The organism is Tardiphaga sp. 866_E4_N1_4 (genome assembly GCF_052076075.1).
In the GTDB taxonomy this organism is placed as follows: Bacteria; Pseudomonadota; Alphaproteobacteria; order Rhizobiales; family Xanthobacteraceae; genus Tardiphaga; species Tardiphaga robiniae.
This window is the reverse complement of record NZ_CP197242.1, coordinates 5675956-5906641: the sequence shown is the minus strand read 5'-3', so window position 1 is coordinate 5906641 and position 230686 is coordinate 5675956. Positions and strand designations below refer to the sequence as shown.

Annotated in this window: 217 protein-coding genes, 1 tRNA gene and 1 pseudogene (1 of these 219 cut by a window edge); 97 read left to right on the top strand and 122 right to left on the bottom strand. The window is 61.3% G+C overall.

Features of this window, described 5'->3' with window-relative positions; genetic code table 11:
* Positions 1–624, top strand: the final stretch of a protein-coding gene (locus AB8B20_RS28470) for a lipopolysaccharide biosynthesis protein (RefSeq protein ID WP_439073748.1). Its footprint begins 816 nt before the window's first position; only the last 624 of its 1440 coding nucleotides appear in the window; the start codon falls outside the window, past its left edge; the stop codon is at positions 622–624.
* Between the two features lie 13 nt (positions 625–637).
* On the opposite strand, the gene AB8B20_RS28465 is transcribed toward AB8B20_RS28470, so the two are convergent.
* A complete protein-coding gene (locus AB8B20_RS28465; protein WP_439073750.1) occupies positions 638–1834 on the bottom strand; it encodes an endo-1,4-beta-xylanase in 1197 nt (398 codons plus the stop codon).
* A 12-nt stretch (positions 1835–1846) separates the two neighbouring features.
* On the opposite strand from AB8B20_RS28465, the gene AB8B20_RS28460 reads away from it, so the two are divergent.
* The 6 genes from AB8B20_RS28460 to AB8B20_RS28435 all read left to right on the top strand — a co-directional run bounded on the left by AB8B20_RS28460 (position 1847) and on the right by AB8B20_RS28435 (position 7445).
* Positions 1847–2737: a WecB/TagA/CpsF family glycosyltransferase gene (locus AB8B20_RS28460; RefSeq protein WP_439073752.1), complete on the top strand. Its 891-nt coding sequence runs from the start codon at positions 1847–1849 to the stop codon at positions 2735–2737.
* Positions 2734–4014, top strand: a complete 1281-nt coding sequence (locus AB8B20_RS28455; RefSeq protein WP_439073754.1) for a glycosyltransferase — start codon at positions 2734–2736, stop codon at positions 4012–4014. Before AB8B20_RS28460 ends, AB8B20_RS28455 begins: the two co-directional genes overlap by 4 nt.
* A gap of 8 nt (positions 4015–4022) precedes the next feature.
* Positions 4023–5213 carry a glycosyltransferase family 4 protein gene (locus tag AB8B20_RS28450; protein ID WP_439073756.1) on the top strand — a complete coding sequence of 397 codons (1191 nt, stop codon included), beginning with the start codon at positions 4023–4025 and terminating at the stop codon, positions 5211–5213.
* Positions 5210–5617 (top strand): hypothetical protein, encoded by a 408-nt coding sequence (locus AB8B20_RS28445; protein WP_175366899.1) that lies wholly within the window; start codon positions 5210–5212, stop codon positions 5615–5617. Before AB8B20_RS28450 ends, AB8B20_RS28445 begins: the two co-directional genes overlap by 4 nt.
* Before the next feature lie 19 nt (positions 5618–5636).
* Complete coding sequence (locus AB8B20_RS28440) at positions 5637–6032, top strand: hypothetical protein (RefSeq protein ID WP_439073758.1); 396 nt, start codon at positions 5637–5639, stop codon at positions 6030–6032.
* A 237-nt stretch (positions 6033–6269) separates the two neighbouring features.
* Positions 6270–7445 (top strand): acyl-CoA dehydrogenase family protein, encoded by a 1176-nt coding sequence (locus tag AB8B20_RS28435; protein ID WP_439073760.1) that lies wholly within the window; start codon positions 6270–6272, stop codon positions 7443–7445.
* On the opposite strand, the gene AB8B20_RS28430 is transcribed toward AB8B20_RS28435, so the two are convergent.
* The 6 genes from AB8B20_RS28430 to AB8B20_RS28405 all read right to left on the bottom strand — a co-directional run bounded on the left by AB8B20_RS28430 (position 7442) and on the right by AB8B20_RS28405 (position 12489).
* The gene (locus AB8B20_RS28430; RefSeq protein ID WP_439073762.1) at positions 7442–7900 is read right to left on the bottom strand and encodes a carboxymuconolactone decarboxylase family protein; all 459 of its coding nucleotides are present in this window, start codon (positions 7898–7900) and stop codon (positions 7442–7444) included. The two genes, AB8B20_RS28435 and AB8B20_RS28430, sit on opposite strands and share 4 nt — an antisense overlap.
* Before the next feature lie 82 nt (positions 7901–7982).
* Positions 7983–8897: a branched-chain amino acid ABC transporter permease gene (locus AB8B20_RS28425; protein WP_439073764.1), complete on the bottom strand. Its 915-nt coding sequence runs from the start codon at positions 8895–8897 to the stop codon at positions 7983–7985.
* Entirely contained in the window at positions 8894–9754 is an 861-nt protein-coding gene (locus tag AB8B20_RS28420) for a branched-chain amino acid ABC transporter permease (protein ID WP_439073766.1), read from the bottom strand. Before AB8B20_RS28420 ends, AB8B20_RS28425 begins: the two co-directional genes overlap by 4 nt.
* Positions 9754–10449 (bottom strand): ABC transporter ATP-binding protein, encoded by a 696-nt coding sequence (locus AB8B20_RS28415; protein ID WP_439073768.1) that lies wholly within the window; start codon positions 10447–10449, stop codon positions 9754–9756. Before AB8B20_RS28415 ends, AB8B20_RS28420 begins: the two co-directional genes overlap by 1 nt.
* Positions 10450–10481: 32 nt before the next feature.
* The gene (locus AB8B20_RS28410) at positions 10482–11240 is read right to left on the bottom strand and encodes an ABC transporter ATP-binding protein (RefSeq protein ID WP_439073770.1); all 759 of its coding nucleotides are present in this window, start codon (positions 11238–11240) and stop codon (positions 10482–10484) included.
* A 4-nt stretch (positions 11241–11244) separates the two neighbouring features.
* Positions 11245–12489: an ABC transporter substrate-binding protein gene (locus AB8B20_RS28405; RefSeq protein ID WP_439073772.1), complete on the bottom strand. Its 1245-nt coding sequence runs from the start codon at positions 12487–12489 to the stop codon at positions 11245–11247.
* Positions 12490–13028: 539 nt separating this feature from the next.
* Here AB8B20_RS28405 and AB8B20_RS28400 point away from each other — a divergent pair.
* The 3 genes from AB8B20_RS28400 to AB8B20_RS28390 are packed head-to-tail and all read left to right on the top strand — an operon-like array spanning position 13029 to position 15670.
* Complete coding sequence (locus AB8B20_RS28400; protein ID WP_320447256.1) at positions 13029–14036, top strand: ABC transporter substrate-binding protein; 1008 nt, start codon at positions 13029–13031, stop codon at positions 14034–14036.
* Between the two features lies 1 nt (position 14037).
* Positions 14038–14853: an ABC transporter ATP-binding protein gene (locus AB8B20_RS28395; RefSeq protein WP_439073774.1), complete on the top strand. Its 816-nt coding sequence runs from the start codon at positions 14038–14040 to the stop codon at positions 14851–14853.
* A complete protein-coding gene (locus tag AB8B20_RS28390) occupies positions 14846–15670 on the top strand; it encodes an ABC transporter permease (protein WP_439073775.1) in 825 nt (274 codons plus the stop codon). The genes AB8B20_RS28395 and AB8B20_RS28390 overlap by 8 nt, the downstream gene beginning before the upstream one ends.
* A gap of 29 nt (positions 15671–15699) precedes the next feature.
* Here the strand turns inward: AB8B20_RS28390 and AB8B20_RS28385 are convergent, their stop codons facing one another.
* The 6 genes from AB8B20_RS28385 to AB8B20_RS28360 all read right to left on the bottom strand — a co-directional run bounded on the left by AB8B20_RS28385 (position 15700) and on the right by AB8B20_RS28360 (position 20899).
* Entirely contained in the window at positions 15700–16335 is a 636-nt protein-coding gene (locus AB8B20_RS28385; protein ID WP_439073776.1) for a 2-hydroxychromene-2-carboxylate isomerase, read from the bottom strand.
* A gap of 24 nt (positions 16336–16359) precedes the next feature.
* Positions 16360–17076, bottom strand: a complete 717-nt coding sequence (locus tag AB8B20_RS28380) for an ABC transporter ATP-binding protein (RefSeq protein ID WP_439073777.1) — start codon at positions 17074–17076, stop codon at positions 16360–16362.
* Positions 17073–17825 (bottom strand): ABC transporter ATP-binding protein, encoded by a 753-nt coding sequence (locus AB8B20_RS28375; protein WP_439073778.1) that lies wholly within the window; start codon positions 17823–17825, stop codon positions 17073–17075. Before AB8B20_RS28375 ends, AB8B20_RS28380 begins: the two co-directional genes overlap by 4 nt.
* Positions 17822–18754, bottom strand: a complete 933-nt coding sequence (locus tag AB8B20_RS28370; RefSeq protein WP_439062465.1) for a branched-chain amino acid ABC transporter permease — start codon at positions 18752–18754, stop codon at positions 17822–17824. The genes AB8B20_RS28375 and AB8B20_RS28370 overlap by 4 nt, the downstream gene beginning before the upstream one ends.
* A 17-nt stretch (positions 18755–18771) precedes the next feature.
* Positions 18772–19638: a branched-chain amino acid ABC transporter permease gene (locus AB8B20_RS28365; protein ID WP_439057503.1), complete on the bottom strand. Its 867-nt coding sequence runs from the start codon at positions 19636–19638 to the stop codon at positions 18772–18774.
* A gap of 64 nt (positions 19639–19702) precedes the next feature.
* Positions 19703–20899, bottom strand: a complete 1197-nt coding sequence (locus AB8B20_RS28360; protein WP_439073779.1) for an amino acid ABC transporter substrate-binding protein — start codon at positions 20897–20899, stop codon at positions 19703–19705.
* Positions 20900–21328: 429 nt separating this feature from the next.
* Here AB8B20_RS28360 and AB8B20_RS28355 point away from each other — a divergent pair, with 429 nt between their 5' ends.
* The 4 genes from AB8B20_RS28355 (at position 21329) to AB8B20_RS28340 (ending at position 25537) form a co-directional block, all read left to right on the top strand.
* Positions 21329–22261: a sulfonate ABC transporter substrate-binding protein gene (locus AB8B20_RS28355; protein ID WP_244528400.1), complete on the top strand. Its 933-nt coding sequence runs from the start codon at positions 21329–21331 to the stop codon at positions 22259–22261.
* A complete protein-coding gene (gene ssuD, locus AB8B20_RS28350; RefSeq protein WP_439073780.1) occupies positions 22258–23418 on the top strand; it encodes an FMNH2-dependent alkanesulfonate monooxygenase in 1161 nt (386 codons plus the stop codon). The genes AB8B20_RS28355 and ssuD overlap by 4 nt, the downstream gene beginning before the upstream one ends.
* Before the next feature lie 59 nt (positions 23419–23477).
* A complete protein-coding gene (locus tag AB8B20_RS28345) occupies positions 23478–24869 on the top strand; it encodes an LLM class flavin-dependent oxidoreductase (RefSeq protein WP_439073781.1) in 1392 nt (463 codons plus the stop codon).
* Between the two features lie 65 nt (positions 24870–24934).
* Positions 24935–25537 (top strand): RBBP9/YdeN family alpha/beta hydrolase, encoded by a 603-nt coding sequence (locus AB8B20_RS28340; protein WP_439073782.1) that lies wholly within the window; start codon positions 24935–24937, stop codon positions 25535–25537.
* Between the two features lie 28 nt (positions 25538–25565).
* Here the strand turns inward: AB8B20_RS28340 and AB8B20_RS28335 are convergent, their stop codons facing one another.
* Genes AB8B20_RS28335 through AB8B20_RS28320 form a run of 4 tightly spaced genes read right to left on the bottom strand, consistent with a single transcriptional unit; the run spans position 25566 to position 30788 of the window.
* On the bottom strand, positions 25566–27335 hold the full coding sequence (locus AB8B20_RS28335; protein WP_439073783.1) for a dipeptide ABC transporter ATP-binding protein: 1770 nt from the start codon (positions 27333–27335) through the stop codon (positions 25566–25568).
* Positions 27332–28246 carry an ABC transporter permease gene (locus AB8B20_RS28330; protein WP_439073784.1) on the bottom strand — a complete coding sequence of 305 codons (915 nt, stop codon included), beginning with the start codon at positions 28244–28246 and terminating at the stop codon, positions 27332–27334. Before AB8B20_RS28330 ends, AB8B20_RS28335 begins: the two co-directional genes overlap by 4 nt.
* Positions 28243–29160, bottom strand: a complete 918-nt coding sequence (locus AB8B20_RS28325; protein WP_439073785.1) for an ABC transporter permease — start codon at positions 29158–29160, stop codon at positions 28243–28245. Before AB8B20_RS28325 ends, AB8B20_RS28330 begins: the two co-directional genes overlap by 4 nt.
* An 8-nt stretch (positions 29161–29168) precedes the next feature.
* Positions 29169–30788: an ABC transporter substrate-binding protein gene (locus AB8B20_RS28320; RefSeq protein ID WP_439073786.1), complete on the bottom strand. Its 1620-nt coding sequence runs from the start codon at positions 30786–30788 to the stop codon at positions 29169–29171.
* A gap of 296 nt (positions 30789–31084) precedes the next feature.
* Between AB8B20_RS28320 and AB8B20_RS28315 the strand changes: the two genes are divergently transcribed.
* Complete coding sequence (locus AB8B20_RS28315; RefSeq protein WP_439073787.1) at positions 31085–32422, top strand: LLM class flavin-dependent oxidoreductase; 1338 nt, start codon at positions 31085–31087, stop codon at positions 32420–32422.
* Positions 32423–32486: 64 nt separating this feature from the next.
* On the opposite strand, the gene AB8B20_RS28310 is transcribed toward AB8B20_RS28315, so the two are convergent.
* Positions 32487–33329: a CmcJ/NvfI family oxidoreductase gene (locus AB8B20_RS28310; RefSeq protein WP_439073788.1), complete on the bottom strand. Its 843-nt coding sequence runs from the start codon at positions 33327–33329 to the stop codon at positions 32487–32489.
* Positions 33330–33697: 368 nt separating this feature from the next.
* Here AB8B20_RS28310 and AB8B20_RS28305 point away from each other — a divergent pair, with 368 nt between their 5' ends.
* Positions 33698–33901, top strand: a complete 204-nt coding sequence (locus tag AB8B20_RS28305; protein WP_439073789.1) for a hypothetical protein — start codon at positions 33698–33700, stop codon at positions 33899–33901.
* 141 nt (positions 33902–34042) lie between these two features.
* Here the strand turns inward: AB8B20_RS28305 and AB8B20_RS28300 are convergent, their stop codons facing one another.
* Positions 34043–35116: an LLM class flavin-dependent oxidoreductase gene (locus AB8B20_RS28300; protein ID WP_439073790.1), complete on the bottom strand. Its 1074-nt coding sequence runs from the start codon at positions 35114–35116 to the stop codon at positions 34043–34045.
* A gap of 450 nt (positions 35117–35566) precedes the next feature.
* On the opposite strand from AB8B20_RS28300, the gene AB8B20_RS28295 reads away from it, so the two are divergent.
* The 5 genes from AB8B20_RS28295 to AB8B20_RS28275 all read left to right on the top strand — a co-directional run bounded on the left by AB8B20_RS28295 (position 35567) and on the right by AB8B20_RS28275 (position 40249).
* Positions 35567–36355: an ABC transporter permease subunit gene (locus tag AB8B20_RS28295; protein ID WP_439074060.1), complete on the top strand. Its 789-nt coding sequence runs from the start codon at positions 35567–35569 to the stop codon at positions 36353–36355.
* On the top strand, positions 36352–37065 hold the full coding sequence (locus tag AB8B20_RS28290; RefSeq protein WP_439073791.1) for an ABC transporter ATP-binding protein: 714 nt from the start codon (positions 36352–36354) through the stop codon (positions 37063–37065). Before AB8B20_RS28295 ends, AB8B20_RS28290 begins: the two co-directional genes overlap by 4 nt.
* Positions 37066–37089: 24 nt before the next feature.
* Complete coding sequence (locus AB8B20_RS28285) at positions 37090–38100, top strand: NrtA/SsuA/CpmA family ABC transporter substrate-binding protein (RefSeq protein WP_439073792.1); 1011 nt, start codon at positions 37090–37092, stop codon at positions 38098–38100.
* A 50-nt stretch (positions 38101–38150) separates the two neighbouring features.
* The gene (locus tag AB8B20_RS28280; protein WP_439073793.1) at positions 38151–39371 is read left to right on the top strand and encodes an acyl-CoA dehydrogenase family protein; all 1221 of its coding nucleotides are present in this window, start codon (positions 38151–38153) and stop codon (positions 39369–39371) included.
* A gap of 68 nt (positions 39372–39439) precedes the next feature.
* Entirely contained in the window at positions 39440–40249 is an 810-nt protein-coding gene (locus AB8B20_RS28275; RefSeq protein ID WP_439073794.1) for a MetQ/NlpA family ABC transporter substrate-binding protein, read from the top strand.
* A 110-nt stretch (positions 40250–40359) separates the two neighbouring features.
* Here AB8B20_RS28275 and epsC read toward each other — a convergent pair whose 3' ends face one another.
* Positions 40360–41304 carry a serine O-acetyltransferase EpsC gene (gene epsC, locus AB8B20_RS28270; protein WP_439073795.1) on the bottom strand — a complete coding sequence of 315 codons (945 nt, stop codon included), beginning with the start codon at positions 41302–41304 and terminating at the stop codon, positions 40360–40362.
* 154 nt (positions 41305–41458) lie between these two features.
* Entirely contained in the window at positions 41459–41734 is a 276-nt protein-coding gene (locus AB8B20_RS28265; protein WP_439073796.1) for a hypothetical protein, read from the bottom strand.
* 126 nt (positions 41735–41860) lie between these two features.
* Between AB8B20_RS28265 and AB8B20_RS28260 the strand changes: the two genes are divergently transcribed.
* From AB8B20_RS28260 to AB8B20_RS28245, 4 genes are all read left to right on the top strand, one after another.
* Positions 41861–42076, top strand: a complete 216-nt coding sequence (locus AB8B20_RS28260; protein ID WP_439073797.1) for a hypothetical protein — start codon at positions 41861–41863, stop codon at positions 42074–42076.
* A gap of 194 nt (positions 42077–42270) precedes the next feature.
* On the top strand, positions 42271–42423 hold the full coding sequence (locus AB8B20_RS28255) for a hypothetical protein (RefSeq protein WP_086937164.1): 153 nt from the start codon (positions 42271–42273) through the stop codon (positions 42421–42423).
* Between the two features lie 58 nt (positions 42424–42481).
* On the top strand, positions 42482–43552 hold the full coding sequence (locus AB8B20_RS28250) for an LLM class flavin-dependent oxidoreductase (protein ID WP_439073798.1): 1071 nt from the start codon (positions 42482–42484) through the stop codon (positions 43550–43552).
* Between the two features lie 744 nt (positions 43553–44296).
* Positions 44297–45886 carry a CYTH and CHAD domain-containing protein gene (locus tag AB8B20_RS28245; protein WP_439073799.1) on the top strand — a complete coding sequence of 530 codons (1590 nt, stop codon included), beginning with the start codon at positions 44297–44299 and terminating at the stop codon, positions 45884–45886.
* A 108-nt stretch (positions 45887–45994) separates the two neighbouring features.
* On the opposite strand, the gene AB8B20_RS28240 is transcribed toward AB8B20_RS28245, so the two are convergent.
* Entirely contained in the window at positions 45995–46501 is a 507-nt protein-coding gene (locus AB8B20_RS28240) for a cysteine hydrolase family protein (protein ID WP_439073800.1), read from the bottom strand.
* A gap of 90 nt (positions 46502–46591) precedes the next feature.
* Between AB8B20_RS28240 and AB8B20_RS28235 the strand changes: the two genes are divergently transcribed.
* The 18 genes from AB8B20_RS28235 (at position 46592) to AB8B20_RS28150 (ending at position 63914) form a co-directional block, all read left to right on the top strand.
* Positions 46592–47527: a GlxA family transcriptional regulator gene (locus AB8B20_RS28235; RefSeq protein ID WP_439073801.1), complete on the top strand. Its 936-nt coding sequence runs from the start codon at positions 46592–46594 to the stop codon at positions 47525–47527.
* Positions 47528–47886: 359 nt separating this feature from the next.
* Positions 47887–49506, top strand: a complete 1620-nt coding sequence (locus tag AB8B20_RS28230) for an FAD-binding protein (RefSeq protein ID WP_439073802.1) — start codon at positions 47887–47889, stop codon at positions 49504–49506.
* The gene (locus AB8B20_RS28225) at positions 49503–49823 is read left to right on the top strand and encodes a 4Fe-4S binding protein (protein WP_439073803.1); all 321 of its coding nucleotides are present in this window, start codon (positions 49503–49505) and stop codon (positions 49821–49823) included. The genes AB8B20_RS28230 and AB8B20_RS28225 overlap by 4 nt, the downstream gene beginning before the upstream one ends.
* 45 nt (positions 49824–49868) lie before the next feature.
* Positions 49869–50696, top strand: a complete 828-nt coding sequence (locus AB8B20_RS28220; protein ID WP_439073804.1) for an ABC transporter permease — start codon at positions 49869–49871, stop codon at positions 50694–50696.
* A complete protein-coding gene (locus AB8B20_RS28215) occupies positions 50693–51496 on the top strand; it encodes an ABC transporter permease (protein ID WP_439073805.1) in 804 nt (267 codons plus the stop codon). The genes AB8B20_RS28220 and AB8B20_RS28215 overlap by 4 nt, the downstream gene beginning before the upstream one ends.
* Before the next feature lie 10 nt (positions 51497–51506).
* Positions 51507–52256, top strand: coding sequence for an ABC transporter ATP-binding protein (locus AB8B20_RS28210; protein ID WP_439073806.1), 750 nt, complete (start codon positions 51507–51509; stop codon positions 52254–52256).
* Between the two features lie 16 nt (positions 52257–52272).
* Complete coding sequence (locus tag AB8B20_RS28205; RefSeq protein WP_439073807.1) at positions 52273–53337, top strand: ABC transporter substrate-binding protein; 1065 nt, start codon at positions 52273–52275, stop codon at positions 53335–53337.
* Positions 53338–53382: 45 nt separating this feature from the next.
* The gene (locus AB8B20_RS28200; protein ID WP_439073808.1) at positions 53383–53655 is read left to right on the top strand and encodes a hypothetical protein; all 273 of its coding nucleotides are present in this window, start codon (positions 53383–53385) and stop codon (positions 53653–53655) included.
* An 83-nt stretch (positions 53656–53738) separates the two neighbouring features.
* Positions 53739–54755, top strand: a complete 1017-nt coding sequence (locus AB8B20_RS28195) for a pyridoxal phosphate-dependent aminotransferase (protein WP_439073809.1) — start codon at positions 53739–53741, stop codon at positions 54753–54755.
* Between the two features lie 340 nt (positions 54756–55095).
* Positions 55096–56535 carry an amidase gene (locus tag AB8B20_RS28190; RefSeq protein WP_439073810.1) on the top strand — a complete coding sequence of 480 codons (1440 nt, stop codon included), beginning with the start codon at positions 55096–55098 and terminating at the stop codon, positions 56533–56535.
* On the top strand, positions 56532–57959 hold the full coding sequence (gene atzF / locus AB8B20_RS28185; RefSeq protein ID WP_439073811.1) for an allophanate hydrolase: 1428 nt from the start codon (positions 56532–56534) through the stop codon (positions 57957–57959). Before AB8B20_RS28190 ends, atzF begins: the two co-directional genes overlap by 4 nt.
* Entirely contained in the window at positions 57956–58939 is a 984-nt protein-coding gene (locus AB8B20_RS28180) for an ABC transporter substrate-binding protein (RefSeq protein ID WP_439073812.1), read from the top strand. The genes atzF and AB8B20_RS28180 overlap by 4 nt, the downstream gene beginning before the upstream one ends.
* A 24-nt stretch (positions 58940–58963) precedes the next feature.
* Complete coding sequence (locus tag AB8B20_RS28175) at positions 58964–59761, top strand: ABC transporter ATP-binding protein (protein WP_439073813.1); 798 nt, start codon at positions 58964–58966, stop codon at positions 59759–59761.
* Between the two features lie 3 nt (positions 59762–59764).
* Positions 59765–60589, top strand: coding sequence for an ABC transporter permease (locus AB8B20_RS28170; protein WP_439073814.1), 825 nt, complete (start codon positions 59765–59767; stop codon positions 60587–60589).
* An 86-nt stretch (positions 60590–60675) separates the two neighbouring features.
* The gene (locus tag AB8B20_RS28165) at positions 60676–60966 is read left to right on the top strand and encodes a gamma-butyrobetaine hydroxylase-like domain-containing protein (protein ID WP_439073815.1); all 291 of its coding nucleotides are present in this window, start codon (positions 60676–60678) and stop codon (positions 60964–60966) included.
* 10 nt (positions 60967–60976) lie between these two features.
* Positions 60977–62713, top strand: coding sequence for a fumarate reductase/succinate dehydrogenase flavoprotein subunit (locus AB8B20_RS28160; RefSeq protein WP_439073816.1), 1737 nt, complete (start codon positions 60977–60979; stop codon positions 62711–62713).
* A gap of 12 nt (positions 62714–62725) precedes the next feature.
* Positions 62726–62959 carry a 4Fe-4S dicluster domain-containing protein gene (locus tag AB8B20_RS28155; protein WP_184517127.1) on the top strand — a complete coding sequence of 78 codons (234 nt, stop codon included), beginning with the start codon at positions 62726–62728 and terminating at the stop codon, positions 62957–62959.
* 1 nt (position 62960) lies between these two features.
* Entirely contained in the window at positions 62961–63914 is a 954-nt protein-coding gene (locus tag AB8B20_RS28150) for a HEAT repeat domain-containing protein (protein WP_439073817.1), read from the top strand.
* On the opposite strand, the gene AB8B20_RS28145 is transcribed toward AB8B20_RS28150, so the two are convergent.
* Positions 63911–64603 (bottom strand): Crp/Fnr family transcriptional regulator, encoded by a 693-nt coding sequence (locus tag AB8B20_RS28145; RefSeq protein WP_439090639.1) that lies wholly within the window; start codon positions 64601–64603, stop codon positions 63911–63913. The two genes, AB8B20_RS28150 and AB8B20_RS28145, sit on opposite strands and share 4 nt — an antisense overlap.
* 488 nt (positions 64604–65091) lie before the next feature.
* Here AB8B20_RS28145 and AB8B20_RS28140 point away from each other — a divergent pair, with 488 nt between their 5' ends.
* From AB8B20_RS28140 to AB8B20_RS28125, 4 genes are all read left to right on the top strand, one after another.
* Positions 65092–66501, top strand: coding sequence for an ABC transporter substrate-binding protein (locus AB8B20_RS28140; protein ID WP_439073819.1), 1410 nt, complete (start codon positions 65092–65094; stop codon positions 66499–66501).
* Positions 66501–67298, top strand: coding sequence for an ABC transporter permease (locus tag AB8B20_RS28135; protein ID WP_439073820.1), 798 nt, complete (start codon positions 66501–66503; stop codon positions 67296–67298). Before AB8B20_RS28140 ends, AB8B20_RS28135 begins: the two co-directional genes overlap by 1 nt.
* Positions 67295–68140 carry an ABC transporter ATP-binding protein gene (locus AB8B20_RS28130; RefSeq protein ID WP_439073821.1) on the top strand — a complete coding sequence of 282 codons (846 nt, stop codon included), beginning with the start codon at positions 67295–67297 and terminating at the stop codon, positions 68138–68140. The genes AB8B20_RS28135 and AB8B20_RS28130 overlap by 4 nt, the downstream gene beginning before the upstream one ends.
* A gap of 283 nt (positions 68141–68423) precedes the next feature.
* Positions 68424–68576, top strand: a complete 153-nt coding sequence (locus tag AB8B20_RS28125) for a hypothetical protein (RefSeq protein ID WP_439073822.1) — start codon at positions 68424–68426, stop codon at positions 68574–68576.
* Between the two features lie 398 nt (positions 68577–68974).
* Here AB8B20_RS28125 and AB8B20_RS28120 read toward each other — a convergent pair whose 3' ends face one another.
* The 6 genes from AB8B20_RS28120 to AB8B20_RS28095 form a co-directional block, all read right to left on the bottom strand.
* Positions 68975–69487 carry an Lrp/AsnC family transcriptional regulator gene (locus tag AB8B20_RS28120; RefSeq protein ID WP_175365695.1) on the bottom strand — a complete coding sequence of 171 codons (513 nt, stop codon included), beginning with the start codon at positions 69485–69487 and terminating at the stop codon, positions 68975–68977.
* 211 nt (positions 69488–69698) lie between these two features.
* Positions 69699–70367 carry an ABC transporter permease gene (locus AB8B20_RS28115; RefSeq protein ID WP_439073823.1) on the bottom strand — a complete coding sequence of 223 codons (669 nt, stop codon included), beginning with the start codon at positions 70365–70367 and terminating at the stop codon, positions 69699–69701.
* A 203-nt stretch (positions 70368–70570) separates the two neighbouring features.
* Positions 70571–71758, bottom strand: a complete 1188-nt coding sequence (locus AB8B20_RS28110; RefSeq protein WP_439073824.1) for an ABC transporter substrate-binding protein — start codon at positions 71756–71758, stop codon at positions 70571–70573.
* A gap of 15 nt (positions 71759–71773) precedes the next feature.
* Complete coding sequence (locus AB8B20_RS28105) at positions 71774–72478, bottom strand: ABC transporter ATP-binding protein (RefSeq protein WP_439073825.1); 705 nt, start codon at positions 72476–72478, stop codon at positions 71774–71776.
* A gap of 59 nt (positions 72479–72537) precedes the next feature.
* Positions 72538–73626: an acyl-CoA dehydrogenase family protein gene (locus tag AB8B20_RS28100; RefSeq protein ID WP_439073826.1), complete on the bottom strand. Its 1089-nt coding sequence runs from the start codon at positions 73624–73626 to the stop codon at positions 72538–72540.
* A 19-nt stretch (positions 73627–73645) separates the two neighbouring features.
* Complete coding sequence (locus AB8B20_RS28095) at positions 73646–74203, bottom strand: carboxymuconolactone decarboxylase family protein (protein WP_439073827.1); 558 nt, start codon at positions 74201–74203, stop codon at positions 73646–73648.
* Between the two features lie 542 nt (positions 74204–74745).
* Here AB8B20_RS28095 and AB8B20_RS28090 point away from each other — a divergent pair.
* Positions 74746–75078, top strand: coding sequence for a hypothetical protein (locus AB8B20_RS28090; RefSeq protein ID WP_439073828.1), 333 nt, complete (start codon positions 74746–74748; stop codon positions 75076–75078).
* A gap of 73 nt (positions 75079–75151) precedes the next feature.
* Here AB8B20_RS28090 and AB8B20_RS28085 read toward each other — a convergent pair whose 3' ends face one another.
* The 4 genes from AB8B20_RS28085 to AB8B20_RS28070 form a co-directional block, all read right to left on the bottom strand.
* A complete protein-coding gene (locus AB8B20_RS28085; RefSeq protein WP_439074061.1) occupies positions 75152–75724 on the bottom strand; it encodes a helix-turn-helix domain-containing protein in 573 nt (190 codons plus the stop codon).
* 59 nt (positions 75725–75783) lie between these two features.
* Positions 75784–76056, bottom strand: a complete 273-nt coding sequence (locus tag AB8B20_RS28080) for a hypothetical protein (protein ID WP_439090640.1) — start codon at positions 76054–76056, stop codon at positions 75784–75786.
* A 189-nt stretch (positions 76057–76245) separates the two neighbouring features.
* Positions 76246–77508, bottom strand: a complete 1263-nt coding sequence (locus AB8B20_RS28075; RefSeq protein ID WP_439073830.1) for a YeeE/YedE family protein — start codon at positions 77506–77508, stop codon at positions 76246–76248.
* Complete coding sequence (locus tag AB8B20_RS28070; protein WP_439074062.1) at positions 77505–78428, bottom strand: sulfurtransferase; 924 nt, start codon at positions 78426–78428, stop codon at positions 77505–77507. The genes AB8B20_RS28075 and AB8B20_RS28070 overlap by 4 nt, the downstream gene beginning before the upstream one ends.
* A 423-nt stretch (positions 78429–78851) precedes the next feature.
* On the opposite strand from AB8B20_RS28070, the gene AB8B20_RS28065 reads away from it, so the two are divergent.
* Positions 78852–80219 (top strand): LLM class flavin-dependent oxidoreductase, encoded by a 1368-nt coding sequence (locus AB8B20_RS28065; protein WP_439073831.1) that lies wholly within the window; start codon positions 78852–78854, stop codon positions 80217–80219.
* Positions 80220–80293: 74 nt separating this feature from the next.
* Here AB8B20_RS28065 and AB8B20_RS28060 read toward each other — a convergent pair whose 3' ends face one another.
* From AB8B20_RS28060 to AB8B20_RS28030, 7 genes are all read right to left on the bottom strand, one after another.
* Positions 80294–81094 (bottom strand): MetQ/NlpA family ABC transporter substrate-binding protein, encoded by an 801-nt coding sequence (locus tag AB8B20_RS28060; RefSeq protein ID WP_439074063.1) that lies wholly within the window; start codon positions 81092–81094, stop codon positions 80294–80296.
* A gap of 310 nt (positions 81095–81404) precedes the next feature.
* Positions 81405–82385, bottom strand: coding sequence for an ABC transporter ATP-binding protein (locus tag AB8B20_RS28055; RefSeq protein WP_439073832.1), 981 nt, complete (start codon positions 82383–82385; stop codon positions 81405–81407).
* On the bottom strand, positions 82345–83364 hold the full coding sequence (locus AB8B20_RS28050; RefSeq protein ID WP_439073833.1) for an ABC transporter ATP-binding protein: 1020 nt from the start codon (positions 83362–83364) through the stop codon (positions 82345–82347). The genes AB8B20_RS28055 and AB8B20_RS28050 overlap by 41 nt, the downstream gene beginning before the upstream one ends.
* On the bottom strand, positions 83364–84245 hold the full coding sequence (locus AB8B20_RS28045; RefSeq protein WP_439073834.1) for an ABC transporter permease: 882 nt from the start codon (positions 84243–84245) through the stop codon (positions 83364–83366). The genes AB8B20_RS28050 and AB8B20_RS28045 overlap by 1 nt, the downstream gene beginning before the upstream one ends.
* Before the next feature lie 2 nt (positions 84246–84247).
* Positions 84248–85228: an ABC transporter permease gene (locus AB8B20_RS28040; RefSeq protein ID WP_439073835.1), complete on the bottom strand. Its 981-nt coding sequence runs from the start codon at positions 85226–85228 to the stop codon at positions 84248–84250.
* A gap of 10 nt (positions 85229–85238) precedes the next feature.
* Positions 85239–86819 carry an ABC transporter substrate-binding protein gene (locus AB8B20_RS28035; protein WP_439073836.1) on the bottom strand — a complete coding sequence of 527 codons (1581 nt, stop codon included), beginning with the start codon at positions 86817–86819 and terminating at the stop codon, positions 85239–85241.
* A gap of 69 nt (positions 86820–86888) precedes the next feature.
* On the bottom strand, positions 86889–88436 hold the full coding sequence (locus AB8B20_RS28030) for an ABC transporter substrate-binding protein (protein ID WP_439073837.1): 1548 nt from the start codon (positions 88434–88436) through the stop codon (positions 86889–86891).
* A 598-nt stretch (positions 88437–89034) separates the two neighbouring features.
* Here AB8B20_RS28030 and AB8B20_RS28025 point away from each other — a divergent pair.
* The 3 genes from AB8B20_RS28025 to AB8B20_RS28015 all read left to right on the top strand — a co-directional run bounded on the left by AB8B20_RS28025 (position 89035) and on the right by AB8B20_RS28015 (position 90534).
* Positions 89035–89277: a hypothetical protein gene (locus AB8B20_RS28025; protein WP_439073838.1), complete on the top strand. Its 243-nt coding sequence runs from the start codon at positions 89035–89037 to the stop codon at positions 89275–89277.
* Positions 89278–89560: 283 nt separating this feature from the next.
* Positions 89561–89998, top strand: a complete 438-nt coding sequence (locus AB8B20_RS28020) for an alpha/beta fold hydrolase (RefSeq protein WP_439073839.1) — start codon at positions 89561–89563, stop codon at positions 89996–89998.
* 278 nt (positions 89999–90276) lie between these two features.
* A complete protein-coding gene (locus tag AB8B20_RS28015; RefSeq protein ID WP_439073840.1) occupies positions 90277–90534 on the top strand; it encodes an alpha/beta fold hydrolase in 258 nt (85 codons plus the stop codon).
* Between the two features lie 642 nt (positions 90535–91176).
* Here AB8B20_RS28015 and AB8B20_RS28010 read toward each other — a convergent pair.
* The gene (locus AB8B20_RS28010; protein ID WP_441253338.1) at positions 91177–94011 is read right to left on the bottom strand and encodes an ATP-binding protein; all 2835 of its coding nucleotides are present in this window, start codon (positions 94009–94011) and stop codon (positions 91177–91179) included.
* A gap of 183 nt (positions 94012–94194) precedes the next feature.
* Entirely contained in the window at positions 94195–95082 is an 888-nt protein-coding gene (locus tag AB8B20_RS28005) for a LysR family transcriptional regulator (RefSeq protein ID WP_439073842.1), read from the bottom strand.
* 242 nt (positions 95083–95324) lie between these two features.
* Here AB8B20_RS28005 and AB8B20_RS28000 point away from each other — a divergent pair, with 242 nt between their 5' ends.
* From AB8B20_RS28000 to AB8B20_RS27990, 3 genes are all read left to right on the top strand, one after another.
* Positions 95325–96035 (top strand): SDR family NAD(P)-dependent oxidoreductase, encoded by a 711-nt coding sequence (locus AB8B20_RS28000; RefSeq protein WP_439073843.1) that lies wholly within the window; start codon positions 95325–95327, stop codon positions 96033–96035.
* Positions 96036–96057: 22 nt separating this feature from the next.
* Positions 96058–96312, top strand: a complete 255-nt coding sequence (locus AB8B20_RS27995; RefSeq protein ID WP_439074064.1) for a tautomerase family protein — start codon at positions 96058–96060, stop codon at positions 96310–96312.
* Positions 96313–96378: 66 nt separating this feature from the next.
* A complete protein-coding gene (locus tag AB8B20_RS27990; RefSeq protein ID WP_439073844.1) occupies positions 96379–97629 on the top strand; it encodes a YbfB/YjiJ family MFS transporter in 1251 nt (416 codons plus the stop codon).
* A gap of 148 nt (positions 97630–97777) precedes the next feature.
* Here the strand turns inward: AB8B20_RS27990 and AB8B20_RS27985 are convergent, their stop codons facing one another.
* From AB8B20_RS27985 to AB8B20_RS27915, 15 genes are all read right to left on the bottom strand, one after another.
* Positions 97778–98341: a helix-turn-helix domain-containing protein gene (locus AB8B20_RS27985; RefSeq protein WP_439073845.1), complete on the bottom strand. Its 564-nt coding sequence runs from the start codon at positions 98339–98341 to the stop codon at positions 97778–97780.
* A gap of 50 nt (positions 98342–98391) precedes the next feature.
* Positions 98392–99495, bottom strand: a complete 1104-nt coding sequence (locus tag AB8B20_RS27980; protein WP_439073846.1) for a mandelate racemase/muconate lactonizing enzyme family protein — start codon at positions 99493–99495, stop codon at positions 98392–98394.
* A gap of 58 nt (positions 99496–99553) precedes the next feature.
* Complete coding sequence (locus AB8B20_RS27975; protein ID WP_439073847.1) at positions 99554–99991, bottom strand: cupin domain-containing protein; 438 nt, start codon at positions 99989–99991, stop codon at positions 99554–99556.
* Between the two features lie 279 nt (positions 99992–100270).
* The gene (sdhA, locus tag AB8B20_RS27970; protein WP_439073848.1) at positions 100271–102109 is read right to left on the bottom strand and encodes a succinate dehydrogenase flavoprotein subunit; all 1839 of its coding nucleotides are present in this window, start codon (positions 102107–102109) and stop codon (positions 100271–100273) included.
* Positions 102072–102584: a peptide-methionine (S)-S-oxide reductase MsrA gene (gene msrA, locus AB8B20_RS27965; RefSeq protein ID WP_439073849.1), complete on the bottom strand. Its 513-nt coding sequence runs from the start codon at positions 102582–102584 to the stop codon at positions 102072–102074. The genes sdhA and msrA overlap by 38 nt, the downstream gene beginning before the upstream one ends.
* Positions 102581–103222, bottom strand: a complete 642-nt coding sequence (locus AB8B20_RS27960) for an isochorismatase family cysteine hydrolase (protein WP_439073850.1) — start codon at positions 103220–103222, stop codon at positions 102581–102583. The genes msrA and AB8B20_RS27960 overlap by 4 nt, the downstream gene beginning before the upstream one ends.
* Before the next feature lie 37 nt (positions 103223–103259).
* Positions 103260–103787, bottom strand: a complete 528-nt coding sequence (locus AB8B20_RS27955) for a hypothetical protein (protein ID WP_439073851.1) — start codon at positions 103785–103787, stop codon at positions 103260–103262.
* Between the two features lie 51 nt (positions 103788–103838).
* Positions 103839–106016 carry a molybdopterin cofactor-binding domain-containing protein gene (locus tag AB8B20_RS27950; protein WP_439073852.1) on the bottom strand — a complete coding sequence of 726 codons (2178 nt, stop codon included), beginning with the start codon at positions 106014–106016 and terminating at the stop codon, positions 103839–103841.
* Positions 106017–106032: 16 nt separating this feature from the next.
* The gene (locus tag AB8B20_RS27945) at positions 106033–106488 is read right to left on the bottom strand and encodes a (2Fe-2S)-binding protein (RefSeq protein WP_439073853.1); all 456 of its coding nucleotides are present in this window, start codon (positions 106486–106488) and stop codon (positions 106033–106035) included.
* Between the two features lie 89 nt (positions 106489–106577).
* Entirely contained in the window at positions 106578–107426 is an 849-nt protein-coding gene (locus tag AB8B20_RS27940; RefSeq protein WP_439073854.1) for an enoyl-CoA hydratase/isomerase family protein, read from the bottom strand.
* 60 nt (positions 107427–107486) lie between these two features.
* Positions 107487–108800: an epoxide hydrolase family protein gene (locus AB8B20_RS27935; protein ID WP_439074065.1), complete on the bottom strand. Its 1314-nt coding sequence runs from the start codon at positions 108798–108800 to the stop codon at positions 107487–107489.
* Positions 108801–109069: 269 nt separating this feature from the next.
* Complete coding sequence (locus AB8B20_RS27930; protein ID WP_439073855.1) at positions 109070–109534, bottom strand: tautomerase family protein; 465 nt, start codon at positions 109532–109534, stop codon at positions 109070–109072.
* Positions 109535–109583: 49 nt separating this feature from the next.
* Positions 109584–110225, bottom strand: a complete 642-nt coding sequence (locus AB8B20_RS27925) for a VOC family protein (RefSeq protein WP_439074066.1) — start codon at positions 110223–110225, stop codon at positions 109584–109586.
* A 109-nt stretch (positions 110226–110334) separates the two neighbouring features.
* Positions 110335–113220, bottom strand: coding sequence for an ATP-binding protein (locus AB8B20_RS27920; RefSeq protein ID WP_439073856.1), 2886 nt, complete (start codon positions 113218–113220; stop codon positions 110335–110337).
* A gap of 120 nt (positions 113221–113340) precedes the next feature.
* Positions 113341–114024 (bottom strand): sensor histidine kinase, encoded by a 684-nt coding sequence (locus AB8B20_RS27915; RefSeq protein WP_439074067.1) that lies wholly within the window; start codon positions 114022–114024, stop codon positions 113341–113343.
* 325 nt (positions 114025–114349) lie between these two features.
* Between AB8B20_RS27915 and AB8B20_RS27910 the strand changes: the two genes are divergently transcribed.
* The 4 genes from AB8B20_RS27910 (at position 114350) to AB8B20_RS27895 (ending at position 120327) form a co-directional block, all read left to right on the top strand.
* Positions 114350–117187: an ATP-binding protein gene (locus tag AB8B20_RS27910; protein ID WP_439073857.1), complete on the top strand. Its 2838-nt coding sequence runs from the start codon at positions 114350–114352 to the stop codon at positions 117185–117187.
* A 113-nt stretch (positions 117188–117300) separates the two neighbouring features.
* On the top strand, positions 117301–118011 hold the full coding sequence (locus tag AB8B20_RS27905; protein ID WP_439073858.1) for a hypothetical protein: 711 nt from the start codon (positions 117301–117303) through the stop codon (positions 118009–118011).
* 238 nt (positions 118012–118249) lie between these two features.
* Positions 118250–119212, top strand: coding sequence for an alpha/beta fold hydrolase (locus AB8B20_RS27900; protein ID WP_439074068.1), 963 nt, complete (start codon positions 118250–118252; stop codon positions 119210–119212).
* 59 nt (positions 119213–119271) lie between these two features.
* The gene (locus tag AB8B20_RS27895; RefSeq protein ID WP_439073859.1) at positions 119272–120327 is read left to right on the top strand and encodes an alpha/beta fold hydrolase; all 1056 of its coding nucleotides are present in this window, start codon (positions 119272–119274) and stop codon (positions 120325–120327) included.
* A 231-nt stretch (positions 120328–120558) separates the two neighbouring features.
* Here AB8B20_RS27895 and tcuB read toward each other — a convergent pair whose 3' ends face one another.
* The 8 genes from tcuB to AB8B20_RS27855 form a co-directional block, all read right to left on the bottom strand.
* Entirely contained in the window at positions 120559–121770 is a 1212-nt protein-coding gene (tcuB, locus tag AB8B20_RS27890) for a tricarballylate utilization 4Fe-4S protein TcuB (protein ID WP_439073860.1), read from the bottom strand.
* Positions 121754–123202 (bottom strand): FAD-dependent tricarballylate dehydrogenase TcuA, encoded by a 1449-nt coding sequence (tcuA, locus tag AB8B20_RS27885; protein ID WP_439073861.1) that lies wholly within the window; start codon positions 123200–123202, stop codon positions 121754–121756. The genes tcuB and tcuA overlap by 17 nt, the downstream gene beginning before the upstream one ends.
* 44 nt (positions 123203–123246) lie before the next feature.
* Entirely contained in the window at positions 123247–123999 is a 753-nt protein-coding gene (locus AB8B20_RS27880; protein ID WP_439073862.1) for an IclR family transcriptional regulator, read from the bottom strand.
* Between the two features lie 12 nt (positions 124000–124011).
* On the bottom strand, positions 124012–124899 hold the full coding sequence (locus tag AB8B20_RS27875) for an NAD(P)-dependent oxidoreductase (RefSeq protein WP_439073863.1): 888 nt from the start codon (positions 124897–124899) through the stop codon (positions 124012–124014).
* A 79-nt stretch (positions 124900–124978) separates the two neighbouring features.
* Positions 124979–126190: an ABC transporter substrate-binding protein gene (locus AB8B20_RS27870; RefSeq protein ID WP_439073864.1), complete on the bottom strand. Its 1212-nt coding sequence runs from the start codon at positions 126188–126190 to the stop codon at positions 124979–124981.
* 14 nt (positions 126191–126204) lie between these two features.
* Positions 126205–127062 (bottom strand): alpha/beta fold hydrolase, encoded by an 858-nt coding sequence (locus AB8B20_RS27865; RefSeq protein ID WP_439073865.1) that lies wholly within the window; start codon positions 127060–127062, stop codon positions 126205–126207.
* A complete protein-coding gene (locus AB8B20_RS27860; protein WP_439073866.1) occupies positions 127059–127454 on the bottom strand; it encodes a hypothetical protein in 396 nt (131 codons plus the stop codon). Before AB8B20_RS27860 ends, AB8B20_RS27865 begins: the two co-directional genes overlap by 4 nt.
* Positions 127441–128439 (bottom strand): Bug family tripartite tricarboxylate transporter substrate binding protein, encoded by a 999-nt coding sequence (locus tag AB8B20_RS27855; protein WP_439073867.1) that lies wholly within the window; start codon positions 128437–128439, stop codon positions 127441–127443. Before AB8B20_RS27855 ends, AB8B20_RS27860 begins: the two co-directional genes overlap by 14 nt.
* A gap of 270 nt (positions 128440–128709) precedes the next feature.
* Here AB8B20_RS27855 and AB8B20_RS27850 point away from each other — a divergent pair, with 270 nt between their 5' ends.
* The 3 genes from AB8B20_RS27850 to AB8B20_RS27840 all read left to right on the top strand — a co-directional run bounded on the left by AB8B20_RS27850 (position 128710) and on the right by AB8B20_RS27840 (position 131209).
* Positions 128710–130134 carry an NAD-dependent succinate-semialdehyde dehydrogenase gene (locus AB8B20_RS27850; RefSeq protein WP_439073868.1) on the top strand — a complete coding sequence of 475 codons (1425 nt, stop codon included), beginning with the start codon at positions 128710–128712 and terminating at the stop codon, positions 130132–130134.
* A 298-nt stretch (positions 130135–130432) separates the two neighbouring features.
* On the top strand, positions 130433–130690 hold the full coding sequence (locus tag AB8B20_RS27845) for a hypothetical protein (RefSeq protein ID WP_439073869.1): 258 nt from the start codon (positions 130433–130435) through the stop codon (positions 130688–130690).
* A gap of 114 nt (positions 130691–130804) precedes the next feature.
* A complete protein-coding gene (locus AB8B20_RS27840) occupies positions 130805–131209 on the top strand; it encodes a hypothetical protein (RefSeq protein WP_439073870.1) in 405 nt (134 codons plus the stop codon).
* A 404-nt stretch (positions 131210–131613) separates the two neighbouring features.
* On the opposite strand, the gene AB8B20_RS27835 is transcribed toward AB8B20_RS27840, so the two are convergent.
* The 6 genes from AB8B20_RS27835 to AB8B20_RS27810 are packed head-to-tail and all read right to left on the bottom strand — an operon-like array spanning position 131614 to position 137189.
* The gene (locus AB8B20_RS27835) at positions 131614–132630 is read right to left on the bottom strand and encodes an alpha/beta hydrolase fold domain-containing protein (protein ID WP_439073871.1); all 1017 of its coding nucleotides are present in this window, start codon (positions 132628–132630) and stop codon (positions 131614–131616) included.
* A 34-nt stretch (positions 132631–132664) separates the two neighbouring features.
* Positions 132665–133288 carry an NADPH-dependent FMN reductase gene (locus AB8B20_RS27830; RefSeq protein ID WP_439073872.1) on the bottom strand — a complete coding sequence of 208 codons (624 nt, stop codon included), beginning with the start codon at positions 133286–133288 and terminating at the stop codon, positions 132665–132667.
* A gap of 46 nt (positions 133289–133334) precedes the next feature.
* Positions 133335–133778, bottom strand: coding sequence for a cupin domain-containing protein (locus tag AB8B20_RS27825; protein WP_439073873.1), 444 nt, complete (start codon positions 133776–133778; stop codon positions 133335–133337).
* 28 nt (positions 133779–133806) lie between these two features.
* Positions 133807–134991 (bottom strand): LLM class flavin-dependent oxidoreductase, encoded by a 1185-nt coding sequence (locus tag AB8B20_RS27820; RefSeq protein ID WP_439073874.1) that lies wholly within the window; start codon positions 134989–134991, stop codon positions 133807–133809.
* Between the two features lie 54 nt (positions 134992–135045).
* Positions 135046–136335 carry an MFS transporter gene (locus AB8B20_RS27815; RefSeq protein WP_439073875.1) on the bottom strand — a complete coding sequence of 430 codons (1290 nt, stop codon included), beginning with the start codon at positions 136333–136335 and terminating at the stop codon, positions 135046–135048.
* Between the two features lie 2 nt (positions 136336–136337).
* Positions 136338–137189: an alpha/beta fold hydrolase gene (locus AB8B20_RS27810; RefSeq protein ID WP_439073876.1), complete on the bottom strand. Its 852-nt coding sequence runs from the start codon at positions 137187–137189 to the stop codon at positions 136338–136340.
* Positions 137190–137402: 213 nt separating this feature from the next.
* Between AB8B20_RS27810 and AB8B20_RS27805 the strand changes: the two genes are divergently transcribed.
* The gene (locus AB8B20_RS27805) at positions 137403–140096 is read left to right on the top strand and encodes a LuxR C-terminal-related transcriptional regulator (protein ID WP_439073877.1); all 2694 of its coding nucleotides are present in this window, start codon (positions 137403–137405) and stop codon (positions 140094–140096) included.
* A gap of 442 nt (positions 140097–140538) precedes the next feature.
* Here AB8B20_RS27805 and AB8B20_RS27800 read toward each other — a convergent pair whose 3' ends face one another.
* Positions 140539–141162 carry an isochorismatase family protein gene (locus AB8B20_RS27800; RefSeq protein ID WP_439073878.1) on the bottom strand — a complete coding sequence of 208 codons (624 nt, stop codon included), beginning with the start codon at positions 141160–141162 and terminating at the stop codon, positions 140539–140541.
* Positions 141163–141647: 485 nt separating this feature from the next.
* Between AB8B20_RS27800 and AB8B20_RS27795 the strand changes: the two are divergent.
* Positions 141648–141889: pseudogene (locus AB8B20_RS27795) on the top strand (DUF1348 family protein); the annotation flags it as partial.
* Here the strand turns inward: AB8B20_RS27795 and AB8B20_RS27790 are convergent.
* Positions 141794–142015 (bottom strand): hypothetical protein, encoded by a 222-nt coding sequence (locus AB8B20_RS27790; protein WP_439074080.1) that lies wholly within the window; start codon positions 142013–142015, stop codon positions 141794–141796. The pseudogene AB8B20_RS27795 and the gene AB8B20_RS27790 overlap by 96 nt on opposite strands.
* Before the next feature lie 765 nt (positions 142016–142780).
* Entirely contained in the window at positions 142781–143506 is a 726-nt protein-coding gene (locus tag AB8B20_RS27785) for a pirin family protein (RefSeq protein WP_439073879.1), read from the bottom strand.
* A gap of 145 nt (positions 143507–143651) precedes the next feature.
* Between AB8B20_RS27785 and AB8B20_RS27780 the strand changes: the two genes are divergently transcribed.
* Genes AB8B20_RS27780 through AB8B20_RS27770 form a run of 3 tightly spaced genes read left to right on the top strand, consistent with a single transcriptional unit; the run spans position 143652 to position 145214 of the window.
* Positions 143652–144545, top strand: a complete 894-nt coding sequence (locus AB8B20_RS27780) for a LysR family transcriptional regulator (RefSeq protein ID WP_439073880.1) — start codon at positions 143652–143654, stop codon at positions 144543–144545.
* A 40-nt stretch (positions 144546–144585) separates the two neighbouring features.
* On the top strand, positions 144586–145014 hold the full coding sequence (locus AB8B20_RS27775; RefSeq protein ID WP_439073881.1) for a hypothetical protein: 429 nt from the start codon (positions 144586–144588) through the stop codon (positions 145012–145014).
* Entirely contained in the window at positions 145011–145214 is a 204-nt protein-coding gene (locus tag AB8B20_RS27770; protein WP_439073882.1) for a hypothetical protein, read from the top strand. Before AB8B20_RS27775 ends, AB8B20_RS27770 begins: the two co-directional genes overlap by 4 nt.
* A 40-nt stretch (positions 145215–145254) precedes the next feature.
* Here the strand turns inward: AB8B20_RS27770 and AB8B20_RS27765 are convergent, their stop codons facing one another.
* The 3 genes from AB8B20_RS27765 to AB8B20_RS27755 all read right to left on the bottom strand — a co-directional run bounded on the left by AB8B20_RS27765 (position 145255) and on the right by AB8B20_RS27755 (position 147220).
* A complete protein-coding gene (locus AB8B20_RS27765) occupies positions 145255–146586 on the bottom strand; it encodes a molecular chaperone (RefSeq protein WP_439073883.1) in 1332 nt (443 codons plus the stop codon).
* 109 nt (positions 146587–146695) lie between these two features.
* Positions 146696–146770: transfer RNA gene (locus AB8B20_RS27760), tRNA-Glu, on the bottom strand.
* 108 nt (positions 146771–146878) lie between these two features.
* Positions 146879–147220: a hypothetical protein gene (locus AB8B20_RS27755; RefSeq protein WP_439073884.1), complete on the bottom strand. Its 342-nt coding sequence runs from the start codon at positions 147218–147220 to the stop codon at positions 146879–146881.
* A 67-nt stretch (positions 147221–147287) separates the two neighbouring features.
* On the opposite strand from AB8B20_RS27755, the gene AB8B20_RS27750 reads away from it, so the two are divergent.
* Together AB8B20_RS27750 and rpoH are read left to right on the top strand one after the other, a co-directional pair.
* A complete protein-coding gene (locus AB8B20_RS27750; RefSeq protein WP_175366979.1) occupies positions 147288–148298 on the top strand; it encodes an RluA family pseudouridine synthase in 1011 nt (336 codons plus the stop codon).
* Positions 148299–148511: 213 nt separating this feature from the next.
* Positions 148512–149411 (top strand): RNA polymerase sigma factor RpoH, encoded by a 900-nt coding sequence (rpoH, locus tag AB8B20_RS27745; protein WP_089261507.1) that lies wholly within the window; start codon positions 148512–148514, stop codon positions 149409–149411.
* A gap of 65 nt (positions 149412–149476) precedes the next feature.
* Here the strand turns inward: rpoH and AB8B20_RS27740 are convergent, their stop codons facing one another.
* The 7 genes from AB8B20_RS27740 to AB8B20_RS27710 form a co-directional block, all read right to left on the bottom strand.
* Positions 149477–151126 (bottom strand): CHASE domain-containing protein, encoded by a 1650-nt coding sequence (locus tag AB8B20_RS27740; protein WP_439073885.1) that lies wholly within the window; start codon positions 151124–151126, stop codon positions 149477–149479.
* Positions 151127–151384: 258 nt separating this feature from the next.
* Positions 151385–152014, bottom strand: coding sequence for an urease accessory protein UreG (gene ureG, locus AB8B20_RS27735; RefSeq protein ID WP_068733948.1), 630 nt, complete (start codon positions 152012–152014; stop codon positions 151385–151387).
* A 192-nt stretch (positions 152015–152206) separates the two neighbouring features.
* Positions 152207–152953: an urease accessory protein UreF gene (locus tag AB8B20_RS27730; protein ID WP_439074069.1), complete on the bottom strand. Its 747-nt coding sequence runs from the start codon at positions 152951–152953 to the stop codon at positions 152207–152209.
* Positions 152934–153605 (bottom strand): urease accessory protein UreE, encoded by a 672-nt coding sequence (locus AB8B20_RS27725; protein WP_439073886.1) that lies wholly within the window; start codon positions 153603–153605, stop codon positions 152934–152936. The genes AB8B20_RS27730 and AB8B20_RS27725 overlap by 20 nt, the downstream gene beginning before the upstream one ends.
* Before the next feature lie 17 nt (positions 153606–153622).
* Positions 153623–153922, bottom strand: coding sequence for a putative quinol monooxygenase (locus AB8B20_RS27720; protein WP_068733944.1), 300 nt, complete (start codon positions 153920–153922; stop codon positions 153623–153625).
* A gap of 262 nt (positions 153923–154184) precedes the next feature.
* Entirely contained in the window at positions 154185–155897 is a 1713-nt protein-coding gene (gene ureC / locus AB8B20_RS27715; protein ID WP_068733942.1) for an urease subunit alpha, read from the bottom strand.
* A complete protein-coding gene (locus tag AB8B20_RS27710; protein WP_439073887.1) occupies positions 155888–156322 on the bottom strand; it encodes an endonuclease domain-containing protein in 435 nt (144 codons plus the stop codon). The genes ureC and AB8B20_RS27710 overlap by 10 nt, the downstream gene beginning before the upstream one ends.
* Positions 156323–156536: 214 nt before the next feature.
* Between AB8B20_RS27710 and AB8B20_RS27705 the strand changes: the two genes are divergently transcribed.
* Positions 156537–156866, top strand: a complete 330-nt coding sequence (locus tag AB8B20_RS27705; protein ID WP_439073888.1) for a hypothetical protein — start codon at positions 156537–156539, stop codon at positions 156864–156866.
* A gap of 4 nt (positions 156867–156870) precedes the next feature.
* Here AB8B20_RS27705 and AB8B20_RS27700 read toward each other — a convergent pair whose 3' ends face one another.
* From AB8B20_RS27700 to urtA, 8 genes are all read right to left on the bottom strand, one after another.
* A complete protein-coding gene (locus tag AB8B20_RS27700) occupies positions 156871–157176 on the bottom strand; it encodes an urease subunit beta (RefSeq protein WP_116663917.1) in 306 nt (101 codons plus the stop codon).
* A 109-nt stretch (positions 157177–157285) separates the two neighbouring features.
* Complete coding sequence (locus AB8B20_RS27695) at positions 157286–157588, bottom strand: urease subunit gamma (protein ID WP_068733936.1); 303 nt, start codon at positions 157586–157588, stop codon at positions 157286–157288.
* 18 nt (positions 157589–157606) lie between these two features.
* On the bottom strand, positions 157607–158461 hold the full coding sequence (locus AB8B20_RS27690; protein ID WP_439073889.1) for an urease accessory protein UreD: 855 nt from the start codon (positions 158459–158461) through the stop codon (positions 157607–157609).
* A gap of 25 nt (positions 158462–158486) precedes the next feature.
* Positions 158487–159182 carry an urea ABC transporter ATP-binding subunit UrtE gene (urtE, locus tag AB8B20_RS27685; RefSeq protein ID WP_068733931.1) on the bottom strand — a complete coding sequence of 232 codons (696 nt, stop codon included), beginning with the start codon at positions 159180–159182 and terminating at the stop codon, positions 158487–158489.
* Between the two features lie 142 nt (positions 159183–159324).
* Positions 159325–160173, bottom strand: a complete 849-nt coding sequence (gene urtD, locus AB8B20_RS27680; RefSeq protein WP_439073890.1) for an urea ABC transporter ATP-binding protein UrtD — start codon at positions 160171–160173, stop codon at positions 159325–159327.
* A complete protein-coding gene (gene urtC / locus AB8B20_RS27675; protein ID WP_439073891.1) occupies positions 160173–161345 on the bottom strand; it encodes an urea ABC transporter permease subunit UrtC in 1173 nt (390 codons plus the stop codon). Before urtC ends, urtD begins: the two co-directional genes overlap by 1 nt.
* A gap of 257 nt (positions 161346–161602) precedes the next feature.
* Positions 161603–163213: an urea ABC transporter permease subunit UrtB gene (gene urtB, locus AB8B20_RS27670; RefSeq protein WP_439073892.1), complete on the bottom strand. Its 1611-nt coding sequence runs from the start codon at positions 163211–163213 to the stop codon at positions 161603–161605.
* A gap of 151 nt (positions 163214–163364) precedes the next feature.
* Positions 163365–164687: an urea ABC transporter substrate-binding protein gene (urtA, locus tag AB8B20_RS27665; RefSeq protein WP_068733926.1), complete on the bottom strand. Its 1323-nt coding sequence runs from the start codon at positions 164685–164687 to the stop codon at positions 163365–163367.
* A gap of 490 nt (positions 164688–165177) precedes the next feature.
* Here urtA and AB8B20_RS27660 point away from each other — a divergent pair, with 490 nt between their 5' ends.
* The 3 genes from AB8B20_RS27660 to AB8B20_RS27650 all read left to right on the top strand — a co-directional run bounded on the left by AB8B20_RS27660 (position 165178) and on the right by AB8B20_RS27650 (position 167518).
* Complete coding sequence (locus tag AB8B20_RS27660) at positions 165178–166695, top strand: DEAD/DEAH box helicase (RefSeq protein WP_439073893.1); 1518 nt, start codon at positions 165178–165180, stop codon at positions 166693–166695.
* 24 nt (positions 166696–166719) lie between these two features.
* Complete coding sequence (gene infA / locus AB8B20_RS27655) at positions 166720–166998, top strand: translation initiation factor IF-1 (RefSeq protein ID WP_068733922.1); 279 nt, start codon at positions 166720–166722, stop codon at positions 166996–166998.
* A gap of 307 nt (positions 166999–167305) precedes the next feature.
* Positions 167306–167518: a cold-shock protein gene (locus AB8B20_RS27650; protein WP_011474122.1), complete on the top strand. Its 213-nt coding sequence runs from the start codon at positions 167306–167308 to the stop codon at positions 167516–167518.
* 152 nt (positions 167519–167670) lie between these two features.
* Here the strand turns inward: AB8B20_RS27650 and AB8B20_RS27645 are convergent, their stop codons facing one another.
* From AB8B20_RS27645 to AB8B20_RS27630, 4 genes are all read right to left on the bottom strand, one after another.
* Positions 167671–168294: a TadE/TadG family type IV pilus assembly protein gene (locus tag AB8B20_RS27645; RefSeq protein ID WP_439073894.1), complete on the bottom strand. Its 624-nt coding sequence runs from the start codon at positions 168292–168294 to the stop codon at positions 167671–167673.
* A gap of 17 nt (positions 168295–168311) precedes the next feature.
* Complete coding sequence (locus AB8B20_RS27640) at positions 168312–168854, bottom strand: TadE/TadG family type IV pilus assembly protein (RefSeq protein ID WP_439073895.1); 543 nt, start codon at positions 168852–168854, stop codon at positions 168312–168314.
* A 179-nt stretch (positions 168855–169033) separates the two neighbouring features.
* The gene (locus tag AB8B20_RS27635; protein WP_439073896.1) at positions 169034–169540 is read right to left on the bottom strand and encodes a pilus assembly protein N-terminal domain-containing protein; all 507 of its coding nucleotides are present in this window, start codon (positions 169538–169540) and stop codon (positions 169034–169036) included.
* Between the two features lie 1037 nt (positions 169541–170577).
* Positions 170578–171405: a sterol desaturase family protein gene (locus AB8B20_RS27630; protein WP_439073897.1), complete on the bottom strand. Its 828-nt coding sequence runs from the start codon at positions 171403–171405 to the stop codon at positions 170578–170580.
* Between the two features lie 284 nt (positions 171406–171689).
* Between AB8B20_RS27630 and AB8B20_RS27625 the strand changes: the two genes are divergently transcribed.
* The 10 genes from AB8B20_RS27625 to AB8B20_RS27580 all read left to right on the top strand — a co-directional run bounded on the left by AB8B20_RS27625 (position 171690) and on the right by AB8B20_RS27580 (position 180526).
* Entirely contained in the window at positions 171690–171854 is a 165-nt protein-coding gene (locus AB8B20_RS27625; RefSeq protein ID WP_439073898.1) for a Flp family type IVb pilin, read from the top strand.
* Between the two features lie 90 nt (positions 171855–171944).
* Positions 171945–172079 carry a hypothetical protein gene (locus AB8B20_RS27620; RefSeq protein WP_439073899.1) on the top strand — a complete coding sequence of 45 codons (135 nt, stop codon included), beginning with the start codon at positions 171945–171947 and terminating at the stop codon, positions 172077–172079.
* A 75-nt stretch (positions 172080–172154) separates the two neighbouring features.
* A complete protein-coding gene (locus AB8B20_RS27615; protein ID WP_093759225.1) occupies positions 172155–172679 on the top strand; it encodes an A24 family peptidase in 525 nt (174 codons plus the stop codon).
* Positions 172680–172799: 120 nt separating this feature from the next.
* A complete protein-coding gene (gene cpaB, locus AB8B20_RS27610; protein ID WP_439073900.1) occupies positions 172800–173585 on the top strand; it encodes a Flp pilus assembly protein CpaB in 786 nt (261 codons plus the stop codon).
* A gap of 17 nt (positions 173586–173602) precedes the next feature.
* Entirely contained in the window at positions 173603–175057 is a 1455-nt protein-coding gene (locus AB8B20_RS27605) for a type II and III secretion system protein family protein (protein ID WP_439073901.1), read from the top strand.
* Positions 175058–175080: 23 nt separating this feature from the next.
* Complete coding sequence (locus AB8B20_RS27600; protein ID WP_439074070.1) at positions 175081–175815, top strand: CpaD family pilus assembly protein; 735 nt, start codon at positions 175081–175083, stop codon at positions 175813–175815.
* Positions 175812–177080 carry an AAA family ATPase gene (locus AB8B20_RS27595; protein WP_093759228.1) on the top strand — a complete coding sequence of 423 codons (1269 nt, stop codon included), beginning with the start codon at positions 175812–175814 and terminating at the stop codon, positions 177078–177080. Before AB8B20_RS27600 ends, AB8B20_RS27595 begins: the two co-directional genes overlap by 4 nt.
* A 21-nt stretch (positions 177081–177101) precedes the next feature.
* Positions 177102–178556 carry a CpaF family protein gene (locus AB8B20_RS27590; protein ID WP_093759229.1) on the top strand — a complete coding sequence of 485 codons (1455 nt, stop codon included), beginning with the start codon at positions 177102–177104 and terminating at the stop codon, positions 178554–178556.
* 10 nt (positions 178557–178566) lie between these two features.
* Positions 178567–179541: a type II secretion system F family protein gene (locus tag AB8B20_RS27585; RefSeq protein WP_439073902.1), complete on the top strand. Its 975-nt coding sequence runs from the start codon at positions 178567–178569 to the stop codon at positions 179539–179541.
* Positions 179542–179551: 10 nt separating this feature from the next.
* Positions 179552–180526: a type II secretion system F family protein gene (locus tag AB8B20_RS27580; RefSeq protein WP_089261544.1), complete on the top strand. Its 975-nt coding sequence runs from the start codon at positions 179552–179554 to the stop codon at positions 180524–180526.
* A 54-nt stretch (positions 180527–180580) separates the two neighbouring features.
* On the opposite strand, the gene AB8B20_RS27575 is transcribed toward AB8B20_RS27580, so the two are convergent.
* Positions 180581–181384, bottom strand: coding sequence for a tetratricopeptide repeat protein (locus AB8B20_RS27575; protein WP_439073903.1), 804 nt, complete (start codon positions 181382–181384; stop codon positions 180581–180583).
* 173 nt (positions 181385–181557) lie between these two features.
* Between AB8B20_RS27575 and AB8B20_RS27570 the strand changes: the two genes are divergently transcribed.
* Together AB8B20_RS27570 and AB8B20_RS27565 are read left to right on the top strand one after the other, a co-directional pair.
* Positions 181558–182940 (top strand): leucyl aminopeptidase family protein, encoded by a 1383-nt coding sequence (locus AB8B20_RS27570; RefSeq protein ID WP_439073904.1) that lies wholly within the window; start codon positions 181558–181560, stop codon positions 182938–182940.
* On the top strand, positions 182933–183784 hold the full coding sequence (locus AB8B20_RS27565) for a C40 family peptidase (RefSeq protein ID WP_439073905.1): 852 nt from the start codon (positions 182933–182935) through the stop codon (positions 183782–183784). Before AB8B20_RS27570 ends, AB8B20_RS27565 begins: the two co-directional genes overlap by 8 nt.
* Here AB8B20_RS27565 and AB8B20_RS27560 read toward each other — a convergent pair.
* From AB8B20_RS27560 to AB8B20_RS27530, 7 genes are all read right to left on the bottom strand, one after another.
* Entirely contained in the window at positions 183768–184334 is a 567-nt protein-coding gene (locus AB8B20_RS27560) for an NUDIX domain-containing protein (protein WP_338053861.1), read from the bottom strand. The two genes, AB8B20_RS27565 and AB8B20_RS27560, sit on opposite strands and share 17 nt — an antisense overlap.
* Positions 184335–184433: 99 nt before the next feature.
* Positions 184434–186068, bottom strand: a complete 1635-nt coding sequence (locus AB8B20_RS27555) for an ABC transporter ATP-binding protein (RefSeq protein WP_439073906.1) — start codon at positions 186066–186068, stop codon at positions 184434–184436.
* Between the two features lie 9 nt (positions 186069–186077).
* Positions 186078–187256 carry an ABC transporter permease gene (locus tag AB8B20_RS27550; protein ID WP_439073907.1) on the bottom strand — a complete coding sequence of 393 codons (1179 nt, stop codon included), beginning with the start codon at positions 187254–187256 and terminating at the stop codon, positions 186078–186080.
* The gene (locus tag AB8B20_RS27545; protein ID WP_068736211.1) at positions 187256–188362 is read right to left on the bottom strand and encodes a microcin C ABC transporter permease YejB; all 1107 of its coding nucleotides are present in this window, start codon (positions 188360–188362) and stop codon (positions 187256–187258) included. Before AB8B20_RS27545 ends, AB8B20_RS27550 begins: the two co-directional genes overlap by 1 nt.
* Position 188363: 1 nt before the next feature.
* Entirely contained in the window at positions 188364–190220 is a 1857-nt protein-coding gene (locus AB8B20_RS27540) for an extracellular solute-binding protein (RefSeq protein WP_439073908.1), read from the bottom strand.
* 14 nt (positions 190221–190234) lie between these two features.
* Positions 190235–192136, bottom strand: a complete 1902-nt coding sequence (locus AB8B20_RS27535) for an extracellular solute-binding protein (protein WP_439073909.1) — start codon at positions 192134–192136, stop codon at positions 190235–190237.
* Positions 192137–192370: 234 nt separating this feature from the next.
* A complete protein-coding gene (locus AB8B20_RS27530) occupies positions 192371–192919 on the bottom strand; it encodes a c-type cytochrome (RefSeq protein WP_068736206.1) in 549 nt (182 codons plus the stop codon).
* A 208-nt stretch (positions 192920–193127) separates the two neighbouring features.
* Between AB8B20_RS27530 and AB8B20_RS27525 the strand changes: the two genes are divergently transcribed.
* The gene (locus AB8B20_RS27525; RefSeq protein WP_439073910.1) at positions 193128–193868 is read left to right on the top strand and encodes a 3-deoxy-manno-octulosonate cytidylyltransferase; all 741 of its coding nucleotides are present in this window, start codon (positions 193128–193130) and stop codon (positions 193866–193868) included.
* Positions 193869–193913: 45 nt separating this feature from the next.
* Entirely contained in the window at positions 193914–194762 is an 849-nt protein-coding gene (locus AB8B20_RS27520; RefSeq protein ID WP_068736325.1) for a prephenate dehydratase, read from the top strand.
* Positions 194763–194771: 9 nt separating this feature from the next.
* Here AB8B20_RS27520 and AB8B20_RS27515 read toward each other — a convergent pair whose 3' ends face one another.
* The 3 genes from AB8B20_RS27515 to AB8B20_RS27505 all read right to left on the bottom strand — a co-directional run bounded on the left by AB8B20_RS27515 (position 194772) and on the right by AB8B20_RS27505 (position 196763).
* Complete coding sequence (locus AB8B20_RS27515) at positions 194772–195182, bottom strand: YciI family protein (RefSeq protein WP_093759237.1); 411 nt, start codon at positions 195180–195182, stop codon at positions 194772–194774.
* A gap of 78 nt (positions 195183–195260) precedes the next feature.
* The gene (locus AB8B20_RS27510; RefSeq protein ID WP_093759238.1) at positions 195261–195707 is read right to left on the bottom strand and encodes a VOC family protein; all 447 of its coding nucleotides are present in this window, start codon (positions 195705–195707) and stop codon (positions 195261–195263) included.
* 39 nt (positions 195708–195746) lie between these two features.
* Positions 195747–196763, bottom strand: coding sequence for an LLM class flavin-dependent oxidoreductase (locus AB8B20_RS27505; protein ID WP_439073911.1), 1017 nt, complete (start codon positions 196761–196763; stop codon positions 195747–195749).
* A 411-nt stretch (positions 196764–197174) separates the two neighbouring features.
* Here AB8B20_RS27505 and metF point away from each other — a divergent pair, with 411 nt between their 5' ends.
* The 3 genes from metF to AB8B20_RS27490 all read left to right on the top strand — a co-directional run bounded on the left by metF (position 197175) and on the right by AB8B20_RS27490 (position 202795).
* Positions 197175–198074, top strand: a complete 900-nt coding sequence (gene metF, locus AB8B20_RS27500) for a methylenetetrahydrofolate reductase [NAD(P)H] (protein ID WP_439073912.1) — start codon at positions 197175–197177, stop codon at positions 198072–198074.
* Positions 198075–198078: 4 nt separating this feature from the next.
* Positions 198079–201924 (top strand): methionine synthase, encoded by a 3846-nt coding sequence (metH, locus tag AB8B20_RS27495; protein ID WP_439073913.1) that lies wholly within the window; start codon positions 198079–198081, stop codon positions 201922–201924.
* 622 nt (positions 201925–202546) lie between these two features.
* On the top strand, positions 202547–202795 hold the full coding sequence (locus AB8B20_RS27490) for a hypothetical protein (protein WP_089261574.1): 249 nt from the start codon (positions 202547–202549) through the stop codon (positions 202793–202795).
* Positions 202796–202982: 187 nt separating this feature from the next.
* Here AB8B20_RS27490 and glpK read toward each other — a convergent pair whose 3' ends face one another.
* From glpK to AB8B20_RS27450, 8 genes are all read right to left on the bottom strand, one after another.
* A complete protein-coding gene (gene glpK / locus AB8B20_RS27485; RefSeq protein ID WP_439073914.1) occupies positions 202983–204482 on the bottom strand; it encodes a glycerol kinase GlpK in 1500 nt (499 codons plus the stop codon).
* 91 nt (positions 204483–204573) lie between these two features.
* A complete protein-coding gene (locus AB8B20_RS27480) occupies positions 204574–205776 on the bottom strand; it encodes an FAD-dependent oxidoreductase (RefSeq protein ID WP_439073915.1) in 1203 nt (400 codons plus the stop codon).
* A 297-nt stretch (positions 205777–206073) separates the two neighbouring features.
* Positions 206074–206844, bottom strand: coding sequence for an SDR family NAD(P)-dependent oxidoreductase (locus tag AB8B20_RS27475; RefSeq protein WP_439073916.1), 771 nt, complete (start codon positions 206842–206844; stop codon positions 206074–206076).
* A gap of 202 nt (positions 206845–207046) precedes the next feature.
* The gene (pimD, locus tag AB8B20_RS27470) at positions 207047–208189 is read right to left on the bottom strand and encodes a pimeloyl-CoA dehydrogenase small subunit (protein WP_089261584.1); all 1143 of its coding nucleotides are present in this window, start codon (positions 208187–208189) and stop codon (positions 207047–207049) included.
* Positions 208190–208411: 222 nt separating this feature from the next.
* Positions 208412–209599, bottom strand: a complete 1188-nt coding sequence (gene pimC / locus AB8B20_RS27465) for a pimeloyl-CoA dehydrogenase large subunit (protein ID WP_089261586.1) — start codon at positions 209597–209599, stop codon at positions 208412–208414.
* 28 nt (positions 209600–209627) lie between these two features.
* Complete coding sequence (locus AB8B20_RS27460) at positions 209628–210815, bottom strand: acetyl-CoA C-acyltransferase (protein ID WP_439073917.1); 1188 nt, start codon at positions 210813–210815, stop codon at positions 209628–209630.
* Positions 210812–212515 (bottom strand): dicarboxylate--CoA ligase PimA, encoded by a 1704-nt coding sequence (gene pimA, locus AB8B20_RS27455; RefSeq protein WP_439073918.1) that lies wholly within the window; start codon positions 212513–212515, stop codon positions 210812–210814. The genes AB8B20_RS27460 and pimA overlap by 4 nt, the downstream gene beginning before the upstream one ends.
* Before the next feature lie 166 nt (positions 212516–212681).
* Complete coding sequence (locus AB8B20_RS27450) at positions 212682–214766, bottom strand: 3-hydroxyacyl-CoA dehydrogenase NAD-binding domain-containing protein (protein WP_439073919.1); 2085 nt, start codon at positions 214764–214766, stop codon at positions 212682–212684.
* A gap of 161 nt (positions 214767–214927) precedes the next feature.
* Between AB8B20_RS27450 and AB8B20_RS27445 the strand changes: the two genes are divergently transcribed.
* The 7 genes from AB8B20_RS27445 (at position 214928) to AB8B20_RS27415 (ending at position 222003) form a co-directional block, all read left to right on the top strand.
* Entirely contained in the window at positions 214928–215794 is an 867-nt protein-coding gene (locus tag AB8B20_RS27445; RefSeq protein ID WP_120288678.1) for an IclR family transcriptional regulator, read from the top strand.
* A 63-nt stretch (positions 215795–215857) separates the two neighbouring features.
* A complete protein-coding gene (locus tag AB8B20_RS27440; RefSeq protein ID WP_089261596.1) occupies positions 215858–216670 on the top strand; it encodes an ABC transporter ATP-binding protein in 813 nt (270 codons plus the stop codon).
* On the top strand, positions 216667–217380 hold the full coding sequence (locus AB8B20_RS27435; protein WP_439067372.1) for an ABC transporter ATP-binding protein: 714 nt from the start codon (positions 216667–216669) through the stop codon (positions 217378–217380). Before AB8B20_RS27440 ends, AB8B20_RS27435 begins: the two co-directional genes overlap by 4 nt.
* A gap of 10 nt (positions 217381–217390) precedes the next feature.
* The gene (locus tag AB8B20_RS27430) at positions 217391–218269 is read left to right on the top strand and encodes a branched-chain amino acid ABC transporter permease (RefSeq protein WP_089261600.1); all 879 of its coding nucleotides are present in this window, start codon (positions 217391–217393) and stop codon (positions 218267–218269) included.
* Positions 218270–218271: 2 nt separating this feature from the next.
* On the top strand, positions 218272–219300 hold the full coding sequence (locus tag AB8B20_RS27425; RefSeq protein WP_120288677.1) for a branched-chain amino acid ABC transporter permease: 1029 nt from the start codon (positions 218272–218274) through the stop codon (positions 219298–219300).
* Positions 219301–219306: 6 nt separating this feature from the next.
* A complete protein-coding gene (locus tag AB8B20_RS27420; RefSeq protein WP_439073920.1) occupies positions 219307–220536 on the top strand; it encodes an ABC transporter substrate-binding protein in 1230 nt (409 codons plus the stop codon).
* Between the two features lie 261 nt (positions 220537–220797).
* Positions 220798–222003 carry an ABC transporter substrate-binding protein gene (locus AB8B20_RS27415; RefSeq protein ID WP_439074071.1) on the top strand — a complete coding sequence of 402 codons (1206 nt, stop codon included), beginning with the start codon at positions 220798–220800 and terminating at the stop codon, positions 222001–222003.
* 59 nt (positions 222004–222062) lie between these two features.
* Here the strand turns inward: AB8B20_RS27415 and AB8B20_RS27410 are convergent, their stop codons facing one another.
* From AB8B20_RS27410 to AB8B20_RS27380, 7 genes are all read right to left on the bottom strand, one after another.
* Positions 222063–222536: a hypothetical protein gene (locus AB8B20_RS27410; RefSeq protein ID WP_184513955.1), complete on the bottom strand. Its 474-nt coding sequence runs from the start codon at positions 222534–222536 to the stop codon at positions 222063–222065.
* A gap of 135 nt (positions 222537–222671) precedes the next feature.
* Complete coding sequence (locus AB8B20_RS27405; RefSeq protein WP_439073921.1) at positions 222672–222989, bottom strand: hypothetical protein; 318 nt, start codon at positions 222987–222989, stop codon at positions 222672–222674.
* A gap of 619 nt (positions 222990–223608) precedes the next feature.
* Entirely contained in the window at positions 223609–224424 is an 816-nt protein-coding gene (locus tag AB8B20_RS27400) for a M23 family metallopeptidase (RefSeq protein WP_439073922.1), read from the bottom strand.
* Between the two features lie 220 nt (positions 224425–224644).
* Positions 224645–225790 carry a helix-turn-helix transcriptional regulator gene (locus tag AB8B20_RS27395; protein ID WP_439073923.1) on the bottom strand — a complete coding sequence of 382 codons (1146 nt, stop codon included), beginning with the start codon at positions 225788–225790 and terminating at the stop codon, positions 224645–224647.
* Between the two features lie 45 nt (positions 225791–225835).
* On the bottom strand, positions 225836–227182 hold the full coding sequence (locus tag AB8B20_RS27390; protein ID WP_439073924.1) for an HlyD family type I secretion periplasmic adaptor subunit: 1347 nt from the start codon (positions 227180–227182) through the stop codon (positions 225836–225838).
* Positions 227183–227193: 11 nt separating this feature from the next.
* A complete protein-coding gene (locus AB8B20_RS27385) occupies positions 227194–228864 on the bottom strand; it encodes a type I secretion system permease/ATPase (RefSeq protein ID WP_439073925.1) in 1671 nt (556 codons plus the stop codon).
* Positions 228865–228992: 128 nt separating this feature from the next.
* Entirely contained in the window at positions 228993–230402 is a 1410-nt protein-coding gene (locus tag AB8B20_RS27380; RefSeq protein WP_439073926.1) for a calcium-binding protein, read from the bottom strand.
* Between the last annotated feature and the right edge of the window lie 284 nt (positions 230403–230686).

Here is a 230686-nt window from a genome sequence, read left to right as displayed (position 1 = left end):
AGCATGGAGCAAGGCGGCAGCAAGGCTGCGATGCGCCAGCTTGCCGATAACAGTGCACTGCTCATCGGCATTCTGGCGCCGAGCATTGCGGGCATTTTCCTGCTACGAGCCGAGATCGTGCACCTGCTGATCGCCACGCCGTTTCAGCAGGTGACGCTGGCGATTCTCCCTCTCTCGGCCCTAGCCGGTTCGATCCGCAACATCCGCGCCCATTTCGGCGACCAGGTGTTTCTCCTGCACAGCAAGACCCAGCTGATGATCGTGGTCTCCAGCATCGACGCGCTGGTGACGATCGTGGCGAGCTTCATCTGTATCCACTATTGGGGACTCGTTGGCGCAGCCGGCGCGACAGTGCTGTCCGCCATCGCTGCGGCATTGACCAGCTTCATCATCGGCTTTTCGAAATTCGGCCTGACCCTGCCCTGGGCGCATCTCGCCCGCATCGTCCTCGCAACCGGGGCCATGGCGGCACTGCTGACGCAACTGCCGGAAGCGCCAAACCATGTCCTGCTGGCGGCACATGTCGCCGCAGGCGCGGCGATCTACATGTTGGCCCTTGCCATCCTTTACGGGCCGACGTTGCTTCGGATGCTGCGCCGGCAGCCGCAACTCTCGGAGCTCTAATGTCGTGAAATCGTCACGACCGTTTGGCGGTCTCCAGTGCACGGGCCATTGCGTACCACAGCGGCTTTTTCTGCATGTTCTCATCGAACGGCAGCGGCCGTGGCAGTCGTTCTGCGAGAGGATTCTTCTTTCTCGCGGCGTCCGTATAGAATGAATAGTGATCGGACAGCTGCCACGCGATCACGGCCTTGACCGCCGGGACCTGTAGCACCGTCTCGAGGAATTTCCCGCCGGTCTCCGCAATCATCTTGTCGCGCGTGGCAACATCATCAGGGAAGGTGTCGTCGCGGACATCGAATTCGGTGATGTAGATGTCGACCTTACGTTCGGCGAGCGCGTGGACGAATTCGAGAAACCGCTGAGGATCATGGGGATAGCGCGGCTGCAAGTGGCCCTGTAGGCCGACCACATCAAGCCGGACGCCGGCATGCTGCAACTCGTCGACCAGACGCAACAATCCGGCGCGCACCGCGAGACCGACATCATCATCGCGTTCCGCCTGTGCCTCATTGAGCACAAGTTTAGTCTTCTTATCCACAGCACCAGCCCGCGCGAAGGCGCGCCTGATATAATCAGTGCCGAAGGCATCGTACCACGGGCCAAGGCGATAGCCGCCGGGTGCCTTGTGACCGGGCCAGAACGGCTCATTCACGACGTCCCATGACTGCAATTGGCCGGCATAACGTCCGGCGACTTCATCGATATAACTATCAAAGAAGGCCTGCCGCTCGGTGTTGCTAATGGACTTGATCCACTGCGGAACCCATTCGTTCCAGATCAGACAATGACCGCGCATGGGAATGCGATTGCTCGCACAAAATTGTAGCAATCGATCGGCGCTCTCGAATCGCTTCGGACCCGCCATCGGCGCAAGCGTGCCCATTTTCAGAGCGATGTCCGTCGTTATAATTTTCGTCTGTGTTGTGTAAAGCTCACGATATCCGACATCCTTGTCGATCACCGGCCCTGCAGCCGCGCCAAACATCAAACCATTTTTTGCCGCAATTGTACCAAGGCTCTGCGTTTGCGTTGCGCCGACTGCATGTCGTTGCATAGCAAGCGTCGCGCCGGCGATGACTGCGAGCGACTTTCTCCTTGAACATTCGAACATATCCACTCTCCATCGATTCAAAATCGTGACTGCTATCTTTTCGATGTTGCGCGACAGCATCGCCATCGTTGCGTCGCAATAGTTCGTTTTGATGTCCATCACGTCGAGGGGATGATTTTCGACTCACTTTTCTTCGCTGCATCGATGGCAAGCAAGTGTGCACTTCGTTCAAGCGTAACTCGGCCACATCGTCACCAGGGGAACGACATGTTGCAGACGCAGGCGCCACACGCCAAAAATCTAACCGTTGACGGAGTTACCGTGAACGTTTCATCGCTCGATGAAGCCGTTTCATCGATCGTAGAAGCGGCTGAACGCGGCGAGAACTTCAGCGTATGCACGCTTAATCTCGATCATGTTGTTCATCTGCAACAGAAGCCGGACTTTCGCGCCGCCTATCGACGCGCACGCTTCGTCACTGCGGATGGTTTTCCGATCGTTGTTCTCAGCCATCTGCTCGGAACACCGATTTCGCGAACCACCGGCGCCGATCTTGCTGCTCCCTTGTGCGAAGCTGCAGGCAAGAAGGGGCTCCCCATCTTTCTGTTCGGTTCCGACAGGCCAACGCTGGACAAGACAGCAACGGAATTGCGCAAACGATATGAAGGTCTGCAGATCGTTGGTACTTTTGCGCCCGGTCGCAACTTCGACGCCTTTTCAGCGGAGGCCGATACAGCGATTGCACAGATCCGCGCATCCGGTGCAAAGCTCTGCTTCCTCGCGCTGGGCGCCCCGCGACAGGAAGTGTTTGCGTCGCGCTGTATCGATGAGTTGGACGGGACGGGCTGCCTGTGTTTCGGCGCGGCGCTGGACTTCATCGCAGGTACACAGGTTCGCGCACCGATGTTCACCCAACGTGCCGGTCTCGAATGGGCCTGGCGCATGTTGCGGGATCCGCGCCGCCTTGCGCCCCGTTACGCACGCTGCGCTGCCGCCGTGCCACGTTTGATCGCCAGTACGCTTCCACAAATCCTGAACGCTCGCATGAGGAAAGCCGCATGACCTCGACACTCACTCTGGGTCTTCGCGCCCGGAACGCCGCGCCGGCCAAGCAACGCTACCAGATCTGCCTTATCCACCCCTTCGATCCGCGCGGCCAGAAGGTGGGTGGGCTAGAGACCTATATCCGCGACTTCATCACCTTCCATCCCACGGACACGGACATCCTGTTCGTTGGCGTGGATTCGATCGGCGACCTCAAGCTCGGCGAAGTGCGACGGCTGACTTTCCGCGGGCGCGACTTCGACTTTCTCCCGATCCTGCACTATTCCGACCAGCAGGCCCGAGAGGCCGCGCGCACCATCCGCTCGTCACTCACCGGCCAGTTCTTCATGGCGTTACTGCGCTATTTCGGCCCAGTCTCGCGGCTGATCCGCGAACGCGGCTGCACTGTCGATCTGCGCCGCGTCGAATTTTCCTGGCTGCCGACGTTGCTGCGCCGCCCGTTCATCCAGATGCTGCATGGCGAGGGCGCGCCGAAGCTGCAAATGGATTCGCTCCTGAAGAAGTATTCGTTCGTGCACAATATCGGCGAGCGTTTCGCGGTCACGACCAGCGCAAAATTTCTGTGCGTGAACCCGTTCATCACCGAGCGGCTGCAAAAGACCTATCCCGGCCAGAGTGGCAAGATCGACACGCTCTGGACTTGGGTGAATACCGACATCTTCAAACCGCAGCCGTTTCCGGCGATGACCGCGCCGTTCCGAATCATCTTCGCGGGACGCCTTGACGAGTTCAAGGATCCGCCGTTGATGTTCAGCACCATCGCCCGCCTGCGCGAGCGGCTGCATGGCCATCTCGAATTCCATTATATCGGGACCAGCGATCCGCATCGCTTTGCCGAATTCGCCGCGATCGAAGACATCACGATCCGGCACGGCTTCAAGGACGCTGTCGGCATGGCCGCAACACTGGCCAATGCCCATGCAGGCATCCTGACGTCGGAATTCGAGGGCATGCCGCGTTGCGTGCTCGAGACGCTTGCGGTCGGCCGCCCGGTCGTCGCCGTGCACCTGCCGCAACTGGAGTCAGTAATTCATGATGGCGAGAGCGGCTATCTCATTTCCCGCAGCTCATCCCGCGACGAGATGATCGAGAACCTGGCCCAACGTTTCCTCGATACCCGCGATGCGATCGGCACCGGCGAGATCAACCCGGTGCAGGTTGCCAGCGCAATCGATAATTTCACACCAGCGACGCAGTTGGCGCGCGTCTTTACCTATCACCAGGACATCCAGAATGCGCGCAACATGACGATGACGCCCTCCGCGGCACACTGAGGTTATTTGTGAATATCCTGTTGCTATCGAGCGAATATGCTCCCGCACGCGGCGGGATAGGTACCTACGCCCACGAGATCGCATTGGCTGCAACACAGCTCGGCGCGCGGGTGACGCTGGTCGCTCCCGATTACGCACAGGATATGTCAGCCGACGATCGCGCCATGCCCTTCGCAATCCACCGCTTCAGCGGCGGATTGCATTCGGCGCGCGATCTGCCCGCCAAGATCATGCTGGCGCGCAGCCGGATCGGTACGGCCCCGTTCGATGTGGTGCATGCCGCCGACTGGCCCTTCTTCATTCCGGTCGCACTCGCGCGCGGCCGCACGCCGGCCCGAATGCTGATGACTGTGCACGGTACAGAGATTAATGAGACGCAGACGCCACTGAAGCGACTGGCGATCCGCTTCAGTGGCGTGTTCGGGCCGCGCACCGAGGTCGCTGCCAATAGCAACTTCACACGCGAGCTGTTCCGCAAGAGATTCACGATCGACGAACGGCGCATCCATGCCATTCGCCTTGGCGTCTCCGATTTCTGGTCCGGCCGGCGCAGCGACCGCGCTGCCACGCGCGCGATCTATGACATTGCGCCAGACCGGATCGTCATGGTCACCGTGGCGCGGCTCACGCGGCGCAAGGGACATCATCTCACGCTCGCCGCCCTCGCGCAGCTTCCTGACGAATTACGTCAGCGAATCACATGGCTGGTCATCGGTCCGCAGGGGGAAGCGGATTATGTCGATGAGCTTCGCGGCATGATCGCCGCGTCCGATTGCGACATCAGGCTACTCGGCGCACTATCGAATGAAGAAATTCGCGACATCTACGGTGCGGTGGACTTCTTTTGTCTGACCGGTGTGCCGGATTCGTCCGGCCGCGTCGAAGGCTTCGGTCTCGTCTATCTCGAGGCCGGTGCCACAGGCCTGCCGAGCGTCGCGAGCAATATCGGAGGTGTGCCCGATGCGGTGCTCGCCGGCCAGTCTGGCCTTCTGGTCGCCCCCCGCGTCGACATGATCGCCCATGTGATCCGGCAATTGGCCGAGGACGATGAGCTGCGGGCGCGCCTCGGCGCTGGCGCCGCCGCACATGCGCGTGATCTGTCGTGGGAACGCTGTGCCGCAGAAACCTATGGTTTGAAGCGGCCATCGCCATCGGAGGATGCCTTGCAGACCGGATCGGAGCTGAGGGCATCGGCATGAAACAGCTCGCTGCCATCGTCACATTGCTCGTGCTCACCGCAAGCACCGCGCATGCCGACAATTGCAACAAGAGCCGGGAATATCTGCTCGGCGGCCTTGCGGGCGACCTCACCATGCCGCCACAGGCCTATGAAGGCCTGTTCAAGGTCTGCACCGCGACGGCGACGATGCCGAACGTCAAAGATGCCTACATCCTGAAGGATGGGGCCATCGCGGTGATTCCGAAACAGGACACGGTGGCCGCCACCGCGGCGACGCTGTCGCGATTCTGCGACGCCAACCCCAGAGCCACGCTACGCTTCATCTCCGCCAAGGAGCTCGTGCTAACGAAATCGACATCGGGCATTGTGCAGATGTCGTCAGGCTCCGCAACATCGTGTAAGAAGATCAAGGGTCTCACCTGAGCCAGAGGGAAATGCCGCCATGCTGAAGCGCATCTTTCGCTCCTCGTCCGAGACATTCCGGACACGCTCGCCGGAACGTGATCGCATCACCGATGAACGGCTTGTTCTCGCCATTGCGGCGACCATCGACTCCGGCCTGCGCAGTGCAGAATACGAACATGACGGCCTGAAGCGTCGGCTGGAAGACGTCATCTCCATCGCCGCAATTGTCGGCGGTAACGAGATCGAAAACGTCAACAGCCAGTCGGACCCACGGGCGGAACTCCTGCAGAAATCGGACGACGAGATTCGCATCGGCGAAGCACGGCTGCGGACGCTCGAAAACAATATCGAGCATTTCAGATCGCTGAAGCGGGACCTGAAGCGGCGTTTCCCGAGCATCAATCTCGATGCCGCCGAGCCGACGCCGAAATAGCGGTTTTCCACCGATCAAGACCAGCCGATCAGCACGCCCTGCGAGGGTTAGTGACGCCACGACACTCTTCAGGGTGATCGATGCCTCGTAGCCGAGTTCGATACGATCAGGCATACTGGTCGTGTAAATGCTATCCCTCACCTCGTCGCCGGCCACCACCCGCACCGTGATCGGCCCCGCCTGCCTCAATCCTGCCCCAGGACTTCGCCCAAGGGGGCGACCGGAGTATCTGCTTCCATGACTGATCGCGCCGACGCCATTGCCGCCAGGATCGAGACCTTCATTCGCGCCGAAGTCATCCCCTATGAGAAAGATCCGCGGACAGGTGCTCACGGCCCGAGCGACGAACTGGTGCAAGAGCTGCGCGACAAGGCCCGCAAGTCCGGCGTGTTGACCCCGCATATTCTTGCGGATGGGTCGCATCTGACGCAGCGCGAAACGGCAAAGGCCCTGATCAAATCCGGTCTTTCGCCTCTGGGGCCGCTGGCTTGCAACACGATGGCACCCGACGAGGGCAATATGTATCTCCTCGGCAAGGTTGGCACAGCCGAACAGAAGACGCGTTTTCTGGAACCGCTGGTGTCGGGGAAAGCACGTTCGGCATTCTTCATGACCGAGCCGGCAGACGAAGGCGGCGCTGGCTCCGATCCGTCGATGATGCAGACCACCTGCAAACTCGATGGCAATCACTGGGTCATCAACGGGCGGAAGAAGTTCATCACCGGCGCGGAAGGCGCCAAGGTCGGGATCGTCATGGCGAAGTCCGATGACGGCGCCTGCATGTTCCTCGTCGATCTGCCAGATCCTGCGATCCGCACCCTGCGCGTGCTGGATACGATCGACAATTCGATGCCCGGCGGCCATGCAGAGATCGAGATCGAAAACCTGCGTGTCCCGGCAGACCAGATGCTTGGCGCGTCAGGCGACGGTTTCAAATACGCACAGATCCGCCTCAGCCCGGCGCGCCTGTCGCATTGCATGCGTTGGCTGGGTCTTGCGATCCGCGCCAACGAGATCGCGACCGACTATGCCTGTCGTCGCCATGCGTTCGGAAAGGCCCTGATCGATCACGAAGGCGTCGGCTTCATGCTGGCGGAAAACCTGATCGATCTCAAACAGTCGGAACTGATGATCGACTGGTGCGCGGACGTGCTCGACACCGGCTCGCTCGGCACGGCCGAAAGCTCGATGGCCAAGGTGGCCGTGTCGGAAGCGCTGATGCGGATCGCCGACCGTTGCGTGCAGGTGATGGGCGGCACCGGCGTTTCCGGCGAAACCATCGTCGAACAGGCCTTCCGCGAGATCCGCGCGTTCCGCATCTATGACGGCCCGACCGAAGTCCACAAATGGTCGCTCGCCAAGAAGATCAAGCGCGACTGGAAGACCGATCAGCCAGGCATACCGGCCGCCTAGACGTCGACCTCGACCTGGAGCACGTCGTTGAAGCGGTTGAACGCACCGCATAGCGCGATGCGCCAGGTCAGTTCGACGATCTGCGCATCGTTTAAATGCGCGCGCAGGCGCTCGAACATCGCATCGCGGATTCGATGCCAGTTGCTGGTGACTGCGATCGCGTATTCGACCACGAGCCGATCGACTTCGGTGAGTTCGGGATGCTTCTCCCAGTCGAGCAGGTTTGCCGCCCCTTCCGTCGTGATACCTTCAACCGCGAGCTTCGGCGTGTGCTGCGCAACGCAGAAGTCGCATTGATTGACCAGCGAGACAGCGACAATGGCGAGCTCGAGGTATCGCTTGGGCAGCACGCCTTCGTCGGCAAGCTGGGTGAGAAGACGCCACATGTGCTCGAACACCGGCAGCCGGTTGGCCATTGCGGCGGCTTGGCCCTCGAACGGGCCATATGTGGTCATGCGATCCCACAAAGCCCTTAGGTGCTCGGGCAGCTGATCTCTTTTTTGCAGGGCAACGCGGGCCATATCGAAACTCCGGTTATCAGAAACGAGAGGATGTCTTGTCCGCGAGCGCAGAGCGCGGCTCGCGGCCAAAACCATCCGGCTTGAAGATCAGCAATACCACCAGCCCCACGCCAACGAGGAACAGGCGAATGGCGGCGAGTTCGGACGCCCCAAGACCAGGAACGAGGTCTATCAGAAACCGGCTGCCTTCCAGAAGGAAGATCAGTGTGAAGGCGCTGGCAACGACGCCGCGGTTGCTGCCGCGCCCGCCCACCACCACGGCCATGAAGGCATAAGCGGTGACGATCGGGCCGAATTGCGTGGGGTCGATGTAACTGTAATAGAATGCGTGCAAGCTGCCTGCGAGACCGAGGATCGCGCCGCCGATGGCAAACACCCGCACGCGAACGGCGAGCACGGACTTGCCGAGCGCTTCCACGACGCCGGGGTCGTCGCGCGTCGCACGCACAAGGCGCCCGAAGGGGGAGCGGGCCAGCGCCTGCAGGACGGTGTAGACGATCAGCACGGCCAGCAACGCCAGAAGCAAAAAGCCTGTATCGCCCCAACCGCGGGGCCACCATGCCTGGAACGGTCGTTCGATCCCCGAAACACCGAGCATGCCGCGGGTCAACCAGCCTTCGTAGCTGATGACGAGGCGTAGGCATTCAGCAAAACCAAGCGTCACGATAGCGAGATAATCTTCGGACAACCGCACGGAGATGAGCGCGCTGACCGCACTCAACGCTGCCACGCCGAGCATGGCCATCCCCAGAGCGACCAGAGGTGGCAGCCCCTGCACCGTCAGCAAACCGGCGATATAGGCGCCGAGCATGTAGAAGCCGAACAGGCCGAAATTGACCAGACCGCCCATTCCCCATTGCAGATTGAGCGCGAGCCCTGCCAGCGCAGCCATCGCAACAAGCGTCAGAGTGGCGATGAGATAGACCGTCATTTGGTAACCCACCGCGTTCCAAACAGGCCCCAAGGCCGCACGAGCAGAAGCGCGACCATCACAAGGAATGTCACGATCATCCGGTAGTGCACGGGCATCACCAGCGTCGCCAGTTCCTCCGCAATACCGAGTGTCAGCGCGCCGGCGACGGCGGCCATCGGATTGGCAATGCCGCCGAGAATGGCCGCTGTGAACACAGGCAGCAGATAAGTCCAGCCCATCTGCGGCTCGACATTGGCATCCAGCCCGACGAGCACGCCGGACAGCGTTGTCAACATTCCGGCGATCAGCCAGACATAGGCGACGACGCGTGACCGCGAGATGCCGCGCACTGCTGCAAGGTCCGGGTTATCCGCCACGGCGCGCATCATTCTGCCAAGCCGCGTAAAGCGAAAAATGATCCACACCACAGCGAGCGCCGCAATGACCGTAACGAGAATGGTGAGCTGTTCGTGGTTCAGCCGGATATCGCCAAAACGCATCGGTCGCGCCACAGGCACGTTATAGGCCCGCGGCGAATTGCCGGCAAAGAAACGGATCACATTCTCCAGCGCGATGGCGACTCCCATGGAGGCCACCAGCAGCGTCACGCCCCCTCGATTGCGAAGCGGGCGATAGGCAAGCCAGTCGATACCGACAGCGATCACCGCAAAGAGTGCCGCGCCGGCACTAGCCGCAAGCCACAGCGGCATGCCCAGTAGGACATTGCCGATATAGACGAGATAGGCGCCGCAGGAGAGATAGGATCCAACCGCATAATTGGCAAAGCGCAACACGCTGAACGTCAGCGACAGCGCAAGCGCAGGCAATGCCAGCAACAGACCGGCGACAATGCCGTTGACGAGAAGCTGACCCATCACACCCCTCCGAGATAGAGGCGGCGGATATCCGGATCGGCGAGCACTTCGGCAGCGGGCGCGGCGAGGCGTATCCGCCCACCCACCAGAACCACGCCGTGATCCGCAGCGCCGAGGCCGAGGCGCGTGTTCTGCTCGACGATCAGCAGCGTCACTCCCGAGGCAGCCACCCGGCCTATCACCTCGAACAAAATCTCCGCATTGCGCGGTGACAATCCGGCGGAAGGTTCGTCCAGCGCCAAAACAGATGGCTCAGGCATCAGCGCCGCGGCCATCGCCACCATCTGCCGCTGGCCACCGCTGAGATGCCCGGCCGTGCTGCGAAGTTTAACGCGGATCTCCGGAAACAGGTCGAGCACGGCATCGAGGCGCACGCCGAACGATGGCGCCGAACGTGATGCCACGAATTCATAACCGACTTGCAGATTTTCCAGCACGCTCATGTTGCGGAAGATGTTGGCCTCCTGCGGCACGTAAGCGAGGCCCCGCGCGGCACGCGCAGGCGCACCGAGCGTCGTGACGTTCGCTTCACCTAACAGCACTTGGCCTGAGATCGGACGCAACAGGCCAACGGCCGTCTTCATCAGCGTCGATTTTCCGGAGCCGTTGGGGCCGACCACGACAAGTGTTTCACCTGCGCGAACCGAGAAGCTCACGCCATGCAGGATCGGGTGGCCGCCATAGCCAGCCACCACGTCGCACAATTCCAGTCCTGTTGCGGAGGTCGTTATGACTGCGCCCCCAGATAGGCCGACGCCACCTCCGTATTGGCGATGACATCGTCAAACCGGCCTTCGGTCAGCACCTGCCCCTCGGCCAGAACATAGACGTGGTCACACAGCAGACGGACCATGCCCATATTGTGCTCCACCAGACCGAAAGTGGTACCTTCCGTGCGCAGCGCCTGAACGAATTCCACGATCTCGCCAATCCGCGTCGGGTTCACGCCCGCACTCGGCTCATCCATCAATACGATACGCGGATCGAGCATCAGCGCGCGGCAGATTTCCAGCAACTTCTTCTGCCCACCCGATAGTGTACCGGCTGACGCGTCTGCAAGTTTCCAGAGATCGACGCGCTGCAGCAGTGCGCGGGCCTTGTCGATGGCTGCGTCCTCCTCGTCACGTACCGCGCGGCGGGACCAGAGCAGCGACAGGACGTTTTCCCCGCGCATATGAGGCTGCGCGACAAGGACGTTCTCAAGCACCGTGAGGCTCGCTAGTTCGCGCGAAAGCTGAAAGGTCCGCGCCAGCCCACGACGCGCCCGCCATGCCGGGCTATGCTGCGTCACGATCTCGCCGCCGAGCCGCACTTCGCCTGCGACAGGTCGCACCGCGCCGGCGAGCACGCCGAACAGCGTGGACTTGCCGGCCCCGTTGGGACCGATAAGTCCCGTGACGGCGCCCGCAGCGAGCTGTACCGATGCACCATTCAGCGCCTTGAAGCCGCCTTCATAGATCACACTAACATTGACGGCCTCGAGCATTGGTTCAGCGGATCTCGCCAACCAGTTTGCTGTCGCCTGCCTTGATCAGGAAGTGCCCGAAAGTCAGGTCGGTTTGATCGCCATTGGGCGCAAAGCGGAAATCCGACGCTGCCCCCGCATAGCGGAACGGCTTGCCTGTACGGAGCGCCTTCAGCGCTTCGGCCGGATCGCCGATCGAGGGGGCGTCGGCGTTGACCAGCTCAGGAACTTCCACGCCGAAACGGACGCCATCCGCGCTCTTGGCCTTCTCGATGGCCAATGCAGTCAGCACGATCTGGTCGAACACCTGGGCACCGAAGGTCATGATGGTGCCGTCCGGCTTGCCGATTTCCTTCAGATAGCGGCTATAGGCGGCAGATTTGCCAACGGGCACCTGCTGGGTGTGATGCACGCCTTCAGCGACTTCGGCGCCGACGTTCTTGACGAACTGACCGTTGCTGCCCGCGGCATTGCCAAACGCATAGATCTTGCTGTCATAGCCCGAGCGGAAAGCTTCCTTGGCGATGGCACTGAGCTCGTTGATGTAGGCAGCAACGAACACGGCGTCCGGCTTCTTGCCGAAGATGCGCTCCACCTCGACCCGATAGGACGGCTGGCCAGCGTTGAAGCTGACTTCGTCCAGCACCTTGCCGCCGGCGTCCGTGAAGCTCTTGCGGAACGGCTGGATGGTGCTCTGCGTAAAGGGCGTCTGCAGCACGAGAATCGAGGCGGTCTTGATGCCGTCCTTGGCCATCGCCTTGCTGAAGGCCTCGCCCCAGCTCTTGCCATTGGTCTGGAAACGCCAGACCAGATTCTTGTTGTCGCCGTCGGTGATTTCATCGGCTGATCCGTTGACGGTGAGAAGCACGCCCTTCTCAAGCGTGATCGGCTTGACCGCCAGCGCGACGGCACTGCTCCATACGCCTGCGATCGATGCGACCTTGTCCACGTCAATCAGCTTGCGTGCGGCAGCGACACCGGCGGTCGGCTGCGTCTCGTCATCCGCCACGATCAGTTCCAGCGGGCGATCGAGAACCCCACCGGCGTCGTTGATAATTTTCACGGCGGCGCGAGCCGCTTGCTCTTCCTCCTGGCCGTAAGGTCCGCCGATCCCCGTCAACGGGGCCAGCAATCCGATACGAATCGGTGATTGCTGAGCGAGCGACATTGGCGGCGAAGCGAGGCTCGCTGCGAGCGCAACCGATGTAGCCAAAAGAGCGCGGCGGGACAGATACGAGGTAAGCACGATGATCTCCAGGATGTGCGTCACGGGCGAGCCCATGGAACAGATCTCTGCCCATGCCGGCCGTCGAACGCCGCAAGCCGTGAAACAGCCATGACATGCATGTCAATGCTACCCACGAAAGAAGCGCTTTTAGCCTCGTTTGCATCGCTATGGAACCTCGCGCGAACCGGGACACAGCCGGGAAAGAGATTTTTATTCTCGCACTCATAAGACGCATGGCGCTTACGATAACCTGAATGAGTGTATCGATTTCGTGTCTCCAATCCGCCCCGTATCACGGGACGTCAGCACAACTTCCGGCATGGAAGGAGCCGCGGGCAGGCCTCGTCAAACAGACAAGCCGACTCTTCATTCGGTCGCCTATGGAGAGCAAACCGCCTTCTCTCTTCGCAAGGATTTCGAGAAAAACCGTCTCACTTCGATCGTTGCGCCAGTGGGCTTGTTCTGAAGATGGTGCCATCGCATCTGCGCGCTGGACGCATTGCCTGATTTCCTGAAGTGTAGTTGCAACTTCTACAAAGCGCACACTTATGCCGCATCAGCAGGCACCGAAGAGACATATCATGAAGACAGCAAAATTTCTGCACGTCGGCGCGCTCGCATTGGGCTTTGTCGCGGCGAACATGCAAGGCGTTCGGGCTGAGACGGCCCAACTCCGCATCGCGCAGCAATTCGGGATCGCCTATCTCCCGCTCATCGTCGCGAGCGAACGAGGCTTGATCGAGGAAGAAGCCAAGGCGCTTGGCATCACGCCGCCGAAGATCGAATGGCTGCGGCTCTCGGGCGCCGCATCGATGAACGAAGCACTGATTTCCGGCGGGCTGGATTTCGCGACCGCCGGCATAACGCCAATGATCCTGACCTGGGACAAGACGCGAACCACCGCCAAGATCATCGGCGTCGCCGCCTTGGGATCGATGGCCAATATCCTGACCACCAACAATCCGAACGTCAAGACACTGGCCGACTTCACCGAGAAGGACCGCATCGCGCTACCATCAGTTAAGGTCGGCTTCCAGCCTATCGTCCTTCAGATGGCCGCTGACAAGGCATTCGGCAAATACGACAAGCTGGACGAACTCACCGTCAGCATGCCGCATCCGGACGCAACGGCGCAGATCCTGTCGGGTCGCTCCGAGATCACGGCACACTTCACCTCGCCGCCGTTCTCGCAACAGCAACTCGCCAGCGGAAAAGTGCACGAGGTGCTGAACAGTTACGACGTCCTTGGCGGCCCGCATACGTTCAACGTGGTCTATGCCACCACCAAATTCATCAACGACAATCCGAAGACGATCCAGGCCTTCGTGCGCGGCCTCGACCGCGCCAATGACTGGATCAAGGCCAATCCGAAGGAGGCCACCGCGCTCTACATCAAGGCGGAAAACTCGAAGCTTGCTCCGGATTTCGTCGAGAGCATCATCCGCGACAAGAACATCAACTTCACGACAATTCCCGAAGGCGCGCAGAAATTCGCCGACTTCGAGGCCAAGGTCGGCCTGATCAAGCAGGCGCCGGCGTCGTGGCGGGATCTGTTCTGGTCTGGCCTCGGAGAGAAGCCGGGGAGCTGACGTGAACGTCGCGCCGCGATCGGCTGACTTCGTCGGCGACGCCGTAACGGCGCCGCTGCTGGCGCTCGACCATGTCAGCATCAGCTATCCCACCCGCGACGGCATCCTCACGGCCGTCGAGGATGTCAGCTTCACGCTGTCGGCCGGCGAACGGCTGGTGCTGCTCGGCCCGTCGGGCTGCGGCAAGTCCACGCTGCTACGTACGGTGGGCGGTTTCCTGAAGCCAAGCACCGGCGAGATCCGCCTACACGGGCGGCGCATCGATGCGCCTGGCCCTGACCGCATGACGGTGTTTCAGGAATTCGACCAGTTGCTGCCGTGGCGCACGGTGCTGGGCAATGTCCGTTACGCGCTGGAGCGCGGCAAGTCGCTGCCGCGCCCGCAGGCGGAAGAGGTGGCGCGCCACTGGCTCAGCCGCGTCGGGCTGAAGAATTTCGTCGACGCCTATCCGCATACGCTGTCCGGCGGCATGAAGCAGCGCGTCGCCATTGCTCGTGCCTTCGCGCTCGAGCCTGCATTGCTCTTGATGGACGAGCCGTTCGCTGCACTGGATGCGCTGACGCGTCGACAGATGCAGGACGAACTGCTCAAGCTGTGCGACGAGACCGGGAGCACGGCGCTATTCGTCACCCACGGCATCGACGAGGCGATCCGCGTCGGCACCCGCATCCTCGCACTGACGCCGCATCCCGGCCGGCTGGCCGCGGCATTCGACGTGCCGCCCGACACCCGCATCCGCGGCACCGCGCGCTTCGCCGAGCTGGAACGACAGATCCAGCAGAGCGTGTTCGCCGATCCGGAAACCGAACATGTCTGATATTGCTGCGCCGAAACTGGTGCGCGCGCCCGCTTTACAGCGCGCCTTCGCCGGTACACCCTGGCGGCGCGCCGTCATCCTCGCCGGCTTCGCCCTGATCTGGGAGCTTTATGCGCGCTGGCTCGACAACGCGCTGCTGCTGCCGACCATGGGCGCAACTTTGTCGGCGCTGTGGGCAGCTATCGTCTCCGGTGAACTGCCGGACCGCACCCTGACGTCGCTGCGCGTCCTGATCACCGGCTATGCGCTGGGCGTCGCCGTTGCCGCGGCGCTCACCACCCTCGCCGCGCTGTCGCGCTGGGGCAACGAGGCGCTCGGGCTGCTGACATCGATGTTCAATCCACTTCCGGCCATCGCGCTGCTGCCCGTTGCATTGCTGTGGTTCGGCATCGGCACGCCGAGCCTGATCTTCGTCATCGTCCATTCGGTGCTGTGGCCGGTGGCGCTGGCCTGCTATGGCGGCTTCCTCGCCGTGCCGTCGACGCTGCGGATGGCTGGCCGCAATCTCGGCCTGTCCGGCGGCCGGTTCGTGGTGGAGATCCTGGTGCCTGCGGCGTTCCCGCAGATCCTGTCGGGCCTGCGGATCGGCTGGGCATTCGCGTGGCGGACGCTGATTGCGGCAGAACTGGTATTCGGCGTCAGCGCACGCTCCGGCGGTCTCGGCTGGTTCATCTACACCAGCCGCGCACAGCTGGAGACGGCCAGCGTATTCGCAGGACTGCTGACGGTGATCCTGATCGGCCTTGTGGTCGAAGGGGTTATCTTTCGTACATTGACGCGGATCACGGTGCAGCGCTGGGGCCAGGAGCAGGCCTGAGCGACGACGACGGGCCAATGAGCCAGCTCTTAAACAACAGGTGTCGCGATCGGCGGGCGCCCCGATACGATCGCCTGCTCGAGATGATCGAGACGATCCTGGCCCCAGAACGGTTCGTCGCGATAGAAGTAGAACGGCGCGCCGAACAGCTTTCTATCGACAGCCTCGCGCGTCAGGCTCGCCTCGCGTTCCTGCACGGCAAGGTCGTTGGCGCCGGACAGCAGCCGTCGTTCATCGAGACCGCTCTGATCGGCCAGGCGCACCAGCGTCTCGGGGTCAGCAATGTCCAGCTCATCAGCCCACACCGCCTTGAGTCCGGCATGCACGAAAGCCGAGACGTCGGCGCCTTCAGCGATCGCGACCAGCAGCATGCGATGACCAAGCGCCGGGTCGGCTGGATAGAATTTCGGCCAGGTGACGAGCGGAATGTTGCGGATACCCTTCCAGCGCTCCATTTCGACAAGCCGATAGGCTTGGCGTTGGAGCGGCCGCTCAAGAACCGGCTTGCCGCCGCCGGCAGCGAAGACTGTCAGCAAGTCGATGGGCTTGTAGACGACCTCGACGTTATGGCGTTTCACGATGTCCTGAAACACCAGGCTGCCGATATAGGACCACAGCGAGATGAAGCTGAAATAGTAATCGACCCGGGGATGTTGCTCGGCCATGCCGTGTCCTTCTGAAAGCAAAACCTAGATTCCAAGATAAGCGGCGCGAACCGACGGATCACGCAATATCTCTGCTGCCGTGCCGGCCGCAACACTGCGGCCCTGATCGATGACATAGGCATGGTCGGCGAATTCGAGCGCGGTTGCCACATCCTGTTCCACGACCAGCAGGCTCGTCCCCGCCGCATTCACCTTGCGCAGCGCCTCGATCAATTCATCGACTACTTTTGGCGCCAGTCCGAGTGACAATTCGTCGATCAGCAGCAAGCGCGGCGCCGCCATCAACCCGCGGCCGATCGCACACATCTGCTGTTCGCCGCCTGATAGCGTAACGGCATCCTGCCTGCGCCGCTCACGCAGACGGGGAAATAGGTCGAAGACGCGCTCGATGTCGGCGGATATCGCCCCGCGATTGCTGCGGCCATAGGCGCCGAGCATCAGATTATCTAGCACCGACAGGCCGGCGAACAGGCGCCGTCCCTCCGGCACATGTATCAGGCCACGGCGGACGAAATCCAGCGGCGACGCTGCCCTCACCTCCTCACCGTCGAACACGATCGTGCCGCCGGTGGGTTGCAGCAGTCCGGACAAAGCGCGCAGGATCGTGCTCTTGCCGGCGCCGTTCGACCCGATGAGAGCGACGACATCGCCCTGCGGAATAGCGAGATTGACGTTCCAGACCACCTGCACGTCGCCGTAGCCAACCGCGAGATGACGGACCTCGAGCAAGGTCGCGCTCATGGTGTGATCTCCTTCTGCAGCCTGGCAAAGCGCTTACCGAGATAGGCCTCGATCACCCCTTCGTCCTGCATGACCTCGGCCGTCGGGCCATCGGCCACCAACCGGCCCTGATGCAGCACCAGCAGCCGGCTGCAGGACCGTGACACCACCTTCATCAGATGCTCGATCAGCAGAACGGTAATGCCCTTGGCGGCGATATCGGCGATCAGGCGCAAGGCATTGTCGATTTCCGCCGCATTTAGGCCGGCATTGACCTCGTCGAGCAGCAGCAGCTTCGGTTTCGATGCAAGACTCTTCGCCAGTTCCAGCCGCTTGCGGCCGGCAAGCGTCAATGCTGACGCCAGCGTATCGGCCTCACGCGTCAGCCCACAGAAAGCCAGATGCAGGTCGGCATCGCGGCTGGCCTCCTCGCGCGTCGGAACACCCCCGGCAAACAGCGCGGCAGCAGCGACGTTCTCGCGCACAGTCATACGCGGAAACGGCTGCACGATCTGGAAAGTGCGCGCGATGCCCGCGCGGGCCACAAGGTCCGGTCGCAATCCACCTATCTGCCGTCCGGCGAAATCGATTGTCCCCGATGTCGGCTTCAGAACGCCTGTAACGACGTTGACGAAGGTCGTCTTGCCCGCGCCGTTCGGACCGATGAGGCCGATGATCTCGCCTTCCTTCAATGCCACCGATACATCGTCAAGCGCCAGCAAGCCTCCGAAGCGGCGCGAGAGATGGTCCATCGTGAGAAGTATGCTCATCGCGGCTTTCTCCGCATGATCGCGGCAATGGATGACAGCATCCCACGGCCGCGCAGCGCTCCAAGGCCGCTTGGTAGGAACAGGACCAGCGCCACCACCAACAGGCCGAGGAAGCCTGCGTGGAATTCGAGACTGTTGCGCCAGATCAGTTCCTCCAGTCCGAGGAAGACGAAGGCCCCGATCACCGGTCCGGCGATGGTACCGACACCACCGAGCAGGGCCATGATGATCGGCTTGACCGAGAGTGAGACATCATAGACGTCGGATGGATCGATGTAGCTGACCCATGACGCATAGATCGCGCCGGCGATGCCGATGAACAGGCTGGACAAAGTAAAACCGATGACCTTGGCGCGCCGGGTATCGATGCCGATGACCTGCGCGGCGTCCTCGTTCTGGTCGATACAGCGAAGTGCAACACCCAGCCGTGCCCGATCAATCCAGATCGATGCAACAACCGCTGCCACCGCGACGACGCTCATCGCCACGAGAAACAACTGCGCCTGGCTGTTCGAACTACCGCCGAGCAACGGCACGTTCAGGCCCATGCCGCCACCGGTCAGCGACGTCCAGGAATTGGTTACCTCGCGAAGCACGTCAGCAACGACGAGGCTGCCGATCGCGAAATAGTGCCCGCGCAGATGCAGGATCGCGAACCCGAGCGCGGTCGCGAAGACGGCCGTGAACACACCGGCACCGATCCAGGCGGCAACTGCCGGCACACCCGCCGACGATGCAAGGCCGCCCGCATAGGCGCCAAGCCCGAAGAAGGCTGCTGTCGCGAATGACGGATAGCCGGAGAAACCACCGACGATGTTCCAGGCGACGGCCAGCGTCACATACATCGCGACCGTAGTGGCGAGGCGCAGCACATAGTTGTCGCCAAATGCCAACAACCCAATGAACAGCACCAGCCCGGCGGCGACCAAGAATATCCTCCAGCGCATCAGTTGAACCCCTTGCGGCCCAGCAGCCCGGTGGGCCTGACCACCAGCAACACCAGCAAAAGGAGGAAGGAGATCGTCAGCGCATTCTCAGGCCCGATGAACAGCGCGCCAAAACTCTCGATCACGCCCAGCGCAAAGCCGCCCGCAACGACGCCGGGGATGCTGCCAAGACCGCCGAGCACGCAGATCACGAACGCCTTGCCGAGGTACCCGCCGGAGGACACCGGCGAGATCGGAAAGATGGCAGCGAGCAGCGCGCCGGCCGATCCCGCCATGAAGGTTCCGAGCGCGAACGCGATTGCATAGGTACGCTTCACGTCGATGCCCATCAGCGACGCGGCATCACGATCCATGCGCACCGCCACGATGGCGCGGCCGAGCTGGGTGAAACGCAGCAGCAGTCCCAAGGCGACGACGAGCACCAGCCCGACCGCTGTGGCATAGACGCGGTCGATGGGGAGGATGATGTCGCCGAACTCAAAAACACCAAGCGGCGGATTGAGATTGATCTTGCGGTAATCGGCCTTGAACCCGGCCAGCATGGCATTGTCGAGAAACAGGTTGAGTCCGAAGGTCAGCACCAGCGTCATCAGCACCGGTCGTCCCATCACCGGATTGATCGCGATGCGCTGGATGACATAGCCGAGCACGAAAATGATCGCTCCCGCCAGCGGCGCGAACAGGAACGGGCTGATGCCGAACGATTGATGGGCGAAGAAAGCCAGATATCCGCCGAGCACGATCAGCGACCCATGCAGGATGTTGATGATGTTGAGTACGCCCCAGACCAGCGAAAAGCCGGCGGCGATGCAGGCATAGAGCCCACCTAAAGCCAGTCCGTTGACCAGCACCTGTATCCAGAGCATGTCGATGCCTCAATGCAGAGGCCGTGGCAGAACGCACTGCCACGGCCTCGCAAGCGTCAGAAGATCAATTTCCCGGGGTCGCGCGGAAATCGCTGGTGGCGATGTCGGCGGGATAAACCACCTGCACCTTGCCCTGCTGGATCTGATAGACCGGCGGGATGTAGGAGTTGGCGATACCCGTCGGGCCGAATGAGATCGGTGCAAAGAAGGTCTTGAAGCCGCCCTTCGCGAGTTGCTCGCGGACAGCATTGCGATCCTTCGAGCCGGCGCGTTCGACGGCCAGCTGCAGAATGACACCGACCGCCGCGCCTGACGCCTGGGTGAAATCTGGCTCGGCACCATATTTGGTCTTGAATTGCGCAACGAAATTCTGCGTCGAGCCGAACACGTCTTCGCTCTTGTAATTCAGGATCGGATGAAACCAGCTCGCGGTCGTGACATTCTCCGACAGCGGGCCCACAGCATCGATCCACTCCTTGTAGGCCGGGCCATTGATCAGCGTGTAAGCCTGCCCGCCGACCTTCAGTTCTCCGGCCTGCTTGCGGGCCAGAATGAGGTCGTTGATGTAGCCGGTCACCACCACCCAATCGGGCTTGGCGGCACGTAACTGCGTCAACGCAGAAGAATGATCCAGCGTGCCGATCGGATATTTCTCGAAGAACACGACCTCGAAGCCGAGCTTCTTGGCGCTTTTCTCGAATTCATTGGCCAACGACAACGGATAGAGATCGTTGCGCGCCAGAATCGCGACACGCTTCACGTTCGGCAACTTCGCCTTGATCAGATCGGCGATCGGTTCGCTCAGCGTGCTATTGTCGGTATAGAGGCCGAACAGGTTCTTGTACCCCTGATCAAACACCTCGGCCGACGACGCGCTCGATGCCAGCAGAGGTACGCCCGCTTTCTCGGCTACCGCGCTCACGGCCTTCGCTGCGCCAGAGCCGAACGGCGAAAATAGGAAATCGACCTTGTCGTCGGTGATCAGCTTCTCCGCGAGCTGAACCGCCTTGGGCGTCGTCGACTGATAATCGTAATAGACCAGTTCGATCTTCAGCTTCTTCTCACCCGCCTTGATGCCGCCGGCCGCATTGACCTTTTCCTGCCAAAGCTCATAGCCCTGCTTCAGTTTTGCGCCTTCCGGAGCCAACGCACCCGTCAGCGGAAGCGGTGCGCCAATACGCAGGGAATCCTGCGCGCTTGCGATGCCCGCCTGCAACACTATGGCCACGGCGGCAGCCAGCAGCGAATGTCCCAACTTCATGATCATCTCCTTATGAGTTCCGCGGCATGTCTCCGAGCGCAAAAGAGATGTCAATGTGCTGATCTCAATAAAGTATTTCATCCTTCAGCATTCGATCACGCCGCGAGCGATGCTCTGGCCCATGATCAACAACGATGGATTTCTGCTACAGTTGAGCAAATCGCCCGATACATCTTTCGCGCAGTGCATCTATGGTGCTGCTGCAGATCACAGGCTTGCGCGCCAAACGCCGCAGCGCATCTGAGGCACAACGTTCTCCGGATGGCGGCATTGTGCAGAGCGATCAACCCATGATCGTCCCGGTTTTTGGAATTCCCCAGATCGCCTGCTTGGGACTCTAATGCGTCATCAGTGATGGTGCCTTTCACGCCCCAATGCAGGACAACGACAATGCATGCCAGACGAATGATCTTGAAAGCCGCCATCGCCATGGGTCTCGGCGTGGCTGTCGTCTCCGCTCCCGCGCTGATCGGTTCCGGATCGGCACACGCGCAGGAGAAGACCGTCCGGATTGGCTTCCAGAAATACGGCAAGCTGGTTCTGCTGAAGAGCAAAGGCAGCCTTGAGCCACGCCTGAAGGCACTTGGCTGGAACATCAAGTGGACGGAGTTTTCGGCAGGCCCCGCGCTGCTGGAAGCCATCAATGTCGGTGCGCTCGATTTCGGTAACACCGGCGAGGCGCCGCCGATCTTCGCGCAGGCCGCTGGCGCACCGATCCGCTATGTCGCCTACGAGCCGCCAGCGCCCAAGGGCGAAGCGATCCTGGTGCCGAAAGGCAGTCCGATCAAATCGGTCGCCGAGCTGAATGGCAAGAAGGTCGCGCTCAACAAGGGCTCCAACGTTCACTATCTCCTCGTCAAGGCGCTGGAGAAAGCCAATGTCAAATATTCCGACATCACCCCGGTGTTCCTGGCGCCGGCTGACGCGCGCGCGGCGTTCGAGCGCGGAGCCGTGGATGCCTGGGTGATCTGGGATCCGTTCCAGGCGGCCGCTGAAGCCGCAATTGAGGCGACGGTTCTTGCCGACGGCACCGATACCGTGTCGAACTACCAGTTCTATCTGTCATCGCAGAAATTCCTGGAATCCGATCCCAAGGTGGTCGATGCGATTCTCGAAGGCCTGCGGGAAGTCGACGACTGGGCCAAGACAGACATCAAGGCCGTTGCCGAACAGCTGAGCCCCTCGGTCGGCCTGCCGGTTCCTGTCCTGGAGGTCGCGCTCAAGCGGCAGGCCTACGGGATCAAGCCGATTGATCGCAAGGTCATCACCGAGCAGCAGCAACTGGCCGATACGTTTCTGGCGCTCGGACTGATCCCGAAAGCCATTGCCGTAGCCGACGCCGCCGGGACACCCGCACCATGACGGCCGTCGACGACGCTCTCAAGATTCTCTGGTTCCTGCCGACCAGCGGCGATGGCCACTATCTCGGAACCACGGCCGGTGCGCGCGAGGTCGATTTCGACTATCTGCGGCAGATTGCGCGTGCCGCGGACAAGCTCGGCTATTACGGGGCCCTGCTCCCCACCGGGCGCAATTGCGAAGACTCCTGGGTCATCGCATCGGCCATCGCGCCGTGGACGGAACGATTGCGCTATCTCGTCGCCGTGCGACCCGGACTGCAGTCGCCCACAGTGGCGGCACGCATGACTGCCACGCTGGATCGCCTGACCAACGGACGGTTGCTCATCAACATCGTGACGGGCGGCGATGCCGTCGAGAACAAGGGCGATGGCGTGTTCCTCGATCACGACGAACGCTATGAGGTCACCCGTGAGTTTCTGAATGTTTACGCGCGGGAGCTCGCCGGCGAAGCCGTCACTGTCGCGGGCAAGCACATCACGATCGAAGACGGCCGCATCCTCTATCCACCGATCCAGACACCTCATCCGCCGTTCTATTTTGGCGGTTCGTCGGATGCCGGCATCGATGTTGCCGTCGATACCGTCGACAAATACCTGACCTGGGGCGAGCCCCCGGCGCAGGTGGCGGAGAAGATCGCACGCGTGCGCGGGATCGCCGAGCAGCGCGGCCGCAAGATCACGTTCGGCATTCGGCTGCATGTCATCGTCCGCCATACCAATGAAGCGGCATGGAAGGCGGCCGACGAACTGATCGAGCATCTCACCGACGACACGATCGCATCCGCGCAGCAAATTCTCGGGCGAATGGATTCCGTCGGCCAGCAGCGCATGTCGCAATTGCACGGCGGCCGGCGCGACCGCCTCGAGGTCAGCCCGAATCTGTGGGCCGGCGTTGGCCTGGTGCGCGGCGGCGCCGGCACCGCGCTGGTGGGCGATCCCGCCACCGTCGCCGCACGCATCCGCGAATATCAGGACCTCGGCATCGATACGTTCATCCTGTCCGGCTATCCGCATCTCGAAGAGGCGTACCGGTTTGCCGAACTGGTGTTTCCGCTGCTGTCGCTGCAACAATCCAGCAATGTCCGGCAGTTCCGCGCCAATACCGGACCGTTCGGAGAACCGCTCGCCGATCACCGCCGGACGACAGCAAAAGTTTGACGCGCCGCCGGTCTTGATCCCAGCGGTGCAATGACGCCGCGGCATCTGGAGGAGACCACATGACCAAGCAGATTCGCCTCAACGCGTTCGCCATGAACTGCGTGGCGCACCAGTCGCCCGGCCTGTGGACGCATCCCGACGATCGCTCCGGCGACTATAATCGCCTGCCCTACTGGCTCGATCTCGCGCGAACGCTGGAACGCGGACGGTTCGACGGACTGTTCCTTGCAGATGTGCTCGGCGTCTACGACGTGTTCGGCGGCAATCCGGACGCGGCATTGCGCAATGCCGCACAGGTGCCGGTCAACGACCCGCTACTGCTGGTGTCGGCGATGGCCGCCGTCACCGAGAATCTCGGCTTCGGTGTGACCTGTACGCTGTCTTACGAGCCGCCCTATCCATTCGCGCGCCGGATGTCGACCCTCGATCACCTCACCGATGGCCGTATCGGCTGGAACATCGTTACCGGCTATCTCGACAGCGCCGCGAAGGGCATGGGCAAGGCCAGCCAGAACGCCCATGACGACCGCTATAACGTCGCCGAAGAATATATGGAGGTCGTCTACAAGCTGTGGGAAGGCAGCTGGGAAGACGACGCCGTGCAGCGCGACAAGGCGCGCGGCATCTTCACCGAGCCGTCGCGTGTTCACCGCGTCCAGCATTATGGCGAGAACTACACGCTCGACGCCATCCATCTCTCCGAGCCGTCACCACAACGAACGCCGGTGCTGTATCAGGCCGGAACGTCGCTGCGCGGAAAACTGTTCGCCGCGCAACACGCCGAATGCGTGTTCATGTCCGGTCCGTCCGCAAAGGTGATTGCGCCGCGCGTCGCTGCGATCCGCGCGCTTACGGCAGAGACAGGGCGCGACCCGTCGGAAATCCTGATGTTCAGCATGATGACGGTGATCCTCGGCCGCACCGAGGAGGAAGCCGCCGCGAAGCATACGGAGTATCGTCGCTACATCAACCATGAGGGCGCCCTGACGCTGATGTCCGGCTGGACCGGCGTCGATTTCTCGACCTATGACCTCGACCAAAAGGTGGAGCACGTCCACAACGAGGCCGGCCGCACGGCGATGGACAATATCACCCGCGCCGATCCCGATCGCACCTGGACGGTGCGCGAGGTGGCCGAGCATGTCGGCATCGGCGGCATCGGGCCAATCGTGGTCGGAACGCCCGAACAGGTGGCTGACGCCATCGAGGACTGGGTCGCGCAGACCGACGTCGATGGTTTGAACCTCGCCTTCGCGATCTCGCCGGGCAGCTTCGAGGACATCGTCGATCTGCTAGTTCCGGAACTGACCCGGCGCGGCATCTACAAGAGTGCCTATGCGCCCGGCACGCTTCGCGAAAAACTGTTCGGTGCCGGTCGCGCACGGCTGCAGGCGCCGCATCCAGCCTCCTCGTTCCGCGCCGCGCTGCCAGCCGCTATCGCCGCGGAGTAACGGCCGAACGACTCGACGTCGGCCTCCGGCTCGGGCTGGCATCAAAGCAGCAGAGGGATCGACGCATGCGGGGCGCTCTGATCATTCCGGGCCTTCACGGCTCACCGGACGGCCACTGGCAGACCCTGTTGCAGAGCCATACGCCGTTTGCGCGCCGCGTCGAGCAGGACGACTGGGACGCACCTGTGCTCGATCGCTGGGTGGAGCGACTTCTGTCGAGCGCAGATGCCAATCCCGGCGCGATCGCAGTCGCCCACAGTCTTGGCTGTATCCTCATAGCTCATGCAGCGCTGCGGATGCCAGACATCAAAATCGGCGGCGCACTTCTGGTCGCACCGGCCGATGTGGAAACGAACACCGACGCATTCCCGCAACTGCGCAACTTTGCACCGATGCCGACGACATCCCTGCCGTTTCCGAGCATCGTCGTCGCCAGCAGCAACGATCCCTTCATGTCGCTACAGCGGGCGCGCATGCTGGCCGAGAGCTGGGGCTCGGACTTCGTCAACATGGGCGATGCCGGCCATATCAATATCGCGTCGGGCTATGGCGCGTGGCCGGCCGCGCACCGCCTGGTCGATGCGCTGGCAGCGAAAGCCGAGACGGCACGGCACCCGCCACGGCCATTCCGAAACCGCACGACCGGCAAACGGGTGCCGGCGTCGTAGAGTATTTCAAGCCGTCTTGTCGTTCCGTTCAAACCGATCGTGCCGTCGAAGGGCCAGCTATCGCCGCATTGGCAGACGAACGCACGAAGGCACTCTCGATCGCCGGGATCGATGACAACAAGGCCCTGGTGTAATCATCGGCCGGGTTGGAAAACACCTGATCGACCGGTCCGGATTCGACGATCCGCCCGCGGTGAAACACCAGCACACGATCGGCGATATGCTGGACGACGCCCAGATCGTGCGAGATGAAAAGCAGCGCGGTGCCGAGGCGCGCCTGCAGCTCGCTCAGCAGATCCAGCACCTGCGCCTGAATCGAAACATCCAGCGCCGACACCGGCTCGTCGCACACGATGATATCGGGCTCAGCCGCCAGCGCACGCGCAATGGAGACACGCTGCCGCTGGCCGCCCGACAGCGACCGCGGAGTGCGACCGAGATGACCCGCGTTCAGACCGACCTGCTCGAGCACCGCGACGATGCGGTCGCGCTTTGTGCGCGCGTCGCCGGTCAGGTTTTCAGCAATCACATCGGCTACCCGGTAGCGCGGGTCGAAACTACTGAGCGCATCCTGCGGGATATATTGCAGCCTTGCGCGCAGCGCGCGCCGCTCGGCCTCCGCCACCCCGGACCACGGCTGCCCAAGCAGGCGCACCTCGCCCTCATCCGGCGCGAGCAGTCCGAGCACGATCTTGGCGCAGGTCGACTTGCCAGATCCGGATTCGCCGACGATGCCGACAACCTCGCCGGCCTTCACAGCAAAACTGACCCGATCCAGCGCCGGAAGCGGCGGCTCGCGGCCAGACATCCGCCGCGATACGTATCGCTTCGATATGCCGTCCACCTGCAGTACCACGGCGTCATCCGATGGCTTGCGGGCCGGAAGCTGTTCGCGGACGATGATAGACCCGTTGGTGCTGCCGCCTTCGGCGCCGGCGACGTCAAACCGGGCGGAGGCCAGCAGATGTCCTTTTGAATCAGCGGATGGGATCGCAGCAAGAAGCTGGCGCGTATAGGGATGGCGCGGACGGCGCAAGACATCCGCCGTAGCTCCGCTGTCCACGATGCGGCCGTCGCGCATCACGATCACCCGATCGGCAATGCCAGCCACAACTGCGAGATCGTGGCTGATCAGCAGCAGTCCGGCGCCTTCCCGCACGCGCTCGGCCAATACGGCCAGTACCTGCGCCTGGACGGTGACATCCAGCGATGTGGTCGGTTCGTCTGCGATGATGAGATCCGGGTCGGCGGCAATGGCCGACGCAATCAGTGCGCGCTGGCGCAAACCGCCGGAGAGCTGATGCGCATATTGCGCAGCCCGATGTTCGGGATCGGGAATGCCGACCTTGCGCAGCACATCGGTGACACGTGCGGCAACCGTTTGTCGCCCACGTAATGTCCGATGCGCGGAGAGCACCTCGCCGACTTCCTGGCCGATGGTACGCAGCGGGTCCAGCGACACCAGCGCGTCCTGCATGACCAGGCCGGTGACCGTGCCGCGCAGCTTGCGCCAGTCGGCTTCACGAAATTGCAGCGCATTACGGCCTTTGATCTGGAAACGGTCAGCGTCGATCTCGGCCCCGTCGCCGGACAGGTTCAGCAGGCTGCGTGCTGTAATGCTCTTGCCCGATCCGGACTCGCCGACCAGCGCCACGCATTCGCCGCGGCGGATCGTCAGGTCGAAGTTCCGGACGATCGGCGTGCCGCCATTGGCGCCGGAAAAGCCAATCGAGAGTCCCTCAATATCGATCAGCAAGTCGTCGGGTTGCGGGATGACCAGATATGGTTTGTCCGTCATGCCAGCCGTCCTTCGAACCGTTTCTGGATGGCATTGCCGACCAGCGTGAAGGCAATCACCGTCAGCGTGATGGCGAGTCCGGGAAACGCGCCGGGCCACCACGCCACGCGCAGCACGTCGCGGCTCTCCGCCAGCATCACGCCCCATTCCGGCGTCGGCGGCTGCGGGCCGAGGCCGAGAAAGCTGAGGCCCGACACCGCGAGGATGGTATTGCCGATATAGACCGTCGCGATTACCGGCACCGCGACCAAGACATTCGGCAGCACATGGCGGATGAAGATCTGCCAGCGGCCGAGGCCGTAGACGACGGCATGCGTCACATAATCGGCATCGCGCACCAATTGCGTTTGGGCCCGGATCACGCGGCCGAATTTCGGGATGCCGGCAATGCCGACCGCAATGGCGATGTTGAGCATACCCTGCCCGAGAAACGTGACCACCAACATCGCCAGCAACACGCCGGGGAATGACGACAGCACGTCGAACACGCGCGACGTCGCCTCATCGAGAAAGCGGTTACGCTGTCCGGCGAGAATGCCAAGCACGATGCCGAAGGCCAGACTGATCGCCATGCCGCCGAGCCCGATCAGGAGCGAATAGCGCGTGCCGTGGATGGTCCGCGCGAACACGTCGCGGCCGAGCCGGTCGGTGCCGAACAGATGCTCCCAGCTCGGCGGCTTCAGCCCTAGCGCGTAATCGCCGATCAGCGGATCGAACTGGGTGAAGGCGCGTGGGAATGCCGCGGCCAGAAGCAGCACGAACAGAAACGCCAGAGAGATCGCAAGGCCCGGCGACAGCAATCGCGGCGCGATCACGGCCGCCGTCGTCACCGTTTCCACCGCACCGGGCGGATTGACCTGCGGGTCAAGCGCGATGGACAGGTCCGCGAGCGGACGGGTTTGCACGTTCATTGCGCCCTCAGTCTCGGATCGATCAGCAAATACAGGATGTCGAGCAACGTCGACGCGGCGACATGGATGAAAGCGGCCAGCAGCACCACGGCCAGCACCACCGGCACGTCATGGGTCAGCACGGCGCCGAGCGTCACGGTGCCGAGACCAGGACGCCCGAAGACTTTCTCCGTGATCACAGCGCCGCCGAGCAGTCCGCCGATCAGCCAGCCGCCGAGCGTCACCGCCGGCAGCAAGGCATGCCGCAGCACATGGCGTGCGCGGATCACGAGCTCGCCGACGCCGCGCGAACGCACCGTGGTGACGAAGGGCTGATCGAGCGTCTTCTCCATCGCCTCACGCAGCACCTGCGCCAGGAGACCCGCTGTCGGCAGTGCCAGCGTCAGCGACGGCAGCACGATCGATTTCCAGCCACTGGCACCGGACACCGGAAACCAGCGCAGCGTGAAGGAAAACGCCATCAGCAGCAGGATGCCAAGCCAGAACACCGGCGTGGATGCGAATACCAATTCCAGAAAGGATGCGATCTGGCGCGAGATGCGCCCGCGGCCGGCTGTCAGCAGCGCGAGCCCGACTGCGATCACGATGGCCAGAAGCCCGCCGAGCAGCGCAAGCTGCACGGTCGGCATCAGTTGTGATCCCACCACCTCGGTGACGGGCTGACGCAGCACATAGGACGTGCCGAAATCGCCCTGCAGGATGCGCCAAAGAAAATCCAAGTACTGCGCGGGCAGACTGCGGTCGAGCCCCCACTCCGCCGCAATCGCCTCGCGCAGCCCTGGATATTCCAGATCGCCCGCCAGGATATCCTGGATGCGCCCCGGCAAGGCGTGCAGCGCCAAGAATGCCGCCGTCACACTCGCCCAGGCCACCACGAGACTGGTGAGCAATCTGGAAATGATACGAGACCACATGATCTCGTCTACTTCGCCAGCCAGAAGTCATAGGCGCTCGACGGCGAGTCCAGACCCGCCTCGAAGCTCAGCCCGTTGACGTTGTTCTTCGCCGCCAGAAACCAGCTCGGAGCGAACATCGGCACGATGAAGGCCTGGTCGACGCCGAGCTTCTGGATTTCATCGGTGAGAGCACGCTTCTTCGTCACATCAGTCGAACGCAGCGCTTCATCGATCAGACCCGTGATCTGAGGATCCGGATTGGCGATGTTGGAATACAGAAAGCCTTTGGAGCCGAGCATGTCCCATAACTCCCGCGCCGGATCCGATGGATTGTCGGTGTTCGGATAGATCGTCCAGTTGCCGTTGGCGTTGTTCTTGGCATATTCGCCAGCGGTGATGATGCGCAGGTTGAGATCGAAGCCGATATTCTTGCGCAACGCGGCCTGGATGCCCTGGATCAGCACTTCGCGGTTGTCGCGGACGTAAGGCTGCGGATAGCCGACGTCGATCTTCAGGCGCACGCCGTTCTTGGTGCGGAAGCCCTCAGAATCGCGGCCGGTCCAGCCGGCTTCGTCGAGCAGCTTGTTGGCGCCCGCGATATTGTTGCCCCACGCACCGACCAGCGCCTTGTTATAGGCCGGGTTGGCCGGGCCAATGATCGACCATGCACGCGGCACCGTACCGAGATAGACCTGCTTGACCAGCGGCTCGAGATCGAAGCCGTCTCGCAGCGCGCGCCGGACCCGCACGTCATCAGCCGGCGGAATGGTGTAGTTGATGTTGAACGTAAACGACGTGCTGGCGCCGGACGGGCCGGTCAGCAACTTGAACTCGGCCTGATCCGCAAACAGCGCCACGTCGGTCGGCTGCACGCCTTCGATCAGATCGACCTGTCCCGACGTCAGCGCACCCGCGCGCACCGCAGCCTCCGGCAGAAAGCGCAAGGTCACGCGATCAAGATAGGCCGGCCCGCTATGCGCGGCATAACCCGGTCCCCACTTGTAATCCTTGTTGCGGACGAACACCGCCGACTGGCCGCGGCTGTAGCGCTCGAACACGAACGGCCCGCTGCCCGCCAGCAGCGGCCCGCCGCCGCACAGGTCGCCTTTGGCAAGGGCCTTCGGCGAGATGATGCCCAGTTTGACGTTGGACGTGGACTCCAGGAACGTCGAATCCGGCTGCGTCAGGATCAATTTGACGACATAGGGCGACACCACTTCGGCACGATCGAAATATTGCAGCAGCGCGACTGCATTGGTGGCATTTTCCGGCTTCTTGACGAAATCGTAATTCGCCTTCACCGCCGCCGCGTCGAACTTATCGCCGTCGTGGAAGACGACGTCCTCGCGCAGTTTGTACGTATATTCCTTGCCGTCCGGCGAGATCGACCACTCAGTCGCCAACCATGGCGCGAAGGTACCGTCGGTCTTCTTGCCAACCAGCGAGTCGATATAGTTGCGCGCCACGAAAAATGCGGCCTGCTGCGAGGCGCGATGCGGATCGAAGCAGCTCGGCTCGGTCGCAACGCCCCATGTGATGGCGCCACCGGAAACCGGCTTGCCCTCCTGCGCCTGCGCAAGCTGTCCGCCCAGCATGACCGACGCGATGACGATCGCAGTGCGTGGCGAAATACTAATCTTCCTCATTGGGGACCGTCCGTTGGTGTTTTTCACTACCAACCGCAGCAGCAACGTCTCGCATTTTCTGAAGTGATCGATGGCATGGAGTTGCCACTTCATCTGAGCGCTGCAACGCGGTAGCAATTTGTAGCGCGATCTAAATCTGCAATCCGCGCAAAGACAATGCACTTCGCGCGATCTCACCGTCGCGACACCAAGTTTGAAAGATCATTCGCGATGCGATGCGATCAGTGGGCGAATGTCATACGCGCAAGCCCAAATACAACTGGATCGCTCTCCGCCTCGCCCATCAGGAATGCTCCATGAGTGAACGCAAACTGCATCTCAACGTGAACCTGCTCCATTCCGGGGTCTATGCATCGGCATGGCGGCTGCCTGACAGCGATCCCGGCGCATTCTACGACGTGCAGCATTATGTGAATGTCGCGAAGATCGCCGAGCGCGGAAAGTTCGACGCGATCTTTCTCGCCGACACGCCGGCCATCACCGACCGCATCGACCTGCGGCCGTTTCAATCCATGGAGCCGACCATCGTTCTGGCAAGCGTGGCTGCGGCGACCACGCATATCGGCCTGATCGCCACCGCATCCACGACCTATAACGAGCCATATAACATCGCACGGCGCTTCGCGACGCTGGACCATGCAAGCGGCGGACGCGTCGGCTGGAACGCGGTGACCACGGCGGATGCGTCTGCGAGCCGCAATTTCGGCCTGTCGAACGTGCTCGAACACGGCTTGCGCTATGAGCGCGCGAAGGAATTCGCCGAAGTCGTGCACGCGCTATGGGACAGTTGGGAAGACGATGCCTTTGTCGGCGACAAGGCGACTGCGCGTTTCGTCGATACGTCGAAGGTCCACGCCATCGATCATCGCGGCACGCATTACACCGTGGCTGGCGCCCTGACCGTGCCGCGCTCGCCGCAGGGACGGCCGATCACCGTGCAGGCCGGCGGATCCAGCGACGGCCGCGACCTCGCCGCGGCGCAGGCCGATGCGGTGTTCACGCTGTCGCAATCGATCGAGGATGGCGTCGCCTATGCGCGTGATCTGCGGGCGCGGGCCGTTGCCTATGGCCGACCGTCGGATTCCATCGTGATCCTGCCGGGCCTCGCGACCATCATCGGCAGCACCGAGGCCGAGGCGCAGCGACGGCAGGATAAGTTGTGGGACCTGGTGCCGATCCAGTACAGCCTGTCGCGCCTGGCGGGAACACTGCATGTCTCGCCCGATATCCTCGAACTCGACAAGCCACTACCGGACATCCCACTGCCGGCCAATGCCAACCAGACGATGTTCAAGGGCACCGTCGCCATGGCCCGCAAGGATAATCTGACGGTGCGGCAACTGCTCAAGGCGCTGGGCGGCGGGGTCGGCCATCGCATCATCGTCGGAACGCCCGAGGCGATCGCCGACGATATCGAGGCCTGGTTCAGGGCCGGTGCCGCCGATGGCTTCAACCTGATGCCTGACGTCTTGCCGACCGGTCTGGCCGTGTTCGTCGACGAGGTCGTCCCGCTGCTGCAGAAGCGCGGCATCTTCCGCCGCGACTACGAGGGGACCACGCTGCGCGATCACTTCGGACTCGAACGTCCGCCCAGCCGCTACGCGAAGCGCCCCGCAGCGGCCGTCACGGCGTGATAGCACCATAGGTGACTGCTCCCGCCGCGATCGGCGGGAGCAGTCATGGTCGCGCTCACCTGCCCTATGGCGCGTGGAACACCAGCGCGCGCAGCTCGATGCTCTCGCGCGGCGGCGCATCAGCAGGCGCAGTCGGATCCGCAAAGGCCGTATGCGGAGCGAAACGTGCGACGCCGTCTTTGATCGAATCGTAGCACTTCAGCAGCAATATCTCGTCGGGCGTCATATCCGGTACGTAGTACCAGCGATGCTGCGGATTGAATTTTACCGCATAGGTTTCACCGACCCGGTGCTGATAGACCAGATCCGATCCGACCAGTTCGTCAAAGCGAACGGTCCGCGCATCGGCGACCGCCAGCGGCGAATCCTTCAACGGGCCACGGATCGGACGCCACAGATTGATGATCTGCACGCGCCCCTTGAGCAATTCTTCCGCATCCTCCGGGAGTAGATCGCGGACACGTTGCGGACCCGATCTATCGGTGTGATCGACATGCACCCGGGCGACAGGCTGGCGCGGGCCTTCGCCGCGGTCATTGACGCCATCGACGCGCTTGCGCACGGTATGATCGAAGATGAAGACACGGCTCGCGCCGGTGATGTCTTTGAGCAGCTTCTCGGCTTCGGGATAGTAGACGTCCTTGACGTTCTCGTCGTCGTAGAAATCGGACACCGCGCTGTGCTGGTGCGCCACCGCAAAGCCGTGTTCATCGAGCGACCACTGATCGATGCTCGGTCGCGCATCATGGATCGCAACCGCATGCGGCTCCGGCTCCGCAGTGGAGCGCGGCTCGCCGGCCGGAGGATCGAATGTATAGGTGCGAGGGCGGCCATTGATCGGTGCCAGGTAGTTCAGATCCGCGGTGACGAATGCACCGGCCGTGATCTTCTCGTTGAGCAGTCCCATGATGGTTCTCCCGATTGATATGGGCTCATCACACATTTCATGCGCCCCATTTGGTTCAATCTGATCCCGGAGACCCACCGCGCCAATGGGGCGTTTCAAATAAGAACGTCATTTCCCGTCGGCGTGAAAACGGATGATGTGATTTCAGCATCGGTATCGATTGAAGATGTTTGATGTTGTGATCACGATCATCGTGAACAAAGTTCGGCATCGGCGTTCCCACGCAAGCAGGACATCGCTTGCATCCGCAAGCATTTACGCCTCATGACCGACGCTCCGAAAGAAGGATTGGAAGCCGTTCGGCCCAACTTTGGAATTCCCAAGCGCGCTGTGTGGAGCGTTAATGGGCGCCTTCAGGAGTTGAATTGATGCCACATCCACCACGTCTCGCCGTTGCCATCGCAGGCGCTCTCGCGCTCGCGACGGCCGTCGAGACCTATCACGCTGCCCATCAGCCCAAGCCTGACACGTCCCGGAATACTGCAGCCACAGCGACGCCAGCCCAGCAACTCGATCGTGCCCTGCAGGCGCTCCGCCTCGATACAGTCAGAGACAACGCATCGGCCATGTAGACGGAAGAAGGGACCAAGGCATGTATCTCGGAAAGATGATCGCTTTGGTACTGGGACACGCGACGTTCCTCAGCCTGTTCGTGTGGTGGTTTCGCTAAACGGGGCTCTCGCCTTCCGGCGGGACCGCCTCGCGGTGTCAACTCAACCGCGCGAGGCCTTCAGCAAAGCTGCCTTCCCCTTTACCCGTGGAAAGATTTGCTCGGCAAAGCGCTGCATCTCGCTCTCCAATGGCTGGAATTGCAGCATGAACAACTCGATGCCGGCGGCATGGAATTCGCGAATGCGCGCGGCGACCGTATCGTAGCTTCCCACCAGACCCGCAGCGGTTCCGCCATTGGTGCCCACCCGCGGCGACTTCTGCATCGTCTGCATCATCACGACCTTGGGATCGGTATTCACACGCTGGATGGCCTTCATCGGCGCGTCCTGCGCGGCGAGCGCCAGCAGACGCTGATGTGCCTGCTCGGCTTCTGCGTCCGTCTCACGCGCGATCACGAAGGCCGACAGGCCGAAACGCAGCGGTGCGCCGACCCGCGGTCGTGCCGCGACATTGGTGATCAGTGCCGCGACATCGGACAGCGGCTGGCCGTTGATGAACCAGACATCGCCATGGGACGCGACCAGATCACGCGCCGGCTCCGACTCGCCGCCGACATAGATCGCAGGCCGCGCGCGGTACAGATCCTTCGGCCGCAGCGCGTAGTCTCGGACATCGAAATTTTCGCCCTTATGCGTCATCCGTTCCCCGCCCATCAGTTGCGCGACGATCGAGATCCATTCCTTGCCATAGGCATAGCGATCGTCATGCTCGGCAAAGCCGATACCGGCCTTCTCCAGCTCGGGCTTATTCCAGGCATTGACCAGATTGAGCGCAAAGCGACCGCGGCTGATATTCTCGATCTGCAGTGCCATCTTGGCGAGCACGACCGGATGGAACAGATAGGGCTTGATCGCCGCAATGATCTCGATCCGGCTGGTCAGCGCAGCCAGCGCTGCTGCAGAACTCCAGGTCTCGAGTTGATCGAGATCTTCCTGATGCGGATTGATGGTGTGCTGCGCGATCAGGGTCGAATCGTAACCCAGCGCCTCGGCCTGCAGGACCAGCGCCTTGTTGCGCTCCCACGACGCATCATACGGCTCTTCAGGATCCTGATGCGCCGCCCGTGGCCCATGCACCGGTGCCCAGACGCCAAATCGAAGAGGATTCGTGCTCATTGTCTGCCTCATATTCACGTCGCTCTCGCTATAAGACGACCCGCACACAACAATGCAAGCACCGCCATGCACTCACGACATCGGCGGCAAAATAGCGCGGATCGAATGAGAAACTTCTTCTTCGCATGACGCATAGCACCACAAGAAAATTCCACTGCGCTTCGGGCCGATCGAATTTCAAGGCAACACGCAGCTTCATTTTCCAAAAACAAGCACTGCAAAAGATCGTTCAACTCCCAATCGCGTCGCTCGGATATCAAACTGATCTAATATCGCATGGAGAATGGTTTCGCCGAAGAAACTGAAGACGCTGCGCTTTTCGTTGCTCTATCATCGCCGCTGAATTTCAGAACTGCAGCAATGGATGGCAGGGTGAGCAACGTCGACTACGTCATTCAACAGGAGTATCGCGCGCCCGCAACGCCGGCACCCGCGCGCCACGCTTCCGCCATTGCGAAACCCGGCCTAAAGCCAAATCTGATCGTCCTGTCCTGGATCGCGCCAGTCGTCCTCATCGTTGTATGGGAAGCGCTGGCGCAGGCCGGTTGGCTGTCGCCGCAAGTGCTTCCTGCACCTTCGAAGGTGCTACGCACGGCGTGGAAGCTGACTCTATCCGGATCGCTGCTGAACGATCTCGGCGTCAGCCTGCTGCGTGCGGCCGCCGGCTTTGCAATCGGTGGCAGCATCGGCTTCATCCTCGGCACGCTGGTAGGCTTCTCGCGCATCGCCGAAGCATTGATCGATCGCAGCGTGCAGATGATCCGTGCGATCCCGTTCCTCGCCCTCGTCCCGCTCGTCATCGTCTGGTTCGGCGTCGGCGAAGGACAGAAGATCTTTCTGGTCTCGCTCGGCGTCGCCTTCCCGATCTATATCAACACCACGCTCGGCATTCGCCAGATCGATCCGAAGCTGATCGAGCTCGGCCGCGTGCAAGGATTGTCCACGCTGCAATTGATCCGGCGCATCATCCTGCCCGGCGCGCTGCCGTCGATCCTCACCGGTGTCCGCTATTCGCTGGCAACGGCATGGCTGGCGCTTGTGGTGGCCGAGACCGTCGGCGCGCAATCAGGCCTCGGGTTCCTCGCCATGGACGCCCGCGAGTTCCTGCGCACCGACGTGATCGTGCTGACCATCGTGATCTACGCGCTGATCGGCGTTGCCGCCGACTCCATCGCCCGGCTGCTCGAACGCAAATTGCTCGCCTGGCATCCGAACTACGGCAAGGGCACACGATCATGAGCCCGACATCTGTGACATCAAGCGAAAACGCCGTAACCGTGAGCGGCCTGACGCGCGCCTATGGACCGCGGGTGGTGATCGACAGGCTGGATCTTCGCATCGGGCGCGGTGAATTCGTTGCGCTGCTTGGCGAAAGCGGCTGCGGCAAGACGACGTTGCTGCGCGCCCTCGCCGGCCTCGACCCGATCCAGGGCGGACATATCGATGCGCCGGGACGACCTGCCGTGGTGTTTCAGGAACATCGGCTACTGCCTTGGGATACGCTCTGGCAGAATGTCTCGCTCGGCCTTCCCGGCGCGGATGCGCGCAAGCGTGCCGCTGCCGCGCTAGTTGAGGTCGGTCTAGGCGACCGGCTGGACGACTGGCCGCGTAATCTGTCCGGCGGACAGGCGCAGCGCGTCGCCCTCGCCCGTGCGCTGGTGCAGGAGCCCCGGCTGCTGTTGCTCGACGAGCCCTTCGCAGCACTGGACGCGCTGACGCGGATTCGCATGCATGTGCTGGTCAAGGAGCTCGTGGCCCGCCACCGGCCCGGCGTTCTTCTCGTTACACATGACGTCGATGAAGCAATTGCTCTGGCCGACCGAATTCTGGTGATGCGCAACGGCGTGATCGCGTCCCAGCACCGCGCCGACACGCATGGCGGGCCGGCTGCATCCCGCGATCAACTGCTTCGCGAACTCGGCGTCGCCACCAATCTCCAGGTCGCCTGATTCCACCTCACAGGAAGTTTTCTCATGTCAAACCCGTTCTTCACATCGTCACGCCGGGATTTTCTCAGTCTCGCGATGGCGGGTGTCAGCGCCTATGCCGGAATTCATCTCGCCAGCCATGACGACGCCGTCGCGCAAAGCACCGGGCGAAAGACCGACAAGGTCCGTCTCACCTGGGGCTATCATGGTCTCACGCTGATCGCCAAGGAACGCGGCGAGTTCGAGAAGGCACTCGCCCAGCATGACATCAAGGTGGAATGGCTCGGCCCATTCCCGAACCACGCGCCGACCTTACAGGCAGTGACCGGTGACAGTGCTGATTTTGGCTTTGGCGGTAGCACCACGCCCGCGCTGGCCGCCATTATCGCCGGCTCTCCGCTCGTCTTCACCCAATTCGTGCTCTACGAGCCGCGCACGACGGCGATCATCGCCAAGGATGATTCCGGCATCAACAAGGTCGAGGATCTGGTCGGCAAGTCGGTCGCGGTCAACCGCTCCGGGCTTGGCGAGTTCCTGCTCATCGCAGCGCTCGAGAAGCACAAAGTTGACCGCTCCAAGGTGAAATTCGTCTATCTCAACCCGCCGGACGCAGCGCCGGCGCTCGCATCCGGCAAGGTGGATGCCTGGTCGATGTGGTCGCCGGGCGTCGACATCGCGCGGCTGGACTACAAGGCTCACGACGTTTTCCTTGAGGGACGCGACCTGCCGTTCCAGATCGACTTTTCCTCTTACGTGACGTCACGCAAGTTCGCGACGGACAATCCTGCCATCGTGCGGGCGCTCAACGCGGCCTACGAGAAGGAAGCGCAGTGGGTCAACAAGAACACCACCGACGCCGAGCATCTCATCCAGAAAGTCGCCAAATATGACGACCGGATTCGCGACCAGTTCATCGAGCGCAAACGCAACTACACGCTCATCCCCGTGTCGGACAAGAAATTCGTCGGAGAACTGCAAACCGCAGCGAACTGGCTGACCGAGCGAAAGGTCCTGCCCGAGTCCGTCACCGTCTCGGATCATCTGGCCAGTCTTTAAGTTTTTATCGCCGCTCGATCCCCCCACCGGAATCGCCGAGAAAGCATCCCATGAACAAGCCCACACCGCAGCACTCGTTCGACGTGTCGCAGCCGATCCGGATCGGCTCGTCCGATCTGCAACAGTTGTTTGATCACATCGCGCAGGGCGAGGCAGAGCGCGAGCACGACCGTGTCCTGCCTTACGACATTATCGCGCTGATCCGCCGATCGCGGATCGGCGCGCTCCGCATTCCCAAGGCCGACGGCGGCGGCGGCAGCACCGTGCGTGAACTGCTCACTGCAGTCATCAGGCTGGCGGAAGCCGATGCCAATGTCGCGCATATCCTGCGCAATCACTATAGCGTGGTCGAGCGCCTGCTGGCCTCGCCGCCAAGCGCACAGAATCGCAAGTGGCGCGACGACGTCGCGGCTGGCGCCATCATTGGCCTCGCCACCACGGAGCTGGGCAGCTCGCAGGTGGGAGACATCGCTCCCGCCACCACCGTCACGCCGGATGGCGACGGCTACCGCCTTAACGGCACGAAATATTACAGCACCGGCACGCTCTATGCGGACTACGTGCTGGTGCGCGTCGCGGACGGCGATGAAGCACTCGCGACCACGATCATTCCGGTCAAACGCGAGGGTATCGAGCTGGTCGATGACTGGGACGGTTCGGGCCAGCGCCTGACCGGAAGCGGCACCACGCATTTCCGCAACGTCCGGGTCGAAGCGGCAGAACTGATCTTCGATCAGCCTAATATCGGTTATGGGGCCGCCTATCAGAACACGTTCGCGCAACTCTATCTGACGGCCATCAATGCCGGCATCGCTGCAGCCATCCTGCGTGACGCCAGCGACCTGGTCAGGCGGCGCGCGCGCAGTTTCTATTACGCGCCCACCCTTCGCCCGCGCGAGGACCCGATCCTGCAGCAGACTATTGGCCAGATCGCAAGCAATGCGTTCGCGGCAGAAGCGACCGTGCTGGCCGCGGCCGACGCGCTTGACGTATCGAGCAAGGCCCCGGATCGGGAAGACACCAAGCCGGCGCTGGATGCCGCCCTCGCATCGTCCAAGGCCAAGATCGTCGTCGACGAACTGGCCATCCGCAGTGGCAGCCTGCTGTTCGACGCCGGCGGCGCATCCGCGACCAAGAAGTCCGACAACCTCGACCGTCACTGGCGCAATGCGCGGACGCTGTCGTCGCACAACCCGGTGACCTACAAGGCGCAGGCTATCGGCGCGTATGAGGTCAACGGCACGCCGCTGCCGGCCAAGGGCTTCTTCTAGGCCATCCGGAACGCTGCGACATCGCAGCGAGCGCGGTACATTCACTTCATTCCCAACCTGGACACATCATGAAAGCTGCATCTCGATTTCTCATTCTCTCCCTTTCAGCGCTTGCACTGTCGTTACCCACCCTGCAGGCCAATGCCGCCGACAAGCCGCTCAAGGTCGGCGTTTCCGCAGGGCCCTATGGCGACATTCTTCGCGAGGCCGCACGGCTTTCCGAGAAAGAGGGATTGAAGGCGGAGATCATCGAGTTCAACGACTGGAACCAGCCCAATGCAGCGCTGCAGGCAGGCGACATCGACCTCAACAACTTCCAGCACCGCTTCTATCTCGCCAATCAATCGAAGGTGCGCGGCTACAAGCTCTCCGCCCTCGATGAATCGATCCTGGTGCCGGCCGGCGTCTTCTCCAAGAAATACACCAAGGCCTCCGACATTCCCGACGGGGCCAAGATCGCCATCCCCAACGACCCGACCAATGCAGCGCGCGCATTGTTGCTGTTTCAGACCGCCGGACTGCTCAAGTTGAAGACCGATGCCGGCCTCTCGGCGAGCATTCTCGATGTGACTGAAAATCCGAAGAAGCTGCAGATCGTCGAGATCGACGCGGCCCAGTTACCGCGATCTCTCGATGACGTGGCAGCCGCCTTTGTGTCATCCAACTACGCCTATCTCGCTGGCCTGGATCTCAACAAGGCGCTTGCGGCCGAGACCAGCGTCATCGAAGCCAAGCCATATTATACCCTCGTCTTCGCCGCGCGCGACGATCGCAAAGACGATTCGCAAATCAAGAAGTTCATCTCGATCTATCGTTCGCAGCCGGTGAAGGATTTCATCCGCACCAAGTTCAACGGCTCGATCCTCGCCGCCTGGTAATCCCAACGGGATGGCAGCTCGCGTGTCCTCCCTGACGCGATATGGCATGGCCCGACCACGGGCCGCGCCTGTTGGATAGCGACAGCGGCAGCGGGCCGGCTATCCAACCATCATCGCGGGCTGATCTTGCTGCGCACCGATGCCTGCGTCACGAAACTGTTGGGCGGTACGTCTTCGGTCAACCAGACATTGCCGCCGATGGTGGAGCCGCTTCCGACCACGATGCGTCCCAGAATGGTCGCGCCCGCATAGATGATGACATCGTCCTCGATGATCGGATGGCGCGCATTGCCCTTGATGGCCTTGCCCTCGTGATCGGTGGGGAAGTGCCGGGCTCCAAGCGTTACCGCCTGATAGATTCGGACGCGATCGCCGACGATGGCAGTTTCGCCGATCACGACGCCGGTGCCATGGTCGATGAAGATGCTGGCGCCAAGACGCGCGCCCGGGTGAATGTCGATTCCCGTTGCGCTATGCGCCAACTCGGCGATCAACCGCGCCACCATCGTTGCCCCGAGATTGTAAAGCAGGTGCGCGACGCGGTGATGGATGATCGCCACCATACCGGGATAGCCAATCAGGATTTCGGGGAAGCTCGTTGCAGCAGGATCTCCCACGAAGGCGGCCCTGAGATCGCTGACCAGCCTGCCTCGGATCTCCGGCAGCCGGGCGGCGAAGTCGCGCGTCAACGTAACGGCATCCTCGAAATGTCGCTCGGTCGGCGCGCCGTCGGAAACGAAAGTCTGCCCGCGGTAGACTTGCTCGAGCAAGCCATCCAGCGCGGCGCCCAATTTGCCTTCGACAAACGCGTCGATGCTTTCGGTGCCGAAATCGGAGCGGCCGTAATGCCGGGGAAACAATGCCTCGGTGAGGCTCTTGAGCACCTCCGCGAGGGCCTCGCGCGACGGCGCCCGTCTGCTCGGCCCACGCTGCCAGATATTATGGGCAACGTCGCGGGACTCGCGCAGCCCGGCAACGATCGTACCCAGGTCCCAAAGTGGCGCCGGACCGTCCCGACCTGTGTCTTGTTTGACGTCCTCGGCAACCCTCGACATCGCGGCTCCCCTGTTGCGATCTCATGCAGCTGCAACTGTGACTCATGAGCCTGGGACAAGGAATTCCAAAAGTGCAGCATTTTCGATATGTCCATCCTTCCTCCTCACGCGCCGACCTCACATCACGTGCCCTTCGCTTCCGATACGATCGCGATCAGGCACTGAACCAGCGTGCGCGCAGCTCCAAAGCCTGTGCACGCTGTGGCGGAACGATTTCACGGCGGCGGATGGCTGCTGCCGTCGCCAAATAGCGGTTCATTCGCCGCACATGCCTGCGCACAGCATCGTCGTCATTGCGGTGCCGATAAATTTGGATGGCCATTTCATTGACGAACGAACGCCGACGTCGGATATTCCTCATACAGATTATGCACTTCGGAATGCCTGCAATGACCGCATATGAGACAACAGTAGTGAGCCAGTCGCGCAAGCGCGTGACCTGCCGCTGCGTGTCCGCGGCCACCGGCGCGTGTTGTTGATTCCGGCGTAACGACTCACACCGAACAACCCATCACTTACCGATAGGATCGCTGCCTCGGCGGCGAACAGAACGCGCATGTCCAATGCCTATGTCATCGAAGTCTTCAATCGCACTGCCGGAATCGTCGTCGCCGAAGAGCGCGGATTTCGTTTCTTTTCCTCAGAAGCTGCCTTCGACACGCTCGAAGGCGACCATTTCGGATCGGCCCGGGCAGCGGAACGCGCGGCGAAGGCACTCATGGACCAGCGAAGTCACAAGGCTAGCCAATCCCGTATCGCCACGGCTCGCTGAGTTCGAGACTGTCCTCGCCCGACCAGAACGACAATCAGCGTCGAACGAACAAAATTGCCCGGCGCAGACGGCATGGAGAATATTACTCCACGCCGGAACACCCCGGCGTGCTGATCATCATTATTTCTGGCACGCGCTTGCGTAGACCGGATTTATCGCCTTGTTATCTGCAAATGTCGCGTTGGAGAAAGATGATGCGTGAACTATCGGCGGAAGCCCGGTTGCATAACCGTGCGCGCGCGTCGTCGAACCGCACAGCGGTGCGCCTGCACACGGCTGCCGTTTACGGCGCATTTGCGCTGATCGCAGCCATCGTGTTCGGCGCGACATCGGTCCGCCCATTTTGATAACGGAACGGGACGGTGAGTCGCACGCAAAAATGCGATCCCATCGTCAGAGGACATCATGAGCGATCGTTCGGAGTTTCTTTGGTACATCCCGAATGACGTGAAGGCAGGTCACCGCGGCGATGTCGTCGATCCAAACCACAACAGCGTCGAGACGCTTGTCGACCAGGCGCAAGCGCTGGAACGTCATGGGTGGAAAGGCGCGCTGATCGGAACCGGCTGGGGAAGGCCGGACACATTCACTGTCGCGTCAGTGCTGGCGGCCCGAACGACGCGTTTCGAGCCACTTATAGCCATCCGTCCGGGCTATTGGCAGCCGGCGCATTTTGCATCTGCCGCAGCCACACTGGATCAATTGAGCGGTGGCCGGGTTCGCATCAATATCGTCTCCGGCAAGGACAATCTGGCGGCTTACGGGGATGACGAAGCCGACTCGTCGCAGCGATATGCGCGGACCAAGGAATTCATGCGCATCGTCCGGCGGCTGTGGACCGAAGAAAACGTCACCTATTCCGGCGCACATTTTCGCGTCTCTAACTCAACCGCAGCGCCGCGCATCCTCCAGCGCGGCAATCGCCGACATCCGAAGCTGTATTTCGGCGGGGCGTCGGACGCGGCCGAGCATGTCGCCGCAACCGAAGCCGATGTCCAGCTCTTCTGGGGCGAACCGCTTGGCGACGTCAAACAGCGCATCGAACGGCTCAAGACCTTGAGTCAGCGCCTCGATCGGGATCTCCCGCCTTTGGAGTTTGGACTCAGGATCACAACGCTTGTCCGGGAGAGCTCGGCCGAGGCTTGGGCTGCGGCGGAAGCCAAGGTTGCCGACATGGCGAGGAAAGCAGGCGCGGGCTGGAACGACCACGGCCCTGCCATCGCAATCGGCCAACGGCGACTGCTCGACCTGCAGGCCCGCGGCGACGTCCTCGACGACAATCTCTATACGGCACCAGGAAAATTCGGCGCAGCCGGCGCCGGCACCACCTGGCTGGTCGGTTCGGCATCCGAAGTGGCCAGCTCGCTGCAGAAATACCGCGATCTCGGCATCAAGTATTTCATCCTGTCCGACACGCCCTATCTGGCGGAGATCGAGCGGCAAGGCAGAATACTCCTGCCTCTGCTTCAGGATTGATTTGCACGGCACCATCCGTCCTGATCCGGATTGGCACCATCATTCTCTATCCTGTTCGAACCAGCCCATTGCTATCACGATCTGGTGCTCGATAAGCCTGAAGATGCGAATTATATAATTGATTATCATTATATAATTTACGGGAGCGCCTTTAGGCTCAATCGTGCCGAGGTCCGCTTTGCGGCCCATTTCCGCTTCCAGAAGGACGATGTAGCCCGTCCGGAATGCAGCGCCGGCTTCCGCCGGATCGCTTTCGCTCCGAAGAGGTAAACCAGGCGGATATCGCTGCCCCGTTCGCGATACTCTGGCGCGCGAATTTAATTGTGGCGGCCTGCCGTAAGTGATTGAATTTTCAACAACTCGACTCAACTACTGATGGAGATACTTTCGCCAGCGAGGTTACTGCCATGCTTGCCGAGAAGTTTTTTCTGGTGCTCGAGACAATCAGAAGTCACGCCTCCGATGATAAGCCATCCGGTGGTAGATCATCTCCAGTCGTGACCGGTCCCGTACCGCAGATCCCGATCAAACCGCCAGGCGAAAAGCAAATTAAGACCGCCAACTGAGGCAGCTTTTTGCTTTTCACGAATGTGGGCGTTCGCACCATTCGAACAGCCCTGAGTCCCGCTGGTCCCGATCGATCTGGAAATTGCCGTCGTAATTTGCCGCGTCATGCCAACGCCAACTTGGACATGTCTTGTCGTTGTCATAGAATATTCACACGGCCTTCCGATGGAGCTACCGTTGAACGCCCAGCAGCCAATCCTGCCCGATTTAAGCGCGCCAATTGCCGTGCGACCGGGCGAACAGGCGGAAATCGAACTTAAGTTGCTGGCGCCGCGAGGTATCCTCGAAAAAATGCGCGAGATGCCCGTCATCGTGCAGCATGCGCGCAATCGCGGCGTGGTCCGCCGGCTGGAGACAATTTATTACGACACACCGGAGAGAGCGCTGTTTCAACGCGGTATGTCACTGCGCGTGCGACGCAGCGGCAAGCATTTCATTCAGACATTGAAGCTTCTGCCCGACATCGGGCGGCCGTTGGCGCGACGGCAGTGGGAAACATCGGTTGACAGTATGACTCCCGATCTGGCGCGACTTCCTGACGCCGAGATCGGCGATCCGCTGACGACGCTTACGCCCGATGCGCTCGTGCCAGCGTTTGCGACAAGAGTTCGCCGGCATGCACGGCAGCTCGATCTGCCTGACGCGTCAGTTGAAGTTGCCTTCGACGTTGGGACTATCGAGGCCGGTACGCGTCAGGAAGCCCTGTCCGAGATCGAGCTCGAATTGAAGAGCGGCAACGCCGGCGCGCTGTTCGATCTCGGAACGCAGTTGCTCGATGCCGCGCCGCTGCAGGTCGGCACACGGAGCAAGGCGGAACGCGGCTATGCGCTGGCGTTCGACGTCGTGCAATCGGCGGTGAAAGCCGAGCCCGTCAACATCACTGCCGAGCACGCGGTTGACGATGTCATTGCGCTGCTGGGGGGCGCCTGCTGGCATCATCTCCTGCGCAATCATGCGGTGGCAAAGGAAGGATCCGACCCCGAAGGCGTGCACCAGATGCGCATCGCTCTGCGCCGTTTGCGCACGATCTGTGCGCTGTTCCGGCGCGAGATCCCATCGCCCTCGTTCGAGGCAATCAACAGCGAAGCAAGGTGGCTGATGCGACAGCTCGGCCGAACCCGCGATTGGGACGTTTTCGCCACCACGACCATTTCTCGCGTGGCGACGACCACGCCGGAGGTCGACTTCGGCGGCTTGCGCGAGGCAATCGAGCGGCAGCGCAAGTCGAGCTATGGCAGCCTGCAGGCGGTTCTCGACGATCCGCGCTACAGCCGTTTTCTGCTTTCGCTCGGGCACTGGGTCGAGCGCCGCAGCTGGCGCAACGATATCGACAGCGATGCGCTGGCTGTCCTGTCGCAGCCGATGCCGGCGCTCGCCGACAAAATTCTGGCGCGACAGCAGCGGAAGGTGCGCAAGCGTGGTACGCACTTCCGGCAGCTCGACACCGCTGCACGGCACAGTCTCAGGATCCAGCTCAAGAGGCTGCGCTATGCGGCGGAATTCTTCTTGCCACTTTACGCCGGCCATGCGTCCGCCAAGCGCTACGTGGCTCGGCTTGCCAAGCTCCAAAAGAATCTGGGACGCGTGTGCGACATCGCAAGTATCCGCGGATTGCTGCGTTCGGTCAGGCAGGACGATCAGGCCGCGCTTCATCTCGCCATCGGCACCGTGACGGGCTGGCAGGTCCGCGACGAGATTGCGGCCGCGAAAACGCTGCGCAAGAAATGGCGGTGCTTCAAGGCGACGCCGGCATTCTGGAGCCGGTAAAGTACCTTCAGGATTTCTGGAAAGCAGCGCTATTGAACCGTGATCGGCGCCATCACTTTCTGAGCACGAAATGACGCTGCCGGATCGACAGGACTATCTGTCGATAGCTCACGAGCTCCACAGGTCCGTTACGCTGGCGATAAGCCCCTTCGATCCCAGAGCATTTAACGCGATATTGTGAACTATCTCAGTTGGAGCAGCGCAGAGTTCACCGATGACCCGGACCGAGAGGTCGTCAGCCGCGCGCGATAAGGCAGTGAAGACGACACAGTTCTGAGTCATCATTCCGCAGATCAGCAATTCGTCGGCTTTCGTTAAATGAGACGATAGTCCCGTCTCCTGGAAAGCGTCGGCGAACTGTTTGGTGACGATCGGAGCATCAGCTGCGGCAGCAAGAATAGCTGGTCGGATGGCACTACCTGGGCCGTTTACCGCGAACAAACCGGCGTCTGCCTTCGACACGTGTCGAACGAGGACGACGTTGTCCCCTGAAGCTCTTGCCCGCGCGATGACGGACACGATGCGAGCCTCAATTTCATCGGGCTTCCATAGTGGAAGAAGGCCACCGGGGAAATATTCGTTCTGGACGTCGATCACGAGAAGCGTGCGGGTCATAATGGAGCTCCTGAGGTTTCAGCGACCTTTACCCGCGCGCACCTGCGTCTGTCAGTGGCCCGATGGACATTTTTGGTGTAGATCGGGCCAATGCGAATTGCCGTCCTCGCCTACGATCAGATCAGTCCGTTCATGCTGTCCACGCCGCTCGCGGTGTTTGGCGAACCGTTCCTGGCCAGCGGTCATCGGATCGACGTCTGCTCAAACGAGCCTCGTTTAAAGACGACAGGCGGATTGACGATCGAGGCGAGCTATCCGTTGGAGGCGGCCCGCGAGGCCGACGTCGTGATCCTGCCGGGCTGGCGGAACGTCGACGAGCCGCTGTCGTCGGATATCATCGCGGAAGTGCAAATGGCAGGCGAGCGCGGGGCGATCGTCGTCGGTCTTTGCCTTGGAGCCTTTGGTCTCGCCGAAGCCGGCTTACTCCATGAACGCCGCGCGACAACGCACTGGGCTCAAGCGAAGACGTTCGCGCTACGTTATCCTACGGTCGATGTCGATGCCGGCGCACTCTTTATCGACGAAGGGCAAATATTGACCTCGGCAGGCATCGCATCCGGGCTGGACTGCTGTCTGCATCTGCTCGCCCGCATGTCCGGGCTCGGCGAAGCCAACCGCGTTGCCCGTCACCTTGTCCTTGCGCCGCAACGCTCGGGCCAGCAACCGCAGGTGCTTGAGCGCCCGGCGCTCGGATCGTCCTCCGATCGGCGTGTCACCGAAATTCTGGAAGGGCTGCGCGCAGATCCGACCCGGACACCGCCGCTCGACGAACTGGCGGAGCGTGCCGGCATGAGCCGCCGAAGCCTGTCGCGTCATATCCGCTCGCGGATCGGCGGCAGCCTTGGACAATGGCTGAAGCAGGTGCGTCTGTCGCGCGCCCAGGAGATACTGACATCCGGCGTACATGGCATGGAAGATGTCGCCCTTCGCAGCGGATTTCCAGATGCGCACGCATTGCGGTCAGCATTTCGCGCCGAGCTCGGGCTTACGCCGACGCAATGGATGGCGCGGCAGAAAGTCGGCTGATCGCAGACCAATCGATCCGGAGCTGGCGATCGCAAGAGCTCCGTCATTCTAGAACCTCAATGACACGAAGCTAGTTTTCGCCTCTCGATGATGGCGGCAACATCTCGATCGTTTTCGATAACGTTCATTCGCCGAAATGAATTTCTTGTTCTTGCTGAACGAAGACCGCACGCAATCGCAGATCGCGACGTCGATCTCTCAAGGAAGCGATAGTTCTTTCTTCACCCCGCGCCATTGCGGCGTGTTTGTCCTCCGCTTGGAGCAATATCTGAAATTGCCAGAGCGAATGTTGTGGGCAAACATCCACGACAGCTTCTGACGCCTTGCGGGCGCATCTCGATTTGCAGCGGAGACATGAAATGAGCGACAACGCGCCTCGCGTCGACGGACGCATAGCGGACGGCGTCGAGCTCGATGCAGATGTGCTGGTGCTCGGCGGCGGCCCGGCCGGCACCTGGGCGGCAATCAGCGCTGCCGGCGAAGGCGCGCGCGTCGTGCTCGTTGACAAAGGCTTTTGCGGAACCTCCGGCGCCACAGCACCATCCGGCACCGGCGTTTGGTATATCGATTCATCGCCTGACAAGCGCGAGGCCGCGATGGCCAATCGCGAGAAGATGGGCGGCTATCTGCAGGATCGCCGCTGGATGTCCCGCGTCCTCGACCGCACCTACGATCAGAGCAACAGACTGGCGGAATGGGGCTATCCCTACGCGACCGATGACAGCGGCCGGCCACAGCGAAACTCGCTGCAGGGGCCGGAATATATGCGGCTGATGCGCAAGCGCACCAAGTCCGCAGGTGTCACGATCCTGGATCACAGTCCGGCGCTGGAATTGCTGGTCGATGAAGCCGGCGCCGTCGCTGGCGCCGCAGGACTGCAGCGCCAGAGCGGAAAGCCATGGCGCGTGCGTGCCGGCGCCGTCGTCATCGCGACGGGCGGATGCGCCTTCCTCAGCAAGACGCTGGGCTCGAACGTTCTCACCGGCGACGGATATCTGATGGCCGCCGAACTCGGCGCTGAGCTGACCAGCATGGAGTTCTCCAATCCCTATGCGATATCCAGCGCATTCGGATCGGTGACCAAAACGCTGTTCTTCGGCTGGGGCACCTTCACTTATGAGGATGGGACGCCGGTGCCGGGTGCTGCGTCGAAGGGCGGCCGCTCGGCCATCGCGCGCGCATTGCTGAAAGGTCCGGTCTATGCGCAACTCGACAAGGCCGATGCCGACATTCAGGAGGCCATGCGCGTCTCGCAGCCGAACTTCTTCCTGCCTTATGACCGCACGGGACTCGATCCTTTCACCCAGCGCTTTCCGGTCACGCTGCGTCTCGAAGGCACGATCCGCGGCACCGGCGGCCTGCGCATCGTCGATGACAGCTGCGCCACCACCGTTCCCGGCCTCTATGCCGCCGGCGATGCCGCGACGCGCGAGCTCATTTGCGGCGGCTTCACCGGAGGCGGCAGCCACAATGCGGCCTGGGCGATGTCATCGGGCTACTGGTCGGGCCAGGGCGCGGCACGTTACGTCAAGGGCACGCGCCGTATCCGCCGGAATGCAACGGGCGCCGGCACCGTGGGCCTGCAGGAAAGCACGCGCCCGACATTGAACGGCGCGACCCTTGTCACAGCCGTGCAGAACGAGGTCTTCCCGTACGAGATCAACTATTTCCGCGAAGCTGGTCGCCTGACTGCATCGCTCGCGCGCCTCGACACACTCTGGCACGACGCCACCACGGCGGGCGCCGTATCCGGCATTGACGCGGTCCGTGCGCGCGAAAGCGCCGCGATGCTGGCGACCGCACGCTGGATGTATCGCAGCGCGCTGGCGCGCAAGGAAACCCGTGGCATGCATCGGCGAGACGACTTTCCCGAGCAGGATCCGTCGCAGCGCCACTACATCACCACCGGCGGCCTCGACGAGGTCTGGACCTCCGTTCGTCCGCACGCCGAAGCATCTCTTGCGGAGGCCGCAGAATGATCGAGGTTATCGATTCCGAAACTTGCACTTCCTGCAATATCTGCGTCCGTGTCTGCCCGACAAATGTGTTCGACAAGACCGAAGGCGTGCCCGTCATCGCCCGGCAGGACGATTGCCAGACCTGCTTCATGTGCGAACTGTATTGCCCTGAGGACTCGCTCTACGTCTCACCCTTCGCGGATGTATCAGTCAGCCTCGAAGCCGCGGAGCTCAAGCAGTCCGACGCACTCGGCAGCTATCGACGCGCTGTCGGCTGGACGAAGGAAACACGGGACCAACGCGGCATCGATCGCAGCTATCGGCTATTTGGCCACTGACAATACCCGATGGTGTCGGACGCATTCCGCGTCCCGGAGCTTCGCATGAACGTCAGATCCGTGGCCGTCGACCGTGTCGTCGATCGCTTTCCCGCCGTTCGCCGCATCTGGACGGCGCGCGCGGTCGGCCATCGGCTGCTGCCACTCGCGATTCCACTGATCGTCCTCATCGCATGGCAATGCGCGGCATCGCTGCGGCTTCTGCCGGTGCAGATCCTGCCGCCGCCGCTACTGGCGGCGACCACCGCCATCGACCTGATCCGCGGCGGCGAGATCGTCGACGGGCTTCGCGTCAGCCTGTGGCGGATCGGAATCGGCTTCGCCATCGGCGCCGGCAGCGGCCTCGTCTTCGGCGCGCTGCTCGGCCTGTCGCGCACCGTCGAGGCCTATTGCGGACTGACCTTCAGACTGCTCGCGCAGATTCCGTCGCTCGGCTGGCTGCCGATCCTGCTGCTGATCTTTGGTCTCGATGAGACGCTCAAATTCGTCCTCATCGCCAAGGCCAGTTTCGTCCCGACCGTCATTGCCACGTCCGAAAGCGTCAAGCAGGTCCCTGCCCCATTTCGCGAGGTTGCGCGCGTGTTGCAGCTGCCAGCACGATCCTATCTGCGCCGCCTCGTCCTGCCAGCAACCATTCCCGGCATTTTCGGCGGCCTGCGCACCGCGTTGAGCCATGCATGGATCGCGCTCATCGTCGTCGAGATGCTCGCCGCCACCGAGGGCGTCGGATACACGATGGTGTGGGGACGCACCCTGTTCCAGATCGACATCGTCATCGTCGGCATGGCGGTGATCGGTCTGATCGGCCTCGCCATGGATACCGGCCTTGCGCGCATCGAGCAGCGACTGCAGCACTGGGAGCCGCGTTCATGACCGGCGCGACACCTTCCGAAGCTCTGCGAGCGACGCGCGGCAGCGCAGTGCCGTGGTCGCGCGGTCTGGTATTGCCACTCGCCCTCGCGCTCGTCTGGGTCTGGTCGGTACATGTCGGCTGGCTGTCAGGTCCGCTCGCCATTCAGCCCGAGCGGATTCTGCTCGCTCCGTTCGACGATGCGGCCGGCCGCGAGATCTGGCGAGCCATCGCTGCCAGCGTGTTGCGTTACGCCGGCGGTGCCGGCATCGGCATCCTGCTCGGCCTCGCGCTTGGCGCTGCGATGGGCCTCTCCTCCACTGTCGAGCGCGCCAGTGGCGGCTCTTTCCATGCGCTGCGCCAGATCACGCTGTTCGCCTGGATCCCGCTGCTCACCGCCTGGTTCGGCAACGGCGAGGCCAGCAAGATCGTCTATATCGCGCTGTCCGCCTTCTTCCCGGTCGCGCTGAACACCGCCACCGGCCTACGCAACGTGCCTATATCCTATCGCGAAGTGTCGCGCGTGCTCGGCCTATCGCGTCGGCAGGAGATCCGCCGTGTGCTGCTTCCCGCCGCCCTTCCGGCCATCACCATCGGCATCGAGATCGCGCTGATCAGCGCCTGGATCGGCACCGTCGGCGCGGAATACGCGATCGGCAACGGGCGCGGCATCGGCACCTTCGTTTCCGAAGGGCGTGAACAGTTTCGCATGGACATTGTCATCATCGGCGTCATCGCGCTCGCGGCCACCGGCTATCTGGCGACACGTGTGTGTCGTCGGTTGTCGTCGCTGGCCTTGATGCGCGCTTCAGGCCTGACGTGATGGAAACCGCATGACAGAATTCACCGAACTTGCGATCCGGCATGTCACCAAGACCTATGTGGTCGACGATATGCCCCTACCCGTGTTGCAGGATGTGTCGCTGTCCGTGCTGCCCGGCGAATTCGTCAGCATCGTCGGCGCCTCCGGCTGCGGCAAGTCCACGTTGCTGCGTCTCATCGTCGGGCTCGACGACGTCTATCGCGGCGAGATCCTGCTCGGCGGCACGCAGGTGAGCGGCCCCGGCGCCGATCGCGGAATCGTGTTTCAGGATCATCGGCTGTTTCCGTGGTTGACGCTGACCGAGAATGTCGCGCTCGCCCTCGATGCCTTTCCGCTGCCGACGGAAGAGAAGGCTCAACGCGTCCGCGATGCCATTGCGCTGGTCGGCCTGTCCGGCTTCGAGCGGGCACGCCCTGCGCAGTTATCTGGAGGAATGGCGCAGCGTGCGGCGATTGCGCGCGCGCTGGTTCGGCGGCCTGCAATCTTGTTGCTGGACGAACCGCTCGGCGCTCTCGACTCGCTGAACCGCACGCGGTTTCAGGACGCGCTGCTGGACATCTGGGAGGCGCAGCGGACCACCGTGATCATGGTGACCCACGACGTGGAGGAAGCCGTCTATCTCTCCACCCGCATCGTGGTGATGGAGCCACGCCCCGGCCGCATCCGCAGCGTCATCCCGGTCGAACTGGCGGCGCGCGACCGCGCCGCGCCCGATTTCGTCGCGCTCAAGCAGCGCGTTCTCGCCGATCTCCGACACTGAAACCAAGAGCACCATCATGGATAAGATCACGCGACGCAGTTTCACCACCGGCGCCGCCGCGCTGCTGGCAGCCGGCACAGTGGCCCGCGCCGCCACCGATACGCCGGACACCATCCGCTTCGGCGCATTCGGCGCGGGCTTCGGGCAGCCTTACGGCGTTGCGACCTTCGGTGTCGCCCAGGCCAAAGACTTCATCGCCAACGAATTCAAGGACACGCCGGTCAAGCTGGAATGGACCTATCTCGCGGGCACCGGACCGGCAGTCAATGAAGGCATCGCCAACGGACGGATCGATTTCGCTCAGTACGGCGCATTGCCGAACGTCATCGGCCGCGCCAATGGATTGTCGACTCGGGTGCTGCTGAATTATGGCCCTACCACGATCTTCGGCGCCGCGCGCAAGGGACTGCCGATCCATTCGATCAAGGATCTCAAGGGGCGCAAGGTCACCTTTCAGAAGGGGACCATCCTGCATTGGGCATTCCTGCGCGCGCTGCAGGCAAACGGTCTATCGGCCAAGGACCTGACCATCGTCGATCTCAAGACTGCCGATCAACTCGCTGCGCTGGCCGCAGGCAGCGTCGATGCCAGCATCGGTTCGAGCTCGGTGCTGTCGCTGCGCGAGAAGGGCATCGTCGATATCTTCTATACGTCGAAGGACATCGGCCCGAAGGCCACCGGCTTCGGCGGAATTCTTGTTACTGATCAGTTCCGCGAGAAATATCCCGACGCCACGCGCCGGGTCGTCACCGGCCTTCTCAAGGCGGTCGCGTGGATCGGCGACGAAGCCAATCGCGACGAGGCGTTGCGCATCTGGTCGAAATCCGGCACGCCCTACGAGGCCCTGCAGGAGGAGTTCCGCGGCCAGTCGCTCAAGGAGGCGTTCAATCCGCTCGTTGACGAATTCCTGCTGGCCCAATTCCAGGATGTCGTCGATTTCTCCAAGTCCGAAAAGCTGATCCGCAGCGATATCGACGTGAAAGAATGGGTGCTTGCGGCGCCAATTCACGAGGCACTTGCCAGTCTCAAGCTCGAGAAATTCTGGACGCCGCGACATGCCGATGGATCGCCGAAAGCATAAGGCAACGATTCCGGTTGTTCGGATCGTACTGGGTGGGAGATTGTGATGATCGATTTTCCGCTCAAGCGACGCTATGAGCGCGATCCCGTCGATCTCGACGAAGCGGACACACGGGCGGCATTCGCCGCCTGCGACGCCATTCCATTGGCGATGCGGGCGCGCGCGCAGACCTTGCGCTCGCTGGACCGCTGTGTCCGGCTGCGTCGAACGCTGCGGACGCAGCGCCCCGATCGTTCGCAACTGCGCTCCGCCCTCAAGGCCGAGCAACGCGTGCTGGCCCTGATCCGTCAATGGGCGGACGGCCAACGCGTGCAGTGAAGTGAAAGGCCTCCTCACAATAGTCGACGGGCGCATCGTCCATGACGTACGTTGACGCCACAAAGCGCGTATAGTCCGCCGCCATGACCGACGCACCCCGCTCCATCATCCGCCTGTCGCATAACGAGAGCCCGTTCGGCTCTTCGCCGCGCGCACTCCGTGCCATCGAAGAGAACCTTGCCCCTCTCGACCGCTATGTCGGCGGCGAGATGGACCAGCTCACTGCCGCCATCGCCGCACATGAACGTATCGCGCCGGAGCAGATCGTGCTCGGCGAAATCCTTGACGTCCTCGGACTGTATCTCTCCGCGCAAGGCGATCCCGGCGGCGAGTTCATCTATTCCGAGCCGGGTTATACGGCGCTGGTCGATGCCGTCGCGCCGGCCGGCGGCAAGGCCATCGCCGTGCCGCTGGATGATCGGCTCAACAACGACCTTCCGGCCATTGCCAGCGCAGTAAATGCGCGAACCCGTGCCGTCTATCTCGTCAACCCGCACAATCCGAGCGGCACTGTGAGTCCGGCCGAGGAATTCATCGCATTCGTCCGCGATCTATCGAACCGCGCGCTGGTGATCGTCGACGAAGCCTATCTCGACTACACGCCAGATCCGGAACGGCGCACCGTGGCTGGCCTCGTGCGTGACGGCCATCAGGTCGTCGTATTCAGGACCTTCGCCAAGATCCACGGCCTCGCCGGTCTCGCCATCGGCTATGTGCTGGCGCCTGCCGAGCTTGCCCGATCGCTCAGGCAGATCGGCATTGGCGCGTTTCATGGCCTCAACCGCCTCGGCCTCGTCGCCGCTCAGGCAAGTCTGGCCGATCGCGAACATATCACCGCAGTGCGCACCGCGGTTGCCGCCGAGCGCGAGAGTTGGCACGCTTTGTTTCGCGCGAACGGCGTTTCCTTCTCCGAAGCGCAGGGCAACTTCGTATTCTTCGATGCCGGCCGGCGACACGGTGATGTGACTGCAGCCCTTGCGGCACGGGTCATCGCGATCAAGCAATCTTATCCCGCGCTGCCGACCTGGCTGCGGATATCGATCGGCCTGCCCGATGACAATGTACTGGCGCGCCAAGTCGTCGCCGACAGCTTACGCTGATCACCCACAATGGCACCGAACGCCGGCAGGCGTATTACGGCCACCAGCGCGCATCAAAGCGTGCGGAGGAAGGCGACGACCGCCACGCTGCATCCGGATAAAGCGGATGCACCGCTTCCGCGGCATTCCGCGCCCACACCTCCCCGACGCCGATCTGGCGAGCAGGCGGCGATCTGCTCTCTGAGAGAATGCTTTCGCAATATCTTTGTTCTCGAAAACTGCGCACGACAGGCGCCGCAGTTCGAATATCGCTTCGCAGCTCTATTCGGCAATTAATTGCTGCAAGGCGGATGTCGCGACGCCTACCCATTGTCTTGTCAAGCACACAAGGGGATGAGGCATGGCAATCCAAAGCGCTTCTGGTCAAGCGAATGTATCGGATGCAACGAGCGGCGCCGACGTCGCATTTCTTTCCGCCGTCGAACTTGTTGAGCTTTACCGTCAGCGAAAACTGTCACCTGTCGAAGTCACACGCGCAATTCTCGATCGCATTCAACGGCTGGAGCCGAAAATCAATGCATTTGCCTTGCTTGACGCAGACTCTGCACTCGCATCCGCTGAAAGATCTGAACAACGTTGGCACCGCGGTGAACCTGCGGGTCTGATCGACGGCGTTCCAGTTGCGCTGAAAGACCTGATCCTGGCGAAGGGTTGGCCAACGCTGCGCGGCAGCCGCGCGGTCGATCCGAACCAGGAATGGAACGAAGATTCACCGGCGACCGCGCGCCTGCGCGAGCACGGCGCCGTCGTGCTCGGCAAGACCACCACATCCGAATTCGGCTGGAAGGGGCTCGGCGACAGCCCGCTGACCGGCATTACCCGCAATCCCTGGAATATAGCGCACACACCGGGCGGCAGCAGCGGCGGTTCGGGTGCGGCGGCGGCAATCGGCTTCGGCCCGCTGCATGTAGCAACCGATGGCGGTGGCTCGACGCGGCTTCCCGCTGCGCATAGCGGCGCCTTCGGCTTCAAGCAGACATTCGGCCGCGTGCCGGTCTATCCGCCGTCGCAGAACGGTACGTTGTTTCACGTCACCCCACTCACCCGCTCGGTGCGCGATGCCGCGCTGCTGCTCGACGTCATCGCGCGGCCCGACCTGCGTGACTGGAATGCATTGCCTCCGCAGGACGTGGCGTGGCAGAGCGGGCTTGAGGACGGCGTCAAGGGTTTGCGCATCGCTTATAGCCCCGCCCTCGGCTACGCGACGGTCGATCCCGAAGTCGCAGCCATCGTCGAGAAAGCAGTAAAGGTATTCGTCGATCTCGGCGCCATCGTCGAGCAGGTCGACCCCGGCATCGAGGATGCGCTGCCCATCTTCCTGACTTTCTGGCAGGCCGGCGCCGCGAAACTGGTGGACAGCTTCGCGCCGGAACGGCGCAATCTCAGCGAGGCCGGCCTACTGGCCGCAGCCGAACAGGGCCGCGCGATCGACGTCGTGTCCTACGTGAAGGCCATCGATCAGCGTGAGGCGCTGGGTCGGCACTTCAGTCGCTTCCATCAGTCCTGGGATCTGCTGATCACGCCGTCCACGGCATTTCCTGCTTCAGCCATCGATGCATCGCAGGCCGATCTTGCTACGCGGCCCATTCGCTCGCCCTTCACCTATCCGTTCAATCTGACGCAGCAGCCAGCGGCATCAATTCCGGCCGGACTGACCGCGGCGGGCCTGCCGGTCGGCCTGCAACTGATCGGTGCGAAATTTGATGATGCGAAGGTCCTGCGCGCAGCGCGGGCCTTCGAGATCGCGCGGCCCTTCGCAACACCGAAGGATCCCACGTGACCTACCTTGCATCTGAAATCGAACTCGATCTGCCGAAGCTTTCGGCCGCCTATGCGGATGGATCGCTGACACCTTCGCGAGTGGTGGAGTCGATCCTCGACACGATCACAGCGCGCGGCGATGATGGCGTCTGGATCGGGCATGTCGGACGCGACGCGATTTTCGCCCGTGCGCGCGAGCTCGAAGCGCAATCGTCAGCCGAACGCGCGGCCGCATCGCTCTGGGGCGTGCCTTTCAGCGTGAAGGACTGCATCGACGTCGCCGGGCTTCCTACGACATCGGCCTGCCCCGGCTATTCCTATGTCCCTACCCGGCATAGTCCTGCGGTCGCGCGGCTGCTGGCGGCCGGCGCGATCCTGATCGGCAAGACCAATATGGATCAGTTCGCCACCGGGCTCGTGGGTGTCCGCTCGCCCTATGGTGTGGCAAGCAACCCGTTCGATGCCGACTACATTCCAGGCGGATCGAGTTCGGGTGCCGCCGTCTCCGTCGCGGCCGGCCTCGTCAGCCTGGCGCTCGGCACCGACACCGGCGGTTCGGGCCGCGTGCCCGCCGCGCTCACCAACGTGGTCGGTCTCAAGCCGACGCGCGGCCTCATCAGCGGTGTCGGCACGGTGCCGGCCTGTCGCTCCATCGAAACGATCTCGGTGTTCGCGCTCACCGTCGCCGACGCGCAGGCTGGCTTCGACGTTATCCGCGCGCATGATCCCGAAGACCCGTTCGCGCGGCCGCTGACGCTACGCGAAGCGGACGCATGGCCGCCGTTCCGCTTCGGCGTGCCCGCGGCACCCTGGCTGGAGTTCTTCGGCGACACGGCGGCGGCCGCACTATTCGATGCCGCCGTCGCGCGCCTCACGGCGATCGGCGGCGTGCGCGTCGAGATCGACTTCGCGCCGTTTCGCGAAATCAACGACATGTTGTTCCTCGGTCCATGGCTGGCTGATCGCTACGGCGCGCTGAAGCCGTTTCTCGACCGCAACATCGATGCCGTGTTCCCGATCACCCGCGACATCCTGCTGGGCGGTACGCAGATCACGGGCACGCAGGTCTTTGCAGGTCAGCAGCGTCTCGCCGAACTGAAGCAGAATATCGACGCCGGGTGGCGCGACATCGACGTTCTCTTCGTGCCGACGACGCCCACTGCCTACAGGATCGGCGAGATCGCAGCCGATCCCATCGCCCTCAATGCCCGTATCGGCACCTACACCACATTCGTCAATCTGGCCGATCTCGCTGCGGTTGCTGTGCCCTCGGGCTTCCTGCCGAACGGCCTGCCGCAAGGCGTGACGCTGATCGGCCCGGCTTTGTCCGACCGCAGCCTCGCACGGCTGGCCGGCCGGTTTCACCAGCATTCCGGACTGCCGCTCGGTACGCGCGGTCTTGGCATCGCGCCCCCCATTCTCAACAAGGAGCTTGTGACGTGACGAATTCAGAACGGTTTTTCAGCCATGCCAGGCGATTGGCCCGCACCGCGTTGGTGCTGGGCGCGGCATTCGTCGCCTCGGCTGCGACGGCGCGCGCGGAGGATGTGACGATCGGCGCCGGCCTCTCGATGGGCTGGGGCCAGTTCTTCGTCGCCGATCAGGCCAAGACCTGGGACAAGCAGGGCCTCACGCCCAAGACCACGATCTTCGCCAGCGGCCGCCTCGCACTCGACGCGCTGGTCGGCGGCGGCGTGGTGGTGGCGACCGCAGCCGAAACGCCGGTGCTGTTCGCGAATCTCAACGGCCTGCCGGTGCGCATCATCGCCACGCTGAATCGCCAGGAATCCTTCGACCTTGTCGCGGTCAAGGACATCAAGACGATCAAGGATATCAAGGGACACAAGATCGGCTATTCGCAGGGCACCAACGCGCATTACTACCTGTCGAAGCTGCTGAAGGAAGCGAACCTGACTTTCGCGGATATCACGGCGGTCAGCCTCAACCCCGGCGATTTCGTCACCAGCCTGTCGAACGGGGCGGTCGATGCATTCATCTGGACCGAGCCACATATTTCGCTGGCGCTCAGGCAGGGCGGCGACAAGTTCCATGCGATCCGCTCGCCCGGACTCTATGTCGGGTTCTCCACCGTGATCGCGCTGCAATCGACCATCGACAAGAATCCCGACCTGCTCGTGAAGGTGCTGAAGTCGCTGATCGATGCCAACGACCTCATCAAGAAGGATCCGAATGCCGCAGCAGCGCTGATCGCCGAGCGCATCAAGGTCGATCCGGAGATCGTCCGCAACTTCCTGCCGCGCACCCGCTTCAATATCGATCTCGAACGCGCGGATCTCGTCGCCGAACTGCAGACGCAGGCGAAATGGGCGATCGACAACAAGCTGGTGCGGCCGGACGTCAAGGTGCCGGATTTCAACACCGTCGTGGTCGACTCGCTGCTCGACAAGGCGCGTGAGAAATAGAAACGGCGTTACCGGAGTCGTCGCATGAATGTGAGAGTGGACGTTTCCACGGCATCCGCGGTCCAGCGGCCGCTGATCGCCTGTCACGATCTCGGACATGTCTATGACTCCGGGCGCGGCCGCACGGTCGCGCTCGACCAGGTGTCGCTGACCATCCAGCCCGGCGAATTCGTCTGCGTCCTCGGCCCGAGCGGTTGCGGCAAGACCACGCTGCTCAATATCCTCGCCGGGTTCGTGCAACCGTCGCATGGCGAGGTGCTGATCAACGACCATGCGATCGCCGGGCCGAGCCCCGAGCGCGGCGTCGTGTTCCAGGACTACTCGCTGTTTCCATGGTTGACCGCGAAGGCCAATGTGGGTTTCGGCCTGCGCATGGCCGGGCGCGCGGCCTCGGAGCGCGAGGCCGTCGCCAGCGATCTGCTCCGCCAGGTCGGGTTGCCGGAGGCCGGCGACAAATATCCGTTCGAACTGTCCGGCGGCATGAAGCAGAGGGTAGCGATCGCCCGCGCGCTGGCGACCCGGCCGGCGCTGCTGTTGATGGACGAGCCGTTTGCCGCGCTGGATGCCATGACCAGGGCTTCACTGCAGACAAGGCTGATCGACCTGCAGCAGCAGAGCGCGCAGACGATCCTGTTCGTCACGCACAATATCGCCGAAGCGCTGGTGCTCGGCACCCGGCTGATCGTGATGTCACCGAATCCCGGCCGCGTGATCGAGGATATCGCCGTCGATCTCGAACGGCCGCGACGGCGCACCTCGCCGGCATTCAACGAACTCTACGACCATGTGGCCCGCGCCATCGGTCTCGATACGGCAGAATAGACGATGGCATTCAAGCTGAAGCGAAACACCGTCGCAGGCGCGTTCGGCACCGTCGGCTTCTTCGCGATCTGGGAGGCGATCAGCCGCAGCGGCCTCGTCAACAACATCATGCTGCCCGCGCCAACCACCATCGTGCTGTCGGGCTGGGAGCTGCTGGCATCCGGCGAATTGCTACGCCATCTCGGCGCCAGCCTGTGGCGCTCGCTGCTCGGTTTCGTTGTCGGCTCGGTCCTCGCTATTGCAGTCGGCGTCGCGATGGCGCAACTGCCGCTGCTGAACGCAACCATCAATCCTCTCGTGCAGATGTTTCGCGCCATTCCTGCACTGGCCTTCGTGCCGCTTGCGATCTTCTGGTTTGGCATCGGCGAACTGTCCAAGGTTTTCCTGATCGCCTGGGGTGTGTTCTTCCCTGTCTGGGTCAATACCTATCTCGGGGTACGCGACACCAATCCACTGCTCGGTCGCGCCGCGGCGAGCCTCGGGGCGCGCGGCTGGCGCAAATTCGCCTTTGTCGTCATTCCCGGTGCCCTGCCCTTCATCATCGCCGGCCTGCGCGTCAGTCTGTCGGTCGCGCTGGTGCTGCTGGTCGCCTCCGAACTCGCCGGCGCAGCATTCGGCGTCGGCTATCTCATCCAGATGTCGCAGCAGGTGTTTCGCGTCGACTACATGTTCGTCGGCCTGATCGTACTCGGCATCATGGGTGTGGTTGCCGACTTTCTGTTCGAAGGCGCCGTACACCGCCTGCTGCCCTGGTATGGCGCTGAGAAGTCGCTGCGCGGAGTGGCCGGGAACAGGAAAGAGCGCAAACTGGCGGAACCAGCCGCCTGATTTGGGCACACCGCGCGAAAAGCAATTTATTGCAAGCCGTGTCCGCGACCGGCGGTTACAGATCGATGCGAAGCTGGAGATTGCACATGCAACCGACCGAAGTCGCATTGATCGAAGACCACACCGTTCTCGCCGTCACCTGGGACGACGGCGAAACCAGTCGGCTGGATGCGGTGACCCTGCGCCAGGCCAGCCGGGCGGCGAGCGAGATCCGCCGTCAGGCCGAGGGGGTGGCGTTAACGCTGCCGCCGGCGCTTCGCGTGCAGGGCGTCGAGCCGATCGGCAACTATGCGCTGCGGCTATTCTTCTCCGACGGGCACGATCGCGGCATCTATCCGTGGGTGTATCTGCGCGAACTCGCCGGCCAAGCAGCGTAAGGAACAGGCGATGGATGAGATCAAGCAAGGCCTGTCGGAAATCGAATGCGACGTGCTGGTGATCGGCGGCGGCACCGCCGGTCCAATGGCGGCCTACAAGGCCAAGCGCCGCAATCCCAAAGCGCGCGTGGTATTGCTCGAAAAGGCCAATGTGAAGCGGTCGGGCGCCATCGCGATGGGAATGGACGGGCTCAACAATGCCGTCGTGCCGGGCTTTGCAACGCCGGAGCAGTACACCAAGGAAATTACCATCGCCAATGACGGCATCTGCGATCAGGCGCCCGTCTACAAATATGCTTCGCGTTGCTTCGACGTCATCCAGGAATTGGACAGTTTCGGCATCAAGTTTCAGAAGACCGAGAATGGCGATTTCGACGTCAAGAAGGTTCACCATCTCGGCTCCTACGTGCTGCCCATGCCGAACGGCGAGACGGTCAAGAAGGCGCTGTATCGCCAACTGCGCCGCGAGAAGGTGCTGATCTCCAACCGCTACATGGCGACGCGGCTGTTGACGGCGAAGGACGGCCGCATCGCCGGCGTCATCGCCGTCAATACGCGCAGCGCGGAATTCCTGGTGCTGCGCGCCAAGACCGTAATCCTGTGCACCGGCGCCGCCGGCCGTCTCGGCCTGCCGCAGTCCGGCTATCTCTGGGGCACCTACGAGAATGCGACCAATTCGGGCGACGGCTATGCGATGGCCTATCATGCCGGCGCAGGGCTCGCGAATATCGAATGCTACCAGATCAATCCGCTGATCAAGGACTATAACGGCCCGGCCTGCGCCTATGTGGCCGGTCCGTTCGGCGCCTATACGGCGAACAGCGAGGGCAACCGCTTCATCGAATGCGACTACTGGTCCGGCCAGATGATGCAGGAGTTCTACAACGAGCTGCAGTCGGGCAAAGGGCCGGTGTTCCTCAAGCTCAACCACCTGCACAGCGACACCGTCGGCCAGATCGAGGCGGTGCTGCACAAGGTCGAACGGCCCTCGCGCGGCCGGTTCCATGAGAACCGCGGCACCAACTATCGCGAGAAGATGATCGAGATGGATATCTCAGAGATCGGCCTGTGTTCGGGCCATAGCGCCTCGGGCGTGTTCGTCGACGAATTTGCGCGCACCACCGTGACGGGCCTGTATTCGGCGGGCGACATGGCAAGCGTGCCGCACAACTACATGCTCGGCGCCTTCACCAATGGCGCGGTGGCCGGCGAACATGCGGTGGATTTCGCCGCCGAGGTCGACCTCCCCGATTATGACCGTCACGATGTGGTGCGCGAGCAGGAGCGCGTTCTGGCGCCGACGCGGCGTGACGACGGCATTCCGCCGAACCAGCTCGAATACAAGGCGCGACGCCTCGTGAACGATTACCTGCAGCCGCCGAAGGTCACTGCCAAGATGCAGATCGGCCAGGCGCGCCTGGCGGAAGTGCGCGACGATCTCGACAATGCGATGGTGGTGCGCGATTCGCACGAGCTGATGCGCGCGCTGGAAGTGTCGTCGATCCTCGACTGCGCCGACATGGCGGCTTACGCCTCCTTGTTCCGCACCGAAAGTCGCTGGGGCCTCTATCACAACCGCGTCGATTATCCCGAGAAGAACGACGAGGACTGGTTCTGCCACAGCATCCTCAGCAAGCGCGACGGGCGCATGACTGCCGAGAAGCGTGCCGTCGAGCCCTATCTCGTCCCGATCGATGAGAGCGAACGCGACGCCTATGATCGCCAGCGCATACGCCAGCACGCCTGAGACGGAGCATCCATGCCCATTGCCTATGCACCCACCACCGTGCCCGTCGTCGTGGACGACGCCAAATGCATCGCCGACAAGGGCTGCACGGTCTGCGTCGATGTCTGTCCGCTGGACGTGCTGCGGATCAGCGACCTCACCGGCAAGGCCTATATGAAGTATGACGAGTGCTGGTACTGCATGCCATGCGAGACCGATTGCCCGACCGGCGCGGTGACCGTCAACATTCCCTATCTGTTGCGCTGACATGTCTGCATTCGAATCCTTCAGTGACGTCGCCGAGATCGCAGAAAATCTGCAGAGTCCTGATGCCTCGGTACGCCGCCTCACGGTGATCGAGATCGCCGAGACGGCGAGTGACGAGGCCGTGCCGCATCTGGTCGCGGCCATCAGCGACACGGCACCCAAGGTCAGGCTGCAGGCGGCGCGTGCGCTCGGCGAGTTTGATGGGCTTTCGGTCGCGCAGGCGCTGGTGCGCGGCGTGACGGATGCCGACCGTGACGTCGCATCGGCCGCCGCAGAGAGCCTCGCCGAACTGCGCGATACCGCGGCCGATGCAGCCCTGCTGCCGCTGGTGTCGCACCAGTCGGCCTTTGTTCGCGAAGCCATATTTAGAGCACTGAAGGAGCTGCGGAGTGCGATCGCCCTTGGCCCGGCTATCTCGGCGTTGCAGGACGCCGATGCTGCCGTGCGCGTGCAGGCAGTCGGCGTGATCGGCTATCTCAAGAGCAACGAGACCCTGCCATCGCTGATCAGTGCGGCGCGCGACACCGATGCGCAGGTGCGGCTCGCTGCGGTCAACGCGCTGTCCTTTGCCCGCAATGCGGTTGCTGCGCAGGCGGCTTCGGGCGCGCTCGCCGACGACGCCTGGCAGGTGCGCGCCGCTGCGGCCGAAACGCTCGGCCGGATCGGCGAGATTTCGGCTGCCGCGGCCGTGAAAGGCGCGCTCGGTGACACGTTCTGGCAGGTACGCCAGAAGGCGCTGCAATGTCTCGGCAAGCTGAAGGCGCGGGATGCCGTCCCGGCCATTCTCAGCATTCTGGATGATCCCCTGCCCTCGTTGCGCAAGGAAGCTGCCGCGGCCCTGGGCGACATCGGCGATATCAGCGCGCAGGCGCCGCTCGCTGCGCATGCCGCCGATCCCGATCCGGACGTGCGCAAGACCGTCGCCTGGGCGCTCGGCCGACTGCTTGAGCGCTAATCCTTCAGCAGGATCTGTTCGAGCTGGTCGAGGCGGTGGATGCGGATAACGCCGCCATCGATGGAGACGATGCGCTTGGCGTGGAACCGCTTCAGCATCATCGTGACCCACTGCCGGGTCGAGCCCACCATCGCCGCGATCTGATCGTGCGTCACCTTGCGGTTGATGACGACCGCGTCGCCATCAGCCACGCCATAGAGTTCCGAGAGGTTCACGATGTATTGCGCGAGGCGCTCGATCACCGACCGCGTGCCCAGCATCTGCGCCATGGACGAATAGCATTTGCCCTTGGCGACCAGCCCGTCGATCAGCGCCAACGCGAAAGTGGGCATGCGCAGCAACAACGCCTGCAGTGTGGCGCTGGAGAGATGCGTGATATCGCAATCCTCAATGGCGACGCCGGACCACATATGGGTGCCGCCGCCCGAAATCGCCGGACCACCGATGAAGTGGCCAGGCGTCCAATAAGCCAGGGTGATCTCGCGTCCGGTCGGCGCGGTGTAGAACACACGCACCTGGCCGCGTTCGATGATAAAAATTCCCTGATGATGCGCGCCCTGGCTGAAGATCGCCTCGCCTTGCCGCACCGTGAACTGGCGTCCGCTCCCGCGGATCTGCGCGCGCTCCTCCACCGTGAGGCGGTCGAGAAAATGGGCGCCATCGTTCAGGTCGTCGATCGTCTCGCTCATGAACAGCGCCGACAGATCGCTTTGCCGCACAGCCGGCGCGGTTGTGATCGAGCGACCGGATGCAACGCCCGCGGATGACGGTGACGTCCGGCATGCGTGCCCGCCACGCAAGGTCACGGCGGTTGCGGGAAGATACGCCTCACGAGAGTCCGAAAGCGCTTTCAGGCTGGTCATCGCATTTTCACTTGTGCTGAAGGTCTTGAAGCAAGGCTAATGGTGCGGCGCAGAGGAAGTCCACTCTTTTGAGCATCTCCAGATCGACTTGAAACGCCTGATGCGCAGATCGACGAAGCACGAGAGAATTCGTCTGTAATGCATCGAACTCCTGCAAGATATTTTTCGATGACCCTCGCGGGCGCAACGCCGCGTCATGTTCGCTCGCCTGCGACGCCTGCATGCATCGCAACTAATTGCTTCAGCGGCATCGTGCACCGGTTCAACATCCAGCCGGAGCGTATCCGATCACTCGGATAACTAGGGGACATGCCATGAAACGTTTTGGATTGGGGATTGTCGCGGCCTTTGCGATGACGTGGGCAGGAACCGCGAGCGCCGAGACTATTCGCGTCGCACTCGGCACGCAGGATACGACGATCAATTGCGCCACCGGTGGGCTGATCGTGCGCGAGCTCAAGCTGCTCGAGAAGTATCTGCCCCGCGACGGTAAGTACAAGGACGTCACCTACGACATCCAGTGGAAGAACTTCACCAGCGGCGCGCCGCTCACCAACGAGATGGTGGCCGGCAAGCTCGATTTCGGCGCGATGGCGGATTTCCCGGGTTCCCTTAATGGCGTTGCATTCGAGAAGGCCGGCCGCCGCAGCCTCTTCATCACCACACTGTCCGGCAGCACCAAAGGGAGCGGCAATGGCATCGTCGTTCCGACGAGTTCGCCCGCGCAATCGATCGCCGACCTGAAGGGCAAGACCATCTCGGTGCCGTTTGCCTCGACGTCGCACGGCATGTTGCTACGGGCGATCAAGGCGCAGGGCTGGAATCCCGAGACCGACGTCAACATCATCACCCAGGCGCCGGAAGTCGCAGGCCCCGCGCTGCAAACCAACAAGATCGAGGCTCATGCCGATTTCGTGCCGTTCACCGAACTGTTCCCGTGGCGCGGCTTCGCCCGCAAGATCTTCGACGGCTCGCAGGCGGATGCGCCGACCTTCCATGGCGCGCTGGTCGATGGCGAATATGCCGAGAAGTATCCGGAGATCGTGCAGGCCTATCTGAGCGCCAGCCTTGAGGCGGACCGCCTGTTCGCCGCCGAGCCGGAGAAATACAGCGAACTGATCGCCAAGGTAACCGGCATCGAGGCCGAGGTGAACTATCTGTTCCATGGCCCGCTCGGGCTGCAGACGCGCGGCCTGACTTGGAAGCCCGAATATCGCCAGGCGGTGCAGACCTCCATCGATACGCTGAAGCTGCTCAAGCGCGCCGATGGCGATCTCGATATCGACAAGTTCGTCACCGACAAATATATCCGCGCGGCCTTCGTCAAGGCCGGGCGTGACTACGACACGGAGCTGAAGGATTACGCCCAGCTCGCGCTGAAGGCAAAGGACGCCCTGACCGGTGCCGAGATCACCGATGTCAGCCGGGTCGCGCAGATCTGGGTCAAGGACGAACCGTTGGTGCGGCACTATGCATCGCCCGAGAACGCCCTGAAGGCGCTGGCGGCACTGGAAAAGGACGGCAAGAGCGCACGGGTCGTCTACGCGCAGGACCGCGAAAGCGGCATCAAACTGTTTGCGCAGCAGGCCTGGTTCGTGCGCGCGGTCAATGGCGAACTCGGCGCCTTCCTGTCGCACGGCGCCGCCGAAAAATGGGCCGCGGCCAAGGGCGGCCAGGTGGTCGATTTCGCCGGCGCGCGTGAAGCCGTGGTGGTAAGCCGCTGATGGCGACGGGATCAGGTGGCACGCATGCGGGCCGCCTGCTGGTGCGGGTCGGGTCAATCCTGGCCTGCATTGCGTTCTGGCAGGCGGCGTCCACCCTGCGCCTCAATCTCGGGATCGTCACCTTTCGTAACGTGCCGCCGCCGACCGAAGTGCTGCAGTCGCTGATCGTGCTGCTGCAGTCACCCAAGCTGCTGGCGCATCTCGGCAGCAGCCTCGGACGCGTCTTTGCCGGCTACGGGATCGCGGCACTCTTGGGGATTCTGCTTGGCTTTGCCATCGGCCGGTCGCGTGCAGCGAGCGACGTGCTGCTGCCGCCGCTGGAACTGCTGCGCCCCATTCCGGCGGTCGCCTGGATCCCGTTGTCGATCCTGATGTTTCCATCCTCAGAACTGTCGATGATCTTCATCACTTTCATCGGCGCGCTGTTTCCTATTGTGCTGAACACCATTCACGGTGTTGCCAATGTGGATCGCCGCCTGGTCGCTTCGGCGCGCAGCCTCGGTGGCAGCCGCTCCGCTATTCTGTGGGAGATCGTACTCCCGGGCGCGGCGCCAAGCATCGTCACCGGCCTTGCGATCGGCATGGGAACATCGTGGTTCTGCCTGGTGACGGCGGAGATGATCTCCGGCCAGTTCGGCATCGGCTATTACACGTGGGAATCCTACACCTTGCAGAATTACGCTGACATCATCGTCGGCATGCTGGTGATCGGCCTGTTCGGCATGGGCAGCAGCTGGCTGCTGACGACGCTCGGACATGTCCTGATGCCCTGGCGAAGCCCGATGGTGGCGCGATGAAGGCACCTCGAGTTAACGGCCACGGCGTCGACCTTGGGCGAATTGCGATCGAGGACGCATCGATATCGCTTGGTCACGGCGACGATGCCTTCGAGGCGGTCGCCGGTCTCGACATCTCTGTCGCGCCCGGCGAGTTCGTCTGCATCCTGGGGCCGTCAGGCTGCGGCAAGTCCACCCTGCTCGGCGCGCTGGCGGGACACGTAGCAAATACCAGCGGTAGCCTTACCGTGGACGGACAGGCGATTACCGGCCCGAGCCCGGATCGCGGCATCGTGTTCCAGCAGCACACCCTGTTCCCTTGGAAAAAGGTACGTGAGAACGTCTGCTTCGGGCCGAAGATGCGCGGCATCGGCAAGGTTGCGCGGCAGCAGCTCGCGGACGAATTGCTCGCGCTGGTCGGGCTATCCGGCTTCGAGGAGTTCTATCCGTCGCAGTTGTCCGGCGGCATGCAGCAGCGTGTCGAGATCGCGCGCGTACTCATCAACCAGCCGCGCGTACTTTTGATGGACGAGCCGTTTAGCGCGCTCGACGCCCAAACCCGATCGATGATGCATGAGTTGCTGCTCGACATCTGGACCGAACGCCCCACCACGCTGATCTTCGTCACGCATGATATCGAGGAGGCGCTGTTTCTCGCCGACCGCGTGATCGTGATGAGCCGGCGCCCTGGGCCGATCATCGAGGATCTGCGAGTGCCATTCGCGCGTCCGCGGCCGGCTGATATTGTCACCGAGATTGAATTCGCACGTCTGAAGCGGCACCTGCTTCTGCTTCTCCGTCCGGATCAACAGTCTACCGCGCTGTCTGAACATCAGAGCGAACACGCGTTGGCGCCGAACTAGTTGGCAAGCGGCTCTTGTCGCTCAAGGCCGCCCTTGCCGAATTCGCCTATACCCTGCGGAGCGTGAGTTGGTCGCCGTACCAGAACTACGCGATCTGTGTGCCGAAGCTTCGTCTTCAAACCTGCGCGAGGAAGCCGAATAAAAATGCCCGGAACCGGCAGCGCGGAGAATTCTGGACCGCTGACTGCACTACAGACAGAGCGCGTATCGCTATTTTCTCCGCCCGCTTGAACGCGGAAGCAACCTGCCTTGAAATAGACGGATGATCGATTGGAGAAAGACCGTGCGAGATCTATCGGCCGAAGCCCGCTTGCATCTTCGTGCCCGTTCGTCGTCGAACCGCGCCGCGGTAAGGTTTCACGCCGTCGCCGTCTACAGCTCTCTCGCGTTGATCGCCGCCATCGTATTCGGCGCGGTTTCGGTGCGCCCGTTCTAGTTCCGACGTCGCGTCCCCCGGATCTTGCGTGCTTGGCTGGCAGGCAACACTCGGGATCCGACGCTACTGCAGGTGATCCAGAGGAGCAATTGGGATGAGCGACCACCCGCCGATTTTGCGGCAGTCATTCTCGGGCTGGACGGCTTTGTTGCCGGGCCTCATCCCTGCATTTCTGTTCGTGGCAGTTTACGGCATGCGGCGCGCATATGATCTCGTGGGCGCGATAGCGGCCTCATTTTGACGCGCAGCATCGTTATCATCCGTCTTTGGCAGGATGAACACCAGGTCGGTGATAGCACCGTGGCAGCGCCGGCCCTTACCTTGCTGACCACATGAGCGGCCCACAGCGTCTCCTCTGAGCTGCGCGCACCATCAACATTTCGAACGCTCATGACGTGTCAGCGTTGAGCCGGCTCGGGTGCGATGGGCAGCGAAGTCGACGACTTCAATGTCTTGACCACATAATGCGGCCGCGTCGACTTGATCCGCACCAGTGCGTTAAGCTGACGATGGAATTCCTCGAATTCGGATGCATCGCTGACGACGATGCGAAGGCAGTAGTCCACGTCTCCCGCCATGCGATAGCAAGCGACCACTTCCGGCATATCCTTGACGACCGACGAGAATTTTCTGAGCCAAGCCTCCGAATGATCGTCGCTCTGGACGTCGAGAAATATTGTCATATCCAGGCCGACCGAGGATGGATCGACGAGCGCAACCTTGCCGACGATAACTCCATCGCCCTCAAGCCGCTTGATGCGCTTCCAGCACGGCGTCGCAGACAGCCCCACGATATCTCCGATATCGGCAACCGACAGTGACGAATTCTCCTGGATCAAGGTAAGGATCCTGCGATCGATGGCGTCGAGACGGCGACCGATCGGCGGCGTCGTTACATCAACATCAGTCATATGTGCCTCCCGCAAGGATCGGAGCTAAGGGGCGGTGCGTCGGTATGAAAGAGGGACAATCTGTCTAGATGGCCGTCGTATAAGGGCGTTTCGACGACCCGCAAAATGATTCTTGGATTCTGCGACATTTATGAACTCCTCGATGGCTGCCCGGTTTGCTTCCAAAAATGGGGGATCGAACCGTTCGACCCTTCGATCTCGTGTGATGCCGTCATGCCGGCACGCGCATGCGGCCGGGCGCGGCGAGCCGTATCAGCGCGCGCGCTGCCGCGTCGAGAAGAAAGCCGAGCAATCCGATCATGAGCACCATGGCCATCAACTCGGAGTAAGCGAGCCGATCGCGGGTATCGAGGATGAAATAACCCACTCCCGCCGACACCCCGAGCATCTCGCAGGGTACGAGCACGATCCACACGACGCCGATGGCGAGCCGCAATCCGGCCAGGATATGCCCCAGCACGCCCGGAATGATGACATGACGCAGCGTCTCCCAACGCGTCGCCGACAGGCTGCTGGCAAGGCGTAGCCAACTCGGTTCGAGCCGTCGTACGCCTTCCGCGGTGTTCAGCAGGATCGGCCAGACGGCTGCAAATGCGAGCAGAAAATAGATCGGGCGATCGCCGATCCCGAACACCATGACGGCGATCGGCATCCAGGACAGCGGCGATATCATGCGAAGAAACTGAAACGCCGGCGACGTCGCTGCATCGAGACGTTGCGAACGGCCAACGGCAAGGCCGATCGGCACACCGATCAATAGCGCGAGTCCGAGGCCGACCAAAACACGGCGCAAGCTCACGAGCAAATGGATCGACAGGTCGGATTGCGTTAGCAGCGTCAGCAGACTGGCGAAGGCAGTGCCCGGCGTAAAATGGCGCACGAAACTCCCTTTCGGGCTCAGCAGGTCCGTCCCGATCCACCACAGGACAATCAGGACAATCAACCCGCTGGTGCCCAGCAAGAGCGTTGACAGGTGCGCGCTCCAACGTGAGCGCGTGACCGAGACCGACGGACGCCGACGCCCCCCGTCTGAACGACCAACTTCGTGTCGGACCGGCGCGATGTCGGCCTCCAGGCTGCTCGTCACGCGACGACGACTTCCGTTCGCGTAAACGATTCCGGTAGCCCGAATGCGGCCATGCCGCCTGCTGCGGTCACCGCAGCCTTGACGAAGCGGTCATCGACCAGCTCCCGTGCCGCTGTTGCTGGATCGAGCCTGTCGAGGAACGCGCGGTCGCCTTCGATCAGCGTGTCCTTCAACCGGCGCACCAACTCCTCAGTATAGCTCGGATACGGATAGGGCTGGAAATCGATACGCCGCTCGCGCCACGCCGCGTTCCGGATCGCGCCGGATTTGAGATAGGTAGCATTGTCGGCCTCGGGCGGCGACAAGACCTTCTCGAGCACTGCGGTCGTATGCGGCGTGTACTTTTGGGCCCCCTCCTTTGACAACAGCACGGCCGTCTCGGCGCGGTTCTCGCGGGTCCAGAGTTGCGCCTTGACCATGGCGTTGACGACCTTCTGCGACCATTCCGGTCGCTGCTGCAGGTCGCGCTCATGCATGAAGACGACGCAGCAGGCGTGATCCTTCCAGACGTCACCGGTGAACCGCAGGATCTTGCCGACCCCCAGCGTCTCGGCCGTGGCATTGAAGGGCTCGGCGACGATGAAGCCCGCAATCTGATTGGACGCGAGCGCGGGTACCATGTCCGCCGGCGCCATGACGACGAGATTGACCTCGTTGGCTTGTGGCACTCCGGTGCGCTTGCTTACCGGAATCAGACCGTTCTCCCGCAGCAGCGTTTGTAGAACCACATTATGGATCGAATACCAGAATGGAATGGCGACGGCCTTGCCACCGAGTTCCTTGACGCTATTGATCTGCGGCCCGACACTGAGGCCGGATCCGCCGGTATGATTCCAGGCCACGACCTTGGCCGGCGCCTGGCTGCCGAAACGTGCCCACACCGTCATCGGCGACAGCAGGTGAACAACGTTGACCTGACCGGAGATAAATGCCTCCAGCACCTGGGCCCAGCTGCGCAGCATCACCGGCTTCTCGGCCTTGAGGCCTTCGGCTTCGAAATAGCCTTTACCGTGGGCCACCAGCAGCGGCGTAGCATCGGTGATCGGGAGATAGCCGATGCGTACCGGCGCATCCGCCTCCTGCGCCGTCGCCTCATAAGCACGCAGCAACGGAAGCGCGCCCGCGGCAGTAAAGAGTGCCGACAGTTTGATGAGTTCGCGGCGCGAGAACTGATCCATGGACATGCGGTTTACCTCATTTCAGTTGCGGCGCGATGCGCCTTTCAAGGCCTTAAGAATGTCGATCCGGATGGCGCCGAGTTCTGCGACATATTCGTCGCGCGGCTTCGGTAGCTCGATCACCCAGTCGCCGACCTGGCGCGCGGGCGCGCCGCCGAGCAGGATGATCCGGTCGGACAGCAGCAGCGCTTCGTCGATGTCGTGTGTGATGAGGACGGCCGCCGTCTGGTGATCGCGAACGACTTTAAGCAGCAGATGCTGCATCTCCTCCCGCGTGACCTCGTCGAGCGCGCCGAATGGTTCATCGAGCAGGAGGATTTCCGGCGTGCGCGCAAGGCAGCGGGCGAGCGCTGTGCGTTGCGCCATGCCGCCGGACAGTTGATCCGGGTAAAGGCGGCGGGCATGGCCGAGACCGACCTCGTCAATGGCGGCATCCACGCGCGCGCGACGCTCGGGCGCCGACAGCTGCGGCTGATGCTTGAAATCGAGACCGAAAGCGACGTTGCGCTCCAGCGACAGCCACGGCAGCAGGCTCGGATCCTGAAACGCCATCGCGACGCGTGGATGCGCGCCGTTTAACGGTCTCCCGCGCACCTCTACCGTCCCGCCGGTCGGCTGCATCAGACCTGCGAGCACGCGGAGCAGACTGGATTTCCCCACCCCGCTCGGCCCCAGAATACTGACGGTCTCACCAGCATGAAGCGACAGGCTGAAGTCATGCAGCACGTGTTCGCCCGCCGGCGAATAGCGGAGTGCGATATCGGCGGCTTGCAACAAGGCCTGCGTCATGCGGTTTCGACGATCGCTTGACGCCGCTCGTGTTCGCGTAGCACCGTCTTGAGCTGCACCAAGCTCGGCGTGATGATCGGCACAAAGGCTGCCTCGCGCTGGCGACGCTGGAACGACCGGCCGGGCTCCGACAGATAGGCCTCGCCGCCGGACGCGGCGAGCTCGAGCTGCACGGCCCCTGAGACGATGGCAGCGAGTTGCAGCCGAATCCGGAAAAGCGGAGCTGGCGCCGCGATGAAGCGTGCATCGAGCAATCCTGCCGCCAGTTGCCCTTCCGCAACGTCGAGATCGCGCGACAATGCGTCGACCTCGGCTGCAAGCACGTCGCGATTCTTGTTGAGCCTAAGCTCAGTCTCCGCCAGCGAACGCCTCGCAATACCGATCGACATGGCGCATTGCAGACCGAGAAATGCCGGGCGTACCTGCGGCAGCCACACCCCGGCATCGGGATGGATGATATCGTCGTCGTTGACCCGAACGCCGTCGAGATCGACAGCGGCCGTGCTGCTGGCGCGCATTCCCATCAATGCCAGATCCGGCGAGCGCTTCACTCCCGCGCTGTCCGACGACAGACTGGCGACGAACGACGTCGATCCGCCTTCGCCCTGCACTGCTGCCGCGACGTCGAAGCCCGCCGCACGCAGATTGGTCACCCATGGCAGCTTGCCGGTAACGGTGCGCACGCCGTCCTGTGCCGCGGCCTTGATCTGAAGCGCCTCGACGCCCGACAAGAACTTCATCGCGTTCGAGAGCCCGGTTGCGCCAGCGCGGCGCCCCGACAGCAGGTCCGGCAGCAGTCTGTCCCGCAGCCTTTCATTGGGACTCTGCAGCAGATATTCGATGAATGTCCGATGCCCCCAGAACACGAAACCCGCTGCCAGAGAATGGCTGGATATAGCGGCGATCGCTCCGACGGCATCGTTGATGTGTCCGCCCAGGCCGCCTTGCGCGCGCGGCACGCCGATGCGCAGCACATCCGCGTCCGCGAGGCGCGGCAGAATACTCGCGGCACCATCCGCGCGCTCATCGAAATCGTCGGCGTTGGACTCGATCCAGCTTTTCAGTTCGGTTGGAAGTTGCGCCATCGGCACTGGTCCCAGCGGACTATTCGGCCGCGGCCGCCGACGCGTTCGTCCAGGCGTAGGGACGCAACTCGTCGTTAAGCGGTGGTTGTCCGAGATTATTGGCGAAATTGCACAGTGTCGCGAGGCTCACGCCCAGCACGACCTCCAGAGCATTGGCATCGGTGAAGCCGGCGGCGCGAAACGCCGCCGTTTCTGCATCGGACACGGCGCCCCGGTTCGTGATGACGGCGCGGGTGAAATCGGCGACGGCATTCAGCCGATCATCGGGAACCTTTCGGCTGTCGCGCAGCGCTTCGACCACCGCCTCCGAGAGCCCGGCTTTCTTGTAGGCGATAGCCGTATGCCCAGTGACGCAGAATCCGCATCCGTGCGTTACCGCCGCCGTCATCTGCACAACCTCGCGCTCGGCCAGGCTCAAACCGCTCCGCGCATTGATGGCAGATACCGTTTGATAGGTTTCCAGCGCTGTCGGCGCATTGGCGAGCAACCGCACAAGGTTGGGAAGAAAGCCGTTGTTAATCTGCGCGGTTTGCAAGCCAGCCTTCGCAGCATCCGGGGCGTTCTCGCTGGTGAGCAACGGAAGTCGGGACATAGATGCAGCTCCGCTTACATGATGCCGGGCAATGATGCCTCATCCATCATCATCAACTGGCGCCAGTTGTAGCGACTTCGCCTGCGATGCAAAGGCGCTGGCGAAAAAGAGGAAGTCTTGATCGCGTCAGCCAAGTTTCGAAAAGAGACATGCCGTAATCCGGCGATTGACGCAGCATTCCGACTGCTCATCGAAGCGCATCGCATCGCGCTCCGTCGCGCCGGTACAGGTATCAATCCTGCACGCACAGACGCAGCTGCGTCGTCCCGATTAGCAGTTCGAATCAACGGGGCGATCCAATCGTCGTATCGCGCTGAAGGACGCGACTACACGTATACCGACGTCTGCTATCGCAATCGAATATCCAATATCACGGACACATTCGCCATTGGGATAGCCGTCTAGCCGTCTTCTTGGATAAAAGCGCGACGGCGGGACATTCTCCAATTGAACCTTGGATCAGCACGTTTAGTCTTCCAACAGCAGGCAGGACAGATCGTTTCTGCTGAATGAATTGGAGACCGACAATGAACGCAGCAATGCAGATGATGCCGATGCCCATGATGATGGGCGGCATGATGAATCCGATGATGTCGGGTAACATGATGAACCCGATGATGGCGGGCGGCATGATGAACCCGATGATGATGGGTGGCATGCCGATGATGGGCTGCCAGATGAAGTGCACCATGACCGCCAACGGCATGACCTGCGAAATGATACCGATGGATCCCGCCATGAAGGACATGTTCATGAAGTGCTGTGAGAACATGATGAGCATGATGCAGATGGGCATGCCGATGATGATGAACTGCGGCGGCATGATGATGATGTGCATGCCGATGAAGGCCGCGGCCTGATCGCGACTTTTCACTGACAGACATGGCGGGCTGGCTTTGCCAGCTCGCCATTTTCGTTTCTGCGGCCCGGTTGCTACGACGCGATGTCCGCATAGGTCATGACGAGATAGAGCACGGCCTCGCTCGCGACGAGATTTCGGTAGACATGCGGCACGTCCGCCTCGAACAGGACGGCGTCGCCCTCGGCCAAGGTCTGCGGCTTCTCCGATCCCACGGTAAGTTCAACCACGCCCTTAACGACCACCAGATTCTCACGAGTCCCAGGCGCATGCGCCTCCGCCGACTCGCGATGCAGAGCTGCGATCTTGAGCTCGTAGAATTCGACGCCGTGATTTCCCTCAAAAGGAAACAAAGCGCGCGAACTGAACTGCCCCTGGCTCGATGTGAGCAGCTTCGCCTCCGAGCGCCGCAACACCACCGATCCACGCGGCGCCTCGGAATGCAGCAGGTTTGCGAACGGAACGTTCAACGCATTCGCGACTTTCCATAAAAGCCCGATCGTCGGCACGCTCTTGCCGGTCTCGATTTGGCCGAGCATCGCGCGGCTTACGCCTGACTGCTTAGAAAGCCGCTCCAGCGAATCTCCACGACGGGTTCGCAGGCGCCGCACATTGCGACCGACAATCGCCGGAAGATCCGTTGGCATATCGGGCACAGCTAGATGGTGAAGCTGGTCGTCAGCAACAGGGCTCAATCTGCCGTCGCTCACAAAGCGTCCCGATTTGTCAAAGCGGCTGCGTCCATCGGGACTGGCATCCAGACCATCATCGGCCAGAACCAGTAGACCGCTCCCTGATAGAAATTGACTTGCCCCGACGGAGCGCTCGACTCGCGAATTGCAGTCTTGCGCGCCCGATAGGCGCTGAAATCGATCACGTTTGCTGAACTATCTGTCACGCAATTTTCCATATCTTCAACAGCTTGAGCGATATGGTATTGATGTCGGGGCTCGAAACAAGCCGCCGGAGAATAAAACAACAGACGTGTCGGAGGACGCAGCTGCACAGCAAGCTATGCTAGGCGCGACGCGGCGTGGAGCATGCCTCCCTCGAGACGGCCGCATAGCCCGGTAACCTTCAAAGCGCAGGCGATCGGTGTCTATGAGGTCAACAGCACGCCGCTGCCTGTGAAGGACTTCTTCTAGCAGCAACCAAAAGCTGCGGCGCATCAACCGCGCGGCAACAGGCGAAGCCGGCGACCGCTCCAGAGCGTGACCGCCGTGCCGGTGAACAGCGACGCGCCAAATACCCAACCCGACAACGCACCGGCGGTGATGCCGGAGAACAACGTGCCGACGGTGCAGCCGAGGCCGGTCATCGCGCCCCATCCCAGCAATACGCCACCCGTTAGACCGCGCAGGACGTGGTCGATCCGCGGACGTTGCGGCTTGAACTGCCCGGCCACCAGTGCCGCGGCCAGCGATGCGGCGACCAGTCCCAGCACGAACGCGCCATTCGGCGACAGCAGCGCGTCGCGGACGACGGCGATGCAGCCGCGCAGACCATCGAGGCCTTGCAGCCGTGTCGGTGCAAGTTCCAATGCGCCTGCAAGCTGTCGCGCGCGGCTGCCGATCTCGGCCGTGACACCGAGTGGCGCGACGCGCAGATACGACATGGTCGCGAGCACGCCGATGATGGCACCGCCAATCCATGCGGGCCAGCGATCAACGAAGATCGCGGTCGCTTGGTCGCGTGCGCGCGCATGCTCAGCTGGCTTCCGCGAAGCCGATCGCGTCACAGCATAGGCGATCAGGCCGAGCACCAAGCCAGCGACCAGCAGATGCCCGGCATAGCCGAGCGTCCGCGGCAGCCACACCACCGGCGCATCTGCAACGGCGGCAAGATAGATGGTGTTCCAGCTGACAAAGCCCAGCACGAAGCCGATAATTACGCCGATGAGTGCGAATGGCGCTGTGGCCGATCCCTCGCCAAGCCGATAGAGATGCGCGCTGACGCAGGAACCGGAGATGGCCATGCCGGCGCCGAACGCCATGCCTGCAGCTACCAGCGCGATGCTGACAGGCCCGATAAACGCATCCGGCGGCAGCCGCCCAGTGCCGGCATCCGGCAGCCATGCACCGAACACCAGCGTCGTGCCGACCAAGCCAACGGCCAGTGCAACGATAAGACCCAGCACACCCTGCGATGCGCGGTCATCGAACCATTCGCGAAACATGCAGAAGAAGCAGAACCTCGCGCGTTGCAGCACGATACCGAACGCCGCGCCAAACAGAAGCGAGATGGCGAGCGCCGGACTGCCCTGCCCGTGCAGCACATAGGCGGACACGCCGATTGCCAGCACAATAGCAAGAGCGACTGTGACGGAAACCTTGTGGTCCGCAAACGCAGCAGGCGCCGGGTCGATGCCCGTCGCCTGTTCGTCGCGATGTGAAGACCCTGTGAGGGTCTCCACGGATGTGCCGTCGGTCACTTGCCGCTCCAGACCGTGCCCGCGACGTTGACGACGGGGACGCCAACCGAGTTGCCATATTCGGTCCACGAGCCGTCGTAGTTCTTGACGTCATAGCCAAGGATCTTCGAGAGCAGGAACCAGGTGTGGCTCGATCGCTCGCCGATCCGGCAATAGACGATGGTCGGCTTGGATCCGTCGATACCGGCCGCGGCGTACAGCTTCTTCAGCTCTTCGGCCGATTTGAAGGTGCCATCCTCGCTAACCGCACGGCCCCATGGCACGTTGAGCGCGCCGGGGACGTGGCCGGCCCGCACCGTTAGTTCCTGCGAACCGGGCGGCGCAAAGATCTTGCCGGAATACTCATCGGCAGAGCGGATATCGACAATTGTCGCATTCTTACTGTCGGATGCCGCGCGAATATCGGCGAGGCGCGCACGCAGCTTCTGGTTCGGCTCGGAGACCGTCAGCTTGCCCGGCTGTACCGATGCATTGCGCGTATCCAGCGGACGCTTGTCGGCCTCCCACTTCTTGCGGCCGCCATCGAGTAGCTTGACGTTCTTGACGCCATAGACATCAAACACCCAGGCACCCCAGGCTGCGAACCAGTTGTTGTTGTCACCGTAGAGAACGACGGTGGTGTCTTGATCGACGCCCAGCTTGCGCGTCAGTTCCTGGAACTTCTCCTTTGAGGCGATATCACGGGTCACCGTATCGACGAGGTCCGTGTGCCACACCACATTCAGGGCGCCGGGGATATGGCCGCGCTCATAGATGCCCGGCTCGACGCTAACTTCGACGACGCGAACCTTCGGATCGTTCAGATTCTTCTCGAGCCATTCACCGTTGACCAGCGGGCTGCTACCCTGCGCGAATGACGCTGTCGCCAGTGCGACGGCGCCAAGGCCCACGGCCAGCGTCGTTGCGATAATCGATTTCAGTTTCACAATCATTCTCCATCAATGGGCAGAGCACAGGGCTGAATATCAGTTGCCGAACGTCGCCCCCGGCCGACAAATTTCCCGAGTGCATCTCCTCACTGCACCAGCAGCGCGTCAATTGACCGCCTGACGCAGTCAAAAATGACCTTCTCGCAAATGTCGGAATCGCCGAATGGATCGAATGTGCGAGCTCGCTCACCCGGAATGTCCTTCCGGTCGTGGCAACCTGTCGCAGGTGATATGCGCTCGTTACGAGCATTCGCAGCGACAAACCCACCGTCTGAGAAGCACTGCAGGATAGCGCGACCAGTGAGGAGGGAGCAGACCGCGGCCCTCATTCCGACTGTATTTGACGGCTAGTCTTGCGATAGCGCCCCTCAAGCTCTACATCCGCGCGTCGCTTGCCTTCCAACCAGGACTCCCATGACCACCCGCCGACAGCTTCGCTTCAATGCCTTCAACATGACCGCGCCTAGCCATAACTGGGCCGGGCTCTGGTCTCACCCGCGCGATGCATCCATCGATTACAACAATCTGGATTACTGGATCGACTACGCGCAGATCGCCGAACGCGGGTTGTTCGACGGCATCTTTCTGGCTGACGTGTTCGGTGTTTATGACGTGTTCGGTGACAGCCCGGACACAGCCGTGTCGCACGGCGTGCAATTGCCGAATGCGGACCCCACGCTTCTGGTCTCGGCCATGGCGCTGGTCACCAAGCACCTCGGCTTCGGCATCACGTCCAATATGTCGCTGGAGCATCCCTACCAATTCGCGCGGCGATTTTCGACGCTAGACCACCTGACCCGCGGACGGATCGGCTGGAATATCGTCACCGGCTATCTCGACAGTGGCGCGCGCGGCATGGGCTTTGCGGCCGGCCGTGCCCATGACGACCGTTATGATGTCGCCGAAGACTTCCTCACGGCTGCCTACAAATTATGGGAAGGCAGCTGGGAGCAGGACGCCGTGCGTCGCGATCGTGCCACCGGCACGTTCACCGATCCAACGAAGGTTCACGCCATCCGCCACGACGGTCCGCATTACCGCGTCGATGGCATTCACCTCTCCGAGCCCTCCCCGCAACGCACGCCATTGCTGTATCAGGCTGGCGCCTCGAAGCGCGGGCGCGCCTTCGCCGCCAGACATGCCGAGGCGATCTTTCTCAACGGCCAGACCAAGCCGATCCTCGCCAAGGCCGTGCGCGACATCCGGACGGCCACAAAGGACTTTGGCCGCGATCCCTACGACATCCGGCTGTTCGCCGGTCTGACCGTGATCGTTGCGCCGACCCGTGCGGAGGCGAATGATCTTCATGCGGAATACAGCCGCTATGTCGACCAGAAAGGGCAGCTTGCGCTGCTCTCGGGCTGGACCGGTATCGATTTCTCGACCTACAGCCCGGATCAGGCGCTGCAATATGTCGAGAGCAACGCGATCCAGTCGATGGTCGAGAACCTCACGCTGCGCAGCGAAACGCCGCTGCGCGTCGGCGATCTCGCCAGCCTGAGCGCGATCGGTGCGCGGGCTCCTTTCGTCGTCGGATCACCGCAGGATGTTGCGGACGAGCTCGCCGACTGGGCCGAACAGACGGACATCGATGGCTTCAATCTCGTCCGTCTGGTCGCACCGGAATCGCTTGAGGCATTCGTCGATCTGGTGGTGCCGGAATTGCAGTCACGCGGGCTGTACAAGTCTTGCTACGATCAGGGAACCCTGCGTGAGAAACTGTTCCCCGGTCGGAACGCCCTGCTTCATGGCACGCACCCCGGCGCGCAGTTTCGCCGCTGAGGGGCAGCTGTCCTATCGCGCCTGAGCAAATTGTCGCGAAGCCGCCACGCTGGCGTGACGGCTCCAGACCTCCATCACCACGACGGCAGATAAGCGCCCTTGAATCGCGTCAGGATGAACTGCTTCACCGGTTCTGAGTGATAGGCATCGACCAGCTTCGCCACCCATGGCTTGCCTTTGTCCTCTTCCCGCACGGCGATGATATTGACCCATGGGCTTTCTAGCGGCTCCTTGATCAGGCTGTCACGCACGGGATCGAGGCCAGCCTGGACGGCATAGTTGTTGTTGATCGCCGCCACATCGACATCTGCCAGCGACCGCGACAGCTGCGCGGCATCGAGCTCGACAAATTTCAGCTTTTTGGGATTCTCCGCGATATCGACGATCCCTGCAGTGACGCTGGTGGGGTCACGAAGCTTGATCACGCCATTGGCTGCCAGAATCTGTAGCGAACGCGCGCCATTGGTCGGGTCGTTGGGAATCGCAACCGTCGCACCATTTGGGACATCGGCAACGCTCTTGTACTTCTTCGCGTAGAAGCCCATCGGAGAAACCGTGGTGTAGGCAACCTTCGCGAGCTTCCAGCCGGTCTTGGAGATCTGGTTCTTCAGATAAGGCTCGTGCTGAAACGAATTGGCCTCAAGGTCCTTGTTGGCCAGGGCTTGGTTCGGGAACACATAGTCCGTGAATTCGACGACCTTGATGTCGAACCCGCGCTCGGCGGCCACCTTCTTGACTGCGTCGAGCACTTCCGCATGTGGGCCGGCCGTGACACCCACGCGAATGGTCGTTGGCTCTTGTGCATTTGCGACCGGAAGATCTACTGCAATAGCGGCGAACAGGAATGCGGCCACCCCGCCGGTGCGAGCGAGCATGGCCAGCCGCAATACGTGAGCCGATTTCATTGACGAGTCCCTTATGTCAGTGTGCGAGATGACGATGACGGCGGCGGGCAACTTTCGCTGCGCCGCCACGCTAACGATTATGAATTTCTCCCGAGCTGACGGAATTCTTTTGTTAGCCCGGTTTGGATGAGACCTTGCTGCGATCAAGGGGAGATGCAGCATAAATACAGTGGCAGCCAACCGCCCGGCGCCAGGATCGCATCGTCGATCGCGACGGAGTTATCGATGCGCCGCAGATTTCGTTCGCACCAACAGCACCGACGGTGGCGCGCCCGCGCATTCAAGCGAAATGGCACGCCGCTACGTGGCTGTCTGCCACGGTGCGAAGGATTGGGCTTTCCACAGCACAGAACTCTTCTGCGCGCGGACACCTGGTATGGAAGTAACATCCTTCAGGCGGATTATAGGCACTCGGTAGATCGCCCTGCACCATATGCCGCCGCCGACCGAGATCGCCGGTATCAATGCGCGGGATCGAGTCAAACAGCGCTCGCGTGTAGGGATGCGCGGGGCTTGACCACAATTTCTCCCGGGTCGATGTCTCCACGATACGTCCGAGATACATGACCGCGACGCGATCGCTGACATATTCGACCACGGACAGGTCGTGGCTAATGAAGAGATACGCCACGCCGAGTTTGGACTGCAGATCGACCAGCAGGTTCAGGATCTGGGCCTGCACGGACACGTCGAGCGCAGAGACCGGTTCATCCAGGATGATTAGTCGTGGATCAAGCGCCAGCGCGCGGGCAATGCCGATCCGTTGCCGCTGTCCACCCGAGAACTGATGCGGGTAACGGTCGGCGGAATCCGCGGAAAGTCCCACTTTTGAAAGCAGATCGGCGATCCGGTCACGGCGCTGTCGCCGATCGCCGATGCCATGAATCCTCAGCGGTTCACCGATCAGCATTCCGACGGTACAGCGCGGATCGAGCGAGGCCAGCGGATCCTGGAATACGACCTGGATATCGCGTCTATAGGGCCGCATGCCGCTCCGTGTCAGGCGCGTCAGATCGACGCCGCCCAGACGAACACTGCCGCTTTGCGGCTCGACCAGCCGCGCAATCGCCCGGCCGAGCGTGGATTTCCCACAGCCGGATTCCCCAACGAGACCAAGCGTTTCACCGGGCTTGATCGACAACGAGACGCCGTCAACCGCGTGCACGGTTCCGCGCGACGAAGCAAAGCGCACGACGAGATCGTTCACCGTGAGCAGTGGCTCAATATGCGTCGCAACGAGCGGCTGCGTGTTCTGATGCACGGGCTTCCTCAATTCTCAAACAGGCTACGGCGCCATCTGCCCCAACGGGTATCAGCGGCGGCCGCGCGATCCGGCAGGCGTCGACCACAAACGAGCATCGCGCGGCAAAGGCGCATCCATGCGGCATCTCGGCCAGCGAAGGCACCATGCCCGGGATTTCGCTCAGTCGGGTACGAAGGCCGTTGACGTGATGGCGCCCCGGCCGCGCTGCGATCAATCCGCGCGTATAGGGATGCAGCGGCGACTTCAGAAGATCACGGGTAGTGCGCTCCTCGACCTTGCGGCCCGCATACATCACCAGCACGCGATCGGAATATTCCGAGACAACACCGAGATCGTGCGTGATCAACAGAATGGCGGTTCCGGACTCGCGTTTGATCTGATCTAGCAACTCCAGGATCTGCGATTGAATGGTGACGTCGAGCGCCGTGGTCGGCTCGTCGGCCACCAGCAGCGCCGGATTGCAGGCGAGAGCGATGGCGATCATGATCCGCTGTCGCATGCCGCCGGAGAGATGATGCGGATAGTCGTTCACGCGGCGACGTGGATCGGAAATCCGTACCCGATCGAGCAATGAGACTGCGCGATCCCAGGCCTTCTGGTGCGAAATGTCCTCATGTGCCGTGATGGCCTCGATGATCTGCTCGCCGATGGTCAGCACCGGATTGAGCGCCGTCATCGGTTCCTGGAAGATCATCGCGATCCGGTTGCCACGCAGCCGGCGCAATGCCTCGCCTTCAAGGCCAAGAATGTCGCGCCCCTGCAGCTTCACAGAGCGGCCCTCGATGCGGCCGGGCGCCGCCACAAGGCCGAGCAATGCAAGAGCGGTGAGCGACTTTCCGCAGCCGGATTCGCCTACGATGGCCAGCGTCTCTCCCGCAGAGATGTCGAAGCTGAGACCGTCCACGGCGGTCAGCGCGCCGCCCTTGCGGTCGAACCTGACACTCAGCCCATCGACGGACAGTACTGGCTCGCCCATCACCGGCGCTCCTGTTTCGGGTCGACGGCGTCATTGAGGCCATCCCCCAGCAGATTGAGCGCGAGCACCGCAACGACGATCGCCACGCCCGGCAGCGTTGCGATGTACCAATCCGACCGCAGCACTTCGCGCCCGGCGCCGACCATGCCACCCCAACTCACCACGTTCGGATCGCCGAGACCGAGAAACGCCAGACTGGATTCGGTCAGGATGGCCGTCGCGACCATGACCGATGCCGAGACGATGATCGGCGCCAGCGTGTTGGGCAGCAGATGGTGGAAGATAATGCGCATGTCGGACGCACCGAGCGCGATCTCCGCCTGCACCATGTCGCCGTGACGCAGTTTAAGGAATTCGGCGCGCACCAGCCGTGCCAGGCTCGGCCACGCTGTGACGCCGATCGCTCCGACAATGGTCGTGATGGAGGGCTGCAGGATGGCGACGATGGTCACGGCGAACAGAAACGGCGGAATCGTCTGAAAGAACTCCGTCAGCCGCATCAGCGACGCATCGATCTTGCCGCCGTAATATCCTGCGAAGGCGCCGACACCGACCCCAATCACCAGCGACATGGCGGTCGCCACCGCGCCAATCAGAAGCGAGACGCGCGCGCCGTGAAAGATCCCCGACGCCAGATCGCGCCCCAGCATATCGGTCCCGAGCGGAAAGCTGGAATCTTGGCCGGGACGCAGGAATGGCTGACCGACAAAATCCAGGGGATCGCCAGGGAAAATCTGATTGGCGAGCAGTGCCATGGCCACGACGAACCCGAGTAGCAATACGCCTACAACCGCCGACGGCTGTCTTGCGGTCCGGAAGAACGCGTTATCCTGCGCGATGCGCGCCGGCGGGATATGCGCAACGATATCGACGAGGGCCATGGTCAGCTGAGCTCGATGCGCGGGTCGAGCACGGTATACAGGAAGTCGATCGCCGCATTCGCCAACACCACCACGACCGAACTGCACAGCAGTATGCCGAGAAGCAGATTGAGGTCGCGCTGAAACAGCGCTTCAAAAGCGAGCCGCCCCAGCCCGGGCCACGAAAACACGGTTTCAACCAGCACAGCGCCGCCAAGCACGGCGCCGACCTGCACGCCGAGCATGGTGAGAACAGGCAGCAACGCGTTTCGTACAACATGACGATAGGCGATCCGCCCCGGACGAAGGCCTTTGGCGACGGCAGTCCTGACAAAGTCCTGCCGCTGCACGTCGCTCATCGCCGCGCGCATCAACCGCGTATAGACAGCCAGAAAGAACAGCCCCAGCGTGGTTGCAGGAAGTACCAGATGTGCCGCGACATCTTTCAGATAAGCCAGGTCGGTATAGCCACGCTCGATGCTGGTCATGCCGCCGACCGGTAGCCAGTCAAGCCACACCGAGAAGACCACGATCAACATGATCCCGGTCCAGAACACGGGCGTTGCATAGAACAACAGCGCGATGCTGGAGATCACGGTATCGGTCGCCCTGCCCGCGCGGCGCGCGGCGGCGATCCCCATCGCCGAACCGACCAGCAATGCGAACGTGATCGACGTACCCATCAGCAACAGCGTTGCCGGGAGCCGCTGGGTGATCAATTCCAGTACGGGCAAGCCCTGACGGAACGAGAAGCCGAGATTGAGCGACAGCAGGTTGCGCAGATAGAGCGCGAACTGCACCGGCAGCGGTTGATCGAGCCCGAACTGCTTGCGCAGCGCGGCCAGATATTCCGGCGTTGCCGAGCCAGCCTCACCTGCCAGCACTTGCGCCGCATCACCCGGCGCTAGCCGCAGCAGGAAGAAATTGGTGATAGCAATGCCCAGCACCACGATCACGAGTTGCAGGGCTCGCCGCCCGAGAAATCTGGCCGATACAGGGATCATGCGCGGGCGTTCAATTCTGCGCCGGCGCCTGATCGAACCAGGCATTCTTCAGCGAGCCATAGGACTGGTCCGCCTGCAACACGACGTCCTTCAGAGCCGAAGAGTGCAGCGTGAAGAAGCGCAGTTCGAGCAGTGGCAAAGTCGGCAGATCGCGTTGAACGATCTGCTGGAAGCGATTGAAATCTTCAGTACGCTTTTTCGGATTGCCTTCGACCGCAGCGGCCTGGATCAGACCATCGACCTCAGCATTGCGGTAGCCCGACCCGTTCGTCCACGGCGTCTTGCTGCCGAGCCAGCCTGACCAGTATTCGCGAACGACGCCAATTTGCGGATCGGGGAAAGCGCCGTTGTAGGAGCTCGAAATGTCGAAGTCGCGGTCGGCATAGACGCGTTTGATGAAAGCTGCGGTGTCCTGGGCGCGAATGTTGATCTCGATACCCACACGCTTCAGCGCCTGCTTCAGATATTCGCCGGTTCGCTTATAGTCGTCACCGTAAGGCAGGAAATCATGATTGAGCGTAAACCGCACCCCATCAGACCCGCGCCTGAAGCCGGCTTCGTCGAGCAAGGCTTCGGCTTTTTTCAGGTCGAACGGATATTTAGGCACGCTGGCATCGTGAAACGCCGTCAGCGCCGTCGGAACCGGGCTGACAGCAGGCTTGCCGTAACCATACCAGACGACCTTGCCCAGCGCTTCCTTGTCCAGAGCAAATGCGATGGCCTGACGGACGCGAACGTCCTTGAGATACTGGTTCTCGACGTTGAAATCGAGATACAGCACGGGCGACAGCCAGTCATAGCCGCGTGTATCGACCTTTAGCGACGGCAGCTTGGCAAGGCGCTCGACCTCGCGGAACGACACCGGATTGAATGTCGCATATTGCACCTCACCCTTCTCGATCGCCGCTGCGCGCGCCGCCGCGTCGGGAATGATCCTGAAGATGACTTTGTCGAGATAGGGTTTTGCGGGCTCCCAGTAATCCGGATTGCGTTCCAGCAGAATGTATTCGCCCTTCTTCCACTCCTTGAAGACGAATGCCCCCGTGCCGACCGGCTTGTTGTTGAACGCATTGTTCAGGATGTCGGTGCCTTCATACAGATGCTTCGGCAGGATCGGTGCGCCGACGGCGTTGAGCACACTCAGAATTGGCAACGACGGCTTCGACAAATGAAGGATGATCGTATTGTCGTCAGGTGTATCGACCTTAGCGACGTTTTCGAATATGGCCTTGTTGCGCGGATGAATGGTCTTCCAGACGTTCTCCAGGCTCCATTTCACGTCCGCGGACGAGAACGGCTTGCCATCATGCCACTTGACGCCCTTGCGCAAGTTGAAGCTGATGGTGAGGCCATCCTCCGCAACTTTCCAATCCGTCGCGAGCGATGGCTGCGGCTTCAGCGCCGGGTCGTAATAAACCAGGCCATCGAAGATGTTTCCCGCAACGATCTGCGTCGGCGTTGCCGTATTGAATGCGGGCGTCAGGGTGACCGGCTCCGGCTGCACGATGGCCGTCAGTGTTCCGCCGTGCTTCGGACCGTCGGCTGCGCATGCCAGCGTCGCCGGCACGAGCGCCGCGGCAGCCAGCAGCACCGAGAGTCGTGCGTATAATGACTTTTGGAAAGAGATTGCCTGAAAGAATTTCATGATGGTTGCCCCAGCTCAATTCTGCTTCGGAACGTCAAACCAGAAGTCGCGAAAGCTGCCATAAACCTGATCGCCACGAATGGCCGAGGTCTTGAGATTCGCCGCCTGGACAGTGAAGAACTTCAATTCCACGAGCGGCAGCGTCGGCAAGTCGGTCAGAACGATCTTCTGAAGGTCTTTGAACAGGGCGATGCGTTTCTCTGCACTGGCTTCGCCCTGCACCTTCGAGATAATGTCATCGACTTCGGCGTTCTTGTAGCCGGAGCCGTTGGTCCACGGGATGTTCTTACCCACAGATGCCGACCAGTAAGCGCGGGTCACGCCGATCTGCGGATCGGAAAACGCTGCAAACCATGCGATCGAAAGATCGAAGTCGCGGTCGCCATAGATCCGCTTGGTAAATGCCGCGGTATCCTGCGTCCTGATCGTGACGTCGACGCCGACACGCTTCAACGCTTGCTTGACGTATTCCGCGGTCCGCTTGAAGTCGTCGCCATAGGGGATGTAGTCGATGAACAGCGAGAAGCGCGTGCCATCCGCGTTGCGCTTGAAACCGGCCTCATCCAATAGCGCATCCGCCGATTTGACGTCGAACGCATCCTTGTCGGCGCTCGCATCGTGGAACGCCGCGAGCGTTGAGGGAACGGGGCTGGTTGCGGGCTTGGCAAAGCCGTACCAGACCACGTTGGAAATCGCCTTGCGATCGGTCGCGCGTGCCAGCGCGTGGCGAATGCGTGCTTCCTTCAGCGGTCCACGTTCGACATTGAAATCGAGAAACAGGAACGGCGACAACCATTCATACCCGCTGGTTTCAATCTTGAGGCCGGGCAGCTTGCCGAGCCGTTCGGCGTCCTTGAGCGGCACCGGACTGAGCGAACCATACTGGATTTCGCCCTTCTCGAAGCCGGCCGACCGGGCCGCTGCATCCGGAACGACCTTGTAGATCACCTTGTCGAGATACGGCTTTCCCTTGGCCCAGTAATTCGGATTCCGTTCCAGCACGATGTACTCACCGCGCTTCCATTCCTTGAACACGAACGGCCCCGTTCCGACCGGCTTGTTGTTGTTCGGATTGTTGAGGATATCGGTGCCGTCATACAGGTGCTTGGGCAACACCTGCGCGCCGTTGCTGTTCAGCGAACTGAGGATCGCGGGGGAAGGTTCGCTCAGCCTCAAGACGACGGTGTTGTCGTCGGGGGTATCGACCTGCTTCACCTTGGCGAAGGTCGCCTGATTGCGCGGGTGGATCGTCTTCCACACATTTTCCAAGGTCCACTTCACATCCGCGGACGTGAACGACTTGCCATCATGCCAGAGCACGCCCTTGCGCAGGCGAAGGGTGAGCGACAATCCATCCGCCGCAGTCTCCCAGCTCTCCGCCAGCGCCGGCTGCGGATTGAGATTGGTATCGTAGTCGACAAGTCCATCAAAAATATTGCCGCTGACCGTTCCGGTCGGCGCGGCCGTGTTGATGGCGGCTGTGAGTATGACCGGCTCGGGTTGAATGATCGCCGTTAGCGTTCCGCCGGGCTGCGGCGTTTGAGCAAAGCTCACTGCTGGCATCGCCGCACCAACTGCGAAAAGCAGACTGAGTACTACGCGACGTGATCTATCGGCGATCAAGCGAGGGAGAGCCATCCAACGACGATCATTCTGTGGCGTAGCGGCAACCATTCTTCCCCCTGCTTGATATCGATCTGCAACGTATTGCCTAACGAACGGCGTTTTCTTTGACATCGCGATATATCGACGCCACCGCGATCAATCGTCAATTTCGAATTGCACACGATACCAAGGACAATCACGCCGCCAACACGGCCGATTGCAGAAGCTTTCTACTTCGCAAGCAAGCTCACCTTTTGGCAGATCAACAGGCGCCGCGATCCACGGCCGCCGACGATGTACCAGCCGTCGCCGGAATCTTCGGCTCGCACTTTGGGGGAATACCGTTGCCCTGCATTTGAGATTTCTCAGCGCAGTTTTTCTTCATCGAACTTGTATCGAGGAGAATGGTTGAACTCTCGATCGTCGATCTTTGGACTTCAAAAATCTTGTTCTCTGACGGAGAGTCGATGCTGATGGTTACGCGAAGGAGCGACTGAAGGCGCGGAGAAAAAACGACAGCCTGAAAATATTGGGAGCAACTGCTTGAGCATCGACGATGACAACATTCGAAGCCGGCGGCGGCGCGGCCCCGACTTCGGCCATCACGTTCAGTATGCGACAAATAGGCTATCGCGAATGGACGGCTGTGGAGAAACACAAGCTAAAGGGATTGGCCGAGCGAGGCTTGTCCGTTCAGAAGATTGCCAGATCGCTCAAACGATCCGTTTGTATTATCCAAGCGATGGCATCGAAATTGGGTATTCGCTTCGCGGATGAATTGGAACTGCGATCAAGTTAGGCATATGCTCTCCAGGATTCATCCATATGATTGCCATTTCTCCGACAGCTTCAAAGAGGCCACGCGCATCAATATTGGCCACGATGAAATTGCACCCGCGATGTGATTGGAGCGTCAGTCTGGCAACGCAGGTTGCGCAAACCACCATCCCGGCGTGCAATTCGAGGAAAGCGCGCAGCGCATGCGATCTCGCAGCGAGTTGCCAAAGACCCGGTTACATGAATCAACATTGCCCGCAGCGCTGTTACTGACGTTCCGAAGCGAAACGACCGAGAACAGAACAATGGCTGTCTATCTGGATCATGCTGGCCGCCCCCTTCCGCAGAAACTGGCGAAATCGGACGGTATTCGTTTTCATTATATCCGCGGCGGCAAGGGACCTACCGTCGTTTTGATCGCCGGCTTTCCGCAAAGTGTCTACGCGTGGCGACGCGTTATTCCTCTGCTCACCGATGCCTATGACGTGATCGCGCTCGACCTCCCGGGCCAGGGCGATAGCGACAAGCCGCTGGATGGCTACGACACAGCGACAGCAGCCAAACGAATCAACGGCTTCCTCAAGACCATAGGTAATTGGACGCCATTATTTCGTCGGACACGATATCGGATCCTGGATCGGATATCCTTATGCGCACGAATTTGCGAGCGAACTGAACGGCGTCGTTTATCTCGACGCCAACATTCCCGGCGTCACGTTGAAGCCTTCCATCGATGTCGCTGATCCGGACTGGAAGAGCTGGCACTTCCTCTTCAACATGGTCGACGACCTGCCCGAGGCGCTCTTGTGGGACCGCGAGCGTATTCTCATCGAATGGTTCTTCAACAAGAAAACCGCAAACGCGATCGCGACCTTCTCGAAGGATGACATCGACGAATATGTTCGCGTCTATGGATGGATTACATCCCGGTGTTCGACAGTGACGATTCCGACGATGGATCGGTCAAGCTCTCTCCGGGCAAGATACAGCGCACGGGCGTTCGTTGGGTGGCCTGCGCGGAATGCTGGGCTATTATCGCGCCGTCATCCGCGACATGGATTACAATCGCGGCTTGTTTCAAAAGAAAATAGCTGTGCCTGTGCTGGCGTTGGGAGGCGATGCCGGTAGTGCGCCGGGAATTTTCGAAGCTATGCGACCCTTGGCTGAAAATATTCGAGGCGGCGTCATCCGGGATAGTGGTCACTATATCCCCGAGGAACAGCCCGCAGCTCTTGTCGCCGAGCTGAGGGCATTTTTAGAAATCACATCCGCTTCATGAGGGTAAGGCTCCAGCCAAACTGCGCGTCAGTCGAGCAGGTCCGGCTCCGCCGCGGCGATCCAGTCCAACAATGGCTGGAAACTGAAATATTCGCCCTTGTTAGGTGCCGACCTGTGTTGATGTCAGCTTGGCGACGTCTGCCAGCAGCTGGAATCGCGCGGCATTGTCCTTGATCAAACCCATCAACGCACGCATCAAAATGACCACTTTCTGCTACCACCTGAAAGCAGAGAAAGCCAATGATTGCGCTATGTTCTTGAGTTTTCGACGCTTCTTAAAGCGATGGCGCTCCGTAAGGGATATCGCGGAACGCGAAAAAGCCAATTTCCCCAATAAAATCAATAGGCGAACCTGCCATATGGCGAGCATGTAGGACGTCATGTAGGACGTCGCAAAACCGTTTTGTTCACGGTCTGTCTGATCACCGCGACGCCCTCCCCGCCATTCGCACCTGCTTCAGCAGCTGCGACCCTGCTGCCGCCTAGAAGGCTGGTTGCGCGCACTTCGTAGATCCCGGCGACCAAATCTCGGGAGGCGCTTGTATGACGCCTTCCGACGCCGTGATACATTCAGAGAGGACATGGTCGACAAGCTGCAGCTGCAATTTCAGATGGAGCGGCACGTGATCCAGACCGATCCATCCTAGGCAATTAACATTGCCGCTGCGGTCCGCACGTCAGCTGTTTCAAAGCCCTCGGTGTATAGAGCGAACACCTTTTTCAATAACTGCTTCCCGCTGTCACGCCATTCTTGAGAAAGCGAAGCAAGATCCATTGCAGCACGTAACTGCCAAGAGCGCGCATTCTGAGTATCAGCCAAATCAAACGCCTCGCGAAGGCTATGTTCAGCCTCGTCAAGGCGCGGCGCAGGCAGCATGCAGAGAAGTCTCCCCCTTGCCCGCAGCAGCTCCGGCATCTGAAAAAATTCACCGCTGACGTCAACACGAACGATCGTTTCATCGATCAACCCCAAGCCTCTTGCGACTTGTCCAAGCGCCGCAAGCCCAAGCGCCAGCTCGATGTTGAACTCTGTTGTCAGCAGTTCATGGCGAGACGCATGGATCGGACCGAGCGCGACCTGCAGTGCCTTTACCCCCTCTTCAATTTCACCTCGGTGAATCATCAGCTGTGCCTGGCGACAGCGTCCAATCGCCATCAAGGGCGCCATGCCGTTGGTCTCGGCCAATGAAAAAGAACGATCGATGTGTTGCTGAGCAGACGTGAGGTCTCCAGCCCAGAGAAAGATCGTTCCTGCTCCGGCCAAAACCAAAGCCAATGCTGCCGAATGCCCGCTTGCCTCGGACGCCCTGACGGCTTCGCGTGTCCAGTGAATTGCCTGCGTCGGATATCCGAGTAGCCAAAGAGTCCTTCCCAGGGCCAAGCTCGATCGATAGTGAGGGTCGTAACCCAAGAAAATCGAGCCAGTCGGCGAAACTGTCGTGATCTGCACGAGCGCCTCAAGTTCCGCTCGCGATCCATCGAGGTCGCCAACGAACTGAAGACATCTGCCGAGTGCAGCGTGGGCGACAGCTTTGATTGCGAGGTCGTCGGTCTGCTCCGCGATGGCCCGGCAGCGCTGAGCGTAGCCGAGAGAGACTTTGAAGTTGCCGCTACGGCCGTGAAACATATGTTGCATGTTCAGCAATCCCGCCTGATAGGCGAGATCACCATTAACCTCTGCGATCGCCAGGCTCCTGCTCAGAGCTGCATCGACAACGTCACTTTCTCCGTACATTTGCGACGACGACAAGCCCAGGCCCGCCTGAAGCCGCATCTCCTCGTCGGATCCGACGAGCGCGGCGTCGAGCGCGAGAATGGCCACTTGCGACCAGCGATGGCATTCCGGGAGCAAAGACATCGCCAGGAACACCTCAGCCGCCGCGGCTGCGAGCCTGACGCCAGACTCTTTGTTTCCGCGAAACCCGAAACACCATTCCAGGGCGGCCCGGACATTGTTCATCCCGGAAAAGTGTGGCGCGCGATCGGCTCCAGTCAATAATGCCGACCACGCGTTACCGGACCTGACCAGCCAGTCGCGGCAATAGATGGCGTGCCGCAAGGCCAGTTGGTCCGAGTCGGCTTCGGTGGTCCCGGTAGACCGCGCGAAAGCCCGTGTCGTGTCCAGCAACCGGTACGACATCGCGGCGCCGTTTCGGCGTGTCGCGACCATCGACTTTGCGACAAGGCTGTCTACAGCATCGAGGACGCTTGCTTCCGCGATATCACCGATACTGACCGCGATAACCGCATCGAGCGTGAAGTCGCCGACAAACACAGCCATTCGCCGCATCACCGCGCGCTCGATCTCGGTAAGCAGCCCGTAACTCCATTCCATTGTGGCATGCAACGTTTTCTGGCGCGCCGGTGCGTTTCTCGGTCCGAGCCAGGACAGGGTGAGACGCTCGCCAAGCAGAGCTGCCGTCTGATGCACACCATAGAATTTGACGCGTCGTGCCGCTAGCTCGATGGCCAGCGCGAGCCCGTCAAGCTTGCGACATATGCCAACGACCGCAACGGCCTCGTCGTCGCTAAAATCCAGTTGCGCTCCGCTCGCTCGCGCGCGCTCGATGAACAGCTGAATTGCCGGAAAGGTCAGCGCGACATCAGCGGTCAGCACACCGTTCCCGGGTGGGCAAGGCAGTGGATCCAGCCGGTAGACCGTTTCTCCCTCGGTCTGCAGCGCCTCGCGGCTGGTTGCGAGAATGTGGATATTCGGCGCAGCAAAAAAGATGGCCGATGCTAGCCTGGCTACGGCGGCCGCAAGGTGCTCGCAGGTATCGAGGATCAGCAAGAGCGACTTGTCTTTCAGATGCGCGACGATGCCGGGCGTTGCATCCTCGGACTGAACGGAAAGCCCAAGCAGCGATGCCAGGATCGTCCCAACGAGAGCCGGGTCATTCACCATGCTGAGATCGACGAAGAGAACCGCTCCAGCAAATGATGACGCCAGTCGATGGCCTGCCGCGACCGCCAGTGTCGTCTTGCCGATACCGCCGGCACCGACGACGGTCACGAAGCGCGCGGTAAGAACTCGCGCCGGCAATTTTTCGATATCGTCCTCTCGGTCCACCATCGCGTAGCGGGCAGGCAGATTGGCATGCTGAAAAGTGCCGCGTCCCGCTCCCATGGCATCGGCCCCAACTTGGGGTCCAGGCTCCTGGGATCGATGGACTTGCGCCACGAACGTGTAACCGCGCCCGGAGGAGGTTGCGATGTAGCGCGCTCCCTCCTTTCCATCGCCGAGCGCCTTCCGCAAATTTGCGATATGGAACCGCAGGCTTCCCTCCTCAACAGAGATGCCGGGCCACACCCCGGTCAACAGATCGCTTTTGCTGACCAGTTCGTTAGGACGCGAAATTAGCACCAGCAAAATGTCGTATGCACGTCCGCTGAGCTCGACGCGCTCGTCATGCCTGGTTAGCAATCTCTCGGCAGGAGACAGACGGAAAGGGCCGAAAGAGAGGATCTCGTTGCTCAATGCTATCGGCATGCTTCAGGCATCACGACCCGTTTGCACGTCCAGGAGCGGCAACATCGCAAGCAATCTCTGTGCACTAGGTGAAATCCAACCGCGCCATTCGACGATCAATTTATAAAGGGGATCGATTTCAGGCGTCAAATCAATCGGACATTCTATTCTGCGGTATAAAGAGCGGACCACCTACGCCTCGAACAGTGCGTGATCAGCGGCAACAGCCTTCAATAGGTGTTGGACCACCAACCCGATGACCGGGCTCTTCCGGTCCTCTCGTCGTGTGAGCAGCCAGACCTCTCGCGCCGGGGGGACGCTTTCGAGCGCGCAGGGACGAAGCTTCGGATCTCTCCGGCCGATATAATGCGGCAGCAAGGCAATTCCGGCACCCGCCTTGGCTGCCGTTGCCTGTGCGAACTGATCGCTGGCGCGAAACGACACCCGCGTTCTCGGGAATTGGCGCCCCATCCAAAGTGCCTCCGGCACATAGGCATTCATCTCGTTGAAACCGATTAGCACCGGCGCCGCTCCGGCCTCGACATCTCGGCACAGCTTCGGTGTCCCGTAGAAACCGTAGCCAATCTTCATCAGCAGACGTGCCAGAATATCGCCGTCCTGCGGACGTCCAACGCGGACGGCAATATCCGTCTCGTGGCGCTCCAGGCTGACAGAGCGAAAATGGGTGGCGACATCGATGTCGAGACCGGGATATCGCATGGACAATTCGGCGAGCCGACCGATCAAGTAACCCTGCGCCAATCCCGGCGGCGCGTTCACGCGCACCACGCCGCGCAGCATATTGTCCGTGCCGCCGCGCCCCAGCGTCTGCACCGCCGCTTCCATATCACCAGCGACCGAGAGTGCCCGGGAGCCGGCCAACGTCAGCGCGTATCCCTCCGGCCGGCGGTCCACCAGCTTCTCACCCATGGCAGCTTCGAGCGCATGCAGGCGACGGGCGATTGTCGCGTGATTGACCGAGAGCGCGCGCGCAGCCGCCGACAAACTGCCATAGCGCCCGAGAGCGAGGAAGATCCGAATATCCTGCCAATCCGGCTCTGTGCGTTTTCTATCAGCCATTGCGCAAGATTAGCGAATTTTGCGCAGATGGGAATGGGCCTAAATGTCCGTGACATGAAGACCCGATCGGAGTGCTCGCCAACGCCAGACGTCCCCAGTGGACCTCGCTCCGGAGGCACACTCCGACACCACTCATAGCGACTGACAATATCTAACAAGATCTCGCTCGAACAGCTTGCTGCAGCGGACTACTGACGTGAGCAGCCGCCACAGACCACAACCCACATCTTTGGAGAACCACAATGAGCAAAATTGAAAAAGTAGCGATCGTCACGGGAGCGTCGCAGGGAATCGGCGCTGGCATCGTGAAGGCCTATCGTGATCTCGGATATGCCGTGATCGCGAATTCCCGCAACATCAAGCAGGGCAACGACGGTCATGTGATCGCTGTGGCCGGACAAATTGGAGAGCGTGAGGTCGCGGCACGCATCGTCGACACCGCCATCGAACGATTCGGACGGATCGACACGCTCATCAACAATGCCGGCATCTTTATCAGCAAGCCGTTCACCGACTACACGGCTGACGACTTTCGCGACGTGCTGGACGTCAATCTCGCCGGTTTCTTCCACGTTACGCAACTTGCCGTTCCGCACATGTTGAAGCAGCAGCGCGGGCATATCGTGCAGATAACGACCGCGCTCGTCGATCAACCCAGCTCTTCGGTGCCCGCGGGGCTCGCGTCGCTCACCAAGGGCGGACTGGATGCCGTCACGCGCGGGCTAGCCATCGAATACGCCAAGCAAGGCATTCGCGTGAATGCCGTGGCGCCCGGCATCATCAAGACACCGATGCATACGCCGGAAACCCACGAATTTCTCGGTAACCTCCATCCGATGGGACATATGGGAGAGATTGCGGACATCGTCGATGCCGTCCTCTACCTGGAACGCGCGGGTTTTATCACCGGAGAAACACTGCATGTCGATGGCGGCCAGCACGCCGGACATTGAACAACCAAGGGAGATGACGATCATGCCTTACGTCAACATCAAGGTGACGCGCGAAGGTACGTCACCAGGCGCAGCCGAAACGACCCCGGCACAGAAAGCAGCGCTCATCAAAGGGGTCAGCGATCTGTTGTTCGAGATTCTGGGGAAACCGCATGAGTCGACATTCGTCGTGATCGATGAAGTCGAGTTGGAGGACTGGGGGTGGGGTGGCCTCCCAGTCCGCGACTACCGAAAGAAGCTGGCGGCCCGACATATCGATGAGAGCAACACGAACTGACGTATCCCCGAGTAGACAAGTGCACGCCACGCATGTGCGCTCATATGCGTCATGAGAGATGACACCATGTCCTCCCCGAGCCTAAGCCACAGCCACCAAGGCAAGAGTCATCACGACAGCAGCGGCAAGCCAGTTTGGCCTGCTGCGGCGGCCGGCTTGTGCGCCACGCTTGTCGGGCTTGGATTGGCTCGCTTCGCCTACACGCCGCTCATTCCCGCGCTAATCGCCGACAAATGGTTCAGCCCTGCAGATGTCGTCTATCTCGGGGCCGCCAGTCTTGCCGGATATCTCGGTGGCGCCTTGGCCGCGAGGGAACTCAGTGCGCGGGCCGGTGCCATACGCATGCTTCGCGGGATGATGCTACTCGCGAGCATTTGCTGCTTTGCCAGCGCGACGCCTGTATCGCTGACGTGGTTCTTCCTCTGGCGGTTCCTGTCAGGTTTCGCTGGTGGCGTTATCATGGTCCTTGCCGCATCGACGATCCTGCCACACACCGCGCCGAAGAAGAGGGGCATTGTCGGCGGGGTCATCTTCGCGGGGGTCGGCCTGGGAATAGCGGCATCAGGAACATTGGTCCCCCTATTGCTGCGGCTCGGCCTGGCGCAGAGTTGGATAGGTCTCGGACTTCTCTCGGCCCTACTGACATTGATCAGTTGGAGAGCGTGGCCCTCTCAGGTATCATCTACGGAACAGGCACCAGAGATCCATTCATCAACGGAGCGTCCGCTTGTCGCGGTCCGTTTGCTGAGTATCGCATACGGGCTCAACGCCCTGGCGCTTGTGCCTCACATGATTTTCCTCGTCGATTTCGTCGCGCGGGGGCTTGGTCAGGGGATCGCAACCGGATCGCAGTACTGGGTCCTGTACGGCCTCGGCGCCATTGTCGGACCGCTACTGACGGGGCACCTTGCAGACCGCTCGGGCTTCGGCCCCGCGCTGCGCGTCGCCTTCCTCGTCCAGGCCATCGCAATTCTTCTACCCGCGTTGAGCACCGTGCCGGCTGTTCTGATTGTCTCGAGCATCATTGTCGGCGGTTTCACGCCCGGAATCGTACCGCTCGTGCTCGGTCGCATCCACGAACTGCTGCCACACAGCAGCGCCAGCCAGCGCGCCGCCTGGGCACAGGCAACCACGAGCTTTGCGCTGTTCCAGGCAGTCGGCGCCTACGGCCTTTCCTATTTGTTTCAACATACAGCGGGCGATTACACGACGCTGTTTGTCATCGGCGCTACTGCTGTAACGGTATCTCTGGTCCTGGATCTCATCACCGCTGTCACAACCGGGCACAAACGTGGATCGCGCAACGCTGGATCATGAATTCTGCCAGCAGCGCGAATGGCATTCATGCTACGCCGGTTGTCGGCTTGAGGCATGGCCGGCGACCATCAACTGCTTCCCGGTTTTGTCGTCGCCCACTTTAGATGCGCGGCTGATGGATGACCCATCATATCGCCTTTTGAGACGATCATTGACGGGAGACGAAACCGTCCACGCGACTACGGCGCCAAACGTTGGGGCTTACACCGGTCACCCGCCGGAACTGACGGCACAGATGCGGCTGATCAGAAAATCCACAAGCGAAGGCGATTTCACAAAGTGACGCGCACGTCAACGTCATGAGCTCCATCGCACGCTGAAGACGGCGTGCGACCACATAGGCATGAGGGGATACGCCAAAGGTCAACTTGAACGCTTTTGAGAAGTATCCGCAGCTCAGGTTCACAATGCAGGCGAGTTCAACGACGCGGATCGCCCCTTCCAGATTTGTTTCGATATGACGTTTGACCCGCTCCACCTGCCAATGGGCCAAACCACCGCGATTCGAGCCGTCATTCTGCAGCCCTACGGGCACTTCAAGGAGCGAAACAGCTTGCTTGATATAACCAAGCGCCGCACCAGCATCGGTGTCGATCGCCTGCGTTGCGCTTCGCAGGAGCTGCGACACCATTTCAGGGCTCGCCACAACACAGGGATGGCCGCCGGAAAGTTCAATCGGCTCTTCGAACTTTAAGTCTAAAAGCATGTTCATCATCCTTTCCGAAGGGCGGCCACCTGGATCAACCCATCCAGTGAGGGCTCTCATAACGCCAGCCGGTATGTGCGAATGACGTCAGGATCGGGATCAATGCCAAGGCCAGGTCCTTGCGGTACTGCAATTCGACCATGCAACGGCTGTAGCGCAGCGCCGTAAATCGTTGTGTCGAGGTCGAACCAGCGCCATTCAATCAGGGCATCGGCTGATCCCAGAGCTGCAGTCACATGAATGGCGGCGAGCAGACCCGGCCCGTCATAAAAAGAGTGCGGCATGACCGTCGTGTTGTGGACCTCCGCCAAAGGAAAGATTTTCTTCAACGCGGTGATGCCGCCCATCTTTGCGGGGCTCGGCTGCACAAAATCAATCGCCTGTGCTCTCAGTAGCCGCTCAAAATCCATCAACGTATAAACGTTTTCTCCAGCCGCGATCGGGATTCCCGTCGCGCTTCTCAACAGGGCAAGACCATCAAAATTTTCCGGCGGCCAGAGTGGTTCCTCCAGCCATTTCAAATCGAGCGCTTTCAGAACGTCCGCGGAGGCCTTTGCCTCTTCCAGCGTCCAAGGACAATTGACATCGAGCGTTAACGCTGTGTGCGGACCGGCTTCCTCGCGCGCGGCACGCATCGCAGACGCTTCGATCTCGTGAAGCTTGAGCGTATCAAAGCCTTCACCGCTGGCCCGCTGCACTGCGTCTCGAACGAGTGAAACATCGGAGTACCGGGGGAGACTGGCATAGCAAGCCAGATCTGCTGTACCACCCCCAAGGAGCCCGCAGACCGGCATATTCGCAGCTTTCCCGGCGATGTCCCACAGCGCGATATCAATCGCAGAGATGCCGAAGGCGAGAGCGCCGCCACGCCCGAAGACATGAAGCTTCTTCTGAATCCGGGACATCAGCGCTTCAATCTGAGCAGCATTTTGCCCGATACACAGCGGCCCAATCAATTGATCGACTGCAAGCTTGGCGGAGGCAACCGCGCGGAACCCGAATGCCTCCCCCCAGCCGGTTACCCCCTGATCGGTTGTCACCCTGACAAGCAAGGAGTCGACCGCAGGGAGATTGCTGTCGCCCCAAGCTGAGGCGTCTGACTTGCTGCCTGCGCGAAATGGAATCCGGAGCGGCACCGTCTCAATGCCAATGATGATCATCGCATCATCTTTCGCAGTTGGTTGAAAGAACCTGTCAGCTCAACAACACCTGAGACTGTCAGTGGCGCGGGTCGTCATGCGCATTGCGATATTCGAGGCCGAGCGGGCCAATCGCGTTCACCTGCGTGACGTACTCTCCCGACCGCGCCCAGTGAAAATGCCATGTCTCGCCCGGCAACACGATGACGCTTCCCGGCGGGTAGGCTACAACCTTGTTGCCGTCAAACCTCTCGCCAAGCCCGATATAAAAGACACCCGACATTACCGTATAGATGCGGTCCTCCGGATGCTTGTGCGGCATAAGCTTCGTCCCGGCAGGGACCTTGACGCGAACGAGATAGGGGCCAGCATCTGCCGGATTACCGACCACCACGGCGAGTTGCGCCCCCGCAGGAAAGGCGGAGAATGCCTCCCACACGATCTCCTCAGCCAGGATTGCGCGAAATTTGTCTTCATCGGGCTGATGTTGGCGAGGCATTGCGACGTGCGTAGTCATTTGCATCTCCATGCTGATGGCTGGCAGAGCCAATCGATCGCCAGCCGTGGCGTCTGAATTGACGATGCCTGAAACTCGGGAAGATTGCCCGTTATCGAGTGTTAGGGAGCGTTAGCTCTTGCAAGAGCGATCGACACTCGATGAAGCGCGCATCAATGGCCTGCAACTCTGCCGAGTTTGCCGAGCTGTTCCCGGTCGAGTCCCACATCCAGCGAAAGCCCAAGTCTCGCGAATCATAGCCAAGCATTGGCCTCACTGGCGCGGCAGTACGAATGCCGCTCAGTAAACCCGCTCTTTCGGAGGAATCGTTGCCACATCATTGGATAACGGACGGAGATGCACGGGGCGGTAGTCGAGGCGCACGCCTTCTTCGACATCGAGCCAGGACAGGGTGTGTTTGAGCCACGCCTCGTCGTCACGCTTTGGAAAGTCCTCGCGCGCATGGGCGCCGCGACTCTCAGTTCGACCGATGGCGGAGCGCAGACTGACGTCGGCTTGCGCAAGCATATTGTCCAGCTCGAGCGCCTCGGCCAGATCGGTGTTGAACATCATGGATTTGTCCGCGACGCCGAGATCATCGCGCATCACTGCGGCGATCTTTTCCAGCTCTTCACGCCCGTCATGCAACAGAGGGGCCGTTCGAAAGACGGCGCAATAGCGCTGCATCGTCCTTTGCATCGCGAGCCTGACGTCCCCAGCCTTCGTGTTGCCATTGGCCCATCTGATGCGATCCAGACGGGCGATGGCGCGCTCGGTCGCATGACTTGATAACGGAGCGTGTCCCTCGCCCGGACGGACCATGTCCGCAGCCCTGAGCGCCGCAGCGCGTCCAAATACAATGATGTCTAGCAGCGAGTTCGAGCCCAGCCGATTGGCGCCATGAACCGAAACACATGCGGCTTCTCCTATCGCCATAAGACCAGGAACGACCATATCCGGATTGCCGTCGCGTTTGGTAATGACTTCGCCATGAATATTGGTAGGAACACCGCCCATATTGTAGTGCACGGTCGGCAGGACCGGGATCGGTTCGCGCGTCACATCGACGCCAGCGAAGATCTTCGCGGTCTCACTAATACCTGGCAGGCGCTCGTGCAGAAGGTCAGCGCCGAGATGCTCCAGATGAAGTTCGATATATTCCTTGTTCGGCCCGCAGCCCCGCCCCTCGTTAATCTCGATCGTCATCGCACGACATACCACGTCTCGGCCGGCCAGATCCTTGGCGCTGGGCGCATAGCGCTCCATGAAGCGCTCCCCCTCAGAATTTGTGAAATATCCACCCTCGCCACGTGCGCCTTCGGTGATCAGGCAACCGGACCCATAGATCCCGCTCGGATGAAATTGCGTGAACTCCATATCCTGAAGTGGAAGCCCGGCGCGTAGCACCATGGCATTGCCATCACCGGTGCATGTATGCGCCGCGGTGCATGAGAAGTAGACACGGCCATAGCCCCCGGTCGCCAGCACGGTCCGGTGCGCTCGAAAGCGGTGCAACGTTCCGTCTTCCATATTCCAGGCCAGCAGGCCTCGGCACGCACCATCATCATCCATCAGCAGATCGAGAACGAAATACTCGACGAAAAACTCCGTGCCGTGCCGCAGGCACTGCTGATACAGCGTGTGCAGGATAGCATGTCCTGTACGGTCAGCGGCCGCACAAGTCCGCTGCGCCATCTGCTTGCCGAAGTCGATAGTCTGACCGCCAAACGGACGCTGATAGATCTTGCCCTCCTCTGTCCGAGAAAATGGAACGCCGAAATGTTCCAGTTCGAGCACCGCGGGGGCGGCTTCCCGGCACATATATTCGATGGCGTCCTGATCGCCGAGCCAATCGGATCCTTTGACCGTGTCGTACATATGGAAGCGCCAGTTGTCACCGTCCCCCATATTGCCGAGCGACGCGGCCATGCCGCCCTGTGCGGCGACCGTATGGCTCCGCGTTGGAAACACCTTGGTGAGGCACGCGGTTCGCAGCCCGGAGGCCGCCATGCCGAGCGCCGCGCGCATGCCGGCGCCACCAGCGCCGACGATCAGGACATCGTAGCTGTGATCGATGATCTCGTACGCCTTGGACATGAGGCTACCTTGCGCTCGGCAATGTCCAGTCGGGCCGCACATAGTGGCAGGTATAGCCTTCTGGATAATGTTCGAGATAATCCTGATGCTCGGATTCGGCTTCCCAGAAGTCACCCGCCGGCGAGACCTTCGTCACGACCCTACCGGGCCACAGGCGAGACGCATCGGCATCTGCGATGGTCTCTTCCGCCACGCTCCTCTGCTCATCGCTCGTGTAGAAAATCTCCGAACGATAGCTTGTCCCAACGTCGTTTCCCTGGCGATCCAGCGTTGTTGGATCGTGAATCTGAAAGAAGAACGCCAATAGCGTCCGATAGCTGATCCGTGCGGGATCGAAAGTGATCTCGATCGCTTCGGCATGCCCGTCATGATGCCGATAGGTCGCATTCCTCACCGTCCCGCCGGTATAACCGACGCGTGTTGATAGCACGCCGGGCTGCTTGCGAATGAGATCCTGCATGCCCCAGAAACATCCGCCAGCCAGTACGGCGCGCTCGCTTATGCCCGCGCCAATCATGCCGCGACCTCGATTGCTGCGATGGTGGGGAGCAGTTCGCCGGTGGTGACAATCGCATGTGCGTAAGTGGGCCCGTTCAGCTCATGCGCCGCATGCATCATGTCTCGGCTGAAGGCCGCCGTCGCATCGCGCACCAGCGTAACATGATAGCCAAGCTCCATCGCGTAGCGCCCCGTTGATTCGATGCACGTATTGGCGAGCAGGCCGATCACGATGACGTGGCTGATGCCGTGCTGCTTCAGCTGCTGGTCGAGATCGGTATTGGCGAAGCCGCTTTGCCCCCAGTGTTCCTTGATCACCACGTCACCCGGCTGCGGCGCAAAATCCGGATGCCATTCGCCACCCCACTCGCCGCGTGCGAATGTGTGACGCTTCATCATGCCGAGCTGTGTTGGATTCGGGTGGTGCCAACATTCATAGTCGCCATGCTCCCACCGGCGATGCGGAACGATGAACACCTGGATGCCAGCACCCCGGACCGCGCTGTTAATCGCTCTGAGATTGTCCAGCAGTTTATTTTCAAGCGCGACCTCCTTGACCCGCGGCCAGATCTTGCCGCCTTCCGACAGAAAGTCGTTATAGGGATCGACGAACAGGAGGGCAGTTTTTTCCTTCTTGTAGACGGTCGGTGCGTTCATGACGTTTCTCCCGATTCAGATGTGAAATGCTCCGCGATCAGCTGTTTGCGCGGGCGGCCCGCTCGATGCTCGCAGCAAAGAATGGCGTTTCGCTCTGGTTATGTGCGATCGACGCTGGCTGGCGCTGTGCCCGAAACTGATCGAAGGGAATGCCCTGCTTGGCGAGGAACGTCATGAATTCGTCGGTACCGAATGACTGCACGCGGTTAGTGAATTCGCATTGTCCGTCGCCCATCGCCTTGACGCTCAATTCCCAGGTCACGTGGATGGTGGTCCGACCGCTGGGCGTGAAGACATCGGACGTTGAATCGAGAATCAGATGGTCCTTCTTGCCGAGCGTCTCGACATAGTGCTGCACCATCAGGCTGCCACCGATCGTTTCGACATTGATCGACATCCGCTTGCCATCCGGCGCCGTCGTGAATCCCGCGGCAATGTGAGCCGGCGAACAGCCCTGATAGTCGCGTTCCGAGAGGTTGAAGCACCATTCTGGAATATTGATCGCCTCGATCGGCGCGTTGATGATTGCGGTGAAGCTGGAATCGACGATCTGATTGGTATTCATCTTATGGATCTCCGTGATTTTGGATTTTCATTGTCTCAGAATAATGTACGCTCACGTCCGTTGCTTCAGAGCACCGGCGTCGATCGGCATCTTGCGCAGCCGCTTCCCGGTCGCAGCGAAGACGGCATTGGCAATTGCAGGAACGATGCCCGATGTGCCGGCCTCGCCCATGCCACCGGGCGTCTCGGAACTGAGGACGACGTGAACCTCGATGGCTGGCGCCTCATTCAGGCGCAGCAATTGATACGAATCGAAATTGCTCTGCTCGATGCGACCATTCTTGAGCGTGACCTCACCATAGAGAGCCGCCGTTACGCCGAAGATGACGCCGCTCTGGATCTGGGCCTGTACGGTGTCGGGATTGACGACGATGCCGCAATCCATCGCGCAAACAACCCGATGGACGCGAACCGTTCCGTCTGCAACAACCTCGACCTCAGCGACCTGTGCCAGATAGCTGCCGAAAGCGGATTGCACCGATATGCCCCGGCCACGGCTTTTAGGCAGCGGTCGCCCCCAGCCAGCCTTGTCGGCAGCGAGATCGAGCACCGCCTTCGCACGCGGATGATGCTCCAGAAGCATACGGCGATAGACAACCGCATCCTGCCCGGCCGTGAAGGCCAGCTCATCAATGAAACTCTCGGTAACGAACACATTGTGCGACGGACCCACGCTGCGCCAGAACGCCGTCTGGATCCCGGGAGGTTCGACACGCACATATTCGACATGAAAGTTCGGCAGGTCGTAGATTAGATCAATTGCGCCTTCCGTTGTGTCCGGATCTAGGCCGTCCTTGAAGGCCGGCGGCAGCCAGCGTGCGATCACCGACGATCCCGCAAAGCGGTTCTTCCATGCGACCGGTCTGCCACTGGCATCGAGCCCCGCGGCGATGCGATCGACCCAATAGGGCCGATACATGTCGTGCTGGATGTCCTCCTCGCGGGTCCACACAACCTTGACCGGTCCATCCACATGTCGGGCGATCTCGACGGCCCGCACGGCCCCGTCGGCTTCCAGGCGCCGTCCGAAGCCACCGCCGATGAGGTGATTGTGAACCGTGACCTTGTCGACCGGCAGACCAGCAGCTTTGGCTGCCATGGCCTGCACGCGGGCAATTGCCTGCGTTCCGACCCAGATCTCGCAGGCATCCTTGCGCAAATGCACCGTGCAGTTCATCGGCTCCATGGTGGCATGCGCCAGAAACGGCATCTGATAGGTCGCTTCGACCCTGGTCGTGGCGCGTGCCATGGCGTCATCGACGTTGCCGATGGTCTGGGCGACTGCACCGGGCTTCCGCGTCGCTTGATCGAGCTCCTGCGCTATGTCTTCTGTCGTCAAGTGCTTGTTCGGACCGTCGTCCCAGGTGATCTGCAGCGCCTCCAGTCCCTTCTTCGCAGCGCCCATGTGATCCGCCACCACCGCGACGGCATCGTTGAGCCGAACGATCTGGCGTACGCCCTTGACGGCCTTTGCCGCGCGATCGTCGACGCTTATAAGTCGGCCACCGAATGCCGGGCATTGCGCAAGCGTTGCGATCAGCACCCCCGGCGGACGCGCATCGATTCCGTAGGTCACCGAGCCGTTGACCTTGCCCGACGCATCCAGCCGCTTGGCCGGCGTGCCGATCAGCGTGAATTCGTCCGGCTTCTTCAGCACAATGTTGGACGGCAGCGGCATCTGCGCTGCGGATTCAGCAAGCTCACCGAATTTCAAGCGTCGACCGCTCTGGGCGTGAAGTACCTCGCCGGCCTGCACACGGCATGAGCTTACATCGACACCCCAGCGCTTTGCTGCGGCGGCGGTCAGCATCATCCGTGCTGTCGCACCGGCCTCGCGTAGCGGCTTCCAGGCGCCGCGGATGGCGTTCGAGTTGCCAGTCGCCTGCACGCCGAGCAATGGATTGGCATAGAGCTTTTCGTTCGGCGGTGCATGTTCAAGGCGAATCTGGTCGAGATCGACGCCCAACTCCTCCGCGATCAGCATCGGGATCGACGTATATGTCCCCTGCCCCATTTCGACATAGGGCATGGTGAGCACGACCTCGCCGCTGCGATCGATGCGTACGAAAGCATTCGGCGCAAAGCTGCCGGTCGCCGCCGCTTCGGCGTCGCCGCCGGGCAAATTGAAGCTCAGCACCAGGCTGCCGCCAAGCGCGGCGCTGCCAATCAGGAAGCGACGTCGGGATGGACGACTGGCTGTTGCTGCAGATGACACGCGATCGCTGATCATGACACGCTTCCTTTGGCTATCGCTGCGCGGCGAGCTTGATGGCTTCGCGAATGCGGGTGTAGGTGCCGCAGCGACAGATGTTTCCGCTCATGGCGTCATCGATGTCGGCATCGCTTGGATGGGGATTGGCCGCCAGCAGTGCGCTCGCGGACATGATCTGGCCGGATTGGCAGTAGCCGCACTGGGCAACTTCATGCTCAAGCCAGGCCTTCTGCACACTCGCGCCGGCGCCGGTTTTGCCGATCGCCTCGATGGTCGTGATCTTGGCGTCACCGATACTGTCGATCGTCGTGATGCACGAGCGAATGGCCGATCCATCCATATGGACGGTGCAGGCACCGCACAGCGCCATGCCACAGCCGAACTTCGTCCCGGTCATGCCGAGGACATCGCGAAGCACCCACAGCAGCGGCGTATCCGCGTCGACGTCCACACTATGCGATATCCCATTGATGCTGATTGAAAAGCTCATATCGCTCCTCCTTGCGCCTTAACGGTCGTCGTTTGGGTGATGAGAAGGGAGCGAGGCCAACGGCGCCGCCCTCCTGATCGAATCGATCGTCAGCGTCCGAGCTGACCGACGTGAAAGCCGAGCCGGCTCTCCACATCGCCCTCACGATGGAATCCGCGTTCCATCAGCGCTTTGATCCTCCGCTGACTTTCTGGACGACCAATCGCGGCGATGAATGCATCCCACTCGGGCGCGATTTCTGCGTCGGGGGGCAGGCTTGCCACATCGACGAGACGCTTGGTCTCAGCGATAGCCTGCTTGTCAAAGGACGCAATCCGCATCGCGAGAGCCTCAACGAAATCGTCCAGTTCAGCATCCGGCAAAGACCGATTGACGTAGCCGTAGCGCTCGGCGAGATCGCCGCGAATATCGTCGGCACTCAGCAGGATCTCAAGTGCACGACCTCGTCCGACGAGACGCGGAAGTCGCGCCATCGGTCCGCCGCCGGGTACCAGTCCAGCCCCGACCTCCCATTGCGAGAGGATCGCCTTTTCGCGGCTGGCGAAACGCATGTCGCTAGCCAGTGCCAGCTCACTTCCTACCCCAGTTGCGCGTCCCCTGATCGAACAGATGGAGACAACCGGTGCGCGACTGAGGCGCACCAGCATATCGGGGAGCGCCTGAAGTCCTGTTGGTCCTGGGGGGATCCGTGCAGATTCCTCCAAGGGCGCGAGAAAATCGTAGTGGGTCAGGAAGAAGCCCTCGATGGCACTGTCGAACACTACGACTTTGACAGCCGGATCCGTTTCGATCGCGGTCACGATCTCGTTGAGCGGGCCGACCGTTGATGGGCCGAAGATGTTGAGCGGTGAAATATCGAAGGTGACGCGCCAATATGACGGCAGCCGCTTTTCGAGATGGATCTGCTCGGAGGAAAAGTTGCGCTCGGGACGGTTCATGTTGATAGTTCCTGCTATGTCCGAATGGACGCCGCGCATATCACTACGCGCCCTGTCGGCTCAGATTGATTGGCGAAGCGATTTAAAGGACGCGCGCATTTCCGCACAAAACAGCTCTGGCTGCTCCCAAGCGGCAAAGTGCCCGCCTTTGTCGAGGCGGTTGTAATGAATCAGTTTGGGATAGGCCCGCTCGGTCCAGCTGTGCGGCGCTGCATAGATCTCATCAGGGAATACGCTGACAGCGACCGGGATGGAGACATGCTTCGGCTCGAAGAAAACCAGCTTGTTCTCCCAATAGAGGCGGGCCGAAGAGACCCCCGTATTGGTCAGCCAGTAGAGTGAGATATTATCGAGAATATCGTCACGGCTGAGGCCTTCATGCCGGCCGTCGAAGACGCGTGCGATCAGTTCATAGCTGCGCGTGTCATGATCGAGAATCCATGACGCCAAGCCCGCAGGTGAATCGACGATGCCGTATAGTGTCTGAGGCCGGTTTGACATCTCGATGGCATAGCCAAGGCCATGCTTATAGAAGCTGTCCAGCTGATCATATGCCTGGTTCTCGACCGAGGAGAGATTGGATGGCCGCGTGCCACCCGGCTGCAGAGCGGTCGCAACGTCCGCCGGGACGGTCGCGGGCATATTGGTATGAATGCCAAGCAGCTCCGGCGGCGCGAGCAGCGCCATCTGCTCCGTAATCGCATTGCCCCAATCCCCTCCCTGCGCAACAAAACGCGTATATCCGAGGCGTTTCATCAACACCACCCAGGCGCGTGCTATCCGCACCGGATCCCACCCGGCCGTCTTGGGTTTGCCGGAAAAACCATAACCGGGGATCGAAGGGATAACGATATCGAAGGCATCCGATGTGCTCGCACCGTGAGCCGCCGGATTCGTCAATGGACCAATGATCTTAAGCTGCTCGATAATCGATCCCGGCCATCCATGCGTCACGATCATCGGCAGTGCGTTTGCTTGCTTTGACCGAACATGGATGAAGTGGATATCAACGTCATCGATCTGTGTGATGAACTGCGGCAACGCATTGAGCTGCGTCTCGATGTTCCGCCAGTTGTAATCGGTACGCCAGTATTGAATGAGCTTCTGCATCGTCTCCAGCTGCACGCCCTGCGACTGATCCGATACGATCTCCTTGTCAGGCCAGCGCGTCGCCGCAAGGCGACGGCGCAGGTCGACGAGATCTTGGTCGGGAATATGGACGTGAAACGGGCGGATGGAATCGCTCATCGCTGCCTGGATCGCGCTGGATGGCAAAAGCGACGCCACACCGGCTGTCGCGACGCCGAGGAAAGCCGTGTTGAGAAGTTGCCGCCTGTCCAGCGTACCGTGATCATGATTTGGGTAAGTATCCATGGTCATTCTCCCTGTCCAATCGATGGGCCGCAGCCCGCTTTTGCATGAGATGAACATGGCGGATGTCGCAGCGACATGCTCGTTATGGATTGTTAGGACGCGTTAGCTGATGCGAGTAGCCGAGAGAGATCGATGTCGCTCGCTGGATTTAACGACGCGACAATCATGTCGCGCCGAGTATTAATTTGCTGGGCGATTACTCGAGAATCGCAAAAAGGCCTCCCGCTCGGGAGGCCTTGATAAGATTGGTGCGGACCGATCGCGGAGCATCAGCGTGAAGGCCGGAACATGCCCCGTTCTGCGACCCGATTGCCGGCAGAGAGGCGATCGAGCGACACCGCCGTCTCCAACTCGCCGGTCAAGAACTGCGCACGACCGTGGCCGAAGGACCAATCCTCGTCGCCATTCGTCACCATCGAAACGACGACGTCGAATGGCTCGATGTCGCATTCCTTTCTCAAGCTGTCGCACAGCAGCTGGTAGAAGGCTTGTTTCGATTCCCGCGATCGCGGTCGCGTGGTCACGTGAACTAGCATCCTGCGCGCCGTCCGTTTAATCCCGAGCCCGGTATCTTCCATACGGAAATTTCCAGCCGGATGCTCGTGGATGATCTGATAACGGTCACTTTCTGGGATTCTGAAGGCGGCAACCAATGCGCTATGGGTCGCATTGAGGATCGCCTTCAGCTCGTCCGCGCTGCGGCCCTCAATGACGTCGATTCGAACAAGTGGCATTACGATACTCCGATCGTTCATTCATCTGTTCAGGAGGACGGCGGCGTAGTTAAGGAGACACAGATCGTCCGTGCTGCTCGCCTGTAAGGAAATCTGCGTACCACTCCGGCCAATTATCGTCGTGCACGCCCAATCTTTTCTCGTGTTCGCCATGCGCATCTGCCGCCCGCCGGAGAGCTGCGGCAAGATCCCCTGTCGACGAGAATGTCGTGTCGGCCGCATCGATGCGGCCGGGCAATCGCGAGGTGATCTCCTGGAGGAGCCAGCCATTGCCGTCCGGATCGTTGAAGGACGCAAAGGACCGGTAGCTGCGGCGGTCCGGATCCAGACCATCGAGACGCAACCGACCAAATAGAAATGGCTCGTCCTCTCCGTTATAGACATCGACTCCGGCGTGGAACGGTTCGCTGACCTCGGCTCCGCTCTTTAGGAGCTCCTGACGCGCCGCCTCCACGCTCGTCACGATCAGGTAGAGCCCCTGAGCCGTTCCAGGCGCGGCCGACGTCACATTGGTGCCGAAGATGATGGAACATGCCGATCCCGGCGGGGTGAACTGGATCACCCGATAGTCAGCGCCTGAGGCAAAATCGGCATCGAGCCGCCACCCCAGCCCTGCATAGAAAGCTTTTGCGCGATCGACATCCGAGACGGGAATGACAATCACTTCAAGTTTCAGATCGATAGCAGTCATGTTGGTCTCCTCGTCCAAAGCGAGATCCCGAGCAGTTACTGCGGGCGATCTGCCGTTAAGACGTTACGCGAAGACGAAAAAGCTGCCAGTTATGCGCTGTTAGGCCTCGTTAGCTGTTGCGAGCGCTCATACCGATCAAGGACTGGTCGAACTGATCGAGAGCACTCCTTACCGCTCTAAGATCAGCCGTTTCAAGGCCTTCACTGAAGCACGAGTAGGATGCGTGCAGATCAGACGCTCGCTGCGCCCGCAACGAAGCATCTGCCAGGCGGAAACGACTGAAATCCGCTCGCAGTTTCCATGACAAAGCCGACTGCCGTTCTGCCAACTCGCAGGCGGCAAGAAGATCCACATCTGGTTCGGCACCAATATGCCAGCGGAGCTCGCCGCGCACACGGAGGAGTTCCGGCATTTCCCAGCTCTCGCCCTGAGAAGCGACGTGATGGATACGGATCTGAAGCGAGGCGAGCGCGTCGTCGAAGCGTCCCTGAGCTGCCAATCCGTCGACCAATGCAAGTGAGGCGGCTCCGCTGTAGAGCTCTAGCCGCTCCGCCAACATACGCGGGATCGACCGGCGCAGTAGATCGACGCCTTCATCCACGTTGCCGCGCGCGACATAGAGCTCGCCCTTGAGCGCTTGCGCAGCCGTCTGGAACGGTCCAAGTCCATGTTTCCTCGAGTATCCCGCCAACCGGTTCGCCGCCTCCTCGAGCGCGTCGGTATCACCGACAAACCGATAGACGCGTGCGGCAAAGCAAAGTCCTGCGCAGTACATCGCAAGGTCGGGATTGGCCCGAGCATCCATCAGGCCATTGGCGACGGCCACGGCGCGATCGGAACGTCCGATCAACCAAAGATTGGTGCACGACATGACATTGGTGCCGCGGGGATATGCAAAATGATCGATCGGCAGAAACGGAATCTCCGCGTCAATCGCCTCCCCTTTTTCGAGCCGCTCACGTGCAGCCCGCTGATCGCCAAGTAAATGATAGGCAATACCCAGATATGTATGCGCGCGCCCCGCCGACGCCGGATCGCCAAGTTTGGTTGCGACGATATCCGCAAGCTGCGAGACCTCTAACAGTCGCTCCCGCTCTCCGGTCCGCCGATAGAGCGCATGTAGCCGGCTAAGAAGCCGAAATTGGTTCTGAAGATCGTCCAGCCCCTGGGCCATTTCGAGCCCGCGGAGCAGCGCGACTTCACATTCCTGGCTGTTGCGGTCGGAAAACATCGAGGCATGTCCAAACGCCCAGAGCAGATCGATTTCAGCGGCTTTATAATCTCCGCCGGATACAGCGATGTTGAGAGCGCGACCAGACCAGCTGCGGCACTCCTCCAGCAGATTCATTTCGACGAACAACCGCGCCGCCACGGCTGCGAGCGGCATTCGCAAGCTGGGCTCTCCTGCGTCCGAGAACGCCCAGCCGAGGCTTGCGCGCGTGTCGGCCAGCAGTTCAGACCGGTGAAGCCATCCACCGGGACGCTCCCCTTCCGGCTCATAACTGCGAGGCGTCAAGGCGTTGAGGACATATCGCGCATGGCTCATATTTGCCGCGTGCGCCGCTCCCGAACTAGCCAGCTTCTCAGAAGCATATGCCCTCGTCGTCTCCAGCAGCCGAAAGCGCGCCTGCCCGGCGCTCACTCGACTCGTTACGAGCGACTTAGCAACCAACTGTTCGAGAATCCCCAGGACTGCGTCCCGCTCTGCAAGCCCATCCGCCAGAGCGCGCACCCCATCGAGCGTAAACAGGCCAGGGAAAACGCTCAGATACTGAAGCAAGCTGCGTTCGACCAATGAAACGAGATCGTAACTCCAATCCATCGCAGCGCTGAGCGATTGATGTCGACGCGGCGCCGTTCGCCGTCCGGGCCACGCAAGACGGAGACGACTCTCGATGAGCTCATCAAGTTCGACGAGGCTATGGGTCGATAGTCGGCTTGCCACCAGCTCAATCGCGAGCGGCACGCCGTCCAAACGGCCACAAAGCCGCGCCACGATTTCGGCATCGCGGGTAAGCTGTGACGCATCACAGCCGGCCGCAGTCGCGCATTCGATGAACAGCCGCGCCGATGAATAGCTGGCGACATCCGTTTTTACCGAAAATTCGGTTGGTGGGACGTCGAGCGGCGGAAGTTCAACGACAAACTCTCTTGCAACTTCCAGTGTTTCTCTGCTGGTGGCCAAAATCGCCGACTTGGGCGCATAGCCGTAGATCTGCTCGGCTAAGTGCGCGGCTACGTCAATGACGTGCTCACAATTGTCCAAGATTAACAGCAATTCCTTTTCGCGCAGAGTTTCCAGCAGCCGCGGCGTCGGATCCCCTACAGGAACGACGACACCCAGAACAGAAGCGACGGTACCAGCGACAAGACGTTCGTCCCGAAGCACACCAAGATCGACAAAACGAACACCATCCGCAAACCGGTGTCCCACGTCATGTGCCAAAGCGATCGCGACCGTGGTCTTGCCCACCCCACCGGGTCCACGAAGCGTGATGAAGCGGTGCTCGGCCAAGTTGGCGGCGAGCGCCGCGACCTCCCTGTCGCGCCCGATAACTCTGCTCGGCTTGGGCGGAAAGTCATGCCCGCTGCGGCCAGAGATCGGCTTGGTCACACTTGGCTTGCCGGTCGTCGGTTTCCCCTGAGACACCGGAGCGACAAAGCAATATCCGCGGCCGGGCACGTTGAGCACGAAGTTCTCGCCGCCCCTCTCCTCGCCCAAAGCTCGCCGGAGCTGCGTGATGTGGAAGCGCAGGCTGCTCTCTTCGACCGTGAGGCCGGGCCAGGCTCTTGCCATCAGATCGGCCTTGCTAACGACATCCCCAGCACGGTCGACCAGCAAGCTAAGTATATCGAAGGCCCGGCTTCCAAGCTGTACAGGCCGGCGGTCGCACTCGAGAAGACGCTCGGTCCGGTAGAGGCAGAAGCGTCCAAACGATGCCACGTCGTCGGCCGGCTCTGCGGGCGGATGAGTACTCAACTCTTGATCGCTCACCACAGATCACCTCCCCATACCCGGTGAACCAGCCTGCATCAAAGCTTGCAGCATATCTTCTTACACGATCGCGCGGCTAAGCTCGCCCATTTTGCGGCCTCTCATCGGGCGTCCGTCACACTATTTCGCGGACATTTCACGAGATGCAGGCACCGCCAATGTCACGCGCGTTCCATGGCCAACTGTCTCGCCGTACACTTCCGCATTGATACTGCGCGCGAGTCCTTCGAGCACACGGCCGCCGGTACCCTGGACCGGATCGCATGCTCCGATCCCATTATCCGCCACCGTGCAGTACCAGCGCTCGTCACGATAGGCAGTCTCGATGCGGATCAGCCCACTCTGTCGATCTGGGAATGCGTGTTTGGCGGCATTCGTCACCAGTTCGGTCAGTATCAGCGCGATCCGATGACACTGTGACGACTGAAATTTCGCGCACTCGATCGCGACTTCGCAACGAATGCCCGCCGGCTCCAGCACGGCCTCTGACAGCGCACTACACAGCCGTTCGAAGAACTCTGCAGGCGCGACGATGTTCGGATCAATCGGATCCGACAGCAATTGATACAATTTTCCGAAAGCGACGACGCGCCGCTCGAACCGATCGACCGCAACCGGCAGATCTTTCAGTTCGATCCGCATGAAATCGCGCCGAACCGACGCGCCAAGCAGTGTCAGCGTGTTCTTCATGCGGTGATGGCTCTCACGAAGCACAAGCTCCCAATCGCCCGCTCGCGCTCCGGCGCTGGAAATATAGTCAGGTTGGAAAATGACGTCGTTGGGTCGAGAACCGATATCGCGCATCATCTAGCCTTCCCCATTTGGCGAGGTGTTAAAACCCCTACGCCATACTGCAGCAAGGTTTAGGCGGGCGCTCGTTAGACTTTGCAAGATTCTGTTATGATGAAGGACGACAGCGAGATCCCCTGATTGACACCCATCTAGCCTCCACCCGCCTGCGTCCAAGAAGCTAAGTCGTTATTGCCAAAGCAAATTTGAAGTTTGGGCATTTTTCGGGCAGTTCCGGCGAGTGCCGCACTGTGTCGCTCTTCGCCCCTGTTTACTCGCGAAATCATTCTGATAGACCAAAGGCACCTTTCTGGACGTTAAATGTCCTGGGGCTATAACCGTGCCAGCCAAGAACAATAATAGTCCGGCCATTATATTCGGGCCGTTTCGCCTACTACCCAACTCCAGATTGCTGGAGAGGGACGGCTCTCCTGTCCATATTGGCGGACGCGCACTCGATATACTCGTCGCGCTCGCCGAGCATCCGGGCGAAGTCCTCGACAAGAGGGATCTGCTGAAGCGTGTCTGGGCCGACGTCAATGTGGACGAAGGCAGCCTGCGCTTTCATATTACCGCATTGCGTAAAGCTCTCGGCGACGGCACCGAGGGCGCCCGTTACATCGTCAATATCCCCGGACGCGGCTATTGTCTCGCCGCGTCTCTAGCAGTGCCTCCTCCGCTCGAGACATCACGTCCAGCATCGCCATCCTCCCCCCGATCACTTCCCACAGCGCTGTCCAGAATGATCGGACGTGACGAGACCGTCGAGCGGATCGCGTTGGAGCTGTCGCAACACCGCTTCGTTACCATCGTGGGACCTGGAGGAATCGGCAAGACGTCGGTGGCGATCGCCGTCGCACACCGCCACCTGGACGCCTTCGAGGGACGGGTCACGTTCATCGATTTTGGCGCGCTCAAGGACATCAATCTTATCCCAACCGCGATCGCGTCTGCGCTCGATCTGACGGTGACGTCGGACGACCCGATGCCGGGCTTGCTGTCATATCTGCGCGACAGGCGCGTGCTGCTTATCTTCGACAGCTGCGAGCATATTATCGATGCGCTCGCCCCCGTCCTAGAACGCATTGTCCGGGACACGGTCGAGCTTCACGTGCTCGCGACCAGCCGCGAGTCGTTTCGCAGCGAAGGGGAACGCGTTTACCGTCTCTTCCCTTTGGATTGTCCACCGTCGGGCGAGGCGGTCAGCGTCGCTGACATTGTCAGCTATCCTGCTACACAGCTTTTCGTCGAGCGTATTTCCGAAAGCCTCAGCGAATTTCAGTTAAGCGAAGAAGACGCGCCTCTGATCGCTGAAATATGCAGGCGACTGGACGGAATCGCGCTGGCGATCGAACTGGCCGCGGGCCGCGTCAATGCCTATGGCATTGCAGGGACAGCTTCGCTGCTCGACAGCCGCTTCTCCCTTTTGTGGCGAGGCCGCCGCACGGCAATTCCGCGCCACCAAACGCTCAGCGCTGCCCTAGGGTGGAGCTACGATCTCCTCACCCCTACCGAGAGCATGACATTGCGTCGATTGTCCGTCTTCGTCGGACCGTTCACGCTCGAAGCCGCATTGGCAGTTGCCTCCTATAACGGCATCTCCGAGCCCGAAGCTGTCGAGGCGATCTCCAATTTGCTCTCGAAGTCTCTCGTCACGACGTCCCCTACCGAGCGTCGCCTTCGCTACCGCCTCCTCGACACCACCCGCGCGTTTTGTGCCGACAAGCTCACACAAAGCGGCGAAGCAGATCTCGTCGCCCGCGCACACGCCGAATATTTTCGCAGCTTTCTCCAGGATATTGCCCTGAAATCTGCAGGACCACACAGCGCCGGCGGCTTTCTTGCTTACGCTGATCACCTGTCCAATGTCCGTGCAGCTTTGGCTTGGAGCTTCTCCGATCACGGTGATTCCGCGATCGGCATAGACCTTGCCGCTGCAGCAGGGCAGCTCTTCCTCGAACTCTCGCTCCTCACTGAATGCTATCGTTGGACGCGCCAGGCTATATCCGCTCTCGGACAGTCGTCCGCTGATCCGCGCCAGGAGATGCAACTCCAAACAGCTCTCGGCGTTTCGGTCATGTTCACGCAGGGCAATACGCAATCCGTGCATATCGCATTCCGGCGCAGCCTGCTTCTCGCAGAAGAGCTCGGCGACCTCCATTGGCAATTATGGCTCCTGCGCGGGCTCCATATTTATCTCACGCGGATTGGCGACTTCCACGGCGCGCTCGAGACGGGCGAGCAGGGTGAGCTTATTGCTCGAAAGCTGAATGACCCCACAAGCACGCTGAATGTGGAATGGATGCTAGGCGTCGCGCACCATCTGATCGGCAACCAGGGCAAAGCTGTCGCATTTTGCGAAAGTGCTTTGATGCAACCGTCCGGTACGCAGCGCTTGAATATTGGGCATCTCGGTTACGACGACCGCATCGTCGCATTGGTCGCGCTTGCGCGCGGACTATGGTTGACGGGCCGCCCTGATCGCGCCATCGACGCGGCCGTCTATACCGTGCGTGAAGCCGAGAAAATCGAACAGCCTCTAACGCTGGGTATTGCTCTGATCTGGACCATCTACGTCTTTCTCTGGGTCGGCGACTGGGCCACTGCTGAAAGCATGATCGATAGATTGATCGGGCATGCAGCCAGACATTCATTGGGCCCCTATCACGCTGTCGGAATCGGGCAAAAGGGAGAGCTTTTGCTGCGACGGGGCGATATCTCAGGCGGGGTCGACCATCTTCGCCGCAGTCAGGCCACGCTCTATTCCACCCGGCATCGCATCATGACGACGGTCTTCGCCACCGCGCTCGCTGAAGGGCTCGCGCTTCAGGATAAGCAGGAGGAGGCGTTGGACATGATCGACGGGGCGATTTCCCAAGTGGGCGATCACGGCGAGTCCTTCGATATGCCCGAGATGCTCCGCGTCAAGGCCAGCATTCTGGCACGTTCGGGTGACCTTGCGGCAGCTGAAAGTCATCTGCAAAAATGCCTCGCGCTTGCACGCAAGCAGAATGCGCTAGGGTGGGAGCTTCGTGGAGCAGTTAGCCTTGGTCATCTCTGGCGCGACACAGGGCGCACCGAGGATGTGCGCCCTGTGATCGAACCTCTCCTGGTCAGGTATCAAGACGGCCTCGACACGCGCGACCTCGCCTCCGCCCGCGCGTTCCTGAGATCCTAAAGCCGGCTCCAGCCAACGCAACAGGCACACCTCGCAAGTCCTAACAACTTCTAACACGCCAAGCCGACAATGCCTCGCCATGGTGAATTCATCTACGGTGAGCACAAAGACGCATGGCACTTCTGGACGATGTGATCGACGCTAGTGGCGGGTTAGCCCGCTGGAACGACCTGAGCCGATTTACCCTGCATCTGACGCTCCGCGGCTCTCTGCTATCTCAAGCAGACCTTTCCGGTCACTTCAAGGACGTGATCGCCGAAGGATCGACCCGTACTCCATCGGTACGATTCACGGGCATCACCGACGGACAGCGCTGCGGCTCGTTTCGACCAGAGATAGTTACCATCGAAAGCTTAGACGGCGAGGTCCTGGGCGCCTGGCACAATCCGAGCCTGTACGATTCTCGGCGGAGGTCGAGCTCCGCCCATGACGATGAAATCCATCTTGTCTTTCTCTGCGGGCTGGCCATTTGGACAAGCCTCGTCACGCCCTTCCTTCTTGCCAACCCGGACTTCACAGTCAATGAGTTGACGCCCTGGCAGGAGAATGACGATCAGTGGCGGCGCTTGCGCGTTCGAATCCCACAGAACCCCGTCTCGGACGCATCCGAGCTTATTCTCTACTTCGACAACAATGCCCGTCAGCGCCGGATGGATCACGATCTCCTGGGATCGCTGGTTGCCGACTATTCCTGGGCTCATCAGACATTCGACGGCATCGTTGTTCCGACACTTCGGCGCTCGCAGTTGATCGGAGCGCATGGCATTGCCACAAATCAACCCGCTCTTCTGAATGTCGAGATATTCGACGCGGCGTTCGAGTAACTCGGTCACGAGCCGCCACACAAGACACGCGTCATTTCGCTCGCAAAGTCTAACAACGCATAACGTGCCAACGCCTGACCGTCGGCGCAGAATGGCTGCGGCAAAGGAGATCGCTTTTCTCCGTAACCTGAAATGGGTTCGGCATACCGCAATAACGCCCTCCGAAGATTAATCGCTCAGCGCGTACACCGGCGGCGACAACTAACGGATGTGCGCGAGGATATTAGGAATTTCGCTCATGAATACATCGACAAAATTGCTGCTTTCGGCTGCCATCGCGTGCATTCCTCTCGATTCTTCTGCTCAATACCTACCGTCGAGCCGCAGATCCATCTCCTATCACACGACGGACGTCGCAGGCCTGAGCATCTTCTATCGAGAAGCAGGACCGAGGGATGCGCCGACCGTCTTGCTGCTTCATGGCTTCCCGTCGTCTTCACGCATGTGGGAGCCGTTGCTGCCTCTTCTGGCCGACAAGTATCATTTGATCGCGCCGGATTATCCCGGCTTCGGCAATAGCAGCGCTCCGTCCCCTTCGGAATTCGACTATACGTTCGACAATATCGCGAAGATCATGGATCAGTTGACCGAAAAGCTCGGCATTGAGCGCTACGCTCTGTTCATGCAGGACTACGGCGGCCCGGTCGGCTTCCGTATGGCCACCAGCCATCCAGATCGCGTTCGTGCAGTCCTCATTCAGAACGCAGTTTCTCATCAGAAAGGTCTGAGCCCGTTGTGGGAGGCGCGCAGGAAATACTGGGCTGATCCGGTCCGTGAGCTCGACAATCTCAAGGCTAATTTCACCTCACTCGAAGCAACGCGGCTACGGCATGTCGGATCCAGCCCGCATGCCGATCGCTATGATCCCGATGCCTGGATCAGCGAGTTCTCATTCCTGTCACGACCAGGCCAGGCCGACATCCAGGCCGCGCTGTTTTTCGACTACCAGACCAACATAGCCTCCTACGCACGATGGCAGCAGTGGCTTCGAGAACGACAACCTCCGACACTGGTCGTATGGGGCAAGTATGACCCGTCATTCACCGTCGCCGGAGCGGCGGCCTATGGTGATGACGTGTCAGAGGCTGAAATCCATATCATCGATGCCGGGCACTTTGCACTCGATGAAGCGACGGACGATGTAGCCCTGCTCGTTCGTCGCTTCCTGGAACGTCTCGACGAAACTGAGAGGCAGCCATGACGTCGTCTTTCCAGATCAGCTCCTCCCTTCAACCTACATACATGGCCAGGAGATCACACATGACGTTCGAGATCGACAAGCTCCGCCGCAGCCTGTGCGGCACAGCCGCTTTCACGCTCGCTGCCTCGCCATTTCTCATGCTGGATGCCGCCAGTGCGCAGCCCTCCAGACAGATTCCTAACACAGCACCTTCTCCGGAAGTTGGAGGCAATATAGCATTCCAGTCGCTCAAGCAGATCAATGCTGGGCTTCTCGTCGTGGGATATGCCGAGGCAGGCCCGGCTGACGGTCCCGCCGTTATCCTGCTGCATGGCTGGCCCTATGACATCTACAGCTTCGTGGATGTTACACCCCAATTGGCGGCCGCGGGCTATCGAGTAATCGTTCCCTATCTGCGCGGCTATGGCACCACTACCTTTATTTCTGGCTCAACATTTCGCAATGGCCAACCTTCGGCGATCGCTGCGGACATCATCGCACTGATGAGCGCGCTCGGCATCGAAAGAGCGACGCTTGCGGGCTTCGATTGGGGCGCACGCACCGCCAACATCATCGCCGCACTATGGCCGGAACGCTGCAAAGCTATGGTTTCGGTGAGCGGCTATCTGATCGGAAGCCAGACCGCTGGCAAAACGCCGCTTCCACCGAAGGCCGAACTACAATGGTGGTATCAGTTCTACTTTGCCACAGAGCGTGGTCGCGAAGGATACGAAAAATATCGGCGGGAATTTTCAAGACTAATTTGGCAGCTCGCGTCACCAAATTGGAACTTCACCGATGAGAGCTTCAATCGGAGCGCGGCGGCGTTTGATAATCCCGATCATGTCGCGATCGTGGTTCACAACTATCGATGGCGACTGGGCCTCGCAGACGGCGAGCCCAAGTACAACGAACTGGAGACGCGGCTGGCCGCAAGTCCGCCCATAACAGTGCCAACCATTACGATGGAAGGCGACGCAAATGGCGCTCCCCACCCACCGCCGGAAGCTTACGCCAAGAAGTTCGTAGGTCGCTACTCTCACCGCACGATCAAGGGCGGCATCGGACACAATCTTCCTCAGGAAGCACCAGGAACGTTCTGCGACGCGATCCTCGCTGTCGATCGGGAGGCGTGAAGCCGAGATATTCGGTGATCGCGGCCATCCTGCTGGTGCTTCTGATCATATTTATCCAGTGCGGGCCATCGATCATTCTGCAACACTATACCGCACGGGGCGAAGGCTCCGGTCTGCGTAGTAGCGTCGCGACAATCGCACATCGAAACCACCGTGGTTAAGTGCGCCTCAGGTCTTGGCGTCCGCTTTGCGCCCACGGGCTGACATTCAGAGCGCGTTCAGGGATGCTGCCTACTCCCCCCCCAGCCCCAGTCGGTTCGGCATCCGCTTCTCGATATTGAACTTGAGCAATGCCGCGGAGCGGAAAATGCCGTGGGCGAATTTGCCGTAAGGCAGCGTCAGGAACAGCGCCATCACGGTGCCGAGATGGATCGCGAGCCACAGCGCCATGAAGTGGGTATCGCGCAGCAGCAGCAGCGCGAAGCCGGTGGCGCTGACCAGCAGCAGCAGCGTGATGAAGCCGCGGTCCATGGCGTTCTGTTTGACGTCGGCGCGCAGCGCATCGCGCTTCAGGTTCAGCCAGAGCAGACCGACGGGCCCGACGATCAGGCCGATGCCGCCGAGTGACCCGAGAATCACCGGCGCGCTGGTGAAGGCATAGGGTGCGTGCAGATTCCATAGATAATGATAGAGCGTCGCCACGCAGGTCGCCGCGAAGCACAGCAGGAAGCCATAGAGCGTGAAATGGTGGAAGCGCCGCCGCCACGGCGTGAAGGCATCATCGTCCTCGTTGCAGCCCTCGCCATGGCCGCCGCCGAGATACTTCAGCCGCGCGACGTCGTGGACGGCTTCGGCCACCGCAGGAACGCGCGCCTGCGCGGCCGCCTTGATGTCGGCGGGATTGCCGTCCTTCGTCGGTGAGACCTCGCGCCAGAATTTGACCACGCCGATGGCGAGCGCCAGCATTGCGAACAGGAACACGGTGCCGAACAAGAGCGCCAGGAAGTTGTGTGGGAAGATCGCATAGAACTGGCCCGCCAGCGGCTCATGGATAAGCCGGCCGTTCATCGCAACCGCAAGGATCATGAACAGCGCCAGACCACCCGACAGCGCGAAGGCCACCGTCAGCCCGGCGCGCTCATAGAGCCGGCCGAACGCGCGCGGCCACGCATAGTCCTGATAGGTGCGCACCCGCACCTTCGCCATCGCCTGCGGAACATTGACTGCAAACTCATGCGGCGGCGCATATTGGCACGCATAAAGGCACGAGCCGCAGTTGTGACAGAGATTCGCAAGATAATGCGTATCGGCCGCGTTGAATTCGAGCCGGCGCGTCATCGCCGGGAAGACGGCACAGAACCCTTCGCAATAACGGCACGCGTTGCAGATCTGCATGACGCGCGCGATCTCGGCTTCGCCAGCGCTCAACGCATCGGCGAAGCTGACGCCGCCGTCGCAGGCGCCGCCGGCGACGGGCGCCTCCAGATCAGTAACCGGCGGCATAGCTAAGCTCCTCGTGGAATGTAGGATGGCGATGGCCGGTCACCGCTGCCGCATTGACGCCGGCGATGCGACCGAACGCCGTGCCAATGCTCATACCGACGCCCGCGGTGTAGCCCTTGCCGAGCACGTTGCCGGCGACCATCTCGCCGGCGGCGAACAGGTTGCTGCTGGCGACGCCGTTAAAGCGGCAGGCCGCCGTCGCATCGGTCTTCATGCCGAGATAAGTGAAAGTGATGCCGGGTTTGAGCGGATAGGCGTAGAACGGCGGCGTTTCGATCACCCGCGCCCAGTGGGTCTTTGCGGGCGTGAGCCCGTCGGTGCGGCAATCGTCGAGTGCGGTGTGATCGAACGTGCCGGGACGGCAGGCCGCATTATAGGCTGACAGCGTCTCGACGAAGGTCGCGGGATCGACGCCGATCTTCGTGGCCAGTTCGTCCAGCGTATTGGCCTTGGTGCCATCGAACACCGGCGGCATGAAGCGACCGATGGCCGTCTGGTCGATGATCGACCATGCGGTCTGGCCCGGCTGTTGCGCGACAAGACGGCCCCAGATCGCATAGCGCTTCGGCCAGAAATCCTCGCCCTCGTCATAGAAGCGCTTGGCTTCGCGATTGACGACGACACCGAGCGAGACGCAATCGATGCGCGTGCAGATGCCGCCGTCATAGAGCGGCGCGCGGGCATCGATGGCGACGCAATGCGCCTGGGTGGGATCGCCGATGGTATCGGCGCCGGCATCGATCATGAATTTCAGCAACACGCCCTGATTGAAGCGGGTGCCGCGGATCAGGAAGTTCTCCGCCGTCCATTCGCCGCGCTCGTTCTGGCCCCAGGCCTCGCGTTGCCATTCCAGATTGGACTCGAAGCCGCCGCAACCGAGCACGCAGCTCTTGGCAGTGATGCGCTCGCCCGACTCGGTGACAGCGGCGACGAATTCGCCGTCCCTGAGTTCGAGACTCTTCACCGGCGTATCGTAGCGGATCGCGACGCCGAGCGCCCCGGCTGACCGGTAATAGGCATTCACCAGCGCCTTGCCGCCCCCCATGAAGAAGGCATTGGTGCGCGCCACATGCAGCGCGCCCGACAGAGGCGGCTGGAAATGCACGCCGTGCTTGCGCATCCACGGCCGGCAGCGCGACGAATGGCGGATCACCATGCGCGCCAGCGATTCGTCGGTCAGTCCACCCGTGACCTTGAGGAGATCCTGCCAATATTCTTCCTCGGGATAGGCCTCGACCAACACATCCTGCGGTTCGTCATGCATGCAGCGCAGGTTGCGCACATGCATGGAATTGCCGCCACGCCACGCCTGTGGCGCGGATTCCAGCATCAGCACCGATGCGCCCGCTTCACGCGCCATCAGCGCCGAGCAGAGAGCCGCATTGCCGCCACCGATGACGAGCACGTCGGGTGGGGATGAAGATGTTGCCATGGATCAGGCCATTCCTGCGCAGCTTCGCGCCCCGTGTAAAATTGTCAGCGTTGATAGGCCGGCCATTCGCCACCCAGATTCATTGTGAGCTTTTTGGCAATGGGGCCCAGTACGCGTTTCATCTCGGCGATCTCTGCTGCGCCGAAGCGCTCGCGCGGCCCCGACAGCGAGATCACGCCGACGAGCATGCCGCGCGGGCCGAACACAGGTGCAGCCACCGCCGCGCAGCTCGGATCGCGTTCGCCGAGCGAGACATCAAAACCAGTGGCGCGAATGGCGTCATAGCGTTTTCCGGTGCTGCCGGCGTAAGCGAGAATGATGTGTCCGGCCGCGCCGCGCAGTAGTGCATAGCTGTGACCGGCCTCGACGCGGTCGAGCGTCGCGTGACGCGAGTTCACCCGAAACAGGCAGACGCGGTTGTCGGCATCCTGCCGCACATGGAACGACGCGCTCTCGGTGCCGCGATCGACCAGCTCCTGCAACGCCGGCACCACATGATGGCCGAGCGCATTCTTGCGGGTGAAAGCGACGCCAAGGCGAAATGCGGTCGGCCCGAGGTCGTAGCTACCATCCGGCAGCCGCGTGACATAACCGGTCGGGATCAGCGAGCTCAAAAGGCGCAGGATGGTGCTCTTGTAGAAGCCGGTACGAGCAGCGAGTTCGGCCAGCATCATCGGTTGGTCAGCGGTTTCGAGCGCCGCCACAATGGACAAAGCCCGCTCGACGGCTGCGACGCCCTCGCCGGCTTCTCGCACCGGGACGTCCGTCGTTGCAGGTTTGGTCGCAGGCTTCTTCATGGGAGCTTCCGATCAGGCCGTACGCGACGCCTTGATGACGCGCGCCAAAACCGGCCAGTAGAGGGCGCCATCACCGGCGTCAATCGCCTCGCCCAGGATCTTGTCGGCAAGTTCCGCGCCTTGCAGCTTGATGTTCACCGACTTGGCAAGATCGAGCGCGTAGGAGATGTCCTTGCGAGCATATTCAGTCGAGAAGGCCCGCTCCGGGAAGGTGTCGGGCAGCATCGCCTTCATGCCGTGATTGCGCAGCGCAAAGCTGTCAGCCGAGCCCTTGGCGAGCGTCTCAAACACCAGCTTGGGATCGAGCCCGGCCCGTTTGGCCGTTTCCAGCGCCTCGCCGAGCGCGACGACGGTTTCCATCAGCACCATATTGTTGAGGATCTTGACCACCTGGCCGGCGCCGATATCGCCGCAATGGGTGATGTCGGTGGCGAAAGTGGCGATCAGCGGCTGCAGCTTGGCGAAGATCGGCGCGCTGGCGCCGACCATGACGCTCAGCGTGCCCTCTTCCGCGGCCTGTCGCGTCCGCGCGATCGGCGCATCGGCATAGGCCGCGCCCTTGGCGGCGAAGCGCTCGGCGAGTTCGCGGCTGGCTTCGACGGGCGAGGTGCCGAGATCGACGACGGTGTGGCGCGCATCGGCAAACGCAAGCAGCCCGTCATCGCCCTCACACACCGCCTGCACATGCTTGCCGCTCGGCAGCGCCATGAAGATGACATCGCACTGCCCAGCAAGTTCGGCCAGCGAGGTGGCGCGCTTGACGCCGGCTTCGGCCAGACGCGCAAGCGGCGCATCGGCGCGGTCGAAGCCGAACACCGGCACGCCCGACTTACGGGCCAGATTGCGACACATCGGCTCGCCCATCACGCCAAGACCGATAAAACCAATGGCACTCACCATGCCGCACTCCTTCGTCTTCATTCCAAGAGAGATCGAGAAGCGGGCGCAGCCAGGCCGCACCCGCGATGTCGTGGTTCGCTTAGCCCTTGACCAGCGGGCAGTTGCCTTCGCTCATCGGCCGGAACGCCTGTTCGCCGGGCGAAGTCGTGACGACCTTGTAGTAGTCGTATTTGTACTTCGATTCTTCCGGCTTCTTCACCTGCACCAGATACATGTTGTGCAACACGCGGCCATCGGGACGCACAGTGACGTCCTTGTTGTACATGTCGTTGACCTTCATCTCGTGCATCTTCCTGGCAACCACGGCCGGGTCCTTGGTGCCCGCGGCCTTCACGGCGGCGAGATAGTGATGCACGCCGCTATACACACCGGCCTGCACCATGCTGGGGACCTTGTTGTTGGTCATCGCGAAATAGCGCTTGGTCCAGGCGCGGGTCTCATCGTTCAGGTCCCAGTAAAACGAGGTCGTGACCTGCAGGCCCTGCGTCGCCTTGAGGCCGAGCGCATTGACGTCGGTGATGAAGACGAGAAGACCGGCGAGCTGCTGTCCGCTCTCGACGATGCCGAATTCACCGGCCTGCTTGATGGCGGTCTGCACATCGGCGCCCGAGGTGGCGAGGCCGACGACCTTGGCCTTCGAGCCCTGCGCCTGCAGCAGGAAAGAGGCCATGTCGGTGGTGCCGAGCGGATGTGCGGAGGAACCGATCACCTTGCCGCCAGCGCCCTCGATGAACTTCGTCGCATCACGCTGCAAGGCATGGCCGAAAGCATAGTCGGCCGAGATGAAGTACCAGGTGCTGCCACCGGCCTTGGTGATGGCCTCAGAGGTCAGCTTCGACAGCGCATAGGTGTCGTAGTTGAAATGGAAGCTCACCGGCGAGCAGGCCTTGCCGGTGAAGTCCGACGATCCCGGGCCGCTGATGGTGAAGATCTTGCCCTTCTGCTTTGCCACTTCGAGGATGGCGAAGCCGGCCGACGATGCGGCGCCGTCGGCGATCATGTCGACGTTCTCGGTATCGAACCAGCGGCGGGCGGTGGCCGCAGCGACGTCCGGCTTGTTCTGGTGATCGGCGGTGACCACCTCGATCTTCTGGCCGTTGATCTCACCGCCGAAATCTTCAGCTGCAAGCTTGGCCGCGGCCACCGAGCCGACGCCGCCATTGTCAGCGAACACGCCTGACTGGTCGTTCAACACGCCGATCTTGACGGTCTCGGCAGCGCTGGCGACCTGCGCCGACAGCAAGAGTGCGGCGGATAGATAAAGACTTTTCGTGAATGCCCTGGTTGTCATGTGATGCCCTCTCCTCAGATTTTCTGTTGTTGTTTGATTTTCTCAAGCACCGGCGCGATGTAACGCCGGAATTGCGCGGGATTCTCGCTCATCGGGAAATGGCCCAGCTGCTCCATCACGGTGACTTCCGCGCCCGCGATGCCGGAGGCCGTTCGCACGGTGTCTTCGGGCATGCAGGAGAAGTCGTACTCGCCGGTGAGCAGATAGAGCGGACAGATCTTGGTATCGATCGCCTTGGTGCGACCGCGCAGGTCGCCGTCGACGCGATAGAAGTACAGATCGCCCTTGAACACGCCGGGGCCGCCCTGCTTGTAGGCCCACAGGGTTTCCATCCGCGCCTCCGCAGGAGACTGCGGCGCAACGAGACCGGATACCAGCGCGGCACAGACTTCGCCGCCATGGATATCCGGCCGATTAAGCCAGGTGGTGTCGTACCACGGCGCCTGGAAGTCCGCGGCTTCGAGGCCGATCAAGGCGCGGAATTCGCTGGCGTGATCGATGGCGAGATTGAGCACGATGCGGCCGCCGATCGAACAGCCCATCACGACGGGCTTGTCGAGATCGAGCGCCGCACTGAATGCGCGGATCGTCTGCGTATAGCGTTTTGTCGTGAGCTGGTATTCGCTGCCGTCCCAATTGGCCGGCGGATTCGACTTGCCATGCCAGGGCATGTCGAAGGCGATGATGCGGAAGTGTTTGGTGAACTGTTCATCCGCAAGGAGATAGCGCCATTGCCGGTTGTCCGAGCCGGCAGTGTGCAGGCAGACCAGCGGAACGCCTTGGCCGGCTTCCTCGAAATAGATCCGGTGCGAGGTGCCGTCGATGTCGACATGTACGTAACGCCCGATCATCGGTTCGATATATGCGGTCATGCCGCACCTCCGGCGTTGCGCGGCAAAGCCAGCAGATCCTTGAAGTACTGAAGATTGGTCATGAAGGGCTTGATGTCACCTTCGAGCTTTGCTTCGCCGCGCTTGGTCAGAGACAGAAGATCGTGCCACCCCGCCTTCGGCATCGGCTGCCAGAATGCGGTCCAGGCGTCAGGCGTCGCGCGATAGCCGAAAGTCCACGACCGCATCAGCACCGGCGCCGACACCATGTCGATGATGCGGCCGGCGCGGATGGCGACGTGAAACGCCTGCTCGGTCGAGCCAAGCAGACAATCAACATCGAGAAAGCGGCCGCGCTGGATCAGCGCAGTGTCACTCTCCAGCAGTGCCGGAAGCTGCGAGAACAGCTCGCCGACGGGATCAGATTTTTTCAAGACCGGACTCCTTGATGATGCGGCCCCACAGCTCGGTCTGCTTGGCGACGTGCTCGGCAAGGCCTTCCGGCGTGCTGACATCCGGCTCAAGACCGATATCGGCGAAGAACTTCTTCGCCTCATCCGTCGCCATGACCTGCAGGAAAGCCTTGTTGAGCTTCTGCACGATGTCGGCAGGCACATTCTTCGGCGCAAACAACCCGCTCCAGGCAGCGAAGTCGTAGCCGGGCAGACCGACCTCTGCCATCGGCGCCACCTCCGGCAGCGAGGCAACCTTCTGCGGTGTCGTCACGCCAAGGGCACGCAGACTGCCGTTGTTGATGAATTCGCGTGTCACCGCGACGTCGGTGATGATGAATTCGATGCGGCCTCCGAGCAGATCGGTGATCGCCTGCGGCGTGCCGGGATAGGAAATCCGCACGGCGTCGATGCTTCCCATCGACCGCACGAGCTGCGCCGCGGCCATGCTGCCGGTATTGCCGCTGCCATAGCTCAGCTTGCCTGGATTGGCCTTGGCGTAAGCGATGAACTCCTTGAGGTCCTTCGCCGGAAAATCCTTGGCGACCACCATCACCAGTGGATTGCGCGTCAACCGCGCGATAGGCGTGAAGTCAGCGACGGGATCGAACGGCATCTTGTTGTAGAGATGCACGTTGGCCGAATGGGTTGAATTGGTCGCGAGATACAGCGTATAGCCGTCGCCCGGCGCGCGCGCGACTTCGGCCGCGCCGATATTGGCGTTGGCGCCCGGCTTGTTGTCGACGAGGATCTTCTGGCTCAGCAAGGCGCCGACTTTTTCGGCGAGGAAGCGCGCTTCCACATCGGTGGCGCTGCCGGCCGGGAACGGCACCAGCAGCCGGATCATCTTACTCGGATAGGCATCCTGCGCCTGCGCCGGTGCGAATGCAGTAACCGTCACCGCCAGCATGCCTGCCATCGCGACGCGCCGCGTGAGCGACCACGCCGCAGCCCACTGCTCTCTCATGTTTCAACTCCCAATCGATGTTCTTGATGATTTTGTTGTTTCAGCGCGCCCAACACGCGACGACCGGCACATGCATGGCGCGCGTCGCGGCATCTGCCGCTGCGCTTTCCGCCATCTCGCATCGTCCAATCGTACGCATCTTCGATCTCATTCAATTTCAGCTTGTTCTGCCTGACAGAACACTTGTTCTATTATATCAACATATGATTGGATGCCGCGCAAGTGAGGCGGAGTCAACCGCTTCCGACGACCGAGAAAGTGCACTTCGACATGACCTATCCCAACATCGATCTTTACGTGGACGGACACTGGCGCCGGGCCTCCGGCACGCCGATCATCAATCCCGCTGACGAGAGCGTGCTCGGGACGGTGCCGCATGCGACCAGAGCCGATCTCGATGACGCGCTCGATGCGGCGGTGCGCGGCTTCAATGTCTGGCGCAAGACGGCACCGAACGCGCGCGCGCAAATCATTCTGAAGGCTGCGGCGTTGATCCGCTCGCGCGTCGACGAGATGGCGACGGCGATGGTGCTGGAGCAAGGCAAGCCGCTCGATCAGGCGAAGCTCGAAATCCTGCGCGGCTGCGAGATCATCGAATGGGATGCGACCGAAAGCATGCGCATGTATGGCCGCGTGATCCCGGCCGGTCCCAGTCTGCAACACACCGTGTATCGCCAGCCGATCGGCCCCGTTGCAGCATTCTCGCCGTGGAATTTCCCAATGAGCTCACCTGCGCGCAAGGTCGCCGGCGCGCTGGCGTCCGGCTGCTCGATCATCCTGAAGGCGTCGGAAGAAACACCAGCCGGCGCGCTGCAGCTGGTGCGCGCGTTCCATGATGCAGGCCTGCCGCCAGGCGTGCTCAATCTGGTGTTCGGCGATCCCGACGAGATTTCAGGCTATCTGGTGCCGCATCAGGCGATCCGGCTGATCACGTTCACCGGTTCGGTGCCGGTCGGCAAACATCTCGCCGCCATGGCCGGCCAGCACATGAAGCCTGCGATCATGGAGCTCGGCGGACATGGCCCGGTGATCGTGTGCGACGACGCAGATCCGGTCGCGACGGCAGCCGCATCAGTCGCCACCAAATCGCGCAATGCGGGCCAGGTCTGCGTCGCGCCAACGCGGTTCTTCGTGCAGGAGAAGAACTACGAAATCTTCGCAAAGAGTTTTGCCGAAGGCGCCGCCAAGCTGAAGATCGGTAATGGCATGGATCCATCCACGCAGCTTGGGCCGCTTGCCAATAGCCGCCGCATCGAGGCAATCGAGCGGCTGGTGTCGGACGCCAAGGATCGCGGTGCGCGCGTGCTCGCGGGTGGCCAGCGCATCAACAATCGCGGTTACTTCTACCCGCTCACCGTGCTCACCGACGTGCCCGACGATGCTTTGGCGATGAACGAGGAGCCGTTCGGCCCCCTCGCCCTGATCAATCCAGTGCGCGATCTCGACGAAGCCATCGCCAAGGCCAATGCGTTGCCGTTCGGCCTCGCCGCCTACGCTTTCACGAAGTCTGCCGACAATGTGCAGCGGATCTCGAACGACGTGGAAACCGGCAATCTCACCATCAACCACTTCGTCGCATCGACGGCAGAGACGCCGTTCGGCGGCGTCAAGGATAGTGGCTATGGCCGCGAAGGCGGCACCGAAGGCCTCGCCTGCTACACGGTGACGAAGAACGTGTCACATAAATTTATGTGAGTTGTTTTTAGAGGTCGGAACGCATTCTGGTTCTTCAAGCGGCGTTTGAAGAACCAGCATCGCGCCTGCTCTCGGGCGTTTGGCCAATGCGTGCAGACGCGTGCAACGCACGCGTTCGCGTGTACCGCTTTCAGAATGATCTACTGGCGAGATTCCAGGGGCTGCGACCCCGTGTAAGGCGAAAAACCTGGTTTACGGTCCCTAGACCGGGGGTCGCTGCGGACCAATAGGTCGACCACGCGGACATGGTCGCCGATCTTGTAGCCATTCGAACGAAGCGGCATCAGCCAAGCCTTTCGTGCTGGTTCTGTCCCGGTCGATTCCTCGCGACCTCGACATGCTCCTGTCGGCCGGGCTAACCGACGTAAAAAAATACGACGCTTTTCATAGTCAAAGGATGAACGATGTCACGGGCTGTGTCATCTTCGCTACGATGAACCTCGAGCAAGCTATCGCCGTCAACGTCCCCAACGTTCTGGATACCCAGGCGCTCGTCATGTCGTGCGGCATCGGCAACCGCCGGCCCGGCTGGGATTTCGCGCCGCGCTGCTCTTAAGCGCAAGCGCCGCATCGTGACGGCCGGGGCGCGCTGCGCTCTCGGCCTGTCGTCGAGGGCGTCGACGATGCCATCGCGCTCGTCGAGTTGAAGCCGAACTGCGGCAAGGCCGCAATGAAGCGCGGGCCGTATGACTTGCACCGCGAACCGCGTTCGCCGCTCAACTGGCGCGCCGCGTCACCGCTCTCGATCGGCGCGGCGCGCGCTGAATACTTCGCATGGCAAGACGCGCTCGTGCGGCTCGTCGCTATGCTGCGCGGCGCGCTCGTCGAATATGAGCCGGTTGCGCCGACGGCGGTCGCGTTCCCGTGGATCGACGGGCAACCGACTTCGCGCGTGCTATCTGACGGTTTTCCTGGTGGTCTGTTGACGGTGTCGCTCGGCCTCGGCCCGACTCGCCCGGCGACGCGGCGGTCGTATGAAACCGATCTTGAGGTTGAAGCTCGGCGCGCAAATGAATTATCAGCGCGCTCGAATTGCAAAAGCCGCTGCGGCGCAGGCGTAACATCAAATCAGTGAGAGGGTACGTTTACGGTGAACGGGTCATGCGGCTAGAGATCGATCCGTCGGATACGCTGGGGCGGGGCAAGGGGCTTGATAGATCGGTGCGCGATGATTGCGCGCGGCCTTGCCGCTCGCGCCGCTTTGCCTGCGCCCTTCCTAGCCTCGCCGATCGCCGCTCCCCGCATGAGATAAAGGGTCCTTCCCAAGGGTGGGGCGCGCGCGCAGCCGCCGCAGCCCGGACTTTCCCCAGTTTGGCAGTTTGAAAGTCACGGTTGACCGAGTTGACGCCATTGCCACCCGGTTGACGTCGAGTGATCACTCAAATCGGTGATGTCCGCTTGCGCCACAAGCTGACGAACAGAATCAGATGCGTCTGCTCATTTTTGGAGCACATAATCCAGAAGGGTCGTGAACTGCTGTTAGGAACTCAAATGCTCCGTCAAGAACCTGGCCTGAATATCGAGTGCTTCTGTCGTTTCCAGCAACTCTGGATACTTGGTCCAATGGACATGCGGCATCGCATCGAACACAACCAGTCTTGCATCAACGTCGGCGCACAATAGCGCCCGGTGGAAATTGCAGGTTCCGCTGAGGAAGAAATCGCGGGTCCCCGACATGCATAGTGTCGGCGGAAACCCGTCGAGGTTGGCATGGATCGGCGACAGTACCGGGTCACTCAGATGTGCGTCAGCGAGATAGCCCCTGGCCTGTTCCAGCACTGCCGTTACACGCGGCGCCAGTCCGATCACGCCGAACAAGGCTTCCGTATCGCCAGTCCTGGTGAAATCCGCAGTGCCTGAGAAGAAGCCAATTGCGGCGGGCAGCGGCAACGCGAGCTGACGCGCACGGACGACGGCCTGCGCCGCCAAAACGGCGCCTGCAGATGATCCGTAGATTGCGATATCCTTTGCGGCTCGGGTCTCGAGTAGCGCACGATAGACCGCAACCGTGTCCGCGACGGCGGCAGGATAGGAATGTTCTGGGGCCAGACGGTAGTCGACAGCGAGCACCGGCAGTCCGGTGCGCGCTGCGATCGGGACAGCCTCGGCGATCGAGCGGGCACCAAGCTTGAATGCGCCGCCATGCAGATTGACCAGCAACTGCCCGTGTGTCCCTGGTGCAGGGTCCCGCGGCGTTACCAGTCGTCCCGGCACGCCGCCGACCGTCACGGACTCGACCGAGACCGCATACATCTCGAGCAACTGCACCTCGAGGATCGCCTGCGCCTCATCATAGAATTTGCGCTCGATCTCGATCGGTGCGGTCAAACCATTGGTCGGATCGGGCAAGCTGTTGCGCAGCCTTATCATATTGGCGGCGGCTGCGCTGATGCTGGTGGGGAGTGGGACGTGCAAATCGACGATATGCGTCGTGCCATCGGGCAGGAAAGTAACGCTGGGTCCTCTGGAAGAACGTGGCGCGGCCAGCTCTGTCATCGTGATCCTCCCGGCGTCCTTTGCTATCTTGTCACTAAAGATACTGCATTCCTGGCGCGTCCACGCCATCGACGCGCCGCGCATTCATCGCCCGCGCGAAGCTGACGACCTGTCGCGCCATAACCGCAAGATTGCGCTCGACATCGAGGTCGAGGCAAGTGTCGCCATCGAATATCTTGCCGGCTGTGTTGATCGTCACGCCAAGCGGCGTGTTCCAGCCGCGCAATGCGTGAACAACCGAGCGCAGGGCTGATAGCGTTGCACCAGCCGCCTGCCAGCCACCGGCGCAGGCGATGCTCCCCACTGCGCGCCCGTCGAAATAGACGCGCGCGTCGCGGTTCATGTCCTCGGTATAGTCGAGCGCGTTCTTGATAAGGCCCGAGATGCCGCCGTGATAGGCAGGCGCGGCGAGAATGATCCCGTCGGCATCGCGTAGGGCGGCGACGAACGACATAGCGTACTTGTCGCGCACCGGGTCGGCGGGATTGTACAGCGGAAATGAAAGCGACGGGCCATCGAACATCTGCACTCGCACACCGGCCTGCGCTGCGATCCCGAGAGCGTAGCGCGCCGCCAGTTCGGACGAAGAATTGGGGCGATGCGTGCCGCCGATCCCGACGATCAGGGGCGTGCGTGGCTTATTAAAGAGAGCGTTCATCATGTCTTTCCGCCAGGGCGTTTTCGCGAGTCCGGTGCGCCAGATGTCAAGCGCCGGGAGGCGGGAGGAATTCGACTTCGTGCAAGGCCGCCAGCCGCACGACCTCGGCCGGATCCGGTACGTTGTGGATCGCCTTGAACAGGTCGAACAGTTTTCGCGTCGGGGACACCCAGAACAGGCACTTCACCGTCTGCCCGGACTTGTTGAAGATGCCGTGCGGAATCCCCATCGGCAGCCGGGCGAGATCGCCGGGCTTCGCCTGCGCATCCGTACCGTCGAGCCAGAAGTCGAGCGTGCCTTCCAGCATATAGATGAACTCATCCTGAGTCGGATGGATATGCGGCGGCACGAACGTGTCCGGCGGAAACGTGGCATGCCAGGACAGCGAGTTTTCCGAGAGCTGCTTCGGCACATAGGTCTGACCGAGAATATTCCAGGTGATGTCCTGGACACTCGACGTGGCGCTGGTGACGCCGGGGGTCATCATCATGGTTGCGATTCCTTCAATTTGAATGGCGCTATTCGGCGGCGACGGACAGTTCGGCGTCGGCCAGCCGGCGCCGTTCCTTGAGCATCGGAATGACCTCGTTGGCGAGCCCGGTGATCGTGCGCACGACCTTCCAATGCGGCATATTTCCGCGATGGATCTGGAAGATGATGCGGCTGGTCTGCGCCTCCTCTGCCCACTTCTCGATCGTGTCCGCTACTGTCTTGGCGGTGCCTGCAACGACACGGAACTGCTGACGGATCTGAGCCCAGTCGAATGCGCCGCCATGACTGGACGGCAGCATGCGGCCGTTGCGCTTCTGGAATTCCTCCAGCGACAGATAGCCTGGTGCATCGATGAAGCGGCCCGCACGGGTCAGCGTGGTAAAGAAATAGCGTACATGCGGCTCCATCTCGGCCAGCGCGCTCTCATCATCATCACCGATGTAGCACATGCAGACGATCGGCACCTGCGATGGACGAATCGTATGGCCGTAATGCGCGGCCCGCTCCTTCAGCGTCTTCTGCGCCGCGAGTTGCGAGGTGATCGGGCTGAAAGTCGACGAATAGCCAAAGCCCATTTCGGCGGCGAGCTCGATGGTGCCGGGACTTCCCGATCCAACCAAATAGACCGGCGGGTGCGGCTGCTGATACGGCCTCGGCCACATATTAAGGTAGCGATAATTGTAGAATCGCCCGAAGTGACTGATCGGCCCTTCCTGTGTCCACATCTTCATGATCACTTCCAGCGCCTCGCGCTGGCGCTCGCGGGCAGTGACCGGATTGACGTTGCTGGACCAGTATTCCATCGGCGTGCCCAGCGGGAACGCGAATTCCATGCGACCGCCCGACATCACGTCGAGCATGGCATAGGATTCCGCCAACCGATGCGGATGGTCGAGGCCCGCCGGCGTGCCCATCACGCAGATCTTGCCTTTGGTCTGTGGGATCAACGCGCCTGCCAGAATACTGGGCACCGGCATTAGGCTGTAGGGCGTATTGTGATGCTCGTTGATGCAGACGCCGTCGAAACCGAGCTTGTCGGCAAGCACCAGCTCGGACAGGTAGCGTTCGTAATATTCGTGGCCCTTCTTCGGATCGAAATATTTATTCGGGAAATCGACCCAGAGCGACTCATAGTCGTCGATATTCTCCGGCAGATCGTAATACGGCATGAAATGCCAGGCCATGAATTCGGTATCAGGAAGGATCGGCATGATTGGCGCCTCGTTGATTGCAAGGATGACAGTTGTTGCTGAGTGACGTGCGGATCAGGCCTGCGCGGGCGCAGCCTCGCCCGGTGTCACCGCGGTGCTGGTTTTTGCGAAGGAGGCCGTCGTCGCTTCCGGATTGATGAGCAGCCAGGCGATCAGTGCGACACCGAGCTGCAGCGCGCCGAGGATCATGAAGCCGGTCGCATAGCCCTGGGCCTGGGTGGCGCCGCGTTCCACCAGAATGCCCATGAAATAGGGTGCGAAGGATCCAGCGGCGGTGTTCGCCACCGTGGCGAACACCGCGAGCATGCCGCCGCGCTGCGCCACCGGCGTCACTTCGGCGATGATCGCCGGGCTCAGCGTCCAGACCAGCGTTGGCAGGCCGAATCCGATAGACAGCAGCAGCAGTTGCAGTGCCCCCGGCTGCAGCTGCGTCATTGCGATGGTGGAGAAGCCGCCGAGGCCAAGCGCACCTGTCAGCATCCATCCGCGCGAAAGCCGGCTCGACACGCCCTTCTGGATCAGTCTCTGCGACACGAAACTACCGATCAACACTAGTACGATGCTGGTCAGCCAAGGCAGCGTAGTGAGCCAGCCGGCCTGGGTCGTCGAATAGCCGAGGCCTTTCAGCAGATATGGCGGCAGCCAAGCCAGGAAGATGGTGATGCCGCAGGCGACCGAGAAGCCGGCGATGGTGTTGCCGAGGAATGTGCGATCGAGCAGCAGCTTCGGATATGGCACCCGCTTGACTTCGGCCACGCGAGGCGTCGCCGTCTGCACCTTGCCTTCGCTGCCGGTGATCATCCAGACCACCACCCATAGCAGGGTCAGTGCCGCGAGCACGGCGAAGCCGGTCCGCCAGCCATAGCCGGCGATGAGATAGGCGACCACCGGGCTTGCGAAGATGATGCCGAAGGCCGCGCCTTCGGAGACAATGCTGGTCGGCATCGCGCGGTCCTTGTCCTCGAACCACTTGAAGCAGGCATGCAAAGCCACCGCGAAGGCCGGACCTTCGCCGATGCCGAGCAATGCACGGGCCATCACCACTTCCGTATGTGTGGTGGCCCATAGCATCGGCAGTTGCGAGAGAGCCCAGATCACGGCGAGCACCGTCAGCACCCATTTGGCGGGATAGCGGTTCAGCGCAAAACCACCGGCAATGCCGGCCACGGGATAGAGCCAATACATGGCGCCGGCGGCGAGACCGAACTCGCTCGGCGACATATTGAGATCGCGCATGATCGGCACGGCGGCAAAGCCGAGGACGGCGCGATCGGCGAAAGCCAACACCATGAACAGCGTCAGCATGAACACTATATACCAGGGCTTCCACGGGCTCGGCTGCATGGTTACGACGCCTTCTTGGTGATGCGCGCGGCAGGTTTTGCAGCGGCGGGGCTCTCGTTCAGGAAGTTCGAAACGATCCCGGCGGCAGCAACAGGCTGCTCGTCGAGCGGCAGGTGACCGACGCCCGCCATGGTTTCGAGCTGCGCATTCGGAAGCAGCTTGAGCCAGGTCTCGGCCTGCGCGAACGGCTTGATGCGATCACCCTCGCCCCACAGCAGCAGCGTGGGCGCGGAGATGCGATGCAGCCACTGGTCGAGCTTGGGATTGCCGGGCCGTTCCCACACGAGCCGCGCCGACGAGATGGTCTCGCGATAGCGCAGCGTCATAAAGTCGAGGTCGTGACCTTCCGGCATGAACGGTGCCAGCACCGCGGGATCGGCGACCAGATAGACTGACACATCCTTCGGAGGCACGGTGAACAGGTCGGTGGACGGTACATCCTTGATCACCAGTCCGCCTGGCGAGACCAGAACCAGCCGCGCGATACGCGCCGGCTGTACGATTGCGATCTCCGATGCGATCCAGCCGCCGAGCGAGGAACCGACCAGGTTGATCTGATCGAGGCCGAGTGCGTCGAACAGATCGAGATAATGCAGCACATGGTCGTTGATCGACTCGATGCGAGCGTCATCGGCGGATTCGCCGAAACCGGGGTGGTAGGGAAGAATAACGCGATGGGTCTTCACCCAATGCCGCGCAAAGCCGAAGCCGGCGAAGGTGCCCGAGCCATGCAGATAGACCAGCGGCTCGCCGGATCCCGCGCTGTAGACCACGGTGTTGATGCCGTTGATCTCGATCTCCTGCCGCTCGAAGCCGTCGAGCGCCGCTTTCGTTCGATTAAGTACCGATGCCATAAATCCCCTCGATCCGCCTGAATGTGAAGTCTGACAGGAGGCTAGGGGCCGGGGTCGCGGAGCGTCACCTATCGAAAGATAGCGAATGACATTTCTGCGACGGTAAAGCGCTTGCGGCTTGCGCTCCGGCTGTCATCATACCCGTTGAAGAGCGCCGGGATGCGCCGGTTGGCACCATCCTTGCAAAGCGCCAGATCTCTGCGGGTGGAAATGATGACCGACTATATCGTTGAAGATATTTGGGAAATCCCACCGCTGCCGGTCGCCTTCATAAATGGTGGCGACACAACGACCGACGCGCATGCGGAACTTGCATCGGGCATTGTTCGCCACCATCTGTCTCTTGGGCTGAAACGGACATCCCTCCCGCCTCTCACGCTGGTTAATGCGCCTGCAGGCTACGGCAAATCCAGCCTGCTGCGGCAATGGATGCGCGAATTGGCGAAGGCCGGCTACCAACCGCTCTACATCATGCTCGACGATGACCGCGCAACGGTGATCCGCAGCGGCAGACGGCTGCATGCGGCGATCCAGCTCGACGATCATCAGGCGCTGATGCCTTTCATCCGCAACTGGCTCGGCACGCGGACGCGCGGCATCGTGCTGGTCGATGGCGGCCATGTCTTGCCGGATGCCATCGCGCAGAGCCTGTGCACGTTCTTCCTGCAGCTCGAGCTGCATCAGCATGCGCTGTTACTGACGACGCGCCATCCGCTCCGCGTCGCCCTGGCGCGCGCGCGCGCGCTGAAACGCGTGCGCGATATCGGCGTCGGGGATTTGCGACTAACGGCAGACGAATTGACGGAGATCGCCGCCGTTGAGTTCGGGCTGGAGCTAGATCAGCGCGCGTCGACCGAGATTGCGGACGCGACCGGCGGATGGCCGGCAGCGGTCGGCATTTATCTGCAGCGCGCCAGCGCGATCGGTGTGCCCGCACTACTACGCGAGATGCGGCGCGGCTCCCGCCTGATGGATGACTTTTTCGCCGAAGAAATCCTGCAACCACTGCCGGCACCGCTGTGCGATTTCTTGATCGGCGCCTCCGGACTTGGCACATTAACCGCGGGCGCCTGCGACGCCGCGCTCGCCATCGAGACCAGCGCGGAATTACTCGACGACGCGGTGAGCGCGGGCCTGTTCATCCATCCCGTCGATGGCTGCGGACAGGACTACCGGCTTCATCCGCTGTTTGCCACCTATCTTCGATCCCTGCTGATGCGATCTGGCCGCGTGGAGCATGATGCGATCGCGTTGCGCGGCGCCGACTGGTTCGAGCGCGACAACCGAATGCCGGAAGCCTTTGATTGCGCCCTGCGTGCCGAGGCATGGGACAAAGCCGCCGCGCTGCTGGACGTGTTCGGCATGCGCGCCTGCCTTACCGGACAAGGCGAACTGGTCACCGCAATGGCGCTCAAGCTGCCTCAGGATGTGTTGCGGCAGCACCCGCGCGCAGCGGTATTCGCAGCGCGCGGCGCGTCCACCGGCTGGCGCTTCGGTCTTGTCGAGGATTTCTTGCGGCTCGCCGACGAGACCACCTTGCGCGACGATGCGGCCGAACTCGAAGGCCTTGTGCTCCACAGCCGTATGCTGACGGCGCAATATGAGGACGATCAGATCGCCGCCGGGCGCAAATGCGCCGATTTACTGAAGCGCATCGACAGTTTCGACCACTATACCCGCGGCACGATCTTCGGCTCGCTGCTGTATGCGCGGCGCGAGCAGTTCGATTTCACCGACGCAGCTGAACTTGAAGCCGCGGGCGTGCGCGAATTCAATCTCGGCGAACGCCTGCTCGGCATGGTGTGGCACCTCTCAGTGCTTGGACCTACTCATGCTATGCGCGGCGACCTTGCGACAGCGGCTCGGCGGCTCGAGGAAGCCGCAAGCATCGCCGGCAATCTCGTCGAAGCCGAATGGATCGCGTCGGTGCCTGCTTTGCTACTCGCCGAAGTCTGCTACGAGCGCAACGACCTCACGCAGGCTAAAGCGCTGATCGACCGGCATCATCTGGCGCCGCGGGTCGGCTTCATCGACCAGTATGTGGCGGGCTATGTCACCGGCGCAAAACTGCTGGCGTACGCGGGCGACATGGCGGCCGCCCATCGCCGCCTAGACGAGGGCATGGTGCTGGCCGAGAGCCGGTCGCTGGCGCGCCTGCGTCAGGCCATGATCGGAGAACGAGTGAAGTTGCTGCTAGATGACGGCGAGCAGCAACGCGCTTTCGAGATCGGGCGCCAGGAAGGACTGCTCGGCGCGGCTGACGGTATGCAGCCGCGGGCAGACTGCACGACGCGAGACGAAATGCGCGCCGTCTCGTGGTTCAGGCTCGCGACCGCGCGCGGCGATCTGACACCCGCCATCGAGCTCGGCCGGATTTGGAAGCGTTTCGCGGTCAGGGCCGGCGCCTTTCGGTCGGCGATCCGGTGGGAGTTGCAGCTTGCCCGCGCTTATGTTGCGCAGGGCCAGACGACCCGCGCGCAACGCGAATTGCGCAGCGCGCTGGCCCGCGCCGTCACCGGCGGCTTCGTGCGCAGCTTTCTCGACGAAGGTGCGCCAGTCACGCGCCTGCTGCAGGAACAGCTCGGCGCCTCACATATCCGCACCTCCGCAACGGATTTGCTCGTCGCCCGATTGCTGCAGGCCGCCGCTGCCGATTGCAACGTTTCTTCGACGGCAACTAGACCACAGGCCCATGCCGCGGGCATGCCCAGCCCCGAGCGGCTCACCCGCATCCAGGCAGAAATCCTGCAGATGGCCAGCGCCGGCCTACAGAACCGCGAGATCGCGGTGCGCGTCGGAATGACCGAAGGCTCGGTCAAATGGTACATGCAGCAGATCTTCAACAAGATCGGCATCCGTAAACGAGCTGGGTCCCTTGAGCGAGCACGATCGCTCGGGCTGATTTAGCATGCCAGACCGACGAAGTCCGCTTTGCGCCAAAAACCGCAGCGGCAAAACGCATCTCTGCTGCGGCGACGGCAGCTAAGGCTCGAGCGAGCTCTCTTTACCTGCGGGCTCTCTCCATAATCAAACTTATGCGAATCGGAGCGGATCGAGGTCCTAGCGGCTTTCCTGCCAGGTTGGGCCTCGCGCATCCTGCACCTGAACAAGGCAGCTAGGCCAGCAATCAGAACACTCCTGGCCCAGAGCGCAAGGACCGCGCTTGCTTCGGCGATCCAGCGGGAGCCGGTGCCAGTTGAATTCCCAGCGTGGCCGCAAGGCCGATGTTTGTTTGGGTTGAAAAGGTCCGCGATCGACAGTTCGTCGTTACGTGTGCCGCAACAATGTGCCGGACAAATGGATGCCGGCCTAGAACGGCCGGCATCCATTTCGGATCAAAACTCAAGGCCTACTTCTGGCCCTTGGCGGCCAAGAAGCCGGCCATATTGTTGGCCGAGAACGGCAGATGGTCGCCCATCAGCTTCGCATGCGCTTCGCCCGTGGGAGAAGCCCAGCTCCCTAGCAGTTCGGCGCCAACGGCGACCCAAGTGATTGGGGTCACCCCGACCTGGACCATGCGCGCAATGGCCGCGTCTTCGACCCGCTTATCCCAGGTGCCCGACGCGTCCAGCACTGCGTAGACGTCGTACCCAGCTTGGCGCGCCGACAAAGCGGCGAATGCGACACATACTTCAGTGGAAATTCCAGCGATCAGAAGCTTCTTGCGACCGGTCTTCTTCACCGCTGCCACAAATTCCTCGTTGTCGAAGGCGTTGATCTGCCCAGGGCGGTGCACGACAGTGGCATTCGGAAGTCCTTGTGCGACCACCGGCATGATCGGGCCATTCGGGCCATCGGCGGCACTGGTGGTGATCACCGTGGGCAGCTTGTAGATCTGCGCAATCGTGACAAGCGCCTTCACATTATTGATGAATTCTGGCGGGCTCTGGGTCTGCACTCCGTTGGCAAGTCCAGTCTGATGGTCGACAAAGAGCACTGCTGCGTTGTCGGCGGTGAGACGATCGTATGACATGGTCTGTTCCTTTCGATGACGGGTGGTGTTGAAATCTGATGCCGTTTCGTTCGACCGGCCGAACATGTCGTTTCCGTCGGCGCACCACTAGCCATCGATTTCGTGACTCACCGTCCCTCATCGCGGAACGTCAGCCTCCGTCGCGTCCTCTTGAACACGCCCGGTCTTGCACTGAGAGGAATAGTCCTTTCCGCATTACGCGGATTAAAAATGGTCCCGATGCGGCCAGGTTCTCCGGCAGGGGCGAACTCATGATCCACGCCTCAACAAACTATGAAACGCCTCTTGTTCCCGCCGTTGCTGGCGACGGTCGGCCTTGCAATGCCTATTCAGGCTTTTTCGGCACCGCGCTCCGAGATTTCTATGTCGGCCCCGCGCGCAGGTCCCCACTATCGCTATGCGACGGTCAGCATCGCCCCCGATGGCCTCATTGTCCTGCGCAGCCGCCTACATTTATCGTCAATTGATTCCCGAGGAGAAGCGAGATGACCCGTCCACCACTTCCACCATTCCACCGACAGAGTGCCATCGAAAGGTTCGCTTGGCTGAGGACGGCTGAAATAGCCGTGATCCTGCTAAAGTTGCCCTCGCCTACACATCGGATACCCGCTGGCGAAATCGGGCAGAATTTCTAAACGGCCGTGACCAGATAGAGGCCTTTCTTACCCGCAGATTTAATCGCGAGCTTAATTACCGGCTGATCAAGGAGATCTGGGCTTTCGCAGGCGGCGCTGACACGGGTGCTCATGATCGGATTGGTCCGGCCTTGCTTGATGGCCCCCTGCAGATCGTGCTTGCTATCCACGAAGAGGCACCGCTCGCCGCACACGTCCTGCATCCAGAAGGGCGGCACGCGTCCGCCAAAGTCAGGTGCTTTGCCGATCTGGCCGTTTCCCGTCTGCGCGCGAATCGTCTGCTCAACTAATCGCGGCAGCCTCGGCGACGAGTCTTCATCGATCCCACCAAATCGGGCGACGGCGGCGATTAGCGCGGCGACACTTGTTCAGGAATACGCAATCAGCCCGCCTCAGTCGGCCCGACAGTAGCCTTTGGATGAACCGTGATCGGCACGACCTGGCCCAAAAAATTCGCGAGATCTAGGAAGCGATGCTCGTAGAATCATTTTCGAAATCGTCATCCCTCCGGCAAGCGCACATACTCGTCATGATAGACTGCAAGGTTTTCGTAATAATCCGCCTCGTCCTTGCGCTTCTCTCGCTCAGCGAACCGACGAGTCGCCGTGTTGTCGCCCGTTAAGGGCACGACACCCGAATGCGTAAGCTGAAAAAACAGCATCTTCGGCCGGAATAATCGTCCAACATTCTAACGATGGCGTCCGCACCTTGAGCTTTCAATGAGAACGGCGCGCCGATCTCCAAGTCCTATCGACGGCCCAAAGTTGTCGAAAGCATCCAAGTCGCGCTGGTTGACGGCATCTGCGAAACGGGCGGCGAGATTTCGGACGGCTAGTTCGTCTTCCAAGAGACGCACGCGCTTCAATAGGCTGGAAAGATCAGTCGTTCATTGTGGACCTCTAGATAACGTGCTCGCAGGATTGCGCGCACACGTCCAATGGCACACGTCGCACGTGTCATCTTCGGCGATGGCGCTAAGCCATCTAGATGTTTCCGCTGAACATGCCGCCTTTGAACACCGGCGCCGACGGGTCGGTGGTAAAAAGAACCAGGTCCGACGGGGTCGTCGCGTTGACTATCCTATCGCCTCCCTCGAGGTAAACGCTTTCGCCCGCCCGCAAGCTCAAGCTGTCTATGCTGACCTCTCCATCGTAGACATACAGCAGGCGGACGGCGCCAGCGGCTTGAATCTCTGGAAGAGGCAAGCTTGCCCCTTTGGACAGGCGGACATCCTGCACCCACGCTTGCGCTCGGACCTCCAGCGGAGCGCCCTCAGGAGCTGCCAGAAGGCGCCAAGCATTGATGCTGTAGGCGTCATCAAAGTCGTGAAACTGGACCTTCGGCTCGAGATCGCGCACGCGGGGACGCAGGGCCTCGGTGATATCGGGTCCGAGCATCTCCTCTTCGTGCTGGAACGTGTGACCCGCATTCATCATCATCAGTCGGGTGGCGGTGACGTCCTCTTCGTTGCCGACGCTGTCGCGGTGGAGCGTTACGCCTTTTCGGCTATAAGTCAGAATTTCATCGTCGCGGTGGGGATGCATGCGGATGATGTGCCCTGGATGGACTCTCGCTCGATCGATGCGGCCGATGGCACCGATGCCGCTGTCGCCGGCGTTCACCGCCAGCCCCGGGTAAAGGATTTCGACTGCGAAGCCACGTTTCCAATCACCCCGTTTGTCGCCTGCGTTGAGTTTGATCGTCTTCATGACGAAATCCTTTCTTACGTTCTTCGGTATTACCCACCCATCCGGGTACGTAAGTCTCACCCTGTTTAAAGAATGTATCGTTCCTGCTTTTGCGTAATAGCGGCACCCCGTGATACGCTGTGTCGCTTTTTGGGGAACGAGACTTATGGAAATGGAAGACCTGAAGACCTTCGTGGAGGTTGCGGACTCTGGTGGTGTCTCCTCTGCGGCGCGTCGTCTGGGCGTTGCGAAGTCCATCGTTAGCCGGCGGCTACTCCGTCTGGAATCCGAATTGGGAGTCCAACTTCTCGCACGAACCACTCGCGGCGCCGCCCTCACCGAGGCGGGAGTAGCGTTTCGCGAGCGCGCCGCCCGCGTGTGCACGGAGATGGATCTTGCCAGAGAGGAGATCTCGCCGGAGGGCGAGTTGCGTGGGCTTCTGCGGGTGGCGGCTCCGGCGTCGTTCGGGCCGACGCACTTCGCGGCAGCGCTCGCCGAGCTCGCCCGTCGCCATTCGCGACTTCAAATCCATACGCGCTACAACGACCGTTACGTCGATTTGGCTGGAGAAGGGTTCGATTGCGGGATACGCGTCGGCTATCTGCCTGACTCAAATCTCGTTGCGCGTCGCATCGGCGAATTTTCGGTAGGTCTCTATGCCAGTCCAGACTACGTGAGCGAGCACGGCGTTCCAGAAGAGCCGGCTGACGTCCTCGGTCATCAGGCCATCATGATAGGAACAGAAAGCTGGAAGTTCAGCCTCGGGAACAAGACGTTCCCGATCCATCCACAAGGTCGTTTCAAGACGGATAGCGCGATCGCGATCGCAGAGGCAACAGCGGCCGGCATTGGCATCGCCGCCCTACCGAATACGATTGCGGAACGCTGGGTGACGTCCGGCGCTTTGATGCGGGTGATGCCGCGTTTTAAACTTCCCCCCGTGGGCGTCTATGTTGTGCGCCCGCCAGGCCAACATCTTGCGCGAAAAATAAGAGTTCTCATTGATCTGCTCGCTGAGAAGTTTGGACGGCATCGCTTGCCGGACGCGGCGGATATCTGAGCCAATTGATCCGCAAGAACGAAACGACATCCGCGGACGCGTGAACGCTGCCATCGGCTTCATCAATGATGCAATCGATGCCATGCAGGCAGTAGGTGTCCAAAGGACGCGCATGCGGAGACATGACGAGAGTTACAAATGGAATGATGATTACTATGACAGGATAGCGCAGATGATTTTCAAGATCATTGGACATGCCGCTTCGCTGAAGACAAAGATTTTGAGGGCTGGTCAATTCAATACAGTGCGATTTGGAGCAGAATTTCAAACTTTGATCGCAGCGAAACTCGCAAGATCATACTCTTCAAAGTTCGCCGACTGCTGTATGAGGAGGTCAAAAGTATTCACCGGATTCCAAACTACGCTAATGCAAAATATCTCGGTTATTGCCTTAATGTGCTTGGAGTTACGGTCGGTAATAAACGCTGCCACCAAGGCGAAGATTACGCCTTGCGGAAGGCTGTCGTGATGTTCGCCCGCGCGAACTACCTCTGGCTCGTGAAGAGACAACCTCGCGTGGCCGCTGCTGTACTCATCGGCACCATTTCATTTGACGAGCCAAGAAGGCAGTTGGTGAAAACTTACAGTGAAGGGTTAAGTCTTGTAGCGCCGACTGACGTTTTGGATTTGGTCGAACCGGTCGGTAGCGTTGAGCAACTTACTGAATAGCGAGCTGATCAAGTTGCCACTGGCGACTTGCCCCTTAGTTTTATGCGACGTTCCGACAAGCCGCTTCTGCGTCGGCCGGCGCCAACGCGATCATCTGCAAATATTTAAGTTTTAGCTTGAGGCCGTGACCATCACCGTATTTCGGCTTTCCGCTCGCATGACCCATCAGTTCGTCGGTGAGCTCGTCGGGGCATTCAACGTTGCGCAGCCGGTCCTTGAGACTATGTCGCAGCGAATAAAGCGTGTGCATCTTCGACAGCCACATGCCGTTCTCTTCGAAATACTTGTTCACGGTCGCGGAGAGCGTGTCGCCGTTGTCAGCATATTGCGCGAAGCCGTTGGGGAATTCGCGCATCGCATCGAGCGAGATGCCGACCAGCGGCACATCGCGCTCCGAGGCCTGCGATTTCAGGACGCGGCCGAACGGCTTCACCCGCACATGCGGAATCTCGGCATCGAGCAGGATGAACCCGGGGGTGAGATTGATGATCTCGACCGGCCGCATGCCGGTATTGACCATAATGCGCACCACGGCCCGCGCCTGATCGTTGAGGTCATCGAGCGCGCCGGGCCGCAGGATTACGCCGGTGATGAACGGAATCGGATAGGGACTGCGGCTGCCATCCTTGCCGCCGCGCAGCCGCAGGCCAGCAACGATGACCTCCTTGTCGAGATTGTGCCGCATGCTCACTTCGCGAACCATGCGCGTGATGTGGCTGATGTTCTTGTTGGCGGTCCGCACCTGGATGCCCTGATCCTTCACGCGCTTTGACCAGTGGTCGCGCAGCTTCAGCATCTTCTCGCGCGTCAGATCGTTCACCGTGCCGTCACCGGCGACCTCGATCAGGATTTCGATAGCCCGCTTTTTTGCGGCCTTGAACTTCGTCAGCTGCCGCGGCGAATAGCCGAGGCGCTCCGTCGCCGTCGCCAGATCGAATTCCTCATAGAGCGCAGAGAGCTTCACCGTCGGCGCCGCGATCGCTCCGAGCACGGCAGCGCGGGTGTCGGGATCGTGCACCCGATCGCCGGTGCCCAGCGTGTCAATCCGGCGAATGAGATCGACCGGCGCTTCCTTGGCGATAGCAGCCGCCGGCAGATATGGAAGGTCGAGGATCAGCGAGCGTTTAACGGCGGCGTTGTAATCGAGCTTCGCCTGCTCCGCGTTACCGCCAGCGCACATGCGCCAGTACGCCTCGGTGTCGAGGTTGAGACGCTCGGCGATCTCAATCGCCTTGCGTCCGCGCTTGTCGTCCACGACCTTTATGCCGGTCGTCAGCCTGACGGGCACCCGCGTGTCAAAGGCAGCATATTCCTCTGGCACGCGCCGCTGATAGTGCCAGACCCCGTTCCGCTTCGTCAGATACTCACTCACCCTGCACCCATGTAGGACGCTATGTAGGACGAAACTGTCGCAACAAGGGCTTGAAGTGTCAATGAAATTGCGAAAACGTCTTGCTTATAAGGGGCTTCCGCGAAAGGCGTGGCGCTCCGTAAGGGAATCGAACCCTTATTTTAGCCTTGAGAGGGCCATGTCCTAACCGTTAGACGAACGGAGCGTGCGCGGGAGGGGATAGCCGGGAATGGCGGCGGCTGCAAGATGCTGGCGGCCCCTGCCCCCATCATGGTTATGGTCCCCAAGCAAACTCAGTGGTCGCAGGCGAAATCTAGGGCTCGCTGGCGAATTTCAGCGTCCCGGCGGGTTTCAGGTTCTTGGCGTCGAAAGTGCGGATTTCGGTGCTGCCGCCGACGTCCAGCGTCAGCACGATCCGGTCGCCGGCTACCCCCGTGGAGAGGATTTTGGCGCCTTTCGGCAGGGTCGCGGTCGTCGCCGACGTCACAGTGCTTCCATCCGTGCGGAAAAGGCGGTAGCCGATCACGACGAGCAGCGCGCCGACGCCCAAGGCGGTGGTCAGGCCCGCGATCAGCATCATGCGGCGGACGCGCGCGATCATGGCGGCCTGTTCAAGGGTCGGTTCGGGCGCGCTATCGGCGGCGGGCTGGGTCATGCAAACACTCGTCTCTTAATTCACGGCTCTCGAAGCAACACGCTTCTGTCAGGTAAGGCTTTACGGAATGAACGATCAACGGCTGGATGTCACGGTGCAGGGCGACGAAGGCTCGACCCGGCTCGATCGCGTGCTCGCCGTGCGCAGCCCGGCTTTGTCGCGGTCGCGGCTGAAGGCGCTGATCCTCGCCGGCCAAGTGACGATCACCCGGTCTTCGCAGGACCCCACCCCCGTGCGCGACCCCGCTTATCATGTCGCTGCCGGCGATACGATCACAATCGACGTCCCGCCGGCCATCGCGCCCGAGCCCGAAGGCGAGGATATCGCCCTCGATATTGTGTTCGAGGACGAGGACATCATCGTCATCAACAAGCCCAAGGGCCTGGTCGTGCATCCCGCCGCCGGCCATGAGACCGGCACGCTGGTGAATGCGCTGATCGCCCATTGCGGGGCATCCTTGTCGGGGATCGGCGGCGTCAAGCGGCCGGGCATCGTGCACCGGCTGGACAAGGACACCACCGGATTGATGGTGGTCGCCAAGAACGACGCCGCCCATGCGTCGCTGACGGCGCAATTCGCCGATCACGGCCGCACCAACGAGATGCGGCGCGGCTATATGGCCTTTGCCTGGGGCATTCCGAACCGGCCGCGCGGCACGGTGGAAGCGCCGATCGACCGGCACCCCCATGCCCGCGAGAAAATGGCCGTCCGCGAAGGCGGCCGCGATGCCGTCACCCATTGGGAAGTGCTGCAGGAATTCCCGGATCGCCACGGCAAGCCGATCGCGACCCTCTTGGCCTGCCAGCTAGAGACTGGCCGGACGCACCAGATCCGCGTGCATCTGGCGCATATCCAGCATCCGCTGATGGGGGATTCGGTCTATGGCTCGCATTTCAAGACCAAGGCGTCGTCGCTGGGCGTAAAGAGCCGCGCCGCGCTGGAAGCGCTCGACCGGCAGGCGCTTCACGCCTATTTGCTGGCTCTGGAGCACCCTCGCACGGGCGAGATTCTGGAGTGGACCAGCGAGCTTCCTCACGATTTGGCGGTTCTGAGAGCCCATATGGCCGTGCCAGAATGACGCAGATGCATATAAAAAAGTAAGCCTTTCCAAACGCTTATATTGGCCCCACGGGAACGTGACAGGGAATTCACTTTCAATACGCTTGTAGTAGGGTGTATGTTGCACCTGCGTCAAATGAGACGCGGAACATCGCAGCCAGGGCGGCTTTAACAAAGCGCTCGCTGCCTGGCCCGCCGCTATCGGGGGTCTGAACCACTGGAGGGCATCATAATGGCCCGTACAGCTACCCTTCCGGTTCTCAATGGAGAATCCGGCCTCTCGCATTACCTCGCCGAGATCCGCAAGTTTCCGATGTTGGAACCTCAGCAGGAATATATGTTTGCCAAGCGTTGGCGCGAGCACGACGATCGCGACGCGGCACATCACCTTGTGACCAGCCATCTGCGACTCGTCGCCAAGATCGCCATGGGCTATCGCGGCTACGGTCTGCCGATCTCCGAAGTTGTCTCGGAAGGCAACGTCGGTCTGATGCAGGCTGTGAAACGCTTCGAGCCGGAGAAAGGCTTCCGCCTGGCCACCTACGCCATGTGGTGGATCAAGGCCTCGATTCAAGAGTACATCCTGCGTTCGTGGTCGCTCGTGAAGATGGGCACCACCGCGAACCAGAAGAAGCTGTTCTTCAACCTGCGTAAGGCGAAGAGCAAGATTTCCGCCCTGGACGAAGGCGATCTTCGCCCCGACCAGGTGAAGCTGATCGCCACGCGTCTCGGCGTGACGGAACAGGACGTGATCGACATGAACCGCCGCCTCGGTGGCGACGCGTCGCTCAACGCACCGATCCGTGACGACGGCGAAGCTGGCGAATGGCAGGACTGGCTGGTCGACAACTCGCCCAATCAGGAAACCATCATGGCGGAGCACGAGGAGTTCGATCATCGCCGTCAGGCGCTGAACGGCGCCATCGGCGTCCTCAACCCGCGCGAACGGCGCATCTTCGAGGCTCGTCGCCTCGCCGATGAACCGATGACGCTGGAAGATCTCGCCTCGGAGTTCGGTGTCTCGCGCGAGCGTGTCCGTCAGATCGAAGTCCGTGCCTTTGAAAAGGTGCAGACCGCGGTCAAGGGCACCATCGCCAAGGCGGAAGCTGCCGCTCTGGAAGCTGCGCACTAACAGGCGCAGCGGATACAACGAATACGAAAGCCGGCGGAAACGCCGGCTTTTTTTGTTGGGGTCAATTATCTGATCGGCTTCGCCAGCGCTTCTGTCCGGTCGCGCTCGGTCATGTCGATCACCGTTTCGACGGGTGCCGTCAGTTCATAGACGTAGGACACATCGGTGAAGTAGCGCTTCGCCGTACCACCCAGCGCTTCCGGCGCCACGCGATCGAGTAGCACCAGACCGAAATCGCTGTCCGGCCGCCGCGTTGCTTCGCTGGTGTTGAACTCTTCCCAGCGGAAATTGAACAGCCCATCCGGCTCACTGCCCGTAATCTCCCAATGCGCAACAATGTGCGGATGCTTGCCCACCAACGACAGGCCTTCATCGGAATGCGAGGCCAGTTCAAAGAACAGCAGCGACAGGCTCTGCGCGGCACGCGCGCTGACAATGATATCCGGACCTTCCAGTGCGATACGGTCGGCATGCGGGATCGCTCGCGCCTCGAACAGGCCCTTGAGCTGCACCCCCTGCCACTGGCTCTCGCTCAGCAGCGACACGACATTCGACATCGCGTGAATACGACCGATCAGGAGATCTCGCGCGTTGTCCACATCGGAGCCGTGACGCAACGTGCGTGTCACGATGGACTGGATCACCGCCAGAATGTTCTTCACGCGATGATTGAGCTCGTCGATGACGGCGGTCAGGCGACGTTCGAAGCCGATGCGGATCTCCACCTCGCGCCGCAGCCGCAGATTGGCGTAGGAGACATAGCCGAACAGCCCGCAGACGATGGCCGTCAGCGCGAGGCCGACCCCGCCGACGATGATCGCGATACGCTGCGCGCGCAGCTCGGTATTGATCTTCGGATAATAGCCCAGCGACCAGTCACGCCCGCCGAACGAAACCGTGCGCAGGACTGCCAGCGCAGGACCATTCGCCACCAGCGGGCGCGCCGTTACCCTGCCATCGTCGTCGGCGACGATTTCGCCGTCAGCGACGCGCGGATCTTTCAGCGCCACCGAGAACAATGACATCTCGTCATTGGCCAGCATCAACGGTCCAAGTTCATAGGAGAACGACACGAAGCCGGCCGGCGCGGGATCGCCTTCGGGCACAACTGGCGTCACCAGTACCAATCCCAGCGGTCCATCGGGCTGTTGCAGCGGCGTGGGGCTGGAGGCGACCGGCTTGCCCTCGTTCACGGCGCGCACCAGCGTTGGACCTGTGACGGGAGAGAAATTCAGGGCGCGACCGGCAAAGCCTTCGGTGACGGAATTGCGCGGCTCCACATCCATCAGCACGTCGAGCGGCTGCCCCAGCGCCCTGGCATCGAGGCGATCGTCGTTGTAACTGCGGATCGTAGGATTGCGGTAGCCAGCACTGGCCAGCTCCGCGCTGGCGGCCGCGAATTCGTTCGGCTGCAGGCGAGCGATCCAGGCGGCAATCGCGAAATCGGTCTTGAAGGCGTAGATCGAAGCCCGCAGCGGCTGCAGCATATTGGCCTTCATGACCGTCGGCGCACGAAACAGCCCGGCCGCGACGCGGGCCAGCAATTCGCGCTCGGTCAAACGCTCCTGCACCAGGCTGGCATGGATATCCACGGCCCGGCCCAGCGCGATATTCTCGATCGCCAGCTCCTGGTCATGCACGCGATAGGCCGCAAGGCCGGAGAGCAGAGCTCCGACCAGTGCCAGTAATGCGATGATGAAACCAAGCCGGACCACACGGATACTCGGGAAATTAGGACGTTGCTGCCGGGTCAGCGGCTCAGGAGTATGCCAATCATGCCGGAACAATTTGGTTCCAGCCCGATGGAAATTATTTCCGGACCGGACAAATCTTGAAAAACAGGCTTAACGCAATATCACACGACACGTTGGCCGACGGGCATCGACCAGCCCGTCGTTATAGCCAACCCAATATGAACGCCTCAAGTCGAAGCCCGCTCGTGAGAACTACGGCAGAGGCCTTATTCACAAGTCTCAGGCGACTGCCTTGGCCTTGAGGCCGCCCTTGCTCTCAATGAATGAGATAATCCGGTCGAGACCTTCCTGCGTCTTCATATTGGTCATCACGAAGGGCCTGACCCCGCGCATCCGTTTGGCGTCGACGTCCATCTTCTCGAGCGAAGCTCCGACATAGGGCGCCAGATCGATCTTGTTGATCACCAGCAGGTCGGAGCGCGTGATGCCCGGCCCCCCCTTGGAGGGGATCTTGTCGCCGGCCGCAACGTCGATAACGTAAATAGTGATATCGGCCAGTTCCGGCGAGAAGGTCGCCGCGAGGTTGTCACCGCCGGATTCGATCAGCACCATGTCGAGATCGGGAAACTTGACGCGCATGTCGGCAACGGCGGCGAGGTTCATCGAGGCGTCCTCGCGGATCGCCGTATGCGGACAGCCGCCGGTTTCGACGCCAGCAATGCGATCCGCTGTCAGCGAACCCGAGCGCACCAGATATTCGGCATCCCACTTCGTGTAGATGTCATTGGTAATCGCCGCGATGTCGTAGCGCTCGCGCATGGTCTTGCACAGCAGATCCATCAGCGCGGTCTTGCCGGAGCCGACGGGACCGCCAATGCCGACGCGGAGCGGACCGTGAAAACTGGACATGTCAGGGGTGCTTTCGGTTGAGGATGAAGCGACGGCACTCATCCTGAGGAGCGGCGGCTTCGCCGCGTCTCGAAGAATGTGCCAAGCAACTCATGGTTCGAGACACGCGCCAAACGGCCCGCTCCTCCAGCCTGAACGCGATTGCGTTCAGGCGACCATGAGGGGTCTGGTGTGTGATTTGAGTTAGAGCCGTCATGACCTGAATAGCCGCGTATATTGCGTCTCGTGACGCATGCTGGCGATATCAGAGCGAAATGTCGCGCCGCCGAGATCGTCGAGGGATGCGGCCATAGCGCGATGGCCTGTGGTCACGACGACGGGCTCCAGCGCTGCAAGTACGCGCTGGCTGTCGGTCTGGCCGAGCGGCACCAGCCGCGCGCCAGCGGAAATCCAGTTCGAGACCACCGCGTGGAAAAAGCCATGCATGGTTGCCGAGAGCGGCACACCATGGGCGGCGCTCACAAGCCCGACGGCAACGGGATAGACGATCGGGCTGTCGCATATCCCGATCAGCCGCTCCATACCCTCATGCGACCAGGCATTGCGCGCGATCTCGATGAAGGCCTTGCCTTGCGTGGTGGTCTCCAGCTGACGTTCCCTTGATGGCGCGAAGGCGCTGGCGAGTTCGGCAACCTCGCGCAATGCCTTGTCGTCGCCGTCAGATGCTGCGCGGTGCACATGAGCGAAAAACACGCCATCGCAAAACCCTGCGCCATCGGACAGCATCGCCGACAACCAGTCCTGCAGGCTGGCAGCATCGGTGATGTCGCCTGCTTCCACCGCCCATTCGATACCGCTGGAATAGGAAAACGCGCCGACAGGAAAAGCAGGCGACAGCCAGGTCATCAGCCGATACAGCGCAGCGCCTTCGTCGGCAGACAAGGCGGGAGAGTCGTTCAGCGAACTATTGTCCGCCGGTCTATTTGTGGTCATGAGCATGAGAGTGACCGTGGTGGTCGTGCTTGCTGTCGTGATCATGATGATGATCGTGATCGTGATCGTGACAGCAATGCTCGTCATGGACATGCTGGTCATGGCCATGACCGGCATGACCGTGCGCGTCATGGCTGTGGCCATGGTGGTTGTGCCCATGATCGTCGTGACTGTGTCCATGCTCGTGATGAGCATGATCATGATGTCCATGACCTGCCGACTCATGCGCAGCGGCATAGGCGCCGCCTTCGGGATCGAACGGCGCGTCGATCTCGATCACGCGCGCGCCCAGGCCCTTGACCATTTCCTCGATCACATGGTCGCTGCGGATGCGCAGCCCTTTGGCCATGATCTGCGTCGGCAGATGGCGATTGCCGAGATGCCATGCGAGCCGCACCAGATGGCCGGGATCGGTACCCCGGATTTCGATCAGCGGCTCCGGCGCTGCGACCACCTCGATCAAGCGGCCGTCTTCCAGCACCAAAGCGTCGCCGCCCCGCAGGGCGACGGCGTTTTCGAGATCGAGCAGAAATTCCAGTCCGCGCGTCCCCGTCATCGCCATGCGGCGACGATGACGATCGTCGAAATCGAGAACGACGGTGTCTGCCGCCGCCTCTGTCCAGTTGTATTGGCCTTTGACCTCAGTCGCGCGGATCATGGAATCTCTCGTTTGGTTTAACGCACCACGACGTCAGCCGGGGTGATGATTTCGATCTTCGGAGGCGCGCTGAAGCATTTCACCGCGACGCGGCCGAAGGTCTTCATATGTTCCTGCGTCCGGTGCGGCACCAGTGCCTCGGCATTCTCCCACTGCTCGACGAACACCATGCGGGTCGGATCGGTGACGCTCTCGTGCAGATCATAGGCGATATTGCCCGCTTCCTTGCGGGTCTCGGCGATACAAGCCTTGGCAGCTTCGATCAGTTCGGCACGTGCTTCGGGTTTCACGGACAAAGTGGCAACGACGTAGATCAAGGGGAGTCCTCCCGGTTTGTTGTTATGGCTAAGAATGCCGGGACGGACATTAGGGGGGAATGCGAGGGGGAGGAAGGGGGGCACCTTTCATCTCACCGCCTCTACTCGTCATTCCGGGGCGCGTCGAAGGCGCAGCCAGCGACGCGAGCCCGGAATCCCGACATGGTGAAGTGCCGTCGTGCCCCAGCGCGAGATTCCGGGTTCGCCGACCGTCGCCTGCGGCGCCGGTTCGGCGCCCCGGAATGACGAGCGATAGCGCACCTCAATACATAAAGTACCTCTGCGCCATCGGCAGCACTTCCGCCGGCTCGCAGGTCAAAAGCTCGCCATCCGCCCTCACCTCATAGGTCTCCGAGTCCACCTCGATCTTCGGCGTCGCGCCGTTATGGATCATGCTCTTCTTCGAGATGCCGTCGCGGACATTTTCCACCGCATAGAGCGACTTCTGAATGCCGAGCTTCTTGGCGAGACCGCCGGCCACCGCCGCACCGGATGTGAACACCACCGACGACTGGGTCAGCGCGCGGCCGAAGGCGCCGAACATCGGCTGGTAGTGCACCGGCTGCGGCGTGGGAATGGACGCGTTCGGATCGCCCATTGGCGCCGCGACGATCGAGCCGCCCTTGATGACGAGATCCGGCTTGACGCCAAAGAACGCCGGCGACCACAGCACCAGATCCGCCATCTTGCCCTTCTCCACGGAGCCGATCAGCTTCGACACGCCATGCGCGATCGCCGGATTGATCGTGTACTTGGCGATGTAGCGCTTGACGCGGAAATTGTCGTTGTTGCCCTTGTCTTCCTTCAGCGAGCCGCGCTGCTTCTTCATCTTGTCGGCGGTCTGCCAGGTCCGGATGATCACTTCGCCGAGCCGGCCCATGGCCTGACTGTCCGACGACATCATGGAGAGTGCGCCGAGATCGTGCAGAATATCTTCGGCGGCGATCGTCTCCTTGCGGATGCGGCTTTCGGCAAAGGCCAGATCTTCCGCAATGGAGGGATCGAGATGGTGGCACACCATCAGCATGTCCAGATGCTCATCGATGGTGTTGCGCGTGAACGGCCGGGTCGGATTGGTCGATGACGGCAACACGTTCTTGAGGCCCGCGACCTTGATGATATCGGGCGCATGGCCGCCGCCGGCACCTTCGGTGTGGAAGGCGTGGATGGTACGACCCTTGAAGGCCTTGATGGTGTCCTCGACGAAGCCAGACTCGTTCAGCGTGTCGGAGTGCAGCATCACCTGCACGTCGTAGTCGTCGGCGACGCTGAGGCAGTTGTCGATCGCGGCGGGCGTGGTGCCCCAGTCCTCGTGCAGCTTCAGCGCACAGGCGCCGGCATTGATCATTTCCACCAGCGGCGCGGGCTTCGAGGCATTGCCCTTGCCGGAAATGCCGAGATTGACCGGGAACGCATCGAAGGACTGGATCATCCGCGCAATGTGCCATGGACCGGGCGTACAGGTCGTCGCGAAGGTGCCGTGCGACGGGCCGGTGCCGCCCCCTAACATCGACGTGACACCGGACATCAGCGCGTGTTCGATCTGCTGCGGGCAGATGAAATGGATATGGCTGTCGAAGCCGCCGGCGGTGAGGATCTTGCCCTCGCCCGCGATGACATCGGTGCCGGGACCGACATTGATGGTCACGCCCGGCTGGATATCGGGATTACCGGCCTTGCCGATGGCGTGGACCATGCCGCCCTTGAGCGCCACATCGGCCTTCACGATGCCCCAGTGATCGACGATCAGCACGTTGGTAATGACGGTATCGACCGCGCCCTGCGCGCGTGTCGCCTGCGACTGCCCCATGCCGTCGCGGATCACCTTGCCGCCGCCGAACTTCACCTCTTCGCCGTAGATGGTGAAGTCCTTCTCCACCTCGATGATCAGATCGGTGTCGGCGAGTCGCACGCGATCGCCGGTGGTCGGGCCGAACATGTCGGCATAGACGGAGCGTTTGATTTTCACGGGCATGTTTTCGCTCCATTGGCCGGAGTATTCCCTCCCCCCTTGCGGGGGAGGGTCAGGGAGGGGGGTGTGCCACAGGTCGCGGCCTCGCCGATCGCGAGGACAACACCTTCGAGATTCTTCATGACATCGTCATTGCTGAAACGAAGGACGCGATAGCCACGCGCGGCAAACCAAGCGTCGCGGCGCGCGTCGTGCGCGATGCGCTCTACAAAATCATGGCTTTCACCATCGACTTCGACAATGAGCTTGCTCGCATGGGAAACGAAATCAGCAATGTAAACACCCATCGGGGCTTGTCGACGAAAAAACAAATTTGCCAGACGATGTGCCTTTAGCTGTCGCCACAGCAAGGTCTCGGCGCGAGTCATTACGCGCCGCAGTTCCTTGGCGCGACCGCGCTGAAACTCGCCGACCTCGTTATGTAGCATACCCCCCTCCCCGCCCCTCCCCCGCAAGGGGGGAGGGAGCACTACGGCCGTCACATTCCCAACAATCACAACTTCACCATTACGTCGCTGCGGAATCCATAGACGGTACGCTTGCCTGCGCCTTCGTTCATTGACGGCGTGACCCGCGACTTCCATAGCTTCGCGCACCCCAGCAAGGCGCGCGGCGTCGGGATCTGAGACGGAGACCGATATCGTGAGATGGAAGAACGTCTATCCATTTGCTGCGGCATGCCTGCTGTTCGCACTGACGTTCTGGCTATACATGACCCGCGTCATGTGGCTCGGATTTCCGGATGGCTTCATTGCCGAACTGGACGCCGCTGAAGCGATCCTCGTCACCTGGTTCAACTGGTTCAGCATCGCTCTGGGCATCTGGTTCGTGATCCTTGGCATCCGATCGTTCCGTGACGATATCGGACGTTGGTCATTGTACAGCTGTCTTCTGTTCGTCTCGGTCGTCCTGATATCGCTGACCATCGATCAATACTTCCGCTCGTTCATGATGGACAGCGCCGGCGGCTAGGCGCTCAGAGCTTCCCCATCACATCGCCGCGGAAGCCGTAAACCGTGCGCTTGCCAGCGAGTTCTACCAGTTGCACGTCGCGGGTCTGGCCAGGCTCGAAACGCACCGCAGTGCCTGCGGCGATGTCAAGGCGCATGCCGCGGGCCTTCTTGCGGTCGAATTTCAGCGCGGGATTGGTTTCAAAAAAGTGGTAGTGCGAGCCGACCTGGATCGGCCGATCGCCGGAATTTGCCACCGTCAGCGTGACGGTCTTGCGGCCGGCATTGAGCTCGATCTCGCCGTCCTGGATGAAGAGTTCGCCGGGGATCATGTGACCTCTCGATTTTCCCGGTGTCATGGCCGGGCTTGACTTGGCCATCCACGCCTTAGAGCGCTGAAAATGGATGCCCGGGTCAAGCCCGGGCATGACGGAGTTTGAACTAGCGGATCGGTTCGTGCACCGTGACGAGCTTCGTCCCGTCGGGGAATGTCGCTTCCACCTGAATGTCGTGGATCATCTCGGCGATCCCATCCATGCATTGCGCGCGGGTGATGACCTCGGCGCCGGATTTCATCAGCTCGGCAACGGTGCGGCCGTCGCGCGCACCCTCGACGATGAAATCGGAGATGATGGCGATGGCTTCGGGATGGTTGAGCTTGACGCCGCGTTCCAGCCGGCGGCGCGCCACGATGGCGGCCATCGAGATCAGGAGCTTGTCTTTTTCGCGGGGGGAGAGATTCATGCGAACACTCTGATAGGTTTAGTTGAGCCACATGCGCGGCAGCATCGCGCCTGATCGTCCAAGCACCGCCATCATGTCGGCGCGCAGCTTGGCCGCATCTTGTGCACAGAAGCGGGCCATTGCAAAGCCGTTCCAGCAGGAGATACCAACTTCACCGCCAGCGCCATCCGTGGCTTCGCGTAGCCGCTCGATGAGTGCTTCATCGCCGGGCACGATCAGCGCCGTGCCGATGGCCACCGCGCCATTGCCGATTGCCGGCCGGGCCAGTTTCGCGGCGATATCGCCATCCAGCCGCACGTTTTCCGCGAACACCAGCCTGCCACCGCGACGCAGGCGCCAGCGATCGACGAAAGACCCCGTCTGCATCACCTCACCCATGGCCGCACGACCGAACACCACGATCTCGCAAAGCAAAAGCGTCGCGCGATCGGCCAGATCGATATCGATGCGCCTGATGGTGCGGGCCTGGTCGAACAGGATGGTTTCCTGCGGCAGCCAGGACAGATGCGCGCCGGCCTCGGCCTTCAGCGCGATATTGATTTCGGCCGCGGGACCATGGGAGCGATAGACCTTCTCGGCGGCGGCGGTCGTCACAGTCAGGCTGGTGCCTTCGCCGGCCGCGATGTCGATATCGAAACGGTCGCCGCCTGCCGCACCGCCGGCGGTATTGACGAACATCGCAGACAGGCCGTGATCTTCGGGGGACGGAAAGCGCACGCGCAGCGAGCCGGATTCATGCAGCTGGCGGCGGCGCGTCTTGCTCTCCGCCAGATGCACGTCGAACTTGACCGCACCGCGGGCACGGTTGGCCGCAAAAATCGCCGAGGACGATGAGATCGCCGATGACGACAGCGTGGTGTTGTCAGCCTGCATGCGCTCCCCGGCTTTGAACCCGGCCCTACAGCGCCATCTGGCGGCTGATCTCGGCGGGATCGAGCGTGCTGCGGTCGCAGGTGTATTTCACCGCGCCGCGATCCATCACGGCGAAGTTGTCGCCGAGTTCGCAGGCAAAGTCGAGATACTGCTCCACGAGGACGATGGCGATATTGCCGAGCGAGCGCAGATAGGAAATCGCGCGGCCGATATCCTTGATGATCGAGGGCTGGATGCCTTCGGTTGGCTCATCCAGCAGCAGGAGTTTCGGCCGCATCACCAGCGCACGGCCGATGGCCAGCTGCTGCTGCTGGCCGCCGGAGAGATCGCCGCCGCGCCGCCCCAGCATCGAATTCAGCACCGGAAACAGCGAGAACACATCGTCGGGAATGTTGCGGTCGGCGCGCTTCAGCGGCGCATAGCCGGTCTTGAGGTTCTCTTCCACGGTGAGCAACGGAAAGATCTCGCGCCCCTGCGGAACAAAGGAAATGCCGCGCCGCGCCCGCTCGAACGGCTTCAGCGTCGAGATGTCCTGCCCGTCGAAAGTAATAGAGCCTGACGAGATCGCCTGCTGGCCGACCATGGCGCGCAGCAGCGAGGTCTTGCCGACGCCGTTGCGGCCGAGCACGCAGGTGACCTTGCCGGGCTCCGCCGAGACAGTGACGCCGCGCAGCGCCTGCGCCGCACCATAATAGAGGCTGATATTATCGACTTTCAGCATGGTGATGCCTCAGGCATTCGCGATTTTACTCCGTCATGGCCGGGCCTGTCCCGGCCATCCACGCCTTGTGTATTAGCAGAAAAGACGTGGATGCCCGGGACAAGCCCGGGCATGACGGCGTGTGTGGTGAAGTGCTGCATCATCACCGCCCCAAATACACTTCGACCACGCGGTCATTGGTCGACACATCGTCGATGGTGCCTTCAGCCAGCACTGTACCTTCGTGCAGACATGTCACCTTGACGCCGAGCTCGCGCACGAAGGTCATGTCGTGCTCGACCACCATCACGGTCTTGTTGTCGCGATTGATCGCTTTCAGCAGTTCGGCGGTCTGATGCGTCTCGACGTCGGTCATGCCGGCCACCGGCTCATCCACCAGCAGCAGCTTCGGATCCTGCGCCAGCAGCATGCCGATTTCGAGCCACTGTTTCTGGCCGTGGGAGAGATTGCCGGCGAGACGGTCGCGCGAGTCCGTGAGGCGAATGGTCTCAAGCACCTTGTCGATGCGCTCTGCCTCGCTCCGGCTGCCGCGCCAGAACAGCGTGCCGCGCACGCTGTGATCGACATTCAGCGCCAGCAGGAGATTGTCGTAAATCGTCTGGCTCTCGAACACCGTCGGCTTCTGGAATTTGCGACCGATGCCGAGCTCGGCGATCTTGGTTTCATCCAGCAACGTCAGGTCGTGAATGCCGTCGAAATAGACGTCGCCCTCGTCCGGCTTTGTCTTGCCGGTGATGATGTCCATCATCGTGGTCTTGCCGGCACCATTGGGGCCGATAATGGCGCGCATCTCGCCGGGCGCGAGCACCATCGACAAATTGTTGATGGCATGGAAGCCGTCGAACGAGACGTGGACGCCGTCGAGATAGAGCTGCGCGGAGGTGATGCGCTTCTGACGGGCTTCCGCCTCGCGTGCCGCGACCACAGGATCGATCACCGCGGGCGCGTGGGAGGCCGGCGTTACGGGGGCTGGCGTTTCAGTCACGGTCATCACGCCTTCTCCGCCAGATGAGGTTTGGTGACGCCATCTTCCGCTGCAGCGCTCTCGGCATTCGCGCTATTGCTGGCTTTGCGGCTTTCCGACCACGCATTGAAGGTGCCGATGATGCCCTTGGGCAGCAACAACGTGACAAGAATGAATAGCGCGCCCAGCATGAACAGCCAGTAGGGAGCAAGGGCGCCGGACGTGAACACCGTCTTGGCGTAGTTGACCACGACCGCGCCGAGCGCCGCACCGACCAGCGTGCCACGACCGCCGACCGCGACCCAGATGACGGCTTCGATGGAGTTGGCCGGGGCGAATTCACCGGGATTGATGATGCCGACTTGCGGCACATAGAGCGCACCCGCAACACCGGCCATGCAGGCCGACAGCGTGAACACGAACAGCTTGTAGGATTCGACGCGGTAGCCCAAGAATCTTGTGCGGGATTCCGCGTCACGTATGGCGATCAGCACTTTGCCGAGTTTCGAGGTGACGATGGCGCGGCAGACGAGGAAGCCGACGATCAGCGCCAGACAGCTCAGCGCAAACAGCGCCGCCCGGGTGCCGTCGGCTTGCACGTTGAATCCGAGGATATCCTTGAAATCGGTCAGGCCGTTATTGCCACCGAAACCGAAATCGTTGCGGAAGAACGCCAGCAGCAGCGCATAGGTCATGGCCTGGGTAATAATCGACAGATACACGCCCGACACGCGCGAACGGAAGGTGAGCCAGCCGAACACGAAAGCGAGGATGCCCGGTGCGATCAGCACCATCGCCGCCGCGAACCAGAACATGTCGAAGCCGTACCAGTACCATGGCAGCGCCTTGTAGTTCAGGAACACCATGAAGTCCGGCAGCAGCGGATTGCCATAGACGCCGCGCGAGCCGATCTGGCGCATCAGATACATGCCCATGGCATAGCCGCCGAGCGCGAAGAAGGCGCCGTGTCCGAGCGAGAGAATGCCGCAATAGCCCCAGATCAGATCGATCGAGAGCGCGAGGATGGCGTAGCAGACATATTTGCCGAACAGTGCCATCAGATAGGTCGGCACCTGCAGCGGCGAGTCCGCGGGCAGCAACAGATTCGACAGCGGAATGACGATGCCGACGGCAGCGACGATCAGCAGGAAGATCGTGGCGCTGCGGTCCAGCGTTCGGGTGAGGAAATGCGGCGTCATGAGATGGCTCCGCAGTATGCCCAATTGTAGCTAGCACCGGCGCCAATGGTCCCCTCCCCCCTTGCGGGGGAGGGTGGCGCGTTAGCGCCGGGAGGGGGGTAGCCGCAAGCGCCGGAGCTTGGGGTGGGCGCCCCCCCCCCCCCCCCCCCCCCCCCCCCCCCCCCCCCCCCCCCCCCGGGGGGGGGGGGGGGGGGGGGGGGGGGCCCCCGCCACAAGGGACGTCACTAGCGCGTCGAAGCGAAATGTAGTTGCCATCCTCATGCTTCGATCGCCCTGCCCTTGAGCGCGAACAGACCGCGCGGCCGTTTCTGGATGAACAGGATGATCAGCACCAGGATGGCGATCTTGCCAAGCACGGCGCCTGCGACCGGCTCGAGGAACTTGTTGGCGATGCCGAGCGAGAATGCACCGACCAGCGTGCCCCACAGATTACCGACGCCGCCGAACACCACGACCATGAAACTGTCGATGATGTAGCTCTGGCCGAGATTGGGCGACACGTTGTCGATCTGCGACAGCGCCACGCCGGCAATGCCCGCGATGCCGGAGCCGAGACCGAAGGTCAGCGCATCCACGCGCGAGGTTGCGATGCCCATGGACGCGGCCATGCGGCGGTTCTGGGTGACGGCGCGCATCTCGAGTCCGATCGAGGTGTAGCGCAGCATCGCCAGCAGGATCGCAAACACGGCAAGCGTGAAGCACAGGATCCAGAGCCGGTTGTAGGTGATCGTGAGCTGACCCAGCTCGAATGCGCCGGACATCCATGAGGGATTGCCGACCTCGCGATTGGTCGGGCCAAACATGGTGCGCACCGCCTGCTGCAGCACCAGCGACAGACCCCAGGTCGCCAGCAGCGTTTCCAGCGGACGGCCATAGAGGAAGCGGATAATGGTGCGCTCGATGACGATGCCGAGGAGACCAGCGACGATGAAGGCCAGCGGCACCGCCATCAGCAGCGAGTAGTCGAACAGGCCGGGATAGCTGGTGCGGATCACGTCCTGCACCACGAAGGTGACATAGGCGCCGATCATCACCATCTCGCCATGTGCCATGTTGATGACGCCCATCACGCCGAAGGTGATGGCGAGGCCGATGGCAGCGAGCAAGAGAACCGAGCCGAGCGACAAGCCGTACCAAGCGTTCTGGCCGATCGACCACAGTGTCTGCCGGCTGTTGATCGCCGTGACGGCGCTGGCCGCGCTGCGCGCGACGCCGACGGTCTGATCGGCCGGCAGGCTGGTGAGCAGCGCCAGCGCGTCCTGATCGCCGCGGCCCTTGATGATCGCGATGGATTCGATCTTCTCGGCCTCGGTCGCGTCTTCCTTATAGAGCAGGATCGCGGCACGGGCCTCGGTGAAGGCCTGCTTGGCGGCCTTGTTGGTTTCTTTCTCCAGCGCGGTCTCGATCACCGGCAGCATCGCGGTCTCGTGGCTCTTGAACACCGACTGTGCGGACGCGATCCGCTTGGCGGGATCCGGCGACATCAGCGTGAGTCCGCCCAGTGCGGATTCGATGTTGCGGCGAAGACGATTGTTGAGGCGCACCGCGGCGGCGCTGGCCGGTACTTCAGCGACGGCCTCGCCGGTGGCAGCATCGGTCACCTTACCGTCGGTGCCAGTGAGATAAACCTTCTTGCTGTCGGGATCGGCGGAGAGCCGGCCTTCCTGCAGCGCGGTGATCACAGCGAAAGCCTGCGGATGGCCCGAGGTGGCAATGATGCCCACGGCTTCGTCGCTGTCGGAGAAATCATCATTGGCGAATTTGGCGACGGCATCCTCGAAAGGACCCGCAAAGGCCGGAATGGCGGTCGCGACAATCAGCAGAAATGCAACAGCGATCGCGCGGAAACGATAAAGGAGATCAGTCACTGGAAAACCCCGGCCGAAGAAAAAAGAGAAGGCGACGGATTCACCGCCTTCTCCAGTTTTGGGAGTCTCGTGTCAGAAGAGTCTCGGGAGGATCATCAGTGCGGGCGGAAAATGCCCGCAATGATGGAGAACACAGAACCTCAGAGCGAGATCAGGAACCCTGACCGCCGCACTTGTTGGTCTTGGTGTTGAAGTTGCCGCACTTCTTGCCAACCCAGTCGCCGATCAGGTCCTTGGAGCCGTCGAGCTCCTTCGACCATGCATCGCCAGCCACCAGCGCCGGAGTCTTCCAGACCACGTCAAACTGGCCATTGGCCTTGATCTCGCCAATGAACACCGGCTTGGTGATGTGGTGGTTCGGCAGCATCTTCGAGGTACCGCCGGTCAGGTTCTTGGCTTCGATGCCGGGCAGCGCATCGATGACCTTGTCGGCTTCGATCGACTTGGCCTTCTCGACCGCCTTCACCCACATGTTGAAGCCGATCACGGTGGCTTCCATCGGGTCGTTGGTCACGCGCTTCGGATTCTTGGTGAAGGCCTGCCATTCCTTGATGAACTTCTCGTTCTCAGGATTCTTGATCGACTGGAAGTAGTTCCAGGCCGCGAGATGGCCGAGCAGCGGCTTGGTGTCGATGCCGGCGAGTTCTTCTTCACCCACCGAGAACGCAACCACCGGAATGTCGGTCGCCTTGATGCCCTGGTTGCCGAGCTCCTTGTAGAATGGAACATTGGCATCGCCGTTGATGGTCGAGACCACGGCGGTCTTCTTGCCGGCCGAGCCGAACTTCTTGATGTCGGCGACGATCGTCTGCCAGTCGCTATGACCAAATGGCGTGTAGTTGATCATGATGTCTTCCTGCTTGACGCCCTTCGACTTCAAGTAGGCTTCGAGAATCTTGTTGGTGGTGCGCGGATAGACGTAGTCGGTGCCGGCCAGCACCCAGCGCTTCACCTTCTCGTCCTTCATCAGGTAGTCGACGGCCGGGATCGCCTGCTGGTTCGGAGCGGCGCCGGTGTAGAACACGTTACGCTCGGACTCCTCGCCCTCATACTGCACGGGGTAGAACAGGATGTTGTTCAGTTCCTTGAACACCGGGAGAACCGACTTGCGCGACACCGAGGTCCAGCAGCCGAACACGACGGCAACCTTGTCCTTGGTGATCAGCTCGCGCGCCTTTTCGGCGAACAGCGGCCAGTTCGATGCGGGATCGACCACCACGGCTTCGAGCTTCTTGCCGTTCACGCCGCCCTTCTTGTTCTGCTGATCGATCATGAACAGCACGGTGTCTTTCAGCGTGGTCTCGGAAATCGCCATGGTGCCCGACAGCGAATGCAGAACGCCGACCTTGATGGTGTCGTCTGCGGCTTTGGCCGGCGAAAATGCCGACAGGCCCAGAGCCAGACCCGTTGCCGCGGCCATCAGGCTGCGACGCGAGATCGGCTTGGCTATTGCGTGAGTCAAATTGGTAATCATGTGCGGTCTCTCCCTGACGCAGACGAAATCAATGCGGAACGGCCCCACGGCCGGCGCGTTAGGGAGATCGCAAGAAGTGTGCCAGCCCTCGAACACACGATAAGTGATTGGGATTACTCGCATGTTTTCGATTTTCGGAAAGCGCGGAGGTTTTCCTGTTTATTTCTTGTGCAGAAAAATTGATCATGCACACGGCAAAAAGCTTAAATAATCGCCAAAAATTGCCTCATGTCTAAATTTCATGCAGCGGTATTTTGTCGCTGCTTTTAACCCTCTCGCCGATTGACCTTGAATCCGCCGCCTTGCTGTTCCATATCAATCGAACGACCTAGAGAATCATCAGGTCCTTGCGAGCCGCGTGTTCTGATCCCGTCTTTACTCTGATCTCCTCAGGGCAGTTCGACGGTTTCTGGCTTGCCCCTTCAGCTAACCAGAACTGACGCCCCAAACACGCGGGTGTCCCAGACACACTCGCGCGCTCCCTGGCCCAATGGTCTTTGAATCATGGCCGGGCGCCTGCTTTCACTTTGGAAAGATTAATCTTTTGACCACCTTTCAGGAATTCGGCCTCGCCGATCCCATCACCCGTGCGCTTAAAGAAGAAAACTACACCACCCCGACCCCGATCCAGGCCCAGACCATCCCGATTGCCATCACCGGCAAGGATGTGATCGGTATCGCCCAGACCGGCACCGGCAAGACCGCTTCCTTCGCGCTTCCCATCCTTCACCGCCTGCTCGAGAACCGCATCAAGCCGCAGCCCAAGACCTGCCGCGTGCTGGTGCTGAGCCCGACCCGCGAACTCTCCGGCCAGATCCTCGACTCGTTCAACGCCTATGGGCGCCATATGCACCTCGCATCGGCGCTGGCCATTGGCGGCGTGCCGATGGGCCGTCAGGTCCGTTCGCTGATGCAGGGCGTCGACGTCCTCGTCGCCACCCCGGGCCGCCTGCTCGACCTCGTGCAGAGCAACGGCCTCAAGCTCAACATGGTTGAGTTCCTGGTGCTCGACGAAGCCGACCGCATGCTCGATATGGGCTTCATCAACGACATCCGCAAAGTCGTCGCCAAGCTCCCGATCAAGCGCCAGACGCTGTTCTTCTCGGCCACCATGCCGAAGGATATCGCCGATCTTGCCGAAGCAATGCTCAGGGATCCGGCCCGCGTCGCGGTGACCCCGGTGGCCTCCACCGTGGAGCGCATCAGCCAGCGGATCATGCTGGTCGATCACTCCGCCAAGCCGACGATCCTCGCTCAGATCCTCAAGACCGAGACAGTTGACCGCGCCCTTGTGTTCACCCGCACCAAGCACGGCGCCGACAAGGTCGTGAAGGGGCTCGAGCGCGCCGGCATCGCCGCTGCCGCGATCCACGGCAACAAGTCGCAGAACCACCGCGAGCGCACGCTGGCCCAGTTCCGCACCGGCGAAATCCGCACTTTGGTGGCCACCGACATCGCCGCCCGCGGCATCGACGTCGACGGCATCACCCATGTGGTGAACTTCGACCTGCCGAATATTCCGGAAACCTACGTCCACCGAATCGGCCGTACGGCCCGTGCCGGACGCGAAGGCATCGCAATCTCGCTTTGCGCGGGCGAGGAAATGGCGTATCTGCGCGATATTGAAAAGCTGATCCGCATTTCGCTTCCGAAGGAAGACCGCCGCACCCCAGGCCGCAACGACGTGGGGCCGTCGCCTTCCCAGAACCGTGGCGGTCAGCGCAACGGTCGCTCCGCCCCGCACGCACCACGCAGCAATGACGGAGCGCCCGGCAAGAACGCGCGCAATCGTCGTCGTCCCCATGGCGGCAACGGCGGCGCATCGCAGCCGAACCGCGATCATGGTCGGAACGAGAATGCGAGACACGAGAATGCACGGCATGAGCCGATCTCACGTCCGGCCAACCAGGCTGGAACTGCGACTAAAGAAGGGATGCAGGGCGTTGCCTTCCTGCACCGCGAAAGCCGACCGAATACAACCCCGAACCGCACCCAGCGGCCACGCTAACAGCCGATCGATCTGGAGCTAACAATGGCCAAAGAAGAGCTGATCCAGTTCGAAGGACTGGTGACCGAAATCCTCCCCGATGCACGCTATCGCGTGCAATTGGACGCAGGACACGAAATCGTCGCCTACACCGCCGGCAAGATGAAGAAGAACCGCATCAAGACGCTGGCCGGCGATCGCGTGACCATCGAGATGTCGCCCTACGATCTCGAAAAGGGTCGTCTGATTTTCCGCCACAAGGACGAGCGTCCCGGCGGTCCTCCGCGCGGCGCACCGCCGCGCGGTCAGTTCCGTCGCCGCTAAGCGCATCCAGCGCTTAAACTGTCGACAGTTTAAAATCGCAACGACAACCCATCCGCGCATCGGATCACTCGCGATGCGCGGATGGGTAAGCGTTCCTGACCGTTCGTGCGCAATCAAAAAATCGTGCGCGTCAGGATTGTTTTGAGGGGGCGCTTCCCCTAATATGAGTTAATCGATTTTCGGCCGGACGACATTATCTATCCCCCGGTGCAGCCGGTCTAGACTGACGACCCTTCCAAAAATTCGATGTCACCAGCCCACATCTGTTTCGTGGGCTACACTATATCTTTGAGAAGGGACTACCCCCATGAGCATGGGAACAGTGAAGTGGTTTAACGCGACCAAGGGCTTCGGCTTCATTCAGCCGGACGATGGTGGCAACGACGTGTTCGTTCACATCAGCGCCGTTGAGCGTGCCGGTCTCGGCACCCTGCGTGAAGGCCAGAAGATCAGCTACGAAATCGTTGCTGACCGTCGTTCCGGCAAGTCGTCGGCCGACAATCTCCGCGCCGCAGGCTAAACGATCATTCGCAAGCTTGATGCTTGCGCATTGATCGACTGAATACGAAAAGGCCGCGCTCTCGAGCGCGGCCTTTTTGCTGAAGCATGATCCGGAAAAGTGGATCGACGATAGTTGGCTGCAACTACAAATACGCAGCGCATGATCGCAAATTACGGCGTGCAGCTCGTCACCATCACGACGCACGACGTTTGCCGCGGTCGCGTGTACATCGCATCGGACAGCGTGAGCCCGCCCTTCGGCACGACCCAGCCAATCGTCGGCACGTATGTATAGTTGACCTCGCCGAGGATCAGATACTGGTTTGCCACATAGTTCCCGTTGGCGTCCTTGACGATCAGATTGGTGGGAACCGATACGATGTCATTCACTTTCCTGACCACAACATTGCCATTCACTTTCCCCGTGGGAAAATCGCCGCGCGTCCACACCACCTTGGCGATCTTGGTCGACGGATCGATATACACCTGACTGATCGACGCCGTGAGCTGCGTCTTGTCATAAGGCGTCAGCATCGCATCGGCGATGATGAAGAAATTCGAGACATCGGTTTCCGCCAGCGTCGTGTAGCGCGACGCAAGATCGGCCAGCCCCTGTGAGATCTGGCTGACCTTGCGATCGACGGCAAAACCGTTGGAAACATCCAGCATGCCGAAGAACATCAGGAACATCAGCGGGAGGATCATCGCGAACTCGACCGCGGATACGCCTCTCGTGTCGTCTCGCAACAGCAAGGCCCGTCGCCAGGCTGCCAGTGCTGCCATACGTACACGCATTGTCTTGATCCCTGCCATCACTGCGGCCCGGTAGCCGCTGTCGCGGCCAGCAGGCGCTTGCTGCTCGTCGTTCCGCGACCGATATTAGCGATGTTGTAGCCTAGGCCGGTCACGTAGAGCGGCCATTGATAAAACCCGCGGGTCACGACGGTCTGGTTTGTGTTCGTCGGCGGCTGCCAGGTGAGCTTGGTGCCAGCATAATTTCCGCTACTGTCGATCGGATCCGCAATGGTGATCGCCGTGCCCGGATTGTAGGAACGCACGTCGGTCCCGATCTTGGTGCAATCCATCAGTACGGAAACGCGCGCGCAAATGACGGTATTGAAGTCTGCCTGGCTCGGTGCCTGGCTCGTATAGAAAAGTCGGGAGCCATCCTGTATGGCGGTCTCCAACACCTGACCGCCGAAGAACACCATGGCGGTTTCCATGATCGCGAAGATCAGCGCGAAGAAGATCGGCGCGATGAATGCGAATTCGACCGCGGCCGAGCCACTGCTGTTGCGACCGAAGCGGCGGAGCCGCTTGGCGAGCGTCGCCATCGAAATCAATGGTAGCAGCATCTGCAATGCCTCAGCGAGAAGGAAGTAACTACCGCCGAGATGTATCGGAAACAGATTGTTGAAGTGTTTCGCCGGATCGAGACAAGACGGCTCGATGGGTTAACCCGCTGTTGACCATGTCTCCGCTGAACGATACCGCATGGGATGCGGCACCATTTGCGCGTTTACGAGATCACAGGTCAGTTGTTGAGCCTGGCGGCATTTCCTGCCGTTATGGCCTGAGTACTGAGAGTCCCGGCCTGCCCGATCGCGGATCTGAAGAAGGTCTCACCGTCACCCAGCCTCACGCGTCGCTGACATTCAGGCGTACAGGTGTAAGTCTCACGCTCGACACCACGATAGACGGTGACGAGTTTGTCGGTCGGACCTTCGACCTGAACCAGCCGATCCATCAGGACAGCGCCCGTACGATCCATTGCGATCACATTGGTGGCGCCATAGCCCTTTCCGGTCACCACGACCATGCCGCCGGGCTGCAGTGTCACATCTGCAATCAGGGGGTTGCCGACCACGATGGTGGCGATCTTCTCAGGAAATTTGACGAGCTTGGCCTGATCGACGCTGACCGCGATCATATCGTCTGCAGGCGCCGCAAGACCGCCCGCCGGCAACAGCATGGTCCCTGCCACCAAGGCACGGGCCACAAACACCGCACGCATACGCGCGCGCTTTGACTGAAACGACATCCTGTACTCCGGGACGATACAAGCCGACAAAAGCAGATACGCAGCGGTGCCGGCGCCCGACATGGCAAATGTGCCGTTAATTGATGAAGGAACTGGAAACGGCGGTGGCGGGGTGCATGATGGACGCTGTCCCGGCTTAAGAAGCCTTGATTGACTGTCATTCCCCGGCAAACCAATTGGTTTGCCTGAGGGCGCATGAAAGCGGCAACACCGCTGCAATGCGAACCCGGAATCTCGGAGTGTTTGGCGCAAAACATGCCGAGATTCCGGGTTCGCGTCCGGCAAGTGCCGGCCACGCCCCGGAATGACAGCTTGGGTCACTAAATATTTTTTCCTATCTTATTGACAGTATCCCCATCAGGTTTATATTCCCTTCCGTCCTGCCCCACCGAGAGGGGCGATCGCGATCGTCACGTTCGCGGGGTGGGATGCGGTGGACGCCGGAGATGCGGCGTCACGCGGTTCATGGGGGACGTCTGTCTTCGGGCAGGACGGATCTGCGCCAGCACTGCCACTGGCAAGGAGACGGCCGGCCTTCGGATGGAAAGACCCCCGGACAGTGTGACGGACGACCAAGTCAAAACGCGTTCGGCTTACTCGCTTGAGGCACCCTGTCCCTTCGCCTTGGGACTGTAATTTTGGTGATGGGATCGTTCGCCATGGCGAAGCGCAAGCAACCGAAAAAACACCGCATGCGGAACGTCGGGCACTTGCTCGGCGCATCCGAAAGTCCTGATGCACTCTAGATTGCGGAAGACCGCATCGCATCAGGCCCAAGGGTGCAACGGGCACCCGGCGTTCCGCACGCCCTCTCTCAGGGGGCGGGAATGCAAGCAACGACGGCGCCCCCGCGCCGCAAACAATTGGGGTGATGACGCATGTCTGAAAAGCACTGGCTGTTTGAAATTCACATCAGCAACGGCGCACAGGAGTCTCCCTCCCTCAAGCATTGCGTAGCAATGCGCGGCGGGGTCTGGCGGACGAATTCGTCCACCAGACCCCCGCCGCGCTCGGGAGAGGGAAAAGAAGAGAGCGCCCTACTGCTTGAACGGATAGACGAGTTGGCCGGTGAATTCGGTCGGCAACGGCTCACCGTCGACACCGTAATTGTCCGGCAGCTCACCCGCCGGCATGCGGAAGGTACCGAACATGATGTCCCAGATCGGAAACGTGCCGGCGAAATTGGTGTTGCCGCCGCGCTCTAGCGACGTGTGGTGCCAGCGGTGAAACACCGGCGTCGCCAGCACATATTTGAACGGTCCGAGGGTCCAGTTCAGATTGGCGTGCACGAAAGCCGAGTGGAAGGTCGTGAACGGTCCGACCCACAGCATGATGTTCGGCGAGATACCCGCCATCAATAGCAGCACATCGACCGCGACGGTGCCGAGAAACAGATTGACCGGATGAAACCGTGCCGCGGAGATCCAGTCCACCTCTTCCGATGAGTGATGGATCGCGTGGTATTTCCAGAAGCCGCCGCCGTGATACATCCGGTGCAGCCAGTACAGCATGAAGTCGGACACCACGAGGAAGAAGAGCGCCTGTACCCAGAGCGGCATCTGCGCCAACGGCCCGTGGCCGTTGTCGTAGAAGGCGATCAGCTCATCGGCATCGTGAATATTGAAGACGACGGCAGCACCGAGCACGAGGAGTCCGATTCGCACGACGCGGGTGATCAACGGCACGAAGAACCAGTAGACCACGTCGGTCACGATCTCCGTCTTTCGCCACCAGTGCTTGCCGGGATTGCAGGCCCAGAAATGCGTCAGCACCGTAAAGACCACGGCCAGAGCCAGTGTGATCGGGACCACCTTCATGATGGTCTCACCGAACATATTCAGGATATCGAAGGGGAGTGTCGTCATCGCGGCCTCGCGGTATTCGAAGGCCAAGAGTTACCGCGGTATGCTTAAGGAGCAATGAAGCGAAAGGACACGCGTGGTGTCATCAAACCCAAGTCATTCTAAAATCGCCTTAAGTAGGTATTTACCGTGCAAAAGAAGAGACAAATGCGACCGACTTTCATCAATCGAATTAACCGCACTGCAATTCCCCACTCCTAGTGTTCCCTCATGGTCACGGTGCTGAGAACGCCGGGGAGACCAGGCATCACGATCGACAGCCACGTGCACATATGGAGTTTTATATTATGAAGAACCTCGTTTCGCGTTTTATCAAGGATGAATCCGGCGCCACCGCTATCGAATACGGCCTGATTGCTGCCGGCATCTCGCTGGCCATCATCGCGGTCGTTAACGGCCTCGGCACCAAGCTGAACGGCAAGTTCACCGACATCAACACCTCGCTCAAGTAAGCGGCGGGTAGGCGTGCATCTAAGGCTCCGGTTTCCGGAGCCTTTTTTGTTTCGGAAGGTTGTTCACCGGTCGTCGCGAGTGTTGTGCGTATGAGACATCCCGACATTCCCCACTCTGTCCTGCAGGGGGTTCAGCGCACGCTGCGCGATCCGGCAAGCCTGGTCTGCGCGGCGCTGATCCTCGCCCTGATTGCGGTCGCGATCCGCATCGCCAGCGTTTGGTAAATCATTTCTTGTTTTCCGATTGTTCATTTCTGCTGGCTAGGTTTTCCGTCGTCGCCACAACGGGCCTTTGACGCCATGATCCTCGATTTAGTACGCCTTCTGTTGCTCCCGGGCCTGATGGCCTATGCGGCGATCAGCGACCTTTTCACGATGACCATTTCGAACCGCATCTCGCTGCTGCTGGTGGCGGGCTTCGCCGTATTGGCGATCTTCGGCGGAATGGGTCTTCACGATGCGATGTCGCATCTCGGCGCGGGGGCATTGGTGCTGGTGGTCGCTTTCGCCTGTTTCGCGTTCGGCTGGGTCGGCGGCGGCGATGCCAAGCTCGCCGCGGCGGCAGGACTGTGGTTCGGCTTCGATCATCTCCTGAACTACCTCGTTTACGCCTCGCTGTTCGGCGGCGCGCTCACGTTGCTGCTGCTCCAGTTCCGGCAGTGGCCGCTGCCCTATGCGCTCGGCAGCCAGGCCTGGCTGATGCGTCTGCATCACAAGGAAACCGGCATCCCCTACGGTATTGCCCTCGCCCTCGGCGCGCTGCTCGTTTACCCCGACACCGGATGGGTGAAGACGATCGACCTGGCGCGTTTCGCGCTTCACTAAAATCGGAACTTTCTATTAACGCGATTTAGATACCGCTCATTAACCATGCTTTGACGAATAACTGGTCAACTCCCGTTACAGCGGCGGCAGCGTCGCGGCGTAATGTGGAAAGTGAAGCGTATGAATACCGCACGCATTGTGGTCCTCGCCATTGCACTCGGCGCTGGCAGTGTGGCGCTATATCTTGCGAGCACATCGGACACACCGCCGCCCCCTCAGGTCGCCGAGGCCCCGACAACTGACGTTCTCGTTGCCAAGGCCGATATCGCGCTCGGCCAGGCGCTCGGTCCCGATGATGTCCAGTGGCAGTCCTGGCCCGCATCAGCGGCGAGCACTAACGTCATCAGCCGTAACAGCCGCCCGGACGCGGCGACGCAAATCGCCGGCTCCATCGCGCGTTCGGCCTTTATTGCCGGCGAACCGATCCGTGAACCGAAACTGGTACGCGCCAATGGCGCTGGCTTTATGGCCGCCGTTCTGCCGACCGGCATGCGTGCCGTCTCCACCGAAATTTCGCCGGAAACGGGCGCCGGCGGCTTCATTCTGCCAAACGACCGCGTCGACGTGATCCTGTCGAAGCGCGAACGCGGCGGTGATCGCGGCGGCACGGAGGCCATAAGCTCCGAGATCATCCTGAACAATATCCGCGTTCTCGCCATCGATCAGGCGCCCAAGGAAAAGGACGGTCAGAATTCGGTCGTCGGCAAGACCGCAACGCTCGAATTGAAGCCCGAACAGGCCGAGTTGCTCGCCCGCGCGCGGCAGAGCGGCACGATCTCGCTGGCATTGCGGGCCCTGGTCGACGCCAACGCACCTGCGCCGGTTGAAGATCCCAATGGCGGCAAGCGCGACAGCATTAACATCGTGCGTTACGGCATCCCGTCGACCGCGACCATAACGAAGTGATCGAGAGGACGCAGGCGATGAAGCGCATCACAACAGGCGGATCGATGCGGGCCCTTGCAGCCCGCGCGCTGTCGCTCACCGCCATCACGGCGCTCACGATCAATCCCGTATTGACGCCAGTTTTCGCGGCCGACTCCGCGTCCATGCAAGCCGGCAGCGCCGCCGCCTTGAACGCGAAATTCCTGCCGCTCGGCATCGGCAAGTCGATCGTCATCGACCTGCCGCGCGACATCAAGGATGTGCTGGTCGCCGATCCCAAGATCGCCAACGCCGTCATACGTTCGGCGCAGCGCGCCTACATCATCGGTGCGACCGTAGGCCAGACCAACATCGTATTCTTCGACGTCAGCGGCCAGCAGATCGCCGCCTATGATATCGCCGTCACGCGCGACCTGAACGGTATTCGGGCCGCGCTCAAGCAGACCATGCCCAATGCCGATATTCGCATCGAAGGTCTCGGCGATAGCGTGATGCTGTCGGGTACGGCATCGAGCCAGGTCGAAGCGCAGCAGGCCGCGGACCTCGCGGCGCGCCTCGTCGGCGGCATGGACAAGGTCGTGAACAGCATCTCGGTGCGCGGGCGTGATCAGGTCATGCTCAAGGTCACCGTTGCGGAAGTCCAGCGCAACATCGTCAAGCAGCTCGGCGTCGATCTGTCGGCATCGATGAGCTACGGCACGTCCGTCGTCAACTTCAACAATAGCAACCCGTTCACGGCGCGCGGCAGCAGCCTGGTCTCCGATAATGCCCTCAAGGCATCCTTCGGATCGACGCCATCCGTCACGGCGACGCTGAAAGCGATGGAAAACGCCGGCGTCATCCGGACGCTCGCCGAGCCCACGCTGACCGCGATCTCCGGCGAGACCGCCAATTTCCTTGCGGGCGGTGAATTCCCGGTCCCCGGCGGCAATACCTGCGATCCCACGACACGGATCTGTACGACGCAGATCACCTTCAAGAAATTCGGTATTTCGCTGGGCTTTACGCCGGTGGTTCTGAGCGAAGGTCGTATCAGCCTCCGTGTCGGCACCGAAGTCTCCGAGCTATCGCAGGAAAATTCCGTCACGATCAGCGGAACGTCGATCCCGGCGATCAAGGTCAACCGTGCGGACACCACGCTCGAGATTCCGTCCGGCGGTTCGATGGTAATGGCCGGCCTTATCAAGCAGCAGACCAAAGCGGCCATCAGCGGCCTGCCGGGCATGTCGCAATTGCCTGTGCTGGGCACGCTGTTCCGCAGCCGGGATTACGTCAACAACAACACCGAGTTGATGGTCCTGGTCACGCCCTATGTGGTCCGCGCCGTCGCGCAGAAGGATCTCTCGCGTCCGGATGACGGCTTCGTGGATGCATCCGATCCGCAGGCCGATCTGCTCGGCAACGTCAACCGCATCTATGGCGCACCGCACCGCACCGAGCCGACCCAACCGACGCGCAGCTATCGCGGCGTTTTCGGCTTCATCACGGATTGAGACGGGGCAAGTATCCGATGACCATGAACAACCACACAGCGATACACTCTTCGCGCACACGGACCGCCACTGGCGCGCTGCTGTTCCTGGCGCTTGCGCTTGGCGGCTGCAAGACCGTTGCGCAGGACACCACGTCGAGCATACCGGACGATTACCGGCTGCGGCATCCCATCGTTGTCGAAGAACGGGCCAAGACCACCGAGGTCTTCGTCGGTAGCCAGCGCGGCGGCCTGTCGGCCACACAGCGCGCGGATGTCGTATCGCTCGGTCAGGACTGGTTGCGCGAAGGCACCGGCGTCATCACTGCGGAGGTGCCGGTCAATACACCGAATGCACGCGCCGCCAGAGAGTCTTATCGTGAGGTTCATTCGCTTCTGATGGCGATTGGCGTGCCCCAGAACGGCGTCCTGATGCGCAGCTATCAGCCGAGCGATCCGCGTATGTTGCCGACCATCCGCGTCAGCTACCCGCTGATCGCGGCTTCGGCCGGTCCGTGCGGCACCTGGCCCGACGACCTTGCGTCGTCGATCAAGAACAAGGGCTATCTCGCGAACAAGCCGTACTACAATCTCGGCTGTGCACAACAACGCAATCTCGCCGCCATGGTCGCCAATCCTTCGGATCTGGTTCAGCCGCGCGCCGAAACCCCTGTCTATGCCGGCCGACGTACGTTCGTGTTGGACAAGTATCGCAAGGGTGAGAGCACCGCGACGACCTATCCCGAAGACAAGACCAGAATCAGCAATGTGGGCCAATGATTAGCTACGCGCAGAAAACCGCAGACGAGCAGCCCTCCGCCGCAACACCCGCGGCAGAGGAGCATATTGCGCCGGCACCGCGGGTGTCGGTGCAGGCGTTCTGCGAGACCGTGGAAACCGCTGCCGCTGTGCAGGCCGCCGCCGAGGACAGGCGCCTGGGCAAGGCTCACATCAAGATCCAGATGGGCGGCATGCCTGCGGCCATCGAGGCCTATCGGTCGGCACCGACGCCGAACGTCATTGTTCTCGAGACCGAACCGCGCGGCGACATTCTCGCTGGCCTTGATCAACTGGCGACGGTTTGCGATTCCGGTACCCGCGTGGTGGTGATCGGCAAGGTCAACGATGTCACGCTCTACCGCGAGCTCGTTCGTCGCGGCGTCAGCGACTACGTGATCGCGCCTGTTGCGACTATCGACGTCGTTCGTTCGATCTGCGGACTGTTCTCGGCGCCGGAAGCCAAGGCGGTCGGCCGTATCATTGCCGTGGTCGGCGCCAAGGGCGGCGTCGGCGCGTCCACCATCGCTCACAACATCGCCTGGGCGATCGCGCGCGATCTGGCACTGGACTCCGTTGTCGCCGACCTCGATCTTGCCTTTGGAACTGCCGGGCTGGACTACAACCAGGACCCGCCGCAAGGCATCGCGGACGCGGTGTTCTCGCCGGATCGTGTCGATACCGCCTTCATCGACCGACTGTTGTCGAAGTGCACCGACCATCTTAGTCTGCTGGCTGCCCCTGCCACACTGGACCGCGTCTACGACTTTGGCGCCGAGGCCTTCGACTCGATCTTTGACACGCTACGGTCGACAATGCCCTGCATCGTGCTCGACGTGCCGCATCAATGGTCGGGCTGGACCAAGCGGGCCCTGATCGGCGCGGACGACATCCTGATCGTTGCAGCACCGGATCTCGCCAACCTGCGCAATACCAAGAACATGTACGATCTGATCAAGGCCTCACGTCCCAATGATCGCGCACCGCTGTACTGCCTCAATCAGGTCGGCGTTCCAAAGCGGCCCGAAATCAGCGCCAGCGAATTCGCCAAGGCCATCGAGACACCGCCGATCGTCACGATCCCGTTCGATCCACAGATGTTCGGCTCGGCCGCCAACAATGGTCAGATGATTGCCGAGATTGCGGCCGGCCATCGCACCACCGAACTCTTTCTGCAAATTGCGCAGCGGCTGACGGGCCGCGGCGAGGCCAAGAAGCCACGAGGATCCTTCCTGGGTCCGTTCCTGGAGAAATTGCGGTCGAAGTAATTCACCGCATGGAGTGTTGTCGTGTTTGGTAAGCGTAGCGGAACAGATACCGATGTCCGGGCCGTCAAGCCCGCCAGCGCGCCGGAGCCCTCTCCCGGCGCGATGGCTGCGTCTGCGCCACCAGCTGTGTCATCGCCGCCGCTGTCACCCGCTCGCGCCGCACCTGCCCCCGTCATCGCAGAGCGCCGCTCCGAAAATTACTATCAGGTCAAAGCGACGATTTTCGGCGCCCTGATCGAGGCGATCGACCTCGCGCAGCTCGCCAAGCTCGACGGCGAATCCGCGCGCGAGGAAATCCGCGACATCGTCAACGAGATCATCGCGATCAAGAACATCGTGATGTCCATTGCCGAGCAGGAAGAACTGCTCGACGACATCTGCAACGACGTGCTCGGTTACGGGCCGCTCGAGCCGCTTCTGGCGCGCGACGACATCGCCGACATCATGGTCAATGGCGCCGGCACGGTGTTCATCGAAGTCGCCGGCAAGATCCAGAAGACCGGCATCCGTTTCCGCGACAATCAGCAGCTGCTGAATATCTGCCAGCGCATCGTCAGCCAGGTCGGCCGCCGCGTCGATGAATCCTCACCGATCTGCGACGCTCGTCTTGCCGACGGTTCGCGCGTCAACGCCATCGTGCCGCCGCTGGCCATCGATGGTCCTGCGCTGACGATTCGTAAATTCAAGAAGGACAAGCTGACGCTCGAGCAGCTGGTCAAATTCGGCGCGATCTCGCCGGACGGCGCCCAGATCCTTCAGATCATCGGCCGCTGCCGCGCCAACGTGCTGATCTCCGGCGGTACCGGTTCGGGCAAGACCACGCTGCTGAACTGCCTCACCAACTATATCGACGACGACGAGCGCATCATCACCTGCGAAGACGCCGCTGAACTTCAGCTGCAGCAGCCCCACGTGGTGCGGCTCGAAACCCGGCCGCCGAACATCGAGGGCGAAGGCCAGGTCACGATGCGCGAACTGGTGCGTAACTGTCTGCGTATGCGTCCGGAGCGGATCATCGTCGGCGAAGTCCGCGGACCCGAGGCATTCGACCTGTTACAGGCGATGAATACCGGCCATGACGGCTCGATGGGCACCCTGCACGCCAACAATCCGCGTGAAGCGCTGTCGCGCTGCGAATCCATGATCACCATGGGTGGCTTCTCGCTGCCCTCGCGCACCATTCGCGAAATGATCTGCGCGTCGATCGACGTCATCGTACAGGCCGCCCGTCTACGCGACGGCTCGCGCCGCATCACGCACATCACCGAGGTGATGGGCATGGAAGGCGACACCATCATTACGCAGGACCTGTTCGTCTACGACATGGTCGGCGAAGACGCCAACGGCAACATCATCGGACGGCACCGCTCGACCGGCATTGGCCGCCCGCGGTTCTGGGATCGTGCCCGCTATTACGGCGAGGAGAAGCGGCTCGCGGCGGCGCTCGATGCTGCCGAAGTCATAGCGCCGAACTGAGGAGCGAATGATGAACATGCAGGCGCTCGCATTGGCATTCATGGCCAGTATCGCCGTTGGCGGTCTGGCTTGGGTTTTTCTCTATCCGCTGTTGTCCGGCGAGAAGATGGCCGAAGCGCGCCGTGCATCGGTCGCGCGGACGGAGCCCGTGGCGCGCCAGGTCGACAAAAACCAGCGCTCCCGGCGCGAGCAGGTCGAAGGATCGCTCAAGGAAGTCGAAGCACGCCTTCAGAAGGAAAAGAAGATCCCGCTCGGAATCCGGATCGCGCAGGCCGGACTCGACTGGAGCGACCAGAAATTCATGGTGATCTCCGGCGTTCTGGGGGGCGGAAGCTTCCTGATGACTATGATGTTTGGCGGCGGTCTGCTCGCAGCCGCCGGTCTCGGATTCGCCGCGGGCTTCGGCCTGCCGCGCTGGATCCTCAGCTTTCTCAAGAAGCGGCGCGAGGCGGCCTTCCTCAAAGCGCTTCCAGATGCCGTCGACGTCATCGTTCGCGGTATCAAGGCCGGTCTGCCGCTATTCGACTCGATCAAGGTTGTCGCCGCCGACGCGTCGGAACCCCTACGCAGCGAATTTCTTGCCATCATCGAAACTCAGACCATAGGTATGCCGCTCGGCGAGGCTTGTGCACGACTCTATGAGCGCATGCCGCTTCCGGAAGCCAACTTCTTCGGCATCGTCATCGCGATCCAGCAAAAATCGGGCGGCAACCTCTCGGAAGCTCTCGGCAACCTCTCCAAGGTGCTGCGCGACCGCAAGAAGATGGCCGAGAAAATCCAGGCCATGTCGATGGAAGCCAAGGCGTCCGCCGGCATCATCGGCTCGCTGCCGCCGATCGTGATGTTGCTCGTCTATCTCAGCACGCCTGAATATATTTCGCTGCTGTGGACCCATCCGACAGGCCGCCTGATGCTGGCGGCCTGCGTGGTCTGGATGTCCTGCGGCATCTACGTCATGAAGCGCATGATCAACTTCGACTTCTGATGGTGCTGGCATGCTCGATCTCCTGATAGCAAAGCTTCACGACATCCGTTTCATGACGATGCTGCTGGCCGCGATCGCGGTTGCGGCAACGGCCTACAGCCTGCTGACGCCGCTATTCGCCGGCGATGGCCTCGCCAAGCGAATGAAAGCGGTCGCCAGCGAACGGGAGCGGCTGCGGCAGCGCGAGCGGGACCGCATGGCGAAAGGCGAGAGAGTGTCGCTGCGCCAGACGCCGAAGCAACTCGTCTCCAAGGTTGTGACCGACTTCAACCTCAGCAAATGGCTGGCGCAGGAAGCCGCGCTCGACAAGCTGGTCATGGCCGGCTATCGCGGCCAAGCGCCCTATATCACCTTCCTGTTCTTCCGCGCCGTCACGCCGATCGTGTTCCTCGTCTTCGCGATCCTCTATGTATTCGTCATCTCGCGCATGGAACAGTCGATGCCCATCAAGATCGGCATGTGCCTCGGCGCCGCCTATCTTGGCCTGCAGGCGCCGATGATCTTTCTCAAGAATGCAATCACCAAACGCCAGCTTTCGATCCGCCGCGCATTTCCAGATGCACTCGATCTGCTGCTGATCTGTATCGAATCCGGCATGTCCATCGAAGTCGCGTTTCGCCGCGTGTCCATCGAGATCGGAACGCAGTCGGTGGCGCTGGCCGAGGAATTCACACTGACCACGGCCGAACTGTCCTATCTGCAGGATCGCAAGGTTGCATATGAGAACCTCGCAAAGCGTACCGGATTGGAGGGCGTCAAATCAGTCTGTCTGGCGCTGATGCAGTCGGAACGCTACGGCACTCCGCTCGGTCAGAGCCTTCGCGTGATGGCGCAGGAAAACCGCGACATGCGCATGAACGAAGCCGAGAAGAAGGCCGCCGCGTTGCCGCCGAAGCTGACGGTGCCGATGATCCTGTTCTTCCTGCCGGTTCTGTTCGTCGTCATTCTCGGCCCAACGGGCATCAAGGTCGCAGCGATGCAGTGACGCCGGTGAGCTTGGCCTTGCTCAGCGTCATTGCGAAATTTGACCTGCGAGAAATTACGACCGACGCGGTGCGTCGTCGTCCCGGGCGCCCAGGCGGGGCTGACCTTTACTGCTCAGCATCTGCTTGAGATAGGCGACATTCGCCGCTGCTTCGTCTGGCGGCAGGTCAGCCCTCACGATGGATTCCGCTTCACCGAACCGGCCTTGCAGGCCAACCACGAGACCGAGATTCTGGCGAACGCGCGGATCGACATTGCCGCGGCCCTGCGCGCGGCGCAGCGTTGCCTCGGCCTGCGGCAGATCCTTCGAAAGCATGTAGGACAGACCGAGATTGGAGAGCACGGACGGCTCCTCCGGCCTGATCTTCAGCGCGCTGTCGTAGTAACGGCGGGCTTCGTCATGCCTCCCCATCTGGTCAAGGACGGCGCCTTGTGCCGACAGGATACGCCAGTCCGGATTGGCTGGGCTATGTGCGGTGGTCAGCACATCGAAGGCGCGCTGGAAGCTGCCGGCGTCGGCCAGCGCGCGGCCGTAGCCTGCCAGCAGCGGCCTGTTGCCGGGATTCGTCAGCGTCGCCTGTTCGAACACCGAAACGGCCTGGGCCCGCTGGCCGTTGGCCCGGAGCGCCTGGCCGTAACGCAGGGCAGCGTCAGCATCCTTGGGATTGGCGCGATAGCGTTCGCCATAGACTTCGGCCGCACGGGCGGGATCGGCATCGGCTGGTGCTTCCGCCCGAGCGCCAAGGGAACCGGTGATATCGGACATGCCCGCGGTCTTGCAGCCAGCAAGGCCGGTGGCCAGGATTGCCGTCATTGCCGCGGTCGTCAAAAGCCGGGCAAGACAAGGGGGCTGACGCATGGCACTTTGACTCAACAATGGAGCGGACGGACGAGCCGGATGCCTTCAGCAATAGAGTGTTAACCCTAATGGCTGGTTAATCGGCGCGGGCCACGCCATATCCTCCAATACCGTCGCTTGACGCCCTTTGCGCTTCAGGTGTCATTGCCGCTCCCTTTCGCGAGATTCTGCATATGCATTCCGCCTTCGAGACCGCTGCCGCCGCATCCACCATTCCGATCACCTTCGCGACCAAGACAACCTGGCCCGAAATCAGCGCAGCACTCCCCGCACCCGCGAAAGCTTTCGCCGCGGCCAACGGTTTTGCGGCGAAACCCGGCGCCTGGCTAGCGCTGCCGACGGAAGATGGCGCAATCGCCCAGGTCATCTTCGGGCTGGAAGACGACGGCGCGACCTTCCGCGACCTGTTCCGCCCGGGGCAATTGCCCGGCCTGCTGCCACCGGGCACCTACCGTTTCGCCAACGCACCGCACGACACCCGCCTCGCCGTGCTCGCTTTCGCCCTCGGCAGCTATCGTTTCGGCCGTTATCGCAAGAATGATGAGCCCAAGGTGAAGCTGGTGCCGCCTGAGGGCGTCGATGTCGCCGAGATCAGCCGTATCGCCGAGGCCGCAGCACTGGCGCGCGATCTCATCAATACGCCGTCGAACGATATGGGACCGGAAGAACTCGCCGCGGCCGCCAGGGATCTCGCCGCGCGTTTTGGTGCAGACTTCAACTGCATCGTGGGCGACGACCTCGTACAACAGAATTTTCCGTTGATCCACGCCGTGGGCATGGCCTCGACGCGCGCGCCACGATTGATCGATTTCTCCTGGGGTGATCCGTCGCATCCCAAGGTGACGCTGGTCGGCAAAGGCGTTTGCTTCGACACGGGCGGCCTCGATCTCAAGCCATCGAGCGGCATGCTGATCATGAAGAAGGATATGGGCGGTGCAGCTAATGTTCTCGCGCTGGCGCTGATGGTAATGGACGCCAAGCTGAAAGTGCGGTTGCGCGTGCTGATCCCTGCTGTCGAGAACGCCGTGGCCGGCAATGCCTTTCGTCCGCTCGATATTTTCAAATCGCGCAAGGGTCCGACGGTCGAAATCGGAAATACAGACGCCGAAGGTCGCCTGGTGCTGGCCGATGCGCTAGCCTATGCCGATGAGGAGAAGCCGGACCTGCTGGTCGATCTGGGCACGCTGACCGGCGCTGCACGCGTAGCGCTTGGTCCAGATTTGCCGCCCTACTACACCAATGACGAAACGCTGGCGCTCGACGTTGCGCGCTGTGCGAAGGAGCAGAACGATCCGCTCTGGCGACTGCCGCTCTGGGCGCCCTACGATGCCTGGCTCGACTCCAAGGTCGCCAATATCAACAACGCACCATCCGGCGGTTTTGCCGGCTCAATCACATGCGCGCTATTCCTGCAGCGTTTCGTCGAAGCTGCGAAGAGCTGGCTGCATGTTGATATCTATGGCTGGACGCCATCGGCGAAGCCAGCGCGCCCCGAAGGCGGCGAATGCCAGGCGGCACGCGCAATCTATCAGCTATTGAGCCAACGCTATGGATAAACGCGACCCCAGGCTCACACCCGCGCGGCCAGACGTGGCCGCGCGATATCTTGAAGGTCAGGTCGAGGCCGCACGTTTCGTCGACGGCGAAGAATTCGAGGTTGCCGATGGTGTCGCCTCCATGCGGCTCCAACCATTCTCCGGCGCAGAAATGAATACGCAGGCCTTGAAGGGCGAGCGCTTCACCGTCTACGATCGCAACGACGAAGGCTGGGCCTGGGGCCAACTCAATGGCGACGGCTATGTCGGCTGGCTCTCGGATCTCGCACTCTATCCACCCGGGCCGACACCGACACACAATGTGACCGCGCTCCGGACGTTCCTTTTTCCTGGGCCCTCGATCAAGCTGCCGCCGACAGATACGCTGCCGCTGGGCGCGCGCCTGGCCATCGTCAAGATGACAGATGCGTTTGCGATGACGAATGCTGGACATTGTGTTCCGAGGCGGCATGTCGCGGAGATCGATGCGTTCGAAAACGATTTCGTTGCCGTGGCCGAGCACTTCGTCGGCACGCCCTATCTATGGGGCGGCAAGAGCAGCCTCGGTATCGATTGCTCCGGGCTGGTGCAAATCGCACTGACCGCCGCGGGAACCGGATGCCCCCGCGACAGCGACATGCAGGAGAGCGGCCTCGGCCGCGCCTTGTCAGACGCCGAGATGCAGCATCTGAAGCGCGGCGATCTGATTTTCTGGAAGGGCCACGTCGCCATTGCCCGCGATGCCGACACCATCGTGCATGCCAATGCGCATCACATGGCAACGGCCATCGAGGACACGAAAGGCGCCATTGCGCGGATCAGGGCGGCCGGCAGCAATGTCACGAGCATCAAACGGCTGGACTAGGCACCGCGCGCTCGTAGTAGTCCTGCAGTCGGTCACGATGTAGCGCCAACCACTGTAGGGCACTCACCATTAGGCCATTGTGAATTACACCGCTATCCAGCGCCGCGATCGCGTCGTGGATGGAGACCACGAAGGGCCGCGTATCCTCAGTCTCTCCGACGAGGCCGCCCCGAACAGGCACCTTGCTGCTGTCGACGAAGCCGAGAAAGAACGTGATATATTCGTCGGTGCAGCCTGGCGTCGGCAGCAGGCTATAGAGTTCAAACAAACGCTGCGGCGTTACGCCGATCTCTTCCGCGCATTCTCGCGCAGCGGCGGCGAGCGGCGTTTCATCCCCATCGATCCGCCCGGCGACGATCTCGACCATCTCACCGCGCCCCGTCGCCAGATGCGCCGGTAAACGGAACTGGTGAATCAGCACGATCTTGCCGCGCTCCAGATCGATGGGAATTACTGCTGCCACCTTGCTCGCGCGCAACACGTCGCGCTGCTGCCGCAACGTCTCATCGTCCGCGCGAATGATCGCGATGTCGTAGCGCTCGTAGGTCATGAAGCCGCGTCCGACCACCGTCGGAGCCGAGACAGCGACATCGGCAGCACGGTCTGCAATGGCGGGAGATCTATTGTTATCCTTCGTCATCGCAACCTACTACGCCGCAGCTCCACCGGGCGTCGTCTCGATCCGGAACGCCGCAGCAAACAGCGCGCGGGTGTAGTCGGTCTTCGGATTCTTGAACAGATCTGCAGCCGGGCCCTCTTCGACCACCTTGCCGTGCCGCATCACGATGAGGTGGCTCGCTAGTGACGCGACCACGCGCAGATCGTGTGAGATAAACAAATAAGTGAGATCGCGCTTGCGCTGCAGCTCGCGCAGGAGGTCCACCATCTGCGCCTGGAACAACATGTCGAGCGCGCTGGTCGGCTCGTCCAACACAACGAAGCTTGGCTCCAGCACGGCTGCGCGCGCGATGCTGATGCGTTGGCGCTGGCCGCCGGAGAACTCATGCGGATAGCGGAACCGCGTCTTGGGATCGAGCCCGACATCCTGCAGCGCCTTGATAACACGCGCCTCGCGGTCTTCCGCAGAGAGAGAGGGCTGATGCACGCTGAGCCCCTCGGCGACGATATCTCCGACTGACATACGCGGCGACAGCGCCCCGAACGGATCCTGAAACACGATCTGCATGTCACGCCGGATCGGCCGCATGTCCTTGAATTGCAAACCCTGGATATCCTTGCTCAGGAACACGATCGGCCCCTGCGAGGAGATCAGCCGCAGCAGCGCAAGACCGAGCGTGGTCTTGCCCGAACCGGACTCGCCGACGACACCCAGCGTCTCGCCCTGGCGCACCTTCAGACTGACGCCGTCCACGGCCTTCACGTGACCCACCGTCTTGCGCAGCAATCCGCGCTTGATCGGAAACCAGACCTTGAGATCGTCCGTGGACATCACCACCGGCGCTTCGGGCCGTGGCGGTGCCGGATCCGGCTTCGGCTCAGCCGCGAGCAGATCGCGTGTGTAAGGATGCTGCGGCGACGTAAATACCTGCTCTACCGGACCCTGCTCGACGATCTTGCCATTGTTCATGACGCAGACGGTGTCTGCGATGCGGCGGACGATGCCGAGATCGTGGGTAATGAAGAGAAGGCTCATGCCGAGCCGCTGACGAATATCGGCCAGCAGAGCGAGGATCTGTGCCTGCACCGTGACGTCCAGCGCGGTGGTTGGCTCATCAGCGATCAACAGATCCGGCTCATTGGCCAACGCCATCGCAATCATCACGCGCTGGCGCTGACCACCCGACAATTGATGCGGATAGCTGGCGAGGCGTGTTTCCGGGTCGGGAATGCCGACTTGCGTCAGCAATTCCAGCGTTCGTTCGCGCGCCTTGCTGCCGCGGATGCCGTTATGGAGTTGCAGTATCTCGCCGATCTGCGCACCGATGGTGTGCAGCGGGTTCAGCGAGGTCATGGGCTCCTGGAAGATGATCGAGATGTCGTTGCCGCGGATGCCACGGATCTCGCGCTCCGACATGCTCAGGAGCTCATGGCCCTTGAAGCGGATATGGCCGGACGGATGTGATGCTGTCGGATAGGGCAACAGTCGCAGGATCGACATGGCGCTAACGGATTTGCCCGAGCCGGACTCGCCCACAAGCGCCACGCACTCGCCCCGTTTGATCTCGAACGACACCCTGTCGACCGCGACCGATGTATTGCCGCCATGGTGGAACGCGACCGAGAGATCGCGCACATCGAGCAGCGGCTGGTTGATGGCATCCATGCTGCGGCCCTACCTGAACGTCTTGCGCGGATCGAAGGCATCGCGCACGCCCTCGCCGATGAAGATCAACAGCGACAGCATGATCGCCACCGCAAAGAAACCGGTGAAGCCGAGCCAGGGCGCCTGCACATTGGCCTTGCCTTGCGACAGCAGCTCGCCGAGCGACGGCGAGCCTGGCGGCAGGCCGAAGCCCAAGAAATCCAGCGCGGTCAGCGTCATCACCGAGGATGAGACGATGAATGGCAGGAAGGTCATCGTGGCAACCATGGCATTGGGCAGCAGATGCCGGATCATGATCTTGGCGTTGGATACGCCGAGCGCCCGCGCCGCCATGATGTATTCGAAATTGCGCCCGCGGAGGAATTCGGCGCGCACGAGACCTACGAGCGATACCCATGAGAACAGCAGCAGGATCCCAAGCAGCACGAAGAAGCCAGGCACCAGCACGGACGACAGGATCAGCAGCAGATAGAGTGACGGGATCGCACTCCAGATTTCGATGAAGCGCTGGAAGGCCAGATCGACCCAGCCGCCGAAATAGCCCTGCACACCGCCTGCCGCGATGCCGATGATCGACGAAACGATCGTGAGCGCGAGACCGAATAGCACCGAGATGCGGAAGCCGTAAATTAGCCGCGCGACGACATCGCGGCCCTGATCGTCCGTACCGAGCCAATTATATTCGAGATCGCGGCAGCTCTTGAGGCCTTTCTTCTCGACCACCGACTTGCACTGTTCTTCGGTCAGCATCCATGTCGGCTTTGACGGCGCCGGCGTCGGCAAATCGAGATTGTGGGTATCGTAGGAATAGCGGATCAGGGGCCAGAGGATGGTGCCGTTCTTCTCGGCGATCAGCTTCTGCAGGAAGGGATCGCGATAGTCCGCAGCCGTCTCGAAATCACCGCCGAAGGTCGTCTCCGAATAGGTGACGAAAGCCGGGAAATACATCTTGCCGTCGAACTTGATGAAGAACGGCCGGTCATTGGCGATCACCTCGGCGAACAGCGAGATGAAGAACAGGAACAAGAAAATCCAGAACGACCAGTAGCCACGGCGATTGGACTTGAAGTTCTGCCAGCGACGCTGGTTGAGCGGCGAGATGCCGAGCGGGTGACGCGACGGTGGCACGGCTTCGCCGAGCGGCGACAGCGTGGTGGTTTCGACGGGCACGGGCGCGGTGATGGTCATCAGACTTCTCGCGCCTCAAAGTCGATCCGCGGATCGATCCACATATAGGCCAGATCGGACAGGAGGTTCACGACAAGACCGACCAGCGAAAAGATAAACAGCGTGCCGAACACCACGGGATAATCGCGGTTGAGCACGCTCTCGAAGCCGAGGAGACCGAGGCCGTCGAGCGAGAAGATGGTTTCGATCAGCAGCGAGCCCGAGAAGAACGCGTGAATGAACGCGCCCGGGAAACCGGCGATGACGATCAGCATGGCGTTACGGAAAATGTGATTGTAGAGCACCTGCCGCTCATTGCAGCCCTTGGCGCGCGCGGTCATCACATATTGCTTGCGGATTTCATCGAGGAACGAGTTCTTGGTCAGTAGCGTCATGGTGGCGAAGGCACCGAGCACCATCGAGATCAGTGGCAGCGTCATGTGCCAGAAATAATCGATGATCTTCCAGTACCACGGGAACTGGCTCCAGCCGTCCGAAGTCAGGCCGCGCAGCGGGAAGATGCTCCAGAACGATCCGCCGGAAAACAGGATGATCAGCAGGATCGCGAACAGGAAGCCGGGGATGGCGAAACCGACAATGATGACGGCCGAGGTCCAGGTGTCGAAGCGCGAGCCGTCCTGCACCGCCTTGCGGATGCCGAGCGGGATCGAGATCAGGTAGGTGATTAGCATCATCCAGATGCCGAGCGACATCGAGACCGGCAGCTTCTCCTTGATCAGTTGCAGCACTGTCGTGTCACGGAAGTAACTCTTGCCGAAATCGAAGCGGGCGAAGTTCCACAGCATCAGCGCGAAACGTTCCGGCGCAGGCTTGTCGAAGCCGAACTGCTTTTCCAGGCTCTTGACGAAATCCGGATCGAGCCCCTGCGCGCCGCGATATTTCGAGTTCACCGCATCGCCTGCGGCGCCCGGCTGCGCACGGTTACCGAAGTCACCACCAGATGAACCGGAAACGCGCGACGCGCCTGTATCGGCGCCGCTGAGTTGCGCGATCACGCGTTCGACGGGACCACCGGGCGCAAATTGCACCACGACAAAGGACACGAACAGGATTCCCAGCAGCGTGGGAAACATCAGCAGCACGCGCCGTGCAATATATGCGCCCATGCTATTTGGCCTGCTCGCTTGACGGTTTTACGGACGCCCACCACAGATCGGGGGCACCGACGCCGATATATTTCGGCAGATTTGCGGGATGGCCGAACACATTCCAATAGGCCACGCGATGCGAGGCGGAGTACCATTGCGGCACCCAGTAGCGGCCGGCGCGGATGACACGATCCAGCGCTCGCGCCGCGAAAACCAGCTTGGGGCGCGTATCGGCGGCGATGACTTCGTTCATCAGGGCATCGACCACAGGATCGGAAATGCCGGCGAGATTGTTCGAGCCCTTGGTCGCTGCCGACTGCATCGAGAAAAACGAACGCAGGGAATCGCCGGGAATCGTGGAAAAGCTGAAACGTTCGATGGCTGCATCGAAGTCGAAATCGTCACGGCGTGCGCGGAATTGCACGGGATCGACAAGGCGCACACTGGCCTCGATACCCAGCGTGCCGAGATTCTTGATATAGGGCATGTGATGCGCCTGGAAAGCAGGCTCATCAAGCAGAAACTCGATCTTGAACGGCTCACCCTGCGCCGTCATGCGCTTGCCGTCCTTCATTGCGCAACCTGCGTCGTTCAGGAGCTGGATGGCCTTGCGCAGCAGCGCACGGTCCTGACCTGATCCATCCGATGTCGGTGGCAGATAGGGCGCTCCGAAAACCTCGGCCGGCACCTTGTCGCGGAATGGCTCCAGCAATGCGATCTCTTCCGGCGACGGCGCGCCGGTCGCCATCAGGTCAGAGTTCTGGAACGGCGACACCGTGCGCACATAGGCGCCATACATGATGGTCTTGTTGGTCCATTCGAAATCGAATGCGTTACCGAGCGCCTCACGCACGCGCGGATCCTTGAACTTGGCGCGGCGTGTGTTGAGGAACCAGCCCTGCGCGCCGGACGGTGTATCGTCGGGCAGCATCTCCTGTTTGACCCGGCCATCCTTCACCGCCGGGAAATCGTAGCGCGTGTTCCAGATGCGCGAGGTGAACTCCTCACGATACAGATAATTGCGACCGGTGAAACCTTCGAAGGCCACGTCGCGGTCGCGATAGAAATCGAACCGCACTGTATCGAAATTATAGCTGCCGCGATTGACCGGAAGGTCCGCGGCCCACCAGTCCTTCACACGGTCGAATTCGATATAGCGCCCGACCTCGAAGCGGCCGACCTTGTAGGGACCGCTGCCGAGCGGCGCCTCCAGCGAGGACTCGTCGAATGCGCGCTTGTCGTAATAGGCCTGCGAGAAGATCGGCATGCCTGCAACGAACAACGGCACGTCGCGGCCGCGCTTCTCGGCAAATGTCACCACCAGCGTCAGGTCGTCCGCAGCCTCGGCCTTGACCATGTCACGCATCTGCTGCGTGATGATGGGATGGCCCTTGGTCTTGAGAGCCGTCAACGAGAATGCCGCGTCACGTGCAGTGAGTTTGCTGCCGTCGTGGAAGCGCGCTTCCGGTCGCAGCGTAAAACGATAAGTCAGACCATCGGCAGAGATCTGCACGGACTTCGCCACCAGCCCGTACATCGCGTCTGGCTCGTCGCCCGCACGCACCATCAGCGGGGCGAAGGTCATACCCATGCCCTGCGCGCCGTCGCCCTTCAGAACATAGGCGTTCAGCGAATTGAAGGTCTGGAACGACTGGTTGAATGCACGGCTCGACGGCACCGTCGAGAAGGCGCCGCCCTTCGGCGCCTTGACGTTGACGTAGTCGAAATTCGGAAAATCGGCCGGGTATTTCAGATCGCCAAAGGCGGAGATGCCGTGGGCTTCGCTCGGCGCTTGCGCCAAAGCGGGGCTGAAGCGTGACGCCGCGATAGCGCCGATCCCGAGACCCAGCACGTGCCGACGATTGAGCTGCGCCATGCGCGATGTGCTCCTCAAGAGCGCTTGCCGATCTTGGCGGCCTTGTCGACGTCGTACCACCAGATGGCGGGGAAACCCGACTGCCCGTATTTCGGCGGCTCAGGCGGACGACCGAAGCGATCCCAGCGCGCCGTGCGGACCTTGTTGTAGGTCCATTGCGGCACCACGAAGTTGTTCCACAGCAGCACGCGATCCAGCGCCTTGGTCGCAGCGACGAGATCGTTGCGGTCCTTGGTGAAGATCACGCGATCGATCAGCTTGTCGATCGCAGGATTCTTGATGCCGACGATATTGCGGGAGCCGGCCATATCGGCGGCTTGCGAACCCCAGAATTCACGCTGCTCGTTACCGGGCGACAGCGACTCCGGCCAGGACGACACGACGATGTCAAAATCCCAGGTCCGCAGCCGGTTCTCATATTGCGTGGCATCGATGGTGCGGACCGACACGCCGATGCCGAGACGTTCGAGCGATGGCTTGAAGAACAGCATCACGCGCTCGAAGGAGGGATCTTCGCCGAGCAATTCCAGCTCAAACGGCGCACCGGTCTTGGCATTGACCAGTTTGCGATCACGGACTTCGTAGCCCGCTTCCTTGAACAGTTGTAGCGCTTCGCGAAGATTGCCGCGCACATTTTCAGCACTGCCACCGACCGGATTCGTATAGGGCTTGGTGAAAACCTCCGGCGGCACTTCGGCACGCACCGTCTCCAGAATCTCCAGCTCCTTGCCTTCCGGCAGGCCTGACGATGCCAGTTCGGTGCCGTCGAAATAGCTGGAGATGCGCTTGTACTGGCCGAAGAAGATCTGCTTATTCATCTCCTCGAAGTCGAACGCATAATTCAGCGCGCGACGGACGCGCGGATCCTTGAACTTATCGCGGCGAATGTTGAGCGCGAAGCCCTGCATGATGCCCGACGAGCGATTGAGGAATTCCTCGAGAACAACGCGCTTCTCGGCCACCGCCGGAAAGTCATAGGCCGTCGCCCAGTTCTTCGCGCTATTTTCGGTGCGCCAATCCACCTGGTCGCCCTTGAAGGCTTCGAGCGCAACGGTACCGTCGCGGAAATATTCGTAGCGCAGCTCGTCGAAATTATTGCGACCGACATTCACGTTGAGGTCGCGCCCCCAATAGTCCTTCACACGCTCCACCGACACCGAACGGCCCGGCACGAAATCCCTGATGCGATAGGCGGCACTGCCGAGCGGCACTTCCAGCGTCGTGCTACCGATGTCGCGCTTGGCGCCGGAAGCGTTCGTGCCCTCCCACCAATGCTTGGGCAACACCGTGAGCTGGCCGACGATCTGCGGCAATTCGCGATTGCCGGGCGCATCGAAGGTGAACTTGATTTCGCGCTCGCCGACCTTCTCTGCCTTCACCACATGGCGGTAATAGGCAGAATATTGCGGGTGATATTTCTTGAACGACTCCAGCGAGAAGATCACATCCTCCGGGGTCACCGGCTTGCCATCATGCCACCTGGCATTCGCACGCAACCGATAGGACACCCAGGAGTAATCCTCGGGATGGCTGACGGCTTCCGCGAGCAGGCCATATTCAGTCGAGACCTCGTCCAGCGATCCTGTCGTAAGGGACTCGTAGATCAGTCCGACTGCACCGGCGATGTTGCCCTTCACGCCGGCCACCGCGATGTTGAAATTGTCGAAGGTGCCGATGGCGATCTGGCGGACGGTGCCGCCCTTGGGAGCTTCCGGATTGACGTAGTCGAAGCGCTTGAACTCCGCCGGATACTTGATCTCCCCGAACAGGGACAGCGCATGGCGCCATTCTGCACCTTTTGCCGCAGACTGGGCACTTGCTGCATCGATGACGGAGAGGCTGCCCGTACCACCGATGACAGGGGCAAGTGCGGCGAAGGCGCTGGTCTGGAGAAGGCGGCGTCGGGAAATCGTCAATGTGCTGAATCCTGTGAACCGAAGCAGTCTATTAGAACGGTCATATAAGGCGAGGGTTCGACCGATTATGCCGGCTTTTCCGCAGGATACCACCCGTCACGCTGGTTGCATCCTAACGCGTTGCGGCCAAACGTCCCGCTTAAGCTTTGGTAATGCAGATACGAAAACGGCCAGGCTGAGCCTGGCCGTTTAATCGATGATAAATTACCAAGGAACAGCGTTACGACACCGTCCTCATTTCGCTGCAGTGGGCAGCGGCACCGGCTTATCGGCGAGAGTTGCCAGATAGGCGATCACGTCGGCGCGCTCGCTATCCTTTTGAATGCCGGCGAAGCCCATGGCCGTGCCCGGCACGGTGCCCTTCGGATTGGCGATGAACTTGTTCAGCTCCTCGAAGGTCCAGGTGCCGCCCTTGGCCTTCATGCCCGCCGAGAAGTTGAACCCGGCCTTGCCTTCGCCCACCTTCTCATTGACGACGCCGAACAGGTTCGGGCCAACGCGGTTCGGGCCGCCCTTTTCGAAAGTATGGCAGGCGGCGCACTTCTTGGCTGCGGTTGAGCCCTTCTCGACCGAAGCGGTCTGCAGCAGCTTTTCGATCGGTTCGGACGGCGCGGCAGCAGCCTTGGCACCACCGGCAGCCTCTTCCTTCACGGCAATATCAAAGCCGGGCTTTTCCATATGCTTCGGTGAAAACACGGCCTGGGCGGTGAAATTCGTCACCATCAGAACCAGGCAGGTGCCGAGAATGGCGCCCATAATCTTGTTGAGTTCGAAGGAGTCCATAGTCGAAAAGCCCCACGCCGTTTTAGGTCATTGGAAGGCCGCTCCAACGGCCTCGACACACTCAGGAATCACGTTCCTGCGGCCCTCGGGCCTGCCGTTTTGAGATAACGGTTTGCCCATCCTCTGGCAACCCGTATAAACGCCGCGCCCTTTGATGTGCATCATACTTTTCGGGGGGAAGATCACTGGAATCCAAGCCGATTTTGACATGACAGACACACGCACCCTGGTGCTCATTCCCGCCCGCATGGCCGCGACCCGCCTGCCCGGCAAGCCGCTGCTCGATATTGGCGGGCTGCCGATGATCGTGCATGTGGCGCGACGCGCCAAAGAGGCCGGTCTGGGCCGTGTCGCCATCGCCACCGATACGGCCGACATCGCGGACGCCGTTAAAGCCCACGGTTTCGAGGCGGTCATGACCTCCCCGGACCATCCATCAGGGTCCGACCGGATATTTGAGGCCCTGTGCAAACTGGACCCGGCCGGACACGTCCAGACCATCGTCAACGTCCAGGGCGACCTCCCCACTATTCCGCCGGGCGACATTAGCGCCGCGGTCCGCCTGCTCGACAACCCCGCGGTCGACATCGCGACCCTGGCGACCGAGATCCACAAGGATGACGAACATACCAATCCGAGCGTGGTGAAGCTGATCGGCTCGCCAGCCGGGCCTGACCGGCTGCGTGCGCTGTATTTCACTCGCGCCACGGCGCCCTATGGCGACGGGCCCCGCTACCATCACATCGGGCTTTATGCCTATCGGCGCGCCGCACTCGAGGCCTTCGTCAAACTCGCCCCCTCCACGCTGGAGCTCCGCGAAAAGCTCGAACAGCTGCGCGCGCTCGAAGCCGGCATGCGGATCGACGCCGCCATCGTCGATAGCGTCCCGCTGGGCGTCGATACGCCCGCGGATCTCGAAACCGCCCGCCGGCTACTGGCAAAAACCTGAGTGACTGATACAAGGCCCGCCATGACCATTCCCAAAAATCAGATCATGAAGATCGCATTCCAGGGCGAGCCCGGCGCCAATTCCCATATCGCCATTGTCGAGGCGTTTCCGAATGCCGAGCCGCTGCCCTGCGCCACTTTCGAGGATGCGCTGGCCGCGATCACCTCGGGCGAGGCCGATCTAGGCATGATTCCGATCGAGAACTCGATCGCCGGCCGCGTCGCCGACATCCACCATCTGCTGCCGCAGTCAGGCCTGCATATCGTCGGTGAGTGGTTTCTGCCCATTCACCACCAGATGATGGCGCTGCCCGGTGCGAAGCTCACCGACATCAAGACGGTGGAAAGCCACGTCCACGCGCTCGGCCAGTGCCGCCGCATCATCCGCAAGCTGGGGATCAAGGCCATCGTCGCCGCCGATACCGCCGGCTCGGCCCGCGCGATTGCCGAACGCGGCGACAAGAGCTGCGCCTCGCTGGCCTCGCGGCTCGCGGCAGATATCTACGGGCTCGAAATTCTCGCCGAGGACGTCGAGGACGAGGATCACAACACCACGCGTTTCGTCATCCTTTCCAAAGACGCCAAATGGGCGCCGCAGGGCTCCGAACCGCTGGTCACCAGTTTTGTTTTCCGCGTCCGCAACCTTCCTGCGGCGCTCTACAAGGCACTCGGCGGCTTCGCTACCAACGGCGTCAACATGACCAAGCTGGAAAGCTACATGGTCGACGGCGAGTTCTTCGCCACGCAGTTCTACGCCGATGTCGACGGTCATCCGGATGACCGCAACCTCGCTTTCGCACTCGAAGAACTGAAGTTCTTCTCACGCGAATTCAGGATCGTCGGCGTCTATCCGGCGCACCCTTTCCGCGCGACCTTCGGCGAACCGACCTCGTAACCAGCAAGTTCAGGACGACGCCGGCCGGACGTGATCGGTCAGCGCATGCGTCGCCGCCATAGGCGAACCGGGCAGAAATAGCTGAACCGGACGGATTTCATAGACCGCAGTCGGATTGACGCGGCGCAGATCGCGCGCGGTTGCGACGGCGTCCTCACGGGTCGCACAATCGACCACATAGAAGCCGAGCAACTGCTCCTTGGTCTCAGCAAAGGGGCCGTCGATGACCACGCCAGCGCCGGGTCCGCGCAGGGTGAATGCACCCTTAGTGCCGCCCAGCCGCGCAGCCGGCCCCATCCGGCCGTCGGCCGTCAGCTTCTCGTGAAGCTCATGAAGATTGGCCATCACCGCAGTGTCTTCGTCGGCCGTCCACGACACGACGACGTCTTCGACGTGATAGGCCAGGATTGCATAGAGCATAGGTTTTACCTCGTGTGGTGACGGCGCCGATCCAAGGACGTTTCGGTAATCCCGATCCCGACATTGCCTTTCGAAACTTTACGACGCCTCGCAAATTGACGCATCCACCGCAACCAACTCGACGATATTGCCGTCCGGATCGGTGACGTAAATGGAGCGCCAGCCGATCCATCGGTGTTCGTAGGTGTTCGGCTTGAAACCCGCCTTCGTCAGGGCATCGAGAGCAGGCTGATAGTCCGATAACGCAATCTCCAGCGCAAGGTGATGCAGAGTGGGTGCCCGCAAATCGGGAGCGGACCATTTCGTGTCGTCACGATTGGACGGCTGATCGGCCCTGAAAAGACCGATAATCCGGTGATGGCCTTCAAAGCCATCTTCCACTTTGAGAAATACAATCCGATCGTCGAAGGCGCGCAGCACACTGAGGCCAAGGACATCTCGATAGAAACTGACCGCGCGCGGCATATCGCTGACACGCAGAACAACTTCGCCAAGGCCACGCGGTGTTACCAGAGGCGCCATCATCCCCTCCCATTGTCGCGGCGCTCGCAAAGCTCGCTGCGCCTAGGCTGCTGCTCTCTGCAATTGAAATACATCCGCCAACAGATCATAGGACCGCTTCCGCGCCTCATGATCATACATCGCGGTAATGACCATCAACTCATCGGCCTGGCATTCGCTAATGAGCGGCTGCAGCTTTTCCATGACTGTCGACGGGCTGCCGACGAACAGTCGCGAACGGTTGCGTGCGACCTTCATCTTCTCGCTGTCGCTATAGGGATAGGCCAGCGCCTCCTCTACGCTTGGCAGCGGCGCATATTCGCCGCGGTCGCGGCGCAGGCGATTGAGATCGGCTGACGAGGCCAGCCGCTCGGCCTCGGCATCCGTCTCCGCACAAATCACTGCGACGGCGAGAATCGCATGCGGCACCTGTCGCCAGCCGGATGATTTGAAGCGCGCGCGGTAATGCACCATCGCATCCGCCGCATCATGGGATGCGAAATGATGCGCGAAAGCGAAGCCCATGCCAACCTGCGCGGCCAGATCCGAACTGTAGTCGCTGGAGCCGAGCAGCCAGAGTGGCGGCAGCGGGACGTCATTGGGCATCGCCACGACGTTGTTATAGGGATGATCTGCCGGGAATTGCCGCGTCTCCCACAGTACCAGTTCGCTCAGCCGCTCGAGGAAATCATCGCCCTCGCGGCCGGCAAGACGGTTGCGCAACGCATAAGCTGTGGCACCATCGGTCCCCGGCGCACGGCCAAGGCCGAGATCGATCCGGCCGGGAAACAGCGCCTCCAGCATCTTGAAGCGCTCGGCCACCATCAGCGGCGCATGGTTCGGCAACATCACGCCGCCGGAGCCGACGCGGATATGCTGCGTTACCGCCGCGATCTGCCCGATCATGATCTCCGGCGCCGGACTCGCGACCGATGCCAAATTGTGGTGCTCGGCCAGCCAGTAGCGGACATAGCCGAGGCGATCGGCATGTTTGGCCAGATCGATGCTGTTGCGGAGCGCGCCCGCGGGCGGCGTGCCTGACGTGACGACCGAGAGGTCGAGAATGGACAATGGGATCATGGCGCCAAGCTAGTGCCTGCGCCGGAGAGGGCAAAGAGCGTTTTGGGCCACCGACGCCTCCCCCAAACGCCGACCGCAGCAAGGGCCGCCTCTCGTGGGATGAATTCTGATATAAGAATAATTACACGACATTTGCCCACATACACCGTCTATAGATCGAAGTGGCTACATTGGCTATTTACAGCCATATTCTGGTAGTTTTGCGAGAAACCGGCGCTGCCCACTTGTATTCTAACGAGGAAAATTACGCGAGATATCTGCCCTTAGTTGGGCCAATTCCCACCCTAAAACCGCTCCAGATGGGCTATTTCAGTCACCGACCATAGCCTATCTTTGTGCAGTGCAGCCAAAGTCCCCCGGGCTTGGCGCCAGAGACAACCGGTACCGCTTCATGCGGTGGAGTTTGACGCGATGACCGAGATCAACCCGGCCACCCCCACCAAGCTTCCCAATATCTCCTTCGAGTTCTTCCCGCCGAAGACCGAGGAGATGGACCGCACCCTGTGGGACACCATTGAGCGCCTGGCGCCGCTGAACCCGTCCTTCGTGTCGGTGACCTATGGCGCCGGTGGGTCGACGCGCGAGCGCACCCACGCCACCATCGTCCGTCTGCTCAAGGAGACCGCCCTCACCCCGGCGGCGCATCTGACCTGCGTCGGCGCGCCGAAAAGCGAAATCGACGATGTCGTGACCCGCTATCATGAGGCCGGCGTTCGCCACATCGTGGCCCTGCGCGGCGATCCGACCACAGGCATCGGCACGGAATATATACCGCACCCCGACGGTTACAAGACCTCCGCCGATCTGGTCGCCAGCATCCGCAACCGCTATCCCGATATCGACGTCACCGTCTCCGCCTATCCGGAGAAGCATCCCGAGAGCGCCGACTTCGATGCTGACATCGATACGCTGAAGGCGAAAGTCGATACCGGCGCGACTCGCGCCATCACCCAGGTGTTCTTCGATAACGATCTCTACTTCCGCTACCTCGACAAGGTCCGCGCCCGCGGCATCGATATCCCGGTGCTGCCCGGCATCATGCCGATGCATAATTTCAAGCAGGCGAGAGCTTTCGTCACCCGTGCTGGCACCACGGTCCCATCCTGGCTCGCCGCCAAGTTCGACGGCCTCGATAACGATGCCGAGACACGCAAACTGGTAGCCACCACCGTGGCCGCCGGCCAGGTGCAGAAGCTCGCCAAACAGGGCGTCAGTGACTTCCATTTCTACACGATGAACCGCGCCGATCTCGTTTTCGCCATTAGTCACCTGTTGGGCTTCCGGCCGAACGGCGCGCAGAAAGCTGCCTGATCTCATGTCCGTACCCGTTTCGCCGAAGCGTACCGAACTGCTTGCCGCCGCTGCCGAGCGCATTCTCGTGCTCGACGGTGCCATGGGCACTATGATCCAGGGTCTGCAATTCGACGAGGCCGCATTCCGCGGTGAGCGCTACAAGAATTTCCACCGCGACCTCCGCGGCAACAACGACCTGTTGATCCTGACGCAGGCCGACGCCATCGAGGACATCCACGCGCAATATCTGCGCGCCGGTGCCGACATCGTCGCCACCAACACCTTCTCCTCGACCTCGATCGCGCAGGCCGATTACGACCTGCAGGACATCGCCTATGAGATGAGCCGCGAAGGCGCGCGCCTCGCCAAGAACGCCGCGATCACCGTCGCTGCCGAGGACGGCAAGCCGCGCTTCGTCGCCGGCGCCATCGGCCCGACCAACCGCACCGCCTCGATCTCGCCGGATGTCGCCAATCCCGGCTATCGCGCGGTGACCTTCGACGATCTGCGCATCGCCTATAGCGAGCAGATCAACGGTTTGCTTGACGGCGGCGCCGACCTCCTGCTGGTCGAAACCATCTTCGACACGCTGAACGCCAAGGCGGCGCTCTATGCCATTGCCGAAATCTGCGAGGCGCGCGGCATCGACGTGCCCGTGATGATCTCCGGCACCATCACCGACAAGTCAGGTCGCCTGTTGTCCGGCCAGATGCCGAAAGCGTTCTGGAATTCGGTGAAGCACGCCAGGCCCGCCACCATCGGCTTCAACTGCGCCCTCGGCGCCGAAGACCTGCGCGCGCATATCGCCGATATCGGCCGCGTCGCCGATACCCTCGTCTGTGCCTATCCGAATGCCGGCCTGCCCAACGAATTCGGCCAGTATGACGAGAGCCCGGAATTCATGGCGGGGCTGATCGGCGAGTTCGCCGCCAGCGGCCTCGTCAATGTGGTCGGCGGCTGCTGCGGCACCACGCCGGACCATATCGCGGCCATCGCCAAGGCCGTCGCGCCGCACAAGCCGCGCGTTGTACCGGAGATCGCACCGCTCCTGCGCCTGTCAGGTCTGGAGCCGTTCGAACTGACCTCAGCGATTCCCTTCGTCAATGTCGGCGAGCGCACCAACGTCACCGGCTCGGCTAAATTCCGCAAGCTGATCACCGCCGGCGACTACACCGCCGCGCTGCAAGTGGCGCGCGACCAGGTCGAGAACGGCGCGCAGGTCATCGACGTCAATATGGACGAAGGCCTGCTGGATTCCGAAGCGGCGATGGTCGAGTTCCTCCATCTGGTCGCCTCCGAGCCGGACATCGCCCGCGTGCCGGTGATGGTCGACTCGTCGAAATTCAACGTCATCGAAGCCGGCCTTAAATGCGTTCAGGGCAAGCCGATCGTCAATTCGATCTCGATGAAGGAAGGCGTGGAGAAGTTCATCCACGAGGCCAAGATCGCGCAGCGCCATGGCGCCGCCGTGATCGTGATGGCCTTCGACGAGGTCGGCCAGGCCGACACGTTCGCGCGCAAGACCGAGATCTGCAAACGCGCCTACGACATTCTGGTCAAAGAGCTGAACTTCCCGCCGGAAGACATCATCTTCGATCCGAACATTTTCGCCATCGCGACCGGCCTCGAAGAGCACAACAATTACGGCGTCGACTTCATCGAGGCGACGCGCTGGATCCGGCAGAACCTGCCGCATGCGCATATTTCCGGCGGCGTCTCCAACTTGTCCTTCTCGTTCCGCGGCAACGAGCCGGTGCGCGAAGCGATGCATTCGGTGTTCCTGTATCACGCCATCAAGGCGGGCATGGACATGGGCATCGTCAATGCCGGCCAGATGATCGTCTATGACGACATCGATCCCGAGCTGCGCCAGGTCTGCGAGGACGTCATCCTCAACCGCGATCCCGGCGCCTCCGAACGGCTGCTCGAACTCGCCGAGAAGTTCCGCGGCCAGACCAAGCAGGCCAAGGAGCAGGATCTCACCTGGCGCGAATGGCCGGTGGAAAAGCGGCTGAGCCACGCGCTGGTGCACGGCATCACCCAATATATCGACGAGGACACCGAAGCCGCGCGCCTGACCGTGGCACGACCGCTGCATGTCATCGAGGGCCCGCTGATGGCCGGCATGAATATCGTCGGCGACCTGTTCGGCGACGGCAAGATGTTCCTGCCGCAGGTGGTGAAGTCGGCCCGCGTGATGAAGCAGGCGGTGGCTTACCTGATGCCGTTCATGGAGCAGGAGAAGGCCGACAATCTCGCTGCAGGTATCACCGGCGATGGCCGCAAGAATGCCGGCAAGATCGTGCTCGCGACCGTGAAGGGCGATGTCCACGACATCGGCAAGAACATTGTCGGCATCGTGCTCCAGTGCAACAATTTCGAGGTCATCGATCTCGGCGTCATGGTGCCGGCCTCGAAGATCATCGATACCGCCAAGGCCGAAGGCGCCGACATCATCGGTCTGTCCGGCCTGATCACGCCGTCATTGGACGAGATGACGTTCCTGGCCGGCGAGATGGAACGGCAGGGTCTGAAGATGCCGCTGCTGATCGGCGGCGCGACGACCAGCCGTGTGCATACCGCGGTGAAGATCGATCCGAACTACCGCGCTGGCGCCGTTGTGCATGTCAACGATGCCAGCCGCGCCGTGGGCGTTGCCTCGTCGCTGCTGTCGCCGGAGAAGAGCGTCGCCTATGCGGCCGAGGTGCGCGCCGATTATGCGAAGATTTCTGCCGCGCATTTCCGCGCCCAGCAGGACAAGAAGCGGCTGTCGCTCATCGCAGCGCGCGCCAATGCGCATGTCGCGGACTTCAGCAAGACGGTGCGCAAGCCGACCTTCCTGGGCATCCGGACTTTCAGCGATTATTCGCTCGAAGAGCTTGCTGCCTATATCGACTGGACGCCGTTCTTCCAGACCTGGGAATTGTCCGGCCGTTTCCCCGGCATCCTCACCGATAGCGTGGTCGGCGAAGTCGCGACGTCGCTCTATGCCGATGCGCAGAAGATGCTCAAGCAGATCGTCGAGGAGAAGTGGTTCACGGCGAAGGCAACCATCGGCTTCTGGCCGGCCAACGCCATGGGCGATGACATCCGCCTCTATGCCGATGACACACGCACAACTGAGATCGCGACGCTCTACACGTTGCGCCAGCAGCTCGAGAAGCGCGAGGGCCGCTTCAACGCCGCGCTCTCCGACTTCATCGCGCCGAAGACCTCGAATGTGCCGGATTATATCGGCGGCTTCGTCGTCACAGCGGGCATCGGCGAGGATATTATCGCCGATCGCTTCAAGAACGCCAATGACGACTATTCGTCGATCCTGTGCAAGGCGCTGGCCGACCGTCTCGCCGAAGCCTTCGCCGAGCGCATGCATGAGCGCGTGCGCAAGGAGTTCTGGGCCTATGCGCCGGACGAGAATATCTCGACCGATGACCTGATCCTGGAGAAGTATCAGGGCATCCGCCCTGCTCCCGGCTATCCCGCGCAGCCCGATCACACCGAGAAGGCGACGATCTTCAAATTGCTCGATGCCGAGAACACTGCGGGCGTGACGCTCACCGAAAGCTACGCCATGTGGCCGGGCTCGTCGGTGTCCGGGCTCTATTTCAGCCATCCGGAGAGCTATTATTTCGGCGTCGGCAAGATCGAGCGCGATCAGGTCGAGGAATATGCCGCGCGCAAGAACATGAGCGTGGCCGAGGTAGAACGTTGGCTGGCGCCGGTGCTGAACTACATTCCGGGTGCCGGTGCCGAGCCTGCGCCGGTCGCCGTACCCGCGCCTGCCAATGACGAACTCGCGACCCATCCGCCGGGATGTAACTGCGCGGTGCATCTGATGTATCGCGGCAAGAAGGTCGGAGCGAAGTAGCGCTTTGCAAGTCGCAGGATTTGCTTGTCAAACAGCCAAGCTCTCGCATTCTCGCGGCGCTTGCGCGTCCGAGGTGTGAGCAGTGCCCCTCGAAACATGAGGGGTGGCGGCGCGCCGTGAGGCGCAAAGGGTGGTTTTATCGCGATCCGCTCCGCCGGCAAGCTGCAACCGCGCAACGCCTCACGGCGCGCCACCGCGGCGATTTCTGTCCCCGGGACCGTTCTTCCGGGCAAAGGCGCAGAGCTCCGCACTCCGCCGATCCCGACGGTTTCCCGCCGTTCACCAATGCCACGTCCAGCCAGCATGAGTGGCAGACCCCCGTAGTGGGGCCGGACGGTGACCCAAGGCCTCCCGAGTGCGCGGGGTACGTCACCCCACACCCGCAGGCGCCGCATCCCTGTCCCACTTCAAGACGCCTCATGAAGCGCCCCTCGCGAACGGGATAAAAGGCGTATAGACCTATATAGGATTTTCGTCAAGAGCGCGAGGGATTATTTTCTCCCTACCACCGCCGCGACGAATTCCGGTCCCGGCAAAGTTATCGTTTCAATCCCGTGGCGACGGAACGATCACGACGGCCGCAGCTTGTTGCATGCGCAATATTTGCGTTTGGAGGGTTGAAATGAAACGTACCATGATCGCGACGGCAGCCGCGGCACTCCTGGGTCTGGGCCTGATGCTTCCCGCGAACGCCATGCCGGTCGGTGGGCTTGCACCTGCGAGCACCGCCAGCGACATCATCCAGATTCGTGGCCATGGCGGCGGACATCATGGCATGCACCGCGGCGGGCGTGGACATCATTACGGCTGGGGCCGCGGGCGCGGCCATCATTATGGCTGGTCGCGCGGACGGCATCGCGGCTGGCGCTAAAATCTGATTCATCTTCGATGAATCAGATTCTAGCTTCTTCTTTTATTTGAGCATGATCTTATCCGAAAACCGGTATCCACTTTTCGGGATCATGCTTTAACGACCAACAGCAGGCGCGATCAACCTGACATGAACATCATGAAGAGCCGCCCGCACAGGCGGCTCTTTCTGTTTGGTGAGCAAGCTTTCAATCTTTCCCCGGATCGCTCGCCAATACCCCCTTCACCGCTTGCGCCCAGCCCTTCAGTTTTCGTGTCCGCGTGGCTTCGCTCATCACCGGACGGAAGCGATGTTCGAGGCGCCAGTTGTCGGCGAATTTGGCGGGTTCCGGAAATACGCCGGCCGTGAGACCGGCGAGATAGGCAGCTCCCAGCGCGGTGGTTTCCTGGATCATCGGGCGATCGACAGGGGCATTCAGCAGATCCGCGAGACGCTGCATGGTCCAGTCCGACGCCGTCATGCCGCCATCGACGCGCAGCACCACGGTGGCGGCGGAGACATCCGGCCAGTCGGCGCGCATCGCCGCGTAGAGATCGCGCGTCTGGTAGCAGACGCTTTCCAGCGCGGCATGGGCGAGTTCGGCCGGGCCGGTGTTGCGCGTCAGTCCGAACAGCGCTCCGCGCACATCGGGATTCCAGTAAGGCGCACCGAGGCCGACAAAGGCCGGGACCAGATAGACCGATTGCGAAGAATCGTTCTGATCCGCGAGCGGCCCGCTTTCAGCAGCGCTCTTGATGATCCCCAAACCATCGCGCAGCCACTGCACCGCGGATCCGGCAACGAAAATCGAACCTTCCAACGCATATGTCCGCACGCCGTTGAGCTGATAGGCAACCGTGGTGAGCAGCTTGTTCTTCGATTGCACCGGCGTCGTACCAGTGTTGAGCAGGGCAAAGCAGCCGGTGCCGTAAGTGGACTTGATCATGCCGGGCGCGAAACAGGCCTGCCCGATGGTTGCAGCCTGCTGATCGCCGGCAATACCGCCGATAATGATCGTGCCACCGAACAGATCGGTGCTGCCGAAATCGGACGATGAATCCTGCACCCTGGGCAGCATAGCCTTGGGCACGCGCAGCAGCTTCAGCAGCTCATCGTCCCATTCACCGGTGTGGATGTTGAAGAGCTGCGTGCGCGAGGCATTGGTGGCGTCGGTGGCATGCACCTTCCCCGCCGTCAGCCGCCACAGCAGATAGCAATCGACGGTGCCGAACAGCAATTCGCCGCGCTCGGCGCGGTCGCGCGCGCCAGGAACATGATCGAGAATCCACGCCACTTTGGTGCCGGAGAAATACGGGTCGATGATCAGACCTGTCTTTTGCGTGATCAACGGCTCATGGCCGTCGGCCTTCATCTGGGCGCAGATCTCCGCGGTGCGGCGGTCCTGCCAGACGATGGCACGGTGCACGGCCTGCCCGGTGACGCGATCCCACACCACCACGGTCTCGCGCTGATTGGTGATGCCGATCGCGGCAATATCCTTCGCGGTAACGTCGGCCTTCTTCATCGCCTCGCGGCAAACGGCCAGCGTCGAGGTCCAGATATCCTCCGGCTCATGCTCGACCCAGCCGGAGGCCGGGAAATGCTGCGGGAATTCCTGCTGCGCGGAGGCCGCGATCGAGATGTCGGCGCGAAAGATCATCGCGCGCGAGGATGTGGTGCCCTGATCGATGGCCATCACGAAAGACATGACGTTTCTTCCCGAAAGATTGTGGTCGCGTTGTGTTGGGAGGCGCAGGCAACCGGATTAGCGCGGGCGCGTCAAGCGGCAGCGCCGACGGTCAGGTCGCCGAGTCGATCATCATGACCAGAGCGGACGCGACCATCGCCAGTTCGCGCGGCAGCGTCTCGCGGGCCCGGCGCACCATGCCCTCGCCGAGCCGGCCAAAGAAACGCGCCCAGCGCTGCGCGCGCCAATACAGCGAATTCTCGACAGTGACTGAGCGCAGCTTGAACGCCTTGCCGGTGGCCCAGGCGTCGCATTCCAGTTTCAGAGGATCGGCGTAATATTGCGCGATCTTGTCGGCGCCCATGCCATCGGTCGCGAGCCAGTTCGGGATGTGTACGCTGCAAAGCTGCGCGACATCGGTGAACACCTTGTCGGTGCCGGTGCCGCTGCCCGGGCACGGCGAGGCAAAGGCATCGCCCACCAGCACGACACCGGGCTGGACCACGTTGTCGCTCTCATAGAGATCGATGGGGCGGATCTTGATATCGCCGGATATCTTGTAGTCGCCGATCAGCGCGCGCAGTTTCGGCAGACAGGCGTCAAGCGCCGCCTCGGGCGTCCGGCGCATCTGGCGAATCCAGGGATCGTCGGTCTCGCGATAGACGAACAGATTGCCGCGCATCGTGTCGCCGATCGGGAACAGCGTGACATAGGCGGTGCGATGAACCGTGGTTTCCGCGAAATAAGTGAGCGCCGGAAAGGCAAAGCGTTCACGGCCGACGGGCGCGATATCGAAGCCGACCGAGATCGAATGATTGGCCGAGATGACCGGGCGGCCGATATTGAGTTGATTGCGCAAGCTGACGCTGGCGCCATTGGCGAGAATGACAAGGCGCGCGGAAATCTCCTCGCCATTGGACAGGCCGATGGTCTGACGGTCATCCGATGTGGCGATCGACGTCGCCTTGGCGTGAATGGTCTCGACAGATGACGGGATCTGGCCACGAACGGTATTGACCAGCGTGTCGTAGAGAAAGCCGTGCTGCTGGCTGGGGCGCTTGTCGATCACGCGGCCGAAACGCGCGATCCAGATCTCGTCGTCATGGGTGGCGGCACCGAGCACCGCATCGACGAGACCCGTCTTGCGGAGCCGCTCGAGCTGGACGCCGCCGCTGATCTTCTCGCAGCGGAGTTCGGGCGGATGGACCTGATGCGGCTCGATCAGGATTGCAGACACACCGGCGCGACCGAGCATCGCCGCAGCCGTCGACCCGGCGAGGCCGCCACCAATGATCGCGATATCCGTCTGCCGCACGGGAACTCTCCAGCTGCGGCTATCCGTGCGCCCTAAGTGTTAAAAAACGGGAAAGGATTGAGGCAGGCGGTGGGGAGTTACCGCGGGAGAATTGTTTCGAGCGACTTCACGTGCCGTAGTCCGGACGGAGCGCAGCATTCACGTCCGTCATTCCGGGGCGCGGCCGGCGCGAGCCGGACGCGAACCCGGAATCCCTGAGTGGCTTGGCTCGACGGAGACTCCGATGTCGAGATTCCGGGTTCGCGATCGCCTAACGGCGCTCGCGCCCCGGAATGACGAGCGTGGGTCGGGCGATACTTACACCGATGCGGTCGTCACGCCGCCATCGATGACGATGGTCTGGCCGGTCATGAAGGTGGAGGAATCCGAGCCGAGATAGGCGACGGCGCCGGCGATCTCGTGGGGCTCGCCGATCCGGCGCAGCGGCGTGGTCGCGGTACGGCGCTTGAGATTGGCTTCGTCTTCCCACAGCGCTTTCGCGAAGTCGGTCTTCACCAGACCCGGCGCGATGCAATTGACGCGCACGCCCTTGGGCCCCCATTCGCCGGCGAGACTGCGGCACAGGGAGAAGTCGGCAGCCTTGGAGATGCCGTAGGCGCCAATCACCGTGGAGCCGCGCAAGCCGCCGATGGAAGAGATAATGACCACCGAGCCCTTGCCGCGCTCGGCCATGGCCGGGATCGCCTTGGCGCAGAGCCAGATGTTGCTCTTGACGTTGGAGCCCATGATCTTGTCGAAGGCCTCATCCGCAATATCGAGCAGCGGCCCGTAATAGGGATTCACCGCGGCGTTGCAGACCAGAATATCGATCGGGCCGTAGTGTTTCACGGTGCCGTCGATCAAAGCTTCGACTTCATCACGGCGCGAGATGTTGCAGGGAATGACATGGGCATCGCCGCCACTGGCCTTGATGCCATCGACCACAGCCTGACAGGCATCGGCCTTGCGGCTGGAGACGACAACCTTGGCACCGAGTTGCGCCAGCAGTTCCGCGGAGGCCTTGCCGATGCCGCGGCTGGAGCCGGTGATGACGGCGACCTTGCCGGTGAGGTCGAAGGGATTGTTCACGGGCGGCCTCCTTGTTGTTGATTGATTTTAGCGACGGCGCATTCCTTCTCCCCGCATGCGGGGAGAAGGTGGCTCGAATGCGCGTAGCGCGTTCGAGTCGGATGAGGGGGACTCACCACGAATTCATGAGCGCGTGGAGAGTCCCCCTCACCCGGATTGCTTCGCAATCCGACCTCTCCCCGCAAGCGGGGAGAGAGCAGAGTTACTCCGTGATCCCGCCCGCCTGCGCGACGCGGCGGAGGTGATAGTCGGCATCGCCGAACTGCTGCTCGATCATGGTCAGCCGCTTGAAGTAGTGGCCGATCTTGTACTCCATGGTCACGCCGACGCCGCCATGCAGCTGCACGCCGCCCTGGCCGACGAAGCGCGCGGAGCGGCCGATCTGCACCTTGGCAGCGGCGACCGTCTTGGTGCGTTCGTCGAGATCGGTGAAGCTCGACGCCATCGAGGCCAGGAACGACATGCTGCGCGCGGTCTCCAGCGCGGTGAACATGTCGGCCGCACGGTGCTGCAGCGCCTGGAACGAGCCGATGGCGACGCCGAACTGCTTGCGCTCCTTGATGTATTCGACGGAGATCTTCAATGCCTCTTCCATCGCGCCGACCGCTTCCGCGCACAGTGCGATGCGGGCGTCATCGACGACCTGATTGACGATCGACAAACCATCCTCGGCATTGCCGATCGCAGCATCTGCGCCGACCTCGACATTGTTCAGCTTGATATCGGCGGCGCGGCTGCCGTCCTGCGTCTCATAGCCCTTGATGTCGACTCCCTTGGCATTGGCGGGCACCAGGAACACGCCAACGCCCTTGGCATCGCGCTGGCCACCGGCGGTGCGCGCGGTGACGATCAGCGTATCGGCGGTGTCGCCATGACCGACGACGAACTTCTCGCCGGACAACGTGTAGCCCGAACCGCTCTTCTTGGCCGACGTCTTGATGTCCCCGAGGTCATAGCGTGAATCACGCTCGACCTGTGCGAAAGCCATGGTCTTGGAGCCGTCGATGATCCCGGGCAGATGCGCAGCACGCTGCTCCGCCGAGGCGCGGCGCAGGAAGCCGCCGCCGAGCACCACCGTGTCGAGATAGGGCTCGACCACGAGATTACGGCCCAGCGCTTCCATCACGATCATGGTCTCGATCGGACCGGCACCGAAGCCGCCATCGTCCTCGGAGAACGGCAGGCCGAGCAGGCCCTGCTCCGCAAACTTGCCCCAGACGTCGCGGCTCCAGCCGCCCTTCTCGGCGCGATACTTCTTGCGGGCCTCGAATTCGTAGGACGATTTCAGCAGGCCGTCGACGCTGTCCTTGAGGAGGCGTTGCTCCTCCGACAAATCAAAATCCATGGTCTTTCTCTCTCGGATCGCGCGTAACGCGCGTGTGAATGTGTTTAAGCTCCCTAACCTCTCGCCGCTTGCGGGGAGAGGTCGAGGGCGAGCGAAGCGGAGCCTTCGGGTGAGGGGGACTATCCGCGGGCCCCGAGCCGGCGGAGGCTCCCCCTCATCCGGTCCGAATGCGCTACGCGCAATCGGACCACCTTCTCCCCGCAAGCGGGGAGAAGAAAGACATCAAAGCCCCAGCACCGCTTTCGCGATGATGTTGCGCTGGATCTCGTTGGAGCCGCCATAGATCGACACCTTGCGGTAGTTGAAATAGGTCGGCGCGATCGGCGAGGCCCAGTCGCCCTCTTCGTTCTGCCCTTCGCCTTCCGGCATGAAGGGCAGTGCGAACGGGCCGGTGACTTCGAGCAGCAGTTCGGTGAGCGTCTGCTGGATTTCCGAGCCCTTGATCTTGAGGATCGACGAGGCCGGATCCGGCTTGCCCTTGCCGTGCTTGCCTTCGGCAGCGACGACGCGCATCTGCGTCAGCTCGAGCGCCTTCAGCTCGATCTCGGTGGCCGCGAGCTTCTGGCGGAACTGCGGATCCTCGATCAGCGGCTTGTCGCCGGACATCACGCTGGACGCCAGCTCCTTGATGCGGCGGATGCGCTCCTTCGACATGCCGACGCGGGCGATGTTGACGCGCTCGTTGCCGAGCAGGAATTTCGCGTAGTCCCAGCCCTTGTTCTCTTCACCAACCAGATTCTCGGCCGGCACCACGACCTCATCGAAGAACACTTCGTTGACTTCGACGCCGCCATCGATGGTCTGGATCGGACGGACGGTGATGCCCTTCGACTTCATGTCGATGAGGATGAAGGAGATGCCCGACTGCTTCTTCGCATCGGGGTCGGTGCGGCAGAGGCAGAAGATCCAGTCGGCGTGTTGCGCCAGCGTGGTCCAGGTCTTCTGGCCATTGACGATATAGGTGTCGCCCTTCTTCTTCGCCGTGGTCTTCAGCGAGGCAAGGTCCGAACCCGAGCCCGGCTCCGAGAAGCCCTGGCACCACCAGTCGTCCATATTCGCAATGCGCGGCAGGAAGTGCTTCTTCTGCTGCTCGTTGCCGAAGGTGTAGATCACCGGACCGACCATGTTGACGCCGAACGGCAGCGGCGGCGGCGCCGGGGTCTTCTGTAGCTCTTCCAGGAAGATGTACTGCTTGGCGGCGCTCCAGCCGGTGCCGCCATATTCCTGCGGCCAATGCGGGACGGCCCAGCCCTTCTTGTTGAGCGTGCGCTGCCAGTTCACCAGGTCGTCTTTGCTAGTGTGATGACCTTCCTGCAGTTTCTTGCGCACCGCCGGGTCGAGGCTTTCGCGGAAAAAGGTGCGCACCTCGTCGCGGAATGCTGTTTCTTCTTTGCTGAAGCTCAGATCCATCGGATCCTCCTTGTGAGCAGATTTGTAATTACTGAACGATTTCGAGCAGGCCGGCGGAGCCCATGCCGCCACCGACGCACATGGTGACGACGGCATATTTCGCCTTGCGGCGACGGCCTTCAATCAGTGCGTGACCAGCGAGACGTGCGCCCGACATGCCATAGGGATGGCCGACCGAGATCGCGCCACCATTGACGTTGAGCTTTTCCGGATCGATGCCGAGCTTGTCGCGGCAGTACAGAACCTGCACGGCGAAGGCTTCATTGAGTTCCCAGAGATCGATGTCCTCGATCTTGAGGCCATGACGCTTCAAGAGGCGCGGCACGGCGAACACCGGACCGATGCCCATTTCATCCGGCTCGCAGCCGGCGGAAACGAAGCCGCGGAAGATGCCGAGCGGCGTGAGGCCCTTCTGGGCGGCGAGCTTGTCGCTCATGATCACGGTGGCGCTGGCGCCGTCCGAGAGCTGCGAGGCATTGCCGGCGGTGATGGTGAAGCCATCGCCGCGCACAGCCTTCAGGCCGGCGAGGCCTTCCGCAGTGGTCTCCGGACGCGGGCCTTCATCCTTGGACAGCGTGATGTCCTTGAACGAGACTTCGCCGGTCGCCTTGTCGACGACGCCCATCTTAGTCGCGATTGGCGCCAGTTCGTCGTTGAACTTGCCGCCCTGCTGCGCGGCCGCCGTGCGGCGCTGGCTCTCCAGCGAATATTCGTCCTGGCGTTCGCGCGAGATGTTGTAGCGCTTGGCCACCGTCTCGGCAGTGTCGAGCATCGGCATATAGACGTCGCCCTTGATCTTCATCAGTTCGGGATCGACGGTGTGGAATTTGTTGGCGTGCTCGTTCTGCACCAGCGAGATCGACTCGCCGCCGCCGCCAACCGCGATCTCGACGCCGTCGAAAATCACCGAACGCGCTGCGAGCGCAATCGCCTGCAGGCCCGAAGCACACTGACGATCGATGGTGGTGCCGCCAACCGTAACCGGCAGGCCGGCGCGGAGCAGCGCCTTGCGTGCGATGTTGCCGCCGGTCGCGCCCTGCTGCAGGGCGGCGCCCATCACCACGTCCTCGACTTCCTTGGGATCGATACCGGCGCGCTTCACGGCATGCTCGATGGCATGGCCGAGCAGCGTCGCGCCTTCGGTGGCATTGAGGGCGCCGCGAAAGGCCTTGCCGATCGGCGTACGGGCGGTGGAAACGATAACGGCTTCGGTCATGGGCGGGGTCCTCCAGAGGCGGTTTGTTGTTGCGAGGTTGTTTCTTGGTTCATGATGGGCGTGGGTTGCAACCCGCGCAAGGCGTGGCGCGAGAGTTTTCCGACCGCGGTGCGCGGCAAGTCGTCGACAAAGTCCAAAGCTGCCGGCAGTTCATGCTTGCCGAGCTTGCCGGTGAGAAACGCGCGCAGCTCGTCGATGGTGAACGGCGCTGCGCCATTGCGCAGCCTGATAAAGGCCTTAGCCGCTTCACCGCGATATTGATCGACGACACCGATCACGATCACTTCCTGTACGGAGGGGTGTTCGTAAATCGCCTGCTCGATCATCTGCGGATAGACGTTGAAACCGCCGGAGATGATCATGTCCTTCTTACGATCGACCAGATAGAAGAATCCGTCTTCATCCATGTAGCCGATATCGCCGGTCAGGAAGCGATCGCCGACGAATGACTCGGCACTCTCCTGCGCGCGGTTCCAGTAGCCTTTGGTGACGTTCGGCCCCTTGATGCGGATTTCGCCGGTTTCGTTGACGCCGAGCACCCTGGTCGGGTCATCGAGTGACACAACGTCAATGTCGATCCCCGGCAGCATCAGGCCGATCGAGCCCGGCTTGTCGAGGCCGCCGGGCGGATGGCTGGTGCCAGGCGAGCAGGTTTCGGTCATGCCCCAGCCGCTCTTCAGCGACAAGCCAGTCTTGCGCTCGAACAGACGCGCCACTTCATCGGGCAACGGCGCGCCGCCTGAAGCAGCCGACACCAGCGACGACAGATCGCGCGTTTCCAGCGACGGATCGGCCGCGATGGCGATCCACATGGTGGGCACGCCGGGAAATACGGTGGCTTTCTTTTTCTCGATATCGTCGAGCACGCGGCTGACGTCGAAGCGCTGGTGCAGCGAGATGGTGTCGCCGAGGCTGATGCGGGCGAGCAGGATCACGGTCAGTGCATAGATATGAAACAGCGGCAGCACGCAGATGACGCGCTCGATCCGATTGCGCCCGGCGCGTGCCGGTGCGCCCCATAGATTGTAGATCGAGACCGCCGAGGTGAGATTGCCGTGGCTCAGCATCGCGCCTTTCGGCAGGCCGGTGGTGCCGCCGGTATATTGCAGCAATGCGACATCATCGGCCGAAATCTCCGGCCACTGCGTCGGCGGCGTGGCGCCTGCGGTAAAATTGCGGAAAGTGACGATGGCGGGATTTTCCGGCAACGGCAGTTGCGGATTGTTCACCGCGCCCCAGTCGTCGTCCTCACAGACAATCAGCCGATCGAGCAGACCCTTGTCGAGAAACCTCAGTGCCATCGGCAGCAGCGCCGCGAGGTTGCTCGTCACCAGCACGCGTGCGCCGGAATCCTTGAGCTTGTGCGACAGCGCGATCTCGCCATCGAGCGGCGACAAATGCACGAGCCGCGCGCCGGCCTTGAGGCCGCCGAAGAAGTGCACCGGATGATCCGGCGTATTGCCGAGGAAGATACCGATGGAGGAGCCCTTGCCATAGCCGGCGCGCATCAGCGCGGCAGCGACGATGTCCACGCGCGCCTGTAGATCATTGAACGAGATCGGCTGATCCCGAAATTCGATGGCGGTGCGGTCACCATGTTTTGCAACGGAGTCGGCAAGCAGACCCGGCAGCGACCCACGCGCAATCGGGGCGTCCCATGTGACGCCCGGTGGGTAATGTTGCTCGCCCGGATGGGTCATGGCGTGGCCTGCTTACATAAGGAGCGCACGGCGCCAATGTTCCCTCCCCCCTTGCGGGGGAGGGTCAGGGAGGGGGGGAAGCCACAAGTGACGTCGCCCGGGGACCCCCGCCCCCGGCCCCCCCCCGCAAGGGGGAGGGGAGCACATCGTGCTCGCGTCACCACAACTAGCCCTTCGCCAGTGACGCAAACGTCTTGCCTTCATCGGCGAGCTTCTTCAGCAGCGCGGCCGGCTCCAGCGACGGATCGTTGGTCTGCTTGGCGTAGAACTGCAGGCGTTCGACGATCTGCTTGAGACCGACCTGATCGGCGTAGAACATCGGGCCGCCGCGATAGATCGGCCAGCCATAGCCATAGAGCCAGATCACGTCGATATCGCTCGGACGCGATGCCACCTTCTCTTCGAGGATGCGCGCACCCTCGTTGATCATCGGATACATCATGCGTTCCAGGATTTCCTGATCGCTGACGGCGCGACGGGTCAGGCCCAGGCTCCGGCAGGTATCGTCGATGAGCTTCTCGACTTCCGGATCCGGCACCGGCGCGCGGGAGCCGGCTTCATACTTGTAATAGCCCTTGCCGGTCTTCTGACCGAAGCGGCCGGCTTCGCAGAGCGCATCGGCGATCGGCGAGGTGATGCCGCGATCCTTGCGCGAGCGCCAGCCGATATCGAGGCCGGCGAGATCGCCCATGGCGAACGGACCCATCGGCATGCCGAACTTGGTGACGACGGCATCGACCTGCTGTGGCAGCGCGCCTTCGAACAGCAACTTCTCGGACTGCTTGGAGCGGGCCGCGAGCATGCGGTTGCCGACGAAGCCGTCGGAGACGCCGACCACGGCCGGCACCTTGGCGATCTTGCGGGCGACAGCGACAGCGGTGACGAGCGCATCCGGCGCGGTCTTGTCGGCGCGGACGATTTCGCACAGCTTCATGACGTTGGCCGGCGAGAAGAAGTGCATGCCGAGCACATCCTGCGGACGCTTGGTGACGGCCGCGATCTCGTCGATGTTGAGGTACGACGTGTTGCTGGCGAGGATGGCGCCCGGCTTGGCATAGGCATCCAGCGCGGTGAACACTTCCTTCTTGATCGCCATGGTCTCGAACACGGCTTCGATCACCAGATCGACATCCTTGACGTTTTCGAGGCCAACGACGCCGTTGATCAACGCCATACGCTTGGCCGGCGCATCGGCAGGAATGCCGCCGCGTGCTGCAGTGGCTTCATAGTTCTTCTGCATGATGCCGAGGCCGCGCTTGAGCTGCTCCTCGCCGGTCTCAATCAGCGTGACGGGAATACCGGCATTGGCGAAGGACATCGCAATACCGCCGCCCATGGTGCCGGCGCCGATGATGGCGACGCGCTCGACCGGACGCGGCTTGACGCCTTCCGGCACGTTCTGGACCTTGGCGGCTTCGCGCTCGGAGAAGAACGCATAACGCTGCGCCTTGGACTGGTCGTCGGCGACCAGCTTGAGGAACATCTCGCGCTCCTTCTTGAGCGCCTCGTCGAACGGCACATCGAGCGTCCAGCTGACAGCTTCGGCGCAGGCCAGCGGCGCATTCATGCCGCGGTTCTTCTTGTTGGCGGCTGCGGCGGCGTTGGTGAAGATGGTGCGATCAGCGCGCGCGGCAGCGAGCTTGGAATCGTCGTTGCGCAGCAGGCGCAGCGGACGCTTTTCGGCGATGACCTTGCGCGCGAAGGCTTCTGCGCCCGAGGCCGGACCTTCGACGATCTCTTCAATCAGGCCGTTCTTCAAGGCTTCAGATGCGCTGATCGGATCGCCGGTGACGACCATCTTGACGCCGAGCTCCGGACCCACCGCGCGCGGCAGGCGCTGCGTGCCGCCGGCACCCGGCAGCAAGCCGAGCTTCACTTCGGGCAGACCAAGCTTGGCTTCTTTTGTCGCCACGCGGAAATGACAGCCGAGCGTGAGCTCGAGGCCGCCGCCCAGCGCGGTGCCATGGATCGCGGCGATCACCGGTTTGGAACAATTCTCGATTTCCGCAATGACTTCGCTCAATCCGGGCGACTGCGGCGGCTTGCCGAATTCGGTGATGTCGGCGCCGGCAACGAAGGTACGGCCTGCGCATGCGATGACGATCGCCTTCACGACAGGATCGGCAGCGGCCGTTTTGACGTTCTCAAAAATGCCGCGGCGAACCGCCGCACTCAGCGCATTTACAGGGGGAGAGTTGATCGTGACGATGGCGACTTCATCATGACGTTCAAGCTTTACGACATCGCTCACGGCATTCTCCTTGGCTACGTTTACCGGTCTGATTTTCTTAGTTTCGCACTGCGAAATTTAATTCCACATCTTGACACGGAGGGTTATTTTGAAGAGCGTCCCTTGTCAACGAGGGCCGTGGTGCAATCGTATGAAACTGACAAAACCAAATTTTGGGAAGCATGAAACGTCCAGCGAAGAATGTGGCGACAGATCGCAATTTCGTCGTCGCATTGGCTCGCGGCCTGGATGTCTTGCGTGCATTTCGCCCCAATGACGGGCTTCTCGGCAATCAGGAGATTGCCGCCCGCACCAAATTGCCGAAGCCAACCATCTCGCGATTGACTTACACACTCACGAAGTTGGGCTACCTTACACCTGTGCCACGCTTCGAGAAGTATCAACTCGCGCCAGCAGCCATGGCCCTGGGGTATGCTGCACTTGCGAACTTAGGCGTTAAGCATCTCTCGGAATCATTTCGCGACGAATTGATGCGGCAGACCGGCGGCGCCTGCGCAGTCGGCGCGCGCGATCGGTTGAGCATGATCTATTTCGGGCAGAGCCGTTCCAGTCTCACTGTCGGCGTTCAACTCGACGTCGGCTCGCGCATCCCCATTGCAACCACGGCGATGGGCCGCGCCTATTTCTGGGCGTTGCCGCCGGAAGAACGTGCCCAATTATTGCGCGAATTTCGCGAACATTACGGACATCGCTGGTCGAAGATGCGTGATGGACTCGAACGTGCGGGCGAAATGGTCGCACGCCACGGCTTCGTCATCTCGGCTGGCGAGTGGCAGGACGATGTGCACGCTGCCGGTGTTGCAATGACATTGAATGACGGCACCGGTCCTTATGCCTTTAATTGCGGCGCGCCCGCGTTCCGTTTCACGGAAGAGCGCTTGCTCAACGATATTGGACCTCGGCTATTGGCGATGGTAAGAAACATCGAAGCGGCGCTCGGGGGAACAGCTGCACCACAATCCAAAAAACTCGACAGCAAAAAAATCAAATCAGGAGGGAAAGTTGCACGCATTGTTGAAGGGCTCTGACAGCCTTCATCGTCGTGACCTGCGCAAGACTTCGCCGCAGCCGACGATCGAGGGGCACCGCACATGACGCAGGCACAACTCGCAGAGCGCGCGCCCGTTGCATCGACGGCGCCGCTGCTTTCGGTTCGCGACGTCAGCGTTGTGTTCGGTGGCATCATCGCGTTGAACGGCGTCTCGTTCGACATGCAACAGGGTCACATTCTCGGCCTCATCGGACCGAACGGCGCCGGCAAGACCACGCTGTTCAATTGTCTCAGCCGGCTCTACCAGCCGAGCAAGGGCGATATCCTGATGGACGGCCAGACGATCCTGAATCGTCCGGCGCACAAGATTTCCGAGATCGGCATCGGCCGCACCTTCCAGAATGTTGCGCTGTTTCCGAACCTGACCGTGCGCGACAATGTCCGCGTCGGCAAGCATGCGCGCACCAACAGCGACATCATCAGCGACTCGCTGAAGCTGCCATGGGTGCGATCAGGAGAAGCTGCGATCAACAAGGACGTCAACGACATCCTTGATTATCTCGATCTGCACAGCGTTGCCGACACGATCGTCAGCGGTCTTCCGTTCGGCACGCAGAAGCGCGTCGAACTCGCGCGTGCGCTCGCCGCCGAGCCGAAGATCCTGCTGCTCGACGAGCCCGCAGGCGGTCTCAACCATGAGGAAGTCTACATCCTTGGCGACCTGATCCGCCGCATCCGCGACGATCGCGGCGTGACGGTGCTCCTGGTCGAGCATCACATGGGTCTCGTGATGTCGATCGCCGACCATGTCGTCGCATTGAATTTCGGCAAGAAGCTCGCTGAAGGCACACCTGCTGCCGTCCAGAAAGACCCTGCTGTGATCAAGGCCTATCTGGGAGACAAAGACTCATGACCGCGATGCTTCACGTAAAAGACCTGCGTGCGTATTACGGCCAGGTCCAGGCACTGCACGGCCTCGAATTCGAACTGCAGGAAGGCAGCCTGACCACCCTGCTCGGCGCCAACGGTGCCGGCAAGACCACCACGCTGCGCTCGATCTGCAACATGATCCGCTCCACAGGCTCGATCGAGTTCGAGGGCAAGAAGCTCGACAACAAGTCGACCGAAAGCATCGTGCGGCTGGGCATCGCCCATGTTCCCCAGGGCCGCGGCACCTTCACCACCATGACGGTGGAAGAGAACCTGCAGCTCGGCGCCATCAGCCGCAAGGACACCAAGGCGATCGATGACGACATCGAGCGCATGTATGCCCACTTCCCGGTGCTCAAGCAGCGCCACACCCAGCAGGCCGGCACGCTGTCCGGCGGTGAACAGCAGATGCTCGCGGTCGCCCGCGCGCTGATGCTGCGTCCTCGCCTGATGCTGCTGGACGAGCCGTCCTTCGGCCTTGCGCCGCTGATCGTGCGGGATCTGTTCAAGATCCTCGGCAAGATCAACCGCGAGGACAAGGTCAGCATCCTGGTCGTCGAACAGAACGCGCAGCTCGCGCTCGAACTCGCCGACAAGGCCTATGTCATCGAAACAGGACGCATCGTGATGTCCGGCACTGCCGACGAGATCGCGAACAACGAAGACGTCCGTAAATCGTATCTGGGATATTGAGGGGGCGGCCATGGAACTCTTTACCAACCAAGTCCTGGCTGGCATCGCCACCGGCGCGATCTACGCCTGTATGGCGCTCGCCGTGGTCATGATCTACCAGGCGATCGACCACCTGAACTTCGCCCAGGGCGAAATGGCGATGTTCTCGACCTTCGTCGCCTGGCAGATGATGCAGTGGGGCATACCCTATTGGGGCGCATTCGCGCTGACGCTGATTTTCTCCTTTGTCGGCGGCATCGTCATCGAGCGGGCTTTGTTCAAGCCGCTCGCCAAGGCGCCGGTGCTGACCCACGTCGCAGGTTTCATCGCGCTGTTCGCCATCATCAACAGCGTCGCGGGCCTGACCTGGGATTTCACCATCAAGCAGTTTCCCTCGCCGTTCGGCTCGTCGCCCTTCCTGGGCAGCCAGCTGATCTCGACGCATCAGGCCGGCATGATCGGCGTGACGATCATCCTGCTCGTCCTGCTGTTCATCTTCTTCCGCTACACCCGCGTGGGCCTTGCGATGCGGGCAGCGGCGTCGATGCCTGAATCGGCGCGGCTGGTCGGCATCAACACGTCATGGATGATTGCACTCGGCTGGGGCATGGCAGCTGCGATCGGTTCGATCGCCGGCATGCTGATCGCCCCCGTCGTGTTCCTCGAGCCCAACATGATGGGCGGCGTGCTGATCTACGGATTTGCCGCGGCCGTCGTCGGCGGGCTCACGAGCCCACTGGGTGCTGTCATCGGTGGCTTCCTCGTCGGCGTCTTCGAGAACCTCGTCGGCACCTATATCCCGGGTGTCGGCAATGAGCTGAAACTGCCCATCGCTCTGGCGCTGATCATCACCGTGCTGGTCGTCAAACCCAATGGCCTGTTCGGCCGTGCCATCGTGAAGCGAGTTTGATCATGAGCACCGTTCAAGACGTCTCCGCCGCTCCCGTGGTCGCTGCCGTTCCCAAAAAGGCAATGGCGCTCGGCCCGCTGGCATCGCTGATCATCCTGGCGCTGCTCATCGTCACTCCGCTGTTCGTGAAGAACTTCATCATCTTCCAGATGACGATGTGGCTGATCTACGCCATCGCGGTTCTCGCGCTGAACATCCTGACCGGTGCCAGCGGCCAGTTCTCGCTCGGCCAGAGCGCGTTCTACGCCCTCGGCGCCTATACGTCGGCCATCCTCATGGAACATGTCGGCGTCAATTACGCACTGACACTCCCCGTCGCCGGCCTCGTCTGCTTCATCGCCGGCTTCCTGTTCGGCCTGCCCGCGCTGCGGCTGTCCGGCATCTATCTCGCGCTGGCGACCTTCGCCCTCGCGGTGGCGATGCCACAGCTCCTGAAGCTTGGCGTGTTCGAACACTGGACCGGCGGCGTGCAGGGCCTTGTCGTCACCAAGCCTGATGCACCGGAAATCCTGGCCTCGCTGGGCCTGAAAGTGTCGCAGGACATGTGGCTGTACTTCTTCACCCTCGCGGTCACGATCCTGATCTACATCCTCTCGGTCAACCTGCTGAAGTCGCGGTCAGGCCGGGCCATGATGGCGATCCGCGACAACGAAATCGCCGCCTCGGCGATGGGTGTGGACGTCTCGCTCTACAAGACGCTGGCTTTCGGCGTTAGCGCAGGGATCACCGGCGTTGCCGGCGGTCTCGGTGCCATCGCCGTGCAGTTCGTGGCGCCGGATGGCTACACTATCCAGCTCGCCATCGCGCTGTTCCTGGGCATGGTCGTCGGCGGCGTTGGCTGGCTTCCCGGCTCGCTCGCCGGTGCGGCTTTCATCGTCTTCGTTCCGAATATTGCGGAACACGTCTCGAAGGGTCTGTCTGGCGCCGTGTTTGGCGTCATCCTGATCATCATCATCTTCCTGCTCCCGAATGGGGCCAGGCAACTCGCCTATTTGGCACAGGGCTTGATAGGCAAACTACGTAAACACTGAGGACCTATGAACTGCAGAAACTTTCTGCGCACCGCCGCGCTCTCGAGCGCGGCGTTTGCGTTTCTCGCCTTCTCAACTTCCGCGAATGCCCAGAAGAAATACGATACCGGGGCGAGCGATACCGAGATCAAGATCGGCAACATCATTCCCTATAGCGGCCCGGCTTCGGCCTACGGCATCATCGGGAAGATGGAAGAAGCCTACTTCAAGATGATCAACGATCAGGGCGGCATCAACGGCCGCAAGATCACCTTCATCAGCTATGACGATGCCTATAGCCCGGCCAAGGCCGTGGAACAGACCCGCAAGCTGGTCGAATCCGACGAAGTTCTGTTCGTGTTCGGTCCGCTCGGCACGCCGTCGAACACCGCGATCCTGAAATACCTGAACGCCAAGAAGGTGCCGCAGCTGTTCGTCGCCACCGGCGCGACCAAGTTCGGCGAATACAAGACCGCGCCATGGACGATGGGCTGGCAGCCGGCCTATCAGAGCGAAGGCCGCATCTTCGCGCAATACGCGATCACCGAGAAGCCGAACGGCAAGATCGCCGTGTTCTACCAGAACGACGACCTCGGCAAGGACATGCTGAAGGGCCTGAAGGACGGCCTCGGCGAGAAGGCCTCGATGATCGTGGCTGAAGACAGCTATGAAGTGTCCGAGCCGACCATCGACTCGCACATCGTCAAGATGAAGGCATCGGGCGCCGACATCTTCGTCTCGATCTCGACGCCGAAATTCGCGGCGCAGGCGATCAAGAAGGTGGCCGAGATCGGCTGGAAGCCGATGTTCTTCCAGAGCAATGTCGGCTCCTCGGTCGGCGCAGTAATGCGTCCCGCCGGCATCGACAACGCGCAGGGCGTGCTGTCGCTGGCCTATGCCAAGGATGCCATCGATCCGCAGTGGAAGGACGATGAGGGCATGAAGAAGTATCTCGACTTCCTCGCCAAATACGCTCCCTTCGCCAATCCGGCCGAAAGCTCGGCTGCCTATGGCTACGGCCAGGCACAGACCGTGGTTCAGGTCCTCAAGCAGGCCGGCGACGATCTGACCCGCGCCAATATCATGAAGCAGGCCGCCAGCCTGAAGGACTTCGCACCCGACACGCTGCTGCCGGGCGTCAAGATCAACACCTCGGCGACCGACTTCTACCCGATCGAGCAGCTGCGCATGATGCGCTTCACCGGCGAGAAGTGGGACGTGTTCGGCCCGCCGATCGACAGCAAGCTCGGCGGCTAAGCCACCGTCTGGCCGCAGGGCGACGCTTCGTCTCGCACTGCGGAGAATGGTATTCAACCGCCGCATTTCCGAACGGCGGAACATTAAAACTGCTTAATAAAACAGCCCCTTACGACGAAAGTCGTGAGGGGCTTTTTCTTGCTAGTTGCAGTGGAAAAGTATTCAATCCGACGCGCCGCAGCATTCAACAAAAACAAGAATACGCGCGGTTTTATCCAGAGATCAGGGAGATCAGAAATGCCTTCGTTCAGCTCGCGTGCAATGACGTTCACGGTTGCCGCAGCCCTCAGTGCGGCCCTTGGCGGTACTGCCTTCGCCCAGAACAAATACGACACCGGCGCCAGCGATACCGAGATCAAGATCGGCAACATCATGCCCTATAGCGGGCCCGCTTCCGCCTATGGCGTGATCGGCAAGATGGAAGAAGCCTATTTCAAGATGATCAACGATCAGGGCGGCATCAACGGACGCAAGATCAATTACATCACCTATGACGACGGCTACTCGCCGCCGAAGGCCGTAGAGCAGGCGCGCAAGCTCGTCGAATCCGACGAAGTGCTGTTCATCGCCAGCTCGCTCGGCACGCCATCGAACTCCGCCATTCAGAAATACATGAATGCGAAGAAAGTCCCGCAACTGTTCGTGGCCACCGGCGCCACCAAGTTCGGCGACTACAAGGACTTCCCCTGGACCATGGGCTGGCAGCCTGCCTATCAGAGCGAGTCCAGGATCTATGCAGCCTATCTGCTGAGGGAAAAGCCCGACGCCAAGATCGCGGTCATGTACCAGAACGACGATTTCGGCAAAGACATGCTGAAGGGTCTGAAGGATGGTCTCGGCGCCAAGGCGGCATCGATGATTGTCGCCGAGGAAAGCTATGAAGTGTCGGAGCCGACCATCGAGTCCCACATCGTCAAGCTGAAGTCGACCAATGCCGACACCTTTGTCAGCTTCACCACGCCGAAATTCGCTGCGCAGGCGATCAAGAAAGTGGCGGAGCTCAGCTGGAAACCAACCTTCATCCAGAGCAATGTCGGCTCTTCGGTCGGCGGCGTGATGAAGCCGGCGGGTTACGAGATCGCCCAGGGCATCCTGTCGGCGAACTACGCGAAGGACGGCGCCGATTCCAGCTGGGACAATGACGAGGGCATGAAGAAATTCTACGCCTTCCTCGTCAAATATGCGCCCACCATGGACAGGAGCGACGGCTCGGTCGTCTATGGCTATGGCCAGGCGCAGACCATCGTTCAGGTGCTCAAGCAGGCCGGTGACAACCTGACCCGCGCGAACATCATGAAGGAAGCAGCCAACCTCAAGGAATTCGCGCCCGACACATTGCTGCCCGGCGTGACCATCTCGACCTCGGCCACCGACTTCTACCCGATCGAGCAGCTGCAGATGCAGCGCTTCAAGGGCGAGAAGTGGGAGCTGTTCGGCCCGATCATCGCGGGCAAGATCGACGGCTGATGTTCTGATCTCTCCCCGCCGGTCGAAGCCAAGCTTCGTCGCGCGGGGAGAGATCGCGATCAGTAATAGTCCCGGAACGCATCCGCGAGACTGTCGGGCTGCCAGTCGATCTGGTCCGACGCGATCGGATCGTCGGAGAGCAATGCGCTCGCCTGCGTCTTGTAGTCCGGCGCCACGTAATCCGCCTGCGGCAGACCACGGCGCACGATGTCCTGATAGTTCAGATAATTGTCGCGATTTCCCACGAAGGTGCACATGCATTTGGCGGGGTCGGCATAGAGATAGCGCGGGCCGTTCGGCGTGGTGTGCACGACGAAGCGATAGGCCGGCAATTTGCTCAAAGCCAGTTTGCCTGCCGCATCGTTGGCGAAGCGCGCCTTGAAGCCTGCGGACTCCATGTCGAATCCGACCTTCTGCAGCACCGGCACGCTCGGCAATTCGCGCGCCACCAGCAGCGTGACATCGAGCAGCGCCAGCACCGCGATGACAGCGAGTGCGATGCCGCGCGGGCGCCAAGCGGAAAACGTCGTCATCGTCACTGCGCGCATGTCGCGAAACCCCGGCTATGAGCGCGCATCGGCGCGCACTATTGCGCGCGACACTAACGGACCCCGCAGGCGGTGTCACGGTAGCGCTGCCGCAGCGCGCGATGCCGGTTAACAAATCCATCACGCCGCCTCGCTGGCGACGAGCGCCTCCAGGACGCGCCAATACATTTCGTCCAGTATCGCTTGCTGCTGCTCTGCATTCAGAACGCGCCGTCGTTGAAACAGAAGACAGATCGGCCGGCTGCCTGTGCAATGGTGTGCACGACGACAGGCCTTGATGACGCAAGTGCGATGGGTGCGCAGGATGTTCGCATTACCGCGCTCGATCTCCTCGATGCAGACGGCGACGATCATGTCCGACAGCCTCTTGGCCGCCAGGTCGCTCTTGTCCCTGGCGCGCTGCGCGAGATGCCAGGCGTCCTGTTGCGAGATGATCATGTGAACTCCCGTTGTGACGATGATGACTGGATATGAGTGACTTGGGTGACGGTCACGCGCCGTCCTTGCCCGCGCCTGTGCGCGTGCGTGGCGGTCCCGGTGGTCTCCCTCGAAAATGAGGGAGATGAAGCGCCGAAAGGCGCGACTTGGGTACAGTGCCGCAGCGTAGTATCCGGATCGCCGGACCACAGAGGCCGCGGAAACGCCTTTCGACGCTCCATCGTGGCGATTTCTGTCCCCGGGACCGTTCTTCCGGGCAAAGGCGCAAAGCTCCGCAGTCCGCTTATCCCGACGGTTTCCCGCCGTTCACCAATGCCACGTCCAGCCAGCATGAGTGGCAGACCCCCGTAGTGGGGCCGGACGGTAACCCAAGGCCTCCCGAGTGCGTGAGGGAACGTCTCCCTCCCGCCCGCAGGCGCCACATCCCGCCCCGCGCTAACAAGCGTCCCTGGCAACGCCCCTCAAAGTGGGACGGGATGCAATGGAAAATAATCTCTTCGAAAACAACGTCAAGGATTATTTTCCGAATTCTTCGGAGGCACCCGCCAGAGAGCCCACCTCCTGAGAGAGCGACGCAGGTGTACAGATGAATGTCGAGGCGTGATAGAAAATGGACCCGCTAACGCAGATCATGACGAAATACCTGGTTCAACATCGGGGCGCCGTTACGCCCGACGATATATGTCGCGGAATATACTCCGCCTGGCCAAGGTTCGGTGGACCGCTTTTTTCCGATGAAGAGAAGCGTCTGGGCCTGATTTTGCGCAACTGCAACTGGACCCTTCTCGGCGATGATCCTGCCGTCGGGATCGCGCAGCGTCAGTGACTGTTCGTCGCCCGTCTTCAAGCCAATTGTCCGAACATAAACGACAAGGGCTTCAGATTTCGTAGTTGGCTTGCGCTGAGAGACAGCGTCAACCTCGATCATATCGTTCGTGACTGCTTCGGTAGCGAATCCGAAGTTCAAGACTGCGCGCGGTGAATAGGCCAGACGAACCCGAGCATCGTCCGTCCATTCACTTTCAGTATGACTGCCGCAAGCGCCAGGCATCAAGCCTGCTCCAAAGGGATCGATGACCTTCCCTTCTCGCCGCACAATAAAGTGTAGATGCGGATACTCAGTTAGCCCCGACATGCCGACGGCACCGAGAACTTGGCCGGCGCGGACTGTATCTCCAGCTCTTACCAGGATGCTGTCTTTGGCCATATGGCAGTACTGGGTTTCGCGATCTCCGGAATGTCTGACAACAACGCCATTGCCGCATTCATTTCCTTTGGCTGCATCGCGCCTGTCGCCTTTCACAGGGCTGTCCGCAAGGCCATCGCGAGTTCGCAGCACCGTGCCCTCGGCGGCTACGACGACGTGAACCGGCTTCTGCTGTCCGCCATGTGACGTTAATCGAAAATCGACGCCGTTATGGCCGTCATAGGTCAATGTCCCGCACATGTAGTCCTTGGCCGAGGGACTATCGTCGATGTCTACGTAATTCTGGATGAAACACGTGCGACCAATGTCGCACGATAACGGTATGATCAAATCTCCAGCAGTCGCCGCGTGCGATATTCCTATAACGAGGGGCAGCGCTAACAATATCCCAATCTGTTGCCGATGCGCCATCTGATCACGTCTGGATGCCCGCGGGAACTCCACGATTTTACATGGATGAAGATGTGGTGATGTAGGGTGCCCCGGGCTGTCGCAACTTGAACGGTGAGAATGTTCGACTATGCAGAACGAAAAATTCCGATTGGCGATTGATTCCAACTTTCAGCATGACGCGTTTGATGTAAGTCCGTACGGTTTCTTCCGTGAAACCAAGTTCCAATCCGATGGCGCGTGGACAGCGCCCGCGGAGAATACAGCGAACAATCCGCGCCTCCACCCAACTCAAGCCAAACGCGAGAGCAATGCGCTGGGCACCGGCCTCCTCATTGAATTGAGGAACGTAGATGAGAGCAAGATTTGGATCGGTATTTCCAGGGATTGAACCGATCACAGCAAACAAAAATCGCTGCTCCTCTTGCGAGATGAGCACGGTCGATCCGACGTTCTTTTGGTTTGGATCCGGAATGATAGCGGCTCGAACAGCGTCCCTGAGCTGGGTGGTGATGAGGGGGGTCGATCCCGAGAGCGTACCACCATCGAGAGTGATGACACCTTCGCCGACAAGTCGCCGAAACCCGCTGTTCATGCTCCGAACGATCAGATTTTCGTCAATGGTCAGGGCGGGTGACTCAATGTCATCCAGCCACATTTGATGAGACTGCAATGTGGTCTTTGTCAGATCAGCGACCGCATCCCATAGGAGCTCGATCGCGCGCCTAGCGGTAGCGAATTCTGCATCAGGAATCTGCACCTGCCACCATCCCGCAATAAAGATGGCAGTATCCCCAGAGACCGTACATACACGTCCGATGACCGAGTGGTGCCCGTAGACCGGGCGCGTTCCGATCAGCCGGCGTGCAAACCCGTTTGGCGACGTAGACGACTGATATATGAAATTGCCGTCTCCGTTGAAAGTCTCCGAGATGGATCTCGCCAACGCTTCCGATGCGGGACTGGGCGCGGGTAATCCAACTGAAGTCTGATCGAGTAGATCTCCTTCTGGAGACAAGAACACAGCGTAGCAGCGTTTGCATTCGAGCAGTCGGGCTAAGGATCGCGCAAACCACAGGTTTTGTGGCGCACTGGAGTTGCGGCTGGGGCGAGGCAATGGATTCGCCGGAGTAGCTCGAAGCCTGAAGGCCAGTGAGCCGATGGTGTCAGAGCGGTCGTTTTCCTGTTGGTATCCTTGCTGCATAAATGCCTCCCAAAGAATTTGTGTGTTCAATATTCCGCCAAGGCGTCAACTCTCCCGGAAGGCACGGTGGACGCGTAGGCGCAGCGGCTGAATTAAGTACTCCGCAAATGTTCTTATGCCTGTTTCAACAAAGACTTCGACCGGAAGGCCGGGCTTCAAAGTCGTGAGATGAGGTTCGACCTCCGGTGATCGCTGCAAATCAATTTCTGCCATGTAGGATGTGACGCCGCTCTTCGTGTCAGTGAACGCATCCGCCGCGACAGAAGTCACCTGGCCTTCCAGCATGGGTCGGCGGCGAATGTTGAGGGCAATGATGCGGATACGAGCGTTCTGCCCCGCCATGACTTCCTCGCGATCCTGCGGCCGCAGGGATGCCTCGATGACGAGGCGATCCTCGATGGGCACGATCTCCATGAGTGTCTCTCGAGGCGCTAACACAGTGTTCAATTCCCTGCTGTTGAGGCGAACAACCCGTCCCGACTCCGGTGCGCGTAAATCAGTCCGCGCCAGTTGTTCACGCAATGCGCCAATCCGATGTCTGAGATCGCCGATCGATTCTCGCGTTGCGTGACTCTGTTTTGCGATATCCTGACTTTGGTTGAGACCCAGCTGTTTTCCACGATCGACGAATTCTGCGATTTTCCCGCGTGTTTCTGCTTGCTGGGTCAGATTGCGCGTGAGTTGGGCCTGCATGTCCGCTTCCGCCCTCTTCAACGCAAGTACGCGTGGCTTTCGTGCGAGCCCTTTTTCCAATAGCGATGCTGTATCTCGTATTTCTTCCTGAAGAAACTGAAGTTGCTCTTGCAGGCTTGTCCTGCTGTTTTCGAGGCCATGGGCCGTTTCCATGAGTTGTCGGGTCTGCTGATCAATCAATTGCCGCTCGCCGGTCAATGCACTTGATCGCGTCGCGAACTCCGTCTCCTGGGTCTGAATTGCCGTCTTTGCTTCGGGGCGAGGAGAATTCCGTAATTCGTCAGGAAATGAAATAGCGGTGGACTGCATTTGTTCAGCGAGTAACCGTGCATCCAGCGAGAGATCAGCAAACAATTTTGTCTCTAATACGCCAAGGCTTCCCTCAACTTGGGTCGTATCGAGTTTTGCAACGATCTGACCGGCCTCGACTTGCTCGTTCTCGCGGACATAAATGGTCTTCAATATCCCACCGTCGAAATGTTGCACCGCCTTCCGCTTGGATTGGACCTTTATGATACCGGGAGCGATGACGGCGCTGCGCAGCGGGACGAATGTAGCCCAAAGGCCGAATCCGCCGAATTGAATCGCTAAAAGGAAGGCTCCCCATTTTATGAGTCGTCGGGCATCGGACCTGGGTTTCTCCAGGATTTCGTGGCTGCTCGTTGCACCGAGTAAAAGTTCGTGGACGTGAGTTGTCACAATTCCTGCTCCTAGCCAGATAGCAGTTGTGGGCGGTCGGGCTGACGCGGACCCCGGCGTGAAGGGAGCCCCGCTGTGTTGCTGGGTAGAACTTCCGAAACGGGACCGAAGGCGACCTGCGTGCCGTCGCGGAGCAGCAATACGTGATCCGCAATCGTCAGGAGGCGTGGCCGGTGGGTCACGATCAGGAAGGTTGCGCCCTGCGATCGTGCGCTCAATATCGCAGTGCACAGCGCTGCCTCGCCATCCGGATCGAGATTTGCGTTGGGCTCGTCGAGCAGTATCAGTTTACGGTTGCCGAAGAAGGCTCGTGCCAAGCCGATGCGCTGTCGCTGGCCACCAGAGAGGCGATGACCGTCGCGACCGATCTGCGTTTGATACCCGGCCGGCAGTGCCAGAATCATCTGGTGCGCGCCAGCCAGAGTTGCCGCCATGACGATATCTTCGTCGCGCGGACTCTCCTCAAATCCCGAGATCGCTTCAGCAACGGTACCGGCGAGTAATTCGACATCCTGAGGAAGATAGCCGATGTAGCTTCCGAGCTGATCGGGGTGCCAGCTCTCCAGCAACGCGTTGTCGAGCCGGATTTCACCGACGCTGGGCTTCTCCAAGGCAGCCGCCATCCGCAAAAGAGTGGACTTGCCCGCGCCGGTCGGACCAACGACCACGACGATCTCGCTGGGCCTGCATCGGAAGGCAATACCTCTCAGGATCGAACGTCTCGCCTGCGGAATGGTGAAGCCGACACCATTGAGTTCCAGTAAGCCATTTGGGGCAGTGAGGCGGGTCCGATGAGGTTGCTTCAACACCCATGTCGCCGCGGCGCTGACGCGCTTCCATGCCTCCTGCGCCGCGGTCACCCCGCGCCAGGCAGAGATAAGGCTCTCCATCGGTTGCAGGGTTCGGCTGACCATGATCGAGCTCGCGATCAGGCTGCCGGCGAGTACCTCGTTTTGCAGTACAAGCCAGGCACCACATCCGATAGATAGAACTTGCAGGGTAGACCTCACCATGCGTGCCGCCGATGCGATCGCGGCGACCCGTTCGCTGGCGCGAACGACAGGAGATAACGCCTCATCATTGGCGCGCATGAAGGCGCGGATGGCGCCTCCAGTCCAGCCCATGGCCCTGATGAAATTGCCATGTCGTACGATGCCATCCATTAGCATCTGACAACGTGCGGCTGCACCGCTCGCTTCATTGACCTCCGCCCGGGCAATACAGCTACTCACATATCCCATGATCGACAGAACGACCGCGCCAGTCAGCGCAATAGCGCCGTAGTAGGGATGGATGAGAAAGAGGATAAGTATGAAGACGGGAAGAAACGGGGCATCGACCAACGTAATGACAGCGCCGCCTGAAAAGAAGTTCCGTAGCTCCCGAACTTTCACCAGATCATGCGTCGAGCCTTCGCGGCGTCGCGCCGGATCGGCAATGGTTGCCTCCAGGATGAGCGGTGCGATGCGCTGTTCGAAGGTGACGGCGAACCGGCTGAGCAATCGAAATCGAATGACGTCGAAGAAGGCGCTGAAGATCAACGCCGCAATTCCGAGGGAGGTCAGGCCGATGAGAGTCTCGATGCTTCCGCTGCTGATGACCCGGTCGAAGACCTCGATGGAGTAGAAGGGTAACACAAGCAGAAGGATGTTGGCCGACACGCTGAAGACGACGACCCACACGAGCGTGGTTCGCCCTGGAACGGCGCTGACAACAGATTCTGCTCGGGCCGAGTGAGCCAGACGCATAGTGACTGCCTAATTGCGCAGAATGCGTAGGGCGGCAACGTGCCGCCCTACGTCGTCAATAATCAGACAACTTCGATAGCGGTGTAACCCGCTGCGTTATTTATGTCCTCGATCGAGGCATAGGGGGTTCCTCCGCCCGTAATGCCATCGAGGGTGATGGTTCCGAAGCCGAAATCCAGCGTGGTATTGGTACCATCGTCGTCGACGACCACCGTTGTCGGGTCATAGCCAGGCGCCGCATCGATGCTGATGGTGTCACCGTCAGCGAAACTAAGATCGGTAACTTCGTCATCACCGAAGTCCGCGCCCGTACCATCGCCAGCGTTGATCGCGTCGGTTCCGGCGCCTCCTGTAAGCACGTCATCACCGATACCGCCGTTCATCGTGTCAGCGCCGTTACCGCCGCTCAGCTCATCGTCGCCCGCTGCGCCGTTGAGCGTGTCATTTCCTGCACCGCCGGCCAGCGTATCGTCACCGTCGCCGCCTTCAAGCGCATCCGCTCCATTGCCGCCGGCAAGCGTATCGTCGCCTGCATCGCCGTTTAACGTATCGACGCCGGTGCCACCGGACAGTTCGTCTGCCCCGTCGCCACCATTAGCGACGTCATCGCCAGCGCCGCCTTCGATTGTGTCGTCACCGGCGTCACCTGCCAGCAGGTCGTTACCCGCACCGCCATCCATGACGTCGTCGCCCGCTCCACCATTAAGTGTGTCGTTTCCGGCGTCGCCGTTCATGATATCGTTCCCGTCATCGCCATTGAGGGTGTCGATACCATCGCCTCCGTTCATGGTGTCGTTACCGGCACCGCCATTCAGTGTGTCATCACCGAGACCGCCATTCACCGTATCATCACCCAGGCCGCCACTGGCGGTATCATTGCCGTCGCCGCCTTCCAGCGTGTCATTGCCGAGCCCGCCGGTCAGGGTATCGTCGCCGGCATCACCATTGATGGTATCATCGCCCACCCCGCCAGACAGGACGTCAGCACCATCACCACCATTCAATGTGTCATCGCCAGCAGCGCCTGCGAGTGTATCATCGCCTGCGCCCCCCGAGAGAACGTCATTTCCAGCACCGCCGTCGACGTTGTCATTTCCGTCGCCGCCATCGATCGTATCCGCCCCGGCGTTGCCGGAGAGATCATCATTCCCTGAGCCGCCATTGATCGTATCGTCCCCCGCGTCGCCGCTAGCCGTATCATCTCCAGCGCCACCGTCGATCGTATCAATGCCAGCGCCGCCACTGATCTGGTCGTTTCCGTCTCCTCCGAGAATGGAGTCGTCTCCCGCGTTGCCGTTCAAGGTGTCGTTGTCGACGCCACCATCGATCGAGTCGTTACCGGCTCCACCGTTGATCGTGTCATCACCGCCGAGGCCTGAGAGAGTGTCATTACCCGGGAGCCCATTGATCGTATCCGCAACTGGGGTTCCGTTCAGAATGTCGTCACCTGGTGTACCATTGATCAGTGCCATGATTGCCACTCCAAGATGATGTCGCGCTTCTAACGCGACTACGCTTCGCGCTGAACATAGATGCATGATCCTAGCTATCCCCTCGACAACCGGAGATCGCTGACACCGAGCGTGTCGATCAAGCGAATTTTGCGCAATCCCCATGTGGGGACAAAATGCAGCGCGTGATAGGGAAAGCTATTGCGTAAATGTTCGCTCAGGATTCATCTGAAGGACAGCCCTGCTGCCGTAACTCAAGTTCGACAATAATGCTCTGAGGCCATGATTAAGCGCGTCGAGCGTGC

Coding starts and splice junctions, on each gene's coding strand:
- AB8B20_RS27995 (WP_439074064.1), top strand. CDS start 96,058: ATGCCTTACGTCAACATCAAGGTGACGCGCGAAGGTACGTCACCAGGC.
- AB8B20_RS27985 (WP_439073845.1), bottom strand. CDS start 98,341: ATGAACATGCTTTTAGACTTAAAGTTCGAAGAGCCGATTGAACTTTCC.
- AB8B20_RS28135 (WP_439073820.1), top strand. CDS start 66,501: ATGGCGACGGGATCAGGTGGCACGCATGCGGGCCGCCTGCTGGTGCGG.
- AB8B20_RS28120 (WP_175365695.1), bottom strand. CDS start 69,487: ATGACTGATGTTGATGTAACGACGCCGCCGATCGGTCGCCGTCTCGAC.
- AB8B20_RS28460 (WP_439073752.1), top strand. CDS start 1,847: ATGATTTTCGACTCACTTTTCTTCGCTGCATCGATGGCAAGCAAGTGT.
- AB8B20_RS28220 (WP_439073804.1), top strand. CDS start 49,869: ATGAACGTCAGATCCGTGGCCGTCGACCGTGTCGTCGATCGCTTTCCC.
- AB8B20_RS27915 (WP_439074067.1), bottom strand. CDS start 114,024: ATGCGCGATATCGGTTCTCGACCCAACGACGTCATTTTCCAACCTGAC.
- AB8B20_RS28025 (WP_439073838.1), top strand. CDS start 89,035: ATGACAACATTCGAAGCCGGCGGCGGCGCGGCCCCGACTTCGGCCATC.
- AB8B20_RS27825 (WP_439073873.1), bottom strand. CDS start 133,778: ATGATGATGACCCCCGGCGTCACCAGCGCCACGTCGAGTGTCCAGGAC.
- AB8B20_RS28385 (WP_439073776.1), bottom strand. CDS start 16,335: ATGGCCGAGCAACATCCCCGGGTCGATTACTATTTCAGCTTCATCTCG.
- AB8B20_RS28255 (WP_086937164.1), top strand. CDS start 42,271: ATGCGTGAACTATCGGCGGAAGCCCGGTTGCATAACCGTGCGCGCGCG.
- AB8B20_RS27900 (WP_439074068.1), top strand. CDS start 118,250: ATGAATACATCGACAAAATTGCTGCTTTCGGCTGCCATCGCGTGCATT.
- AB8B20_RS27420 (WP_439073920.1), top strand. CDS start 219,307: ATGAACTGCAGAAACTTTCTGCGCACCGCCGCGCTCTCGAGCGCGGCG.
- AB8B20_RS27435 (WP_439067372.1), top strand. CDS start 216,667: ATGACCGCGATGCTTCACGTAAAAGACCTGCGTGCGTATTACGGCCAG.
- AB8B20_RS27410 (WP_184513955.1), bottom strand. CDS start 222,536: ATGACGACGTTTTCCGCTTGGCGCCCGCGCGGCATCGCACTCGCTGTC.
- AB8B20_RS27570 (WP_439073904.1), top strand. CDS start 181,558: ATGCATTCCGCCTTCGAGACCGCTGCCGCCGCATCCACCATTCCGATC.
- metF (WP_439073912.1), top strand. CDS start 197,175: ATGACCGAGATCAACCCGGCCACCCCCACCAAGCTTCCCAATATCTCC.
- AB8B20_RS28340 (WP_439073782.1), top strand. CDS start 24,935: ATGCGGGGCGCTCTGATCATTCCGGGCCTTCACGGCTCACCGGACGGC.
- AB8B20_RS27820 (WP_439073874.1), bottom strand. CDS start 134,991: ATGCCGATCCTTCCTGATACCGAATTCATGGCCTGGCATTTCATGCCG.
- AB8B20_RS27555 (WP_439073906.1), bottom strand. CDS start 186,068: ATGGATGCCATCAACCAGCCGCTGCTCGATGTGCGCGATCTCTCGGTC.
- AB8B20_RS28325 (WP_439073785.1), bottom strand. CDS start 29,160: ATGTGGTCTCGTATCATTTCCAGATTGCTCACCAGTCTCGTGGTGGCC.
- AB8B20_RS27650 (WP_011474122.1), top strand. CDS start 167,306: ATGAGCATGGGAACAGTGAAGTGGTTTAACGCGACCAAGGGCTTCGGC.
- AB8B20_RS27605 (WP_439073901.1), top strand. CDS start 173,603: ATGAAGCGCATCACAACAGGCGGATCGATGCGGGCCCTTGCAGCCCGC.
- AB8B20_RS28390 (WP_439073775.1), top strand. CDS start 14,846: ATGTCTGATATTGCTGCGCCGAAACTGGTGCGCGCGCCCGCTTTACAG.
- AB8B20_RS27870 (WP_439073864.1), bottom strand. CDS start 126,190: ATGACAACCAGGGCATTCACGAAAAGTCTTTATCTATCCGCCGCACTC.
- AB8B20_RS27925 (WP_439074066.1), bottom strand. CDS start 110,225: ATGACTGCTATCGATCTGAAACTTGAAGTGATTGTCATTCCCGTCTCG.
- AB8B20_RS28320 (WP_439073786.1), bottom strand. CDS start 30,788: ATGAGGAAGATTAGTATTTCGCCACGCACTGCGATCGTCATCGCGTCG.
- AB8B20_RS27935 (WP_439074065.1), bottom strand. CDS start 108,800: ATGGATACTTACCCAAATCATGATCACGGTACGCTGGACAGGCGGCAA.
- sdhA (WP_439073848.1), bottom strand. CDS start 102,109: ATGTGCGGCCCGACTGGACATTGCCGAGCGCAAGGTAGCCTCATGTCC.
- AB8B20_RS28260 (WP_439073797.1), top strand. CDS start 41,861: ATGTCCAATGCCTATGTCATCGAAGTCTTCAATCGCACTGCCGGAATC.
- AB8B20_RS28335 (WP_439073783.1), bottom strand. CDS start 27,335: ATGACGGACAAACCATATCTGGTCATCCCGCAACCCGACGACTTGCTG.
- tcuA (WP_439073861.1), bottom strand. CDS start 123,202: ATGGCAACATCTTCATCCCCACCCGACGTGCTCGTCATCGGTGGCGGC.
- AB8B20_RS27960 (WP_439073850.1), bottom strand. CDS start 103,222: ATGAACGCACCGACCGTCTACAAGAAGGAAAAAACTGCCCTCCTGTTC.
- AB8B20_RS27545 (WP_068736211.1), bottom strand. CDS start 188,362: ATGGGCGCATATATTGCACGGCGCGTGCTGCTGATGTTTCCCACGCTG.
- glpK (WP_439073914.1), bottom strand. CDS start 204,482: ATGTCTTTCGTGATGGCCATCGATCAGGGCACCACATCCTCGCGCGCG.
- AB8B20_RS28235 (WP_439073801.1), top strand. CDS start 46,592: ATGCGAATTGCCGTCCTCGCCTACGATCAGATCAGTCCGTTCATGCTG.
- AB8B20_RS27510 (WP_093759238.1), bottom strand. CDS start 195,707: ATGATGGCGCCTCTGGTAACACCGCGTGGCCTTGGCGAAGTTGTTCTG.
- AB8B20_RS27990 (WP_439073844.1), top strand. CDS start 96,379: ATGTCCTCCCCGAGCCTAAGCCACAGCCACCAAGGCAAGAGTCATCAC.
- pimD (WP_089261584.1), bottom strand. CDS start 208,189: ATGGATTTTGATTTGTCGGAGGAGCAACGCCTCCTCAAGGACAGCGTC.
- AB8B20_RS28400 (WP_320447256.1), top strand. CDS start 13,029: ATGAAGACAGCAAAATTTCTGCACGTCGGCGCGCTCGCATTGGGCTTT.
- AB8B20_RS27855 (WP_439073867.1), bottom strand. CDS start 128,439: ATGAGAGAGCAGTGGGCTGCGGCGTGGTCGCTCACGCGGCGCGTCGCG.
- AB8B20_RS27840 (WP_439073870.1), top strand. CDS start 130,805: ATGAAGCGCGGGCCGTATGACTTGCACCGCGAACCGCGTTCGCCGCTC.
- AB8B20_RS27490 (WP_089261574.1), top strand. CDS start 202,547: ATGAAACGTACCATGATCGCGACGGCAGCCGCGGCACTCCTGGGTCTG.
- AB8B20_RS28305 (WP_439073789.1), top strand. CDS start 33,698: ATGCCACATCCACCACGTCTCGCCGTTGCCATCGCAGGCGCTCTCGCG.
- AB8B20_RS28430 (WP_439073762.1), bottom strand. CDS start 7,900: ATGACCACATATGGCCCGTTCGAGGGCCAAGCCGCCGCAATGGCCAAC.
- AB8B20_RS27750 (WP_175366979.1), top strand. CDS start 147,288: ATGAACGATCAACGGCTGGATGTCACGGTGCAGGGCGACGAAGGCTCG.
- AB8B20_RS28200 (WP_439073808.1), top strand. CDS start 53,383: ATGATCGATTTTCCGCTCAAGCGACGCTATGAGCGCGATCCCGTCGAT.
- rpoH (WP_089261507.1), top strand. CDS start 148,512: ATGGCCCGTACAGCTACCCTTCCGGTTCTCAATGGAGAATCCGGCCTC.
- AB8B20_RS27725 (WP_439073886.1), bottom strand. CDS start 153,605: ATGATCCGCGCGACTGAGGTCAAAGGCCAATACAACTGGACAGAGGCG.
- AB8B20_RS28060 (WP_439074063.1), bottom strand. CDS start 81,094: ATGCTCGCTCGCACCGGCGGGGTGGCCGCATTCCTGTTCGCCGCTATT.
- AB8B20_RS28140 (WP_439073819.1), top strand. CDS start 65,092: ATGAAACGTTTTGGATTGGGGATTGTCGCGGCCTTTGCGATGACGTGG.
- AB8B20_RS28280 (WP_439073793.1), top strand. CDS start 38,151: ATGAACAAGCCCACACCGCAGCACTCGTTCGACGTGTCGCAGCCGATC.
- AB8B20_RS27830 (WP_439073872.1), bottom strand. CDS start 133,288: ATGAACGCTCTCTTTAATAAGCCACGCACGCCCCTGATCGTCGGGATC.
- AB8B20_RS28225 (WP_439073803.1), top strand. CDS start 49,503: ATGATCGAGGTTATCGATTCCGAAACTTGCACTTCCTGCAATATCTGC.
- AB8B20_RS27880 (WP_439073862.1), bottom strand. CDS start 123,999: ATGAAGAAGCCTGCGACCAAACCTGCAACGACGGACGTCCCGGTGCGA.
- AB8B20_RS28100 (WP_439073826.1), bottom strand. CDS start 73,626: ATGGCGCAACTTCCAACCGAACTGAAAAGCTGGATCGAGTCCAACGCC.
- AB8B20_RS27805 (WP_439073877.1), top strand. CDS start 137,403: ATGACCGACTATATCGTTGAAGATATTTGGGAAATCCCACCGCTGCCG.
- AB8B20_RS28290 (WP_439073791.1), top strand. CDS start 36,352: ATGAGCCCGACATCTGTGACATCAAGCGAAAACGCCGTAACCGTGAGC.
- AB8B20_RS27895 (WP_439073859.1), top strand. CDS start 119,272: ATGACGTTCGAGATCGACAAGCTCCGCCGCAGCCTGTGCGGCACAGCC.
- AB8B20_RS27875 (WP_439073863.1), bottom strand. CDS start 124,899: ATGGTGAGTGCCATTGGTTTTATCGGTCTTGGCGTGATGGGCGAGCCG.
- AB8B20_RS28315 (WP_439073787.1), top strand. CDS start 31,085: ATGAGTGAACGCAAACTGCATCTCAACGTGAACCTGCTCCATTCCGGG.
- AB8B20_RS27710 (WP_439073887.1), bottom strand. CDS start 156,322: ATGCTACATAACGAGGTCGGCGAGTTTCAGCGCGGTCGCGCCAAGGAA.
- AB8B20_RS27630 (WP_439073897.1), bottom strand. CDS start 171,405: ATGACGACACTCCCCTTCGATATCCTGAATATGTTCGGTGAGACCATC.
- AB8B20_RS27755 (WP_439073884.1), bottom strand. CDS start 147,220: ATGACCCAGCCCGCCGCCGATAGCGCGCCCGAACCGACCCTTGAACAG.
- AB8B20_RS28215 (WP_439073805.1), top strand. CDS start 50,693: ATGACCGGCGCGACACCTTCCGAAGCTCTGCGAGCGACGCGCGGCAGC.
- AB8B20_RS27695 (WP_068733936.1), bottom strand. CDS start 157,588: ATGAATCTCTCCCCCCGCGAAAAAGACAAGCTCCTGATCTCGATGGCC.
- AB8B20_RS27625 (WP_439073898.1), top strand. CDS start 171,690: ATGAAGAACCTCGTTTCGCGTTTTATCAAGGATGAATCCGGCGCCACC.
- AB8B20_RS28040 (WP_439073835.1), bottom strand. CDS start 85,228: ATGATCCCTGTATCGGCCAGATTTCTCGGGCGGCGAGCCCTGCAACTC.
- AB8B20_RS28250 (WP_439073798.1), top strand. CDS start 42,482: ATGAGCGATCGTTCGGAGTTTCTTTGGTACATCCCGAATGACGTGAAG.
- tcuB (WP_439073860.1), bottom strand. CDS start 121,770: ATGCCGCCGGTTACTGATCTGGAGGCGCCCGTCGCCGGCGGCGCCTGC.
- AB8B20_RS27575 (WP_439073903.1), bottom strand. CDS start 181,384: ATGCGTCAGCCCCCTTGTCTTGCCCGGCTTTTGACGACCGCGGCAATG.
- AB8B20_RS27525 (WP_439073910.1), top strand. CDS start 193,128: ATGACAGACACACGCACCCTGGTGCTCATTCCCGCCCGCATGGCCGCG.
- AB8B20_RS28365 (WP_439057503.1), bottom strand. CDS start 19,638: ATGCTCTGGATACAGGTGCTGGTCAACGGACTGGCTTTAGGTGGGCTC.
- AB8B20_RS27730 (WP_439074069.1), bottom strand. CDS start 152,953: ATGCTCATGACCACAAATAGACCGGCGGACAATAGTTCGCTGAACGAC.
- AB8B20_RS27445 (WP_120288678.1), top strand. CDS start 214,928: ATGAAACGTCCAGCGAAGAATGTGGCGACAGATCGCAATTTCGTCGTC.
- AB8B20_RS27810 (WP_439073876.1), bottom strand. CDS start 137,189: ATGGCATCGGTACTTAATCGAACGAAAGCGGCGCTCGACGGCTTCGAG.
- AB8B20_RS28165 (WP_439073815.1), top strand. CDS start 60,676: ATGCAACCGACCGAAGTCGCATTGATCGAAGACCACACCGTTCTCGCC.
- AB8B20_RS28150 (WP_439073817.1), top strand. CDS start 62,961: ATGTCTGCATTCGAATCCTTCAGTGACGTCGCCGAGATCGCAGAAAAT.
- AB8B20_RS28360 (WP_439073779.1), bottom strand. CDS start 20,899: ATGAAGTTGGGACATTCGCTGCTGGCTGCCGCCGTGGCCATAGTGTTG.
- AB8B20_RS27595 (WP_093759228.1), top strand. CDS start 175,812: ATGATTAGCTACGCGCAGAAAACCGCAGACGAGCAGCCCTCCGCCGCA.
- urtA (WP_068733926.1), bottom strand. CDS start 164,687: ATGATTACCAATTTGACTCACGCAATAGCCAAGCCGATCTCGCGTCGC.
- AB8B20_RS27635 (WP_439073896.1), bottom strand. CDS start 169,540: ATGTCGTTTCAGTCAAAGCGCGCGCGTATGCGTGCGGTGTTTGTGGCC.
- AB8B20_RS28230 (WP_439073802.1), top strand. CDS start 47,887: ATGAGCGACAACGCGCCTCGCGTCGACGGACGCATAGCGGACGGCGTC.
- AB8B20_RS27615 (WP_093759225.1), top strand. CDS start 172,155: ATGATCCTCGATTTAGTACGCCTTCTGTTGCTCCCGGGCCTGATGGCC.
- AB8B20_RS28160 (WP_439073816.1), top strand. CDS start 60,977: ATGGATGAGATCAAGCAAGGCCTGTCGGAAATCGAATGCGACGTGCTG.
- AB8B20_RS27560 (WP_338053861.1), bottom strand. CDS start 184,334: ATGACCTACGAGCGCTACGACATCGCGATCATTCGCGCGGACGATGAG.
- AB8B20_RS27780 (WP_439073880.1), top strand. CDS start 143,652: ATGGAAATGGAAGACCTGAAGACCTTCGTGGAGGTTGCGGACTCTGGT.
- AB8B20_RS27405 (WP_439073921.1), bottom strand. CDS start 222,989: ATGATCATCTCGCAACAGGACGCCTGGCATCTCGCGCAGCGCGCCAGG.
- AB8B20_RS27380 (WP_439073926.1), bottom strand. CDS start 230,402: ATGGCACTGATCAATGGTACACCAGGTGACGACATTCTGAACGGAACC.
- AB8B20_RS27700 (WP_116663917.1), bottom strand. CDS start 157,176: ATGATCCCCGGCGAACTCTTCATCCAGGACGGCGAGATCGAGCTCAAT.
- AB8B20_RS27865 (WP_439073865.1), bottom strand. CDS start 127,062: ATGACCGCATATATCGAACCGATGATCGGGCGTTACGTACATGTCGAC.
- pimC (WP_089261586.1), bottom strand. CDS start 209,599: ATGGATCTGAGCTTCAGCAAAGAAGAAACAGCATTCCGCGACGAGGTG.
- AB8B20_RS27930 (WP_439073855.1), bottom strand. CDS start 109,534: ATGCCACTTGTTCGAATCGACGTCATTGAGGGCCGCAGCGCGGACGAG.
- AB8B20_RS28445 (WP_175366899.1), top strand. CDS start 5,210: ATGAAACAGCTCGCTGCCATCGTCACATTGCTCGTGCTCACCGCAAGC.
- AB8B20_RS28380 (WP_439073777.1), bottom strand. CDS start 17,076: ATGAGCGCGACCTTGCTCGAGGTCCGTCATCTCGCGGTTGGCTACGGC.
- AB8B20_RS27905 (WP_439073858.1), top strand. CDS start 117,301: ATGGCACTTCTGGACGATGTGATCGACGCTAGTGGCGGGTTAGCCCGC.
- AB8B20_RS28170 (WP_439073814.1), top strand. CDS start 59,765: ATGGCATTCAAGCTGAAGCGAAACACCGTCGCAGGCGCGTTCGGCACC.
- AB8B20_RS28440 (WP_439073758.1), top strand. CDS start 5,637: ATGCTGAAGCGCATCTTTCGCTCCTCGTCCGAGACATTCCGGACACGC.
- AB8B20_RS27975 (WP_439073847.1), bottom strand. CDS start 99,991: ATGACTACGCACGTCGCAATGCCTCGCCAACATCAGCCCGATGAAGAC.
- AB8B20_RS28330 (WP_439073784.1), bottom strand. CDS start 28,246: ATGAACGTGCAAACCCGTCCGCTCGCGGACCTGTCCATCGCGCTTGAC.
- AB8B20_RS27540 (WP_439073908.1), bottom strand. CDS start 190,220: ATGGCGCAGCTCAATCGTCGGCACGTGCTGGGTCTCGGGATCGGCGCT.
- AB8B20_RS28005 (WP_439073842.1), bottom strand. CDS start 95,082: ATGGCTGATAGAAAACGCACAGAGCCGGATTGGCAGGATATTCGGATC.
- urtE (WP_068733931.1), bottom strand. CDS start 159,182: ATGCTGAAAGTCGATAATATCAGCCTCTATTATGGTGCGGCGCAGGCG.
- AB8B20_RS27940 (WP_439073854.1), bottom strand. CDS start 107,426: ATGAACCGTCCCGAGCGCAACTTTTCCTCCGAGCAGATCCATCTCGAA.
- AB8B20_RS28205 (WP_439073807.1), top strand. CDS start 52,273: ATGGATAAGATCACGCGACGCAGTTTCACCACCGGCGCCGCCGCGCTG.
- AB8B20_RS28000 (WP_439073843.1), top strand. CDS start 95,325: ATGAGCAAAATTGAAAAAGTAGCGATCGTCACGGGAGCGTCGCAGGGA.
- AB8B20_RS28065 (WP_439073831.1), top strand. CDS start 78,852: ATGACCACCCGCCGACAGCTTCGCTTCAATGCCTTCAACATGACCGCG.
- epsC (WP_439073795.1), bottom strand. CDS start 41,304: ATGTCGAGGGTTGCCGAGGACGTCAAACAAGACACAGGTCGGGACGGT.
- AB8B20_RS28190 (WP_439073810.1), top strand. CDS start 55,096: ATGGCAATCCAAAGCGCTTCTGGTCAAGCGAATGTATCGGATGCAACG.
- AB8B20_RS27600 (WP_439074070.1), top strand. CDS start 175,081: ATGAACAACCACACAGCGATACACTCTTCGCGCACACGGACCGCCACT.
- AB8B20_RS28310 (WP_439073788.1), bottom strand. CDS start 33,329: ATGGGACTGCTCAACGAGAAGATCACGGCCGGTGCATTCGTCACCGCG.
- AB8B20_RS28275 (WP_439073794.1), top strand. CDS start 39,440: ATGAAAGCTGCATCTCGATTTCTCATTCTCTCCCTTTCAGCGCTTGCA.
- AB8B20_RS28300 (WP_439073790.1), bottom strand. CDS start 35,116: ATGAGCACGAATCCTCTTCGATTTGGCGTCTGGGCACCGGTGCATGGG.
- AB8B20_RS27440 (WP_089261596.1), top strand. CDS start 215,858: ATGACGCAGGCACAACTCGCAGAGCGCGCGCCCGTTGCATCGACGGCG.
- AB8B20_RS27690 (WP_439073889.1), bottom strand. CDS start 158,461: ATGCAGGCTGACAACACCACGCTGTCGTCATCGGCGATCTCATCGTCC.
- AB8B20_RS28240 (WP_439073800.1), bottom strand. CDS start 46,501: ATGACCCGCACGCTTCTCGTGATCGACGTCCAGAACGAATATTTCCCC.
- AB8B20_RS27835 (WP_439073871.1), bottom strand. CDS start 132,630: ATGACAGAGCTGGCCGCGCCACGTTCTTCCAGAGGACCCAGCGTTACT.
- ssuD (WP_439073780.1), top strand. CDS start 22,258: ATGACGGCCGTCGACGACGCTCTCAAGATTCTCTGGTTCCTGCCGACC.
- AB8B20_RS27660 (WP_439073893.1), top strand. CDS start 165,178: ATGGTCTTTGAATCATGGCCGGGCGCCTGCTTTCACTTTGGAAAGATT.
- AB8B20_RS27395 (WP_439073923.1), bottom strand. CDS start 225,790: ATGCAGCAAGGATACCAACAGGAAAACGACCGCTCTGACACCATCGGC.
- AB8B20_RS28110 (WP_439073824.1), bottom strand. CDS start 71,758: ATGTCCATGGATCAGTTCTCGCGCCGCGAACTCATCAAACTGTCGGCA.
- AB8B20_RS27425 (WP_120288677.1), top strand. CDS start 218,272: ATGAGCACCGTTCAAGACGTCTCCGCCGCTCCCGTGGTCGCTGCCGTT.
- AB8B20_RS28155 (WP_184517127.1), top strand. CDS start 62,726: ATGCCCATTGCCTATGCACCCACCACCGTGCCCGTCGTCGTGGACGAC.
- AB8B20_RS27460 (WP_439073917.1), bottom strand. CDS start 210,815: ATGACCGAAGCCGTTATCGTTTCCACCGCCCGTACGCCGATCGGCAAG.
- AB8B20_RS28285 (WP_439073792.1), top strand. CDS start 37,090: ATGTCAAACCCGTTCTTCACATCGTCACGCCGGGATTTTCTCAGTCTC.
- metH (WP_439073913.1), top strand. CDS start 198,079: ATGTCCGTACCCGTTTCGCCGAAGCGTACCGAACTGCTTGCCGCCGCT.
- cpaB (WP_439073900.1), top strand. CDS start 172,800: ATGAATACCGCACGCATTGTGGTCCTCGCCATTGCACTCGGCGCTGGC.
- msrA (WP_439073849.1), bottom strand. CDS start 102,584: ATGATTGGCGCGGGCATAAGCGAGCGCGCCGTACTGGCTGGCGGATGT.
- AB8B20_RS28045 (WP_439073834.1), bottom strand. CDS start 84,245: ATGGCCCTCGTCGATATCGTTGCGCATATCCCGCCGGCGCGCATCGCG.
- ureG (WP_068733948.1), bottom strand. CDS start 152,014: ATGTCCAGTTTTCACGGTCCGCTCCGCGTCGGCATTGGCGGTCCCGTC.
- AB8B20_RS27785 (WP_439073879.1), bottom strand. CDS start 143,506: ATGAAGACGATCAAACTCAACGCAGGCGACAAACGGGGTGATTGGAAA.
- AB8B20_RS27565 (WP_439073905.1), top strand. CDS start 182,933: ATGGATAAACGCGACCCCAGGCTCACACCCGCGCGGCCAGACGTGGCC.
- AB8B20_RS28345 (WP_439073781.1), top strand. CDS start 23,478: ATGACCAAGCAGATTCGCCTCAACGCGTTCGCCATGAACTGCGTGGCG.
- AB8B20_RS27955 (WP_439073851.1), bottom strand. CDS start 103,787: ATGAATACCAATCAGATCGTCGATTCCAGCTTCACCGCAATCATCAAC.
- AB8B20_RS28175 (WP_439073813.1), top strand. CDS start 58,964: ATGAATGTGAGAGTGGACGTTTCCACGGCATCCGCGGTCCAGCGGCCG.
- AB8B20_RS28090 (WP_439073828.1), top strand. CDS start 74,746: ATGAACGCAGCAATGCAGATGATGCCGATGCCCATGATGATGGGCGGC.
- AB8B20_RS28375 (WP_439073778.1), bottom strand. CDS start 17,825: ATGAGCATACTTCTCACGATGGACCATCTCTCGCGCCGCTTCGGAGGC.
- urtC (WP_439073891.1), bottom strand. CDS start 161,345: ATGACGCCGCATTTCCTCACCCGAACGCTGGACCGCAGCGCCACGATC.
- AB8B20_RS27850 (WP_439073868.1), top strand. CDS start 128,710: ATGACCTATCCCAACATCGATCTTTACGTGGACGGACACTGGCGCCGG.
- AB8B20_RS28425 (WP_439073764.1), bottom strand. CDS start 8,897: ATGACGGTCTATCTCATCGCCACTCTGACGCTTGTTGCGATGGCTGCG.
- AB8B20_RS27515 (WP_093759237.1), bottom strand. CDS start 195,182: ATGCTCTATGCAATCCTGGCCTATCACGTCGAAGACGTCGTCGTGTCG.
- AB8B20_RS27980 (WP_439073846.1), bottom strand. CDS start 99,495: ATGATCATCATTGGCATTGAGACGGTGCCGCTCCGGATTCCATTTCGC.
- AB8B20_RS28465 (WP_439073750.1), bottom strand. CDS start 1,834: ATGGACATCAAAACGAACTATTGCGACGCAACGATGGCGATGCTGTCG.
- AB8B20_RS28130 (WP_439073821.1), top strand. CDS start 67,295: ATGAAGGCACCTCGAGTTAACGGCCACGGCGTCGACCTTGGGCGAATT.
- AB8B20_RS28410 (WP_439073770.1), bottom strand. CDS start 11,240: ATGCTCGAGGCCGTCAATGTTAGTGTGATCTATGAAGGCGGCTTCAAG.
- AB8B20_RS27800 (WP_439073878.1), bottom strand. CDS start 141,162: ATGTCATACGATCGTCTCACCGCCGACAACGCAGCAGTGCTCTTTGTC.
- AB8B20_RS28210 (WP_439073806.1), top strand. CDS start 51,507: ATGACAGAATTCACCGAACTTGCGATCCGGCATGTCACCAAGACCTAT.
- infA (WP_068733922.1), top strand. CDS start 166,720: ATGGCCAAAGAAGAGCTGATCCAGTTCGAAGGACTGGTGACCGAAATC.
- AB8B20_RS27645 (WP_439073894.1), bottom strand. CDS start 168,294: ATGCGTGTACGTATGGCAGCACTGGCAGCCTGGCGACGGGCCTTGCTG.
- AB8B20_RS28085 (WP_439074061.1), bottom strand. CDS start 75,724: ATGCCAACGGATCTTCCGGCGATTGTCGGTCGCAATGTGCGGCGCCTG.
- AB8B20_RS28420 (WP_439073766.1), bottom strand. CDS start 9,754: ATGGGTCAGCTTCTCGTCAACGGCATTGTCGCCGGTCTGTTGCTGGCA.
- AB8B20_RS27580 (WP_089261544.1), top strand. CDS start 179,552: ATGCTCGATCTCCTGATAGCAAAGCTTCACGACATCCGTTTCATGACG.
- AB8B20_RS27415 (WP_439074071.1), top strand. CDS start 220,798: ATGACGTTCACGGTTGCCGCAGCCCTCAGTGCGGCCCTTGGCGGTACT.
- AB8B20_RS28050 (WP_439073833.1), bottom strand. CDS start 83,364: ATGGGCGAGCCAGTACTGTCCGTCGATGGGCTGAGTGTCAGGTTCGAC.
- AB8B20_RS27945 (WP_439073853.1), bottom strand. CDS start 106,488: ATGAGCTTTTCAATCAGCATCAATGGGATATCGCATAGTGTGGACGTC.
- AB8B20_RS27950 (WP_439073852.1), bottom strand. CDS start 106,016: ATGATCAGCGATCGCGTGTCATCTGCAGCAACAGCCAGTCGTCCATCC.
- pimA (WP_439073918.1), bottom strand. CDS start 212,515: ATGACCCATCCGGGCGAGCAACATTACCCACCGGGCGTCACATGGGAC.
- AB8B20_RS27585 (WP_439073902.1), top strand. CDS start 178,567: ATGAACATGCAGGCGCTCGCATTGGCATTCATGGCCAGTATCGCCGTT.
- AB8B20_RS28355 (WP_244528400.1), top strand. CDS start 21,329: ATGGGTCTCGGCGTGGCTGTCGTCTCCGCTCCCGCGCTGATCGGTTCC.
- AB8B20_RS28020 (WP_439073839.1), top strand. CDS start 89,561: ATGGCTGTCTATCTGGATCATGCTGGCCGCCCCCTTCCGCAGAAACTG.
- AB8B20_RS27815 (WP_439073875.1), bottom strand. CDS start 136,335: ATGCAGCCGAGCCCGTGGAAGCCCTGGTATATAGTGTTCATGCTGACG.
- AB8B20_RS28455 (WP_439073754.1), top strand. CDS start 2,734: ATGACCTCGACACTCACTCTGGGTCTTCGCGCCCGGAACGCCGCGCCG.
- AB8B20_RS27430 (WP_089261600.1), top strand. CDS start 217,391: ATGGAACTCTTTACCAACCAAGTCCTGGCTGGCATCGCCACCGGCGCG.
- ureC (WP_068733942.1), bottom strand. CDS start 155,897: ATGCCCGTGAAAATCAAACGCTCCGTCTATGCCGACATGTTCGGCCCG.
- AB8B20_RS27520 (WP_068736325.1), top strand. CDS start 193,914: ATGAAGATCGCATTCCAGGGCGAGCCCGGCGCCAATTCCCATATCGCC.
- AB8B20_RS28015 (WP_439073840.1), top strand. CDS start 90,277: ATGCTGGGCTATTATCGCGCCGTCATCCGCGACATGGATTACAATCGC.
- AB8B20_RS27640 (WP_439073895.1), bottom strand. CDS start 168,854: ATGCTGCTACCATTGATTTCGATGGCGACGCTCGCCAAGCGGCTCCGC.
- AB8B20_RS27620 (WP_439073899.1), top strand. CDS start 171,945: ATGAGACATCCCGACATTCCCCACTCTGTCCTGCAGGGGGTTCAGCGC.
- AB8B20_RS27530 (WP_068736206.1), bottom strand. CDS start 192,919: ATGGACTCCTTCGAACTCAACAAGATTATGGGCGCCATTCTCGGCACC.
- AB8B20_RS28195 (WP_439073809.1), top strand. CDS start 53,739: ATGACCGACGCACCCCGCTCCATCATCCGCCTGTCGCATAACGAGAGC.
- urtD (WP_439073890.1), bottom strand. CDS start 160,173: ATGACCGTGACTGAAACGCCAGCCCCCGTAACGCCGGCCTCCCACGCG.
- AB8B20_RS28145 (WP_439090639.1), bottom strand. CDS start 64,603: ATGAGCGAGACGATCGACGACCTGAACGATGGCGCCCATTTTCTCGAC.
- AB8B20_RS27505 (WP_439073911.1), bottom strand. CDS start 196,763: ATGATCCCATTGTCCATTCTCGACCTCTCGGTCGTCACGTCAGGCACG.
- AB8B20_RS28435 (WP_439073760.1), top strand. CDS start 6,270: ATGACTGATCGCGCCGACGCCATTGCCGCCAGGATCGAGACCTTCATT.
- AB8B20_RS27550 (WP_439073907.1), bottom strand. CDS start 187,256: ATGACCATCACCGCGCCCGTGCCCGTCGAAACCACCACGCTGTCGCCG.
- AB8B20_RS28030 (WP_439073837.1), bottom strand. CDS start 88,436: ATGCCAGCAGTGAGCTTTGCTCAAACGCCGCAGCCCGGCGGAACGCTA.